Here is a 189,444-nt window from a genome sequence, read left to right as displayed (position 1 = left end):
TGGAATTCACAAAGCATTCATTAACAGGGAAAAAGGCCAAATTCCGGGAATAATCAGACTAATCCCCGTTATTCATTACATTTTAGTCGCAAAAAAGATTGTCTTTTTTCGGTTTTTTCTGCGTTATCAGAAGTCCGGCCAGTTTGGCGCCAGATGTCCTCCTACTCTGAGAGGTGCTACCTTTCTGGCTAGCCCGGTCGCATCATCCGTCTCGACCATCAGGCCACAGACCGTCGCTTCACCTTCCGCAGGTTGTGGCCGTTCTCCCGGTATTTTACGGACGAGCTTATGAAGGGCTGCGGGCTTTCCCATTCCGATGACACTGTCATAGTCCCCGCACATTCCGGCATCCGTCTGATAAGCGGTTCCCGCCGGGAGAATACGGTGATCTGCTGTTGGAACATGCGTATGGGTTCCTACGACAACCGAGACTTTGCCATCGAAATAGGCTCCGAAGCCCATCTTCTCGCTCGTCGCTTCGGCATGAACGTCAATCAGGATAGCGTTTACCGTCACACCCAGCCGGTGTTTTGACAGGATCTCGCTTACAATCCTGAAAGGATCATCGAGGGGATCCATGAAAATGCGCCCCATGACATTGATGACAAGCGCCCGTCTCCCCCGTCCGACATCGACGATATAACTGCCCTGTCCTGGAGTGCCCGCCGGATAATTAGCGGGCCGGATGATATAGGGTGCCTGATTGATGTGCCCGATCATGTCCCGACGGTCCCAGGCATGGTTGCCCAGAGTGATGACATCCACCCCCGCCATATGAAGACTGCGGGCGATGTCCGGCGAGAGACCGTATCCGTGAGACGCGTTTTCTCCATTCGCCACAACCAGATCGAGCGATAATTTTTCACGCCAGTCCGCCAGATTACGTGTGATGGCCTCGCGCCCGCTTCGTCCGATAATGTCGCCAAGAAACAGCAGTCTCAACAGTCAGTCCTTTATGAGGTTATGGAGCAATTCTGATCGGTCCATGTTCCGTTATGATCATGGAAAGAGGAATATCGTATGGGCCGACCGGTACTCCGGGGAGTTCCTGTGCCGAAAACCCGTAACCGATCGCCGGTACGCGCAGCACAGCGAGCGTACGATCATAATAGCCGCCGCCGTACCCAAGACGATAACCGGCGCGATCAAAAGCCAACAGCGGGACAAGTACAAGATCGGGCGTCTCAACCGCCCCTTCCGGATAGGTTGTACCAAAACGACCGGAATGCATGATCGCTGACGGCGACCAGCGTCGAAAAACAAGCGGCTGGCCTTTTGGCGGTGTTTCCGGGAGGAGGACCTGTTTTCCTGCGCCAACGAGATCATGACAGAGCGGACGCAGATCCACCTCCCCGGCCAGAGGCCATACGGCCGCGATCCTGACACTGCCCTGCGAAACAATTTCGCGGAACAGCTCCGCCCGGAGCGCACTTTCCAGACCGGCTTTCATACCGGATCGCCGTTGCGACATTTCCAGTCGCAGCGCCTTTTTTTCGAGATCGAGAGATGAAATCTGTGGAGCCGCCAAAGCCGTTGGTCTTTTCAGCCCTCCTAGACCTGCAAGTGCAGGTGGGCACCGGGTAACGTGACCAGGGCCACGACAGAGCCAGTTCCCGTAGGAATGCTTATCGGCCCGGGGGATGATTTGCCTGACGCACCAGGCAGCTCCACTGTTTATATTAGAGTGTCCCGATGGATATTCAATGAAAAGCTTTCGGATTTATGGAATGCGTTCCAGTTCACTGGCCAGAAGTTCGGCCTGTCCGGCAAGACGGGCAAGTCGTTCCTGGCGCCCTTCTTCCGTCTGGATCAGAGCTTCAGCCTGCTGCATCCGCTTTTCAGCTTCCGGCGAAATCTGACGGTGCTTAAGCTCGAAAATTTCGTCGGCCATTAGCAGAGCAGCCATCATGAGGGTCTTGGATTCGCTGGCAGCGCCTCCGAGAGTACGGGCGCGCTGGATCCAGCTTTCGACGTGCCGGGCCATATCGTAAAGATGAGCCTCCTCGCCGTCCTGACACCCCACATTATAGACATAGCCATTAAGGCGAATGGATACCTGTCCCATGGATCAGCCTCCTTTTCTGTCAAGCACACCCTGAATGCGGGCACACAGCGCATCGATATTGGCTGCCACCTCGGACAAGTCAGGAAGGGACTGCATGGCCTTTTCGCTGGCCTGCCGCGCGAGAACATGGCGCTCCGCCTCAGAGGCAATACGCATCATCGCTTCCTCAAGGCGCTCAACCGCCCTATCGTCCTGCCGGATACCCGTCTCGCTTACCGCCACGATCTTCCCGTTCATGCAATCGTTCCGCCAGCAACATGCCCCATAAAGACCTGCCGCAGCCCATTCATCAGGAAAACCCCGATCCCGGTACAGGGTCAAGGACATCTCCGTCTATTCCCTATCCAGTGATGGTGATTTCGTGCCGTCATGACATGCAGCGCGCGCAGCTGTCAGGTCCCAGTCCTTTTATGGCGCTTTCACCGGAAAGTGCAGGAAACAGTCTGGGCGTATCTTGGTGGCTGGAAATCACGGACAGACTGGCCCCCCTGTCCATTCTGGACTGCGGAGATTCGCCCGCCATCGCGCGTCATGCGCTGGATTGCGGAATCGGCCTTGTGGTCTGCCGTCTGTCTCCTGCGCAACGACGCGCTCTGAACACCTATGAGCAGTACCGAAACCGGATTCTGCTTTTCAGACCACCTAGCTCCCGGCCTTCCAATCTGCGAGAACGTCCCGATGACCGCATGTGATCTTTATCCCATTCTGCCGCCCCGGTTTGACCTGACCGCTGCTCTTGAGACGCTCAGGACCATTCTACCCATTCCAGCAGTTACGGCTCTCCGGTTCCCGCTCGGCTGGACGCCGGAAAAGACCGAACTTGCAGCGTTCCTGGATGTTCTTCACACCAATCGGGTCGCCATGATTCTGGAGACCAGCGGCGTACTATCCGGAATTCCGAAAAGTCTTCTGGGAATATGCGACGGTTTGCATGCCGCGGATGTCGAGGCTCTCGTGGATCTGCGCAAAACAGTCGGAGAAGACCTGCCGATCGGCTGTCTGTGCACCAATCGCGACGACGCCATGAAGGCAGGGGAAACAGGCGCGGATTACGTCGCTTTCCCTTCAGGTGCGCTGGATCTTGTGACCTGGTGGAGCTCTGTGATGGAACTTCCTGCTGTCGCCGAAAGCATCCAGACCCCTGAAGATGCCGCGTCAGCCCTGTCCGCAGGTGCGGATTTCCTTGCCATCCCGCTTCATTGCGATGACAAGGACCGGGACCGGTTCCTAGCGGTGTCGGCGCTGACTGCGGGCTGAGACAGGCGCAGGTGTCGGAAGCAGGGCACCCTGGGTGAAATAAAGAACGCCATTGGACTGCGGGAATGATTTTCCCCACAGACGGTTGGTCTCACCCGTCATGTTTTCCAGAACCAGCTCGCCAGTGCTGGGAGACAGACCCACACCCAGTAAATCACCATACAAGGTTTTCAGTCCGATAGTACGGCCATGGTTACGATGGATGGCCTTGCGCAGCGCCGCTTCGTTCCAGGCACCGTGTGCGATGGTGTATCCGAGAATATGGACGAGCTGACCGCGATTCGCAGGCGCAAGAAGCCCCCCCGGCCAGCGCGCACTCAAACGTTCCATGACGTCGTTAGGAATGGCGAAAACAGTGTATGGACCGGGACCGCTGATCCAGGGCGTCAGCCCGGCAATACGGAGCGCCTTGACGTAATCTGCAAGCTCAAGGGAGTTTGCAATGTTCTCGTCGAGCGGACGATCCTCATAGGACAACATCGGCGGCGCATGATAGGCAATCGGACTGTTGGGAGTGCCATCTGCACTGGGCTGATACGCCTTTTCAGTGTTTCCCGGCATCACGGCAGTCCGGGCACTGATCTGAGTCTCGAAACTGTCCTGAAAATTTTTCGTCCAGTCTGTTCCCTGCCAGTCAGGATCACCACAGGCGGCGAGAGAAGCCACGAGCAGGAGCCCGGCACCAATTTTCAGACTCCTGCCACGGCACGAAATTCGTCGTGAGGGGAAACTGTCGAGTCGCACATCCATGCCTGATCGCACCATCCTGTGAGCGGAAAGTGCGACCATAGAACAGGTTGAACGATTCAGCACCCGTCGCCGCGCATGGTCCAGCCCACGACATGGCCACTTACCAGTTCAAACGTCGTCTGGCAGCTCGTGCTGTAATAGGTGGACGGGAAACCACCACCCCAGCCACCCATACCGCCCCAGCCGCCACCCCAGCCGCCCATACCACCCCAGCCACCGCCCCAGCCGCCCATGCCGCCGCCCCAGCCATCCCAACCCCAGCCACCACCGGGAGAATACTGGGTCTGATTGTCGATATAGGCGAGGAAGGTGTGGCCCTGTGCGTCATAGTTCCGGGTCGGCACACCGAACTGGCGCAGGACGTCCACTTCAGACTTACCAACCATCGAATCGAGTACTTTGCGCTGCTGTAGGGTCGGGACCTCGCAGGCGGACAGACCCAGCAGCACCAGGACAGACAGCACTCCCACTTTTTTCATCATCATCTTCCCAGACTGTGCCGCTGCGACGCGGTCATGTTCCTCTTTCGACATGTTCTAGCCCTTCTGACGCAAAAGAAGGATTAAAACTCCTGCAAGTTCCGAAAAGATCAGACCAACCACAAAATGTCACTGATCCGCGGCGCACCCGTTGCCAGCAGGACAAGGCGGTCGAAGCCCAGTGCGATGCCTGAACATGGCGGCAAATCCGGCAAAGCTGCCAGAAAAGCCTCATCCATCTCCCAGTCCTGATCCGGTGACAGTTCCATACGCCGCTTACGATCCGTTGCAAAACGCTCCCGCTGCTCCACGGGATCGGTCAACTCCTCGAAAGCATTTGCCAGTTCCAGGCCACCGACATACAGCTCAAAACGCAACGCGGCACGATCATCCCCCGGGTCCCTGCGGGCGAGCGCCGCCTGCTCCGCCGGCCAGTGCGTCAGGAAGGTCGGACGCTCCCGCCCGATCATCGGCTCCACACGCTCCAGCAAAAGACGGAAAAACAGATCTTCCCAGCTTTCTCCATTCCGAAGACCAGTACGGGCCTGCGTTGCCAGCGCTTCCGCGTTTCCGGCAGTTCCCAGCAGGTCTGCCCCGACATACCGCGCGAAGGCAGCCTGCATCGTCAGCCGCTCAAAAGGTTGGGAAAGATCAATAAGGTCATTGCCGCGATGCACTCTGGCAGGCAGAAGCGCCCGCAGAAAACTTTCTGTCTCGTCCATCAATGACGAAAGATCCGCACCCGGCCGATACCATTCCAGCATGGTGAATTCAGGAGAATGGGTGTCGCTCGCTTCGCCATTGCGCCAGACACGCGCCAGCTGGAAAACCGCCTTTCCGGTCGCAGCCACGATCCGCTTCATCGCGAATTCGGGGCTGGTATGCAGAAAGCGCGCCTCCAGTGTTCCATCCGGCCGCTCGAGCTGGGTTCTAAAGCATCTCAGATGAACTTCTTCCCCCGGAACAGGCACCGCGAACGGCGTTTCAACCTCCAGATAGCCACGCTCTTCAAAGAACGACCGAAGGGACCGGACCATCTGCGTGCGCCGCTCAAGAACGGGCAGGCGTTCCGCGATCCGGGCCGGATCGGCAGGCAATGCAGTCATGAGATCTGTCGCTCCTGTTGCACAACGGGGATCAGCCCCGCTAGAGGCAACACATGCACGATATGGTCAAGACAATCCGAGAGCATTCCGCAAAACGCTCCACTCTTCGCACACCTTCGGACCTGATTGAGGCTGGGCTGGCGTCCGAAGCGGACCGCGCCATGCTCGACGCGGTGAGCCAACGCTTCACGACAGCCGTCCCGCCAGCATTTCGCGATCTTATCACGCAGCCAGACGACCCCATCGCCAGGCAGGTGATCCCTGACGCGCGCGAACTCGTCACCCTGCCACATGAAGACGCGGACCCAATTGGAGACGACGCGCTTTCTCCCGTCCCTGGCATCGTCCATCGCTATGCCGATCGTGCCCTACTCAAGCCGCTGCTCATCTGTCCGCTTTACTGCCGCTTTTGTTTCCGCCGAGAACACGTGGGGCCAGGCGGCGGTCTTTTAAGCGATGCACAGCTTGAAACGGCTCTGGACTGGGTTCGCACCCATGCCGATATCCGGGAGATCATTCTTACTGGTGGTGATCCCCTCATGCTGGCACCCCGACGGCTGAAACACATCGTGCAGTCCCTGTCTGGTATTCCCCATATCGAGACCATCCGCATCCATTCCCGCGTCCCTGTCGCAGCCCCCGAGCGGATGACCGAAGAACTTCTGGATGCCATGGACACCGACCGCTCGATGTGGCTGGTGCTTCACGCCAACCATGCCAGCGAACTGACGCCTCAGGCTACGAACGCGATCCGTGCCGTGCTGTCACGCGCCATTCCTGTCCTCTCGCAGTCAGTCCTGCTGCGTGGGGTCAATGACACCGTCGAAAGTCTGGAAGCCCTGCTGCGGGCATTTATAAAAGCACGGGTCAAACCCTACTATCTGCATCATCTGGACGCAGCAGCCGGGACGGGGCATTTCCATGTACCGGTAGAGGAAGGCCAGGCGCTGCTGCGGCAACTCCGTGGACGCGTCACTGGTCTGGCCTGGCCGACTTATGTTCTCGACATCCCGGGCGGACGCGGCAAAGTCCCGATCGGCCCGGAATATCTCAGATCCGATGCTCCGGGCACGGTTTCGACACCGGCCGGAGATGTCTGCAGCTTCACGTAAAAGCGGCAGAAACCTTACTTTGTCTCAAACATGTGTGTGGCGTGTGTGATGGCACCCCCGGCGCGGATCGCCGCGGCGACAAGGGCAATTTCGGAAAGCTGCGCATCCGTCGCACCGGCTTCGCGTGCTGCTTTGACATGAAGCTCGATACAATACGGGCACTGCGTCGTCAGGGCGACGGCCACGGCAGCAAGCTGCTTGGTCAGGGCGCTGACTGCACCTTCTTCGAAGGCGGCCCTGTCGAACTGCCAGAACGCATCCATTCCCTTGGAGGCATTGGCTTCGAGATGGGAAATGCGCGAGAGGTTCTTCATATCATACATGCGGCTTCTCCTTTTGCTTTGTCCCGACTCCCGGGCCAGATACACACTCTGACATGACCCGTTCCAGGCAGTGCCCCAACCCCCCTGCCCTTCACAGTTTCCTGAGGGCGCCGCAAGGATGCATTCCTTGCGCCTTGCTTAGAGCCCCCGTGCGGCGCTAGAAGCCCACAAGACGTGACATAAAATCCCTTCCCCAAGGCCATCACGCCCTGCGGGGCCATCAGGACACAAGCATGAAACAGCAAGCCAACCTCATCCGGGCCGGTCAGGTCATCGAGCACGACGGCCGTCGCTGGACAGTTCTCAAGCAGCAGATCATCACCCCGGGTAAGGGTGGCGCCTTCATTCAGGTCGAAATGCGCGACCTCAAGACAGGCAACAAAACCAACGAGCGCTGGAGAACGGCTGACTCCGTCGAGCGTCTGATGACGGAAGACAAGGACTACACCTATTCCTACATGGATGGTGACAATGTCGTCCTGATGGATCCGGAAACGTTTGAGCAGCTCATTCTCGCCAAAGACATCTTCGGCGACCAGTTCGCATTCCTTCAGGACAACATGCCGCTGAACGTCAAGCTGGTCGAAGGCGACCCGGTGGGCGTCGAACTGCCGCCGCATGTGACGCTGGAAATCACGGAAGCCGACCCGGTGGTCAAAGGTCAGACGGCCAGCTCGTCCTACAAGCCCGCCGTGCTCTCCAATGGCGTCAAGACGCTGGTTCCGCCGTTCATCGAGGCTGGCGAGCGTATCGTTGTCCGCACGGAAGACGCCTCCTACGTCGAACGCGCGAAGGACTGATCCACCATGCGTCTCTCCCCGCACATGGCCGTCATGCAGGGCGCGGCGCAGAAGGCCTCGCGCCGTCTGCTCCGTGACTTTGCAGAGGTCGAACAGCTTCAGGTCAGCATCAAGGGTCCGGGAGATTTCGTCTCCCAGGCAGATCTGCGCGCCGAGACAATCCTTCGCGAGGAACTGAGCCGCGCCCGTCCCGGCTACGCTTTCCTGATGGAAGAAAGCGGCGCTTCGGGCGGAGACAACTGGACCTGGCGCTGGGTTGTCGATCCGCTGGACGGAACGACGAACTTCCTGCACGGCATTCCGCACTGGGCCATTTCCATCGGACTTCAGCGCCGGCTGCCGGACGGAACGGTCGAACTGGCCGCCGCCGTCGTCTACAACCCGGCCGCCAACGAGATGTTCTGGGCCGAGAAAGGCGTGGGGGCATTCCTTAACGAACGTCGCCTCCGCGTGTCTGGGCGCCGCAACATGCTGGAAGCCGTTTTCGCAACGGGCATTCCCTTTGCAAAAGTTCCGAGCAGCAGCCGCCTGCCGTTCGCACGCGTCCTCGGCGCACTGATGCCGCAAGTTGCGGGAGTTCGCCGCTTCGGCGCCGCTGCCCTTGACCTCGCTTGGGTGGCCGCAGGCCGCTATGAGGGATATTGGGAATTCGGCATCAAGCCGTGGGACTGCGCAGCAGGCCTGCTTCTGGTCCGCGAAGCCGGTGGCTATGCGACCGATCCGGACGGCAACGAACTCCACGACCTTCCCGACGATGTCAACGTCGTTGCCGGAAACACCAACCTTCACGGCACCTTGCGCGCACTCGTGCATGAGGCCCTGAACCGAAACTGACTGAACGGGAGCTGACGAAACTGTCCTCACGCCCCATTGCGGGAGACATGAGGCCTCGTCTAGGATCGGCCCGACATGCACAGGCCGATCCTCTCCTCCCTTTCTCTGGCGGCCTTTCTGGCCTGCCTTTCGCTGCCCGCCGCGCAGGCCCAGGTCACCAGCAATCTGGACGACCTGCCTCAGGCCAAAACCGCTGTTCCAGCAAAAAAACAGCCTCCCACAGCCCGTTCCGTGAAAAAGCGTCCCGTACGGAATACGTCTGCGACCGTGCCCCCGGCCGCGCCTTCTGCTGCACCCGCGCGCGCGAAAAGTCTCCCGGCCCGCAACACCGTGCCCGGCGTTCCACCAGCCCCGCCGCCGCCAGTAGTTCTTCCGCCCCCATTTGTTCCTGTGCAGATCCACCCCCCCCTGCCTCCCGTGGAAGTGACGGCGGTCGCGGACGCGAAAAGCAGCACGATTGCACTGCCGAATGGAGGTTTGCGGGTGCTGTTTCCGTCCGGCAGCGAGGCTCTGAACACGGACAGCCTCAAGGCCCTTCAGGTCTATGGAAGCGAACTGGCACGACATCCGGAACAACGGGTGGTGCTTCTGTCCCATGCGACGTTACCGGGTGATGACGTTTCCATGCCGAGACGTATTTCCCTTGCACGCGCCCTCGCAGTGCGCTCAATCTTTGTCCATGCAGGCGTTGCCACGACACGCCTTTATCCCCGGGCTCTGGGTCGCCCGGAAAACGGGGACAGCGCGCCTGCTGACAGGCTGGATGTCATGATCGAGGCAAACCCTGTCAATACATCCGCACCGTCCGCAAACGGCATGCCATAACATCAGGAAAGACACGCCGTGACACGTCCTACAACCTATCTGCTGCGAATGGCCGCTTTCCTTGTCGCTGTCACCCTTCTGACCGCGACAATGGGCACGACTTTGCTCCATGCTTTCAACGCGAACCCCAAGCTTGATACCATCATCTTTGGCGTGCTCCTGTTGGGCATCCTGTGGAACCTGCATGTCGTCCAGCGCCTCATGCCAGAAGTGCACTGGGTTGAGCTCCTCCGCCAGCCGCGCACCGGTCTGGCCACCCCAAAGGCTCCCCGCCTGCTCGCGCCCATGGCCAGTATGCTAGCGGCCCGCAACCGTACGGACCGCCTGACGCTGTCGACCCAGACCACACAGGCCATGCTCGACAGCCTGTCCTCGCGTCTGGACGAGAGCCGGGAAATCTCCCGCTACATGACTCAGCTTCTGATCTTTCTGGGTCTGCTGGGAACATTTTACGGCCTTCTGCTGACGGTCAGTTCGATTGCCGGTGTCATCGGCAACATGTCCGCAGGCAGCGGCGACATGGACGTCATGTTCAACCAACTCAAGACAGGCCTTGCCGGACCGCTCGCGGGAATGTCCACGGCGTTTTCGGGCTCGATGTTCGGCCTCGCCGGCGCACTGGTTCTCGGTTTTCTGGATCTCACAGCCGGACAGGCCCAGACCCGCTTCTTCAATGAACTGGAAGAATGGCTGGCTGGCGTCACACGCGTCACGGGCAGCACGTCCATCGACAGCGACGGCGCACCCGTTCCCGCCTATGTTCAGGCCCTGCTCGAACAGACCGCCGAAAATCTGGAAACACTCCAGAACGCCGTCTCCCGCAGCGAGGAAAACCGCGTCCGCGAACTGCACATGCTCGACAGCCTTCAGGAACGCCTGCGCGGCATGACGGATCTGCTCGCCGCCAACCAGACGCTCATGACCCGCGCAGCCGAGACCCAAACGGCCCTTCTGCGTCACATAGGCGACGACGGTCCCGGCTCTCAGGGAACAGCGCTCCTCCGGATCGAAACGCATCTCAGCCGCCTGATCCAGGAAATGCACGAAGGCCGTGCCCAGACGATCGGCGAGCTTCGCAACGACCTTCGCGTTCTCGCCCGCACAATTGCGGCGGCCTCCGGCAATACGACGCCCCCTCCCGGCAGGCAGAGCTAATCCATGGCCCGGCGCAGACGCGGATCCCACAACGCCCTTGATGCCTGGCCCGGCTATGTGGACGCCCTGTCCACCCTGCTGATGGTCGTCACCTTCGTGCTGCTCGTTTTCGTCGTGGGACAGCAGTTCCTGTCGGTCTCGCTGTCACGACGCGAACACACGCTCGATGCCCTGCAAAAACAGCTGGCCGAGCTGTCGCACATGCTGTCGATGACGGAAGACAAGAACAAAAGCCTGTCCTCCACCGTCGCCACGCTGTCTGATGAAAAACAGCACAATCAGGCTCAGCTCCAGACCCTTTCGACCCAGATCGCCGCTCTGACAGGACAGCTTCAGTCAAAAGATCAGGCACTGGCTTCGGCAGACGACACAAGCAAACAGCAGAACAGCAAGATCTCGGACCTTCAGGCCCAGATTGAGGAACTGACCCGTCAGCTTCAGGCTATCAGTAACGCTCTCGATATTGAAAAGAAGGCCGAACAGGGCAAGGATACCCAGATTGCCGACCTTGGCAACAAGCTCAATCTTGCACTCGCCGACAAGGTCAATCAGCTCAAGCGCTACCGCTCAGAGTTCTTCGGACGCCTGCGCGACCTGCTGAAAAACCAGAAGGGCGTAAACGTCGTGGGAGATCGCTTCGTCTTCCAGTCGGAAATCCTGTTTCCGCAGGGGAGTGCCGATCTAACGCCAGAAGGCCGCAAGGAAATCACGACCCTTGCCCACACCTTCAAACAAGTCGCCTCAACGATCCCGACGGATCTTCCATGGATTCTGCGTGTGGACGGCCACGCCGACCGCCAGCCGATCCACAGCGCTTTTCCCAGCAACTGGGAGCTGTCTTCCGAACGTGCCATCACCGTGGTCAAGCTGCTCATTGCCGAAGGTGTGGACCCGCACCATCTGGCCGCGACAGGCTTTGCCGACTACCAGCCTCTGGACGCTGCCAGCACACCGGCGGCCTATGCCAGAAACCGCAGGATCGAATTCCGTCTGACGGACCGTTGATCCCACTCCCGCCTGTCTTGTCACAAAGGCAGGCTTTTACGCAGATCTACTGACATTTCTGCGATAATCCCTTATGTAGCACCCATGACCGATACCCCGCTCTCTCTTATCCGCAATTTCTCGATCATCGCCCACATCGATCACGGTAAATCGACGCTGGCCGATCGCCTGATTCAGGCCTGTGGCGCCCTGACCGCGCGTGAGATGAAAAACCAGGTCCTCGATTCGATGGAACTCGAGCAGGAGCGCGGGATCACCATCAAGGCGCAGACCGTCCGCCTGACCTATCCGGCCAAGGACGGCAAGGTTTACACGCTGAACCTCATGGACACGCCGGGCCATGTTGACTTCGCCTACGAAGTCAGCCGCTCGCTCGCTGCCTGTGAAGGCTCGCTTCTGGTGGTCGATGCCTCTCAGGGCGTAGAAGCCCAAACGCTAGCGAACGTCTATCAGGCACTCGACGCCAATCACGAAATCGTCCCGGTCCTGAACAAAATCGACCTTCCGGCTGCTGAGCCCGAGCGCGTCCGCGCCCAGATCGAGGAAGTTGTTGGAATCCCTGCTGATGACGCCGTCGAAATCAGTGCCAAGACCGGCATCAATATCGAAGGCGTACTCGAAGCCCTCGTCCAGCGCCTCCCTGCCCCAACAGGTGACGCCGAAGCTCCGCTTCAGGCCCTGCTGGTCGATAGCTGGTATGATGCTTATCTGGGCGTCATCATCCTCGTCCGCATCAAGGACGGTCGTCTCAAGCGTGGCGACCGTATCCGCATGATGCAGACCGGCGCGACCTATCATGTCGATCAAGTCGGTGTGTTCCTACCCAAGATGCAGTCGGTCGACAGCCTCGGCCCGGGCGAGATGGGCTACATCAACGCCGCCATCAAGACCGTGGCGGACTGCAATGTCGGCGATACCGTTACCCTTGACCGTCGCCCAGCCGAGAAAGCTCTGCCGGGCTTCAAGCCATCCATTCCCGTCGTGTGGTGCGGCCTGTTCCCGATTGACGCGGACGACTTCGAAAAGCTGCGCGACAGCCTTGCAAAGCTGCGGCTAAACGATGCCTCGTTCCACTTCGAAGCCGAGACCTCAGCAGCGCTGGGTTTCGGTTTCCGCTGCGGCTTCCTCGGCCTGCTGCATCTGGAAATCATTCAGGAACGCTTGTCCCGCGAATTCAATCTGGACCTGATCGCGACCGCCCCGTCCGTGGTCTATAAGATGCACATGACGGATGGCACGGTCGAGGATCTGCACAATCCGGCGGACATGCCGGAGCTGAGCAAAATCGAAACCATTGATGAGCCTTGGATCAAGGCCACCATCATGGTGCAGGACGAATATCTTGGCCCGGTCCTGACGCTTTGTTCCGAACGACGTGGCGTGCAGGTGGACCTGACCTATGTCGGCAATCGTGCCATGGCCGTCTATCGCCTGCCGCTGAATGAAGTGGTTTTCGATTTCTACGACCGCCTGAAATCCATCAGCCGTGGTTACGCCTCTTTCGACTATCAGATGGACGGCTACGAAGAGAGTGATCTGGTCCGCATCTCCATCCTCGTAAACCACGAGCCGGTCGATGCTCTGTCCTTCATCTCGCACCGCACCGTCGCAGAGCAGCGTGGTCGTTCGATCTGTGGCAAGCTCAAAGACCTGATCCCCAAGCAGCTCTTCAAGATCGCCATTCAGGCGGCCATCGGCTCCAAGGTTATCGCGCGTGAAACGATTGGCGCGCTGTCCAAGGACGTGACGGCCAAATGTTATGGTGGCGATATTTCCCGGAAGCGCAAACTTCTGGACAAGCAGAAGGAAGGCAAGAAACGCATGCGTCAGTTCGGTAAGGTGGAAATTCCCCAGAGTGCCTTCCTTGCAGCTCTAAAGATGGACTGAGAACTACCCGATGTCGAAAAGCGCAGCCATCCTGTTCGTCCATAATCAAGTCGATACGATCGGCTGGTGGCTCGCGCATCACGCTACCATTGGCTTCTCGACATTGATTGTCTGTGATGATCATTCGACAGACGGAACAAGCACCGTTTTGTCGAACGCAGCAACGCTTTACGACATCCGGGTACAGTCCTCGGACAGCACGTTACCCACACGCCTTGAACGACAAATCCTTTTTCATAAAAAGGCACTTGAAGAAGGACAGGACGAATTCGACTGGATGATGATTCTGGCAGCGGATGAATATCTGCATTTCGACACTGCCCGATCCGTTGCCGAATTCACGGCCGGACCTGCCGGAGCGACTATTCCCGTCAACTGGTGTCTGTTTGGTTCAGCCGGACGACATGAGCCCTCCGCTTTCTCTCCTGTCGAAACCTTTACACGCCATGGCCTCCTAAGCCTGCCTGACCACCGTGTTATAAGGCAGTTCGTACGTCCCCGGCAGATCGGCGGCAGCCTTCCCGATCCCTTCTCCGCCCTCGACCAGGAGCCGAACTGGAACGAAAGCCGCATCCTTCATTTTGCTGCGGGTGATCGCCAGAGCTTCCTGCGTGAAGATCCCAGCACGACACCGGAAGATGCCTGGCATCATTTCGACCGAAACGACGCAGAATATACCGGCGCAATCCGATGGCTTGCGCAGAGCCGGCGCATTGCCTCAGGCATTACACAGGCGTCCCTGACCGATCTTTATTGGCGCCTCAAGGCAGCGATAACGCATGGCGACAGGTTAATTCTACAACAACTCGGCATTACTCCCGCGCAACTTTCCGAACCGTCGTCACAAACATCTCCGCCACAGTTTCGCTTCTGCATGCTAGGTCAGGAAAAACATCTGATGCTGGACATGCAAACAGGAGCATTTGCATCCGTTGGCGCAGATGACACGAATTTCGGGCGCTACAATCGGCTGATCATGGGAATCGAAGCTTCGGGCACGGACGCCATAAATGCCTGTCTGTTTACGGAGAACCCGCTGCCGGAGCGCCACCTCAGCATACCGGGCTCCCCGTCGCTGCTGCCTGCGGTACCGCTCAGGATCCAGATCGACACCAACATGGTCCTTTCCCCGGTCAGCGGTGAAAAAGTCCATATTCCCGTTCCTGATCATGCTTTGACCGACATAGAGCCCACAAATACACTTTATAGTCGGATGATGCCTTTTATGATCCTGACGGCGGAGGGCCATGATCTGCCGGGGCTGCTTCGTGGGATTGACCGTCTACCTGCCCCCGATGCCAGCGCATTGGGATGTGCAATTGCAATGCTTCCACGCACGCAGGCCCAGCGTCTTGTCGACGCCTTTCCCGGCCTTGTCCCGCGCAATGTCCTTCCCGCGTCTCAGTCTTCCAACTGAGACCCCGCGGCGACCCGAAACATCTCAAAAGTTCTCACCACTCCGTCCATGACAGCCTGTCTACGCTCAACGCTGTTCGCCTCCAGAACGCTGCCAAGGTAGCCCAGAAAATCTGGCCATTCGCCCTTCAGATGAACCGCTGACAGATAGGAACGGGGCACCCCCTCTCCCACACGCCCTGCCAGAAGGCGGCCTCCCAGCCGTGACCCTTCCAGAACATACAGGGCGCCCAGAGCCGCCGAGGGATCATCAGCAAGCACTATCGGGCACAATGGCGGTACGGGAAGCCCCATTTCATGCAGATCGGCCACGAGCAGGTCTCCACGGGGGCGCCAGGGCGGCAGATTTTCAGCATACCGGCTCAGATACGCCTCAGCCGCCAGAAGAGCGCTGGCATGAGCTGTCAGAAATGCCCCGTAGGATTTCCGTTTGCTCAGATCGAAACGGGAAAAGGCCTGATCAACCGCATCATGAGCCGCCCGGCTGACATGTCGCAGTTCTTCCAGCCCCGGAGACTTCCGTTCATTCGCCTGTCTCGCCATTTCCATTGGTGCCGCTCTTCCCCTGTCATGTGGAACCGTTGCCGATTCTGTTCGTAATTAGAGTGACTTGTAACGGCAAGATCGCTTCAGATGCACCCGGTTCCGGAGAACACGACGTTGAGCAGCCCTACGCCTCCCGCCCGCTCAGAAAACCAAAGCCCGGAGCAGCCCAGCCGACACCGTGGCCTGAAAATCGCCGGAGCGGCAATGGGCATACTGGCGATCCTGATCGTCATCCTGATTCTTGTCTGGCAATGGGACTGGTTCGTTCCCTATATCAATCGCAAGGCCAGCGCCGCCCTGCACCGTCCGGTCAGCATAGCCCATCTCCACGTCCGTCCGGGACTGAAAACGACTGTTACCGTTGACGGCCTTAAGGTCAGTCAGCCTCAGGGTTTCGAAAAAGAGAAAGACGATTTCGCATCCGCCCGTGCCATAACGGTCACGGTTGATATCTGGAGATATCTGACAGGTTCAGGACTGTCCCTCCCCCTGATCCGCGTGGATGCTCCAAGGGGCGATATCGTCTCTCTCATCAATGGAACGAACAACTATACGTTCGACACGGCGTCTCAGACTTCAGCGCAGAACTCCCAGACCTCAGGCACCCCACTGCCAAAACTCGGCAAACTCGAGATTAATGACGGCGATATCCGTCTAGCACTCGCCAAGCTGAAGACGGACATGCATGTCCTGATCCATACGGAAGCCCCCCGAAACGGAGATGACGGACATCTGGTGATCGATCTCAAGGGACGCTACGCCCAGGCCCCGATTACCGGTCATATTGTCGGCGGCGCACTGCTGGGTCTGGCGGATGCAACGCATCCCTATCCGATTGACGGACGTCTCGCTAACGGTCCAACCTATGTCACGCTGCGGGGCACAGTTGATGATCCGATGCATTTTCAGGGAACAAATCTCGCCCTGCATTTTGCCGGACCGGACATGTCGCTTCTCTACCCGCTTACAGGCGTACCAATTCCCCAGACACCGCCTTACAGCGTGACGGGCAATCTGGCCTACTCAAACCGGGCAATCCGCTTTCAGAAGTTCGAAGGCCATATGGGGTCCTCTGACATTGGCGGCGATATCAACGTCGATCCGCATCAGAAGCCCATATTTGTCGAGGCGGCACTGCATTCCCACTCGGTCGATCTCGCAGATCTAGGTGGCTTCATTGGCGCAAAACCCGGCGAAAACACGAAGAGCGAACCTGCAAGCTCGCGAGTACTCCCCGACAGGAAAATCAATGTTCCCAAACTTAACGCAGCCAATATTCACCTGACCTATCATGGCGACCATATCCGCAACAAAAACTGGCCGTTGGACAATATCGATACCGAGCTTGAGGTCAGGGACGGCGCGATTGATCTCAAACACCTGACTTTCGCCACAGGAACCGGCACGATCTCCGCGACCGCAGGCCTCGAACCGGCACAGGACGAGCAGTTTCGCACCCGCTTCCGGATGGAGGTGGCCCGTCTGCCGCTCTCACGCATCATGACATCAAAGGATATGTTTCAGGGCAATGGCACCATCGGCGGTCATGTCACCCTGAAATCAACCGGCAATTCCGTTGCAACCCTTGTTGAGAACGGGGATGGCGGTGCGACGCTGGTATTGGATCATGGCGGGGACGTGACCGCGCTTCTTCCGGATCTGCTCGGTCTCAAACTTGGATCGGCTGTGCTTTCCGCCCTTGGTATTCCGGGACGTTCAAAACTTGAATGTCTTGTCGCCGATCTTCCGCTCAGAAGCGGCATCGTCCACACCAACTCCATGCTGCTGCAAACCGGTAATACGCGTACCATGGGTACCGGCACGGTCAACTTCCATAAAGACACACTGGATTACGCCATCACCACGCGCTCGGTCGGCCCGCAGATCCTCTCACTCCCCGGCGCCGTTCATATTTTCGGCGCGATGAAAAGCCCGACTGTCATGCCCGGCGCAGAACTGATCGGCCGCGTTGCCGCAGCTGTGGGGCTTGGCATCGTATTCCCGCCAGCAGCCCTTATTCCGACCATCCAGCTTGGCGTCGGAAGAGGGTCGGCCTGTGAAAAAGCCATTCTGGAAGCGAATGAGCACCCGGCTGCGGGAATTACGCCTGGCAAAACAACCGGCCCTGGCCCAGCCAGCGTTCCGCATACTCCTCCGGGTGCGAACAAACATGTCAGTTCCAGTCAGCACCACCTCACTCCCAAACAGGTCAGGAAAGCTTGGAAGGAAAAATCGAATCCGAAATGAAAAGATATGCTCCGGAGCATGGCAGCGTCCGCTTTTTTGACTATAGCTTGACGCAGCCGCCCCTTTCCTCCGGAGTATCCGCTTGCTGCAGTCCAGACTCGACCGCTGGTTCCACATTTCTGCCCGTGGCTCGACCATTCCGCGCGAAATCATTGCCGGACTGACGGTCTTCGGAGCCATGGCCTATATCGTGGCCGTCAATCCCGCCATCCTGTCTGCGGCGGGGCTGGACCGTCATGACATGGTCATGACGACCATTGCCGGAGCCGTCGCCGGTACGCTGCTCATGGCACTGTGGGCCAGACTACCCATCGCGCTGGCGCCAGCCATGAGCAGCAATGTCCTATTCGCGCAGGTGGTCGTCCAGCAGGCTCATGTCAGTCCCAGAACAGCTTTCACTGTCGTCCTGTTCAGTGGTATCTGCTTCACGGCCCTCTCCCTGAGCCAGATCCGCCAGCGCATAATTCGCGGCTTTCCGCCTACAATCGTTCTTGGCATCCAGATCGCACTGGGCGCATTCATCGCCCGTATTGGCCTTATCACGGGAGGCATTGCCGTCCCCTCGCCCGAGGGACTGACATTTGGCGCGCTGAGCAACCCTTCAGTGTTGCTCAGCCTGGCAGGCGTTGTTCTGAGCGCCGTCCTTATCGTGTTGCGGGTCCCGGCCGGCCTTCTGATCGCTATTTTGTCCGTAACCCTCGTCGGGCTCTTCATACGCACCCCGTCTGGCCCCGTCACACATCTTCCTGCACACCTTCTGGACTGGCCACATTATCCTACGAACCTCTTTCTTCCCTTCGATTTCCATGAATATTTTTCCCATCTCGGCCTTCTCGTCCCCATCACCCTCTATTTCCTGCTGAGCGATTTTTTTGACGCCACCGCAACCATGATGAGTGTCGCCCACAGGGCCGGACTTAATGGGACGATGGAAAAGCCCGCGCTCGATCACCGCGCTTTCGGTTCGGACGGCGCCGCAAGCATCATTGGCGCGTCACTCGGCACCTGTACGGTTTCCGCGTATGTCGAGAGTCTTGCGGGCGTGGAAGCTGGCGGACGAACCGGCCTGAGCGCACTGGTCGTCGCGGCTCTGTTTGCAATATCCTCGGTGTTCTGGCCACTTATTACGGCCATCCCCGCGATCGCAACGGCTCCGGTTCTGATCCTCGTTGGGCTGAACATGCTGGGTAGCCTCAGCCGTGTGGCAGAAGCACCTGCGGAAGCAATCCCCCCTCTCATCATGCTTCTGATTGCGGGCGTAACAGGCAATTTCATGCTGAGCCTGTCCTGTGGCCTACTGATCTACACGGCTCTTGCCATTGCGCTGCGTCAGTTCCAACGGCTGACACCTATTGTTCTTGGTCTGGACGCGGCTTTTGTCTTCTACATGGTTCTTCAGGCCCATATGAGTGCGTGAGGCAGCCTTTCAACCCGTTTTAACCTTTTCTTCACCAGGTCAAAGGCAGGATGCTCCCATGACATCCTACTCCCCCAGTCCGCGCCACGTCTTCATCGCCACTCCATGTTTCGGTGGAACAGTGACCTTAAACTACATGCAGTCTCTCATCGGCTGCATGGCCATGGCGCCCGCTCACAACCTTCAGCTCACACTCTCGACCATCGGAAACGATGCCCTGATTACCAGGGCAAGAAACACTCTTCTTCATCAGTTCATCACAATGACGGACGCAACGCACCTGCTGTTTATCGACAGCGACATCGGTTTTTCGATACAGGATATTCTGGCTTTACTGGATGCAGACCACCCGCTGATCGGAGCGCCTTATCCGCTGAAATCCCATTACTGGGACCACGATACCGACCGCTTCATGTCTGCAGGTGAGCCCGCCAGTACCGCCAGTTTGCGGTATGTCGGAGACTGCGCCGCTCTTCATGAGAGCAAAACGCAAGATGACATTGCCTCCATCTCTTATATCGGGACCGGCTTCATGCTGATGACCCGTCAGATGGTCCTCGACATGATCGCCCACTATCCCGAAACCCGATACAGCCGCATCGATGCACAGATCGAAGGGAACACGCCTGCCTCCGCGTCATCAGACGCCTACGCCCTTTTCGACTGCCTAATCGATCCGGAGACCAGAACCTATCTGTCAGAGGATTTTGCCTTCTGCAGACGCTGGACCGGCATGGGGGGCGCTGTAGCCCTGCACCGGGGTTTATCCCTGACCCATACCGGCAACACGACTTTTCAGGGTGATCTGTCGTTGCGTACCCTGCCCCTCTTCACTTCGGATGCATGAACTGTTTGCAGCGTCCGCATCTTTTGCCACTATTCCGTCATAATAAGCCGGTTTAAACAGAACTGCGGTGTCGGGAGCGTGATGCATATACTCCCCGACATCGCTCCCCGATTTTCAGACAAGCACCGCCTGACGGAAAAAAGGAATGTTTCCCGTCAGATCAGCGGCACCTGCGGCAGTATTATAGTACTGCTTGTGGAAGTGACTGAGCGCGACCGGATCGCTCGTTGCAGGCAGCGGAGCGGAGACCCGATAATAACGGATCCGGGCCATTGCCGATGCATATCGCAGATTGGAAACCAGCTGCGCACTTCGGGGCAGATCAGGAGAAAGCATCCCCTGCAGAATCCGTTCGAAACGCCTGGCCGCCGGGTAACACAGAAAATTGACCCAGCAGTCATCATGGGTCGCAGGCTCCATCTGCCACAGGCCCAGCGCCGGGCCGCCTCCAAGCTGCCGGACATAAGCTCCGCGGCTTTCCGCCAGAGCAGTGCCCGTTACAAGATTGACAGCAACATCACCATCCAGTCCCAGCGCTGCCAGCGCTGGAGCAACCACGAGATGCTTGAGCTGACCTGCATCAATACCACTCATTCCGCGGCTCCTTACTTCGTGCTCAGCGACAGTGCGATGTGCACCATGCCGGTCCCAAGGATGGACGTCCCCAATGTGATGATTCCGGTAATGACGGCGCGCCCGCCAATCAGCCGGTCCAGTTTCCCGTTCACCACACGATTCCCGTCATCGACTTTCGTTTCCAGCAGCTTCATCTGATTCCGCAGAGACGAAATTTCCTGGCGCATTTCTGTTCGCAACTGCTCGTACCGATCCGACAGGCCGCCTGCGATCGTCTCCAGGCGCAGCACCCGGTCTTCGAGCATCCGCATCGTGTAGGCCCGTCTCTCATTCCCGTCAGACAGACTGATCGCCTGCCCTTCCCCTTCCGACATGCCGTTCCCCCAAACAAAAAAAGCGCTCCCCGAGGGGAACGCTTTGTGGCATTGAGCCATTAACATAGGAATAAACGCATTCTTTATCAATGGAAACTCGAAAGGCGCGTGTCCGATTAGAGGAAAACCCCGCTTGGCCTCTCTCAGCGTTAGGCGCATAATTGAAGACCATGACTGCTCCTCCAACGGAAACACTCCTTGATCTGCGAGGACTGGCGTGTCCCATGCCGGTTCTCAAAGCCAACCGTGCGCTTCGGGACATGTTGCCCGGTGCCAGATTGCGTATTCTCGCTACGGACCGGGCGTCCGTGGCGGATTTCCAATCCTATTGCCGCGAAACCGGACATGCGCTCATTGCGTTCACGGAAACCGCAGGCGTGCTGTCATTTCTCATCCGCAGACGTGCAGAAACACCACCCTCCTGAAGAAACTCCAGCGTTCCCATGGTCAGGGCTGGCAAAAACTGTCTTCTGGCTGTAATCCCCTCGCTACCTTGTTCCGAAGCGTATCTTGAGGCTTTTCATGCCCGACCCCATTGATGCCATGTCTTTCGAGGATGCTCTCTCCGAGCTGGAGCGGATTGTCCGTGGCCTTGAAGGCGGCCAGATGAAGCTTGAGGACGCTATTTCCGCTTACGAGCGCGGTGCCGCCTTGCGCAGGCACTGTGATGCGAAGCTGGGAGAGGCCGAGATGCGTGTCCGCGCCATCGTTCAGAACGATGACGGCTCGACAGGCACGGAGCCTCTCGCCGATACCGGAGAGCCCGGCCGATGAATGCCCCTACCACGTCCGTTTCCCTGAAAGACGCGCTCGCCCGCGCCTGTGCCGAGATCGAAAATACGATCGACGCCCTGCTCCCGATGGTGCCTGGAGACGAGTCCGTTCTCATTGAAGCCATGCGTTACGCTGCCCTGGGCGGCGGCAAGCGTCTGCGCGGTTTTCTCGCCGTGGAAGTAGCAACACTGTTCGGTGCCGACCGTGCCGCCGCCCTGCGCGTCGCTGCCTCGGTTGAACTTCTGCACGCCTATTCACTGGTCCATGACGATCTGCCGTCCATGGACGACGATGACCTGCGACGCGGCCAACCATCCACGCACAAGCAGTTCGACGAAGCGATCGCGATTCTAGCAGGTGACGCCCTTCAGACACGCGCCTTCGAAATTCTCGTCGAGCCAGAAACCAGCCACAACCCGACGGTCCGGGCCAATCTCGCCCTCGCCCTCGCACAGGCATCCGGTTCTGCCGGTATGGTCGGCGGTCAGGTCATCGACATCCGTGGCGAAGGCCGCGCCCTTCCTCTGGATCAGGTTCGTCGCCTGCACGCCCTGAAGACCGGCGCCCTCATCCGCTACGCCGCTGAGTCCGGCGCCATTCTGGCAGATGTGGACGATGCACGCCGCGCGGCCATAGTCAGTTATGGCCGCGATCTCGGTACGGCGTTCCAGGTTGCGGACGACGTTCTGGACTCTACAGCCACTGCCGAAGAACTCGGCAAAACCGCCGGCAAGGACGAAGCCAGCGGCAAATCAACCTATGTCTCCCTGCTTGGCATTGACGGAGCCCGCGCCGAAGCCCGGCGTCTGAGCGACCGTGCCCGGGAGGCTCTTTCATCCTTCGGTGCACAGGCCGACGCCCTCCGGGCACTGGCAGATTATGTCGTCGAGCGCAGGAACTGATCCCATGAGCAAGAATTCCTCCACGATTCCCACCTATGGCCGCTATCCGGAGCTGGATCGCATCCGCTTTCCGTCCGACATGCGGAACCTGTCCGTTGACCAGCTCAAGCAGCTCGCCGACGAACTGCGCTCGGAAACCGTTGACGCCGTCTCCACCACGGGTGGCCATCTCGGCGCGTCTCTCGGCGTGGTCGAACTGACCGTCGCCCTGCACGCCGTTTTCAACACGCCGGACGACCGCATCATCTGGGACGTCGGCCATCAGGCTTATCCGCACAAGATCCTGACCGGACGCCGCGACCGCATCCGCACCCTACGTCAGCCTGAAGGCCTGTCAGGCTTTACCCGTCGCGCGGAAAGCGAATACGACCCGTTCGGTGCAGCCCATTCCTCGACGTCCATCTCCGCAGGCCTCGGCATGGCCGTTGCGCACCATCTGCGTGCGGAAGAAGACCCGAGCTATCACGAACGCAACGTCATCGCCGTGATCGGTGACGGCTCGATTTCTGCCGGCATGGCCTATGAAGCCATGAACAACGCCGCAGTCGCAGGCCCCGGCGCAAACCGTCTGATCGTGGTGCTGAACGACAACGAAATGTCGATCGCTCCCCCAGTCGGTTCGATGTCGGACTACCTGTCGCGTCTGATGTCTTCGCGCCAGTTTTTCAGCCTGCGCGATCTCGCCGGCAAGGTCGCCAAGCGCCTTCCGGGCAAAATCGAGCGCACCGCCAAGCGCGCTGAAGAATATGCCCGCGGCCTGATTACGGGCGGCACACTGTTTGAAGAGCTCGGCTTCTACTATGTTGGCCCGGTCAACGGCCACGACATGAGCCAGCTCGTGCCGATCCTGCGCAACCTGCGTGACGCCGACGATCAAGGGCCCATCCTGTTGCACATCATCACCGAGAAGGGCCGCGGCTACAAACCCGCCGAAGCCGCCGGTGACAAATACCATGCCGTCAGCAAGTTCAACGTTGTCACAGGCGAACAGAAGAAGGCTCCGGCCGGTCCGCCGAGCTACACCTCCATCTTCAGCCGCGAACTGATGCGTCGGGCCGAGACCGACGACAAGCTGATTACCGTCACGGCCGCCATGCCGTCGGGAACCGGATTAAACGGCTTTGCCAAGGCCTACCCGGACCGTTTCTTCGACGTCGGAATCGCCGAGCAGCACGCCGTCACCTTTGCCGCGGGTATTGCCTCCGAAGGTCTGCGCCCTGTCTGCGCAATCTATTCGACCTTCCTGCAGCGCGCCTATGATCAGGTCGTCCACGACGTCGCCCTCCAGAACCTTCCGGTCCGTTTTGCCATTGACCGTGCCGGTCTGGTCGGTGCCGATGGCGCCACCCATGCAGGCTCTTTCGATCTGAACTACCTGTGCTGCCTGCCGAACATGGTCGTCATGGCTCCCTGTGACGAAGTGGAGCTTCTCCACGCCACGGCCACGGCCTGCGAGTACGATGACGGTCCGATCGCTTTCCGCTATCCGCGCGGCAACGGTATCGGTCTCGACCTCCCTGAAAAGGGTGAAGTGCTGGAAATCGGCAAGGGCCGCATCGTCCGTGAAGCGCGCCGCGCGCCGAACGCCCGTGGCGGTGTTGCCATCCTGTCGCTCGGCCCTCGCCTGCATGACTCCCTGCGCGCTGCCGACCAGCTTGCCGCACAGGGTGTCCCGGTCACGGTTGCCGATGCCCGCTTCGCTAAACCGATCGACAAAGCCCTTGTCGAAGAACTGGCCAGCCAGCACGAAGTCTTCATCACGATTGAAGAAGGTGCCATTGGCGGCTTCAGCAGCCTCGTTGTACAGCATCTGGCCGAGACAGGCCTGCTGGACAAGGTCAAGTTTCGTCCGATGGCCCTGCCCGACCGTTACATCGACCACAACACACAGGAAGCCCAGTACGAAGATGCGGGTCTGACCGCCCCTCATATCGTACGCACCGCGGCAGACGCCCTTGGCGTCGAAGTCGCCCAGCAGTCCGCCTGAGCGACTGATGGCCAAGCGCCGCGCCGACCAGCTCCTCGTTGACCGGGGGCTGGTCGAAAGCCGGACACGGGCGCAGGCCCTGATCATGGCGGGCCTCGTCTATACGAGCGATCGCCGGATCGCGAAGGCTGGCGACCAGCTTCCCGAGGACGCCCCCCTTGCCCTCAAGGGTCAGGACCATCCCTGGGTCTCACGTGGCGGGCTCAAGCTGATTCACGCCATCGAACATTTCGGGCTGGACCCGAAAGACCGCGTCGCCATCGACGTAGGCGCTTCGACCGGCGGCTTTACCGACGTCCTGCTCACGCATGGGGCTGCGAAGGTCTATGCCGTGGACGTCGGACATGGGCAGCTTGCCTGGAAAATCCGCTCAGACGAACGCGTCGTCGTTATGGAAAAAACGAACGCCCGCGCTCTGACGATCGAACAGATTCCTGAGGCCGCTGGAATCGTTGTCTGCGATGCGAGCTTCATCGGTCTGCGCACTGTCCTGCCCGCGGCGCTTGAACTCACGACCCCAGACGCCTGGGCCGTCGCGCTCATCAAGCCGCAGTTCGAAGCAGGGCGTGGCGAAGTCGGTGCGAAAGGTGTTGTCCGCGATCCGGCGGTCCATGAGCGCGTCTGCGAAGAAATCCGGGAATGGTTTGCAGGCCTCCCCGGCTGGGATGTCCTCGGGATCGAAGCGAGCCCCATCACTGGTCCCGAGGGCAACCGTGAGTTCCTGATCGCCGCCAGGAAAACAGGCCCGGCCCCGCCAGAAGCGGAATAGTTTTCAAAAACGGTTTTACGGAGAAGACCGCGCTTTTCCTTTGGAAATACGGGTCTTCTCCGTGCTATGGCTCCGGCGTCATGACAGCCGTAACCCATCCCGACATCCGCCCCCGAATCAATTCCGTCGCCTCCGACGACCTGAACGCCGCCGAGCGCGAGCGCATTCATGCGAAATCCGCGCTGTTCGCACCGCCCGAAGCGCGTCTGGCGGACGGACGGCGCGATCTGGTGGGCCTGTCGCGCGAAGAGCTGGCCGCGCTCATGACGGATATCGGCGAGAAGCCCTTCCGCGCCAAACAGCTCTGGCACTGGATCTACCATCAGGGCGCGACCGATTTCTCGGCGATGACCACCATCGCCAAGCCGATGCAGGCCAAACTCGCCGAGCATTTCATCGTCAGCCGTCCCGAGACCGCAACCGAACAGACCTCCGTGGACGAGACGCGCAAGTTCCTCTTCCGCTTCCGCGACGGTCAGGAAGCCGAAACCGTCTATATCCCGGATCGTCGCGAAGACCGCGGTGCTGTCTGCATTTCCTCGCAGGTCGGCTGCACCCTGTCCTGCACCTTCTGCCATACTGGCACACAGAAACTCGTCCGCAACCTGGGTCCTGCCGAAATTGTCGGCCAATTCATGGCCGCCCGCGACAGCTACGGCGAATGGCCCAGCCCCAGCGCCGACATGCCGCGCTACCTCTCCACGATCGTGCTGATGGGTATGGGAGAGCCGCTCTATAATTACGAAAATGTCGCAAAAGCCATGCGGATCATCATGGACGGCGAAGGCATCGCGCTCTCCCGCCGCCGCATCACGCTTTCGACCTCGGGTGTCGTGCCGATGATGGACCGCTGCGGCGAAGAACTGGGCATCAATCTCGCGATTTCCCTGCATGCCGTAACCAACGACCAGCGCGATCAGATCGTGCCACTCAACCGCAAATATCCGATCGAAGAGCTAATCGCCGCCTGCCGCCGCTATCCGGCCGCCTCCAACTCCCGGCGCATCACCTTCGAATACATCATGCTGCGCGGCATAAACGACAGCGAAGCCGATGCCCGCGAACTGGTGCGGCTGATCCGTGACCTGCCGGCCAAGGTGAATCTGATCCCGTTCAATCCCTGGCCCGGCTCGAACTTCCAGCCTTCAACCCGCCAGCAGCTCGCAAAATTCGCCAACATCGTGATGGATGCCGGTTTCGCATCCCCAATCCGCACTCCCCGTGGCCAGGACATCCTCGCTGCCTGCGGTCAGTTGAAAACCGAAAGCGAACGTCAGCGCCGCACAGTAAGCGGAGATGCCTGACACGCCCCCGGTTTCCCTCAATGGGCTGAACTGCTAGAAACGCTTCCCAAACGAAACACACCAAGGACCATGCCGTTATGAGTGCCCACCAGGACGTCAAGAAAGTTGTGCTCGCCTATTCTGGCGGCCTGGACACTTCGGTAATCCTTCGCTGGCTACAGAAAACTTATAACTGTGAGGTCGTGACCTTCACCGCCGATCTCGGACAGGGTGAAGAGCTGGAGCCAGCCCGCAAAAAAGCCGAGATGTTCGGCGTCAAGGAAATCTTCGTCGAGGATCTGCGCGAAACCTTCGTCAAGGATTTCGTGTTTCCCATGTTCCGGGCGAACACGCTTTATGAAGGCCAGTACCTGCTTGGCACGTCCATCGCCCGTCCGCTGATCGCACAGCGCCAGATCGAAATTGCCGAAGCTGTTGGTGCCGACGCCGTGGCGCATGGTGCGACCGGCAAGGGCAACGATCAGGTCCGTTTCGAACTTGGCTATTATTCGCTTAAGCCCGACGTGAAGGTCATCGCTCCATGGCGCGAATGGGATCTGACATCCCGCACGAAGCTCCTCGCCTTCGCTGAAGAGAACCAAATCCCCGTCACGAAGGACAAGCGCGGCGAAGCCCCGTTCTCCGTGGATGCGAATCTTCTGCACTCCTCGTCCGAAGGCAAACTGCTTGAAGATCCGTCGATCGGCGCCGAAGAAATCGTCTTCCAGCGCACGATCTCCCCGGAAGCAGCCCCTGACGTCGCCACCGAAATCGCCATCGATTTCGTCAGCGGTGATCCGGTTGCCATCAACGGTGTCGAAATGACCCCGGCAACCCTGCTGACCCGTCTGAACGAACTCGGTCGCGACAACGGCATCGGCCGTCTCGATATCGTGGAAAACCGCTTCGTGGGCATGAAATCCCGCGGCATCTACGAGACACCGGGCGGTACGATCCTGCTGGCCGCACACCGTTCCATCGAAAGTATCACGCTCGACCGCGAAGCTGCCCATCTCAAGGACAGCATCATGCCGCGCTACGCCGAAATCATCTATAACGGTTTCTGGTTCTCGCCCGAGCGCCGGATGCTTCAGGCTCTTATCGACACCAGCCAGCATTCCGTGACCGGTCGTGTCCGCATGCGCCTGTACAAGGGTAATGTGACCTGCGTCGGCCGTGAAAGCCCCCACAGCCTGTACGATACCCGCGTCGTGACTTTCGAGGACGACGAAGGTGCCTATAATCAGCAGGATGCCCAGGGCTTCATCAAGCTCAACGCCCTGCGCCTGCGGCTCGGCGGCCAGATCGGCCGTCGTGGCGGCACGCTCTGATTTCTCAACTGACTCCCCGGGGGACCATGACCAGTCTGATCCGTCTCACATCCGCTTTCGCCCTGTGTGGCGCCCTCGCCCTGACAGGGTGTGCGGGTGGCCACAAGCACACGGATGACTCCGACCTGACGCCCGAGCAGTTCATGGCGAAAATCCATGCAACTCCGGGGGTAAAGACCCTTCCGGACGGCCTGTCCTACAAGGTTCTCCAGTCAGGCCCGAAGGATGGTGACAGCCCGCATCACGGGTCCACCATCATGGTCATCTACGAAGGCCGTCTGCCGGATGGCGGCATTTTCGACAGCTCCGACCAGCACGGTAACGGCGCCTACATGGAAATGCCGCTCGACGGTCTGGTGCAGGGCTGGCTTGAAGCGCTGCCCATGATGCATGTCGGCGACGAATGGATGCTCTATCTGCCGCCGAACCTTGGCTACGGTAAACGTTCTATGGGCATCATCCCGCCCAACAGCCCCCTGATCTTCAAGATCCGCCTGCTGGGCGTCAACAACAGTGGCGGTGGCCAGCAGTAAGAGCCACCTGCTCCCTTCCGGAACCGGCCCTCAGGGCCCGTCCGGAAGGGACCAGTGTGCATCACAGCGCGCTTCATAAAGCTCCTGGTCCCCTGTCTCCAGAAGCTGTCCGGTCTCATGGCTTTTCGCCGTCCAGGCAGCGGGTTTCCCACAGATATGACAGCGCGCGGTCAGGACAATAACCTCGTCCGCTTCATCCATCAGTCGCGTCATGACATCGAAGGGAATGCGTCGGTAATCCGTATCCAGGCCACCCACGGTCACAGACGCACCTCGCAGACGCGCGTTCAGAATATCCTGAACGATATCTCCGCTGTAATGCGGCGAAACCCAGAACTGCCCCTCATCCAGCACGATATGATTGTACCGGCCGGCATCGGCTGGCCAGGCATTTGCAGACACAGCCGCAAGATGCGATCCGTCGCGACTCACAAGTTCAGAACCATCCCGCGTGTCAAAACCCGGCTTCAGGGCCAGAACATCCGCTTCCCTTTTCGCAGCGGCAATCAGATGCGCGGATTTACCCGCAAACATGGGCCCCACATAGACTACAAGACGTCCTCTGGCGGTCATGGTTTCTCCTTCCGATACCGCCATGAGCCCTATTCCGGCCGTTTTGCCAAGCCCGCCCTTGCTGAAACGTCTCAGGAAATGGCACAACGACACTGTGATCAGAATTGACCCTGCTGTCCGGCTGCCCCTGCTGCTTGCCATCTCCATGGTGGTTATCTTCGTGATCGCCCATGCCTGGGAAAATCGCGTTCAGGCGCCGCGCGAATACTCCAACGAATGCAGTATCTGCCATCACGGAGGGCACGGCCAGGTCTCCGAAATCGCTCCCATTTTCGGACGCGTCGGCCCGATTGCACGAACACCCGAAGGCCATCACTACCTGATCGATGTCCTGCTGTACGGGCTGGACGGTTCCATTATGGCCGGTGGGGGCCATTACAACAGCTCCATGCCGTCATTCCATCGCCTTCCTGACGAAGAGATAGCCCGCATCCTGACGTTTGTTGCAAGCCAGGAAATGCCGGAAAGCGCGCCGACCTTCACCGCAGCCGACATCGCCGGCGCCCGCGCTCATCCGATGTCGGCAACAGATGTCCTGCTGGAACGGCAGACGCTGGACCAGCGCCATCCCCTCCCCTGACCCTTTTCAACAAGCTGAAGACAGAAATCCATGCAGCGCGTATTTTCCGGCATCCAACCAACCGGCATTCCCCATCTGGGCAATTATCTCGGAGCAATCCGAAACTGGGTTACGCTGCAGAAAGACCATGACTGCGTCTTCTGCCTGGTGGATCTTCATTCCATCACCATGCCCTGGGACCCGCAGACCCTGCGTGGACAAACGCTCGGCTCAACAGCATGTCTGCTGGCGGCCGGAATCGAACCCACACGCCTGTACAACCAGTCCGCCGTCAGTGCACATGCCCGCCTCGGCTGGATTTTCAACTGTGTCTCACGCCTCGGCTGGCTCAACCGCATGACCCAGTTCAAGGACAAGGCGGGCAAGAACCGCGAAAACCATTCGGCGGGCCTGTACGTCTATCCGAACCTAATGGCGGCCGACATTCTGGCCTTCCACGCAACCCGCGTTCCTGTCGGCGAAGACCAACGCCAACATATCGAACTCACCAATGATATCGGCCAGAAATTCAATCATGATATGGGCGTGGAGTTTTTCCCGCAGGTGGAAGCCTTTATCCCTCCTGCTGCGGCCCGCGTCATGAGCCTGCGCGACGGCAGCAAGAAGATGTCCAAGTCTGACCCGTCAGAACAGAGCCGCATTGTCCTGACCGACACAGCAGACGACATTGCCCTGAAAATCCGCCGCGCCAAGACTGATTCCGAACCGCTCCCCAGCGAAATGGATGGTCTTAGCGAACGTCCGGAAGCCCGGAACCTCGTCTCCATCTATGCAGCCATGTCGGATGAAACACCGGCAGACATTCTGGCCCGCTTCAGCGGTCAGGGCTTTGGCCCGTTCAAGAATGCTCTCGCGGATCTTCTGGTAGAACGTCTGGCGCCGGTCGCCAGCGAAACGCAACGCCTGCTTCAGGACGAAGCGCATCTACTCTCTGTCCTGCGTGCAGGTGCCGAACGCGCGAACAGTATTTCGGAACCAATCGTTCAGGAAGCCGAACGCCTCGTAGGCTTCCTACGCTAGAATTTCAGATGCTGGACGACCGGGAAACCGATTCGTTCAGCAAATCCATGATCTCCGCAGCAGCTGCATCAGCCGGCGTTCCCACAGGCGGCGAGAGCATCTCAAGCACGTCAGCAAACGCCATACGCTGCTTTTCCACCATATGCGGATCACTTAACAACCTTGAGACCATTTCAGCCAGCTTCTTTGGCGTGCAATCTTCCTGAAGCAGCTCCGGTACAACTTCCCGCCCGGCCAAAAGATTGACCATCGCCACATGCGGCACTTTTATCAGACGCCGAGCAATCGTGGCCGTCACCGGGTTGACCCGATACGTCACCGCCATCGGCACATTACCCATAGCGAGTTCCAGCGTGGAGGTCCCTGACTTGGTCAGGGCACACTGAGCAGCCGCAAAGGCATCGTGCTTGTCATGAATGTCGGTAACGATATGCGGCTGGACCGGCCATTTGCGGATCAGCTGACGGATCGTCGGCGCAATCACAGGCGCAACCGGGATCACAGGACAGATATCCGGATATTGCACCCGCAACAGATCCAACATCCTGCGAAACACAGGCAGAAGCCGGGGTGCTTCCGAACGCCGACTACCCGGCATCAGGATTACGACAGGCGCATGGATCGGAATGTTATGCCGCGACCTGAACCGCTGCGCATTCCCCTGCCGCACGCCGGACTGAAGCACCGGATGCCCAACAAAGCGCCCCTCCAGCCCGCGCTTTGCAAACCACTCAGGTTCAAAAGGCAGCAGGCAAAGGAGCCGGTCCCACAAACCAGGGAACTCCTTGACCCGGCTTTCCCGCCAAGCCCAAACCTGCGGCGCGACATAGTGCACGCGTTTGATCCCGGAACGCTCGATTTTCTGCAACAAGCGCAGAGCAAAACCCGGACTGTCGATCGTTACGACAAGATCGGGTTTCCGGAGTTCGATATCCTGAACTGCTTCCAGAAGCCGCTGCGACAGATGACGTAGACGGGGCAGCACTTCGACAAGGCCCATGACGGCCAGGTCGCTCATCGGGAACAGGCTATGCAGTCCCAGCGCTTCCATACGGCCGCCGCCAACCCCAGCAAAAACCAGCGATGGGTCCTGCGCATGAAGCGCCTGCATCAGGCGCGCGCCAATCACGTCTCCGCTGGCCTCACCTGCCAGAATCCAGATCACCCGCCCGTACCGGGGCAAAGGCGTGGTCTTTTGGGAAGGGTCCGCTGTGGACTGTCCATCAGATCCGGATTCTGGAAGAGAGTTCATCGACGCAGCACAGCCCCTGTTGCCTTGAGCACCGCAGCTTCCACCGATTTGGAAACCGCTTCAAGCTGCGTATCCGTAAGACTCTCATTCTGCGGCTGCAAGACCACTTCCACACCAAGCGAGCGATGCCCTTCTGGCAGACTGCCTCCCTCGAACACGTCGAACAGCCGGACATCCTGCACCAGATTACGATCCGCCATCCGCACCGCTTTCAGAACGGCCTGGATTTCAACATCCGGTCCTGCAACGAAAGCAAAGTCACGCCGGACAGGCTGCAACGACGACAGGACAGGCACGGTTTTCCGCTTCACCTTCGGCTGGGGCACCTGATCCAGATAAACTTCAAACGCCACCACGGTTCCGCTCAGACCCAAGGCCCGCGCAACACGCGGATGCAGTTCGCCAAAGCTGCCCAGAACCGTCTTTGGCCCCTGTCGAACCTGCCCGGAACGACCCGGATGATAGAACCCTGGCGCATCCGCCGTCACGGACAGAGCCGCTTCCGGCACCCCCAAAGCCACCAGGGCCGCCGACAAATCCGCCTTCACATCCCAAAGGCTGGCTTCATATGCAGCCACACCCGGCTCACGTGCGGTCAGCCCAGCCCGAAGACCGGCAAGACGCAGATGCTGACCCGTCGCGTCGAAGCTCGGTCCAACCTCAAACAACGCGCCTTCGCCCGAGACACCAAGGCCGCGCGCCAGATTGCGTGACAATGCCCGTGCCAGATTGACCAGCGGGGTAGGACGAAGCTGGTCCAGATCCGTAGCAATCGGGTTCAGAAGATGCTGCGTTTCCGGAAGCTCTCCGAACAGCGCCGCATCATCCTGTGCTACAAAGGAAAAACCGACAGTCTCGGTCAGTCCGCGCGCTGCACAGATCCGCCGAAGCAGAGCCGCACGGGCCTGAAGGGGGGTCACGGCCGGAGCCGGAACCACCGTCATCTGCGGAAGCGCGACCGCTGGAACATTGTCCAGCCCGTAAAGACGCAGCACTTCCTCAAGCAGATCGCACTCTGCCTCCATGGCCTGAACATGGCTCGCAGCCTTTGCCGCCACAGCCTCGTCCAGTGTTGGTGCCTGCGCCAGAACCTGTCCCGACGCGATATCATTCCGCCAGGACGGCACAAGGAACGTCGCAGCGTCCACCGCCTGCTCAGTCACCTCAAAGCCGAGATGTTCCAGAGCCCGTACGGCATCTTCAGATGCAATATCCACGCCACCCAACGTCTTCAGACGCTCGAAACGCAGCGTCGCGGTCCGCTTCCAGTCCGGCAGGGTGCCTGCTTCGGCAATCTCACTAACCTCACCACCACATAGGTCGCGGATCATGATCGTAGCAGCCTCAAGCCCGTTAAGAACCTGTGCCGGATCAATCCCCCGCTCGAAACGCTGGCGTGCATCGGTGTGAATGGCCAGACGGCGTCCGGTCAGGGCAATTCGTACCGGATCGAATAGAGCGGATTCCACGAACACATCCGTCGTGTTCTCGTCAACTCCGCTACTTTCGCCGCCTATCAGACCGGCAAGCGACTGCACCCCGGCTTCATCGACAATGACCATATCCTCGGTACCGAGCACATATTCGCGCCCATCAAGGCCGGTAAAGGTCTCGCGCGCGGCATGCGTCACCGTCAGCGTATCGCCTTTAAGTTTCGCAACATCAAAGACATGCAGCGGGCGACCAAGATCGTAGGTAAGGTAATTCGTCACATCGACGAGCGCCGAAATCGGCTTGACCCCAACAGCTTCCAGACGCCGCCGCAGCCAATCCGGGCTCGGCCCGTTCTTCACATTCCGAATAACGCGCCCAACGATATACGGACAAGCCGGATGCTCGGTCCTCCATGCCAGAGGCGGCGGGAAATCCCCTTCCACCGCTTCCGTAAGCCATGGCTTGAGACGCCCGATGCCTCCCGCGGCCAGATCGCGTGCAATGCCACGAATGCTCAGCGCATCGCCGCGATTGGGCGTAATCGCGATCTCGATAACCGGATCATCTAGTTCCGCATAGGCTGCATAGGACTCACCGATCGGAGCCGCATCAGAAAGCTCGGCAATCCCGTTGCTTTCCTCGCCCAGCCCCAGTTCCTTCAGGGAGCACAGCATACCGTTGCTGTCCTGCCCCCGGATCTTGCCCTTCTTGATGGAGATGTCTAGCCCAGGAACATACGCCCCCGGCGTCGCGAAAATCACATGCAGACCCGCGCGGGCATTCGGCGCGCCACATACGACCTGCACATCTTCAAAGCCGGCGCCTGCAGCAACCCGGCAGACCTGAAGCCGGTCCGCATCCGGATGGCGATGCGCGTCCACGATCTTAGCCGTTCGAAAACCTACCAGACGGTCGGCAGGATTCTCAACGCTCTCGACCTCAAGCCCGATGACATTCAGCCGGGCACAGACCTCTTCAACAGAAGCCGTAAAATCAAGATGTTCGCGCAGCCAGGAAAGAGAGAACTTCATGTCACACGCCCTCCGTCAGCGTGGCCGGCGAAAACGCCGAAAATCCGTAATGACGCAGCCAGCGCAGATCGCTTTCGTAGAAAGAGCGCAAATCGGGAATGCCATTCTTCAGCATCGCCAGACGCTCAATGCCCATTCCGAACGCAAATCCCTGCCATTCGGCCGGATCAAGCCCACAGTTCGCCAGAACCCGTGGATGGATCATCCCTGATCCCAGAACTTCCAGCCAGTCAGAGCCACCACCGATCTCGCCAGTCGCCTTCGACCAGCCGATATCAACTTCCATGGAAGGCTCGGTGAACGGGAAATAGGATGCCCGGAAACGGACAGGCAGGTTCGGCTTGTCGAAATAGACGCGCAGGAATTCGATCAAGCAGCCCTTAAGGTGGCCAAGCGTGATGTTGCGATCGACCACAAGACCTTCGCACTGATGGAACATCGGCGAATGGGTTGCATCATGGTCGGCACGATAAGTCCGACCGGGCGCTATAATACGGATAGGAGGCTGTGAGCCGAGCATCGTGCGGATCTGCACGCCCGAAGTCTGCGTGCGTAGAAGCCGTGCCTCCCCCCCTTCAGCCTTCGGCGGCAGATAGAACGTGTCGTGCTCGGTCCGTGCAGGGTGATGGTCTGGCGTATTAAGCGCCGAGAAATTGTGCCACTGGCTCTCGATATCCGGCCCTTCGGCAACGGAAAAACCCATCGCGCCGAAAATAGCCGTCATTTCCTCAATGGTGCGACTGATGGGATGAATGGTGCCCGCCACAACCGAAGGCGCGGGCATCGTCACATCGACGCGCTCGGAGCGCAGGCGGGCCTGAAGCGCCTCTTCCTCAAGGTCGCGACCACGCGCCTCAACAGCTGCGGTCAGTTCGTCACGCAGACGGTTCAGCGCCTGACCGCGTTCCTTGCGTTCCTCAGGCTCCAGCTTGCCGAGCTGCTTGAGCAAACCCGTCAACGCACCGGATTTACCCAGTGTCCCGACGCGGATCGCATCCCACTGAGCACGGTCCTGCGCACCAGCCAGCGCCGCCAGCGTATCATTCCTGAGTATATCGAGATCGTCAGCCATACCGCCCATCCCCTGCAGCACAAAACAAAACGGGCCGTCCTGATAACAGGACGGCCCGCCAGTCACCAGACCCCCGAAGGGATCAAGCCGGAAAAGCTCAGCCGAGAGCGGCCTGGGCCTTCTTCACGATTTCACCGAAAGCGGCGCTATCGTCAAAAGCGATGGCGGCGAGAACCTTACGGTCGATCTCGATGCCAGCCTTGTCCAGACCATTGATGAAGCGGCTGTACGTCAGACCATGCTCGCGAACAGCAGCGTTGATACGCTGGATCCACAGGGCGCGGAAATCACGCTTCTTGTTGCGACGGTCACGATACGCATAACGCAGCGCCTTCTCGACGCGCTCCAGAGCGATACGGTAGTTCGTGGACGAACGGCCGCGATAACCCTTGGCGAGCTCGAGAACCTTCTTGTGACGGGCGTGCGACGTTACGCCCCGCTTGACACGTGCCATTTACCTTATCTCCTCAGAGCCCGTAGGGCGCCCACTGCTTGATTGTCTTCGCATCCATGTCCGTCATGGTCTGAGGACCACGGTTGGTGCGCTTCATCTTCTGCGGACGGTTGATAAGGCCATGGCGCTTGTTGCCCGGGCCGCACATCACTTTGCCGGTCGCGGTGATCTTGAACCGCTTCTTGACCGACGACTTGGTCTTCATCTTGGGCATTTCGGTCTCCCTCGCCGTAAACGATTGGTCCTGCACACAGTAAGGACTCTGCACGGCCGGGCATGCCACTCGTGGCCCGGACGCGTGCGCGGAAGCGGTGTCCTTATCGGAGACCAAAGTATTCTGCAAGCGCATTATTTTCTTGAACGCTCAATCATAAGTTCCCCCTTTCCTCAAGTCACGACGACGTGAATGCCCTCACAGTGACGTGAGCGAGATGAACCTTCTGACATCTTGACCCTTGATATCCTTCCATGTGCTTTGTCCGGAAGTCACCGTGCTGCACCAGAACAACATCTTCAGGAACATCATGAGTACAACATCCCGGCCAGGGCTCTGGGCCCTGATAACGGCCGCGGTCTTCGCGCTTTGCGGCGCGATCCTTACCGTTGGCGGCGCATGGGTCGCTGCCATCGGCGGCCCCCTTTATTATGTCCTCCTCGGTCTGGCGCTCCTCGCCACGGCTTTCCTCTCATTCCGGCGCAATCCGGCTGCTCTCTATCTGTTCGCAGTCGTCGTTTTCGCAACGGTCATCTGGGAACTCACGGTTGTCGGTCTCGACATCTGGTCCCTGATCCCGCGCTCGGACATCGTCATCATCCTCGGCATCTGGCTGCTGCTGCCGTTCGTCTCCCGCCAGATCGGCGGCACGCGGACGACCGTCCTACCGCTCGCCGGCGCCGTTGGCGTTGCGGTTCTGGCCCTATTCGCCAGCCTCTTCACCGACCCGCATGACATCAGCGGCGAACTGCCGACGCAGATCGCAAACGCCTCCCCCGCCGACCCGGACAACGTTCCGGCCAGCGAGTGGCATGCTTATGGTCGTACGCAAGCCGGTGACCGCTGGTCCCCCCTGAACCAGATCAACGCGTCCAACGTCAGCAACCTCAAGGTCGCATGGCATATCCACACCAAGGATATGATGAACTCCAACGACCCGGGCGAAGCAACGAACGAAGCGACCCCGATCGAGTTCAACAACACGCTTTATATGTGCTCGCTGCATCAGCAACTGTTTGCGATCGACGGGGCGACGGGCAGCGTGAAATGGACGTATGATCCGAAGCTGCAGATCAATCCGGGCTTCCAGCATCTGACCTGCCGTGGCGTCAGCTTCCATGAAACACCCGCCAATGCTACGGATTCCGACGGCAACCCTGCTCCGACGGACTGCGCCAAGCGCATCATCCTGCCGGTCAATGATGGTCGCCTGGTTGAAGTCGATGCGGATACGGGCAAAACATGCTCCGGCTTCGGCACGAATGGCGAAATCAATCTGCGCCTTCCAAACCAGCCTTACACGACGCCCGGACAGTACGAACCGACGTCCCCGCCGGTCATCACGGACAAGCTGATCATCGCCAACAGCGCCATCACCGATAACGGTTCGGTCAAGCAGGCTTCAGGCGCCACGCAGGCATTCGACGTCTACACCGGCAAGCGCGTCTGGGTGTTCGATGCATCCAACCCGGATCCGAACCAGCTTCCGGATGACAGTCATCCTGTCTTCCACCCGAACTCCCCGAACTCGTGGATCGTGTCGTCCTACGACAAGAATCTGAACCTCGTGTACATCCCGATGGGCGTGGGTACCCCCGACCAGTGGGGCGGTGACCGCACGAAGGATTCCGAGCGTTTCGCTCCGGGCATCGTCGCGCTGAACGCAGACACGGGCAAGCTCGCCTGGTTCTACCAGACCGTTCACCATGACCTGTGGGACATGGACGTTCCGTCCCAGCCGAGCCTCGTGGACATTACCCAGAAGGACGGCACACTCGTTCCGGCCATCTACGCACCGACCAAGACCGGTGATATTTTTGTCCTCGACCGGCGCACTGGCAAGGAAATCGTCCCTGCTCCGGAAACTCCCGTTCCCGGCGGCGCTGCTCCGGGCGATCACACCAGCCCCACCCAGCCGATGTCGCAGCTGACCCTACGTCCGAAGAACCCGTTGAACGACTCCGATATCTGGGGCGGCACGATCTTCGACCAGATGTTCTGCAGCATCTATTTCCACAGATTGCGCTACGAAGGCCCCTTCACGCCGCCGTCGCTCAACGGCTCGCTCATTTTCCCGGGCGATCTGGGAATGTTCGAATGGGGTGGCCTCTCGGTCGACCCGCAGCGTCAGGTGGCTTTCGCCAACCCGATCTCCCTGCCATTTGTCTCGAAGCTGGTTCCCCGCGGACCGGGCAACCCGCTCTGGCCTGAAGAGAATGCTAAGGGCACGGGCGGCGAAACCGGTCTGCAGCACAACTATGGCATTCCTTATGCCGTGGATCTGCATCCGTTCCTGGATCCGGTGCTCCTGCCGTTCGGCATCAAGATGCCCTGCCGCACGCCGCCCTGGGGCTATGTCGCCGGTATTGACCTGAAGACCAACAAGGTTGTCTGGCAGCACCGCAACGGCACCCTGCGTGACTCGATGTACGGAAGCTCCCTGCCGATCCCGCTGCCGCCGATCAAGATCGGTGTCCCGAGCCTTGGTGGCCCGCTCTCCACAGCTGGCAACATCGGCATCCTGACGTCGTCCATGGATTACTACATCCGGGCTTACAACCTGACGACAGGCAAGGTCCTCTGGCAGGATCGCCTGCCGGCTGGCGCCCAGAACACTCCGATGACCTATGCCATCAACGGCAAGCAGTACATCGTAACCTATGCAGGCGGACACAACTCGTTCCCGACCCGCATGGGCGACGACATCATCGCCTACGCCCTGCCCGATCAGAAATGATCTGACGGGACCCGAAAGGTTATGGAAAAAAAGGGGGATGCCAATCGGTATCCCCTTTTTTTATTTCTCTTACTGGCAGACCACAAAGTCCGTTACATAACGTAACACCCTTCGTTGAATCTGAGGACCGTGATGATAACAGATGCTGTACGCCCTACGCTGCTGGCGAGCATCCTCCTGTTGGCCGGAACAAGCAGCGCTCATGCTGAAGAGCACACGGCCCCGATGCTTGACCCCCACCATCACGGCATTCTCATTTATCCACCCGCCGAGCTTGAGCGACATCAGAACGGAACCGCTCATATCCGCTGCACCATCAGCGACGCAGGTTTCGCAACGGATTGTCAGACTACAGCATCCCAACCCGACTTTGCTCTTGCGGCTGAAAACCTCGTCTACAGTTCGACCTTCCTTCCTGCATACGAAAATGGGGTCGCGATCCAGGGGGCCTGGGAATACACTTATACATTCCATACCTCCCCAGACCTGGCGAAACCGACTTTCGACAAAGCGCATTCACGGGCGCCGTATTTCCCGGAAGCCGCTGACGTGACGGGACTAGGCGGCAAAATCACGGTCACATGCAAAATCGATCCGATAGGCGTTGCACATGAATGTTCGGCAAGCAAAGGCCCTACGCTTCTTCAGAAAGCCACGCTCGCCTATTTCAGCCTCGCACGTTATTACCCGGCTTTCAGAGACGGAAACCCTGTTGAAAGTACGTACGAGGGCAGCGTGAACTGGGACAATTCTCACCCCATCGATCAGAAAGGATTTCGCTAGGGTTCCCGACGCTGTGAAACTTGCATTCCAATCAAGGCGTATAGCATTCTAATGCAAAGGCCCGATCAAAGCCCTACGATAACAGGGAGGGGTCACAGTACTGGAGAGAATCCCCATGCCATTCCGTCGCCTGTCTGTCGCTGCTCTTGCCATTCTGGCGCTCGGTGCCCAGATTGCCCACGCCAAACCCTGTCGCGATGACAAGGGGAAATTCGCCAAATGCGAAGCACCCCAGAAGCCAAAACCCTGCCGAGACAAAAAAGGCAAGTTCACCAAGTGCCCGCCCGCTATTTCTGGAACCGGCCCCACGACCGGCTCGGCCCCCTCAGCCACGGCACCACACAACGTAACCGATGGTAAGATCCCGTCAGCTTCGGAAAATCATCCGCAGTAAAACCGGTTGCAAAACCCCTGCCGACATCTGACGGCAGGGGCTGTTTTTACAACGCCGCGCGCTTTTGAATGGCTTGAGCCATGGCCTCCACACCATTCCCCCGGTTCGTCGACAGCGCTTTAACCAGTCCCATCTCGTGCAGAAATATCGGGCTGGTTCCCAGAATTTCCGCTTTCGTACGCCCGGAATAGACGCGCAGCAAAAGCGCGACGAGACCCTGCACGATTGCGGCATCGGACGCACCAGCAAAAAGCAGCTTCCCATCCCTCTCGAAGGCTTCCAGCCAGACCTGACTCTGGCATCCAGGCACCCTGTGCATGTCGTCCTGCCAGTCTTCCGGGAAAGAGGGCAGTTTACGCCCCATTTCAATGATGTACTGATACCGTTCCATCCAGTCATCAAACAGGGACAGCTCTGCCTCGATTTCAGCGATGGCAGCCGCAGCCGTGTCTTCCTGCGGAACGAGATAGGCGTCATTCACGCGTCATAAACTCCCTTACACACATCGCGAGATGCTTCGGATAACAAGCCCTGATTACGCAAGCCCGTTTTAAAGGCTGTCGGTAATTTGCATGGTTCCAGCTACCGCCCTGCGCAGATCTTCCTGCGTAAAAGGCTTAGGCAACAGCAGGCCATTTTCCGGAGCGGGCATATCATCGGTGTGACCACTGATAAACAGAACCTTCAGTTCGGGAAGAACCTCAAGAAGTGCCCGTGCACTCGCCAACCCATCGTGATCGGGCATTCTCATATCCACGATCGCCATATCATATGGCGCTTTCGGATCGATCCGTTCCAACGCACTCTCAAGAGACGCAACAGCCGTCACACTATGCCCATCCTGGCTCAGGAAACCCGCCGTCACCATCCGTACAGACGCCTCGTCATCAAGTACGAGAACCCGGAGTGCACGATCAACCTGGCCTGAACTGCCCTGTAACAGCTTCTCCTGACGCATACCTGCGCGCGCCACAGGCACCAGCATCGTCATTCGCGTTCCTTCGCCAACGACACTGTCCACAATGATCTCACCGTAGCTCCGGCTAAGAAATCCATAAACGCTGGACAACCCAAGCCCTGTTCCCCGCCCCACGTCCTTGGTCGTGAAAAACGGATCAAAAATCCGGGCAGCGACATCCGCAGACATGCCCGCCCCCTCGTCCGTGACAATGATCGCAACAGCCTTGTCCGGGCAACATTCGGATGGAAGATCGCTTCGCTTCTGTTCGACGACATGAACACTGACACGCACGGTCCCGCCATCCGCCATGGCATCGCGGGCATTCACACACAGGTTCAAAAGCGCCATTTCAAGCTGATCCGCATCGGACCAGACCTGCGGCAGGTCTGCCGGAAAATCCTCAATACAGAGAGCACAAGGCGCGGAAGACGCGGGCGCACCCCGTTTTTTTAGACTTTGACGCAAAAGATCCGTCAGTCCGGGCAACAACTGCTGAAGTGAAACTGTCGACAGACGGGCTTCCCGCGGCCGCCCGAACTGGAGCAGTCTGCGCGTCAGAACAGCCCCCCTCTGCGCTGAATCGGCGGCATTGCGAAGCAGCGTCAGCGAGGCTTCATCCAGATCCGCAATATCTTCCAACAACTCCAGAGACCCGGAAATTGCGGCCAGAAGATTGTTAAAATCATGTGCAATCCCCCCAGCCAGCGTTCCCAGGGATTGAAGCTTTTCCGTCTGCCGAAGCCTGGATTCCATGATAATCCGTGACGTCACGTCGCGATCCATGCTGACCTGCCACGCCTCTGCATGAGACGCCCCTTCCGGCCATGCAAGCGCCAGCCGGGTCAGTTCATGCCAGCGCGTGGACGTTCTACCCCCCTCTTCCGCCAGCACCTCACCAACAAGCCGCTCGTCATGCCCGGACTGTCGGACCTTCTCACGCATCGCGATGACGTCTGGCAGGAGCGCTTCCGGGAAATGTCCCTCTTCGCTTGCCGCCCCATTCTCTGCCTCATCACGGACATTGCTGCGAATGCAACGGCCGTTGCCGTCCGAGAAGACCAGTCCAATTGGCAGGGCTTCCATCAGCCCTCGAAGAAGAGCCTGCTCCGTCCTCAGGGCACGTTGCGCAAGACAGTGCTGCGTGACTTCACCAACCAACGAGCGCAGCGCATCCGAATCCCAGGGCTTGTGCACATAGGCCTGCACCTGCCCCTGATTGAGCGCGGAAACCACGGCTTCCAAATCAGCATAACCCGTCAGCAGAATACTGCGTGCGTCGGAGAAGGCCCTGGCCTGCATGAGCAGCTGATCGCCGGTCAGCCCCGGCATTCTCTGATCGGAAATAATCGTTGCAACATCCCGATACTCCCGCAGCAGATCAAGAGCACGCAGAGGATCGGTGGTGGAAAGGATCTCATACTGATCTTCGAGAAGATCTGTCAGGGCAACGAGAATTTCCTCCTCATCATCGACAAGCAGGATCAGAGGACGCGATGGCCCCTTGGCGCTCCAGAACGTCATGCTGCGCGACCGGTCGCCACCGGCCCCTCCTCTGTCATACGCACAGGCAGACTGAGCCGGAAACACGCTCCGACCCCCAGACCACCTGGCAGATTGGCATCCGTGACCTCAATGGTACCGTCATGCGCCTCCATGACGCTGTAAGCAATGGCAAGACCCAGTCCGGTACCCGTTCCTACAGGCTTGGTTGTAAAGAACGGATCAAAGATCCGGATCCTGAGCTCATGTGGCAGACCTGGACCGTCATCGCTCACGCTCATCACATACCGTCCGTGCTCAAGACGGGATGTGATGACGATCTGCCCCCGCACTACTTCTCCCTCCGCAGCGGTATCAGCCAGTGCATCTGCCGCATTCGATATGATGTTCATGACGACCTGATTGAGAAATGCCGGCTGACAGACAAGCTCAGCGGGCGCCTGCAAGTCCTTCCGGACCACGATCCCCGGTCCAAGTTTATGAGCCAGCAACGCAAGCGCCGTATCCAGAGCGGCGGGCACGTCGACTTTCTGAAACGAACTCTCGTCCAACCGCGAAAATCGCCGCAGGCTCAGGACAAGGTTCTGGATCCGCTGAAGACCGAGCTTCATGGACTCCAGTCTGGACATGCCCTTCTTCGTCAGCGACATCGCCTCGTCCGAAGCGTTCACACCCTGTAGCCGCCGCAACGTCCGCGTTACCGTATCAGCGTGGGCAATCGTAAAGGCCAGGGGGTTATTGATTTCATGGGCAATACCGGCAACCAGTTCCCCCAGAGATGCCATCTTGGCAGTCTGGACAAGTTTGGACTGTGCCTGAAGCAGACGCTCATTTGTTCGTGCCAGCTCCATATTGGCCTGCGCCAGTGCTTCGGCCATTTCCGCCTTAGCACGGGCGGCCTCGAGCGTCAGGGCGCTCTGCTGCCGTTCGATTTCCTGCTGACGGAACTCGTCCTGCGCCATACGCCGTTGCGCCAACGTCCGGATCCGCATGGCCAGCGCTTCCAGAGCGATGTCGCTGGGTACAAGGTCGTCAATGCCTGCTTCAAAAAACTCACCGGACGACTGGCGCCTGAAACGGGACGCTTCCACGATCCCCAGAGTCCGAAAAGGAATTCCACCGGCCTCCAGCACAGCCTGTCTTCTTGCATCCAGCAAACGGCAGAATTTAAGATCCTCATCCCCGCTTCCCAGATCAAGCACAAGACAGTCCGGGCTATCCGCACCCCGCAGCCATCCTCCCTCGATCAGATCGTCGGAACGTTCAATGGATGTGACAGTGTGACCGTCCCGCCAGAGCAGTTCGCCGAGAGTCGTCTCCGGCACATCCTCGACACTCTCGTCTTCGTCTTCGTCGTCCCGTGGAGAATTGACAATCACAATCCTCGCCCGACGCAGGCGTGAAGCTTCATCGACCTGAAGCAGTTCCGGCCCCTCACGCAGCAGAGCCCGCATCCGAAGAACCATAAGATCGGGATGCGCCGATTTGGAGATATAGGCATCCGCCCCGCTCTCCAGCCCTTCGCGCTCCGCCCCTGGCGACGCATCCTCGGTCAGCATCAAAATGGGAATATTGCGGGTCAACGCATCAAGCCTGAGGCGTCGCGCAAGCTGGCCGCCGCTCATGCCCGGCAATTCGGTACAGGCGACAACGAGATCGGGCATCGTTTCCTCAATGGTCACGAGGCCTTCTTCGCCGCTCATCGCGCAGGTCAGGGCAAAACCTTCCTTGACCAGCACCTGCGCGATCCGGCGCGCGTGCTCGCAATCCGGTTCCACAAGCACAACACGAGGCATGTCAGGCGTGACTACAGGCAGTTCGAACTCAGGAAACGGCATGGCGATACGGGAAAGTTTGCATTGGCGATCTCTTGCAGCTAGTCCGGAGTGACCCACTCGTCCGTCATAGAGGGACGAAGATTAACTCCCGTTGCCGGACCACTGGAAGCCATATCTATGGACATGCAGCCGCCTCCCCATATTACGGACCGTCTTCTCGGCAGCAGAAACCGCACCGATTCATCTTTTACGGTATCGTCCATGATCAGAACAGGTATCTGGTCAGTCTGCTATTTCGCCTTTTATCTGGCGCAGCAGGTCGCTGAACTTCTCGCGCCCCTGCTGCTAATCCTTGGGCTAGGCTGGTCCATTCTTCCCCATATCGTCAACGCGATCACAACAAGTGCCGCCAGCGCCGATCCTCAGGCCCGGGACATCATGAATCATGTCGCCGGAACACTGCCGAACCATCTGCAAATCGGAAGTCATCTGATCACGCCGGGTTCACTAATTTTTGACGGCATCATTCTCATGGTCATCGCAGCTGTCGGGGCAACGGTCTCGGCACTGTCAGCCCGCAACATGTGAAGCCCTTCGGGATCAGGACAGATGCCCGATCCCCGGCAGAGCGCTGAAAAATCCCACGCCCACACAGTAGTAAATGCTTGCAAGACCTAATCCCGCGAGCACAAGGCTGCCCCCCCATGCTGCTGCCCACGCCGCCGTGGATCCGATCATCGCCGGACTATTGTCAGCCGTCTGCGCCTGGAGATCTCCCGCCGAGCGAGAGTGCAGCACCGCAGACCGACTCGTGGCATTGCGGCTCGCCACATGACCGATCGTCCACGCCCTCGCCTCCCCTGGGGCACCCACCACTTCCGCAACAATCGGCATCTCTCTGCTTTCTTCGTCCGGAACTTTGAACTCAGCAGGTATGTCGGCAGAGGCATCGCTTCTGGCGTCCAGAGGATTTTCGGAATGCGCCACAGGATCCGCTGCCTGCGACACAAAATCCCAACTGTCTCCACAATTGGCACAACGCAACCGTTTGACCCCTTTTGCCCGTGCCTCCGGAACCTCAAAAACTGCATGACAGTGAGGGCATTCAAAGCGCATTCAATCAATCCCTTCGACAGTCGGCTTCAATCCAGAATAGCCTGACCCATACGGCGGTCTCTTTATGACGAGAAGATCGTTATTAAATGGTTAATAAATTGCCTGTATTTCTAATGAAAACATCATGATCCGCCTGCTGAATGTCTCAACGATGCCTCCCGGAACGGGGCAGCCGATTCTGAAGAATCTAACGCTCACCGTACCGCAGGGTGAGTTCCGGTGGCTGCTCGGCCCCTCGGGCGCTGGCAAATCCAGCCTGCTTCGACTCCTGACCCTTGAGACACCTCCTTCCGCAGGCCAGATGGAGATATTGGGCATTTCCATTGGTCGTGGCGCGAGTAAAGGGACCAGTCGGGCAGCCCTTCGGAACCTGAGACGCAGGATCGGGTTCGTTCCCCAGGATTACCGCCTGATCGGGGACTGGACCGTATTCGATAACGTCGCGCTGCCCCTCAGACTGCGCGGCGCTTCCGAGCGGGATACGAGGCGGGAAGCCTTCGCCGTGCTGGAATGGCTGGACGTCGCTCATCTTGCCGATAAACGTCCCGGTAGTCTGTCGGGCGGGGAGCAGCAGCGCGCTGCAATCGCCCGCGCACTGATCGGGAGACCCGAGCTTCTTCTGGCCGATGAGCCTACGAATGCCCTTGAAGATGCACAGGCCCGGCGTCTTCTGGGGACCTTTCAGGAACTGGTGGACATGGGCACCACTGTCATCGTCGCCACCCATAACGAGGCTCTGGTCCGCGAAGCTCCGGCGCGTTCCATTATCGTGCGTGACGGCACTCTCACCGCAGATCCGCAGATTCAGGACAGTTTCGCCATACGCCCTTCCGGTGAACAGTCGTGAGTGCGCCTGTCTCCCCGGGACTGCGCTCCGGCAGCCTTCCGCTGCTCGTGGCCCTCATGACCCTTCTGGCAGGCCTGGCTCTTGCCGGACTGACAGGAGTGCAGACCCTCGCGCGAAGCTGGGCCAGCGCTGCCCGCAACGACACGACGATCGAGATCGCGTCCGATACGCCACGGCTCGAAGAGCGCCTCCAGTCCCTAGCGGAAGCTCTTCACAAAGTCCCGAGTGTCACGGCAGTCCGGGTGCTTTCACCTTCTCAGGTACAGACTCTTCTCGCCCCGTGGTTGGGGAACGGGTCATCGGATACCGGATCACAAAAAGATCCTCTACCCGGACTTTCCCTTCCCGTGGTGCTGATTGTCGCCCATGCGGGAACGTCTGACCTCGGCGCGCTCGTGCATGCAACGCTTCCTGAAGCAATCGTTGAGGAGGATCGTCGCTGGGGAACGCGTCTGAATGGACTTGGAAGCAGCCTTGTGGCCTGTGCCTGGCTGGCTGTAGGTCTCATCGTCGCCATTGCCGTAATCTCGATCGGCATGACCGTGCGCCGTTCGGTCATGGCGCAGCGCAAAGCCGTCGAGATCGTTCACTTTCTCGGTGCAGGCGATTTAACGATTTCGAGCACAATCGCCGGACGGGCCGGGCTCCTGAGTTTTTCCGGAGCCATCACCGGACTGGTATTCCTGAGCCCTGTTCTCAGTATTCTCGCGCGAAAGCTGGCCCCCTTTTCCCACAGCTACGCGACCACCATTCATACAGAGGCAAAGGGTCTTCTGGCGGGTTTCTGGACGACCCTCGACGTCCTGCCACAAGGTCTTCTGGAACAACTTGCAAGTCTCCCCCTGATTGCCGCCTGTCTTGGATGGATGACCGCACAAACAGTCGTCCTCGTATGGCTCCGCCGCCTGCCATGAAGCCCGTGCTCCGGACATGTCTGACACTGGGAATCCTGTGGCTGGCAGGTTTCGTATGGTTCATTCAGGATGCCCGGAAAGCTCCGGCGCCAGCCACCGTCTGTGATGGAATTGTTGCGCTGACGGGGGGCGAACAGCGTGTGGATACCGCCATTGCTCTCCTCAGAGGCGGATATGGACATTTGCTTCTGATTTCCGGCGTCGGACCCCATGTCACGCTTCAGAATCTACTGCGTGGCCAGCAGTCTTCAGGTTCCTCCGCTCTGGCAGGCCGAATTACGTTAGGCCGCCGTGCGACCAGTACCATTGGTAACGCCCATGAAACCGCGCAATGGGCACAGGACAACCACCTTCACCGACTGCTGATCGTCACTTCGGGCTACCATATCCGGCGCGCCATTCTTGAAATCCATCGCGTCGCACCGGATCTGGCACTGGTTTCCTCTCCGGTCGTTCCCCTCGCCCTTCAGGCCCCCCTGTCACGCCGAACCGTGTTGTTGATGTTCCGCGAATACAACAAGCTTCTCGGCGCCGGACTATGTGCCATAACCGGTCTCCCTGATGGCCGCGACGGGCTGGGCGGCATGTGACAGACCTTGTGCCCGCAAGTCTTTTCTGGTGTTCAGACAGACATGATGAGCATTCTGCGCGGCGTCCTGTTCAATCTTTATCTCTTCTGGATCACCCTGTTCATGGGCTTCGGAACCATTCCGATCCGTCTCATGAAACGACAGGATCTGGCTCTTTCCTACGCCAAACTCTGGGCAAGACTGGTTCTGGCCGGATTTTGCCGCATCTGCTCCGTGCGCATCGAGATTACAGGGCGCGAAAACCTGCCATCCGGCCCGTTGCTGATCGCGTCCCAGCATCAGTCCTTCTTCGACGGCTTCATCTGGATGACCCTCGTTGATCGCCCTGATTACATCGTCAAATCCGAATTGACCCGAATTCCCGTGGTCGGTCCGATGCTCCTGCTGACAGGCATGATCGCCATTGACCGGAAAGCCGGACCGAAGGCCCTGCGCAACATGATGCAGGCTACAAAAGCCGCTCATGCCGACAACCGCCAGATTATCATCTTTCCCGAAGGCACCCGAACCCTACCAGGCGAACGCGTTTCCATACAGCCCGGCGTCATCGCCCTCGCCCGGCAGGCCGATACCCCCGTTGTACCCGTCGCTACTGATTCCGGACTGTTCTGGGACCGCAATCCATGGCTGAAACGTCCCGGAATTTTGCATGTCGCCATCGGACGCCCCCTTCCCGTCGAACAGGAACGCAGGGCCTTCACGAAGGGACTGGAGAGCGCGTGGGACGACCTGTGCACAACCCATGCTTTGCCCCGAGATCCTGTGGATAACTCTGTGGACCTGACAAACCCCTGAGAAAACAGCAAAAAATAGAAATCTTTCAGGAAAATCGTAAATCTCTCCTTTTTCACCGTCTCTCTCTTTAAAATCCGGTCCATATCCGTTGATTTTCTGCGCTTCCAGAGGCCATAGTTTCCTTCCCATGCCTTTCAGCATCGCGTGTCTCTTGAGAGGCCTTCCGCTTTTCTGGAGCATTTTCAATGGTTGGGGATAAAAAAACTCCCCTTGACCAGTTCAGCAGCCATAGCAGAAAGACACGCTGGATGGTTCGCCTGTTTTTTACTGTACGTTACAGCAGATCCATCCCGATCTTGACTGCTATCTTGGCAATATTCGCCACAGTAGATACGCTAGCCTGGCACCACATGGTGCAGAGACTGGAACGCAGCGCCCGAACTGTGGCAGCCACAGCAACCGACAATGGGTGGCTTATCAGGGAAACACCGTTACACCACGGAGGCTGGCCTTTCGGGGCCTGGGTAGAAACGGACGAACTGATAGCGATCCATCCCGTTTCGCAGTTCTCCACCTATGAAATGCAATGGACCGGAACCCGTCTTCGCCTTGGCGGAACGTGGCTGAACCTGTTCTCACAGCCCACGACTGTTTCGGTGCGCGGCCCTCAAGCCCTCCGGCTTGTCAGTCATGGGGCTGTCCTGACGATCCTTGCGCAAGATCTTCGGATCGAAGCCCAGAGGTCGGGCCATATAGATTTTTCGTCCTCGCAACTGGAGATCGCGTCGTCGGGAGTTCTTCCGGCACAGCAGATCGCTCTTGGGACTGTTTCGGGACGTCTGCTTCTGTTTCCTGACGCGGCGTCCGGAGCGACAAAGCTGGGACTGACTGCAGAAGCCAGGACCCTGTCGGGTTTCCCGCTTCCCAACGGTCTGATGACGGACCTGCACGGTGTCCGGCTTGCAATCGCCCTGCTGGCGTCAGGCGAGCGAACAGCCGCCACATTTCTGGATGCAGCGTCCTATGGACGGCTACTGGTGCAGGACGCTTCAGCCTCGCTGGGCGAACAGCCTCGCGCCCCTCGCATCAGTGTGACGGGGGCGATGACGCTTCCAGACAGGAACGGGACAGTTTCCCTCACCATAACCGGCTGGCGGGACCTCGCCCGGAACCTGCTTGATCGTCCCGATCTGGAGTCGCGTCTTTCTCCGGACATTCAGACCCTGCTTCAGGGCGTTCTGCGTAAAATGCTTGCAGCGCCCGCCGGTCGCGACAGACCGATCTCGCTGAGCGCTCCGGTCGTCAATGGCCATCTCACGCTGAATACACAGGTCTTTTCGGTTCTGACCCAGGGTCCCTCCGAGGCCCCCTGACGCGCTGTCGCAAGGCCGCTGACACTGTTGATTTCTGTCAAATTCATGGCCGCAACAGCGAACTTCCTCTGGATAAATACGTTCCAAAGGTTCAAAAGACGGCACGACACGAAGCAATCACGACTTCGTTACTCCGTTACGCGTGCGAAGGTTCTCCCAAAGATCTGCGTGCAGATCCCCTAGGGGGACCGAAATTCTCCTGCTGTTTCTTTCGTTTCGCCATCTATCCAGAAGGCACTCCACATGTTTGGCCTGTCGGCTCTATTTCTGGCGCGTTTCCAGTTCGCGTTTACGGTCGGGTTTCACATCGTATTCCCGGCATTCTCGATCGGCCTCGCCGCCTATCTCGCAGTCCTCGAAGGACTGTGGCTCAAAACGGGTCGCAACGCCTATCTTGATCTTTTCAAATACTGGCTGAAGGTCTTTTCCGTCGTATTCGGCATGGGCGTGGTTTCCGGCTTGGTTATGTCCTACGAATTCGGAACGAACTGGTCGGCGTTCTCCCAGAAAGCCGGTCCGATCCTGGGTCCAATGTTGGCCTATGAGGTCATGACGGCCTTCTTCCTTGAAGCCGGGTTCCTCGGCGTCATGATGTTCGGCCTCAACCGCGTCGGCAAGGGTCTGCATTTTGCAGCCACCTGCATGGTCTCGATCGGCACGCTGATTTCCATGAGCTGGATCCTGTCCTCCAACTCCTGGATGCAGACGCCTCGCGGTTATCGCATCGACGAAGCGACCGGCCGTTTCCTGCCCGTTGACTGGTGGCAGATCGTCTTCAACCCGTCCTTCCCATACCGCATCGTCCATATGGGCCTCGCAGCGTTTCTGTGCGTCGCGTTCATCGTGGCAGGCGTGGCCGGATGGCACCTGCTCAAGGCGCGTCGTGAAGGCCGTCAGGCCTCTGAACAGGTCCGCCTTATGTTCTCCATGGCCATGTGGATGGCTGCCATCGTCTCCCCGATCCAGGTTCTGGCCGGTGATACGCAGGGCCTGAACACGCTGGAATACCAGCCGGCCAAGATCGCCGCGCTTGAAGGCGACTGGGAGTCAGAAAGCCGCGCGCCGGAAATCCTGTTCGGCATCCCCGACATGGAGAACGAAACCACCCACTACAAGATTGCCATTCCCTACATGGGTTCGCTGATTCTGACGCACAGCCTGAACGGCAAGGTTCCGGGCCTGAAGGACTTCCCGAAGGAAGACCGCGCCTATTCCCCGCTGCTGTTCTTCTCCTTCCGCATCATGGTCGCCCTCGGCATGTTGATGGTGCTGGTCGGTCTGTGGTCGCTGTATCTGCGCTGGAAGGGCAAGCTGTACGATACGCCGCTCCTGCACCGCATCGCACTGTTCATGTCCCCGGCAGGATTCCTCGCCCTGCTCTGTGGCTGGATCACAACTGAAGTCGGCCGTCAGCCCTTCACGGTCTATGGCCTGCTGAGGACATCCGACAGCGTCTCTCCGATTGCCCTGCCGAACATCGCAACTTCGATGATCGCCTTCATCATCGTCTATTTTATCGTGTTCACGGGCGGCATCACCATCCTGCTGCGGACCTTCGCCGAAGAACCCCATCCAGGCGAACACGGCCCCGCTGAAGACCAGCCCCAGCGTGCCGCAGGTACCACACAGGTCTCCCATCAGCCCCCGTCCAGCCCGACGGCCGGCGCTGGCATGGCGGAGTAAGAACCATGACAGAAACAGCCGGCTTCTGGCTCCCGGTGGTTTGGGCGCTGCTCGCAGCGACCGCCATTTTCCTCTATATCTGCCTCGATGGTTTCGACCTCGGGATCGGCATCCTTTTCCTCAAGGAAAAGGACCACGATCACCGCAACCTCATGGTCAACACCGTTGCCCCCGTCTGGGATGGCAACGAAACCTGGATGATCTTTGGCGGTGCGGCGCTCTATGGCGTCTTTCCCGTCGCCTATGGCACGATCCTTCCGGCGCTCTATCTGCCGATCCTGTTCATGCTGCTGGCGCTGATCCTGCGCGGCGTGTCCTTCGAGTTCCGCTTCAAGTCGGAATCGCCCATGAGCCAGTTCTTCTGGGATAGCTCCTTCTGCGGCGGCTCCATTGTGGCTGCCTTCATGCAGGGCGTCATTCTCGGAACGCTCGTTCAGGGCATCAAGGTCGAGAACAACGTGTTCGTCGGATCCAGTTTCGACTGGCTCTCCCCGTTCGCCCTTTTCTGCGGCCTTGCCGTCGTCATCGGGTATGCGCTTCTCGGCGCGACCTGGCTTCTGTGGCGCTGCGAAGGCGAACTGCATGACACAATGCGTCGGATTTCTTACGTCATGGGCGGCCTCATGCTGGTGATGATCGCGCTCGTCTCGATCTGGACGCCGATGCTCCACACCACCTACATGCAACACTGGCTGGACATGCCGCAGTTCGCTCTGGTGGCGCCAGTTCCGGTTGCAGTCGTCGTTCTCGCAGCGGCACTGTTCCTCGGGCTGCGGAACCCGCGCTCGCACCTGCTGCCGTTCATCGCGACGCTTGGCCTGTTCTTCCTGTGCTTCAGCGGTCTGGGCATCAATGTCTGGCCCTATATCGTGCCGCCGACCATCACCATCTGGCAGGCCTCCTCTCCGCCGGAGAGCCAAACCTTCCTGCTGGTCGGCACGATGTTCCTCCTGCCGCTGATCCTCTCCTACACCGCCTATTCGTACTATGTGTTCCGTGGGAAAATGTCCGCCGGACACCACTACCACTAACGACGGAGGACCAGCCCCATGCGCATCGAATATGGTCAGCCCGACGAGAAACCGGGCTTCCTGAACTGGATGAAACGCGTGGGATGGTTTGTGGCGATCTGGGCTGGCGGCGTTGTTGTCGTGGGCCTTGGCGCCGAACTGCTCAAGAAAATCATCTTCGGCTGGTAACGGCGTTAGAAAGCCACAAAAAAGCCCCGCTTCTTTCGAGCGGGGCTTTTTGTGTATCGTCAGAACGTATCCTTTTCCCTGCGCAGACGCGCGAAGGTCTCAACATCTGGCGCAAGCAGAAACGGATTGGTCCTGCGCTCCACGCCCAGCGTCACTGGAAGCGTCGGTCGTCCGGCTTCCAGGAGCCTCTCGACTTCTCCTGCCCGCGCCTTCAGGGCAGTGTTATTCGGATCGACATGAAGCGCGAAAGCCAGGTTGGAGCGCGTATATTCGTGTCCCGCACAAACAAGCGTGTTGTCCGGCAGACTGTCATACCGATGCAGGCTGTCGAATAGTTCCTGCGCCGTCCCTTCCAGCAACCGCCCACAGCCCAGACTGAACAGCACATCGCCGCAGAACAGCGCCGGAATCTCGCTTACGACATATGACACATGCCCGACCGCATGCCCCGGCGTGGACAGGACCTGGACCTGTACCCCGTCCAAAGGAAAGCTGTCGCCATCCTCCACATCATGGTCCAGCCGCGGCAGACGCGCGCGTGCTTCGCGCGGTCCATACACCTTCGCGCCATAACGCTCTCGCAGCGCCTCCGCCCCGGCCGTATGGTCGACGTGATGATGGGTCAGCAGGATCATGTCGAGACGACCCTCGCCGATTTCATCCATGATCGGCCTCGCCTCACCGGGATCGACAATGGCACGAGCTCCCCCGGTTGCCGTCAACAACCAGGCATAATTATCCGAAAGAACCGGAATCGGCTTGATATCGAGTGGCATGACTGTTCCCCTTCGAAAGTCCTGCTGATTAGGTAACCGAATGCTGACGTTCCTGAACCGCACCCGTTCCGATGATGCTGCGACTTTCTACGAAAGCCGACAGGGGCACCGCACGGCCCAGCTTCTCGACGACAGGTTGCGACACGTCATGCCAAACATGCGTGGCCGACGCATTCTGGGGATAGGCTACACGGCCCCCTACCTGCCGACAAACGCAGAATTCGCGGTCTGCGCACGGCTGAACCATTCACAGACCCAGAAATCCCGCCCCCATGCACCCTATGATTGTCTGGTCGACAGCGCCCGGCTTCCTTTCGACGATCTTTCGATGGACGGTGTTCTCGTGGTGCATGGGCTGGAGTTCACCCGTTTCGCGCCGGATTTCCTGCGCGCCATCTGGCGGACCCTGACGGACGATGGCCTCCTGACGCTGGTCGTTCCCAACCGCTCCGGCTACTGGGCGCATTCCGATGCAACACCTTTTGGCCACGGAATCCCTTATAGCAGCGGTCAGTTGACCCGCCTCCTTGATCAGGCCCTGTTCCGGATCGAGCGGCATCAGGGCGCCCTCATGATCCCGCCCGCTGCTCTTTCCGTTACGCAGGGCCGTCTGACAGAGCAAATTGGCCGAAGCCTTCATCTTCCTTGCGGCGGCGTCCATATCGTCACAGCCCGCAAAAATGTTTATGCAGGCACGCCCCTCATCGACGAAAAACTGCGCATCACGCTCCCCCGGCAGATCGCGGAACCTGCCTGAGGCCGTGTCAGGCGGAAAACCTGCCCGAAAAACGCCTTCTTTGTGGCGAATTCTTGACCCTTCCGCCGTGTGCCGTAAGAGTGCGTTCCATGTCGCTGATCCAGTCCTTCAAGCTCGTCCTGTCGCCGCCACACCGCGCCGCGACTCCCTTCCTCCTAGCCGGTTCGTTCATCGGACTGCTCGGACGGGCCACGCCCTGGCGCGCCACGCGCCTGCTGGGCAATGCGGGCATCGCCTTCACGGCCTTCTGCCTGTACTTCTTCCGGGACCCCAAGCGCACACCCCCGCCGCGTGCCGATCTCGTACTGGCCTCCGCCGATGGCCGGGTTACGTCCGTCGCCCTCGTCACGCCCCCTGCTGCTCTGGAAATGGGCCATACTCCAGTCTGGCGCATCTCGACGTTCCTTTCCGTGCTGAACGTCCATATCAATCGGATGCCCGCCGCCGGTGAAGTCACGAAGATCGCCTATCATGCAGGCAAGTTCCTCAATGCCAGCCTCGATAAGGCATCCGAACACAACGAACGCAACGAACTGCGCCTGACCCTGCCAGATGGCCGCAATATTGGCGTCGTGCAGATTGCTGGCCTGATCGCGCGCCGCATCCTGTGCTTTGTCGAGGAAGGCGATCGTATGGAAGCAGGCGAGCGCTTCGGCCTGATCCGCTTCGGCTCCCGCACAGACGTTTATCTGCCCCCCGGCGTCGAACCTCTGGTTGTGGAGGGGCAGACCATGGTTGGTGGCGAAACTGTCCTGGCGCAACTCTGAGCCAGACGTCCTTCATGAACATTCCTCCGACGGTTGAACCCACCCTCGAACCCGCCCAGTCTGTTAGCACTCCTGTCAGCCAGTCTGGCAGGAAACGCCGTATCCGCCGCAGGCTCCGGCGCATGGGCCGTAATCCCCGCACCCGTGTGCGCGGACCGTCGTTCAACCGCCTCATCCCCAATATCATGACGATGCTCGGCCTCTGCGCCGGGCTCAGCGGCATGCGGTTCGCACTCGAACACCAGTTCGAACCCGCAGCCGTAGCGCTCCTGATCGCCGCCTGCATCGACGGACTGGACGGGCGCATAGCTCGCCTCCTAAAAGGCGCCACACGCTTCGGAGCAGAATTCGACAGCCTGTCAGACTTCGTCTGCTTCGGCGTGGCACCGTCTTTCGTCCTGCTGATGTGGTCGCTCGAACATGCGGGACGCTATTCTTTCGTCCCCTGCATTCTGTTCACGGTCTGCATGGCGCTGCGTCTGGCCCGCTTCAACGCGAGCCTCGATGACGACGACAAGCCGGAATATTCATACAGCTTCTTCACAGGCGTCCCTGCCCCTGCGGGTGCCGGACTGGTGCTGTTCCCGGTCTTCCTCGGGCTCGAAGCCGACCGCCTCCATGCCGAAGGTCTGGCCGCGTTCGCCCGCCTGCCCCTCGTCTCGGCCGTCTGCCTGATCGTCACCGGCCTGCTGCTGGTCTCGACGCTGCCAGTCTGGTCGTTCAAGAACTTCAAGGTTCCGGCCCGCTACGTCCTGCCCCTGATGCTCGGAACCGGCCTCTATGCCGCCCTTCTGGTCGCGGACCCCTGGGGTGCCCTCGCAGGCGCGGGACTACTCTATATCGCAATCCTTCCCTTCTCCCGCCGCTCCTATCACCGCCTGAAACTGGCGGCGGAGGAAATGTCGGAAACAGTCGAAGAAGAACCCGCCTAAGGCGCACGAACCAAAAAAAGCCGCCCGATCATCCGGGCGGCCTTTTTTGTATTCAATGCGCGACAGACTTATTCCGTCACGTCCCACAACCATGCCGCGCCACGCACGCCAGAGCTGTCACCATGCTTATTCTTCACGATCGGTGTCGTGCAGACTGGCGTAATGACATGCTTGGCCAGAAGCGGTGGCACGCGCTCATAAAGCGTGTGGATATTGGAGACGCCGCCACCCAGAACAATCACATCCGGGTCCAGGAAGTTGATGACCATGGCACAGGCCCGGGCAAAACGCTCAGTGTAACGGCCCAGAGCCGCAATTGCAGCCTGATCGCCATTGGCCGCAGCCTCTTCGATCCCGGCTGTATTACGGTTGCCCGGCCCCTTCCAGTCTGCAGCGAGTGCAGGGCCCGACAGGTAGCGCTCCATGCAGCCCTTGTTCCCACAGAAGCACTCACGCGCCGGCGCATCTTCTTCCGTCGGCCAGGGCAGAGGCAGATGCCCCCATTCACCAGCAATATGATGACGCCCCTCCAAAACGCGCCCGTTATTGACGATGCCCGCGCCCATGCCTGTTCCAATGATAACACCGAAAACTGTCAGCATGCCCTTGGCCGCACCATCGGCAGCCTCAGACAGCGCAAAGCAGTTGGCGTCGTTTTCCGTCCGGACCGGACGCGCCAGAGCGGATTCCATATCATGACCGAAAGGCTGGTTGTTCAGCCAGGTCGCATTGGCATTCTTGATCAGACCGGTTTCAGGGGAGATCGATCCCGGAATGCCGATACCCAGCGTAGATGTATGCTGCCCGGCCGATACACGATGGCTCGGCACCGCACCCAGGCGGCGGTCCACATCCATCACCAGATCACGAATAGCCAGAACGGCTTCATTATAGATGCCAGGATTGGGGATGCGTTCACGCAGGACCAGATCGCCTGAACGATTCAGAACCGCGATTTCGATCTTTGTGCCACCAAGATCAATTCCAAGGCGATAATCAGCCATCTCTAGCCCTGTGCTCTATGCGGCGACCTGAACAACAGGCGACCGAACCTCATGGAAATAACGCATTCAGCGTCTTCATCTGCTTTAACGCGAAACCGTGTCACGACAAGCCGTCTGCGAACAAAACTTTGTTGTTTCAGGAAATTGCCCTGTCAGAATACCGCGATCAGAGCCGCGCCAGCTCCTGTAAGGCATCAAGAATATCCTGCGGCGAGGGCGGACAGCCCGGAATGGACCGTCGCACAGGCGTCAGCGCCTGCAGGCCTCCCAGAGTTGCATAACCGGCAGGAAACGGACCGCCATCAACCGCACAGGCCCCCACGGCAATCAGACTTCGTCCTGGAGGCATCGCTCGCCAGACACGGTCCACCATTTCAGCGCAAACCCGCGTCACCGCACCTGTCAGCAACAGCCAGTCCGCGTCTTCCGGGTCGCTCACGCAAACGAAACCGGCCTGCTCCAACGCAAACGCGCTACCAGCGAGAGACTCGATTTCCATGAAGCAGCCTTCGCAGCCCCCCGCTTCCAGCACATACAGCCCAATCGGCCGATCCCGGCGGGGCGTTGCACTTTCCGCATGCGGTCGCCAACGCACCGCATCCATGAAGGCATACACCACACTTAGGGGAGCAGCCCGTCTCAGCCCCTTCATTGCGCGATCCCCGAAGGAGAGAGGCCGATCGACCCCAGAGCCGCAGGAACCCGGCTCACCGGATATCCTCGCAGCATCGATTCGAGAACCGGGATCAGCGACACGCCCGGATCCCGCACATGCAGGTTTTCGATCCGCCCGTCCTTCAGCCGTACCCAGTACCAGACATCACCGCGAGCGCCTTCGACCACACCGATACCTTCCCCGGTACGATCCGGCGCAGGCTCGTCATCATCCAGCCCGATACTTCCCAGAATGCGCTCCAGAAGCCGCAGGGAGTCCCGGATTTCCGAAAGCCTCAGACCATCCCGTGCCCGGGCATCGCCCTGGCTGGACCCGGTCGTGCGCAACGCCTCAAGCCGCATTCCCGCCTCCCGACGTCGCATGTCCGTGCCACGTCCGCTCGCACGCCCCGTCACTCCCCCCACCGCAAAACGCGCGGCAAGCCTTGTGTCCAGAACGGCAAACCCTTTCAGACGCGGGGCGAAGACCCGTTGAAGTTCTTCCAGAGCCGCAAGCCGCGGCTGCATCGTGGCATGGACAGCCTGCGCGAGAGGCACAATCTCCAGCCCGTCACAAAATCCGTCACATGTCACCATATCCATCAACCGGCGGGAGACGCCCTGCTCCGAACAAGCGCGTGCGATCGCTTCGCGCGCATGATCGCAATGCGTCGCGAGAAGCTGCGCATCCACGCCACGCGCCGTCCGCGCCATATCAAGCAGGTGGATCGACATTCTCTCGATTTCCAGCAGGATCATCCAGACATCCCGGATGCCCGGTCCCGGAAGCAGGCCACGCGCCTGTGCGACAGCGCGGGCGAAAGCCAGTGGATGGGCGACAAACCCGCCCGCCGTCATCCGCGAGACCAGCGGCATGGCCTCCTCGGGCGTTTTCCCCAGAAGCCGTGACACCACGCCGCGATGCGCGCCTCCCGCACAGATTTCAACTGTCCTGATCGCGCCCCTGTGGACTTCAAAAGAGAATTCCAGCGGCCCGCTCAGCCCCGTCTGCTCGGGCCGAAGCAGGTGACTGCCTGCCAGAGGCCGCAATCCCCCTGCCGCAGGAGCGGGCTGGCCCGACAGGGGCCATGTGGACGTCCAGCCCCCTTCATCCAGCGCCGGCGCCCCGTTGCCACGGGCCTCCATCGCTTCCACGCCATAAAGATCATACCCCACGCGTTCTCCCCATTCCGCTCCCGGAAACCGCGAGGACGGAGCGAGGTAGCGCCTGTCTTCCACAGGCGTACTCGCCAGCAGCGGGCGGTCCCCTTCCAGAACCAGAACAGACGCGCTGCGTTCATCAACCCAGCAGGAAACCAGCGGAAGTGTCGGACCCGGCGCAGACAGCATCTCCGCCCACTGCGCCGCCTCAAGACGATAATGCGACAGCGCAAGACGCTCGCCACCGCGAATCAGGCGACCCATGCCCGTCATGGCGTCCACCCCGTGACGGGATGCCACGCCAGAAACAATGGACCACACAAGCCCCCGAGAAGCAGAACCGCCTGGATGACAAGCACGAGATGCCCCCCTTCCCGTCCCGATGCTGGAAGAAGCGTCATGTGCCGCACAGACCACAAAGCGGGCAGCAGACAAACGACCAGCAGGGCAAGATTCCCCGATCCAAGCGACCGCCCAATCCCCACAAGCGCACAGAATACCGGCCAGGGCGCGCTCCCTGCCGCAATTCCGTTTTCCTCATCGGCTCCGCCGGGATCCTGATGGGCAAGCCCGATGGCGGCAAGCCCGAGAGCCGCGAGCAGCAGCAGGACAAGTGCGGGCCCCTCACCCGTCGCGGCTGCAAGAATGCCAAGCGCGGACAGCATGGGCAGGGAAAACGCCCGACCCGACGATCGTGACGACACAAGCATGAGAAGCGTGCCAAAACCGGCGATCAGCATCAGCAGATGCACCAGCGGATAGTCACTCAGGCGCAACATCAGCATCAACGCCGAAAAACGCAGTCCGGTATCAAGAATCGCGGCTTCCGGCGCGGATGCGGGCGACGGCCCCAGTCCCGCCACCATGCACAGCCCGACCGTCAGGAGCACCGCACCCAGCGATGACTGGTGCATCGGCAGAAGCGATGCTCCCAGAAGCCCCAGCACGACACCCCCCAGCCGGCTTCTCGCCATATCCCAGACGATCGCAGCCTTGCGCGCTCCGCGTCCTTCCCGCCAGGCCAGCAGAACGGCACCCGCGCCACACAGAACCGTCACCGCAAACGCGGAATGAACATTGAACGCAAGCAGCGCGCATCCCGTCACGAGGAACGGCAGAATACGCCCTGTCCGATCCTGCGCCGGGGGCAGAAGCAGCGGAATGGCCGTCACGATGCAGGAGCAGGCCGCCGCCAGCGCATCCGTTCCCGGCATCAGCCATACAGCGAGAGGCGTCACCACAAGTCCAGCAACAGCAAACGTCAGACTACTGGAAGCCTGACGGTTTTCAGGGGTCAAAGCCAGCAAAAAGGCCGCTAGAAGAGGCCAGACGGTGACAGCGAACAACGTTCCTACGGGAGCGAGCGGGTGCATCAGACCTCCTCCACCCGGCGCCACGCAAGACGCGGCAGAAGCGTGACCCCGAGTGCGGCAAGCACACCCCACAGACTCAACGCCGCCAGAGAAAGCGGCCAGGACTGAAGAACACAGGAAACCACGATCAGCCCGTCCGCAGCCCGCAGCAGTCCGGCAAACTGGACAAGCGGCGGTCCCCCGGCGGCGCCACACAGCCCCGCCAGCACCACACCCGCACCAAGCACAGGCGCAAGACCGAGACCCGCTCCTGACAGCCCAAGCGCCAACAGCAGCGCGAGCGTCCCGACGACCGGCAGAACCGCTGCACGGTCTGGCGCCTCGGCAGCAAAACGCCGAAGCCACGCCCAGGCAAGACCATTCAGACCAATCAGCGCAAAGGACGTGAGAAACGCCAGAAGCCCTGAGCATACCGTCGCCCCTGCGAAGGCGCAGGCAGCCCCATAAAGAGGCAGACCACGGCCGTCCTTGCCCAGCCCCGCAAGTGCCAGCAGCAGAAGCAGTCCGAAGCCGACGATCATGTCCCAAATCTCCCCGCCAGCGCGAGCAGAAGCGCCACGCCCGCGAACAGAGCTGTCAGACGCGCGCTGCATTCCTGCGCCATCAGCCGCAGTCCAATTACAACCATGACTGTCAGCACCAGCCGAACAGCCAGCGCCATAAGCCCCAGCCACCAGCCTGCCACGCCGCCCTGCGCCAGCCCGACGCTCACGGGAAGGGACAGATCCGCCAACAGAAGCAGCCAGCCACAGTTCAGTATGTCTGCGACACTGCGCGTTGCTTCACGTTCCTGTTGGTCACGGACGCTACAAAGCATTCGGGTTACATCTTCCCCACGCAGCGGCGGGCAGGCGATTCCGAGCGCCAGCGCACAGGCCGCCAGCGCCCCTTCAAGGCCAGGTTCAGGCTCGATATGCAGCATCGCACACAGACCCGCGAGACCATCCGTCCCCGGAGCGGCAAGCGCGATCAGCGCCTCAGTCAGGCACAGCAGCAGAAACGCTGCTCCAAGACGTCCCCGCTCGCCCTGCAGAAGGAACCGCGCCAGAAACCCACGGCCCAGCAGAACCAGCAGCCCCATCATGAGCGGATCGGCCAGCCCGGACAGAGCCGAGCCGGTCGTAATCGCGGGCAGACAGGAGAGTGTCAGAATAGCGGTGGTCAGTGCCAGCGCTACAGGCCCGGCCAGAGGAACCTTGAGCAGCCCCCCCCAGAAACGGGCACTTCTCAGCAGCCGGAAGCGCAGCGGGCTGACGCCGCGCCCGCCCAGCCAGAGCGGCAGCTCGTCAAGACACCATCCCATCAGGGGCGCCAACACCAGAAGCAACACGAGCTGGAAAAGCAGCTCCAGCACAGTCAGAAGGAGCATCCCGATTTCATGCATCAGGCCATCACCCCCAGCACCGCGAGGACAAGACCAAGCAGGACAAGCCACAGCCCAATCGCCCCCTGATGCAGATCAGGAAGAACCGGAGCCTCCATCTTCCTCAGCATCCCGAGGCGCCTCCGCCCTGCAACGATGCCACGACGCATTTTCCAGCCCAGTGCGGGAGGTTCCCCGAACAGTCCGTCTCCAATTGAAAGAAAAGTCACAAGCGCGGGAACGAGGGTTGAGGCAAGGTGGATAATTCCACCAGAAATCCGCCAGGGGCGCACAAGCCCGATCCAGATCGCCGCACCAAGAAGCACGATCGCCATCACAGGTAAATGAGCCCCGTCCCCCCCGCCCAGATACCAGACGGGCCAGACCCATGTCCCACCTATCGCATGCAGGACAGGACTCACGATTCCAAGAACAAGCGCGGGAAACAGCAGACCAGTCGCACCGAGAAGCAGGACCGACGGGCCCGTGACACGCCCCTGTCGCGTGCGAAACATCTCCCCGAAAACCAGAATATCCGACAAACCCAGCACAGCCAGCAAAAGCGCAACCGCCACACCGGGAACACTCCACCCTTCAACACCCGCCGACAGCCCCAGCGCCGCATGTATCCCCAGCCAGAGAACAGCCAGTCCAGGCATAAGAGGAAGCGGTAGACAAGCCATCAACAGAACCGGGAAGCGGTCTGCCAAAACGGAACACACCCCTCGCAGCGCAAGATCAAGAAACAGGGCTTCCAGCGCAATCCGCGCACAGTCCGCCAGACCTTCAGCCTGCGCAGCAGTCACCAGTCCCATCAGAAGCACAGGCCGGAGAAGCCCCAGATCGCCCGGACGACGTGCTCCGAATATCGACCATCCGACGAGAACCAGCACACCGATCTCAAGGCCGGTAATAAGCTCCAAGGCAATAGCGCCCGGCGCATGCCAGACCAGAGAGGCTCCAAGAAGGCTCATGAAACCAGGTGAGCCTTTCCCTCCGCGACGCACAAGCGCCGACCAGAACAAAACCGGCATCAGCGCCAGAAGAACAGGCGTCTGACCAGGAAAAAGCACGCTCAGCAGCAGGGTCGGAACGCTCCAAACCGCAGGACAGGCATCACGATCCTGAGTCGCGAGCACTCCGATTGCAATCGCCAGAACGGCGGGCGAGAGAGTCAGAATCGCCACGAGCCCCGCCAGAAGAATTACCGTACTGGCGATGGCGGATCGTCTCGACCGTCCACCCTCCGCATTTTGCAGACTGACAGGAATGCTCAGTGCGGCAAGGCAGAGAGACACGGGATCGACATGGAAAAAGGCGGTCAGGATATGCAGGGTGCGTTCCGCAAGTTCGGGTCAGAACGGGCCGCAACCATCGCGACCGTCAGATCATGGCGAGAGATACCTTGCGTTTTGGCGGAGGGAAAGCATTGTCCAGCGTTTTGAGGTCCGCCGCCGTCAGACCGATCTCCAGACTGGCCAGATTTCCTGCGACATGTTTCGGAGAGCCCGCTTTGGGAATGGCCATGACATTGGGCCGGCGCAGGACCCAGGCCAGCGCAATCTGCGCGGCGTCGGCCGGCCCAAGAGATGTCTCATGCCGCGAAGCAACCTCCTTCAGAGCCGGATGATCCAGAAGTTCACCGCCCTGTCCGAGCGGGGAATAGGCCATCGTCACCGTACCTTCTTCGCGGTCATGCTCAAGCAGGTCGAACTCTGTCCCGCGATGCTCCAGATTGTAGAGAACCTGGTTGGCCAGACAGCTTCCGGACAGGCTCTCGACCTCCTCCATGTCATCGATATCGAAATTCGACACCCCCCATCCCCCGATCAGGCCCTCCTCCCGAAGATCCTCAAATGCGCGGATTGTCTCCTCAAGCGGTGTGCCACCCCGCCAGTGCAACAGGTAAAGGTCCAGCCAGTCCGTTCCCAGATGCTTCAGGGAGCGGCGACAGGCCTTGCGGACGCCATCATAGGACGCATTGGACGGCAGCACCTTGCTGACGAGATAGACATCGTCGCGCACATCCGCGATGGCCTCGCCCACCAGCGTTTCTGAACGACCGTTGCCATACATCTCAGCCGTATCAATCACCCGCAGACCGGCTTCAAGACCCCGACGCAAGCTCTCGATCTCGTCCGTGCGACGTGCCGCACTGTCTCCGACATTCCACGTCCCCATGCCCAGCGCGGGAACCGTGACACCATTCCTGAGCGTGACCGTTTTCATGAGCATTTCCTGTTCCTGTTGTCAGATGTCTCTCAGACAACGGCAGGATCGACCACCTGTTCCCGAGAGACTTGCCCCGAAATCCCCGTATCCGTTCCGGCCGTGACGCCGTTGCGCGCGAGAAGGTCGCGCAGTTTGCGCACGATCGGGAACACTTCCACGTTGTGATCGCCCCCCAGTTCACGCCAGGCATTCTGTTCCAGTTCCATGATTTCCCGGTCTTCTTCAAAAATCCGGTGCGTAAAAATCCCCAGCGCGGGCCAGATCACGTCAATGAGGAACGGCGTCTTCGGTCGTAGCACAGACAGCAGGCCGAAAGTCTGCGTGCTCATGCCGTCAGCACTGTTGGGCACATAGACGCTGAACAGCTCCATGATCAGGTCGCCGTCCTTGTCGTGGATTTTCAGGCTCTGATACGGATAGGTCGTGCGAACGCTGACGATTTCCTCGACCGGTTGCTCCCGGTTCGGATCGTCATGATGCTTGCCAAAAATCAGACGTTCGGCCAGAGGCTGCTCGTTGCCGGTCCGCGCGAAACTGTATCGCGCCTCTATAAAATTCTCACCCGCGTCCTGCCCCAAAAAACGCGCCCGAATCTGCCCCATCTGGCGGCGGTGCAGGAACTGATGGTTCATGTCCATCAGGTTCTCATGCATGAACGTGTAGTGGCATTTGACGACCGGGTTGAAACGCCGTGTCTTGAACGCCGGATTATCGACCTGAGCCAAAGGCGGCAGCGGCACGCTCTCCGCCTTTTCAGGATCACCCGGGAAAATGAATATCATTCCCCCGGCTTCACGACAGGGATAGGTCCTCACGCCGTTGGGCAATTTACCCTTGCCAAGATACGGCACATCAATGCATCGCCCTGACCGCCCATACGCCCAGCCATGATAACAACACTGGACAGCCTCACCGCTGACCTTGCCCAGGCTAAGCGGAACCTGACGATGGGCACACCGGTCTTCAAGCGCAAAGACGGTGCCTTCCTCAGGACGCACCAACGCAATCGGATGACGTCCGAACCGCCGCCCGACCGTCTTTCCGCGCTTGAGATCTTTCGACCAGGCCAGCGGATACCAGAAATCGGGATTGATATCGATGCGACGAAGATCAGTTTTCAAAGGCTTGAGGGAAGAATTCGTAGGCTCTGGCACAGTCAGGCGTCCTCTCCAGTGAAATGAATAGCACCCCGGTTACGGAGCATCTTCCATCAAGGGTCTTGGACACAATTTGAAACCTTACCCTGCCTTTTTCCAGCCCCGCTCTTCCTGTTTCCAATACACGAGATTGTGACCGGAAGATTTCATTGCTACCCAACGTTGTCTTGCTCGCTGAACAGATTGCGGATTTCCGCCATCGAACAGATCGAAAATCCGCGTAAAGGACGCGAACTCCTCACCCCCGGCGCCATCCACGCGGAACAGGAACCGCGCCTCGTTCGGCACATCCTCACCCTCGGTCAACCAGATCGGCTGCCAGGCCGCATGGCCGCTTTTTGCCGTACCATGCGGAAGCCAGACCGGGTCTCGGCATGCCCACAACGCTGCATCCAGCGCCATGACCGCAGCCGCATCTGGACAGCGCACGACCGCCCGCTCCCCCGCATCCAGCGTCCGGCCCAACAGGGCCGGAAGCGCCTCTTCAAGAGGTGTGCGCGTCAGATGATAGAACCCGACATCCACGATACAATCCCGCTCCTCAGGCGTCGGCTTCGTGGGCCTTCACGAAGCGGTCCAGCAGACGCACGCCGAAACCCGTCGCACCTTTCGGCGCGATAGCGGAGGCCTTGGTCTTCCAGGCTGTTCCTGCGATATCGAGATGCGCCCAGTCCGTGTCGCCCACAAAGCGCTTGAGGAACTCTGCCGCAAGGATCGCGCTGCCCGGGCGCCCGCCGATGTTCTTCATATCAGCGATATCAGAGTCGAGTTCGCGATTATAGGCCTCACCCATCGGCATCCGCCACAGACCTTCACCCACCTGCGCTCCGGCCTCGGCCAGCCCCTTGGCCAGAGCATCGCTATTGCTGAACAGACCCGCGTTTTCATAACCAAGACTGACCACGATCGCACCCGTCAGCGTCGCCAGATTGACCATCAGCTTCGGGTTGAACCGCTTGCGGGTATAAGACAGTACATCCGCCAGGACGAGACGTCCTTCCGCATCGGTATTCAGCACTTCGATCGTCTGCCCGTCATAGGCCCGCACGATATCGCCCGGACGCTGCGCCCCGCCGGACACCATGTTCTCGACCAGCCCGACGACACCAATCGCATTAACCGGCGCCTTGCGACGGGCCAGAGCACTCATGAGGCCAATCACGGTCGCAGCCCCGCCCATATCGGTCTTCATTTCGTCCATGCCAGCCGCAGGCTTGATGGAAATGCCGCCACTATCGAACGTGACACCCTTGCCGATGAAGGCTAGAGGCGCCTCGCTGCCACCGCCATCGTGACGGACAATCACCGTCCGCGGCTTGTGGACGCTGCCCTGCGCCACACCCAGCAGCGCGCCAAAGCCCAGCTCCGTCATAGCCTTCTCGTCGAGAACCTCAACCGTCAGGCCAAGTTCACGCAGTTCTTCAATCCGCTGCGTAAAGCTCTGGGGATAAAGCACATTCGGCGGCTCGCTCACAAGATTCCGCGTCAGGATCACACCCTGCGACACCGCATCCAGAGCCACCCACCGCGCCTGCGCAGCCGCGACGTCGGAAACCGCAACATGCAGCGTTTTCAGAACCGGCCGGCTGTCGGACTTTTTCGTGCGGTACAGGTCGAAATCATAGGATGCCAGACACGCTCCCAGAGCCGCGTCCGGAGCAAACTGCTCCAGCCCTTCAGAAAGACCCAGAACCGCACCCTCAACACCTTCCAGCAGGCGAACGGCTCGACCGGCCGCATTTTCGATGGCCACGGCATCAATCGCCGCACCACCCTTGGGTTTCACGCCGGCCAGTACGACCTGCGCCAGCCCTTCGGCTGGAGCAGGGAGCACCACGCTCTGCCCGGCCTCACCCTTGAAACCTTTCAACGCAACGGCGCGCGAAACCGCCCCGGCTGAAGCCTTGTCCAGTGCCGCAAACGTCTCGCCAGACGCCGTATCGCAAAGCAGGACAATAGCTCTGGGCGCATCCACAGAAAAGGCTGGAAGAGAATCGAAAATCACTGAAAGCATGATCGTCCTGTCGTCTAAAACATGAGGGTCGCTGACCTGTTATCGGAAACGGTGACCGCCCACACAAGTCCTCTCCCCACCCCGGAAGACGAAAGCCCCCTCAATGCGCAGCTTTTTGCTGCGCGTCCTGTCCATGGCCATGAAAGCGTATCAGCACATGACGCACAGGCCGTCTTGAGGTACGCTCGGGAAATGACTTCCGCCTCCCCCGTGACGGTTTCCGCCGACGACAACGCCGCCCTCCTGTCTCTGGCCATCCGGCTCGCCGCCGAAGCCGCAGACATCATCAATGCCATTCGTGAACGCGGATTTCGCACGGACATCAAAAGCGACGCGTCTCCCGTCACCGAAGCCGACCACGCGTCGGAACATCATATCCTTACCGGCCTGCGCGCGGCCTGCCCGGCCATCCCCGCCATCGGCGAGGAGGAAGCGTCTGTCGGAATCCGGATCAACGGCGGGGATGCCTACTGGCTCGTCGATCCGCTTGACGGAACGCGGGGTTTTGCATCGGGAGGCCGGGATTTCACCGTCAATATCGGTCTCGTCCGTCATGACCGACCGGTTCTGGGCGTCGTCGCGCTGCCAGGTTATGGACTGATCTACAGCGGCGGTCAGGGGCTTGGCGCCCATCGTTCGGATGGCCCCCATACGACCCGGATCAGCACGGCCACGCCACCGCCAGAAGGACTGCGCGTTCTCGCATCGAGCCATCACGGCGACCCCGAGCTGCTGGACCGCTGGCTTGCCGGTCGCAAAGTCGCGTCCATCGACAGACTGTCGTCCTCGGTCAAGTTCATGCGGGTAGCGGAGGGCGAGGCGGATTTCTATCCCCGGTTCGGCCCGACCATGGAATGGGACACGGCTGCTCCGCAGGCCATTCTCGAAGCTGCGGGCGGAGCAATCCTCGACGAAAACGGTAAACCCCTGCGCTATGGCAAGCCGGGCCGCCTCAATGGCTCATTTTACTGCACCGGAGGCGCATCTTGAGCGACTTGCCTTACACCGAACGACTGACAGCAACTCCCGCAGGAATCCACCGGGCTGCCGAACTGTTGAAAGCCGGCAAACTCGTCGCTTTCGGCACAGAGACCGTCTACGGGCTTGGCGCCATCGCGTCCTCCGATACGGCTGTCGCGAAAATTTTCGCCGCCAAGGGACGTCCCCGGTTCAACCCGCTCATCAGCCACCTCCCGGATGCTGAAAGTGCCTTCGCACAGGCGTCCCTGAGCGGCAGAATGAAGGACATTGCCCACACGCTGGCCGAACGCTTCTGGCCCGGCCCGCTCACGATGGTGCTTCCCCGTTCGCCAGACTCCACAGTGTCGGACCTGGCCGCTGCCGGCCTGTCCACGCTGGCCCTGCGTGTACCGCGCGGCAAAACCGCACTGGCCCTGCTGCGAGAAGTCGGCGCCCCCGTGGCCGCACCATCCGCCAATGTTTCAGGAACGGTCAGCCCTTCGGATGCCTTTCATGTCCTGCGTTCGCTGGATGGCCGCATTGACGCTGTGCTGGACTCCGGTCCCTGCTCCATCGGAGTGGAAAGCACCGTTCTGGACCTCACACGCAACGTCCCTGTCCTGCTGCGCCCCGGCGGCGTGACGCTGGAGGAGCTGACCGAACTTTGCGGCCCAGTGCACCAGCCTGATGATTTTTCGGAAATCGCTCCCGCCTCCCCGGGGCGGCTGGCCTCGCATTACGCGCCCAACCTTCCCGTCAGGCTAGACGCCACCTCCATTGGTCCTGAAGAAGCACAGCTCGCTTTCGGTGCCGTGCTGCCAGGAGCGGGCCTGACCTGGAATCTGAGTGAAAGCGGCAATCTTGAAGAGGCCGCGGCTCGTCTCTTCGCCGGTCTTCGCTTTCTGGACGCGGAAGGTCTCCGGCGAGGACTGACAGGGATTGCCGCCCTGCCGATCCCCCGTCACGGGCTGGGCCTTGCCATTCGCGACCGTCTGCGCCGCGCCGCAGAGCCACGCCCTGACACCATGGCGCCTTCCTAACCATGGCCCGTGCGCCGGATTCCGAAAACATGGATGCGGGGATGGCCCCCCGGGAAGTCAAGATCCTGTGCGATATTCTGGCGCTCGTCCTCGACGAACAGCCCGGCCATGCGGCCACTGCGCTCGAACGGATCCGTCAGATGGCACGACGTGACGGCGTCACGGGCGGGGCTCTGAAAAACCTGCTCGCCACAGGGATCGGAACCACCTCCCGCACAGACACATCGGACCGTGAAAGAGATCTGAGAGAACGAATCTCCACCCTGCAACGCCGTCTGACCCAGAGCGAGACGGAGACCCATGCGGCACGCAGCCGTCTGAGCCGCTGCCAGATGGATATGGGACTACTTCAGATGGAGATGGCAACGACGCGGATACAGAAACCGTGGCGCTATATTGCCCTGGTGTTTGCCACAGGCGCCGGGCTGCTGGTGGGGATCGCTTCCACCCAGCTCTACCACAGCCTGACCGTTAGAAGCGCGCCCATCGACCGGGCCTCCTATCTTCGATAGAAACTGTTTCGTTTTTTGCCTTCCTCCCGCCACGCGCTAGGGATAGATGAACGGCCATGGCCTCATCCTCCGGTACTTCCGGGCGGCAGATCCTTCCTCTGCTCGACCGATACATTCTTCGTCAGCTCCTCATCGCCCTGCTGGCGCTGACCGGAGGTGCCACGGCACTGATCTGGCTGACCCAGTCGCTGCATTTCGTCTCAATGGTAGTCCAGCACGGTCTTTCGCTCCGGGTTTTCATCCAGCTCACCTCACTGATGCTGCCGTCCTTCATTGCGGTCATTCTGCCCATCACGACGTTTCTCGTAGTACTTTTCACCTATCAGCGCATGGTCGGAGACCGGGAACTGACCGTCATGCGCGCAGCAGGACGTTCACCACTGGAACTGGCACGTCCGGGACTGTTCTGCGCTCTCTTCTCGGTCGTGCTGTGCTACGTGTTGACGCTGTGGCTGGCACCCGTCTCGTACCATGCCTTCCACCGCTACGAATTCCAGATCCGCAACCGCATGGCAGCTTTCCTTCTTCAGGACGGGGTTTTCACCAGCCTGTCTGGGGACATGACCGTCTATGTGCGCGGCCGAACCAGCGACGGCCAGTTGCACGGAGTTCTGGTAGAAGATGACCGCAATCCGGATTCCCACACCACGATCCTGGCCGAACGCGGCACGCTCCTCGTGGTCGATGACCAGCCACGCGTGGTCCTGTATGACGGCTCGCGTGAGGAGATCGACCGCCACACCGGCAGGCTGAACGTACTGACTTTCGGGCGCAACACGATCGACCTCACCTCATCGCGCCAGAACAGTCACGAAGACCGCGATCCTGACGAAATGTCGCTCCACGAACTGTTTCATCCTGATCTGCATGAGGTTTCCGAACGCGATCGCGGGAAAAACATAGTCGTTGCATGGCGACGACTGACCTCCCCGCTGACAGTCCTGTCCTTTGCCATGATCGGACTCGTCACGGTACTGCGCGGCGCCTTTTCACGTCACGGCAACATCACGCGCCCTCTGACTGCCATTCTTACGGTCGTCGGACTGCTCGCCGCATCACTGGTGCTGCAGAACCTTGCCGGACGCCATCTGATACTCGTCCCCTTGATCTGGCTCGAAGCCGTTCTGCCCGCCATCGTCTGCGCGGTCCTCCTGTTCCTTGAACAATGGACCGGCAGTGTACGCAACGCCCCGGCAAGACCGGTTTCCGCGGAGCCTGCTCCATGAGAGCCCTGTCCAGGTTCCGCCCCGACCTCTGGCTGACCACCCTGTTTCAGGTGCTCAACACACGCGATGAGCACGCCGGCTTCTCAACGACGCTTGCAATCTATATTGCGCGGCAGTTCATGCTCAGCACGCTCTCCATGGTGCTGGCACTCACGGGACTGGTCTCGCTGTTCGATTTCATCGACCTGCTGCGTCGCGCGGCAACGCGCCCCAACGTCCCGGCCAGTCTGGTCGTCAAGATTGCGGCGCTGCACGTACCGTATTACGTCATCTATGTGCTGCCCTTTGGTATCCTGCTGGGTGGAATTGTCTGCTTCTCTCGGTTGACTCGCTCCTCTGAACTAATTGTCGCACGCGCGGCGGGCATTTCCGCATGGCAATTCCTTGCCAGCCCCCTGGCCTGTGCATTGTTGACAGGACTACTGACCACGACCGGCGTTTCCGCCCTGTCCTCGGACATGTTCCGCAGCGCGGAAATGCTTGATCAGACCTATCTGCGCACGGGTGGCGGCCCCCTGACGCTTAATGGAGGCGCCCTGTGGCTCCGGCAGGCCGATGAGGGTCTGGTGCCTCATGGCGTCGCGATCCTCCATGCCCAGGACGTCCATCTCATCAAAGGCACACTGAGAGTCTCGGGCGTGTCGATTTTCCGTCTGGATGACCGGGACCGCCTGATCGTCCGTGTCGAGGCGCCGGAAGGGACACTGGGCGATCATCAGTGGCTCTTTCACGACACATCGGTGCTGCATCCCGACCATCTTCCCGAACGCGTCGGAGACATGACCCTGCCATCCGACCTTACGGTCGGCCGTGTTCAGGAAAGTTTTGCCTCGCCGGATACCCTGTCAGTCTTCGCGCTGCCAGGGTTCATCAACCTTCTGGAGCGCTCGGGATTTCCCTCGATCCGGCACAGACTTCATTTCCAATCACTGCTGGCCCTTCCCATTCTGGCCGGGACCATGGCATTGGTATCCGCAGGCTTCTCGATGCGTCCGACACGGCGCGGCGGCGTGGCCCGGATGCTGGGATCGGGAATTGCCGCAGGTTTTGCGCTGTTCACCATCTCGAAAGTGGCCGAACAGTTTGGTGAATCCGGGGCCCTGCCGCCGGTTCTAGCGGCATGGGCGCCGACGGGTGCGGGGCTCTGCCTTGCCGTAGCGCTCCTGCTGCACATGGAGGATGGTTGATGACGGTGCCCCTGTGGCTTCCAACGCGCGCCCGCAGACGCGCTTCGTTCGTCAGTGCCACACTGATGGCTGGAACCGCGCTCGTGGCGCCGCAGAAGATGTCTGCCAACACGATGCAGCGCGACAATTCCCATGTCATCGTCATCGGCAAACCGACATCACAGACCGATCCCCTGACCTATCTTGCCGATAGCGAAAGCTATGCGAAAAACGGCCTGATTACCTGGGACGGTAACGTGCGGATCTGGCAGGGCGATCACGCCATGCGTGCTGATCGCGTGACCTATGACCGCAGCACTGGGATCCTGTCGGCCAGGGGCAATGTCGCGGTCATGGAACCCGACGGCAGTACGACCTACGCCGATTATATCGAGTTCAGCCATGGCATGCATGATGGCATCGGCAGCGGCATCTACATCCGCATGGAAGACAACGCCAAACTCGCCGGCAACGGCATGCGTCGTACGAATGGCCTGTTGAACGACCTGACCCATGCCGTCTACACGGCCTGCAAGATCTGCGAGAAAAATCCCGATCTGCCTCCTTTCTGGCAGTTCCAGGCCTTCGACGCGACCCAGGATGTTCAGCACAAGCGGCTTGAGTTTGATCATGCGTGGCTGAAGATGCTGGGCCTTCCCGTATTCTATTTCCCGTTCTTCTCAATGACTGACCCCTCGGTCAAACGTCAGAGCGGCTTCCTCATGCCCGGCATCAGTCCGCATGACCGTTACCTTGGAACATATTTCACCCTTCCTTATTTCTGGGCGATCGACGAGCAACAGGACCTGACCGTCCGGGGCCTCGTTTCAACCAAGACTGGGCCCGAATTGACGGCGCAGTATCGTAACCGCCTCAATTTCGGCGCGATCGACGTCACCGGTGGCATCGCCTACGATACCCATGACGAAAGCCGGTTCACCAATACCTTCGGCAACAACGTGGGCTCCTCCAGCCAGTACGGCTTGCAGGGCTATGTGTTCGGACGCGGCAATTTCGCCATTGACCGTCACTGGCAGGCTGGCGCCAATATCAACGTCGCCAGTTCCGCAAACTACATGCGTGACTACCGTGTACCCGGATACGGTTCGGAAATGCTGAACTCCAACCTGTTCCTCGCAGGATACGGTGTCGGCTCCTATCTGCGCTTCGACGCTCAGGCCTATCAAGGTCTGAACCAGGGCGTCATCCGCAACTCGGACCTGCCCTGGGCATTGCCGCGCCTGACCTACGCCTTCCAAGGGCAGCCGGACATGTTCGGCGGACGCCTAAGCGTGCAGACCACGGACTTCAACCTGTACCGCAAGAATGGCATCAACGATCAGCGTGGCGAAGCGGCCATCCAGTGGGATCGCCCTTTTCATAACAGGCTGGGTCAGCAGTTCCTGCTGACAGCCCGCATTGATTCGATGGTGTATCACGCCACACGGGCCTATCAGCAGCCCACCTATTACACGGGCGCCGGAGGCAACCATCTCGTCGGACAGGTCCAGCCGACCATCGCCCTGCGGATGAACTGGCCGTTCCTGCGCAGCTTTGCGAAGGGACACGGCTCACAGATTCTGGAGCCGATCGCCCAGATCATTGCCGCCCCCAACACCGGCAATTCGCAAAACCGCAACCTGCCCAACGAAGACAGTCTGGCCTACGAATTCACGGACACGACCCTCTTCTCGCTCAACCGCTATCTCGGTACGGACCGTCTCGACGGCGGCCTCCGTGCGAATGTTGGCATCCATCAGAACTGGTCCTGGAACGGCCACGCCATCGACATGCTCGTCGGTGAGAGCTTTCAAGAACATATCACCCGTAACCGCCTGCCCTACTCCGGCCTCGACCATCATCTGTCGGACCCGGTTGGCAGACTACGAGTCAGCCCAAACCAGTATGTCGACGTTACGGCGCGCGGCCGTTTCAATCCATGGACGCACCAGTTCGATTACGGCGAAGGCCTGATCAGCACGGGCATTCCCACTTTCCACCTTACAGGCGGATACGTCTACGCGCCCGTCACCCCGTATTATTACTACGCTACCGACTTCAGACAGTACGGACCGAACGCGCCTTACATGGTCAAGACGAGCGAAGTGACAGGCGGTTTCTCAACCCGCTGGCGCAACTATCACGCCTCAGGGTTCTTCCGCCGCAGCCTCTCGCGGAAACAGTTCGTCGCAAATGGTGGGACGATCGGCTATTCCAATGACTGTTTCGGGCTGGATATCATGTATATCAAGCAATACACGCGTATCGGCGGCGAACAGCGTAACGAGACGATCCTCTTCAACTTCACGTTCAAGACCATCGGCACTTTCGGAATCAACGGTTGAGCATGTCCAAGACCCATTGCACCGCATCAAAGGCCCTGGCTGCCCTCCTCGCCCTCTCGGCAGTGACTCCGGCCATGGCCTCCGTCCAGCACAAGGCGGACGCCAAAACGGCCACTGCCGTCAAACCGGCAGCCAAGCCACCCGAGGATCAGATCCTGGCCGTCATCAACGGACAGGTGCTGACCCAGCGTGACGTAGATAACCGCGCAAAGCTTTTCGTGCTCTCCACCGGCCTGCCCATTAGTCCCGAGATCATGAGCCGTATGCGCGGCCAGATCATCCACCAGCTGATCGACGAACGCCTGAAAACACAGGAGATCCTCAAGCGTCACATCAATGTGGAGCCGGACCAGATCGCGGGCGCCATCACCAATATCGAACAGCGTAACGGCATGCCAAAAAATGCCCTGCGCGACCGTCTCGCCACTGATGGCGTCTCCCTGACAACCCTGATCGACCAGATCCGCGTCCAGATCGGCTGGATGCAGGTTCTGCGTGAAAAGCTGGGCGAGGAAGGCCGAATCACCGCCACCCAGATCAGTCAGCGCGAGCAGGCTCTGCAGGCGGAACAAGGACGCGCCCAGTATTTCATGAGCGAAATTTTCGTCCCGGTGGCCGATCCACGCCATGACGAAGCCGAGCTTGCCTTCACCAAGACCATCATTTCGCAGCTCCGCGAAGGCGCACCCTTCCCGATCGTCGCGGCACAGTTCTCGCAGGCACAGTCTGCACTTGATGGCGGCTCCATGGGTTGGGTGCAGGAAGACAATCTCGACCCACAGGTCGTCAATATTGTCCGCCAGATGCCAATTGGCGCCATTTCCAATCCGATCCAGGTCGCAGGTGGCTTCGTAATCGCCACGGTCCAGTCCAAACGCGTGGTCGGAAAGCAGATGGGTACGGTCCTCGACCTGCGGCAGGCCTTCTTCCCGTTCGATACGCCCCTGAACCCGCAGAACCCAACCGAGCAGCAGAGAACCGCCCTCCAGAAGGCGACAGCTGCCGTTCAAACCATCCATAGCTGCCCAGAAATGGAAGCCCTGAACAAGTCGCTGGGCGAAAAGCGTCCCGGCAATCCTGGTTCGCAGGTTATGGAACGGCTGATGCCGCAGATGAAAGCAGTCCTCGAAAGCCTGCCACCCAACAAGGTAAGCCGTCCGCTGGTTTCGATGGATGGCATCGCTCTTCTGATGGTCTGTGACCGTCAGCAGAAAAATCTCGCTCAGCAGAGCCCAAGCGAAATCGCTGATCAACTCATGAACGAGCGTGTCGAACAGGCCTCCCGCCAGCTCCAGCGTGACCTTCAACGCCGTGCCATCATCGAAATGCGTCCCGCCGCCAAGATGGCCTTCAACTGACGTGTCCCTTCCTTCCCTGCGTGACACCATCCAGGCCCATGGTCTGGATGCGAAGAAATCTCTCGGCCAGCACTTTCTTCTCGATCCGGGCATCTGCGCCCGGATCGCGGCTCTGGGCGGCGATCTAACGGGACGAAGCGTCATCGAAATCGGTCCTGGTCCGGGCGGCCTGACCCGGGCCCTGCTTGACACACCCGCCAGCCGCGTCGATGTCGTTGAAATCGATGAACGCGCCTGGCCTCTGCTGGACGAACTGGCCACATATCACCCAGACCGGCTGCACGTCATTCGTCAGGACGCCCTGAAGCTGGATGCCGCGGCTCTTGCTCCTGCTCCCCGCCAGATCATCGCGAACCTGCCTTATAACGTTGCCACCCCTCTGCTGGTCGGCTGGCTGCGTCAGGCATCGCAATGGGAACGGCTCTCGCTGATGTTCCAGCTTGAAGTCGCGGAACGCATCTGCGCGGCTCCGGGGAGTTCGGCTTACGGACGCCTCGCCGTGCTCTCGCAATGGTGCGCGAACTGCTCGGTCGCCCTCCGGATTCCGCCGGGCGCGTTTTCGCCTCCGCCGAAGGTCCATTCCGCAGTCGCCGTCATCATCCCCCATGCGGAGCAACCCTCCCCGCAACTGTTCCGCGCCATGGAGCAGGTCACAGCAGCCGCGTTCGGGCAGCGTCGCAAAATGCTGCGCTCTTCGCTGAAATCCATTGGTGGGGAACGCCTTCTGGAACAGGCCGAAATCGACCCAACACGCCGGGCCGAAACCCTTTCGGTCACCGAATTCGCACGACTGGCAGAACTGAATCTCGCCAGCCGCTGAAAAGGCCTTACCGACCCGCGCTTTCCCGTTCACACTCGAACATGTAATCCCGGGTAAACGGCACCGCATCGATCGATCGGGTGAGCTGAAGCTGGAAGTTCATGTGCCCCTGCACCCTGAACGCCAGTTCAGCCCCTACGAGATAGAACTCGAACATCCGCACAAAGCGATCGTCATACAGCGCCACGATTTTATCACGGTTCGCATCAAAACGCTTGCGCCATTCCGCCAGCGTCCGCGCGTAATGCAGACGGAGCACTTCGCAATCCGTCATCCACAGCCCTGACCGCTCAACCGCCGCCAGCGTCTCACTCAGCGCTGGCGAGTAGCCGCCCGGGAAAATATATTTCTGGATCCAGGGATTGGTCGTGCCTGGCCCGTCCATCCGTCCAATGGAATGGATCAGCGCGACACCGTCAGACTTGAGACAGGCCCTCAACTGTTTGAAGAAAATCTCAAACTGAGGCGGCCCCACATGCTCGAACATGCCCACGGAAACGATCCGGTCAAACTGTCGGTGCAGATTGCGATAATCGATCAGTTCAAAGCGAACCTGATTTTCGAGACCTTCATCTTTCGCACGCTGGCGCGCCACCTCAAGCTGTTCACGTGAGAGGGTAATCCCCAGCACATTAGCACCGTAATCCTTCGCCAGTGTCAGCGCCATGCCACCCCAGCCACAGCCGATATCCAGCACTTCAAGTCCTGGACGGTCCAGCCTGAGCTTGGCGGCGATGTGGCGCTTCTTGGCGACCTGCGCCTCCTCCAGCGTCATGTCCTCACGCTCGAAATAAGCGCAGGAATACTGCCGGTCCTTATCCAGAAACAGATCGTACAACGCACCGTTCAGGTCGTAATGATGGGCGACATTGCTGCGTGAAGACTTCAGGGAGTTCAGCGTCTTCCATGCCCGCGTCACATAGCGCAGGCGGTCCTCGATCTCCTCGAACACATGCCCATGGCCATTGATGTTCTCCATCAGGACCGTCAGCAGCGTTTCGAGCGTACAGCCTTCGGGCACAATGCTGCCCGCCATATACTCTTCACCAAACGCCAGACCGGAATTGATGATCAGCGCTTTCTCAGCCTGTTTGGTGCGAAGATGCAGACCAGCTTCCAGTCCCGGCTTCGGCCCGCGATAAGCCCGTACAATGCCGTCGCTGAACGTGACTCTCAGACTTCCCGTCTGAATGAATTTCCTCAAGACAAAATCAAGAATCCGTTTCATTCCGATCTCCTGTTCCCAATACCGGGGAAAAGCCTCACCGGGCTCGCAGTTGTATCCTGCCAGTCAAACGGCCACAAAAAAACCCGGCCGGGACAACTCCCGGCCGGGTTTTCAAGGACAAGGTCAGCAGAAGACGCCTTACGCTTCTTCCGATGCCTCGGCAGCTTCGGCAGCAGCCTCTTCGGCGGCGTTCTCAGCCTGCAGCTCACCAAGGATGTTTTCATCCTCTTCCTGCACGCCAATCGCTTCGCCACGAGCCTGACGCTCTGCTTCTTCAGCGGAACGGGCAACGTTGACCGTCAGCGGAATGGACACTTCCGGATGCAGCACGATGCGTGCTTCCGTCAGGCCAAGCTGCTTGATCGGGTGTGCCAGAACAACCTGCTGACGAGAAATCGTCAGGCCGGCTTCCGTGGCGGCAGCCGCGATGTCGCGGGTGCTGACGGAGCCGTACAGGCTTCCACTGTCACCAGCCTGACGGATGATGACGACGGACAGTTCGTGCATACGTTCGGCAAGACGCTCGGCCTCTTCGCGCTTCTTGAGGTTCTGGGCCTCAAGCTGTGCGCGTTCGGTCTCGAAACGCTTCTTGTTGGCAGCCGTAGCGCGCATGGCCTTGGCCTGGGGCAGCAGGAAGTTACGGGCATAACCCGGCTTCACGTGCACCAGGTCACCCATCTGGCCGAGATGCTCGACCCGCTGCAGCAGGATCAGTGCGGTCTGGGACATGATGCTCTCCTCAGCTCACGACGTAGGGGAGCAGGGCGAGGAAACGGGCGCGCTTGATCGCCTGTGCCAGCTCACGCTGCTTCTTGGCCGAAACGGCCGTGATGCGGCTCGGCACGATCTTGCCGCGCTCCGACAGGAAGCGGCTCAGCAGACGCACATCCTTGTAGTCGATCTTCGGCGCGTTGGGGCCGGAGAACGGGCAGGATTTGCGACGACGGTAGAACGGACGACGTGCACCAACTGCCGTACGACGGGCAGCCGGGTTCACTTCGTTGACGTCGGGAGTGTTGGTCTCGGGCATGGTTCTTACTCCGCTCCAGCCGTCTCACGAGCATCGTCATGCTCGCCACGTGCACGATACTCTTCACGGTCTTCACTGCCGCGACGGGGGCCGCCACGACCGCTCTCGAAACGACCAGCCGGCTTGGAGCCGCCACGGAAGTTTCCACGATCGCCACGATCATCGCTCTTGCGAGCCAGAACCGGTGACGGGTTCTCGTCGATCTCGTCAACGCGCAGCGTCAGAACGCGCAGCACGTCTTCGTTCAGACCGAGCTGACGCTCCATCTCACGCAGCGTGTCGGGCGTGCAGTCAAGACCCAGCAGGACGTAATGGCCCTTGCGGTTCTTCTTGATGCGGTATGCGAGGGAACGCAGCCCCCAGAACTCGCGCTTCTGGATGGAACCGCCGTTGTCCTTGAGCAGGGTTTCGATGGTCTCGACCAGGGTTTCCACCTGAGCCTGCGACACATCATTACGTGCGATCAGCACGCTTTCATACAATGGCATGAAGACTCCCTTCGGATTGGGTCAACCCGCAACTGGCTCCGGCCCATGCCGGAAACAGGGCCCATGTCTCAGAGCGCGGGTATAGCCGGCGCGATGCCACATCGCCCGGCAGGGAAAAGCGGCATTAATCACGCGTGGCCTCCAAAAGCAAGCCCTGCCTTAGAGTCGCTTCAGCTTTTGCGGGACATATTCGTCTGGAACATTCCAGATTTCGGAAGCAACATCCCGAACCGAAAACCCGGCCCGGCGGTAATTGGGCAGCGCGTGCGGATGATCGAGCGTGCAGGTATTGACCCTCAGACGCCAGCTTCCTGCATCGAAGGCGCGCGCAACAGCATGATCAAGCAACACACGCCCCAGCCCACGCCCCATTACCCTCGACAGCAGACCGAAATAGGCAAGATTCGCATCCCCGCCCCGTCGCAGATCAAGTTCGTAAAATCCCACGGGATAACCGGACACGTCCTGCAGCACCATAAAATGAACGGCAGGATCATCCAGGATGGCCGCCAGATCCGTATCCGGCATCGAACGCCTCATCCACCAGCAATAATCCCGCCCCACGGCCGCATAAAGCTCACGATAAAGCGGAAGTGCTTCGCACCCTGTCACCCGGGTCACGGAAAATCCATCTGGCAGGACCGGAGATACACAGGGTCTGCGGTTTTCCAGAAAAGTGACATCCACCGCCAAACGGGTGGATGCCCCTTTCGGCCTGAGCCAAGCAGACAGCATCGCCGTGGTTTCCGCCTGACGGATCAGTTATCGTCGAGGAAGGACCGCAACTTGCGAGAGCGGCTCGGATGCTTGAGCTTGCGCAGCGCCTTCGCCTCGATCTGACGGATACGCTCACGCGTAACGTTGAACTGCTGACCCACTTCCTCAAGGGTGTGGTCCGTGTTCATGCCGATGCCGAAGCGCATCCGCAGCACACGCTCTTCACGCGGCGTCAGGGACGCGAGAACGCGGGTCGTGGCTTCACGCAGGTTCGTCTGGATGGCAGCATCCAGCGGAATAACGGCCGTCTTGTCCTCGATGAAGTCACCGAGATGGCTGTCTTCCTCGTCACCAATCGGCGTTTCGAGCGAGATCGGCTCTTTGGCGATCTTCAGGACCTTGCGGACCTTCTCGAGCGGCATGCCGAGCTTCTCAGCCAGCTCTTCCGGAGCCGGCTCACGCCCGATCTCATGCAGCATCTGCCGCGATGTGCGCACGAGCTTGTTAATCGTCTCGATCATATGAACCGGAATACGGATCGTCTTGGCCTGATCCGCGATGGAACGCGTGATCGCCTGACGGATCCACCAGGTCGCATAGGTTGAAAACTTGTAGCCACGACGATACTCGAACTTATCCACGGCCTTCATCAGACCGATATTGCCTTCCTGAATCAGATCCAGGAACTGCAAGCCGCGGTTCGTGTATTTCTTGGCGATCGAAATCACCAGACGCAGGTTCGCCTCGATCATTTCCTTCTTGGCACGCGTAGAATCGCGCTCGCCACGGGAAATGGTCGCATAGACCCGACGGAACTCGCCAACCGGCAGACCTGTTTCATGCGACAACGCCGCAATTTCGCCCCGCAGGTTGCGAATCTGGTCCATGTGCTTGGTCGTCAGGTTCTTCCAGCCCTTACCCGGCAGCGCGGAAATACTGTCCAGCCATGTCGGGTCCAGTTCGCGGCTGCGATACTTGATGAGGAAGTCATCACGCGAGATCTTGCAGCTCTCGGCCAGACGCATCATCCGGCCTTCGACGTTGTTCAGCTTCTGAACCTGCATCTTGATCTGCGCAACCAGCTCTTCGATCCGGTTGTTATGCAGATGAACCTGCTCGACCAGACTGACCAGTTCATGACGCAGGCTCTCATAGGTCTGCTCGGACTTGTCGGAATGGTCCTCACCGCCAGTCAGGGCCTCGATACGCTTGATCTGGAGCTTGCGGAGCTTGTGATACAACGGCTCGATGGCCTCGAAACGCGCCAGGATTTCCGGCTTCAGCTTCTCTTCCAGAGCCGACAGCGAAAGGCCACTGCCTTCCTGCTGCTCACCCTCACCATCCTCGCTCTCGTCCTCGGACGCATCGTCCTCCTCCGAGGGCTCGTCCCCTTCCTCGCCTTCCACGGCATCCGGGTCCGGACCGCCGCCTTGGCTGGCCTCGAGATCCACGATATCGCGGAGCAGCATTTCGCCGTCCTTAAGGCGCTCATGCCAGGAGATGATGGCGCGAATCGTCAGCGGACTCTCACATAGCCCACCAATCATCTCGTCGCGGCCTGCCTCGATCCGCTTTGCAATCGCGATTTCGCCTTCGCGCGACAGCAGCTCGACCGACCCCATCTCGCGCAAATACATCCGCACCGGATCGTCAGTACGGCTGGCTGCTTCCGCATCGACGTTACCGCCCTGCGGGCCTTCGGCTTCCTCGCTCTCGCTCTCGGACTCCTTCTCGGCCGCGCCTTCGCCCTCGTCCTGCTCTTCGTTCTCGATGACCTGAATGCCCATTTCGGACAAAGCCGCCATGACGTCCTCGATCTGCTCCGAAGACATCTGGTCCTGCGGCAGGACAGCGTTCAGCTCGTCAAAAGTGATATGTCCGCGTTCACGCCCTTTGGCGATCAGCCGCTTGACGGCAGCGGACTGCGTATCGAGGAGAGTGGTATCCCCCTCCTGTTCCTGCGCGTTCCGATCCGTTGCAGAGGCTGTTTTCGTCGCCATTCGTCTCTCCGTCCACTCCGCCACGAGTTAGCAATCCGGCAGCGTGCAGGTGGTCGATCCTTCGCCCGAAGTCAAGATTGTCTCCCCAAAGAATACAGCCTTTTCGGGAATAAAATTTGTTTCTATTCCGTTTCGAATGAACTCTCGCCGGCCTTTCCCTGCCACATTCACTCCCCGACCCTCTCTCCACTTTTCAAAGCGTCCCTCACACGCAGCCGCGTCATAAGCGCACTCGGAAAACGCAGGGCACTCTCGCCTCTTTCATCGACGAATGACTCCATATCTCCATTCAGAACCGCCTTGGTCACGTCTTCTTCCAGGGCACGCTCGAAGGTCTGGAAATTGACCAACGCGTAAAAATGCCACCAGCTTTCAATGACATCCACTTTCAGGATCTCGTCCTTCACCTTCCCATCACCGACACTGCGGGGGAGCGGTCCACCTTTCACGGTATTCGCCAGATCCGCCAGCCCATGCTCTTCAAGCCAGACCATGCAGCTCTCCTCCGTCAGGACATCCTCCTGACACGACCAGTCCAGAAGCGCCGCACGCAGACGATCCAGTTCGGGAGACAGATGCAGACCACTGTAAGCCTGCTCCACTTCCGGAAGGATATCGGGGTGAAGCAGCAGCATCGCCGTCATGATATTGAGCCGCTCCAGATTCCCCGACTCCACGTCGCGCATTGCACCAGGCGCCTGTGATGACAGCGGGAAGCTTTCGCCGCCCTTGCGCGGGAAATTCTTTTTCCTCCTGAAACGCTCAAAGAACATATCCAGCAAAGTGCTGCGATATTCAGACGCCAGTGCCTTGTCCGGAATGAGCCGCGATAACGCGACCAGTTTCTCCCGCAACGCGGCCCGCTGATCGGGGCCCGGATCCACCATCCCTCCCGTCAGCAGGCCAAACAGTTCTTCAGCCATCGACGTCGCGCCCGCCAAAACATCACGCATCGCCCCTGGGCCGCGACTGCGGATCAGACTGTCCGGATCGTCTTTCGGATCGAGCCGGCAGAACCGGATCGTCCGCTCCGGAGACAGAAGCGGCAGTGAGACTTCACACACGCGCAGCGCCGCCCTGGCGCCAGCCGCATCCCCGTCGAGACACAGGATCGGTGACGGAGACATGCGCCACAGCAGTTCAAGCTGCTCCTCACCCATCGCGGTCCCCAGAGGGGCCACAGCCCCTCCAAATCCGGCCTGATCAAGGGCGATCACGTCCATGTAACCTTCGACCACTACAAGATCAGCCCCCCGATGGACGGCTTCACGGGCCAGATCGATGTTGAACAGCGTGCGTCGTTTGGAAAACAGGGCCGTTTCAGGACCATTGAGATATTTTGGCTGCCCGTCGCCCAGTGTCCGAGCACCGAAAGACATGATGCGCCCACGCCGGTCACGGATGGGAAATGTCACACGGTTGAAAAACAGTTCCCCTTTCGGAGACCCCTGTTCGTCCACCCGCATTACACCCGCGCGGACCAGCATCTCGACGGTCACACCATGAGGCCGCAGTTCGTCAAGCAACTGCCGACCGTCCCCCGACCATCCCAGACCGAACCGTTCGATCGTCTGCTCCGTCAGCCCACGTCCACGCAGATAGGCCAGACCGTCCCGCCCTTCAGGCCGATACAGTCGCCGGCGATAGCTTTCCTGCACGAGACCAAGCACATCTCCCAGCGACTGGGCCTCCCGCGCCCGGGCTTCGGTCCGGGGGTCCGCTTTGGGAACCTCAAGCCCCGCTTCGGATGCAAGCTGCTCCACGGCCTCCGGAAAACTGCGTCCTTCGCTTTGCATCACATAAGAGATCGCATCTCCATGCACGCCACAGCCGAAGCAGTGAAAATGATCATCATAAATGTAGAAGGATGGCGTTTTTTCGCCATGAAACGGACAACAGGTTTTCCAGTTCCGTCCGGATCTCACCAGCTTGTTCCGGCGCCCGATCAGCGATGGCAGCGGGGTCCGGTTCCGCAGTTCGTCCAGAAAAGCGGCGTCGATTGCCATGGGCAGGAAGAGCCTTTCAGAGGATGCGAAAAGAGGGTCGTAGCCAGGAGAGCCAGCATAACGTCTCTCTACAGGAAAATTTTTGCCAGCGTCCACAGTGACACGGAGAAAGGAGCAGCAATCCCGCGCAATGACTGATCGGTCAGGACGGTCTAGCTTTCCTGAAAACCGCTTCGGAAATTGGCATCAAAGTGACCAATGTGCCTTATCCCTTCAAAGACGCCAATCAGGCTTGTGATGACCTCCGTCACGGCCGTTTCGCTGGTTCCACCGTATTGCTGCCCTGGTCCGCGTCAGAAACAGGTTTCGGAAAAGTCCGTTTTGAGGATAGATGCCTCATAGCGCGACAGAACGTATCGCGCATGGTTTCTGAAATCATCGTCATACGGCGCGCTGCCGTCAGAAAGAAACATGGGACAGACACAGACCGCCATACCCGACATCGATTGCCCCGCCTTTGATCTGCTGCCTGACCTGATCTGCATCGAAGGTCCGGACGGCCCCGGGTCCAGTCATTTCAATACAGCATGGCGACATCATGCCGCAGAACTGGGCGTGGCAGAGAGTTTTGCGGCATGGCTCCCGCTCGTCCTGACACCCGATCAGGAAGAAATCGACAATCTGGTTCGGGAAAACACACCCTCCGGCACCACGCGGGCCACGAGCTTCCGCATCCTTTTTCCGGACGGCCAGCCACGCTGGTTTCTTCTGCGCATCGTCCGGGGACCGTCGACGTCCCGAAAGGACGCAACGCGCCTGCTGATCCTGACGGACATCCACGACCAGAAAAGCCGTGAAGACGACCTGCTCCAGAAGGCCGATATTCGCGATCGCATGCTCAATGCCAGCGTGGACTGCATCAAGGAAATCGCAACCGACGGGACGCTCGTTCATATGAACACGGCAGGCTGTGATGCTCTGGGCGTCAACAGCGCTACGGGATTTGGCATGCGCTGGCTCAATCTCTTGCCACCAGAAGCTCATGTCCCCGGAGACGCGGCCCTGCGGGACGCTACCGAAGGCCTGAACGCCCGCTTCAAGGGCGTCAGCCGCCTTCCGGGTGAAAGCGCCCGACACTGGGACAACATGCTTACCCCCCTGCTCAATCCCGACGGCTGCGTCGAAGCCATTCTCTGCGTCTCGCGGGATGTAACGGTCCAGCACGAAAACGAGCAGCGTATCGCCCTCCTGCTCAACGAACTCAATCATCGCTCGAAAAACATGCTCGCCATTTTTCAGGCGCTGATCCGCAGGACCGTTCCCGATCCGAAAGCGGCTTTCGTCAAAATTCTGGAAGAACGGATCACTTCCATCGCCAGAAGCCAGGATCTTCTGATCCACGGAGAGTGGACCGGCGCCACTGTCCAGGACGTCGTGACATCACAAACGGTGCTTGCAGGGGATTTTCCCGTCACGCGCCTGCGGATCGAGGGCGATCCGGCTCTCCAGTTCGTGCCCGATACTGCCGACCGCATTGGACTGGCGATTTACGAACTGACAACGAACGCCATCAAATACGGTGCCCTGTCGACCAGCTCCGGGACAGTGACCGTAAGCTGGGACCTTCGTGCCGAACAGGATGGCCCCGTTTTCCACATGTGCTGGAAGGAAAGCGGGGGGCCGCCCGTCCGCAGGCCGGAGCGACGTGGGTTTGGCTCGATCGTCATCGAACACAATCCCCGTTCGATTCCCGGCGCGGGCACCACCTGCCACCATGAAACAGACGGTTTCGCCTGGACCTTCCATGCGCCTGCCGCAAACGTCGTACGCTGCCCCTCCCGGTTGTTCTGAGCGCACCATTGAGGCATGCTTAAATCAGTCTCTGCGCTACCGGGTGCTCCGGCAGCCTTGGAAAAACAGGAAGCGTTCATGAAAAAGTACCTGATGCTTGCCGCTGCGGCGGGTCTGCTGGCGACGTCGATCAGCACGGCTGAAGCAGAACCGGGCGGCTGCCTCAAATATGGTGCCGCCGGCGCCGTTGGAGGACATGTCGCCAACCATCACGGCGTTCTCGGCGCCATGGGCGGCTGCGTCACCGGCATGTATGTCCGTCACCGCTACCGCAAAGAAGCCCGCGCCAAAGCTGCTCTTTACGACCAGGAACATCCAGGCGCCAAAGGCACCTACATGGAAAAGGCTACGGCCTATGATGTGGAACACTCCACCAAGCCAGGCCAGATGACGAGCAACGCGCCTGACGGAACAGCTCCGGCAACCGCTCCCGTCCAGCCCCAGTAACACGGACGCTGTTAAAACGACCTCTTCGGACGAACACCATCCGAAGAGGTCCGCTCTTCCGGGGGCAAGTACCCATCCAGCGGACCGCCTTAAAAAGGCCCCATCTCCGTTCAGGCCCCTGTCAGATTGGAACGGGCGCGCCGTCCCTTCGGTCCTGAGCCTCGACATACATCCGCAGTATCGACGGATATCGCGCCCGGGTCACCCGTTCCAGCGCCGACACTCCCCGCTCAACCTGACCTGCCGTCAGCGCGTCATCCCAATCCAGCGACACCAGGACAATGACGCTTCCCGGACCGCGTGTCTCCGTCACAACCTCATTGACCCCCACGACACCCGGCAGTTTGGCTGCCTCTGCGCGCACGAAAGCATCGATTTCAGGACTGCTTTCTCCAACAAGCAGCGAGCGTGTCTCGTTCGTCAGCAGCACGGCCACCACCACCAGAACAAGTCCGATCAGCAGGGACGCGATACCATCGAGAATGTGCCAACCGGTCACGACACCCAATATGGTCAGAACCAGCGCGATCATAAGACTGACCAGTGCCGCACCGTCCTCGAACAATACGACGAACAGTCCGGGATCGGTACTGCGCCGGATCAGGCTCCACAACGAACCTTTTCCCGACGGCAAAGCTTTCATGGCCGCAAGGAAACCATAACCCTCCATGCAGCCAGAAATCCCAAGGATGGCAACATTCAGACACCATCCAGGGAAGACATGCCCCAGAATACGAACCTCTTCCATCGCGGCTGGGTGCCATACTTTTTCCCAGCCCTCATGCAGGGATGCGACCCCACCGCCCACGAAAAGGGCACCTGCCACGACCAGAGTCCAGAAATAAAGCTCCCGATGATGACCCAGCGGGTGCTCCTTCGTCGCCGGAGCCGCCGCCCGCTTCATGCCTACCAACAAAAGGAGCTGGTTACCGCAGTCGACAAATGAATGAACTGTCTCCGCCAGCATCGCAGCCGACCCGGTCAGAAGAGCTGCCGCCCCTTTGACGCAGGCAATCCCGAGATTGACCCCCAGCGCAATGAAAACGACCCGCGTTGAACCACCTGCCGACATTCTTGCCTCGTTTAAAGAAACAGGGTTCCAGAGTGCTGGCCCTGAGGCGCCGCTGTCAAACACTGCCCCGGGTTACGGCAAACTCCCAAGCTCGGCATCGGCCTCATACCCGCCGAGAACGCGCGTCAGTTCATCAGGATCAGAGCCAAAATCCGCAAATCTGGCAAACATGCCCCTGATGACTGTCTGTGTCGGAACCGACATGATCCGCTCCTGTCCCCACCCTTATTTCAGGCCACCATCCTGTCTCACCCGCTCCAGCAGGACGACAAAATCCCGATCCGCGTCTCCGGCACTGATCGCCCCCAGAAACCTGTCCCGCACTATGGAAGCATACGGCAACGGAACGCCCTGTTCCCCTCCTGCCTTAAGAAACATCTCCACATCCTTCAGCCCCAGCGTCACAGGCGCGCCCGGGTTGTCATACTCATGATCGACCATCAGCTTCCCGTAATTCCTGTGAACCGGTGCGTTATAGAAACTGCCCGTCATGAGATCGAAAATCCTGTGCGGATCGGTGCCTGCCTTTTCATTGATGGCAAAGACTTCCGCCATCTGCTCGATCGTCGAAAAAATCATGAAATTCAATGACAGCTTGGCGAGGTTGGCCTGCAACGGATCCTGCCCCATCTCGAAAACCCGCTGCCCGAAACACCCGAACAGAGGCCGCAGCCGGGAAAGCGCGTCCTCCTGCCCTGCCGCAATCACGAACAGTTCTCCGGCCTGTGCTGCAGGAGGGCGCCCGAGGACCGCGGCACTGACGTAAACCTGCCCCCGCTCCGCATGCCCGTCTTTGAGACGACGCGCCTGCGCCAGAGACAGGGTGCTGCTGCATGCATGAATGGCACCGGGCGCGAGCCCCGAGGCAATGCCATGCTCCCCGAACACGACTTCTTCCGTACTCGCATCATCAAACAGCATGGAGAACACAATCTCCACCTGCCGGGCGACCTCGGCGGGTGTCTCGGCAAAAACAGCACCCTGAGCCAGCAGATCGTCTGCCTTGGCGCGCGTTCGGTTGGTCACGACAACCTCGTGCCCTCCCTTCAGAAGACGACCGGCCATCGCATGACCCATGGACCCCAGACCGACAAAACCGACTTTCATGACACTTCTCCCTGCACGGAATACTTCCAGGACTTCAAACCGACCCTGCCCTGACAATTCTAGCGAAAGTTATTTTGGCATTCCTGCGACAACAGGCCATAATTCGACTCATGTGCGCCAATCGCTTCATGACCCCACCTGCCGCGGATCATCCTGCACCCGGGACACCCTGGCTTCTCGGCGCTCATCTCCAACAGGAGACACGACGGATCACAGAGTACCATACCCATGAACGCGGACAGATTTTTGGAATTGAGCAGGGCGTCATGGCCGTCCACACCGAACACGCCTACTGGCTGATCGGCCCCGGCCAGTGCCTGTGGCTCCCACCGCAGATCGCGCACAATGCCTCCTCTCACGGAGCCGTCGCCATCTGGAGCCTGTATGTCAGCCCGGCGCGCTGCATCGATCTGCCCGGCAGACCTTTTCTCGCAGACGGCACACGTCTCCTCACGGCCTTGGCCGAACGTCTCTCGCGCGATGCCGACGAAATGCGCTGGGACACGCAGATCAGCCGTCTGGCGGAGAGCTTCTGGCATGAGTTTCTTTCCGCTCCACGAACCTCCGTCTCGCTGCCTCTTCCGAAAAGCGAGAAGCTCTGCCGTGTCGCACGCGCGCTCGGCGACAACCCTGCGGACCCAAGAGCACAGAAAGACTGGGCCGAACTGTCCGCCATGTCGCTGCGCTCCTTCGTCCGCCACTTCACGCTTGAGACGGGACTTCCGTTCTCGGTCTGGCGACAGCGTCTACGCATTCTCAACGCGCAAAAAAAACTGGCGCGGGGCGACAGCGTGGCCAGTGTCGCCCTGGATGTTGGCTATGAAAGCCCCGGCGCTTTCGCCTCCGCCTTTCACAGACACACCGGCTATCGCCCCGGCGATTACGCCAGACTCTGCCGAACACCCTGAAAACAGAAAAGCCGCCCCCCGAAGGAGCGGCTTTCCATCCTGCAACTGATCGACAGATCAGGCCGAGAGATGCGCCTTCACAAGCGCGCTGGCCTTCGCAGGGTCCAGATCCGCACCAAAACGCTCCTTCAGCGCCGCCATGACCTTGCCCATGTCCTTCATCCCAGCCGCTTCGGTCTTCTGCACCGCTTCGGCAATCCCAGCCTTCAGAGCAGCCTCATCAAGTTCCGGCGGAAGATACGACTTGATCGTCGCGATCTCACCTTCTTCCTTTTCCGCCAGTTCCGGACGGCCACCCTCACGATACATCGTGGCAGATTCCGTGCGGGACTTGATCATGGAGCGCAGGGCGGAAATGATATCCGTATCCGTCACTTCGCCCGTCTTGGCACGGGCCGCAACGTCCAGATCCTTGATCTTGGCCGTGATCCCGCGGATCTGCGCCACCGTCTCGGACTGACCGGCCTTCATCGCCGTCTTGAGGTCATCCATGATCTGCTTGCGAAGCGACATCGCCGTTCTCCTTCATTGGACGGCCCGCAGGAAACTCCCTCGGCGAGCCATCCCTCTTTCCGTGAATGGCGGCAAAATCGCACAGAACCTGAATTGCAACAATCCGGCAGCCTCCCAGCACACGAAACAAGCCATTCGGAAAAAACTTCCCACCCGTTCCCGGCATGCAGAACGTGCAATGGGAAAAAACTTCCCATTCCGTTTCCGATCCCGTATTCAGAGGCCCCAGAAGGACATCCGGCAGCCAGCAACGGGGCGACCATGGACATCGACAGAATCATTGAAAAAGCCGGAGGCGCGGACGAAATCGCCGCTCTCGCCGGCGTCGGACTCGAAGCCGTCCGCAAATGGCGCCAGTCCCGCATGGTCCCGACCAAACACTGGCCCGCCTTGCTACGCGTGCCGGGAATCGCCCTGCAGGATCTGACAGCAGACCTCACCACGACTGAAACCCCACAAGAACAAGAAAGAGAGACGGACGTGTCCAATCCCTGCCCTCCCGGCGCTAACGCCGCCCTTGTCCTTGCAGACGGGACAGTCCTGTGGGGCCGCGGCTTCGGCGCCCACACCGATGGCGCCGTCGGTGAACTGTGCTTCTCCACCGGCATGACCGGCTATCAGGAAACCCTGACAGACCCGTCCTTCGCCGGACAGATCGTGACCTTCACCTTCCCGCATATCGGCAATGTCGGCACGAACGCCGATGACAACGAGGCCCCGAAAATGGCCGCGCTCGGTGCCGTCGTGAAGGAAGACATCACTGCCCCTGCAAGCTGGCGTTCGCATGAACCCCTCGCGGCATGGCTGAAGCAGCACAATCGTGCGGGCATCAGCGGCGTCGATACCCGCGCCATCACCCGCACCCTGCGCGACAACGGTCCACAGACCGCCATCCTCGCCTTCCCGGAAAACGGCCGCATCGACACGGACAGCCTACTGAACCGTGCCCGCCAGTGGCCCGGCCTCGAAGGCATGGACCTCGCCAAAGAGGTGACACAGCCCAAGCGGGTCTGGAGCGAAGGCGTGTGGGAAACCACCCGCCCGGCCCGAACCGAAAACCGTCGCCGCGTTGTCGCCATGGACTATGGCGCCAAGGACAACATCCTGCGCTGCCTCGTGACCGCCGGCTGTGACGTCACCGTTCTGCCCGCCACGGCCACCGCCGAAGAAATTCTGGAACTCAAGCCCGAAGGCGTGTTCCTCTCCAACGGCCCCGGCGATCCGGCCGCGACCGGCACCTATGCCGTCCCCGCCATTCGCACGGTGCTGGACGCGAACGTCCCTGTCTTCGGCATCTGCCTCGGCCACCAGCTTCTCGCACAGGCGCTGGGCGGCAAGACCTACAAGCTGGAGCGTGGCCATCGCGGCGCGAACCAGCCGGTCAAGGACGTCGAGACCGGACGCGTGGAAATCACCAGCCAGAACCACGGCTTCGCTGTGGACGAGAAGTCCCTGCCCGCCGACGTGAAGGTGACGCATGTGAGCCTGTTCGACGGCTCCAACGAAGGCATCGCGTCGACCACGAAAGACGCCTTCTCCGTCCAGTACCACCCCGAGGCGAGCCCCGGCCCGTCCGACAGTTTCTATCTTTTCGAGCGTTTCGTCGCGGTCATGGACCGTCGCGCCAAAGCAGGAGCCTGAGCCATGCCAAAACGGACAGACATCAAGTCCATCCTGATCATCGGCGCCGGCCCGATCGTCATCGGACAGGCCTGCGAGTTCGATTACTCCGGCGCACAGGCCTGCAAGGCTTTGCGCGAGGAAGGCTATCGCGTCATCCTGATCAACTCGAACCCCGCCACCATCATGACCGATCCCGGTCTGGCGGATGCGACCTATATCGAGCCGATCACCCCGGAATTCGTCGAGCGCATCATCCTCAAGGAAAAGCCCGACGCCGTCCTGCCGACGATGGGCGGCCAGACAGCCCTGAACGCCGCCATGGCGCTCGACAAGTCCGGCTTCCTCAAAAAGCACAACGTAGAACTGATTGGCGCGGACGCCGAAGTCATCGACCGCGCGGAAGACCGCCAGAAATTCCGCGAAGCCATGGACGAGATCGGGATCGAAAGCCCCCGCAGCACCATCGCCCATACGCTTGAAGAAGCCCGCACGGCACTGGCCGATGTCGGCCTGCCCGCCATCATCCGCCCGTCCTTCACCATGGGTGGCGCGGGTGGCGGCATCGCCTATAACCGCGAGGAATTCGACCAGATCGTCACGGGCGGCCTCGATGCATCTCCCACGACCGAAGTCCTGATCGAAGAGTCCGTTCTCGGCTGGAAAGAATACGAGATGGAAGTGGTCCGCGACACTGCGGATAACTGCATCATCATCTGCTCCATCGAAAACATCGACCCGATGGGCGTCCATACCGGTGACTCCATCACCGTCGCTCCCGCCCTGACGCTGACCGACAAGGAATACCAGCGGATGCGGGACGCTTCGATCGCGTGCCTGCGCAAGATCGGTGTCGAGACCGGCGGCTCCAACGTGCAGTTCGGCGTCAACCCGGCCGATGGCCGTCTGGTCGTCATTGAGATGAACCCGCGCGTCTCCCGTTCTTCCGCACTTGCCTCAAAGGCCACCGGCTTCCCGATCGCCAAGATCGCCGCCAAGCTGGCCGTCGGTTACACGCTGGACGAACTCAAAAACGACATCACCAAAACGACCCCGGCTTCCTTCGAGCCGACGATCGACTATGTCGTCGCCAAGATCCCCCGCTTCACCTTCGAGAAGTTCCCCGGCTCCCCGGCGCTCCTCTCGACGTCCATGAAGTCGGTCGGTGAAGCCATGTCGGTCGGCCGCTCCTTCGCCGAAGCAATCCAGAAGGGCCTGCGCTCAATGGAAACGGGCCTCACCGGGCTCGACCCGGTCGAAGCCCCCGGCGACGGTTCGCACGACGCCTATCTCGCCGCCCTGGCCGAGCCACGCCCCGAGCGCATCCTGATGGCCGCACAGGCCCTGCGCGCCGGACTTTCGGTCGAGCAGGTCAACGCGGCCTGCAAGTTCGAGCCCTGGTTCCTCCGCCAACTCGAAGACATCGTGGCCTCCGAGCGCGAGATCGAAAAGAACGGCCTGCCGCAGGACGCCTACAACCTGCGCCGTCTCAAGGCCCAGGGCTTCTCGGACGTCCAGCTCGCACGTCTTTCCGGCCAGAGCGTCACGGACGTTGCAGCCCTGCGTGAAAAACTGGCTGTCACGCCGGTCTATCGCCGGATCGACACCTGCGCCGCCGAATTCGCTTCCGACACGCCCTATCTGTACTCGACTTATGAAGGCGGGTTCGGCACACCGGAATGCGAAAGCCGCCCGACGAACCGCGACAAGATCATCATTCTCGGTGGCGGCCCGAACCGTATCGGTCAGGGCATTGAGTTCGATTATTGCTGCGTCCACGCCGCCTACGCCCTGCGCGAAGCCGGTTTCGAAACGGTCATGGTCAACTGCAATCCCGAGACGGTCTCCACCGATTACGACACCTCGGACCGCCTGTATTTCGAGCCCCTGACCGCCGAGGACGTGATCGCTCTGATCCGCACAGAAGCAAAAGGCGGCAAGGTGCTGGGCTGCATCGTGCAGTATGGCGGCCAGACCCCACTTAAGCTGTCCCGCGCCCTGGAAGACGCTGGCATCCCCCTGCTCGGCACACCTGCGGACGCGATCGACCGCGCCGAAGACCGCGAGCGCTTCCAGACCATGCTCCGCAAACTGGGCCTGCGTCAGCCCCGCAACGGCATCGCCCGCAGCCCGGCGGAAGCCGAAGCCATCGCGGAAGAAGTCGGCTACCCGGTCGTCGCCCGCCCGTCCTACGTCCTTGGCGGTCGCGCGATGGAAATCGTCTATGACAAGCCGGGCCTCAAGCGCTACCTCAACGAAGTCCTGCGCGCCGCGGGCCCGGAAGTCTCGACCGGCCCTGTCCTGCTCGACCACTATCTCAACGATGCCATCGAAGCAGACGTGGACTGCATCTGCGACGGCGAGAACGTCTATGTCGCAGGCGTCATGGAACATATCGAAGAAGCTGGCATCCATTCCGGTGACTCCGCCTGCTCCCTGCCGCCCTACACGCTCTCCCCCGCGCTGGTGACGGAACTGCGTTCCCAGACCGAAGCCATGGCCCGCGAACTGGGCATCCGCGGCCTGATGAACGTCCAGTACGCCATCAAGGATCAGGAAGTCTTCGTTCTTGAAGTGAACCCGCGCGCCTCGCGGACCGTACCGTTCGTCGCCAAGGCCACGGGCGTTCCGGTTGCGAAGATCGGCGCGCGCGTCATGGCAGGCGCGAAGCTCACTGAGTTCAAGCTCGATGGTGGTGCAGTCTCTCCGCATGTCGCGGTCAAGGAAGCCGTGTTCCCGTTCCATCGCTTTGCCAATGCCGACACGATCCTCGGCCCGGAAATGCGCTCCACGGGTGAAGTCATGGGGCTGGATTCCAGCTTCGAGCGCGCCTTTGCAAAGTCCCAGCTTGCCGCTGGCGTCACGCTGCCGCTTGCGGGCACGGTGTTCCTGTCCGTGCGTGACAGCGACAAGGCGCATGTCCAGCCTCTCGCCCGCAAGCTGGTCGCCATGGGCTTCAACATCCTCGCCACCAGCGGCACGGCGTCCCGTCTGGAAGACGCCGATATTCCCGTACAACGCGTGAACAAGGTGATGCAGGGGCGTCCGAACTGTGTGGATTCTATCCGCTCGGGCGACGTACAAATGGTCATCAACACCTCACAGGGAGGTCAGGCCGCACAGGACAGCTACGAAATCCGTCGCAGCGCCCTGACCATGGGCATCCCGCATTACACCACGATCGCAGGCGCCCGTGCGGCGACCTATGCCATCGCGGTCCTGAAGGAAGACAATCTGGGCGTGGCCCCCCTTCAGTCCTACTTCAAAGGCACATTCTAAACCTTCAGGATTCTATCCGGGGCCACTTTTTCAAGAATACTGAAAAGCGGTCCCGGCACGTCTTTCAGCGCTGTTACCATCCCCGCAAAGACGTTAAAGTCTGAGGCAGACCGTCATGGGGCGGAATTTCAGGATCTGCGATATGATCAAGAACGCGCTCGATGGTTTTCCCCTGCCAACCGATCTGACATTTTATATCTCGGCAGCTGCAATCTTTGCCGTCGAAATCGGAATCTGGCTGACGCTTCCGACCCCGCTCCTGCTGATTTTCTTTGTGGCCGTTCTGGCTCTTCAGGCAAAACTGGTATGGCGCTGCCGCAACGGAGCTTTTTTTCGCGCAGGCCCTGCCGCATTATCCGTTCTGTGCATTACCCTGACGCTCGCCCATTTCCATCAGGGCGTCCTGTCGTCACATGAACTGATGCGACATTACCTGTCCCATGGCGTCATCCACAGCAACAATCCCCATGCGTTTGGCGTTCCCGATCTGTGGGATACAAACGAGACGTCCGTGCATATCGGTCTTGGACGGCGTTTCCTGATCAGCCTGAAAATGTCAGTATTCTTCCTTGCGGGACTGGCCGCGGCCTTTGCATGGCTGCGGGTATCACAAAGACCGCTCACTCCTCGCTGAACGTCAGAATGTCACCAGGCTGACATTCAAGCACCTGACAGATCATCTCAAGCGTGGAAAACCGGACCGCCTTGGCTTTTCCGGTCTTGAGAATGGACAAATTGGCCAACGTCAGACCGACACGTTCCGACAGTTCGGTCAGGGTCATGCCTCGCTCCCGCAGGAGCGCATCCAGATTGACGTAAATGGGCATTAGATAACCTCGTCCAATTCGCTTCAGGGTTGCGCCCCACTCCGCAGCTCCCTGAGAGCATGGCGGTCTTTTTGCGCGACCGAAGCACAGGTGTCCATGGTCCGCGATGCCCTTTAGGTATTTATTGTTTTTCGATAAAAACAAAGTTTTGCCGTCCTGACAATAGAATTATTGTTTTTCGATAACTATTTTTCTAACCCTTGTAAAAATCCCCGAAAAACCTTACTATTCGATGCTTATGCGCATTCAGACGCAATGATTTTTCCCGAGGATTTCAGAGTGCAGAAGATCCCCATGACCGCGAAGGGGCAGCAGCGTCTCGAAGACGAACTGCGGACTCTCAAGAGCGTCGACCGCCCGGCCGTCATCCGCGCCATCGCAGAAGCCCGTGAACATGGCGACCTGTCCGAAAACGCCGAATACCACGCTGCCCGCGACCGCCAGTCCTTCATCGAAGGTCGGGTCCTGGAACTCGAGAGCATCATTTCCAATGCCGAAGTGATCGATCCTTCCACCCTAACCGGTACCCGCGTCCGCTTTGGCGCCCATATCGAACTTGTTGACGAAGAAACCGACAAGGAAGCGCTTTACCAGATCGTCGGCGTCCATGAAGCTGACATCAAGCAGGGCCTGATTTCGATTTCTTCCCCCCTCGCCAAGGCGCTGATCGGCAAGGATGTCGGTGATACCGTCTCTGTCCCCGCTCCCGGTGGCGACAGGAGCTACGAAATCCTCAAGGTCGCATATCGCTGATGTCTGACGTCCTGACGTCCACACCCCCTGTCGTGACCATTGCGGATATCGAAAGCGCCCATAAGCGCATCGCATCCACTGTGGTTCGTACGCCGACAATTGCCTGTCCCGCCCTGTCCCGCCTGACGGGCGCGGACATTACGCTCAAGCTCGAGAACCTTCAGGCGATCGGCTCCTTCAAGGAGCGCGGAGCGGCCAACAAAATGGCCCTCCTGACGCCGGAAGAGCGGGCCCGCGGCGTCATTACCGTCTCGGCAGGCAATCACGCACAGGGTGTAGCCCGTCAGGCCAGTCTTCTTGGCATTGATGCCACCATCGTCATGCCGCGCTTCACGCCCGCCACCAAGGTCGCGGCAACGCAAGCCTGGGGCGCGAACGTGGTGCTCGCAGGTGATGACTTTGCACAGGCCAGTGAGACCGCCGCAGAGCTTCAGAAGCAGGACGGACGGGTGCTCGTTCATCCGTTCAACGATCCGGCCGTCATTGCCGGGCAGGGCACGGCAGCTCTTGAACTATTGCAGGACGCCCCGGAGATCGACACGGTTGTCGTACCAGTTGGCGGCGGCGGACTGATCGGTGGATTTGCCACTGTCATGGCTGCGTTGCGTCCGGATGTCGAGGTGATCGGCGTACAGGTCGAAGCCTATGCGTCCCTGTCGAATTTTCCGCAGGAAGACGGACCGACGCTGGGCGGGTCAACCATCGCGGAAGGCATTGCCGTCACGAAACTGGGCGATCACTGCCTGAACGCCTTCCGCAACCGGATTTCAAAAATCCTTGTCGTAAGCGAGCTTCAAGTCGAAAGCGCCATCACGACACTTGCAGAAAAAGCCAAGCAGGTCTGTGAAGGGGCAGGCGCTACCGGCCTCGCTGCCGTGCTGGCCTATCCGGAGCTGTTCACAGGCCGCCGTGTCGCCCTCCCGCTTTCGGGCGGCAACATCAACGCCCGCATTCTCGCCAATACGATCCTGCGCTCCCTGCTCCGGGACGGACGCATCCTGCGGCTGATCTTCCAGATCCCCGATCGTCCGGGAATGCTGGCGGACATCTCGGCCCGTATCGGCAATTATGGCGGCAACATCATTGAGGTGTCCCATCACCGCCTTTTCGCGTCCCCCTCGGTTCAGACGGCCGAACTGCTGGTGATGGTGGAAGCCCGCGACACCGAACATGCCCACCAGATCGAAACCGATCTGGCGCGGCATTATATCGTCCGGCGGGACTAAGTCTCAGACACCGTCCACGATCACGACATTGTAGGGCCCGGCCTTCCAGCGATGCTCGGCTGCTTTCTGATAGGCCGGGCTTTCGTACCAGGCCCGGGCCGAGGCCGCATCTGGAAATTCAATAATCACCACGCCGTCAGGCTCCGTGCCCTCAAGCTTTTCCTGCTTGCCATAAGCTGCAAGAATTTTGGCCGGAAACCCTTTGAAGGTTTCAGCCACCACTTCCGAATATTTTTTGAATTCAGCCGGATCGGCCAGTTTTTCACGAATGAACAGCGCGTAGGCAGGCATGGAATTCTTCCTTCTGGATGAGCGTCCATACCCGCCACAAAACCGCTAACATTTCAGCACACAAGAGCGTGTGCAACAGCCTCAGCGGGTGCCGAACAGACGATCCCCGGCATCCCCGAGACCCGGGACAATATAACCATGTTCGTCCAGATGACTGTCGATGGAACACGTCACGATCTGCACGTCCGGGTGCAGTTCGGCCATATGGGCAATCCCTTCCGGCACGGCCAGCAGACAGGCAAAAATCGGGTTCGTCGCTCCGGCGGCCTTCACCCGAGTCAGCGCAGCGGCAGCGGAGTGCCCTGTTGCCAGCATCGGATCAAGCACGATGCATGTCCGTCCCGGAACATCACTGGGCATGTTGAAGTAGTATTCACTGACTTCCAGCGTCTCGTGATCGCGGCGCAGACCGATATGCCCCACGCGCGCAGACGGCACCAGATCCAGCATGCCATCCAGCAGACCATTACCGGCGCGGAGGATGGAGACAAAACACAGCTTTTTTCCGTCCAGTTCCTCACCCTCCATGGGACCGCTCGGCGCCTCGATGTGACGCGGCACCAGCGACAGGCTACGAGTGGCCTCATAGGCCAACAGGAGACTGAGTTCTCTTGTCAGGCAGCGGAAGCCGGCCGTGGACGTATTGTGATCGCGCAAACGGGTCAGTTTATGGCGCACCAGCGGATGATCGAGAACGATAGGCGGCAGCGCCTTGCTCATATTTTTTCTCCTTCGGCCGGGCGGAAATCGAGCGCCAGACCGTTCATACAGTAACGAAGTCCCGTAGGCGGCGGGCCATCGGGAAAAACATGCCCCAGATGCCCCTTGCAGTTCGCGCAGTGGACTTCAGTGCGGACCATGCCATATCGGCTGTCCTGCGTTGTTTCGACACCACCCGGCAGTGCCTGGAAGAAAGAAGGCCACCCACTGCCGCTCTCATATTTCGCTTCCGAAGCAAAAAGCTCTCGTCCGCAGGCGGCACAGGCATAGATCCCTGCCCGCTTCTCGTCATTGAGGGGGCTGGAGCCAGGGCGCTCGGTTCCATGTTCATGAAGGATACGCCGCTGCTCCGGCGTCAGGCCAATGCCGCAACCGCCAGTGATCTGCCCGTTCGGGCCGCAACTCTGCGTCATGGTGGATCTCCCGAAATCTGAAAGGCGTGTTCTGACGATGTATGAAAGCGCCACCGCAGTTTGTCACGCATCTTAAACTGTCACGACGCAACCCGGCGAGGCGAGATCCGTTAAAAGATGCACAACATCAAGATCGAAAGGATCCGACCGTGAGTTCCATCGAAGACAAAATCAAGGGCGTTGCAAACCAGGTTGTCGGCAAGGTCAAGGAAGAGGTTGGTCATGCAACAAACGACAAGGAACTTGAAGCTGAGGGCGTAGCCCAGAACATCAAGGGCAAGGCCCAGAAAACCATTGGCGACGCCAAGGATGCGGTCAAGAGCGGCATCGACAAGCTTTAAGTTCCGCATTCCGGTCAAAGTCAGCGCCCGCCTTCATGGCGGGCGTTCGCTTTTGTGGGGAATGATGGCATGATGGGAAATATTTTCATCCCTCCTTTCGGCAGGAGACAGACGATGTCCACCTTACCAACCCCCCGCCCCGTTATGCTGGTCATTCTCGATGGCTTCGGATGGCGTGAGGACTCAAGCGACAATGCGGTCCGTCTCGCCAATATTCCGACCTTCGACCATCTTTGGGCAACGTGTCCCCATGCATTTCTGAAAACCTGTGGCGAAGATGTCGGCCTGCCCGAGGGGCAGATGGGAAATTCTGAAGTCGGGCATCTGAACATCGGTGCCGGTCGCGTGGTCATGCAGGAACTACCCCGCATTTCCCGCAGCGCCCGGGATGGATCCCTGGCACGCAACCCGGTTCTTCTGGATTACATCACCTCGCTGAAAGCCTCCGGGGGCACCTGCCACCTGATGGGGCTGATCTCCCCGGGCGGCGTCCATGCTCATCAGGACCATGTGGTCGCCCTGGCAAAAATCATGAGTGCGGCCGGCGTTCCTGTCGCCGTACATATCTTCAGTGACGGCCGCGATACCCCTCCCCGCTCGGGCGAAAACTTCATCGGACAGTTCCTGAAAGATCTGCCCTCCGCCGTGCAGGTCGCGACACTCAGCGGACGTTATTACGCAATGGACCGGGATCGCCGCTGGGATCGTGTCGCACTTGCGGTCGACGCCATTCGCGATGCGAAAGGTCCTCACGCTCCCGATGCGCTGTCCGCTCTTCAGGCCAGCTATGAGGCAGATAAAGGCGATGAATTCGTCCTGCCGACTGTCCTTGGAAATTATACGGGCATGAAGGACGGAGACGGAATTCTTGCGTGCAATTTCCGCGCCGACCGCATCCGCCAGCTTCTGGACGTTCTCGTCCTTCCCGATTTTGCCGAATATGAGAGCGGCCGCAGCGTAAAATTCTCGGCAGTTTGCGGGATGTCCCGCTATTCCGATCATCTTGCACCCCATATGAGCGTTCTGTTTGCAAAGGAGTCGCTGGACGATCTTTTGGGAGACGTGGTTTCAAAAGCAGGCCGGACGCAGCTTCGCATGGCGGAGACTGAAAAATACCCGCACGTCACCTACTTTCTGAACGGAGGACGCGAAGTCCAGTTCGCAGGGGAAGAACGTATTCTGGTCCCCTCACCCAAAGTCGCGACATATGATCTGCAACCCGAAATGTCCGCTCCGGAACTGACAGACAAAGCCGTTGCCGCTATCGAGAGCGGCAAATTCGACATGATCGTGCTGAATTTCGCCAACCCGGACATGGTCGGCCATACAGGCTCCCTCCCCGCCGCCATCAAGGCCTGCGAGACAGTGGATCAGGGACTGGGACGGATCAGTGCCGCCATCATCAAGGCTGGCGGTACCCTTCTCGTAACAGCAGATCACGGCAACTGCGAAACCATGCGTGATCCCGTCACCGGTGGCGCGCATACCGCTCACACGCTGAATGTCGTTCCGGTCATTCTGGCGCATGCGAATGATCATACCATCCATGACGGGCGCCTCGCCGATCTGGCGCCGACCATGCTGGCTCTCATGGGCCTGAGGCAGCCTGAGGCGATGACGGGTGTCTCCCTGCTTGAAGGCGCCTGACTCACGCTTCCTGCTGCCGGTTCTCCTGATCCTGTCGCCCGTCCGGGCGACAGCGCATCCTGCTTCACGGCATATCCATCAAACGGCGAAACCGGCGAAGAAACCGGCTTCTGTCCATCCCAGCGATGGACAGAAAGCGCTCGCCAGAGCTCAGGCCGCGCGTCGTGCTCTGGAAAAACGACAGGCTGACGAGGCCGCAAAGCTGCACGCAAAACAGCTCGCCTCCGCGCAGGCTGAAACAAAGGCCCGTCAGGACAGCGCCCGCACCCGTGCGTTCACGACACAGACTCACACTGCACAGTCCGCAGTTGATACGACCCGAACCCGTATTACGGCCCTCAGAACCAGCATCGCGGAACTGATGGACCGGCAGGCCTCCGTCGAAGCCGACATCAAACGTCAGAACGCGGCGCTTCAGCCACTGCTTCCGATCGCGGCCCGACTTTCCATTGCTCCCGACGTAGCGCTTCTGGCCTCCCCGGAGACCGCGTCGGAGAGCGTTACGGCCCTGTCCATTCTCGGAGGCTTTTCCCGCCTCACCCGCCAGCGCGCCCAAACGCTCCAGTCCCGGGAAGACGAACTCCAGACGATCAGCGCAAAACTAAAAGACCGCCAGAGCAAACTTGCCGACCTGCTCGCGCAACAGACTCTTGAACGGAACGCCGCCGCCGCCAGAACCCGGGTTGCGGCACGGAAAGAAGCCGTTGCGGAACAGGATGCCGAACAGGCTCGCAAAGCCGTTGCCGAGGCTACGCAGTCCGCAGCCGAACTCTCGTCCGAGATTGAAGGTCTGGTGCGACAGGAAGCTCAAGCGCGCGCGCAACTCGAAAAGGAAGCTGCCGCGCTAATCCGCCAACACCAGCTTGAACGCGCCCGACATGTTCGTTCGCAGGCATCCGCCCTGACTTCAACAGGCGACGGTGTCTCCACCACAGGCAGTCACGCCCCAGTTTCGGGGCACATTGCCATCCGCTGGGGCCAGACGACCGAGGCGGGCCCTTCCACAGGAATAACCTATGTTGCCGTTCCCTCATCCTCCGTACAGGCTCCCTGTACGGGCCGAGTCGAATTTGCTGCGCCATTCCGCTCTTTTGGGCAGATGCTAATTCTGAACTGCGGTCGAAATTATCGTTTTGTCCTTTCAGGACTGGGTCAACTCAGCGTTTCAGGCGGCGAAAGCATCAGGAAAGCCGCCACACTTGGCCAGATGCCGCCTACATCCGCAATGCTCTTCGTCCAGCTCCGGCACGGCACGCAGGTCATCAGCCCCGCTCCCTTCCTCTGATCCGGTTTGCCGAGCGCCTCTGAGCTTGTAGGATCATTCCTTAGTAATTTGGCAACCAGAACCGGCCTAGTCTGCCTGAACAGCGACGACGGGCCAGCACGTTCCTTCGTTTCCAAGGATGGAGATCACATGAAGTTTCGCAGTAGCCTGTTGCTGGGCACCGCCTTTCTGGCCGGACTGGCCATCGGACCGGGCGTCCTGCGTCTCGCGGGCTCCGGCGACTTTCCGGGGGCCGCTCTCGCCCGTGAAATCTCCCATGACAACAGCGCCGAAACCGTACGCCTGCTGACGCTGCTGGGAACGGTGATGGATGTCGTGAAGGCGGAATACGTCCATCCCGTCTCTGACAAGGACCTGATCAATAACGCCCTTGATGGGATGGTCGGCAATCTCGATCCGCATTCCTCCTACATGACTGCGGCGCAGTTCCATGACATGCAAACCGAGATTTCCGGGAAATTTGGCGGCCTGGGACTTCAAGTACAGGGAGAATCCGGACATGTCCGGGTGGTTTCACCGATCGATGGGACCCCTGCCGCGCGCGCGGGCATCCAGTCTGGCGACTTCATCACCATGGTGGATCACAAGAGCATTGATGACCTGTCACTCGATCAGGCTGTCCGGAAAATGCGCGGAGATCCGGGAACGAAAATCAGTCTGACGGTCGTACGCCCCAAGACCGGCAAGACGCTCACCTTCGACATGACCCGCGAGATCGTTCATGTGCAGATCGTGAAGTCTGCACTGTATGGAAGCACAGGCTATATCCGTCTGACCGAATTCGATGACGATCTTGAAGGCGCCATGCACACCGCTTTCGACAAGCTGAAGACGCAGGCTACGAAAGCCCCCGGCGGAAAGCTGACCGGAATCATCCTTGATCTGCGCTCCAACCCGGGAGGCAAGCTCGATCAGGCGATCGCGGTTGCCGATGATTTCATTAAAGACGGCGAAATCGTCTCCATTCGTGGTCGCCATGCCGAAAACAACCAGCGCTGGGACGCAAAAGGAACGGACATCACCAATGGTCTGCCCATCGTTGTCCTGACCAATGGCGGATCCGCGTCAGCCAGTGAAATCGTGGCAGGCGCTCTCAAGGACCATCATCGGGCCATTATCCTTGGTGAGAAGACCTTTGGAAAGGGCTCCGTTCAGACCCTCATCCCCATCGGCGATCAGGGCGCGGTGCGGCTGACGACGGCACGCTATTATACGCCTTCAGGCCGTTCCATTCAGGGATTGGGCATTACGCCCGATATTCCCGTCGCTGAAACGAAGGACGATGACGCCTACGGTTATCGTGAGGCAGACCTGTCCCATATCCTGACGAATATCGGCGGAAACCGCACGGCAGAGACGCCGCGTAGTGATATTCCTCCCATCGCGAAATCAATTCCAAAAATGCCTGATGCGAGCTGGCCCGCCTTCGACGTGCTGAAACCCGCAACGGATTTCCAGCTCCAGCAGGCCATCAAGGTCATCAACGCAATGGCTGGCATTTCCAATCCGCCTCCGGCGACGACCCCGGCAACGGAAGTCAAAGCGACCACTGCCCCGAAATCTCCCGAAGCCCATCACTGACTCAAGGACATCCCGGATCGTGCAGAACCGTCCCGCCTCTGGCCGCACAGGGCTTTGGCAACGACTTCCCGTTATTGGACGCCTGCTGATTGCGTTCTGGGCCGTTCTTCTGACTGGAGGCGCTGGCGCGACAGCATTCCTGCTGCACCAGCGCAAACCGCTCGTCGCCGCCAAAACGACGAAGCCGGTCCAGCCTTCTGTACCCCTGCATGACGATATGCGGATCGTTTCCACATCTGCCCCCAAACCTGTTGTTCCACCAGCACCGACAGTAGCCACAACGCCTCCGACCAAACCGCCTGTTGTCACACCTGATAACGGTCGTGTGGCTGTTGCGTCTCTGCCCCCACCGTCTTCATCAGCCGCGGCTCCTGCTGTTCGGGCGCAAACACCTCTTCCAGCCCCAGAAGCTGTTACCCAGCAGTCTCTCCCACCCGTTCCCACGCCAGAGATTCCAACTCGCCCCGAGACGGCACGCCGGGCCCCTGTGGTTCTTCCGATAGACAGAACGGCCATTGCCATCGTGCTTCAGGGCTTCGGGTATTCCGATGCCCTGACCTATGATGTCATCTCCCGTATTCCTGCTCCCGTCGCCGTCGGCATATCGCCTTACATAGGCAATGTCAGTGACATCATCGCGCGTGCCCATGCATCCCACAGGGAGGTTTATGTCACGCTTCCGATGCAGAGCGCGCATCCCGAACGGGTCGATGAAGGCCCGCATGCTCTCGGATATGGAAACTCCGCGGCAGACGACCAGCGTGAACTGGAATGGTGTCTGTCGCGCGCTACAGGCGCGGAGGGACTGACGGATGCCTCTGAAAACGGCGATGATCAGCCTGGAGGGGGGTATGCGACATCTGCTGACTTCTCATCCATTGCCAATATCATCAGCAGTAAAGGACTGCTGTATCTTGCAGGATCCGCCGAGGATAATCGTCGAACCCGCGGAATGACGGCCACAACCTGGATCGATGGCGATACAGATGCCTCCACTCTCGACAACCGTCTTTCGGCTCTTCTTCCGACAGACGGAAAACCAGCAAAAATTCTCCTGATGATCGGACCGGTTACACCTGTCGTCATCGACCGTCTCTCAAGCTGGCTTAAGAGTCCCGCCGCCTCCAATTTCGTGCTGGTCCCTCCGTCGGCTTTCGCTGATGACGGTCCTGGCAACCAGCAGACCGCCAATATTGCATCTTCAGGATCTGGAGCTCCTCTTTGATCGACTCCCAGTCGCTGCCCTATCGTCCGAATGTGGGCATTGCCCTGTTCAACAGGGAAGGCAAACTCTTCATTGCCCGGCGCCACGACCTCCCCGGTGGCATATGGCAGTGTCCACAGGGCGGCATTGACGACGACGAAGCACCGCAAACTGCGGCGCTGCGTGAAATGGGCGAAGAAATCGGCACGCAGAACGCTTGTATTCTGGCGGAGCGTGCCGAATGGCTCTCCTATGATCTGCCACAGCAGCTGATCGGCAAAGCATTGGGAGGACGTTTCAGAGGACAGACCCAGAAGTGGTTCGTGATGGGATATGAAGGCGAAGATGCCGACATCCGTCTCGATGTACACGAACCGGCCGAGTTCGACGCCTGGGAATGGGTTGAACCGAACGCTCTGCTTGAGCGCAATCTGGGATTCAAAAAAGCCCTTTATGCCAATCTGATACCCGAATTGGCGGGACTTTTTCAGGCTGCAGCCAAAGACTGGGTGCGCACCAGTCGCGCATAAAGACCATCATTCTTCAGCAGCCCTGCATGCGTGCCGGCTTCAACCACACCGCCATGATCCATCACGACGATGAGATCCGCAGCCTGCACGGTCGAGAGGCGATGTGCGACAATCACGGTCGTCCGGCCGGAGCGCAGATTGGCCAGTGCATTCTGAACACGTGCTTCGCTCTCTGAATCCAGGGCACTTGTCGCCTCATCAAGCAAAAGCACACGGGGATTACGAAGAAGAGCCCGGGCCAGCGCCACCCGTTGCCGCTGGCCACCCGAAAGGCGGCGGCCACCAGGCCCGACTCTGGTTTCCAAGCCTGCTGGCAGTTTGTCCAGAAAATCAACCGCGGCCATCGCACAGGCCTGCTCAACTTCAGCCCGCGAAGCAGACGGACGTCCGATCCAGACGTTCTCAATGAGGGACATATCAAACAGGGTCGTATCCTGACTGACATAGGCAATGGCGTTGCGCAGGGAGGCGAGTTTCAGATCCCGCAGATCAACACCCTCAAGACAGATACGCCCATCACCCACATCATGCAGCCTTGGAATCAACGAGAGCGCCGTGGACTTGCCCGCACCACTTGGCCCCACAAGGGCAACCGTCTGTCCCGGCTGAACGTCGAAGGTCAGATTTTTCAGACCGATCCGACCGTCCTCATAACGGTAACTGACACACTGAAATGACAGATGACCTTTGCCTGTCGGCAAAGTCTGCGCATTGGCACGCTCCACGACAGCCGGGGGCTCATCGATGACGGCAAAGACGCGCGAAAGTCCTGCCAACCCCTCCTGAAGGGCCGTGTTCAGTGAACCCAAAGCCCTGATAGGGCGCGCGGCGGTCAGAAGCGCTGCAATAAAGGCCGTGAAGTCTCCAAGTGTCGCGCCACCTTTTGCGGCACGCCATCCCGCAAAACCCAGAACCGCCGCTACCGCCGCACCTCCAAGTACTTCAAGCACGGGATCGACACGCGCACGACCCTTGGCAATTTTTAGAAACGCGGAATGCAACAGATCGAGCGACTGATCGACACGGGAACTCTCGCGCTTTTCCATGCCGTAAATACGAACCTGCCGTGCAAGGGCAAAACTCTCGTTCAACAGAGCAGAGGTCTCACCGATCTGTTCCTGCATGCCTCCCGAGGCACGGCGTACCTTCTTTCCAAGTTTCTGGATCGGAACCGCTGCTATGGGATAGAGTACAAGTGCGATAACACTCAGCTCCCAGTCCGTCACGATCATGGAAATCACAAGCCCGACGACCGTTACCGCGTCTCCAAGCGCATTGACTACACGGATCATGGCCTCGCGGATTGACACGGCGTCCGTCGTGAAACGCGCCGCCCATTTGGCGGGAGCTTCCTTCTCGATCGTAGAAATATCAGCCTGAAGGGAATGCTCGAACATGCGCGACTGCAATCCCCGGATCACCGCCAGAACCAGCCCTTGCACCGCAATCGTCTGCCCATACTGGGACGCGGCCTTCAGTCCGGTAACGATCACGACGAGCGCCGGAATCTGATAAAGAATGCGCGGATCGTGAGCCGCGAACATGTCCACAGCTCGTTTGATGACCGCAGGATAGAGGGCAGTCAGCCCTGCCATCAGGACCGTAAGGACAATGACGGACATGATCCGTCCGACATGGCTCCGCATTTCTTCGCGCCAGATGCGCTTGATGAGGACGCGGCTTTTCGTATCAAGAGCTGTCGTTCTGGTCATGTCCGGGGGTTTAGCAGGCCTTGGCCAAAGGACGAAACCGTCGCTTTATGTCCGGGCGCCAAGATAGGCCAGACAGGCCTCACGATCCGGCAGGCATCCATTGGCGATCCACCAATCCCGGCCGGCCCTGAGCCACTCTCCCATTTGCGGTCCAGGCCGAAGACCCTGGGCAATGGCGTCCTTGCCGGAAAGAGGAAACTCCGGCTGCGGTAGACTTGCCAATCTTGAACGAAAGCCATTCCACTGCGGATCAGGTGCGCCCAGACGCTCTGCCTGTTCAAGCCAGCTTCGCGCCAAAAGACCATCTAAGGAGTAGAGCACGCGCAGACGACGCAGATCATCCTCCGCCTGGTCCAGCCTCAGAACAGGTGCAGCCGCTGCCCACATCCGGAGCTTTGTCTGATCCCCCTTGGAAAGCTTCAACCGTTGCCCCAGTTCGTCGCTGCTTTCGTGACAGAGCGCAAAAAGACGCAGCAACGGATCAACAGGGCCGTCGCATCCGAGCAGACGCCCCAGAAAAACCGGATCCGGCCGCGGCAGGATAACGTCCAGCAATCCGACCCGAATCATATCCGTAATAGTCTCCGCGAGACGGGGGCCGACAAGAATACGCTGGATTTCGGATGCGATCCTCTCCGCCGAAAGACCTGCTATCAATTCGAGCCGCTGCGATATTGCCGTGCAGGCCTCAAGATCCGGGACACCTTCCCCATATCGCGCGTGGAACCTGAAGAAACGGAGCGCCCGCAGAGCGTCTTCTTCAACACGTAGAGCCGCATTGCCGACAAACCGCACACGATGATCGCAGAGATCCTGTTGACCTCCGAAATAATCATGCAGCCGGTCCTCCCGATCGAGAGACATTGCATTAATGGTGAAGTCCCGCCTGGCCGCATCTTCTGCCCAGTCCCGCGTCCAGACGACGACGGCGTGCCGCCCATCCGTCTGCTCATCACGACGAAGCGTCGTGATTTCATAAGGCGTCCCGTCCAGAACCGCCGTCACCGTCCCGTGGGACAGACCTGTCGGGAACACGCGAATTCCTGCCTGTTCAAGCCGACGCTGTACGTCCTCGGGAGGCTCGGGGGTCGCAAGATCCAGATCGTGGACGGGCATTCCAACCAGAAGGTCGCGCACTGATCCGCCAACCAGCCGGGCCTCGGGCAGGATATTCCAGATCCGTTCCAGACCACGACGGTCCGCAAGACGTTCCAGAAGACCGGATTTACGCTTCATGCGGGGCGTGACAGAGGGAAAAAGCAGTCCTGACTCCAGACCCCGAGACAGGGTCGCCCCTTTACGTGGCCGGGAACCGCAAGGGCGGCGAGTTCGTAATGCACCGCACGCGTAATCCGGGCCTGTATGGGGAAAGCCCCCTCTCCGTCGCGGACACGCACATAAGGAATGCTGGCAGCCTCGTCAGAAGGACGATCCCAGTCACAGGTGAGAGGATATTCCGGCCCGACGCAGATCAGTTCATCCATATTGGTCCGAAAGCAAAGATTCTGCTGGCGGCCACATGTTCCGCGAAAATCGAGTTCCACGGCGACGAATGGAGCGTCCTCAACCTGGATCACGCCCTGCTCCATGGGAGTTTTCAGCCAGTATGTTCCTACACGGTCACGGGTCAGCATCGCCGAAAACATACACAGCATGGCCTTGCGCTTTATCGGAGCCCCCCGATAGAGCCATGTCCCATCCCGCTGGATCAGAAAGGGCAGCATGCGGGGCGACCCGCCAGAGGTGTTGGAAAAAAACGGCGGCGGGTTCAGGGACTCGGGAGACAGGGAAACACCGGGGCTCACCCGCTGCCCGAACTCATGATCGCTCAATTTTCCCTCCAACTTCATAAAAACTCTCTTCTCACACCAACTTGGGTGCAATCGAGCCTTGATGAAACCCCCACACCTGTCAGACTGGCGTTATGAGTGAGCAGCAGTATTCTTCCGGCGTTTCCGCCGGCACCCAGCAGGGCGAGGCGGACGTGGCTGAAGCCGACCGTCTTGCCCCGGTTCTCCGTCAGATCCGTCAGGCCATCGGCGAAATTGTTCTCGGCCAGGACGCCGTCATCGAACAGGTTCTCGTCACGATCCTGTCCGGCGGTCACGCGCTTCTGATGGGCGCGCCGGGTCTGGGAAAGACGCTTCTGGTCAACACCGCCTCGCGCGTGCTGGGTCTGGATGCGACCCGGATCCAGTTCACTCCGGACCTGATGCCGTCCGACATCACCGGCGCGGAAATCCTCGATCAGGACGCAGAAGGACGGCGTGCGTTCCGGTTCCTGCCCGGTCCGGTCTTCGGCCAGCTTGTGCTAGCGGACGAAATCAATCGTGCCAGCCCGCGCACACAATCTGCGCTCCTACAGGCCATGGCGGAGCGGCGTGTGACGCAGGGCGGCAAGGATTACACCCTCCCTCGCCCGTTTCATGTTCTCGCAACACAGAACCCGATCGAGCAGGAGGGCACCTATCCCCTGCCTGAAGCCCAGCTCGACCGCTTCATGCTCCAGATCGGGCTCGGATTTCCAGATCGGGCCGCGGAACGCCAGATGCTGCTCCAGACGACTGGCGCCACCACGCCGACAGCGACACCGCTGATGGATGCTGCAAGCATTCTGGCTGCACAGAACCTTGTCCGTCGTCTGCCGGTCGGTGAGCAGGTCGTCGATGCAATCCTGACCCTCACGCGGTCCCTCCGTCCGGAAGACCCATCCTCTTCGCCAGAGGTGCGTGAGGCCGTCTCTTACGGCCCCGGGCCCCGCGCGGCTCAGGCCCTGATGATTGCGACACGGGCACGCGCTCTTCTGGATGGACGCCTTGCACCTAGCCTCGATGACGTCGCGGCTCTGGCCATCCCTGTTCTGTCCCACCGTATCGGGCTGGGATTTGGAGCCCGTGCCTCGGGTGCGGAAAGCGAGGCCCTGATCCGCAAACAGGCTCAGGCCATCTTCTGATTACCGTGAAGAGTCCGTCCGACACGCTCCGCGGCTTTTTTCGCCGCAACCGGAAATCCGTCTCCGACGCCCCCTCCGCGCAGGCGCAGAGCCTGCCTTTGCCCGCTCTTGTTCTGGAGGCTGAAAAGATCGCCGCGAGCCTGCAGAGTGGTGCCCATGGCCGGAGGCGTTCTGGCGCCGGAGAGGATTTCTGGCAGTTCCGCCCCTATCATCCCGGAGAGCCCGCCACCTCCATCGACTGGCGACAGTCCGCACGATCGCCGGTGGAGGACATGTTCTGGGTTCGCGAACGCGAACGGGAGAACGCCCAGGCCCTGATGGTGTGGTGCGATCCGTCCCCTTCCATGCAGTGGCGGTCATCAGAAAGTCTCCCGACCAAGGCCGAACGGGCCCAGCTCTGCACACTGGCGCTCGCATCTGCCGCCCTGCGTGGCGGAGAACGGGCGGGGCTGCTGACAGGTCCCGAATCCGGACGCACTTTTGGAGGGCGGCAGGTTCTGCCCCGCCTTGCGGCCTCACTTCTCCGCCCCCCCAGCGAAGAGCCGGATTTCCCCGACATGACACGCGTCGCCGCCAAGTCAGATCTTGTGGTAATCAGCGATTTTCTCTGGGAAGAAAGCCGGATCGACGATTTTCTCAAAAACTGTTCCAGCCGTCCCGTGCGGACCCATCTGCTCTGTATTCTGGACCCCGCAGAACGACAGATGAAGAAATCCGGCCGTATCCGTTTTGAAGGCCTTGAAGGCGGCGTCCTGACGCTTCCCGCCATGGAAAGCCTCGGTCCCGCCTACGAACAGGCCATGAATACGCATCTCGCAGCCCTGAAACAGAGCGCAACGGCGCGCCATGCCGATTGCATCGTGCATGACACGTCCCAGAACCCGCTTCCGGCCTTGCTGGCGCTTCACATGGCGCTCGGAGGGAGCCGATGATCCTTCTGGCTCCCGTCCTGCTTCTGGGTCTTCTGGCGTTGCCGGCTTTGTGGTGGCTGGTGCGCGCAACACCTCCATCCCCGCAGGAACAGACGTTCCCATCCCTGCTTATTCTCAACCGGCTGACCTCCCGGCGCGAGGATGCGGCTCGCTCACCGCTCTGGCTTCTGATCCTGCGCGTGCTCGCGGTCGCGCTTGTCGTTTTCGGACTGGCGCGCCCTGTCCTGACGCCACGCCAGACTGCCACCGACGCCGGTCCTCTGACACTCGTTCTCGATGATGGGTGGGCTTCGATTCCTCACTGGAACGAGCGGATTGCAGCTGCCCTGGCACTGGGCGAGACCACACTTCGCAATGGTCAGAGTGTCACACTTCTGCACACGGCCCGCTCACCGGATGGTGCGATGCCCGAAGCATTCACGACGCATGACACGCACGCCCTTTCCGAACATCTGGCGCGCCTGCGCCCTCAGCCCTGGCCGACCGACCGGCAGGCTCTCGCAGCCCTGCTGCGCCCCATGGATCTTTCGAACCAGCGGGTCACAATCCTTTCGGACGGACTTGCGACCGACGGAGACGACATTCTGCGACAGACGCTCGGAAAGGCCCGTTCGATTCAGGATATGCGCTGGAACGCCTGCGACCTCCTGCGACTGGCTGCGTCCACCGGTCAGGACGGTACGCTTCGGGCAAAGGTTGACACCCTTCCCTGTCCGACACGGACCCTGACGCTTCATGCCGCGAATGCCAATGGGGGCACACTCGCGGCCTTCCCGATCCGGACAGGTCAGGAACAGACCATTTCCCTGCCGCCGCTTCTGCGGAACCAGCTGGACCATCTTACCCTTGATGGAACCACCGGCCCTGCCGCCGTCCATCTGATGGGACAGGCGGATCGTCGCCGTCCTGTGGGTCTTCTTCAGACGCCTGGCGATACAACACCGCTCGTCGGTTCCGCCTTCTTTCTGAACCGTGCCCTGCAACCCATTGCGGATCTGCGAAGCGGTGATGCCACAGCCCTGCTAGGCAGCCCCCTTTCCGTCCTGATCGCTACGGATGGCGCACTCTCCGGCGACCAGACCCGCAAAAAGGTCCTAGACTGGGTTCGCCATGGCGGAATGCTCATCCGTTTTGCCGGTCCCGGACTCGCCGCGGATCAGAGCCCGGATTTCGAAAAGCAGTCGGACTCCACATCGGATGCGCTTCTTCCGGTCCACCTCATGAGTGGCATGCGTCAACTTGGCGGTCCGATGTCATGGGGCAAGCCGCAGACGCTGGCGCCTTTCCCGGAAACCTCCCCATTTTCAGACCTTGCAATTCCATCAGACGTAACTGTCACCCGGCAGGTTCTGGCCAAACCCGAAACCGGTCTGGCCGATCATGTCTGGGCAGCCCTTGGAGATGGAACGCCCCTCGTCACGGCCCGCGCGGAAGGAAACGGCGAGATCGTCCTGTTTCACGTCACGGCCTCGCCGGACTGGTCGAATGTTCCCCTGTCCGGGCTGTTCCCCGACATGCTCGAACGCCTGATAGAACGTTCAGCCGGCGTTGCCGGAGGCAGTCCTTCGGAACTGGCGCCCTGGCGTATTCTCGGTAGCGACGGCGGTCTCGTCATGCCGCCTCAGGCTGCGCGGTCCATCCGGGCGTCCGATCTGGGACATGTTCCTGTTTCCGTCAGTCATCCTGCCGGCCTCTATGGCCCGGCGCGTGGAACGCATGCTTTAAACCTGTCCGATTCAGCCGCTCCATTGAAAGAGGAAATTCTCCTCGGAACCCGCGTCTCGCCAGAGGGCGCACAGGCGGACAGACCGCTTGGGCCTGCGCTGATGACCGCGGGTCTGCTGTTGCTTCTACTCGATCTGCTTCTGTCCCTGAGACGACGCGGACTTCTGGGGGTATTGAGCGTGGTCTGCCTGCTGGCGTTTCCTGCCGCACAAGCTCAGGCTCCGAGCCAGATGCCTCCTTTGCCCGCAACAGTTCCACAGGCAGCTCTGGAAACGCGGCTGGCCTATGTGGTTACCGGTCATGATGACGTCGATTCTATTTCCCGTGAAGGGCTTCAGGGCCTGTCCGATTTCACGACCGCGCGCAGTTCCGCAACGCTCGGTCATCCTGACGGTGTCATACCCGGAAAGGATGATCTGGCTTTCTACCCGCTGCTCTACTGGCCAATCACACCGGATGCCCAGCCGGATGCAGAGCGTACGAAAGCCCTCAACGCCTTTATGGAGCACGGCGGCATTCTCCTGATCGACGAACAGGGAGCGGGAACAGACACGGATGCCGGAACGAGTTCCGCAGCCCGTGCCGCCCTGCAACGCGTGACCGACGGTCTCATCGTCCCTCCCCTTGCAAAACTGACCGACAAACACGTCCTTGCCCGTACCTTCTACCTGCTGCACAGCGGTTTTCCCGGCCGCGTTTCAGGACAGCCAGTCTATGTGGCCCGCAATGGCGACGAAGCGAATGACGATGTCAGCCCTGTCATCATCGGCAACGGAGACTGGGCGCATGCCTGGGCCGTGGATTCCTCGGGCAATCATCCTTTCGCCGTCATTCCCGGCGGCGAAGACCAGCGCACACAGGCCTATCGTTTCGGCATGAACATGGTGCTTTATGCCCTGACCGGCAATTACAAGAACGATCAGGCCCAGTACCCGGAAATGCTCCGACGCCTTGGCAATCCCAGTACCGACAGCACTGGTGCAGGCGTCTCCCCCCCGGGTTCCGACAGCGTTGACGAGGAGGACGCACCATGATGTTCGACCTTGCTCCCATGCTGCCCGTCTGGCTTCTGGGTACTCTGGCGATCCTGACCGTTACCGGAACGGTTTACGGCATGGCACGCGGCGCACGCGGCATGCTCTGGCGCGCGCTCGCCGTTCTGGCTCTTCTGGGATGGCTCTCAGGCCCAAGAGCAGTCCATCCTGTCCTGCGCCCGGTGCCTCAGGATGCCCTGCTTGTTGTGGACCGCTCCGCATCCATGCAGGTCGGACAGCGGACCGCCATCGCCGACCGTGTGGCCGATCAGGTCATGCATGACGCGGGGCGCCTTCCGGGTCTGACCCTGCATCGTGTAGACGTGCCGGGAGGTACCGGACATGGAACACGCCTGTTCGAAGCTCTGGATCATGCCGACCTGCCACAGGGCCGCTTTGCCGGCGCCATCGTCATAACCGACGGTATGGATCATGACGTCCCTGGCCACCTTCCTGCCCGTTTTCTTGGCGCAAACGGGCAAACGCTGCCGCTGCATCTTCTGCTGACCGGCCATGGTGAGGAGCAAGATCGCCGCCTGCGAATCCTGAGCACACCGCCTTATGCCATCGTAGGACAGACCGTCACCATCCGCGTTCAGGTTGACGATCTTGGATCTTCCACCGCAACCGACGCGATTCTTACGATCCGCTCCGGCGACGCGCCTTCGCAGACGCGCTCTATCCGCACAGGCACCCCACAGGACATCACCCTTCCCGTCCAGCATCCTGGCGAGACGCTTGTCGGCCTTTCCGTCTCCCCCCTAAACGGGGAAGCATCCCTCGAAAACAATAGTGACGTCGTCCGCATCAGGGGCGTTCGCGACCGTCTGCGGGTTCTGCTGGTGTCTGGCGTTCCCAATCAGGGTGAGCGGGTATGGCGCCGGCTGCTGAAGGCCGATCCATCGGTGGATCTGGTCCACTTCACCATCCTGCGCTCCCCCAACACCGACGATGACACGCCCCTTTCGGACCTGGCCCTCATACCGTTCCCCATCCGTGAACTGTTTCAGGAAAAGATCCGCAGCTTCGATCTCATCATTCTGGATGGCTTCCGCAACAGCAACATTCTGCCAGACGAATACATGAACAACATGGCCGAATACGTCCGCAATGGCGGCGGCCTTCTGGTGACCGCCGGTCCTGAATTCACGCAGGACGGCACCTTGCAGGATACGAGTCTGGCGCAGATTCTCCCGGCACATGTCGCAACGGACGGCGTGGTCACACGCCCGTTCCGGCCGTCCCTGACCGATCTTGGCAGAACCCATCCCGTTACGGCCGGCCTTACTCCTGACTGGGGCCCTTGGTATCGCGCCCTTCATCCGGACCAGTCCCACGGCGAAGACCTGATGCACGGCCCCGACGGATCTCCACTGCTGCTGCTCGACCGGGTGGGACGTGGACGCGTGGCCATGCTGCTCTCCGACCAGCTCTGGCTCTGGTCACGCGGCGAAGGCGGCGGCGGCCCGCAGGCCGAACTTCTGCGCCGTCTTTCGCACTGGCTGATGAAGGAGCCTGATCTCGAGGAAAACCGTCTGACCGCCCGGATCGAAAATGGCCAACTGGAGGTCGAGCGTCATGCCGCTGGCCAGACCGTGTCGGCAGAAGCGTTCGTGACCGCGCCCGACGGACATCGCCAACCGCTGGCGCTAAGCCAGACCAATGGTGTCTGGCATGGCAGCATGGCGGCCACCCAGTCCGGAATCTGGAGCGTGCGTCAGGACGGCCTCGTGGCATTTGCCAGCCCTGTCTCCCATGATCCTACGGAACGTCAGGATCTGCGCGCCACGGCAACCGTCATGGGTGGTCTGGCTCGGCAGTCCGGAGGAAGCGTCGCGTGGGTCGGCGATCGCACACCCGATCTGCGTCAGGTCTCCAGAGGCACCGCCATGACCGGAACAGACTGGATGGGTCTTCCGGTGAGCACGGCTGCGGTAGCGGGTGAAACGCGCAGCCGGGATCTTGTTCCGGCATGGGCCGCGCTGCTTGCTGCCCTGATTTTTCTTGCAATCGGCTGGTGGCGGGAAGGGCATTGAAAAAATGTCATGATACGGGGGATGCAGGTGTCATCTGCAGACTCGCGCAGGACGAACGATCACAGTATATTGGTCCCATGCGATTGCTCCCCACCCTGCCCCGCCTGCTGTTCATCGCCGCTCTGGCCATGACGCCGACGATCCTCGTACCGTGGCATCACGCCCAGGCTCAGGATGCCGACGACGCCGAGGCGGAACAGGAAGCCGAGGCAGCCCAGAAGAAATCGGAAGCCCGCAAGGCCGCACAGCGGGCCGCCCCCCCTTCCGCTCTGCCCGGTGCGGAATCGGGAGACGACGATTCCGGCCATGCTCGTACCGACGTGAATCCCACGACCGCGCTTTTCGACGCAATCAATCGCGGATCGATCAACGCCGCCAAGGAAGCCCTCAACCGGGGCGCCGACATGAATGCCCACAATGTTCTGGATCAATCGCCGCTCGATATGGCAATTGACCTGAACCGCAAGGACATCATGTTCCTGCTGCTGTCTATGCGCACTTACAACCCGGATGGCAGGATCGAGAACAGTGTGTCCGATCAGGGTATCGAAATGAAAAACGGTAGCGGCCACCTGACGATCGGCGGAAAATCCGTCACACCGAAACGCTCTCTCATGGCGGCATCCCCGCATTTCGATACCAGCGGTGGAAAAGCCGACCCATCTGTCGGCTTCCTCGGTTTCGCGGGGCACTGACGCCTTGCCTTTTCCGGGAGCACCCTCTTCAAAGCCGGAGCATAGTTGCTCCGGCTTTTTTCAGCCGACGTTACGCAGCGCCTGACTTTCCTGACGCAACACATCGATCTGAACGAACTGGGCACCTCGCTCGAAATACCAGAACGTCCAGCCATTGCACGACGGCGCTCCGGTCAGCGTTGCCCCCAGTTTGTGGATCGAGCCACGCTGATTGCCAGAAACAAGCGTTCCGTCCGGCGTCACCGTCGCTTTCAGTCGCTTCGCCCTGTCATACAGCACGGTTCCAGCCGGAAGCACGCCCGTTTCGACGAAACTTCCGAACGGAATGCGCGGCATTTCCCGCTTGGCCGGGGTCGTCGCCAGCTGTTCGGATGTCAACCGTTCCTCACGAGCCACACGCTCGCGGGCAGCCTTGACGTAATCAGGATGGCGTTCAATCGCGATATAATGGCGGCCCAGACGCTTGGCCATCGCCGGTGTGGTGCCACTGCCGCAGAAGGGATCGAGGACCACGTCGTTTGCATTGGTTGAGGCGACCAGAACACGGTGCAGCAGGCTTTCCGGCTTCTGGGTCGGATGCAGCTTCAGACCATGTTCGTTCTTCAGACGCTCATTGCCCGTGCAGAGCGGCAGGTACCAGTCCGAGCGCATCTGAAGGTCATCGTTCAGGGCCTTCATGGCCTGATAGTTGAACCGATATTTGCTCTGCGGACCACGCGCGGCCCAGATCAGCGTCTCATGCGCGTTTGTAAAGCGCCGTCCACGGAAGTTGGGCATCGGGTTGGATTTACGCCAGACGATGTCATTGAGGATCCAGAATCCCAGATCCTGCATAATCGCGCCCAGACGGAAGACGTTGTGATACGATCCGATAACCCAGATCGTTCCATCCTTATGCAGGATCCGGCGCGCTTCACTGAGCCATTCGCGTGTAAAATTATCGTAGGTCGCGTAATCCGCGAACTTGTCCCAGTCGTCATCCACGCCGTCCACAACGGTCTCATCCGGACGGCGCAGCTCACCACGCAACTGGAGATTATACGGTGGGTCGGCGAAAATGCAGTCCACGCTCCCATCGGGCAGCGTCTTCATCGTCTCGATGCATTCTCCACGCAGGATCTGGTCGACGGGAAATTCACCGCTCATGCTGCGTGTACCTCTGCTTCAATCATGTTTCGTATCGGCGCAAAACCGCGCCTGTGATGGGGTGTCACCCCCCGGAGCTTCAAACCCTGCATATGTGCCGCCGTACCGTAACCGGCATTGCGCTCCCAGCCATAGGCATCGTGACGTATGGCAAGACGCGCCATCAGGCGGTCCCGTGTTACTTTCGCAATGATGGAAGCGGCAGCGATAGACAGGCTGATCCCGTCGCCACCGATCACCATCTTGATAGGACAAGGCAGTTTCGGAGCATGTTTGCCGTCCACCAGGGCAAGGTCCGGGATCTGGCCGAGCCGGGAAAGCGCCCGCCGCATGGCCAGATAGCAGGCTTGGGCGATGTTGATCTGTTCGATTTCCAGAACAGAGGCCGCACCGATGCCGATCAAGGCCTGTTCGTCGGCCATCAAGGCATCATAGGCGAGCATCCGGCGCCGGGCCGTCAGTTTCTTGGAATCATCAAGGAGGGCAGACAGAGTGTCAGACGGCCGGACCTTAAAAGCCACGGCAGACGCCACGACCGGCCCCGCCAGAGGACCCCGCCCCACTTCGTCGATCCCGACGACGAGCCCCCCATGGGCAGCTTCCAGGGCGTAATCCGGCATTCCTGAGCATTCCTCCGACAGATCACCGCAAAATCAGGTGACCGAATCGGTTTTGAATCATGGCGACTCGAAAGGGAAGCCCAAAAATGCGCTTATCAGAAGTTTAGTCTGTCAAGTGTTGTTCCGCGGACTCTCCGCCGGCGGGTAGTCAAAGGTTTTCCTGCTCGTCTTCCTGCCCGTTCACCTGCGGCTTCGACGATGCCGGAGGCGTGACCTGCGGGTGGCTCTGTTCCTGTCTCGCCTGAATCTCGCTTTCTATCTGCGGGAGCTGGTAGATCCTTTCCGTCACATTGACGGCAAATAAAACGAGACTGACAAGGAGAAGAGAAAGTCCACGCCCGACCACCTGACGGCGTCTCCAGAAATATCCAGGCAAAAACAGCCACCACCAGAATCCTGGAGGCTTCTGCCCGTTTTCACGAATGGAATTACGATCCAGCGTGAAGGCCGTAAAAAACAGGACCAGCGACATAAGCGCGACAATGGAAACCGTCCCGGCACGCGCATCATCAGGAATGCCCCGCCAGTCGAGGATCAGCAGCGTAAGGCGCTGGATCAGCCACGGACCGGCAAGCAGAACCCACGCCCATTGCTCTGAAATGCCTGATGACAGACGCAGAAGCCCGGTCAGTGGCGACACAAGCCCGGCGGCATTGGCGGGGCGCCATACATCACCAAATTCGGGCGTCCAGACGAGCGTATCCGGCCTGATACGCTGTTGCATGATCAGGCGCAGGATTTCTTCACGCGATACCGGACCAGCCTGACATCCGTTATTCTCGTAAAACCATTCCATGCAAAAAAGCCTCCCGGATAACTCCGGAAGGCTTCTAGCACAAAGACAGTCCGGCGGTCGAAGGACCTCTGGGTCTGTCAGGAGCTTTTACGGCCGAACACCAGACCGCCAACGAGGATGCCAACCACCGTGGCAATAACGAGCGAGATAAGCGGTCGGTCCTGCACGAAGGCAGTTGCGGCTTCGAGCTTCGTCTCACCTTCATCGTAAAGATCAGCGAAGTTCTGCTGGGCCATGCCGGAAAGCTGGTCAAACTTGCCTTCAGCCTGCAGTTTCGCGTCGCCAGTCAGACCACCGATGCCATCCTTGACCTTGCCCTTGACGTCATCCAGCACGCCTTCGACCTTGGTTTCAGTTGTGTCAGCCATGTTATTCTCCTCTGTCCCGATAAATCCGTATCTGCAATCAAACGCATCACAGGGGTTTCAGGTTCCAGTCCGATATGATCCCGCCACAGAAAAGAGACAAGCCCTCCGGAACGGTAACGAAATGTATCGTGTTGGCTCATTTTGGTTTCGAGGCTCAAAACTGAACAGGATTTAAGGTCCCGTCATGGCAGGTCAGGCCGTCCTGCCGTATAAGTCGGAAAACACATAGCATCGGCGCCCGAGAGCACTGCCCTCCGGTATACGGGAAAGACAGAACGACCATGGATCAGCAGACGGCCGGCTCCAGCGACCGCCTTACGAACAGCACCGCCCAGTCCGCTCCGCCGCCCGCTACACCGCGCGCGCGCTCCCGTCGCCGCTGGATCCTGTGGATCCTGATTGTCGTCGTTGCTCTTCTGATTCTGTTCGCCATTTTCCGCCCTCACGGCGCGTCCCACAAACATGCTCGTGGCGGCAACATGGCGGATAGCAATGTTCAGCCTGTTGCGGTCGCCACCGCCCATACGGGAGACATGCCGGTCATCTTTCAGGAAATCGGCACCGTCGTCCCTGTCACGAACGTAACGATCACGCCGCGGGTCAGCGGGCATATCGCTGCAGTCTATTATCAGGAAGGCCAGCACGCCCACAAAGGCGATGAACTGGAGCTGATTGATCCCCGTCCCTACGAAGCCACGCTCGCCCAGTACCGCGGAACCCTGGCTGCCGATATGGCTCAGCTTGAAAAAGCACGCGTGGACAACGCCCGTTACCAGCGCCTGATCAAACAGAATTCGACATCCGCCATGACGGCCCGCGATCAGGAGTTCACTGTCCAGCAACTTGAAGGTCAGGTGGAGTTCGATCGCGCCAACGTTCATAACGCCGAACTCAACGTCATGTACTGTCATATCATCGCGCCCGTCGACGGACGTGTCGGTATCCGCGTACTTGACGTCGGCAACTACGTGACAGCGGGCCAGTCGGGTGGGCTGACGATCCTGACGCAGATGCAGCCCATCTCCGTGATTTTCACCGTCCCGCAGAACCAGCTTGCCGAGGTCGCGACACATCTGCGTGAGTCTGGCGAGCTAACGGTTGAAGCCTGGGACAGCGACAATACACACAAAATCGCCACGGGGACCGTCAAGGCCCTCGACAGCCAGATCGACACGTCCACGGGAACGGTCCGGATGCGTGGCATTTTCGCCAATGAAGACGAACACCTTTTCCCGAACCAGTTCGTTAATCCGCACCTGCTCGTCACAACGCTCCACAACGCCCTGCTCATTCCGGGAAACGCGTTACAGACCGGTCCGGACGGACGCTTCGTCTATCGCGTCAAGCCTGACATGACAGTGGAAGTCGTTCCTGTCACGGTGGGCACGACAGACAGTACGAACGCCGTCATCCAGAAAGGCCTGAATCCTGGTGACCGCGTCGTAACCGACGGGGTGAGCCATCTGCGCCCCGGCCAGAAGGTTTCCATTCCCGACACATCTTCGGCAGCAAAGCAGACCTCGGACGCCGAGCAGCAGACCGCCGGTCAGCACCGCCGCCACCACAACGGACAGCAGAGTTCGGACGCCCCTCAGAAAGGCAACGATCCGTCCTCGCCCGCCGATACCGGCACTCACTGACCGTCATCCAGACCAGCAAGACCAGAACAGCAAGATTAGGGAACAGCAAGACCGTGAATCCGTCCCGCCTGTTCATCGAGCGCCCGGTTGCCACCAGCCTTCTGATGTTCGCCATCCTGCTGAGCGGTCTGCTCGGCTATCATTTTCTGGCCGTCTCGGCCCTACCGCAGGTCGAATACCCGACAATCACGGTCTCGACATTCTATCCGGGCGCTGGCCCGGACGTGATGAGCACGTCCGTCACCGCTCCTCTGGAAACACAACTGGGCCAGATGGCCGGACTGGACCAGATGACGTCACAGTCCTCGGGCGGGGCCTCAGTCGTGACCCTGCGCTTCGGGCTCGACATGTCGATGGACGTGGCGGAACAGGAAGTCCAGGCGGCGATCAACAACGCCACCTCCCTCCTCCCCAGCGATCTGCCCGCGCCCCCGATCTACGCGAAGGTCAATCCGGCGGACACCCCAGTCTTGACGCTCGGTATTACATCAAAAACGCTGCCGCTTCCCGAGGTCGAAGACTACGTCAATACGCGACTTGAGCAGAAAATCAGCCAGATTTCCGGCGTCGGTCTCGTCACCCTGTCGGGCGGCAACCGCAAGGCGTACCGAATTCAGGTCAATATCCCGAAACTGACCTCTTACGGCATCGCGATCGACACGCTGCGCACCATCATCAGCACGGTCAACGTCAATTCCCCGACCGGTACGTTCGACGGCCCCAAGCGCTCCACGTCCCTGCGCATCGACGGTCAGATCCAGTCCGTCGAACAGCTCATGAATCAGGTGATCGCGTATCAGAACAACGGTCCGATCCGCGTGCGCGACATTGCGACGGTGGTTGAAGGGGCGGAAAACGCACAGCTCGCCGCCTGGTCCAACCGCACGCCCGCGTTGATCCTGAACGTGCAGCGTCAGCCTGGCGCGAACGTCATCGGCGTCGTGGACAACGTCCTGCGCGTCCTTCCACAGCTCAAGCTCGACCTGCCGCCCGGCATCGACGTGACGCCGCTGACCGACCGCACCACGACGATCCGTGCCTCGGTCAATGACGTGGAATACGAACTGGCCCTCGCCATGCTGCTGGTCGTGGGCGTGATCTTCGTGTTCCTGCGGAACGTTCCGGCGACGATTATTCCCAGCCTCTCCGTTCCGCTATCGCTGATTGGCACTCTAGCGGCGATGTATCTGCTGGGCTTCTCGCTCGACAATCTGTCGCTGATGTCCCTGACCATCGCGACCGGCTTCGTGGTCGATGACGCCATCGTGGTGATCGAAAACATCGCGCGTTATGTTGAGGCCGGTGAAGACCGCTACAGCGCAGCGCTCAAGGGTGCAGGCGAAATCGGCTTCACCATCATCTCGCTGACGGTCTCGCTGATCGCCGTGCTGATCCCGCTGCTGTTCATGAAGGACGTCGTCGGGCGTCTGTTCCATGAATTCGCGATGACACTTTCCATCACTATCATCATTTCCGCCGTCGTCGCCCTGACGCTGGTGCCGATGATGTGCGCCCGACTGCTGTCCGACACGCATGCGCCGTCCGCGAAGAACACGGTCTGGAGCCGCCTGTCCAACAGCACCGAACGCGGCATCAATGCGTTGATCGCGGGGTATGGCCGCTGGCTCGATGTGGTGCTGCGCTTCCGTGTCACGACCCTTCTGGTCACGCTCGGTACGATCGTCCTGACGGGCGTGCTAGCCTGGACCATTCCCAAGGGCTTTTTCCCGACACAGGATACCGGCGTCATCCAAGGCATTTCCGTGATGTCGCAAGCGATTTCCTTCGAAGGCATGAAAGATCGTCAGGCCGCCCTTGGAAACGTAATCCTCAAGGATCCGGACGTCGCCAGCATCTCGTCCTTCGTCGGCATCGACGGCCAGAACATGACGCTGAATGTCGGCCGCTTCCTGATCAACCTCAAGCCGCGTGAACAACGGACGAGCGACCTTCAGACGATCCTGCGCCGCCTGTCGTCCGTCGGGCAGCAGGTGACCGGTGCCGAACTCTATGTTCAGCCGATCCAGGATCTGTCGCTGGATTCCTCAATTTCCGCCACGCAGTACCAGTTCATGCTGGAAAACCCGGATTACGATACCTTCAAGACCTGGGTACCGAAATTCGTGGACGCGCTGCGCAAGGAGCCGTCCCTAACCGATGTCACGTCCGATCTTCAGGCCGAGGGACTGGTCGCCCAGCTTTCGCTCGACCGTCCGACCGGCGCGCGATACTCCATCACGCCGCAGACGATCGACAATCTTCTGTATGACAGCTACGGCCAGCGTCAGATCACCACGATCTACACGCAGTCCAACCAGTACCGCGTCATTCTAGAAGCCGATCCGAAACTTCAGACCGATCTGACATCCCTGAGCCAGCTTTACCTGCCGGGTATTTCCTCCGAAGCCGGTGCCAGCACATCCGGCCCGACCCGACAGCCGACATCCGGTCTCGTACCGCTGTCGCAGGTAACTACGATCACCCACGCGCTTTCTCCCCTGCTGATCAGCCATTACGGGCAGTTCCCCGCCACGACCGTCTCGTTCAACGTGGCCAATGGCTATTCGCTGGGCACCGCGACCAACGCGATCGAACGCGTGGAAAGGCAAATCGGCCTGCCGCCCGAGTTCCAGACTGCCTTCCAGGGCACGGCCGCGGCCTTCCGCTCGTCACTGTCGAACGAGGTCTGGCTAGTCATGGCGGCTGTGATCGCAGTCTATATCGTGCTGGGCATTCTCTATGAGAGCTATATCCACCCGATCACAATCCTCTCCACCCTGCCTTCCGCCGCCATCGGTGCGCTGATCGGTCTCTATCTGTTCGGGATGGATCTCGACATCATGGGCATCATCGGCATCGTATTGCTGATCGGTATCGTGAAGAAGAACGCGATCATGATGATCGACTTCGCGCTCGAAGCCGAACGTCTGGAAGGCCATACACCGCTTGAGTCCATCAAGCGCGCCGCCCTGCTTCGCTTCCGTCCGATCCTGATGACCACGCTGGCCGCCCTGTTCGGCGCCCTACCCCTGCTGCTTGGCACGGGTGTCGGTTCCGAACTGCGCCGGCCGCTGGGTGTGGCCATCGTCTTCGGCCTGATGATGTCTCAGCTCCTGACCCTGTTCACCACGCCCGTCATCTATCTGTTTATGGATGAACTCGGCACGAAGACCCGTGCCTTCATCAAGCGCCACCGCGGCAGCACGCCATCGACATCACGTCAGCCCTCTCCATCACAGACAGGCGCTCCGTGAATCTGGTCCGCCTCTTCGTTCTGAGGCCTGTCGGTACGACGCTGCTGGCCATCGCACTCGTGATCGGCGGCATCATGGGGTATTTCACCCTGCCGGTCGCCGATCTGCCCGACGTGGATTTCCCGGTCATCATGGTGACCGCGAACCAGCCCGGCGGCTCCCCCTCCGAAATCGCAAGCACGATTGCCGGCCCCCTGGAGCGGCATCTGGGCGCGATTTCCGGCGTAACCGAAATGACGTCGGAATCCACGGTCAACCAGACGCGCATCACGCTGCAGTTCGACCTGTCGCGGAACATCAATGGCGCGGCACGCGACGTGGAAGCAGCGTTGCAGGGTGCGCGGCAAGATCTGCCCACGACCCTGCGCAGCAATCCGACTTATATGATGGCCAATTCGAACGGCCCTCCGATCCTTGCGCTCACCCTGTCATCCGGCACGCGAACCCCGCAGGAACTTTACGACTTCGCCAGCAATATCCTGATCCCCCAGCTCAGCCAGATCCAGGGCGTGGGCGATGTAGAGATCCGGGGCGCGTCGCTGCCGGCGGTACGCGTCGAAATCAATCCGTTACGGCTATTCCGCTATGGCGTCGGATTTGAAGATCTGCGCGCTGCCCTAGCTTCCGCCAATGCTCACACGCCGAAGGGATTTCTGGACGCGAATGGCGAGCGTCTGATGCTCTCCACCAACGATCAGGCAACGAAGGCTGAAGAATACCGCGACCTGATCATTGCCTACCGCAACAACCAGCCCATCCGCCTGACAGATGTCGCGGACGTCAATGACAGCGTGGAAGATCTCCGTCAGGCAGGCTACCTCAACGGTAATCGCGCCATCATGTGCACCGTGTTCTCGCAAGCGGGAGCAAATGTCATCAAAACCATCGATGGCATTCGCAGCCGTCTCCCCGTGCTCCAGTCCGCACTGCCGGGCAACACGAACATTTCGATTCTGATCGACCGCTCCAAGACCATCCGGGCTTCGCTCGACGATACCAAACAGACGCTCGTCATTGCCGTCGTACTCGTCGTAGCCGTGGTCCTGCTATTCCTGCGCAGCCTATCCGCCATCATGATCCCGGCCATCGTCGTTCCGGTCTCAATCGTGGGAACCTTCGGCGCCATGTCCCTGATGGGATATCAACTCGACAACATGTCGCTGATGGCCCTGACGATCTCGACAGGCTTCGTGGTCGACGATGCCATCGTGGTTCTGGAAAATATCGCCCGCTACATGGAGATGGGTTACGGTCGTCAGGAGGCAGCAATCCGGGGGACGACAGAAGTCGCCTTTACGGTCGTGTCGATCACCGTTTCCCTAATCGTAGTCTTTGCCCCGATCATGCTAATGGGTGGTATCGCGGGACGTCTGTTCCACGAATTCGCGATGACGATGGTCATCACGCTGTGCATCTCGCTGGTTCTGTCCCTGACGCTAACCCCCATGATCAGTGCTCAGCTCCTGACACACACGGACGACAGCGGCCCGGGTCTATGGAAAAAAGCCGGGCGTTTTCTGGAACGTACGATCAGCAGCGTCACGACAGGATATGGAAAATCGCTGGACTGGGCACTGGGACACCAATTCCTGATCGCCATGTCTCTCCCCGCCACGCTAGTTCTCGCAGGTGTGCTGTATGTGAAGATGCCGAAAGGCTTCTTCCCGTCCGAGGACACCGGGCAGATCATGGGGCGCGTGGTAGCCGACCAGTCGATTTCGTTTCAGTCTCTTCAGAAAATCGTGGTGAGAGCGATGAAAACCGTGGCGTCGGACAGAGATGTCGCAGGCGTTATGGGAGGCGTGGGAGGACGGTCCGCCAATTCCGCCAACATGTTCGTCGCCCTCAAGCCGAAGTCCGAGCGCAGCGACGATCTGGCCACCACCATCCAGCGTCTGACCCGCAGGTTCTCCAACGTTCCCGGCGCACAGCTTCGTCTCATGGCACCGGGCAGTGTCCGCATGGGCGCACGACCCGGTGACGCGGCCTATCAGTATTCACTGGAGGCTCCCTCCGCCGAAGAACTGTTCGAGTGGACACCGAAGATCGTTGCAGCGCTGTCAAAGCTACCGGAGCTTATGGATGTCACCTCGAACGTTGAGCAGGGCGGACAGGGCATCAATATCGCCATCAACCGCGACACCGAGGCGCGCTACTCCGTTACGCCCCAGCTCATTTCCAACACGCTCTATGATGCGTTCGGGCAACGTGCCGCATCCATCATCTATGGAAGTCTCAACCAGTACCGCGTCGTCATGGAGGCCGCTCCCCGTTTCTGGCAGGATCCGTCGATGCTGGATCAGATGTGGGTTAGCATCTCCGGCGGAACTGCCGCGGGCGGCACGGCGTCGAACAACATCCGCGCCCGCGCCACCACCGCTGTCACCGCCCTGTCCCAGAGCGAACAGTCCTATCAGAACTCCGTAGCGAATGCGCTTGCCGGCGGAAAATCGGCATCAAGTGGTTCGGCGGTTGCCACGAATATGGCGACCATGGTTCCGCTCTCAGTCGTCTCCCGTCAGCGCAATACCAACACCGCCCTGACGGTCAGCCATGACGGCCAGTCCGTCGCCACGACCATTTCCTTCAACCTTGCTCCCGGCGTCTCCCTCGGACCGGCCGTTGATGCGGTACAGGCCGCGATGGTAAAGCTGCATGCTCCTGCGGACATTCACGGCGGATTTGCCGGCAACGCGGCCGCGTTCCAGAAATCGGTCGGCAGCGAAGCCCTGCTGATCCTCGCAGCACTCGCAGCAGTCTATATCGTGCTGGGCATTCTGTATGAAAGCCTGATCCATCCCCTGACGATCCTTTCGACGCTGCCTTCCGCAGGCGTCGGCGCTATTCTCGCCCTCCAGGTCTGCGGAGAAGAGTTTTCGCTGATGGCGATGATCGGCGTCATCCTGCTGATCGGCATCGTCAAGAAAAATGCCATCATGCTGATCGACTTCGCTCTGGTGGCGCAGCGCGAGGGCCTGTCGGCCGTCGAGGCCATCCGGCAGGCCAGCCATCTGCGTTTCCGCCCGATCCTCATGACGTCCCTTGCCGCTGCTTTCGGTGCCGTACCGCTCATCATTGGGAATGGTTACGGCTGCGAACTCCGCCGCCCTCTCGGGATCGCCATCCTCGGCGGTCTCGTGGTCAGCCAGCTTCTAACGCTCTACAGCACGCCCGTCATTTTCCTGTATCTCGACAGGTTCGGACGCGCCATGGGCCGTCTGCGAGCCCATATCGCGTCCTTTTTCCATCTCTCAGCCCGGGGAACACAGTCCTGATGCCCGCCCTCCGTAAGTCCACCCTGCGCAATGCCCTGCTGGGGGCGGTAACCCTTCCTTTCCTGAGCGGCTGCATCGGCGGCATGGTCGGGCCGAACTATCATCGCCCCAAAGCCATCATCTCCCAGACGTTCAAGGAGGCCCCCCCGCCACCGGGCTGGCAGAAGGCTGCCCCCGATCTCGCAAAAATGCCCAAGGGAGACTGGTGGACGATCTTCAACGATCCGGTCCTCAACGAACTGGAAGAGCGCGTGGCCACATCGAACCAGAGCCTGAAAGAATACGAGGCGCAGTACCGCAAGGCTGCGGCCACGATCGACTCGATCCGCGCCCAGCTCTTCCCGACGCTGAGCGGCAAGTTCAGCTTCAACCGCAACTCGCAAGGCAGCAGCACCTCGAATGCCAGCAACGGCATTCCATACACGTCCAGCCAGTCCTACACCTCCAACACATGGACGACTGGCCCCTCCGCAAGCTGGACCGTCGACGTCTGGGGCATGATCCGCCGTCAGGTACAGCAGCAGGTCGCAGCCACACAGGCGGACGCGGCTTTGGTAGCAAACATGCGTCTGTCCTATCAGCTTCAGCTCGCACAGGATTATTTCGAGCTGCGTTATCAGGACAGCCTGATCGAGCTTTATGCCCGCAACGTCGATCTTTATCGTCATAATCTGGAAATTCTTCAGAACCAGCTTGATGCTGGCGTTGCTGACCCGACGAACGTGCTTCAGGCACGCTATCTTCTTCAGTCGACGCAGGCGAACCTGGCTAACGCACACATTGCCCGAGCCCAGTACGAACATGCCATCGCAGCCCTCACCGGGCGCGCTCCTTCGGAGCTGACTCTCGCGTCCTCTCCCCTCCCCGCGACCATTCCCGCGGCCCCCGTCGCAGTACCCTCCATGCTTCTCCAGCGCCGCCCCGATGTGGCGCAGGCAGAGCGAAACATGGAAGCATACAATGCTGAGATCGGATATGAGATCGGCGCATTCTTCCCTCAGGTCACTCTCTCGGCCTCCTACGGATATAGCGGAAATCCTCTTGAACAACTGATCCAGACAGCGACGCGTACCTGGAGCCTGGGAGCGGCTGCGACCGAAACCATTTTCGAGGGAGGCTCGCGTTCTGCCGCGGTCCGTAGCGCCGAAGCGGATTACGACAACGCCGTTGCCACTTACAGACAAACGGTCCTGACGGCTCTTCAGGATACCGAGGACCAGATGTCAGGTCTTCGGTACCTCGATCAGCAGCTGACCTTACAGAATCAAGCCGTGAAAACGGCTCAGCAGGCCGTTCAGGTCTCGATGAATGAATATCTTGCAGGAACACAGATCTATACAACAGTAATCACGGCCGAACAGAACGCCCTGCAATATCAGGAAACCCAGCTTAATGTCCGGCAGCAGCAATTCCTCGCAGAAGTGAAACTGCTCACCGATCTCGGTGGGGGCTGGAGCGCAGATGAACTTCCAAGCAAGGGCTCGCTTCAGACGGATAACCCGCTGCTCCCCTCCTTCATCCAGAGGGACAAGAACGGAAATTGATGCAAAGAAAAAAGGGCGGGGCCATCGGCACCCGCCCTTTCCACATCTTCTCTGTAGAAATTTTTTTTACAAAGCATGAAGTCCGGCCACCCCTGCGAGAATGGCAAGCACTGCGAGTACCAGAAAGATAATAAAGAACAGCTTTGCGATGCCAGCTGTAGCCGCCGAAATACCGGAAAAACCGAAAACACCGGCGATGATGGAAATGATGAAGAAAACAATTGCGTAGTGCAACATGACACAGGATCCTCGCCCAAGAGTTCGTGGTCATGTCGTAACGTGAAGACCGCGTGGAAGTTTAATTTCCCCGAAAAAGACGTTTTCCAAAAAAAAGACCGCCCAGAAACGCGATCCCAAGCCATAGCAATGGCTGATCCACCATCAGATCGCTAACGAGAGCATCCGTTTCTCTTGCAGCGTGCGAAATCTTCTTCCGCGCGTTCTGCCCTGTCATACAGCATCCTTCTGTGTCCTGAAGGCGCTGCACGTGGGGATCAAGATAGGGTGCAAGATCGGCATCCATGGGAGGTTTCTCCTTGATATGACACTGCTGAAAAGAGAAAGGGCGGCCCGATACCGGACCGCCCTGCTCTCTTACACCTTCGTGGCGATGAAGGGACGTTACAATCAGTGCCCGACTGCCTGTGCGTTCTCATTGCGAGCCGCCGCGTCCTCGCTGTATCGGCGCGCTTCCGGAGAAATGGTCAGAGCCATCGTCATTCCCGCGGAGGCAAGATAGATCACGGCAAAAGTCCAGATCACATACTGCATCCCCGGCCCGAAAACAGCTTCACAGCCTGCAACAACGGCCGGTCCAACCCATGTGGACGCACCGGCGCCAAGACCAAGAATGGATAGGGCGGCGGCTTTCTCGCGCGGACAGATCTGCGGCATCAGGCCGGAGAGCGGAACGAACGCTGCCACTGTCGCACCGTAGAAAATTCCCGCAGCCGCCACGGCCCAGAAATTTCCCGGAAACCAGAGCGGCACATAGTAGAACAGCGGAATTGCGACAAACCCACCGATCCCACCAAATACGGCAACCACAAACCGATGGCCAAGCGTATCCGCGACCATACCCGATACCAGGTTGAAGAGGATGTTGCTCAGGAAGATCAGCGAAAGAAGGTTCAGCCACTGCCCAAGAGAAAAGCCGAGATGGTCCACAAAGAATGCGGGCATGATCGCCAGAAAGGCATACTCGGACGACGTATCGATGACCCGGACAATACCTGCGATAAGCGTCTTGGGCTCACGCCACATGATGCTCATCGAGCCGAAGAAAATATCCTTGGTCGGAACATGATCCGGAAGAAGGCGCTTCTTGCCAGTCGGTTCATGAGTGAACAACAGGGCCACGAGACCACCGATAATCACCAGTCCCAGCGAACACCAGAAGGTCCGTAATTCGCCGATCTGGGGAATGGCAAACCGGGCGAACTGTGAGCCAAGGGTCGGAAGGCCAGCCGAAAAGGAAAACCAGAACCAGCCCGCCGCAGAGCCCAACATCGCCGTCGGAGTAGCTGCCGCGATCCAGACAAGAAAACCATACGCAAAAAGCGGATAGGCGAACCCACGCAACGTATAGAACAGAAGGATCATTGGTCCGCTGTTCGGCCCCAGTCCAAGAGCGAGAAATCCTACTTCCAGGATGCTCCACAGAATAAGACCGAGCCACATGACTTTCTTCGGTCCCATGAGATCAGACAGAGGCCCGGAAAACCAGGCGGCGATCATCACGGTGATACCGTAAAACGTGAACATCTCATTCACGAAACCCTGCGTATGACCATGATGAAGCATGTAGGTATCGAGATACCCTGCCTCCACGCCATCGCCGACCATGAACAGGAGCTGTCCTACAAACGCCCAGAACAGAGCTCTGGGAATGCCGAGAGTTTCCGCAAGTCCGTGTTTCGCGGGAGAAGATTCGGACATTATAACGCTCTCCAAAACGCTGGACGCATCACGAACCTACCCGGACCTCATTGTCTGGATACATATTCGATGCGTCGTGGCAGGCCCTACGAGAGTGCTCGGGCCTGTTTCTCAGAATTGTGCAGCCCCCCGCGAAGAACGGCGAAACGTTCTCCAAATGAGCGGTGACCGCTCCCGTGAGGAAACGGAATTTCACGCTGCCCCGACAAAGGACAGGAATGGGTCTGCAAAGAGTGAGGAGTCAATATCACACAACATCGTGGTAAAGAAACCACGAATCAAAAAAGGCCGGGACATTCCTGTCCCGGCCTCTCTCAATGCTTCAAAAACAAGAGCCTCAGGCGGCTTCCTGTTCCTCGGCCACGTTCTGCTTCGGCCCGCTGTCCTGGCCCTTTGCAGCGACATCGCGATCGATCAGTTCGATCACGGCCATATCGGCATTATCGCCATAACGCACGCCAGCCTTCAGAACACGGGAGTAGCCACCGGCACGTCCTTTGTAACGCTCGGCCACAGCCGAGAACAGCTTGGTCACGACAGCATCGTCACGCAGCTGTGCAAAAGCCTGACGGCGGGCGTGCAGATCGCCACGCTTGCCGAGCGTGATCAGCTTTTCGACGACCGGGCGAAGTTCTTTCGCCTTCGGGAGCGTCGTCGTGATCTGCTCGTGCTTGATGAGAGCCACGGCCATGTTGCGGAACATGGCAGCGCGGTGAGAAGAGGTGACATTGAGCTTACGCCCACTCACACCATGACGCATTGCTAGTTTTCCTTACCTTGAAAGTTCTCAGAACGTCTCGTCGAGACGCTTGGCCAGATCCTCGATGTTCTCTGGCGGCCAGGCCGGGACGCTCATGCCGAGCGACAGCCCCATACCGGTGAGAACTTCCTTGATCTCGTTGAGCGACTTACGCCCGAAATTAGGCGTACGGAGCATTTCCTGTTCGGACTTCTGCACCAGATCGCCAATATAAACAATGTTGTCGTTCTTGAGGCAGTTGGCGCTACGCACCGAGAGCTCAAGTTCGTCAACCTTGCGAAGAAGATTACGATTGAACGGCAGGTCATCCTGCGGTTCTTCATGCTGGACCGGACGCGGCTCATCAAAGTTGATGAACAGCTGCAGCTGGTCCTGAAGAATCCGGGCTGCAAGAGCCAGGCTGTCTTCCGGCGTCACCGCACCATTGGTCTCGACCGTCAGGAGCAGCTTGTCATAGTCAGTGACCTGACCGACACGCGTCTGCTCGATCTTGTACGAGACGCGACGAACGGGCGAATAAATGGCATCGATCGGGATCAGACCGATCGGAGCGTCTTCCGGACGGTTTGCTGCGGCAGCAACGTAGCCCTTGCCCATGTTCACCGTGAACTCCATGCCGAGCTTTACGCCGTCATCGAGCGTGCAGATCACCAGATCAGGATTCATGATCTCGATGTCGTGCCCTGCCTGGATCTGCCCGGCCGTCACTTCACCTGGGCCTGTAGCCGTCAGGATCATGCGCTTGGGGCCTTCACCATGCATCCGCAGCGCAAGCTGCTTGACGTTCAGGACGATGTCCGTAACGTCTTCGCGAACACCCGGCACGGCGGAGAACTCGTGCAGCACACCATCAATCTGGATGGCGGTCACAGCAGCGCCCTGCAGCGACGACAGAAGGATACGACGCAGGGCGTTACCGAGCGTCATGCCGAAGCCGCGTTCCAGAGGCTCGGCCACGACAGTGGCAATGCGCGAGGCAACCGGTCCGGGCTCGACTTCAAGCTTCTCCGGCTTGATGAGGGACTGCCAGTTTTTCTGGAGAACCAAGGTCGTGGCCTTTCAAACAACGAAGCACGCCAAGAAAAATTGGCGGCATCCGGGCCCGCACCAGAGGTGCGGCAAAAGATGCAATCACTTAAAGATACTGCGTGTCGCCAGCGACACGCAGTAAAGCATCACTCAGACGCGACGACGCTTCCGGGGACGGCAGCCATTGTGCGGCACAGGCGTCATGTCGCGGATGGACGTAATGTTGAACCCTACGGCCTGAAGGGCACGAAGCGCGCTTTCACGCCCCGAACCCGGGCCGGAAACCTCGATCTCAAGCGTTTCCATGCCATGCTCGCGTGCCTTGCGGCCGGCATCTTCGGCAGCAACCTGAGCAGCATACGGCGTGGACTTACGGGAGCCTTTAAAGCCCTGCGCACCCGACGACGACCAGGCAATCGCGTTACCCTGGGCATCAGAAATGGTGATCATGGTGTTGTTGAACGTTGAAAGCACGTGAGCAACACCGGAAATGATATTCTTGCGTTCCTTCTTGCGGATACGCGGAGCAGCGGCCTTGGCCATGAGAGAGGTCGTCCTAAAAGTTTAACGAAAAACGTCGATAAGAGAATCAAGCGCGGATTAGCGCGTGACCTTCTTCTTGCCTGCAATCGCAACCGCCTTGCCCTTACGGGTACGGGCATTGGTATGCGTACGCTGACCGCGGACCGGAAGGCCACGACGGTGACGGAGGCCGCGGTAGCAACCGAGATCCATCAGACGCTTGATGTTCATTGCTGTCTCGCGACGCAGATCGCCTTCGACGCGCAGTTCGGAATCGATCAACTCACGGATCTTCACGATCTCATCGTCAGACAGCTCGTTGACGCGCTTGGCATCAGGGATCTCGAGCTTGTTGCAGATGGACTGCGCCGTCGACGGACCGATGCCGTAGACATAACGCAGGGCAATGACGACCCGCTTGTTGGTCGGAATGTTTACGCCGGCAATACGTGCCACGCCTGTTACTCCCATTGGTACGGCTCAGGACCGTACCAGACTGTTAAATCCCCGACCGAAGTCAGGTCATTGGTCTCGCAGCCCGACCCGTCACAAACCGATTCCGGAAAGCGACTGATGGTCTGGACCACACCTGTGTCGAGGGCGCGCAATATACTGCTGACCCTCACTGAGTCAAACGATACGGATCACTTTTCCGTGATACTTCAAAAAACTCAGACTTTCTGTCCCCCGCCGATAAGAACGTCCAGCGCTCTTCCGACGGTTTCGACATCTTTCATTCCGTCCACATGCAGCAGACGACCCGCCTTCTCATAGTAAGGCAGGATCGGCGCTGTCTGCTTTCGATAAACGTCCAGACGCGCACGCACGACATCCGGGTTGTCATCCGGACGACGGCTACCATCTTCTCCGCGTCGGCTTGCGATTCGCTCCACCAGTTCGTCTTCATCAACGTCCAGCAGGATCACAGCGTCGATAGTCAGATTACGGTGGGACAACATGGTATCCAGAGCTTCCGCCTGACTTTCCGTACGTGGAAAACCATCCAGAATGAATCCACGTGCACAGTCAGTCTGGGCGATGCGATTCTCAATCATGGCGATGATAATTGGATCAGGAACAAACTGACCCTTTTCCATGATCGCCTTGGCTTCGTTACCGATCGTCGAGCCGGCAGCGACCTCCGCACGAAGCATATCGCCGGTGGAAATCTGCTTGAACCCATAAAGCGTCTCCAGGCGCTTGGCCTGGGTACCCTTGCCCGCACCGGGCGGACCAAGAAGAATGATGTTCATCGACGACGTACTCCCCCCTGTATTCCGCTACGGCTGCCGCGATTACGCTGCTTGCGGATCAGTCCAGAATACTGATGCGCCACCAGATGGGACTGGATCTGTGTCACCGTGTCGATCGTAACCGAAACAATAATGATCAGACTCGTGCCCCCGAAATAGAATGGGACGTTATATTTGCTGATCAGAATCTGCGGCAGCAGACATACGACAACCAGATAAAGCGCACCGATCGCCGTCAGTCGGGACAGAATCCGGTCGAAATAGGTCGCCGTATTGGCACCAGGACGGATACCAGGAATGAAGCCCCCCTGCTTACGCAGATTTTCAGCCGTCTCCTCGGGATTAAAGGTGATCGCAGCGTAAAAATAGGAAAAGAACAGGATCATTGCGGCGTAGAACAGCATGTAAAGCGGCTGTCCCTGCCCAAGCTGCTGACCAAGAACGGAAAGCCAGCCTGGCATCGAGTGCCCGCTCATGAAACCAGAAATGGTGACAGGAATTAGCAGAACCGACGACGCAAAGATCGGAGGAATAACGCCTGCCGTATTCACCTTCAGCGGCATATGGGTCGAGTCACCACCGAAAATACGGTTACCCACCTGACGCTTGGGATACTGGATCACCACACGACGCTGAGCCTGTTCCATGAATACGATAAAGCCGATGACGGCAATCGCCAGAACAAGGAAAATAACCACGAATATCGGAGACAACGCGCCCGTGCGGCCTAGCTCAAAAAGACTGGCCAATGCATGAGGAAGATTGGCGACGATACCGGCGAAGATGATCAGGGAGATCCCGTTTCCCACGCCCCTCGACGTGATCTGCTCTCCGAGCCACATGAGGAACATCGTACCGCCGACAAGTGTGACAACACACGAGGCGATAAAGAACATTCCCGGTGCAACCACGGCGCTGGCACCATGCGCGGTCATGTTTTCAAGCCCGACCGCAATGCCATATGCTTGGAACAAGGCAATGAAGACTGTCAGGTAACGCGTGTACTCATTGAGTTTTTTACGACCTGCCTCCCCCTCCTTCTTCATGGCTTCCATGGAAGGAAGTGCGGTGGATAGCAGCTGAATAATAATCGATGCACTGATGTAGGGCATGATATTCAGCGCAAACACGGCCATACGCCCCAGAGCACCACCCGTGAACATGTCAAACATGCCCAGAATACCACCCTGGTGCTGGGCAAGAAGCTGCCCCATCACCGTCGCATCCACACCAGGTACCGGAATATAGGTACCAAGCCGATAAACAATCAGCGCACCAAGCGTAAACCAGATACGCTTCTTGAGTTCGGTCGCCTTGGAAAACGAACTCATATTGAGATTGGCGGCGAGCTGCTCTGCTGCGGAAGCCATCCACCTGTCCTTTCATGAAAACAGCGTCGCCGCACTGAAGCACGGGACGCTGTTCACTATCCAATCCTATTCCGGGAAAAACCCCAGAAAGGAGAACTCAAGCCTCAGCCTGAGTTTCCTTCTTGACTTCGAGTACCTTGACGGTACCGCCGGCCTTCTCGACGGCGGCAAGAGCCGCAGCGGAAGCACCGGCAACTTCGATGGTCACGCCATGCGAAAGTTCGCCATGCGCAAGAAGACGGACACCAGCCAGCTTGCTGCCATTAACGAGACCAGCCTTGCGGAGAGCCTCTTCATTGACAGTCGAGGCCTTGTCCAGCTTGCCGCTTTCGATGGCCTTGGAGATGGCACCAAGATTCACCGGAGCATATTCCTTGCGGAAAATGTTCACAAAGCCACGCTTCGGCATACGACGGTACAGCGGAAGCTGACCACCCTCGAAGCCGTTGAGGGAAACACCCTCACGTGCCTTCTGACCCTTGACGCCACGACCCGACGTCTTGCCCTTGCCAGAGCCGATGCCGCGCCCAAGACGCTTCTTGCGATAACGAGAACCCTCGTTGTCACGCAGTTCGTTAAGGTTCATTTCAACCCTCCACCTTGATGAGGTGGGCAACCTTGCGGATCATGCCACGGACGGCCGGAGTATCCTCCAGCGTACGCGTGGAACCAATTCCACGCAGACCAAGACCCGTGATGGTCTCAGCCTGGCCCGGCTTACGACCGATCACCGAAGCGATCTGCGTAACCTGGACGGTCTTGCCGTTCTCAGCCATTTGTCACCTCCACTTCCGTCTGGCCCTGCTCGCGCTTACCAAACAGTTCAGCGGCTTTCTTGCCGCGACGGGATGCAACATGACGCGGGCTGCTGGCCTTTTCGAGGGCAGCAAACGTTGCCTTGATCATGTTATGCGGGTTCCGCGTTCCCAGGCTCTTGGCCACGACGTCATTGACGCCCAGGCTTTCGAACACTGCACGCATCGGACCGCCAGCAATGATACCCGTACCGGCTTCGGCCGCACGGACAACAACCTTGCCAGCCCCGTAGTGACCGAACGTATCGTGATGAAGGGTACGCCCCTCCTTCATCGGTACGCGGATCATCGTGCGCTTCGCGCGCTCGGTTGCCTTGCGGATCGCCTCGGGAACTTCACGGGCCTTGCCCGCACCGTAACCAACGCGTCCCTTCTGGTCGCCAACAACCACGAGGGCAGCGAACGCAAAACGACGACCACCCTTCACGACCTTGGCGACACGGTTGATGGTTACAAGCTTGTCGACCAGATCATCGCCCTGCTCGCGCTCACGACCACCACGGCCGCCTTCTCTTGGCTCACGTGCCATGTGTGATCCTCCTTAGAACGAGAGTCCGCCCTCACGGGCAGCCTCTGCCAGGGCTTTGACCCGGCCATGATACAGATAAGAGCCGCGATCGAACACGACGGTCTTGACGCCAGCCGCCACGCCACGTTCGGCAATCAGCTTGCCGATAACCGTAGCCGCGGACACATCGGCACCGGTCTTGCCAGCGTCGCGAAGCGTCTTCTCCAGCGTGGAGGCGCTGGCGAGTGTACGGCCCTGTGCATCGTCGATGATCTGGGCGTGAATGTGCTTGCTGGAACGGAAGACCGACAGACGCGGCCGGCCGCCGCTCTTGCGACGAAGCTGGAAGCGCAGCCGCTGACGGCGGCGTTCCTGCAATCCTTGCTGCGTTGCCATTACTTCTTCTTACCTTCCTTGCGACGCAGAACCTCGGTCTCGTACCGAACGCCCTTGCCCTTATAGGGCTCCGGCTTGCGGAAGCTGCGAATATCGAGCGCAACCTGACCAACACGCTGCTTGTCATTGCCTTCAACGACAATCGCGGTCGGACGCGGAGTGGTGATCTTGATGCCTTCCGGAATCGGATAGACAACATCGTGCGAGAAGCCGAGGTTCATCACCAGATTGGAACCCTGAACAGCAGCACGGAAACCCGTACCCTGAATTTCAAGGCCTTTGGTGAAACCGTCAGAAACACCCTTGACCGTATTGGCGATCAGAGCACGGGTCGTTCCCCACATGGTCCAGTTTTCGCGGGAGCGACGACCGACAGGAGCGACGGAGACGTTGCTGCCTTCGATCTTGACTTCCACATGGCGGGAAACCGGCACGGTCAGTTCACCCAGCTTGCCCTTGGCCTTGAAGACGCCATCAGCAAGAGAAACCTGCACGCCAGCCGGAACTTCGACGGGATATTTACCTACGCGAGACATGCGATCCTCCTTAGAAGACGCGGCAGAGGACCTCGCCGCCAACGTTGGCAGCGCGAGCCTCGACGTCCGACAGGACGCCACGCGGGGTGGACAGGATCGACACACCAAGGCCGGCATAAACGCGCGGAAGTTCCTTGATCTTCGAGTAGACGCGACGGCCGGGCTTGGAAACGCGATGGATTTCCTTGATGACCGGCTGGCCTTCTACATACTTCAGCTCGATACGGAGCTGTGCAACACCCTTGCGGAGCTCTTCAGCAGCAAAGCCACGGATGTAGCCTTCACGCTTCAGGGCTTCCAGAACGCTTGCGCGCAGCTTGGATGCAGGCGCAACGCAGACAGCATGACGGGCACGCTGTGCATTGCGGATCCGGGTCAGCATATCGCCCAGTGGATCAGACAAAGACATTCGATCTACCCTTTACCAGCTCGACTTGACCATACCAGGAATCTGGCCGGCGGAGGCAAGATCACGCAGAGCAATACGGCTCAGTTCGAACTTGCGATAGTTGGCACGGGGGCGACCAGAAAGCTTGCAACGCAGACGGACGCGCGTTGCGGATCCATTGCGCGGCATCTGGGCCAGCTTAAGGGTCGCATCAAAGCGGTCTTCAACCGACAGTGTACGATCCTTGATGATGTTCTTGAGAGCGGTCCGCTTTTCCTTGTCGCGCTTCACCAGGGCAGCGCGATGGTTATTACGGTTTACCGCTGAGACCTTCGCCATCTCGAATTTTCTCCCGGAACCTGTCAGGCCTATCCCGACGGTTTTCCAATCAGCGTGTCTATAAAGGAAAGCGGCCTTCCAATGGAAGGCCGAATCCTGATTTTAACCGTGATCGGTCTGAAAAATTATGGATCAGCCGTTGAACGGCAGATCAAAGGCCTTCAGCAGGGCCTTTGCTTCAGCATCAGACTTGGCGCTGGTCACGAAGATGATGTCCATGCCACGAACGGCATCGATCTTGTCATATTCGATCTCAGGAAACACGATCTGTTCCTTGATGCCCATGGCGAAATTGCCATGTCCATCAAAACCCTTGTTGGCCGGCAGGCCGCGGAAATCGCGGATACGCGGCATGGCGATCGTCACCAGACGGTCAAGAAACTCGTACATACGGGCACGACGAAGCGTGACCTTACAGCCAATGGGCAGACCTTCACGGATCTTGAAGCCTGCAATAGCCTTGCGAGCAAGGGTCTTGACGGGCTTCTGACCGGAAATCACAGTCATTTCCGCAAAAGCGGCATCAAGCTTCTTCTGATCACCGGCGGCCTCACCAACGCCCATGTTCAGCACGATCTTCTCGAGCTTGGGAACCTGGAGTTCGTTGGCATAACCAAACTGCTCGCGAAGCTGCTTCTTCAGCACATCTTCGTAACGCTGATGCAGACGCGGCAAAGCGTTCTTCTGTTCGCTCATTGTTGCGTTCCTCAGCCTTCGATCACTTCGCCGGTTGCCTTGGCAACACGAACCTTGCGACCGTCTTCCAGAATGCGGAAGCCAACACGCGTCGGCTTGCCACTCTTCGGATCAACCAGCTTCAGGTTGGAAAGATGGATCGGCATTTCACGCTCGATGATTCCACCTTCTCCGCCTGCGCGGTTGGGCTTCGTGTGACGCTTGGCAATAGCCACGCCGCGCACAACAGCCTTTTCGGCCTTCGGCATCACAGCGAGAACTTCGCCGCGAACGCCACGGGACTTGCCGGAGAGGACCAGAACCTGGTCACCCTTTTTGATACGAGCAGCCATTACAGCACCTCCGGAGCCAGCGAGATGATCTTCATGAACTTACGCGCACGCAGCTCACGAACCACCGGACCAAAGATACGCGTACCAATCGGCTCCTGCTGCTTGTTCAGAAGAACAGCAGCATTTTTGTCGAAGCGGATGGCGGAGCCATCTGCACGACGAACCGGGTAGGAGGTGCGAACGATAACGGCCTGATGGACGTCACCCTTCTTCACCTTGCCGCGGGGAATTGCTTCCTTGACGGACACGACAATGACGTCGCCGACCGAGGCGGTCTTCCGCTTGGAACCGCCCAGCACCTTGATGCACTGCACCCGACGTGCGCCCGAGTTATCGGCGACGTCCAGGTTGGTCTCGGGATGAATCATGTGCCTACCCCCTTATGCGCTGACGGAAGAGGAGACTGAAGTCAGCTCCTCGCCGTTGCGCGACACGACAGACCACGTCTTGCGCTTGGAGATCGGTGCGCATTCTTCGATGCGAACCAGATCACCCGTCTGGCAGACGTTTTCTTCGTCATGAGCCGCGTACTTCTTGGAGCGGCGAATAAACTTCTTGTAGAGCGGGTGCATGATCCGACGATCAACAAGAACGGTAACCGTCTTGTCCATCTTGTCGCTCGTGACCCGACCCGTCAGGACGCGCCTTGGCATCGTCCGTCTCCTCTCAGGACTTAGCGGCGGACGTTTTGGCGCCCGCACGGTTCTTCGATGTGTGAGCCAGTGTCTTGATACGTGCAACTGCACGGCGCACGACCTTGACGCGGCTTGTGTTCTCCGACTGCCCGGTGGCAGCCGAAAAACGGTGGTTGATCTGTTCGCGCTTGAGATCGAGCAGAAGAGCATTCAGCTCGTCCTCACTCTTCGCGCGCAGATCGGCAGGCTTGTACGTGTCGGCCATTACGCGTCTCCGATACGCTGAACGAACTTGGTCTTGATCGGAAGCTTTGCAGCACCCAGGCTCAGGGCCAGCTTGGCGACCTCAGGCGGAACGCCTTCGATCTCGAACAGGATACGACCCGGCTTGACACGTGCGGCCCAGTACTCGGGGTTACCCTTACCGGAGCCCATACGCACTTCTGCTGGCTTTGTCGAGACCGGAGTGTCCGGAAAGATACGAATCCACACGCGACCGGCACGCTTCATTGCACGCGTGATCGCACGACGAGAGGCTTCGATCTGGCGAGCGGTAATCCGCTCCGGCTCCAGAGCCTTCAGGCCGAAGGCACCGAAGTTCAGCTGGGTTCCGCTTTTCGCCAGACCGTGAATGCGGCCCTTGTGGGCCTTACGAAACTTTGTCCGCTTCGGGGAAAGCATGTTGTTAAATCCTCAAATCAGCACCAGCAAAGGAACTGTGAGCTTTCGCTCACAGCCTTAGCGCTGGGGAGCCTGCTCCGCAGCACGGCGATCCTGTGCCAGCGGGTCATGAGCCAGGATCTCACCCTTGAAGATCCATACCTTCACACCGCAGGTACCATACGTTGTCTTGGCGGTTGCCGTACCGTAATCGATATCGGCGCGAAGCGTGTGCAGGGGAACGCGTCCCTCACGATACTTTTCAGCACGAGCGATTTCAGCACCACCCAGACGTCCACCGCAGGTGATCCGGATGCCCTGGGCACCCAAACGCATTGCGGACTGGATTGCGCGCTTCATCGCGCGACGGAATGCAACGCGACGCTCCAGCTGCTGAGCAATATTCTCGGCAACGAGAGTGGCGTCGATTTCCGGCTTGCGGATCTCGACGATGTTCAGCGCCACATCGGTCTTCGCCATACGGCTCAGTTCCTTGCGGAGCGCGTCGATGTCCTGACCCTTCTTACCGATTACGACGCCCGGACGGGCAGCGTAGATCGTCACGCGGGGCTTCTTTGCCGGACGCTCAATAACAACGCGGGACACGCCTGCGCCGGAAAGCTTGCGACGCAGGAATGCACGAAGCTTCAGATCTTCATGCAGCAGACGTGCGTAGTCTTGACCAGCGTACCAGCGGCTGTCCCAGGTACGGTTGACACCGAGCCGAAGCCCGATCGGATTGACCTTGTGTCCCATGGATCAGGCTGCCTTCTGCTCTTTGTTGGTTCCGCGAGACGGCTTCGTCTCTTCCGGTGCTTCCGCACGCTCGGCAACAACAATCTTCAGGTGGCTGAAGAACTTCTCGACCCGAGCGGAACGACCACGGCCACGAGCGTGGAACCGCTTCATGACGATGGACTTGCCAACTTCTGCCGTCTTGACCACCAGTTGATCGACATCGAGCTGGTGGTTGTTCTCAGCGTTGGCCACGGCGCTCTCAAGAGTCTTCTTGACCTGCTGCGCGATACGACGACGCGAGAAGGTCAGAGCGGCGATAGCCTTGTCAGCCGGCTGGTTACGGATCATGGCCGCAACCAGGTTCAGCTTGCGCGGGCTGACGCGGATATTGCGGGCAACAGCCTGCGCTTCCGTGTCAGCGAGCGTGCGGATGTGCTTCGGCTTGCTCATTTTCAGCCCCGCTTCGACTTCTTGTCAGAGCCATGACCGGTGTAAGTCCGCGTCGGTGAGAACTCACCGAACTTGTGACCGACCATGTTCTCCGTGACCTGCACAGGCAGGAACTTGTGACCATTATAGACGCCGAACGTAAGTCCAACGAACTGTGGAAGGATCGTCGAACGACGCGACCAGATCTTGATCACTTCGTTACGACCCGAAGCGCGGGACGCTTCAGCCTTGCCGAACAGATACCCGTCAACGAACGGGCCCTTCCAGACGGAACGTGCCATCTCTGTTTGCCCCCTCTTACTTGCCGGACTTACGGCGACGGATGATCAGACTATCCGTCTTCTTGTTAACACGCGTCTTGTAACCCTTGGTCGGAACACCCCACGGCGTAACCGGATGACGGCCACCAGAGGTACGGCCTTCACCACCACCATGCGGATGGTCGACCGGGTTCATGACGACACCACGGTTATGCGGACGACGTCCGAGCCAGCGGGAACGACCGGCCTTGCCCATGTGCTGGTTCATGTTGTCCGGGTTGGACACGGCGCCAACGGTTGCCATGCATTCACCGCGAACAAGACGCAGCTCACCGGACTGCAGCTTGACCTGTGCGTAACCAGCGTCCTTGCCAACCAGCTGGGCATATGTGCCAGCGGAGCGGGCCAGTTTGCCACCAGCGCCCTGCTTCAGCTCAATGTTGTGCACGATCGTTCCGACCGGCATTGCACCCAGCGGCATGGCGTTGCCAGGCTTGACGTCCGTGTGGGCGCCGGAGATGACGCGATCGCCAACCTTCACGCGCTGCGGAGCAAGGATGTAAGCGAGCTCGCCATCTTCATACTTGATCAGCGCAATGAACGCCGTGCGGTTCGGATCGTATTCGAGACGCTCGACAGTTGCGGCCACATCGAACTTGCGACGCTTGAAGTCGACATAACGATAGGACTGCTTGTGCCCGCCGCCACGGAAGCGAACGGTGGTACGACCGTGATTGTTACGGCCGCCCGACTTGTTCTTGCCTTCCGTCAGCTGCTTGACCGGCTTGCCCTTAAAAAGCTCGCTGCGGTCAATCAGCACGGTGCCGCGTGTGCTCGGCGTCGTGGGATTAAAGTGCTTGAGTGCCATGGTATCCTACCCCGCGTCAGCCCAGCTTGGCCGTAAGATCAATGGACTGACCTTCGGCAAGCTGCACATACGCCTTCTTGATGTCCGAACGACGGCCGGGACGACCCTTGACGCGCTTGAGCTTGCCCTTCTGCACCAGCGTGTTCACGCCGGTTACCTTCACGTTGAAGAGCTTCTCAACCGCGGCCTTGATCTGAGGCTTCGTCGCACCGGGAGCGACCTTGAACACCACCTGGTTCCGCTCGGAAAGAAGCGTCGCCTTTTCGGTGATCAGCGGTGCACGGATCACGTCGTACAGGGCTTCCTGCGACATGTTCTGTGCCGTCTTGTGTGCGTTCATGACGGTATTGGTGGTCATGCCAGACGCTCCTTAAGACCCTCAAGGCCGGCGCGGGTGATGACCAGCACGTCGTGGTTGAGGATGTCATAGACGTTTGCACCAATGGTCGGCAGAACGTCGATCTTCGGCAGATTGGCGATCGCGCGAGCAAACTGCTCGTCAACGGCACCATCAACGATCAGCGCAGACGTCCAGCCCAGAGCCTTGATCTTCGCTGCGGCTTCACGGGTCTTGGTGACACCGTTGGCTGCATCAAGAACGATCAGCTTGCCCTCAGCTGCCTTCTGCGACAGGGCGCAGATCAGGCCAAGACGACGAACCTTCTTGGGAAGGTCATAGCCGTGGTCGCGAACAACCGGACCATGGACAACACCACCCGTACGGAACTGCGGCGCGCGCAACGAGCCCTGACGGGCAGAACCCGTGCCTTTCTGGCGGTAAGGCTTCTTGGTCGTGCCAGAAATCTCACCCATGCCCTTCGTACGATGCGTACCGGCGCGGCGCTTTGCGAGCTGCCAGTGTACAACACGTGCCATGATGTCAGAGCGCGGAGTAACCGCGAAAATCTCTTCCGGAAGCGCGACAGAGCCTGCGCTACCGTTATCGAGGGTCTTGATATCGTATTCCATGCCCCTCGTCCTCAACCGGCGACCGCCACTGTTGCTGCCGGATACGGCGCATCAGCATGGCGAGCCTTCTTGATTGCATCGCGAATCAGCACAAGGCCGTTCTTCGCACCAGGAATTGCACCCCTGACCATAATCAGGTTTCGCTCTTCATCCACGGCAGCGATCTCAAGGTTCAGCGTGGTAACACGCTCGTCACCCATGTGACCTGCCATCTTCTTTCCCTTGAAGACCTTGCCAGGATCTTGGCGCTGGCCTGTAGAACCGTGGGAACGGTGGCTGATGGAGACGCCGTGGGACGCTTCGAGACCCGCGAAGTTATGACGCTTCATAACACCCGCGAAGCCCTTGCCCTTGCTCTGGCCCGTGACGTCAACTTTCTGCCCCACAACGAAGTGCGCAGCGGACAGCTTGGTTCCAGCTTCCAGCAGGGCGTCTTCAGAGACGCGGAACTCCGCCAGATGCTTCTTTGGCTCGACCTTGGTCCGGGCAAAATGGCCACGGTTCGCCTTGGTGACATTCTTCACCTTAGCATTACCAAGTCCGAGCTGAATGGCGGTATAGCCGTCGCGCTCGTTCGTGCGGGCATCCACAACCTCGACATTGTCAAGGTGAAGGACCGTCACAGGCACATGCGTGCCATCTTCCTTAAACAGCCGGGTCATTCCCAGCTTCTTTGCAATCAATCCGGTTCGCATCGTCTGGACCTTAGAGTTTGATCTCGACATCCACGCCAGCGGCGAGGTCGAGCTTCATGAGGGCGTCCACGGTCTGCGGGGTCGGCTCGACAATGTCGAGCAGCCGACGGTGAGTCCGAATTTCGAACTGTTCGCGGCTTTTCTTATCCACGTGTGGCGAGCGGTTCACTGTGAACCGTTCGATATGCGTCGGCAGCGGGATCGGACCCCGAACCCGCGCACCCGTACGCTTCGCCGTGTTTACGATCTCCTTGGTGCTGTTGTCCAGCACGCGATGATCGTACGCCTTAAGGCGAATGCGGATGTTCTGGTTGTCCATGTTCTTGTTCGTCCAACTCAAAAATTCGGGTGTCGTCCTACTGCCATTGCCCCTGAAAGGGAACCCCGGTCAGAAAAAATCTGACCGGGGCTGTCAAAGCCAACAGCTAAACGCAGGACTTTAGGCGGTGATGGAAGAAACCACACCGGCACCCACGGTACGGCCACCTTCGCGGATAGCGAAGCGCAGGCCTTCGTCCATGGCGATCGGAGCGATCAGCTCCACGTCCATGGCAACGTTATCACCCGGCATGACCATTTCCGTGCCTTCCGGCAGCGTCACGACGCCCGTGACGTCGGTAGTACGGAAATAGAACTGCGGGCGATAGTTCGTGAAGAACGGCGTGTGACGACCGCCCTCTTCCTTCGTGAGGATGTAAGCCTCAGCCTTGAAGTTCTTGTGCGGCGTGATGGAGCCGGGCTTTGCCAGAACCTGGCCACGCTCGACGTCTTCACGCTTCGTGCCGCGAACCAGCGCCCCGATGTTGTCACCGGCTTCACCGCGATCGAGCAGCTTGCGGAACATCTCAACGCCCGTAACGGTCGTCTTGATGGTGTCCTTCAGGCCGACGATTTCGACTTCGTCACCCACGTTGACAACACCACGCTCGACACGCCCCGTGACAACCGTACCACGACCCGAGATCGAGAACACGTCTTCGATCGGCATCAGGAACGGACGGTCAACCGGACGCTCCGGCTGCGGGATGTAGGCGTCAACCTGCGTCATCAGCTCGAGAACGCGATCTTCACCGATTGCTGCGTCGCCATCTTCCAGCGTCACAAGAGCAGAGCCCTTGACGATGGGGATATCGTCGCCCGGGAACTGGTAGGAAGACAGAAGTTCACGAACTTCCATTTCCACGAGCTCGAGCAGCTCCGGATCGTCAACCTGGTCAACCTTGTTCAGGAATACAACCAGAGCCGGAACGCCGACCTGACGGGCGAGCAGGATGTGCTCACGCGTCTGCGGCATCGGACCATCAGCAGCGGAAACGACGAGAATCGCGCCGTCCATCTGAGCCGCACCCGTGATCATGTTCTTCACGTAGTCAGCATGGCCCGGGCAGTCGACGTGAGCATAGTGACGGTTGGCCGTCTCGTACTCAACGTGAGCCGTGGAAATGGTGATGCCACGAGCGCGCTCTTCAGGAGCCTTGTCGATCTGGTCGTAGGCGCTGAACGTTGCGCCGCCGGTCTTTGCCAGCACCTTGGTGATTGCAGCAGTCAGCGAGGTCTTGCCGTGATCGACGTGACCGATGGTGCCGATGTTGCAGTGCGGCTTCGTCCGCTCGAATTTAGCCTTTGCCATCGTCTTTCTCCAAAACCCCGCCCCACCTGGAACGGGAGTAAGACTGAAAGTTCAAACCAGCCAGTGCCCGATCACAAGATCGGGACACCGCCGGAAGCCCTTTAACCGGTTCTGATTACCAGCGATAGTGGCTGAATGCCTTGTTGGCTTCAGCCATGCGGTGCGTGTCTTCGCGCTTTTTGACAGCGGAGCCACGGTTGTTGACTGCATCCATCAGTTCGTTGGACAGACGCTCCTGCATCGTGTTCTCGCCACGCTTGCGGGAGGCATCGATCAGCCAGCGGATCGCAAGCGCCTGACGACGCTCGGCGCGGACTTCGACCGGAACCTGATAGGTTGCGCCACCGACGCGACGCGAGCGGACTTCAACCGCAGGCTTCACGTTGTCCAGAGCCGAGTGGAACATGGCCACCGGATCTGCAGTAGTGCCGCCGCGACGGCGCATGACTTCAAGCGCACCGTAAACGATGCCCTCGGCAGTGGATTTTTTACCATCATACATCAGCGCATTCATGAAGCGCGTGATGACGACGTCTCCGAACTTCGGATCGGGAAGGATCTCGCGCTTTACAGCGCGGTGACGGCGACTCATTCCAAATACCTCTTACTTCGGACGCTTCGCGCCATACAGCGAACGACGCTGACGACGCTTGGCGAGACCCTGTGTATCAAGCACACCACGCAGGATGTGATAACGGACGCCAGGAAGATCCTTCACACGGCCACCACGGATCAGAACAACACTGTGCTCCTGAAGGTTATGACCTTCACCCGGAATGTAGCTCACGACCTCATACCCGTTGGTCAGACGCACCTTAGCGACCTTACGCAGAGCGGAGTTCGGCTTCTTCGGCGTTACGGTATACACACGCGTGCAAACGCCGCGCTTCTGCGGGCAGCCCTGCAGTGCGGGGACCTTGTTCCGCTTTGCGGCCGGCTCACGGCCGTTCGCGATCAACTGGTTGATGGTCGGCATGCGCCCTTCCCAATCCTTGTCCTATTTCAGGCATCGACATTGCTGCCGCCACCCTGACATTTGTTCCAACCGACATGCGGTAGGACCGCCTGCCATTTCCACATCGTGAAAAGGAAACAGCACAAACTGTTCCCTTCTCTCTTCAGCTTGCGGCCTTGGCATCTGCTTCCTGCGAAGAAGAGCGGCACCACATGCGATTCTTTTAACTCTTTTGGCTTTCTACGCCTTCCAGGAAGGCAGGAGCCGTGGGCGCGGAACCTACGGACGGTTCAGCGCCAAGTCAAGTAGTTCAGCCAAATTCACCCGATTCTAAAGCAAAAGTTTGTAGAATCGGATTTAACGGATCCCCGCGCTCTTCCAAGGCAGGGATCCGTTGCATCACTCGGCAGCGTCTTCCACAGCCGTAGGAGAGGCCCCCCCCACACGCTGGCGGTCCTGGCTTGCGGCAATACCCCGCAGACGGTTCATTACACTTCCCGTCCCCGCCGGAATCAGACGCCCGACGATCACGTTTTCCTTCAGACCGTTCAGCGTATCGACCTTCCCCGACGTAGCTGCATCCGTGAGGACACGGGTCGTCTCCTGGAAGGACGCGGCCGAGATGAAGGACTGTGTCTGCAGGGAAGCCTTGGTGATGCCCTGCAGAACCGGCATGGCCTTCGCAGGCGTGTCCCCGTTCTCCATGAGACGCTGGTTCTCACCTTCGTACTCGATACGGTCCACGGTCTCACCGATCAGGTAGGTTGAATCACCCGGCTCAAGGATTTCCACCTTCTGCAGCATCTGACGAACAATGACTTCGATATGCTTGTCATTGATCTTCACGCCCTGCAGTCGATAGACGTCCTGGATCTCGTTCACGAGATAGTCGGACAGAGCCTCGACACCCATGACCTTAAGAATGTCATGCGGTACTCGGGGACCATCGACCAGCGGATCGCCCTTCTGAACAAAATCGCCTTCCTGAACGGAAACGTGCTTGCCCTTCGGAATAAGGTACTGGGTCTCTTCGCCCGTATCGTCATTCTTGACGATGACGCAACGCTTGGACTTGTAATCCTTCCCGAATTCGATGCGGCCTTCACCTTCGGCGATGATCGCATGATCCTTCGGACGACGCGCTTCGAAGAGTTCGGCCACACGTGGCAGACCACCGGTAATATCACGGGTCTTGGAGCCTTCGCGAGGAATACGGGCCAGCACGTCACCAGCGTTGACCTCCGCTCCATTCTCCACAGACAGAATACTGTCAGGCGAGAGGAAGTAGCGGGCGTCATTACCATTGGCGAGCTTGACAACGTTACCCGACGCGTCTTTGAGCTGCAGACGCGGACGCAGATCCACGCCTTTCGCTGCCTGCTTGTAGTCAACGACGACTTTCGAGCTCAGACCGGTGACCTCATCCATGCGCTCAACAAGCGTGATGCTGTCGATCAGGTCGAGATACTCGACGGTACCGGCCTGCTCGGTGATGATCGGCAGGGTGTACGGGTCCCACTCGGCCATCTTCTGGGTCCGCGTCACCGCTTCGCCTTCCGAGACCATCAGACGTGCACCGTAAGGCACACGGTAGCGGGCACGTTCCACACCGTTCTCGTCAGTCAGCAGGATTTCGCAGTTACGCGACATCACAACCAGAACTTTCTGAGAATTCTCAACCACGTTGCGGTTACGGATGGTCACGATGCCATCGCGGGACGCTTCAACAGTCGACTGTTCTGCGCCTCGCGTCGCCGCACCACCGATATGGAAGGTTCGCATCGTCAGCTGCGTGCCAGGCTCACCAATGGACTGTGCAGCAATAACACCTACGGCCTCACCGATGTTGACTGGCGTACCACGCGCCAGATCACGGCCATAACAGTGACCACAGATCCCAACACGGCTATCACAGGTCAGAACAGAGCGGATATCCACGCTTTCGACACCAGCCTTCTCGATAAGCTCAGCTTCGGCTTCCTCGATCAGCGTATTGCGCGGCAGGATGACATCCTGCGTCACCGGATGGATGACATCCTTGGACAACGTGCGACCCAGAATACGCTCGGACAGGGACGCAACGACTTCGCCGCTATCCATGACCGCACGAACCGTCAGGCCACGTTCCGTACCGCAATCCGGCTCAACGATGATGCAGTCCTGCGCCACGTCGACGAGACGACGCGTCAGGTAACCCGAGTTCGCGGTCTTCAGCGCCGTATCCGCGAGACCCTTACGGGCACCGTGGCTGGACGTGAAGTAATCGAGAACCGACAGGCCTTCCTTGAAGTTCGCGATGATCGGCTGCTCGATAATCTCGCCCGAGGGCTTCACCATCAGACCGCGCATACCGGCAAGCTGCTTCATCTGTGCCGGCGACCCACGGGCACCGGAGTGGCTCATCATCCAGACCGAGTTTGTCGGTTTTCCGATGACCTGTTTGGAGATCTCCTTGAGCATCGCAGCCTGGACTTCGTCCGTGCAGCGAGACCAGGCATCGACCACCTTGTTGTAGCGCTCGCCAGCCGTGATCAGACCGTCCTGATACTGCTGCTCGAACTCCTTGACCTCTTCCGAAGTCTTGCCGACCAGCGTCGCCTTGGCTTCCGGAATGATCATGTCATCCTTACCGAAGGAAATGCCGGCGCGGGCCGCATGACGGAAACCGAGCCCCATCAGTCGGTCACAGAAGATCACGGCTTCCTTCTGACCACAGTGACGATAGACCGTATCGATAACGTCCGACACGTTCTTCTTGGTCAACTGCTTGTTGATCAGGCTGAACGGAATGGCCTGATGCTTCGGCAGTATCTGCGCAATCAACGCACGCCCCGGCGTCGTCACGATCGTCTGACGAACGGACTTGCCGTCTGCATCGATCGTCGGCAGACGCAAACGGATCTTGTCATGCAGCTTGAGCGAGCCCGAAAGCATGGCGCTTTCGATCTCGGCCACATCCGAATAGGCCGGCGGAGCAGCCGTGACGACCTTGCCATCCTTGATGACAGCCTCGTCCGGCGTTTCGCGGTATTCCGGAACTTCAAGGCTCAGGTAATACAGGCCCAGAACGATATCCTGGGACGGAACGATGATCGGCTTGCCGTTCGCGGGGCTGAGGATGTTGTTCGTGGACATCATCAGCACGCGGGCTTCAAGCTGGGCTTCAAGCGACAGCGGCACGTGAACAGCCATCTGATCGCCGTCGAAGTCAGCGTTGAACGCGGTGCAAACAAGCGGATGAAGCTGAATGGCCTTGCCTTCGATCAGCGTCGGCTCGAACGCCTGGATACCCAGACGGTGCAGCGTCGGCGCGCGGTTCAGCATGACCGGATGCTCGCGGATTACCTCTTCGAGGATGTCCCAGACTTCCGGACGCTCTTTTTCCACCATACGCTTTGCAGCCTTGATGGTGGTGGCATGACCATACTTCTCAAGCTTCGAATAAATGAAAGGCTTGAACAGCTCGAGCGCCATTTTCTTCGGAAGTCCGCACTGATGCAGCTTCAGTTCCGGACCAACCACGATGACAGAACGGCCGGAATAGTCGACGCGCTTTCCGAGGAGGTTCTGACGGAAACGACCCTGCTTGCCCTTCAGCATATCGGACAGCGACTTCAGCGGGCGCTTGTTGGCACCCGTGATGGCGCGGCCGCGACGGCCGTTGTCGAACAGAGCGTCAACAGCTTCCTGGAGCATGCGCTTTTCGTTGCGGACAATGATGTCCGGCGCACGCAGCTCAATCAGCCGCTTCAGACGGTTGTTACGGTTGATGACGCGACGGTACAGGTCGTTCAGATCGGATGTGGCGAAACGACCGCCATCAAGCGGCACCAGCGGACGCAGTTCCGGCGGAATGACCGGAACGATATCCATGATCATCCAATCCGGACGCGAGCCGCTTTCTACGAAGGCTTCAACCAGCTTCAGACGCTTGACGAGCTTCTTGCGCGCAGCTTCCGAGGTCGCCTTGCGCAGCTTCTTACGCATCATGGTTTTTTCGGAATCGCCCTCCATGACATCGGCGTCATAGTCGAACGGATCCGGGAGGCCCTTTTCCTTCGCCGCAAGGCTCAGCTCACGTTCCTGATCGTTGGGAAGCCCCCAGTCATAGCTTGACAGGGCGCGCTTGATGGCTTCGGCACCGATGCCGACGTCGATGCCCGCATCGGGATATTCATCAAGCAGGTCTTCGCAGCGGATTTCGTCCAGCAGGTACTGATCGCGCTTCTTGCCGTTCTTGTAGGAATCGATCTGGTCGGATTCACAGACGCCCTTGTCGAGCACCAGGAACTTCTCGAAATACAGAACCGGCTCGACGTCCTTGAGCGGCAGATCCAGCATCGTGGCAATGCGGCTCGGCAGGGACTTCAGGAACCAGATATGCGCAACCGGGGATGCCAGTTCGATATGGCCCATGCGCTCACGGCGCACCTTGGCTAGCGTGACTTCCACACCGCATTTTTCGCAGACAATACCGCGGAACTTCATCCGCTTGTACTTGCCACAAAGACACTCGTAGTCCTTGATCGGACCAAAAATACGAGCACAGAACAGGCCATCACGCTCAGGCTTGAACGTCCGGTAGTTAATGGTCTCCGGCTTCTTAATTTCGCCGTAAGACCATGACCGAACCTGCTCGCTGGATGCGAGCTGGATCTTGATCTGGTCGAAGGTCACCGACTGGCCGGTCTGACCCAGGATCTTCATGAGTTCGTTCATGCGCCGAAACCCCAATGTGTTCCGCGGCGCACCGCGGACACCTTAAAAATGAACCGTAGCGAGGAGGAGGGAGCGGGCAATTAAAGCCCGCTCTGCTCGAGTTCGACATTCAGGCCGAGCGACTTCAGTTCCTTGATCAGAACGTTGAAGCTTTCCGGAATGCCGGCTTCGAAATCGTCCTGTTCGCGAACGATTGCCTCATAGACCTTGGTACGGCCAGACACGTCATCCGACTTCACCGTCAGCATTTCCTGCAGCGTGTAGGCTGCACCATATGCTTCCAGGGCCCACACTTCCATTTCACCAAAGCGCTGACCACCGAACTGCGCCTTACCACCCAGCGGCTGCTGCGTGACGAGCGAGTAAGGACCGATCGAACGGGCATGGATCTTGTCGTCAACAAGGTGATGCAGCTTCAGCATGTAGATGTAGCCGACCGTTGTCTTACGCTCGAACAGTTCACCTGTACGACCGTCAATCAACTGCGACTGGCCGGACTTGTTCACGCCAGCCTTCTCGAGCATCTCTTCGATGTCGGGAATGGAAGCACCATCGAACACCGGCGTTGCAATCGGCAGACCCTTGCGAAGGTTGTTCGCAAGCTCGATCAGCTGCTCATTCGGCAGCGTCGCGATGTCGTCATTGAAGACCACGTCTCCATAGACGTCATGCAGACGATCCAGCAGTTCCTGCTTGCGCTCACCCGTCCGCTGATACTCGTCCACCATCTCGCCAATGCTTGCGCCGATATTCGCACAGGCCCAGCCCAGATGGGTCTCGAGAATCTGACCGATGTTCATGCGCGACGGCACACCCAGCGGGTTCAGAACGATATCGACAGCCTGACCGTTCTCAAGGAACGGCATGTCCTCAACGGGAACAACGCGGGAAACAACACCCTTGTTACCGTGACGACCGGCCATCTTGTCACCGGGCTGAAGCTTACGCTTCACGGCAACAAAGACCTTGACCATCTTCATCACGCCAGGTGGCAGTTCGTCACCGCGCTGAAGCTTCTCGACCTTGCTATCGAAGCGCGCATCAATCCGGCGGGTCGCTTCCTTGAACTCACCACGAAGCTTTTCGAGCTCCGCCATGACGTCGTCGGACGTGACCGTAATGCTGGCCCAGGTCGCGCGGTGATGCTCGTCCAGGACCTCTTCCGTGATCGGCGTACCCGAACGGAGGCCCTTGAAACCTGCGCCGGCCGTCTGGCCCACCAGACGTTCACGGAGACGGTTATAGAAGCTGCGCTCCTGAATACCGCGCTCGTCATCGCGATCCTTGGTGAGGCGCTCGATCTCGGCGCGCTCGATCGCCATGGCGCGCTCGTCCTTGTCCACGCCACGGCGGGAGAAGACGCGAACGTCGACAATCGTGCCAGTCGTGCCGGGTGGCAGCTTCAGGGACGTATCACGGACGTCGGAAGCCTTTTCACCAAAGATGGCGCGCAGAAGCTTTTCTTCCGGCGTCATCGGGCTTTCACCCTTCGGCGTCACCTTACCAACGAGAATGTCACCCGGGTTCACTTCCGCACCAACATACACAATGCCGGCTTCGTCGAGGTTGCGCAGGGCTTCCTCGCCGACATTTGGAATGTCACGCGTGATTTCTTCCTGACCCAGCTTCGTATCACGGGCCATGACTTCGAATTCTTCGATATGGATCGAAGTGAAGACATCGTCACGTGCAATACGTTCGGAGATCAGAATCGAATCTTCGAAGTTGTAACCATTCCAGGGCATGAACGCGACGAGCACGTTACGACCCAGAGCCAGTTCACCAAGCTCGGTGGACGGACCATCCGCAATGATATCACCCGCATGAACAGTGTCACCGACCTTCACCAGTGGACGCTGGTTAATGCAGGTGGACTGGTTGGAGCGCATGTACTTGCGCAGACGATAGATATCCACGCCCTGTGTAGCGCCAGCCTCGTCCGTGGCACGAACAACGATACGTGCACCGTCGATCTGGTCGATCACACCGCGGCGCTTGGCCACGATGGTCGCACCGGAGTCATGTGCAACAGCGGCTTCCATGCCGGTACCGACCAGCGGGGCATCAGCCTTCACCAGCGGCACAGCCTGACGCTGCATGTTCGCGCCCATCAGTGCACGATTGGCGTCATCGTTCTCAAGGAACGGAATGAGCGCGGCAGCCACGGAGACAAGCTGTTTTGGCGAAACGTCACAGGCTGTGACCTGCTCAGGCGGCACGACGCGGAAATCGCCCGAACGACGAACAGAAACGAGTTCATCCGTCAATCGACCTGCATCGTCCTGCTTGGCATCAGCCTGAGCAACAACGAGCTTCTCTTCTTCCATGGCGGAAAGATATTTCCAGCCATCCTGAAGAACGCCCTCTTCCACCAGACGATACGGCGTCTCAATGAAGCCGTACTTGTTCACCTTCGCATAAGTCGACAGCGAGTTGATCAGACCGATGTTCGGGCCTTCCGGCGTCTCGATCGGGCAGATACGACCGTAATGCGTCGGATGGACGTCACGAACCTCGAAGCCTGCCCGCTCGCGGGTCAGACCACCTGGACCAAGCGCCGAAAGACGACGCTTGTGTGTCACTTCGGAGAGCGGGTTCGTCTGATCCATGAACTGGCTAAGCTGCGAGGAACCGAAGAACTCACGCACCGCAGCCGCAGCCGGCTTTGCGTTGATCAGGTCATGCGGCATGACCGTATCGATATCGACCGAGCCCATACGCTCACGAATAGCACGCTCCATACGAAGCAGACCAACGCGATACTGGTTTTCCATCAGTTCGCCGACAGAGCGGACACGACGATTCCCGAGATTGTCGATATCGTCGATCTGACCGCGCCCGTCTTTGAGGTCGACCATTATCTTGATCGTACGCAGGATGTCTTCTTTACGCAGAACACGGAGGGTGTCCGGTGCGTCGACATCAAGACGCATATTCATCTTCACACGACCGACGGCCGACAGGTCGTAACGGCTCTGGTCGAAGAAGAGACCATGGAACATGGCTTCCGCCGTTTCCTTGGTCGGCGGCTCACCCGGACGCATGATGCGATAGATATCGATCAGGGCTTCGTCGCGGCAGCTGTTCTTGTCGGCGGCCAGCGTATTACGGATCCAGGGGCCATGCGAACCGTCAACGGACAGCAGCGGAAGCTCCGTGATGCCCATTTCCTCAAGAGCAGCGAGACGATCTTCCGTCAGTTCCTCGCCCGCCTCGCCGTAAATCTCACCCGTGTTCTCGTTGACGAGATCATAGGCCAAGAAACGACCGAGGATATCGAGACGACCAACCTGCACGACGCGAGTCTTCTCAGCGATCTTGCGAACCATGCGCGCGGTCAGCTTCGCATCGGCTTCGGCAACCACCTCACCCGTATCGGCATCGACCAGCGGGCTGAGCAGCTTCAGGCCTCGGAACGCATCGGGATCGAACGGACGGGCCCATTCGCCACCCAGACGGGTGAACGGAACCGTCTGATAGAAGTAGGACAGGATTTCATCCTGATCCATACCGCGAACATCAAGGCTATCGACGTCGCCGCCTTCAGAAATTTTTTGAGCACGCTGCGCGAGATAGTTGGCACCTTCAAGCGCATAAAGGAGCGTCGTGACCGGCAGCTTGCGCTTACGGTCGATGCGGACATAAATCAGGTCCTTGGCGTCAAACTCAAAGTCGAGCCAAGATCCACGATACGGAATGACGCGGGCGGCAAAAAGATATTTGCCCGAAGAATGCGTCTTGCCCTTGTCGTGATCAAAGAACACGCCCGGGCTACGATGCATCTGCGAGACGATGACACGCTCGGTACCGTTGATGATGAAGGTGCCGTTATCAGTCATGAGCGGCATGTCGCCCATGTAAACCGGCTGTTCCTTCATGTCGTGGATCGAACGCGAACCAGTGTCCTCGTCGATGTCCCACGTTGTCAGACGAAGAATAACCTTCAGCGGCGCTGCATAGGTCAGACCGCGCTGAATGCACTCTTCGACATCATATTTCGGATCTTCGAATTCGTAGGACATGAAGTCCAGACGGCCGCGACCCGCAAAATCGTTGATCGGGAAAACCGAACGGAAAACTTCCTGAAGCCCGGCATCCTGCCGACTGTCAGGACTCACGTTCATCTGCAGGAATGCCTCATAGGAGGCGCGCTGCACGTCGATCAAATTGGGCATCGGCGCAATTTCGGGAATACGCCCGAAACTTTTGCGGATCCTTTTGCGTCCCGTGAACGATTTGGTGATCGCGTTCATCTCTTCTGCCCTCTGCACCAGACCTTCGAGTCGCCCGTAAACGGCATTGGGGAAACTAGCCCCAGCATTGCGGACGACCGGAACGACCGGCCATTATGAAATTTTCAGTACGTGGCGAGCCGCGCACTATACGCCCGTTCTGCTCCAACGGCAAATCGGGCGGGAACCGCATGCGATCCCCGCCCCATCTGTCTGCCAGGCAGAGGCCTCTCCGCGAACGAAGCAGCCTGAAGTCAGTAAATTACTTAACTTCGACCTTGGCGCCGGCGTCTTCAAGAGCCTTCTTGATCTTGGCAGCTTCGTCCTTGGACGCGCCTTCCTTGACGGTCTTCGGTGCGCCTTCGACCAGGTCCTTGGCTTCCTTCAGACCCAGGCCCGTGATGCCACGGACTTCCTTAATCACGTTGATCTTCTTGTCGCCGGCGTCAGCCAGGACAACCGTGAATTCGGTCTGCTCTTCAGCAGGTGCAGCAGCAGCGCCACCGGCAGCAGCAGCAACTGCAACTGGAGCAGCAGCGGAAACGCCCCACTTCTCTTCGAGCATCTTGGAGAGTTCTGCAGCTTCCAGAACGGTCAGAGCGGAAAGCTCTTCAACAATCTTTGCCAGATCGGCCATGGTCTTATCCTAAATAGATGTACTGTTGATCAGGTTCCGGCCTACGCCGCAGCGCAGACCATCATTCTCAGGCGGCTTCTGCTTCGCCGGCCTTGGCATAGGCACCAAGAACGCGAGCAAGCTGGCCAGCCGGCGCCTGGACAACGCCTGCGATACGCGTTGCGGGGGTATTGATCATACCCACCAGCTTCGCACGCAGCTCGTCCAGCGACGGCAGCTCGGCGAGGGCCTTGACTCCGTCGACGCCAAGCGTCTGGGAACCCAGGGCGCCACCAAGCACCACCAGTTTGTCATTCGTCTTGGCGAACTCGACGATCACCTTCGCCACCGATGCCGGGTCCTCGGACCACGCAAGCGCGGTTGGCCCCTTGAGCAGCGGCGCGATGCCGTCGAATTGGGTCCCATCCAGAGCGCGGCTGGCCAGCCGGTTCTTCGCAACCTTGTATGTCGCTCCTGCCGCACGAATGCGTCGACGCAGTTCCGTCACATCGGCAACCGTCAGACCCTTGTTTTGGGTGACGACAACCATGGACGTGCTGCCAAACACATCGGCGAGGAACTCAACAAAGGCCCGTTTTTCCGTACGGTCCAAAACCTGTCTCCTCGTCAGTCCGACTTGCGCCGGACCAGGTTACCCATGGAGTTAGCTCTTTCGAACTTTCTCCGCTCGCCTGTCCACAGAAGTGAGCGAACCCAGCACATCGCAGCAGAGCCACTAAAATACTGTCGCCCCGTCTGACGCCCGCGATCCCGAAAAATCCTTAAGGACCCGAAGGTCCACGTGCGGTCTTGGACAGGTTTGGAAGCGACCTGCAAGCAGATCACCCCTCAGCCATCACACCCGAAAGTGCAACGTCATTTCGCGGAGGTCTTCCCAGAAGGGAGACCTCCTGTCAATCAGGCTTCGAAGCTCGAAACTTCAACGCGGACGCCCGGACCCATCGTGGAAGACAGAGCTGCCTTCTTCAGATATGTTCCCTTGGCACCCGTCGGACGAGCCTTCTGAACGGCATCGACCAGAGCGTTGATGTTCTCAACCAGCTTGGCTGCCTCGAAAGACGCCTTGCCAACACCCGCATGGATGATACCGGCCTTCTCGGCACGATACTCAACCTGACCGGACTTGGCTGCTGTGATGGCACCCTTGACGTCCATGGTCACCGTGCCGAGACGCGGGTTAGGCATCAGACCACGCGGTCCGAGGATCTTACCCAGACGACCCACGAGAGCCATCATGTCCGGCGTTGCGATGCAGCGGTCGAATTCGATTTCGCCAGCCTGGATCTTTTCAGCCAGATCTTCCGCACCAACGACTTCCGCACCGGCGGCAAGGGCTTCTTCAGCCTTCGGGCCACGGGCGAATACGCCGACGCGCAGGGTCTTGCCCGTGCCGTTCGGCAGAGAGATCAGACCACGGACCATCTGGTCAGCGTGACGCGGGTCGATGCCGAGGTTCAGCGAGATTTCGATCGTCTCGTCGAACTTTGCCTTGGCGTTGCTCTTCACCAGAGCCACAGCCTCGGCCAGACCGTACGGCTTGTTACGCTCGACAGTTGCCTGCGCGGCGTTCAGACGCTTGTTCTTGGCCATGGGATCAGCCCTCCACCACGTTCAGGCCCATCGACTTGGCGGAACCTGCGAGCATACGCACGGCGCCATCAATGTCGTTGGCATTCATGTCCTTGAACTTCTCGGCAGCGATTTCGCGCAGCTGAGCCGTCGTCACGGAACCGACTGCGGCGGACTTGCCAACCGTCTGGCTACCCTTGGAAATCTTGGCGGCCTTCAGCAGGAAGTACGTGTTCGGCGGCGTCTTCGTCACGAAGGAGAAGGTGCGATCCGCATAGGCGGTGATAACCACCGGGATCGGCATGCCGGGCTCGAGCTGCTGGGTCTTGGCGTTGAACTCCTTGCAGAACTGCATGATGTTCAGGCCGCGCTGACCCAGAGCCGGACCAACCGGCGGAGAAGGATTGGCTTTACCAGCCGGGATCTGAAGCTTGATGTAGCCAACGATTTTTTTGGCCATATCCGGGACTCCCCTGTTTGTCGTTCCCGAACCGCGGTTCAACGGAGTCGGCCATGCCGCCTCCTCCCGCGTTCGAAGTGAGGCGGACCCCTAGACCAGTCAGGGACGACCCGTCAAGCCTTTTACCCCTGATACTGACGCCTGATTGCCTCGCAGATCATTATCAAGGGTAGAAATATGGCTATCGATTCCGCTGACTGACTTGGGCGTTCTGAGATCTCTGTATTGCAGGGGTCCAAAAGGATCGATCTGTTTGATACCGGGCAGATCCGCCGTGCTCCAGCCGCCGCCCAGCGCACGGACCAGCCGAACGGAGGACTGAACCTGCGCCGTTTGGACTTCCACTTCTGACAGTCTTGCCTGAAGGGCATCCTGCTGAGCCACAAGAGCGTCGAGATAGTTCGACAGTCCGCCAGTATAAAGCGCCATCGTCATGCTCTGGGTCCGGAGTGCCGCCTCGACAGCTTTCTGCTGCTGGTCCTGAGCAATCTTGAACTGGCGGGTCTGTGTCAGACCGTCTTCGACATCCTGAAATGCCGAGAGGACCACGGATCTGTAATTATCCACCATCTCCCGATACTGCGACCAGGAGCGCTGCAAGGCTGCACGCCTCAGGCCTCCGGTGAAAGCAGGTTCGACAGCCTGCACAGCGATTTTCCAGAAAGCGCGGGAAATACTGGCAAGATCGAAACCGCCGTCCTCGAAACCACCCTGCGCACTGAAAGTGATATGAGGATAGAATGCGGCACGTGATACGCCGATCGCGCGTGCAGCAGCGGCCATCTGGCGCTCGGAGCTCGCTATGTCAGGCCGCCTTTCGAGCAACACGGAGGGCAGCCCTGCGTCGATTTTCACGACCCCGAAGTGCATTTTTACGTCTTTGACAGGCGCAATGTGAAAGCTCGCGGGAGCCGTATTAAGCAGAACCGCGATCGCATGTTCCATGACGTCACGACGGGCAATCAGATTGCTCTTGCCCGCTTGTGCCGAATAAAGCTGCGTTTCCGCACGAGAGACGTCCAGCCCGGCGCCGATCGATCCAGCCTGACGCAGCTCGGTAATCTCGACTGCCGCCCGGAAATAGCGGATGGAATCATCATACACGGCATTCTGTGCATCCAAGCCGCGCAGAGCGATATAATCGGATGCCAGTTCGGCCTCGAGCCCCAGCCGCGCCACGGCATATTCTGCCGCCGAAGCCTGAGCGAGGTTTTTCTGCATCCGGGTGGTGTTGCGGATAGAATCCCAGAAATCCGGCTCCCAGGTCGCGGCACCGCTATAGGCCTGATTGGACTCATAAACGAGACTACTGCTTCGCGCCGGATTGTTATATAGGCGACCAATCGAGCCCTTGTTGTCACTCATATGGGCTGCGCCAGTCACCTGCGGGTACAGCCGACTTTCGGTTTCACGGGCCACGTCACGGGCCTGCGTGAAGGCCTCGGCTGCAGCCTGTAGATCCGGATTCGCAGTCAGCATGCGCTGTTCCAGCCCGTTCAGGACAGGGTCGCTGAACATCGTCCACCAGTCGCTGCGAACCGCCCCATCTGCAGGACTGGCATTGACCATGGGGCCCTTCCCTTCCCATCCCTCGGGATAGAGAAATTTCTGGGGATGGTAATTAGGAGCCAGATCGCAAGAAGCCAGTCCAATCGATAAAACGCCCGCGAGCGCCGTGGTCATCCGCCAGCGGCCCCGCCTGCGTGCGGAGGGAGGCGAAACAGTCGGGGATGACGGGGAACTTTCCGGTTTCATCAGTGAGATCCGGCCTCCTCGGGGGTTGCGTCGTGCAGATGGGCAGGCTGCTGGCCCGCATCCTGCTGCGCCTTGCTTGGCGTATTGTATCCCGGCGTGGTCGGGACAATCCTGACCTCATCTCCATCCAGCAGATCAGCCGTCGGGTTAGCAACAACACGGTCGTCTTTTGTAATACCGCTGAGGATCTGAACTGTCGTCCCGAAATTGATGCCCACCTTCACATTGACCAAATGAGCATGATTGTTGATGACCTTGGCAACCTGTGTCCCCTCTGCCCGGAAGATAATCGCCCCTTCCGGCAAGATCAGGATATCCGGATTCCCAGGTGCTGAAATATGGGCTGTGGCATAGGAATTTGGCCAAAGAAGATTGTTGCTGTTATCCAGCGTCAATTCGGTCGTAACCGTGCGGGTAGATGCGTTGAAAGCGTTTGCCGTCGCAAGGAAGGTCGCCCGGAACCGGCTACCCGGATATTGCGGAACGGTCAGTTCCGCTTCGATTTTGGGAGAAATGACGCTCGCGAAATCCTGCGGCACCGATACGAACACGCGCATTCTATGCACGTCGGCGACAGAAAAGAGTTCGGACGCAGTCCCGCGCGAATTGAGATTGCCTCCTCCCGCGTTCACATAGTCTCCTACATTAACCAGACGGGATGTCACGATGCCATCAAAAGGCGCCACGATCTTCTTGAAATCCTCGAGAGCCTGAAACCGGTCGACGTCGTGGCGGGCTGCTTCCAGCTCGGCTTTCTGTGCAGCGGCATTCGCAGCTTGCACGTCCACTTCCTGACGTGAGACCGCCTGTGTGCCCTTCAGGGCCGTCCAGCGCTGGGTCGTGATGACAGCCAGATTGTAGCGCGCGAGAATAACATTGTAGTGCGCCTTGGCAGCCTCGAACTGCGCATCAATGCTCGGCGTACTGATTTCAGCCAGAACATCGCCGCGCTTCACATGCGCACCGTAGTCCTTGTACCACATCTTCACATAGCCTGAGACCTGCGCATAGATCGGCGCTTCATACCACGCGGCAAGATTGGCCGGCAGGTCCACCTGTCGTGTTGCGGGACCGGGCTGCGGTTTTATGAGAGTGACGGGCGGAATTGCTGCTTCTTCTGTCACGCCCGCCAGGGAGTGATAATGCGCCCCCCGCTGCACGATGCCCCAGGCCGCCAGCGCAATGGCCAGCACAACCACGACCAGCAGGATGATCCGCCCTCGTGCCCCCGAGCGCTTCTGGGACGGATGATCTGTCGGAGGCACGCGCCCCCCGTCCGTGGAATGGCTCACGCGTGGTCTCCTTCAGGCCCGGCAGGCCGCCTGTAATGAATCAGGGCAAAAACACAGGGTACAAAAAGCAGGGTCGCAACCGTCGCAACCAGTAGGCCGCCGATTACGGCCTTGCCCAGTGGTGCGTTGTCAGAATTGCTGATGGACATCGGAATCATACCGATCATCATCGCCAGCGCCGTCATAAGCACTGGCCGGATACGTTCATATCCCGCCTCAAGGGCCGCCAGCACAGCATCGCCATGATGGTCCATCCGCTCACGAGCAAAGGACACCACAAGAATGGCGTTAGCCGTTGCCGTTCCCATGCACATGATTGCGCCCGTCAGTGCCGGTACCGACATGGCCGTATGGGTCAGGAACAGACTCCACGATATTCCACCGAGCGCCCCCGGCAGCGCGGTAATGATGACAAACGGATCGAGCCAAGACTGAAAGTTCACGACGATGATCAGATAGACCAGTATGATCGACAGCGCGAGCCCGCCAATAAGCTGGACATAGGCATCGTTCATCGTCACCGCTTGCCCCCGGACGACAAGACTTGAACCATGTGGCAACAGCTTGCGCTCATGATCAACAATCCGGTTCACTTCCCGCGAGACCGTTCCCAGATCCATGTCTTCCGGAGCGGCATAAATATCGAAAACCGGCATGATGTTGTAATGCGCGATCTCCGATGGCGTCCCCGTCTGGACCAATTCGCTCAGCCCCCCGAGGAGCTGCGGCGTCTGGTTCGTCGGATTGCCGTCGCCCTTGTCAATGGGCAGAATCTCCAGATCATTCATGGTCTGAAGATAATTCGCAGGAGCCTGAACATCGATCAGCTGGGAAGTGCCCTGGGCATTGAGGTAATAGGTCTGCCCCACCTGCCCGCTGCCGGAAAGCGTTACAAGCGCATTGAGGGCAACGTCACGTTCCGTAATACCCGTCCCGAGCGCGAAGCTACGGCGGTTGTTGACGAGAATGGTCGGCTGCGTCATCGGCTCCTGAATGGACACATCCGCAATTCCGGGAATGTGGCGCAGCTTCTTTGCAAGGCGGGTCGCAAAACTGAAGTTTCCTCGCAGATCACGTCCGACAACCTGCACATCGATGGGCGAAGGCAGACCGAAATTCAGGATCTTGGCGGTCAGGTCGCCAGGCTGGAACGTAAAGACCGTTCCCGGGAAATCATTGGTCAGTCCCTTGCGAAGGCGCCGACGGTATTCCTGGATCGGGCTTTCAGAGTCACGAAGCTGGATTGTGATGTCGCAGTCCTGCGAGCCGACTGTGGGAGACGGGATCATTGCCTGGTTCAACTGACTGAACGGTAGACCACAGTTGTGCACGACGTTGACCACTTCTCCGGGCAACAGACTGCGGATTCTGCGCTCCGCCAGCCCGGCGATCTTTCCGGTCTCCTCGAGACGGCTTCCGACAGGCGCGCGCATATGCATCTGCAATGTGCCGGATCTGATCTCGGGGAAGAAGTCCTGACCGATGAACAGCAGAAGCGCCATGGACGAAATGGCCGCGAGCAGGAACAGCGTTACAAAGCGTCCACGGATCGAAATCAGGGTCTCAAGAATGGACTTGTAGTGCTCACGGAAACTCGTGAAGCGCGCTTCGAACCCCCGCTGGAAACGACCAAAGATACTGAGTTTGCGATTGTGCCATTCAGGATCACGATGCATCCGCACCTGAGCCGCCAGCATCCAGTTCGCCATGGTCGGGACCAGCGTCCGCGACAGGATAAACGAAGCGATCATGGCAAAGATGATCGCCTCGGCCATCGGCATGAACAGCCAGCCGGAAATGCCCGTCAATTCGAACAGCGGCAGCCACACGATGCAAATACAGGTCGTGGACACAAAAGTCGGAATAACGATCTGGTTCGCCGCATCAATGATGGCGTCTTCAAGGTCCTTGCCGGTCTCAAGATGTGCGTCGATATTCTCGATCATGACGGTAGCGTCGTCCACGAGAATACCCACGGCCAGCGCAAGTCCGCCCAGTGTCATCACATTGATCGACTGACCGGCAATACTTAGACCGATCAGCGAGCACAGCATGGCGAGTGGAATAGACGTCGCAACGATCACCGTCGAACGCCAGGATCCCAGAAACAGCATGACCGTCAAGCTGGTCAGAATGGCCGCCGTGATCATTTCACGGACCACATCGACGACCGATTCCTTCACAAAACTGGACGCGTCGGTCAGGACGTTCACTGTTGTCCCCGCCGGCAGGGTCGCCTGAACCTGAGGAAGAAGCTTCTTGATACCACTCACAACGGAAAGGGTAGAAGCGTCACCACTTTTAAGGACGACGATCAGAACCGCCTGCTTTCCCTTAACGAGAACGGCATTGATCTGAGGCGGCCCTCCCCTATGTACCCAGGCGACATCGCGCAGATAGATTACCGAGTTGCCCACCTGTTTGATGGGCATCCTGTTGAAGACATCGATATCCATGGGAGTGGAATTGGTCTTGACCATCCAGTCAAGCTGACCGATGCGCTGATCGCCTGCAGGGAGAACGATATTCTGAAGGTTCAGCGCTGTCGCAACATCTTCAGGCGAAAGCCTGTGCGCGAGGAGCTTGATGGGGTCGATATCGACCATGATATCAGGCGCCAACCCACCATAAGGGTTGGGGATGGCCGCACCGGGAACCGAAATCAGTTCCGGTCGAATCAGGTTGGACGCCATATTGTAGATTTCCGACCCTGACATGGTCGGATTGTTAACCTGAAGCGTCAAAACAGGAACCGAAGAGGCATCCATCGCCAGAATCAAAGGCGGCGTCGCTCCGTTTGGAAGCTGCTTGATGACCGTCTGCGATACGGACGTGATCTGCGTCTGCGCGACCGCCGTATTGGTCCCCGGCTGGAAGAAAACCTTGACAATGCCGCGTCCGTAATAAGACGAGCTTTCGATATGCTCGACGTTACTCACAGTCGCGGTCAGGGCACGCTCGTAATAATAGACGATACGACCCGACATGTCCTCTGGCATCAGGCCAGTATAGGACCAGATGACAGCGACGATCGGGATCTTGATCGAAGGGAACACGTCCGTCGGCGTGGAAACGATTGCCCTGACTCCGAAAATCAGGATCATGATCGAAAGAACAACGAAGGTGTAAGGCCGCTTCAGCGCGGTAACGACGATGGCATTCATGCGGTCAGACTACCCCTTCGGGCTCTTCCTGGTCCGGTCATTCTCAACGGGTGCCCCCTTGCAAATTACTCCAAGTCATATCGATCGAGACCCGCACGACAAGGAAAATTCTGTTTAAATATCAAGACACACAGAAAGAATTGAAACAGTTCGTCGCAACACAACTGTCGTCAGGCGGTTGCAGCGACTGGAAAATGAATGGTGAAGACCGCGCCTGGAAGGGCATGATTGGTCCGCGCCGCGCCAATTTCCAGCGATGCTCCATGAAGCCTCAGAATAGCGGAAACAAGACTAAGACCCAGCCCGCTTCCCGGAACATGCCGGCTCTTGTCCGAACGATAAAAGCGCCCCATGACCGCCCGGCGCTCTTCTTCTGCTATGCCGATTCCGGTATCCGCGACCCGAAGCCAGCTCGCCCCGTTTGGCTCCTGCCCGACACTCAGGTCCACACTGCCTGGAGCGGGCGTGAACTTGATGGCATTGTCCACGAGATTGACCAGAACCTCGTTCAGAAGATCCTTGTCTCCGAACAGCGGCACAGGACGGTTAGATTCTGCGATCCGGAGGAGCACATCCTGCGTCTCGGCAATCGGCTCATAAAGATCCACAACCCCGACCAGAAGCTCTCGCAGATCTAGCATTGCAAATCCTGCCCGGCGCCGGCCGTTTTCGATTTCTCCAATCCGCAACAGAGCGGTAATGACGGAAAAGCACTGTTCAAGATCCTGCGTAGCCCGCTCAATCGCGCCGTGGAGGGCCGTCGGATCGTTCGTGATCGCCGAGACACGCTCGAGCCTGGCCTTGACCCGCGCAAGAGGCGTCCTCAGATCGTGGGCAATATCGTTGCCGACATCCCGGATCTCGTCCAGCAAATGTTCCAGCCGATCCAACATTCGGTTAACCGAAACTGCAAGCCGCTCGATATCGTCGCGCTCACGCCCGGCCGGCAATCGCTCATGTAGATCGCCATCCATAATACGGTCGATCGCCTCGTGCATCTCCTTGACCCGCCGCAATGCACGATGACTGAGAAAAATTCCTGCCATCAGCGCAAACGCCACGACTGGTACAACCGACATGAGCGCTGCGCGCTTTGTGATGTAACGTAACTCGTTAGCCATGTGCAGGGAGCGGGCGAGAACGAGAATGCGGTCCCGGTTACCCTGAACGCCCTCAACCTCGACTGCCAGATAACGCATCTCGTAAGGAGTATCCCCCGGCGGCGCGTCCCACAAACGTTGCGTCCGGGGCGAGACTTCCAGGCCGACCGGCCATTTCTTGATGTCGCCCGCAATTAGGTTGCGGCTCATGTCAAACAAGGCCGCACCGTTCAGAATTACGCGCAGATCGGTCTTGCTGCGCTCGCGCACTTCATATTCGAGCTGGGCGGGGGTTTCCCGGACCAGCAGGGCGGCCTCACGCTGAAGCAGATCCGTGGAACGCTGCTGCTCGTACCCGTTCATCTGCCCATAAACGAGCCCAAACTGAAGCGCCATTCCCGCTATGATCGCGACGACGAACGCCAGTGTCAGCCGGAAAGTGACCGTCCGGAAAAGATCGGCCCTAAACAGTTCGGAAAGCCGCAGGTCAGGTCGGGACACGCAGACTGAACCCCGCGCCGCGAATACTGTGAATCAGCGGAGGTTCCCCCGGCTGGTCAATCTTACGACGCAGCTTTCCGATGTGAACATCCACCAGATTCGTCTGCGGCACGAAACGATAGTTCCAAACATCTTCCAGAAGCATGGTCCGCGTCAGCACCGTATCCGGACGACGCATCATGTACTCCAGAAGCCGGAATTCACGCGGGAGCAGTTCGATTTCCTGACCACTCCGGAAGACCTTGCGATCAATCAGGTCCATTTCAAGCGGCCCAACGCGCAGTGTCGTCACCCGGCTGTCCGTTGGCCGCCGCAAGAGTGCCTCAAGCCGTGCCGCAAGCTCCTCCATGGCAAAAGGCTTAGTCAGATAGTCGTCGCCGCCGGCCTTGAGGCCACTGACCCGATCATCCACTGCCGACAGCGCAGAAAGCACCAGAACCGGAATGTTGATCCGCTGTGCGCGCACGCTTTCAATGACGGTCAGCCCGTCAAGTTCCGGAAGCATCCGGTCCACAATCATCAGATCGAACTGTCCGGTGCAGGCATGATCCAGTCCTTCGATCCCAGTCGAAGCCCGCGTGACCTCATAGCCACGGATCGTGAGCTCTTCCACGACCTCAGCGGCAATGCTGTCGTCATCCTCAATCAGGAGAACCCGTGGGGAGAGGATGGCACCACGCTCGGGTGCCGCATGTTCATGTCCGGACGTCATGGTCATAATCCTCACATGAGGCCGCACGGCCTGTCATCCAATTAAAATTGCTCTTAAGGCTAAAGCGTGCATGTCAAGGCGATTGGCCCACCTCAGTCTTCAAGCTACATCCAGAAAACATCCAATTCCTTATCAACCGGACGCGACCATCATTGCAATTGGTGACAGCATCAGCAAAGCACAGACCTTGCATCTCATTTTGAAAGCCTCGGCTGCAAAACCGATTATTCTCCATCCGGCAATCCAGTAGATTTTCTGGCCCCCCTTGCTGCCCGTCCTCCAACGAGCCAGATGGTTGTCATCTGTGCCCATGGGGATGAAACAGGCCTCGTTTTCGGTGAATTCTCACCTGAAGTTGATACGAGGCAACTGCTCGCTGGCAGCTTCCCGGCCAGACATCTGCGCCTCCCGCCAGACTGTATGAAAAGCCGCCTTGTCCTGATAACAGCCTGCGCAGCCGGAACCGCCTCGTTCGCAACGAGCTTCCTCAGTGCAGGTGCGGATGCTTTCCTCGCTCCTGCAGACTATCCGGACGGTGAGGACGTCGTCCTTTTCATCCACGCCCTTCTCCATCAACGCTTGAGCCAGAAAAAATTCATCGACTGAAATTTGGGAAAGACTCACCGCGGCTCGCCTCAATACAGGAGAGAGTCAAATCCGCGCAAATCCGTTCCAGCGTTCAATCCATAGGCATGCGAAAGGGGATTAGCTCCATCATGTCTTGGACAAAAACGGAGCCAGCACTCCAGACTTTCGCTCACATATCCGGGGAGGGAAAAAGCCTTTACACCCGATTTTCCTGAGCCAGATCTAAACCGACCGATCAATCTCAGGCGTCAACCCGAGCCTAGTTTGCCAGAGACATCTGAACCGGTCGCGCGCAGGGACTCTTCCATATCTTCGTTAGTCCCGTCCAAAGCACGCAGACGGCGTCCCAGGACCCGGGTTCGCTGCCTCGCCTCCTCAATCGTATTGCCCATCGTGCCCGCATTGCGATGAAGCTTTTCGAGAACCTGATCCATCCGCAACATTTCCTGCCGGGTTGCTCCCAGAAGTCCCGCAATAGCCTCCGTCCGCTCTTCAAGCGTCAGCGTAACGTACCCGAGATGCACCGTCCTCAGCATCGCAGGAAGGAGCGACGGCCCCATCACCATCACCCGATACAAACGCCCGATTTCATCAATCACGCCCGGCATCCGGGCAATTTCCGTATAGAGGCCATCAGTCGGCAGATAGAGCACTGCGAACTCCACCGTCACTGGCGGAAGAATGTATTTGGAAGCAATCTTCTTCGCTTCGAACCGAACGGCATTTTCCAGCTCTTTGCGCGCCTGACGCTCCGCGGTTGCATCCCCGGCTTCGAATGCGTTCAGCAGACGTTCATAAGCTTCGGTCGGAAACTTGCTGTCGATTGCAAGCCGGGGCGGAACGTCTGAACCCCGCACAGGCATTTTGACTGCAAACTCAACATTCTCTCCACCTGTCCCCAAACGAAAATTCGTCTCGTAGCTCCCTTCAGGAAGGATATCGTCCAGAATGCTCCGGCACTGGGCCTCCCCCCACCCCCCACGGGTCTTGACGTTGGAGAACAGCCGTTTGAGATCACCGATCTGTGCAGTGACACTCGTAACTTCACCCAGCGCCTTCTGCATGGCACTGAACTGCTCCACCACGCGCTGGAAGCTCGTTTGCATCTGCTTTTCCACAGCACCGTGAAGCTGTTCGTTCACGGTGGCGCGAATGCGCTCGATCTGCTCGTTCTGACTCTGCGCCATATCGCGCAATGCGTCGGACAACAGGAGTCGTCCTTCTGCCTGATCCTGTCCAAGGCTCCGGGCGAGAAGACTGAGACGCTCGCTTGTTTCCAGGCGGAACTGATCCAGCCGTCCCGAAAGAACACGCTCCACTTCTGAGAGATGCGCCCGATGATATTCCACATCCTGCGCCCGCTCCTGCGCTTCCCGCTCCAGCAATCGCTCAAAGCGTCCACCGCCGCCCCTCAGAACGCTTACGAGAGCAACAAGCAGCGCAACAGCGGCCACGATCCAGGGAAGAAACAGCGCCATTCCAGAAAAATTCTCCTGCATGGCGCTGTCCTATCCCGTCAGATCCTCCGGGCCAATGCCCTCCGGTCTATGGCTGATGAATATTGCCGTACGACGCCGCACCCAGTCCGGGACAGGAACACGGCGCTCCAAGAGGAACCTGCGTTGGCATCTTGCAGGTATAGATTCCCGCCTTGCAGGTGTAGCCGTATCCCGCAACCGGTGTTCCCGGAGCAACCGGACCCGACGCTGCCGTGCCAACACAGGCTCCGAGTCCCAGCAGGGACAGACCGGCGGCGGCACGAAGGGCGTGACGAATGAGGGAAGGAGACATTTGAGGGGGGTGTCCTTGTCGGCCAGTTGCACAATACGAATGTCCAGAACAGCGGAAACGATTTCCTGCCCTTCCGGTTGCCGCGTCATCGGATGCGAGAATGGCAATCCTGTGGCGGCCATTTCACAGGACGGACCATAAGAGCGGCTAACGATGCCCAGCCGCGGCTTTCCCGGCGGCAACCCCGCTCGCCCAGGCCCACTGGAAATTGTGGCCACCCAGCCAGCCCGTTACGTCCACGGCCTCACCAATCGCATAAAGCCCCGGAATATCCCGTGCTTCGAGAGTCTGCGACGACAGATCCCGCGTATCAATTCCACCCCGCATGACTTCAGCCTTGGCGTATCCTTCGGTGCCCGCGGGACGCAGCTGCCAGTTCGAGATCCGGTCGGCGAGCGCCCTGATGACACGGTCAGGCTGATTGGCCAGCATTGTATCCCCCAACCCGGCAGCAAGAACACGCGCGAGACGCTGAGGAAGCGCTTCCAGCAGACTTGGCGGGAGAGCCTTTGGGCGCTCCTTCTTGATTTTCAGAAAATTCTCCAGAGCATTTCGCCCAGGCAGGAGATCGATCTGGGCAGTCTCGCCTGCCTCCAGATAGGACGAAATCTGAAGAATGGCCGGTCCGGAGACACCACGATGGGTGAAGACCATCCCGTCCTCGAAACGCGGCCCCTTCTTTCCAACACGCGCCACGATTGGCAGCGATACGCCGGCCAGTTCCGGATCCGCGTCCGCCAGAACAAGCGGCACCAGCGCCGGCGCGGTCGGCACAAGACGCAGCCCGAACCGGCGGGCCAGACGCAGGGAAAGATCCGACGCTCCGAGCTTGGGAATGGACAGGCCACCCGTCGCAAGGATCACGGCCCCCGTGCGAATTTCCCCCCCGTCGGTCGAGACAATGAATCCATGTTCAGCCTGACGCACATCGAGAATACGCGTCTGCATCCTGATTTCGCAGCCCGCGGCCCGACATTCGGCGACCAGCATGCCCACGATCTGCCCGGCGGACCCGTCACAGAAGAGTTGTCCCCGGGCCTTCTCGTGCCATGCAATACCGTAGCGGTTCACCAGCCGAAGAAAATCCTGAGGCGTGTATCGTGCCAAAGCCGAACGAGCGAAATGCCGGTTCTGCGAAATGAAACAGTTCGGCCCAGTTTCAAGATGTGTAAAATTGCACCGGCCGCCACCGGAAATCAGGATTTTGCGCCCCGGCTCAGGCCCATGGTCCAGAATTAGCACCCGTGCGCCGTTCTGCCCCGCAGTCGCGGCCGCCATCAGCCCCGCCGCGCCGGCTCCGAGCACAATCACATCGGGGTTCATTGCGGCAGGGTTCACCATAGCACGCCTCAGAAATCCAGATTGGCGTAATGGGCAGGCGGCGTAATGCCGCTGACTTTATCAGACAGCACCCCCCTGAAACAGGGGCGAGATTTGACCCGGGCATACCAGTCCTTCGCGGCGGGAGCCTTGGACCAGTTGATATCCCCGATGAAGTCCAGCGCTGACAGATGAGCCGCGGCCGCGAAATCCGCCAGAGACAACGCAGGGCCCGCCAGCCAGGAGCGCGTTTCCGCAAGCCAGCCGATATAGTCGAGATGAAAACGCATATTCGCATACCCGGCCCGGAGCGCATTCCCGTCGGGATGGCCGCGGCCGAATTGACGCTTGTCGACTTTCTCGCCCAAAAGATTGCGGGTGACTTCCTGTGCGAACCGCGTGTCGAACCAGTCCACGAGGCGCCGTGTTTCGACACGATCGGAAAGGGTTCGTCCGAGAAGTGGCGTATCGGGATACGCTTCGTCCAGATATTCGCAGATGACACGGCCGCCGGGCACGGCCAGACCGTTTTCCTCAACCAGCACAGGCACTTCGCCTGCCGGATTGAGATGCAAGAACTCCTCGCGCTGCTCCCAGACCCGTTCGATAACCGGTTCGAAAGGAAGGCGCTTCTCGCTGAGAGCGAGCCGGACAAGACGGCATTGCGGAGAAAGTGGAAGGTGATGCAGGATACGCATTACCACTTTCTAAGTCAGCCGATATCCGCTCACAAGAGCCTCACCGACTGCCCGACACAGGTCCGACGATTTTCAGATGCCCGATCCCGTTTCCAACGCCCCGCCCGCTCCCATGCGTATCCGCGCACGAGGCCGCTCTTTCCTTGCGCTCGTCCTGTCGCCCGAGGCACCTCTTCCGCTGTGGCTGGAAGGGCTCGACTATCAGATCGCCCGTTCAGGCGGACTCTTTACCGGGAAACCGGTCATTCTTGATCTCGGCCTTCTAGCGGAAACCACTCCCGGGCTTGCAACGCTTATGGACGACATCCGCAGCCGTGGCGTGCGGATCATCGGGATTGAAGGTGGCAGCCGTCACTGGCCTGCCACAGCGCACTGGGACTGGCCCGAAACACTGGATGGTGGCCGCCCGGCCGGCGAGGTGGAAATCCCGGAAGATCCGTCCACCAGCGCGACAGGCCCGGTTTCCGGGGGCGGCACCCTGATCATCGACCAGACGGTGCGCTCCGGCCAAAGCATCCAGCACATGCAGGGGGATGTTATTATTCTGGGTTCGGTTTCCTCTGGAGCGGAAATCGTGGCCGCCGGCTCAATCCACGTCTATGGGACCCTGCGCGGACGGGCGATAGCAGGCGTGGGTGGCCAGGCCCAGAGCCGTATTTTCGCCAGCAGGATGCAGGCCGAACTTCTGGCGCTGGACGGGTACTACGCCGTAACAGAGGACATTGACCCGGCGCTTCTTGGTCAGGCCGCACAGGCCGCCCTCAATGAAGACAGGGTCAGGGTGACCTCGCTGCCAGCTTGAACCATAAACAGCGCTGTCTTCATTCGCCACGAAAGTACCCTTATTCCTAGGTTGCCGCAGGGGATAAAACTTTCATAGAATGCGAAATCGGTTACGGTATTCCGGCAAAGTCGGCCGCGGAACCGCAGAGACGTTATTTTGGAGTATTCATGGCCAAGGTTCTGGTTGTCACTTCCGGCAAGGGTGGCGTCGGCAAGACGACATCGACCGCCGCGCTCGGCGCCGCTCTCGCTCAGAGCGGACAGAATGTGGTAGTGGTTGATTTCGATGTCGGGCTGCGCAACCTCGACCTGGTCATGGGCGCCGAACGCAGGGTCGTCTTCGATCTCATCAACGTGGTTCAGGGCGATGCCCGTCTGTCACAGGCTCTGATCCGCGACAAGCGCTGCGAGACACTCTCCATCCTTCCCGCGTCCCAGACCCGCGACAAGGACGCGCTCACATCCGAAGGCGTAGCCCGCGTCATGGACGAGCTTCGTGAGAAGTTCGACTGGGTCATCTGCGATAGTCCGGCAGGTATTGAGCGTGGCGCGCAGCTCGCCATGTATCACGCCGATATGGCCGTGATCGTTACCAATCCCGAAGTCAGCTCCGTGCGTGACTCTGACCGCATCATCGGCCTGCTAGACAGCAAGACGCAGAAGGCCGAGCGCGGCGAAAAGGTGGACAAACACCTGCTGCTGACCCGCTACGATCCGGCCCGGGCGGCGCGCAAGGAAATGCTGAGCGTCGAAGACGTTCTCGAAATCCTTTCAATTCCCCTTCTTGGGATCGTTCCCGAGAGCGAGGACGTGCTGAAGTCTTCCAACGTTGGCGCGCCCGTCACTCTCGCCGCGCCTTCCAGCCTCCCTGCCCGCGCCTATTTCGAGGCCGCCAGACGGCTGAATGGCGAGAAACTTGATGTCTCGGTACCGACCGAGAAGCGTGGTTTCTTCGACTGGCTCTTTAAGAGGGACGCATGAATTCATGAGTTTTCTCGCTAACATCTTCGCCCGGCGTCAGCAGTCCAGCAGCGTTGCCAAGGACCGTCTTCAGATCCTGCTGGCCCATGAACGCAGCACAGGATCTGACACAGGAGAGTCCGACCTGATCCGGCAGCTTCACAAGGAAATCATGGAAGTGATTGCGCGCCATGTCGCTGTGGATCAGGACAAGGTCCAGATCAAGGTTGACCGTGGTAGCGGTTGTTCCATGCTCGAAATCGATGTCGAGGTCCCTCAGGAATTGAGTGGCAAACGCGTCTCGTCGTCCTGATAACACGATAACAACTGGCGGCAGGAGCCGTCTCTGACAGAACGGAGCATTACGGATGAGCGGCTTTCTCGGAAACCTCATGAACCAGGCTGTGGGTGCCATTGGCGGTCAGCTTGGTGAAAAGTTCAGTGGCAGCATCGGCGATTTCCTTAAAGGAGACGGGCTGAACATGCTCGTAAGCCAGGCGCAGAGTGCGGGCCTGGCGGATAAGATCCAGTCCTGGATCGGCCACGGCGAAAACCTGCCCATCACCACAGACGAGCTGCGCAGTCTTCTGACGGACCAGCAAATCCAGACCATCGTCGCCAAGACTGGCCTTCCCGCTGGAACGATCCTGCCTGCTCTGGCACAGCTTCTTCCCGCTGCCGTGGACAAGCACACCCCTGAAGGTGAGGCGCCCACAACCACAGTCTGACATCCGGGTCAGTCTTCAGAGCGAGTTTTCGAGACCGAAATCCAAAGCTTGCGAAAAGCGCCCAGGGAGAGATCCTTGGGCGCTTTTTTATTGCTCAATCAGGCTCCCTGCCCCGGACTTTTGCCCTGATCCGGATCATGAGGCAGCGCGTCATAGGGTTTGGGCTGCTCTATGGGGAAGCGGATCAGGAGATAGGGCGGAGCACGCCGATCAACACCTTCATTAAACGATGCCAGCCTGTTCCATTGACCGAACGTGCAATAGACATGATCCGCTGTCGCAAAAATTCCGTCCGGAGACAGGGCACGCGGATCCCGCAGCATCATGTGAAAAGAGCCATCCGGGTCCCGTCGCAGAATACAGTCGTGCTCGTAGTTCGTTGTGTAAAGCCTGCCGTGATCATCCAGAGCCAGGCCGTCCGCCACACCTTTTTCCCCTTCGTTCTGGATGGCAGGCCCCAGAACGGCATCATCGGACGCCGGATCCGCTAGCAGATCGACGGAAATACTGTAAAGCCGACGGCTGGTAAGGGGGGCGAAATACAGACGTTTTTCGTCTTTTGTCAGGGCAATACCATCCACGCCACCGGACACGAGTTGCGGGTGACCGGCGATGTAGCGACGGGGTTCCCCCTCGACGATAGCCATGAATCCCTCTTCAGGAAGAATGGCAGGATGCGTAGTCAGGACGCGTCGCGCCTGCTGAGTCGCAACATCAACAATCACCAGACCGGGGCTGTTCCCGAAAGACGAGTCCGTCACAAACACCGTACCCTGAGCACCATGTGACAGCGACACGCGCAGGTCATTCATGTGGCTATCATTCAAGAGCACAGGGGCTTTGAGAATGATTTTGTGAACCACACGGTTCGTCTGCGGATCGACACAGACAATCTTCGCCGCACCCGGCTGAAGAGGGTGCCCTGCCCTCTTTCCGTCATCAATCATCCAGAGCCTGCCCTGCCGGTCCATGGTCATTCCATGCACAGACACCAGACAATCCGTAGGGCGGGCGCCAGGCATACTCATGCTGACGGATGGATAGGGGACGACCTTTCCATCGATCAGCTCACCAAGAGTAGCCCCCTTGTGATCAATGGCATGCCGGGGGAAGCCTACGAATGTCCGTCCATTAGGCAACACCACAATCCCAGAAGGCCCCGGTCCGTCGAATTCTGCGACGATATCGAGAGCTCCGTAAGGGGCAGTCCCACGATCCACGTTTCCAGCAGCCTTTGCGGACGCCAGAGGCAGAGCGCTTGATACGGCCAGAGACACGGGAGCTGCTGAAGCGCTCCTCAGAAAAAGACGACGCTTCATGCTCATTCCACATTCTCCCGAAACATCTTTACAGGATACATGATTTTCATAACGCCCGATCCGGGCGTCCAAAGCCATGCACCATTACGAAATGTGATCGCCAAGCGCCGGTTTTTCAATTGAGCGAAACGAACACTCCGTTCGCAGGCTCAGGCTTAGCCTGGAATGCCGGTTCCACTGGTTGCTTCGAAAATCTGCCCCATCAGATGTCAGATAACGTCCGTCCGCGCTCGCAAGCTGAACATAAAGGGGGGGGACAATCTCGGCAGGCGCCCCGGACGCTGCAACGGAACTGTCGAGCCGAACCCTTGGGGGCTGACAGAGCACCGCTGACCTGTCGAAGACCACTGATTATTCACAAAACGGAAACACGCTCCGCTACGTTTCTCAGACCTTCCGAACTGTGCAGAGAGAGGCGATATGGCGCCTGCACAGGGCAAGATCAGGCGATGCACTCTGCTTGCAAGCAAGTTCGAAAGCCTGTGTTTCCCTGGCCGCGAGATCAAGAGCCCCTGGAGGCCAGCGGTCGAGCGCCTGCCCGAATGCAGCAGTACGTTTGAAAAAGACAGGCGGCTTCAGCATTTTCATGGCTTCCGCACGCCCGTGTCCCAGTCCTACCGCGTCCGCGACCTTCTGAAGTCGTACCAGAACGCCCAGTATCGTCCGGGCTACGGCGACGGGATTGGCGCCATCGGCCAGCGCCCGTTCCAGCGCCACATCCGCCACCATCCTGTTTCCGGACAATGCGGCGTAAGCAGCATCTTCGAGGGAGTTGCCCCCGGCATCGCCGACACAATCCTGCACGGCCTGAAGATCGAGACGACCGTTCGCTCCAGCATACAAAACCAGTTTTTCGATCTCACCCCGCACACCACTGCGGTCGGCGCCAAGGACACCCAGAAGCCAGGTCAGGGCATCCCGGTCGATCGACACCCCTTCCTTCGCCAAGGCATCCGTCACCGTCTGAGACAGGGCGCGACCTTCCTCAGGATAACAGGCAATCGAGGCCACATTTTTGTGCGTTTCCGCAAGCATCCGCAATTTGGAGCGCGCCGCAGCGCCAGGCGCCTCAATCACGACGAGCGTATCCGTATCGGTCTCCAACACACGCCTGAACAGAGGCGTCAGGCTGTCCTGTCCATCCCGAACCCACACGACACGACGCCCCCCTGTCAGGGAGAGCGCCGTTGCCTCTTCTTCCAGCCTGTCCTGCGTTTCACGATCCAGTTGCGCAATCTGGAAAGGGTCATCCAGAGTACCCGCCACAAGCCTGACCGCCTGCGCGGCACGCTCGCGAATAAGACCTGTATCCTCACCATGCAGAACGATGGCCCGCCATGACCCGGCCTCCGACAGACTGCGGGCAATATTCCGTGCGTCAATCTTCACGCGCGTCCCCGGCCTTACTGCGGAGTAGCGCTTGTGGTTCCACGGGACAGACGTCCCGTTGCGGAAGCCGGGAAACCATCCACGCCGGTTCTGTCAGTGGCCGCATTCCCATTATCGTCAGGCATACGATCCGTATTCAGATAACGGGGAAGCTCGTCGGGAGCAGCCTTTTCCGGCGTTGTATGACTGCGGAACCAGATGGCGACCTGCTGGGTCACGGTCTGTGCCAGCGTATCCGACACACGGGCCTGAAGAGTTTCGTCGTTCAGTGTCTGGGCAAAATACTGCTCGAAGCTGGTATTGAAGCCATCAAGCGTCGTCGCATCCCCCTGCGCCAGAAGACGCGGATTCTGTTCGACCGTAATCAGCACCCAGTGCGCGGAGGCCGTGCTTCGCGTACGACCCGACGTGTTATCCTGATGAATGTCGACTGCTTCCTCATTCATCCCGGAATAGACTTTCAGGATATATTTATGAGGATCTTCCGGTCCCGCACCCGCAAGGTTCTTCTGGAGAGCCAGCCGCAGCAGCTGACCATACCGGCCGGGAATATTGTCGACATAAATCTGGGCGAGTTCTCCCGACATGTCGGTTCTGGGTGTCAGCTTTCCGTAGAGGGGTGAGAAACCACACCCTCCCAGAAAGAGACAGCCTGCCAGGAAAAGCACGCCGCGGCGGTCTCTCATCAGCCAGCCACCACGAAATTGACAATCCGGTTCGGCACATGGATTTCCTTCACCACGCGCTTACCTTCCAGAAGACGTGCGACATTCGGCTCGTTTCTGGCGGCGGCAAGAACGTCTTCCCGTGCGGCATCAGGAGGAACCTCGATGGTTCCGCGAAGCTTGCCCAGGATCTGGACCCCGATTGTCACACTCTGAACCGCAAGCCACTTTTCTTCGACCGCAGGCCACGGCCGTTCCACGACCAGAGGCTTACCCGGTTCCAGAACTGCCATCATGTCTTCCGCGAGATGCGGCATCATCGGCGCGGTCAGCAGACACAGAACCTGTGCCGCCTCCCGGCGTGCAGCGGCCATGCCTTCTCCCTCGACACGCTCAGCCTCTGCGAGAGCAGACGTAAGTTCATGTAGACGCGCCACTGCGACGTTCGGCGTAAAGGCTTCCAGCGCCTCTTCTATAGCCGCGATGGTACGGTGCGTTACACGACGGAGATCATCCCCGGCAGCCCCGTGCGGACTGTCGGCGGCATCCCGCGCCGCGACGGAAGAGATGATCCGGTGCAACCTCTGTCCGAAGCGGGCAGCAGCAGCAACGCCAGCAGCCGTCCATTCCATGTCACGTTCGGGCGGACTGTCCGAGAGAACAAACCAGCGCGCCGTATCAGCGCCATAACGCTCGATAATGTCCACTGGTGAAACCGTGTTGCGCTTGGACTTGGACATTTTCTCCGAGCGTCCAACCTGAACCGGCGTTCCGGAATCACGCCGGACAACCTGCTCTCCACGACGCTCCACTTCTTCAGGATAAAGCCAGCCGCCCTCATCCCGATAGCTCTCGTGTGTCACCATGCCTTGAGTGAAAAGACCCGCAAACGGTTCGTCCACGTCCAGATGGCCGGTCTCATGCATCGCCCGCGTGAAGAAGCGAGCATAAAGCAAATGAAGAATCGCATGTTCGATCCCGCCGATATACTGGTCGACCGGAAGCCATCCGTTAGCCGCTGCCGGAACAGTCGGAGCATCGGCATGAGGGCTTGTAAAACGTGCGAAATACCAGGAACTGTCGACAAAAGTGTCGAACGTATCTGTTTCGCGCGTCGCGGGTTTACCACAGCTCGGACAGGCGACGTGCTTCCATGTCGGGTGATGGTCCAGCGGATTTCCCGGACGATCAAATGTGACATCTTCCGGCAGCACAACCGGAAGCTGATCGTCAGGCACCGCTACAGGCCCACAGTCAGAGCAATGGATTACCGGAATCGGGCAGCCCCAGTATCGCTGACGGGAAATGCCCCAGTCACGCAGGCGCCAGTTCACAACGCCTTTACCAGCTCCCAGTCCCTCAAGGCGCTCGATAACCTTTGTGCGGGCTGTGGCCGGATCCAGACCGTCCAGAAAACCCGAATTAAAAAGGGTCGCGTCGCCTGACACAGCCTTTTTACCGAGCACAAAGCTTCCTGCGTCCTGTCCGGAAGGCAGAAGAACCTGCGGAACGGGCAGATCGTATTTACGGGCAAAATCGAGATCGCGCTGATCACCGCACGGGCAGCCGAAAACAGCCCCCGTACCATAATCCATCAGAACGAAATTGGCGATCCAGATCGGTGCCGTTTTCTCCGGATCAAGCGGATTGGCAACACGCAGACCTGTATCGAAACCGCGTTTTTCAGCTGCCTCGATGACTTCCTCGGATGTCCCGAGACGTCGACATTCTTCAATGAAGGCTGCCGCGTCCGGATTGCCTGCCGCAACCTTGAGCGCCAGAGGATGCTCGGCTGAGATCCCGATGAAACTCAGACCAAAAAGCGTATCCGGACGTGTCGTGAAGACTTCCACACTGTCCAGATCCTCCTCATAACCGGCCGGAGGGTTGTGAAGGGCAAAACGCACGCGAGCGCCTTCGGACCGCCCGATCCAGCGCTCCTGCATTGTCCGAACGCGTTCGGGCCAGCGATCCAGTGTTCCGAGATCATCCAGCAGAGGCTGGGCAAACTTCGTGATCTTCAGGAACCACTGTGAAAGCTTCTTTTTTTCGATCAGGGCTCCCGAACGCCATCCCCGCCCTTCGACGACCTGTTCGTTCGCAAGCACAGTTTCATCGACCGGGTCCCAGTTCACCAGGGAATCACGTCGTTCGACCAACCCTGCTCCCATCATGTCGATGAAAAGCTTCTGCTGCTTTCCGTAATATTCCGGCAGACAGGTCGCAATTTCACGATCCCAGTCGAGCGAAAAGCCCAGCCGCTGCAACGTCGCCCGCATTGTGGCGATATTGTCCATCGTCCACGCCCCGGGATGCACATTCCGCTCACGAGCGGCATTTTCAGCCGGAAGTCCAAACGCGTCCCAGCCCATGGGGTGCATGACGGCGAAACCCCGGGCCCGCTTGTAGCGCGCGACGACATCTCCGAGCGTATAATTACGGACATGCCCGACATGAAGCTGCCCCGATGGATAAGGGAACATCTCCAGAACATAATATTTGGGACGATCAGCGGGAGGAACATCCGGCACAGAGAAACTGTTCCGGCGTGCCCATTCGTTTTGCCAGTAAGGTTCGCGATGCCTGAAATCGAAAGCGGGGACTGGAGTGTCGGTCATGTTTATCTCAGTTGTCCCGCTCACCGTTTTCGGCACGCAACTGACGAGCACGCGTCAGGATACGGGTTGTAATGTCGGATGTCGTTGTGGCGGAAACGGGCGTGTCTTCCCACTGTCCATCCTGCAGCACCTGCCGGAAGACTGAAACCCGGAGCGCATCGGAGCGAAGGCGTCGATCAAGGACGTAAGCCGCAATCTTGAAGCGTTCGTTCTGACTCGCCGATGGCTGATACCAGTCCGTCAGGATCACACCACCGACGGCATCCGCAGAAGCAAGAGGCATAAAGGACAGGGTATCGATCGCGCCACGCCAGAGATAGGCGTTGACCCCTCCCCGAAGCTCATCTGCGCCACCTTCTGCGCCACGATCAACACCCAGAAGATGATTGCGGGGCGCCGTCAGCGTGCTGGGGTCACGTCCTCCACCACAGGCAGCAAGCGCACCAAGCGTCAGAAGACCAAGAACTATACGAGCGGATCGAGGATGGGGACGATGAACAGTCAACTGGGTGCGAGACATCATGTGTGGTCCTGCGGGCCGCGCCAGGGCCGGTCACAAGCAAGGATACAGACTGGCGAGGTCTGTAACCGGCAACTTCCGTTTGACTGTTCATATCGCGCTGGCGTCACAAGGCCAAGCACCTGCGCAAGATGTTCCTAGCTGACAGGCAATCCGGCCTTCTGAAGAGCGTCAGCCAGGGTCTCGCGACGGGACTGTGACACAAAAGAAAAACGCGACATGATTTTCGCTACTGTCAGGTCAGGAGCCAGTCGCATCAGATGTCGACGGACCCGCGCTGCCTCTTCCGGGAAATCCCCGAGTTCTACGAGCGCCACGAGGTAATAGACCAAGACACTTGGGCAGGCCGGGAAAATACCACAGAACAGTCGGCCCATCGCAATCACTTCCTGATAGTCGTCCCCGATCAGCAGGACCATCATGAATACAGGCCTCAGCAGTTCCAGAAACTGGGAACGGCAGGTATTTTCCGTAAGAACCCTGACGGTTTTCGCTGCCGATCTCGGGTTTCCTTCCAGCAGATCCAGAACGATCCGGACCAGAAGATAATCCGGTGAATCCCTGTGATTGCGATCGTTTTTCAGGATTCCCGCTTCGGCGGCACGAGCGACAGAGAGCGCGGTAGTGTGGCGAGCCGGATCATGCATAAGATAGGTGGCAAGAAGCACTTCAACGGCGTGCAGATCCGGCAGCAGGGAAATAGCGTCCCGGACTTTTTTCAGCCCCCGCTCAAGGATGGCATCAGCATCCTCACTCCAGTCATTCAGATACCAGATATAACAATAGAGCGCATCAATAAGTGCGATTGCACCGTCATCGGCATCAAGGTTGAAGGCACCTTCAAGCAGCCCCCCTACCCTTTCAAAAAAAGATACGTCATGACGCAGAAGAAGCATGAATGCCCTGAGCCCCATGCCCAAGGCCGAAAGCTCCGCGTCAGGACGTCCGGTAATACGCCGCGCCTCGGCAACAAAGAGGTTCCATTGCATCGCCTGCGCTGGGGTCAGCAGGCTGCTTTCCGCCGTTTCAGGACCCGCTCCGGGAAAGTCGTAATGTGTGCCCCAGACAATAACACCATGACGCCGGGCATCCAACACACGTAGGATCAGACGGTTATTCGCGTGGTCCGGACTGCGCCGCAGCATGCCGGATATGATGTAATCCGCTCCCATCCCCCGACAAACAGCGGAAGCCTGTACGGGATCCGGCAGCGGGACGACCGGGGCAGCCAGAATATCAAAGGTTCCCATGTGGACGAAGATGAGTTCGAGGTGATCGCGAACCGCCTGCCCGTGATCCATCAACGTTTCATCCGCACAAAGAGGCGGAAGAAAAACCAAAGCGATTCTTCTTGGCTCCGCGGCGGAACCCTCCATGGTCGTATAATGGAGAGGCAGTGCGAGCATGGGATCCGGCCGTCCCGCAAAACCTAATGACGCATCTCCTGCAGAAGATGTTGACGCCCCCGGAAAGTCGCGGTGCGCCTCAGTACCTCCCTGTTCCATGGAAATACCCGCAATCAACGATTGCGTTGCAGGCGCCATGGAATGTCCATCGAACGTGTTAAAAAGCTGTGTCAGCTGTTCTGCCAGCCCTGCGGCGCGCGTATGGTCACCTCGATGGAGCGCCGTCTGGATTTTTGCACGCCAGGCCGTTTCATTGAGGTTATCGAATTTCAACAGACGTTCCGCCACCTCGTCGACCTGATCAGGATCTGTCAGCTCCAGGACAGCATTCTCGTAGACATTCCGAAGATGGACGCAAAGCCGCTCCCTTTGCTGAAAAAGCCAGTCATCCAACGCCGGATCCACACCCGCGAGTTCACCAAGAAGAGGCTCTTCGAGCACGGTAATGCCGTCGATCGTCCGCGAGCTGGCAGTCAGCAGTCTCTCCGCATCTACCGAGGTGAGCGCCGGCTTCAGCGTAAGAGAGTGCCGCTGAACGTCAATGACATCCACACCCAGTGGGCTCAAGGCGTCCAGAAGTCTGTGAATTTCCTGCCTAAGGGAAGCACGGGCCATTTCTTCCGGACGCTGGCTCCACAGCAGCTCAGCGAGCCGCGACCGCAGAACCGGCTTCCGGTCAGACAGTGCAAGAACAGCAAGGAGAGCCCGTGTCTTACCGCCAACCGGAAGAACGCTCTCTCCAGTAAGCGTTTTTGCCTCCATCTGCCCAATCAGTTTCAAACGCAGAAGCGTAGGATCAGTCTCGCGGACGTGACTGGATGAAGAATCAGTCATCTTGGTCACTTCCACCATCAGCCCCAGCTCAGAGAGGGTATGAGGCGTTCGCGCCTTTTGGCGGTTTGGTCGTCAACAGTGCAGATCATGGCAATTCTCAACCCGGTCAAACCTGCAAAACCCCCTACATGAGAGGTATTGTGTAGGATATCCGGACGCAAACGCGATCGATCCTACTCAGGATTTGGTGCTACCAGAAAACAGAACACCTTTTTGATGGAAAAAAGGCGCCTTGCAAGGCCGTAACGATGCCCCTGACACTTAACGTATCCAAAAAACGTTGAAAGAGCCGAAACACCCTGCCCTGATTTCCCTGTAAGCAGCCCCTCCCAGAACGCTCAGGACACTGAAACAGTGCATCAAGGTTGCGGAAATATTCAAGCAGAGATAAGAAGTAGCGGTTCGTCCGCGTAGCTCAGCAGGATAGAGCACAGGATTCCTAAGGTATGAATTGGGCGCCATGTCCGGAAACTGCATGGTGGATTCGCTCAAATTCGGGGAACGCTCTGATCGTCTTGATCGTGCCAATCCCGAGCCAAGCTCTCCGGTTCGCCGGAAAGAAGGTGTAGAGACTGTACGGGCGACACCTTGGTCCCGTTTGTGACCGTGGTGAAGAGACAGTCCAGACCACGAACACGCTTGATAGCGTGGCGGTGAAAACCGAAGTGGTAAGAATCCTGGGGCCGGAGGTTCGAATCCTCTCGCGGACACCATACGAACAAAAAAAGCCCTACCTACCCTGACAGTTTTACTGAACGACAGGCATCTGCGGCCGGAGACACATCCGGACGATTTTCTTTGATATGCTCCTGGATTTGAAATTCTCTCTGTTTACGGGCCCGTAAGCCCAATATAACAGCACGCTCGCTTCATGGCGTTTGTTTTCTGTGCGTAAGGTTTCAGGTCCATGTCTCTTTCCTCTCACCCTCACACATTTCGTCTATCACCGGCGGATTACAACGCCCTGACAACAAATGCCGCAGCCCAACCGGAGCTCTACTGGGAACGTGAAGGCAGACGCCTGACGTGGACTGCCGAACCAAGCGCGGCATATTGTAAAGAAAAGGGGTGGTTCGCGGATGGCGCTCTCAATGCGAGCGTCAACTGCCTGGACCGGCATCTTGAGAAACGCGGAAATCAGAATGCCCTGATCTGGCAGGCCGAAGATACAGGTAACGTTCTCCGCCTTACCTATAAGGCGCTTCACGAACGCGTCTGTCGTATGGCGAATGTGCTGCGCAGCCTTGGGGTGAAAATAGGCGACCGAGTCGCCATCCATCTTCCTTCCGTCCCCGAAGGCCCCATCGCAATGCTCGCCTGCGCGCGCATTGGCGCCATTCACGTCGTTCTGTTCGGAGGGTTCTCCCCAGAAGCCATTGCCGATAGATTGGCAGATAGCGGCGCAGTTGTTGCCGTTACGGCAAACGTGGGACGTCGGGGCGCCAAACGCATTCCATTCAAAACAACCCTCGATGCTGCCCTTGCCCTTCATCCTGATGCACACTCCATCCGCCATGTTCTGGTGGTGAGCGTCACGGAAGATGACGTGAGCATGGACGCAGGACGTGACCAGTGGCTTTCACCACTTCTGGACGCGGCGTCGTCTGACTGTACGCCGCAGCACATGCCGTCCTGTGCTCCACTCTTTCTGCTTTATACGTCGGGCAGCACAGGCAAGCCGAAGGGAATTGTTCATGGCACAGGGGGCTATCTGGTCTGGGCGTCCTATACTCATGACCTGGTTTTCGACCATCAGGACGGTGATATTTTCTGGTGCACAGCCGATATCGGCTGGATCACCGGTCATACGTATGGCGTTTACGGGCCACTACTGAATGGCGGGACCGTGCTGCTGTTCGAAGGCATGCCGTCCCATCCCAGCCCCGGACGCTGGTGGAACGTTATCCAAGACCATAAAGTCACGACGTTCTATACATCCCCTACTGCCATCCGCGCACTCATGCGCGAGGGCGATGACGTTGTACAACGTTACGATCTGTCGTCTCTTCGGGTTCTTGGAACAGTAGGCGAGCCTATCAGTCAGGAAGCCTGGTCGTGGTTTAACAACCATGTCGGAGGCGGACGGTGCGCTTTTGTGGACACCTGGTGGCAGACAGAAAGCGGCGGGATCATGATTTCTCCAGTGCCTGGCGCTGTCACGGAAAAACCGGCATCGGCTACACTTCCCCTTCCCGGCATCCATCCTGTTCTGCTTGACGAACAGGGGGTTCCAAAGGCGGGCGCGACTGAAGGTGTGCTGTGTCTGCGCGGGTCCTGGCCCGGACGGGCAATCTCCATCTGGAAAGACGCAACCCTCTTCGAACGCACCTATCTACAACCTTACCCCGGCTTTTACTTTACTGGCGACGGCGCCCGACGGGACGAAGACGGCTATTACTGGATCACGGGACGTGTAGATGACGTCATCAATGTCTCGGGACACCGTATCGGCTCGGCAGAAATCGAAGACGCTCTGGCCACAGAACCTACCATTGCAGAAAGCGCAGCAATCGGTGTTCCTCACGACCTGAAGGGCCAAGGGATCGTCGTCTATGTCGTTCCGCGCGCCGAAGCGCCAGAAGATCTTCATATAAGGGCAGTGAAAGCCATTACCTCAAAGGTAGGGCGTTACGCGGCACCAGAGCATATTCATATCGTACCGGATCTTCCCAAAACACGTTCTGGCAAGAATGTCCGACGCCTTCTCCGCAAGATCGCCTGTGGTGAGACCGAGGGCTTTGGAGACCTGTCTACGCTCGCCAACCCGGAAATCGTTGTGGCTCTGGTTGAGCTTGTCCAGTCCACAAAGAGCTGACATCTCACGTCTCAGATGTCGGTCGTTCCGGCCGGCGTCTGAACAGGAATAAGGGCGCCGCTCAGAAACCCGAAAACAACGTGCAGAAAATACACGCAAAAAGCCGCGACCAGCAGGACTGCGAACAGTCGGCCAAAAAGCCTGAACGCCGCCACGATCAGGCCGCCCAGGAGCAGAAACAGCAGAACGGTCTGTGAGGTTCCCTGGATCCCCAGCCCGGACAGCACGCTTCGTGCCATCACTTCAATGATGGCCACGCCTGCGACCACCACACCCAACAGCCCCAGAATCAGACCCCACAATGTATCGAGTATGGATTGCATGACGTGATCTGACACCGATCGAAAGAGGACAATATCACTCCACAAAGCCATTCTCTAGGCCCGCGGTCAACTGTCATCTGTCTCAGGGATAGACGAATGTCAGACCGACCATTACGAAAGATGATCCTTTCCTGACCGGATTTTTCTTCTGATGGATCATCTATGACGAACTCGCCTGCCCTGCTGCTGACGATCGTTCAGTCCATTCTCCCGATTCTTGTCACACTCGGGCTGGGATATTTTGCGGCATTTCGAAAGGATTTTGACGCTCAGCAGGCGGGCGTCCTCACGCGTCTGGTCATGTTGTATGCTCTCCCTCTAGAGTTGCTTGCCTCCATCCTCAGCACTCCGAGAAATGAAGTCCTCGCAGCAGGACCAGTCGCAGCGCTGATTCTTCTGGCCATGATCGGCGGCTACGGAATTATCTTCACCATTTTGCGAGCTCTGCTTGGGCGGCGCTTGGGCGAGGCCGCCCTGATTGCAATGACGATCACCGGTCCATCAGTTCCGTTTATCGGCATTCCAGTGCTGGGTCAGATTTTCGGTCCAGCCAGCTCAGTGCCAATTTCCATCGCGTCCCTTGCCATGAATCTGGTGCAGTTACCCATTACTCTCATTCTGATGGGACATGACCGTGGAACACGCCACCGTCTTGAAACGGCCGGAAGCTCTCGCAATGAATTTCGGGAGCTCTGCGGCCACCTGATGCACTCATGCCGTGAGCCCGTCGTGTGGGTTCCAATGATGGCTCTCATCCTCGTCAGCATCGGAGCGTCACTGCCACAGTTTCTGAAAGGCTCCCTTCTTCTTCTTGGAAGAACCACGGGCGGTGCAGCACTTTTCGCCTCAGGCGTCGTGTTGTTCACCCGTCAAGTGAAATTCAGCCCCCTCGTCGGCGTCGTCGTCACCATCAGGAACCTCGTGATTCCAAGCATCGTGTACGTCATAGCCAGAATATGGCACCTTCCGATGCCCGCGCTACAAGAAAGCGTGCTGACAATGGCTATTCCCAGCGCCTCCATCAACGTAATCCTCGCTATGAGATATCATGTGCTTGAACGTGAAATTGCATCCGTTCTGTTTTTCGGAACGTTAAGCTCAATTGTCACTATGGCATTCTTCATATGGCTGACAGGCGCATGACCAGTTTCCTTTTCGTATGCACAGGCAATATCTGCCGCTCTCCTCTCGCTGAACTGGCCATGCGGCGGGAAGCTGATAATCGCGGTCTCACCCTCGATATAGATTCTGCTGGTACCGGACACTGGAATCTTGGAGAAGCACCAGATCCGCGTGCACAAGCAGTCGCAGCCCAACAAGGTCTTGATGCTACAAGCCACCGCGCCAGACTTGTCACAAAAGACGACTTTTTCCGGTTTGATCACATTATCGCGCTGGACCACTCGCATCTGATAGCTCTCAAACAAATGCAGCCTAAAAACGCAAGAGCCCAAGTTTCCCTGATGCTGGATCATGTTTCTACCCGAGCAGGCCAGGATGTGATTGATCCCTATTACGGAACAGACGAAGGTTTCCTCACAACGTGGGCAGATGTGGAAGCCGGCTGCAAGGCACTGGCACAAAGCGTGTTAGGCCCGCGGCCTTAATTCATTTTTTTTGCACAAAAATCAAAAAGGAAAGTTCGATGTCATCATATCCCGATATTCTGGCAATTGATCCCATGCCTGACGTGATGCGTGAAAGACTTGAGAAAATTTTTACAATCCATCCATTTACTTCGCTTGAAAATCTAAAGGCCATCTCAACCCGCATACGCGGAGTTACAACAGGTGGCGGATCAGGCGTATCAACAGAAATTATGGATATGCTTCCCAATCTCGAGGTAATTTCCGTCAATGGTGTCGGTACGGACCGCATTGACCTGAATGAAGCCAGCCGACGCAATATCCGCGTTGCCACGACCCAGAATACTTTGACTGACGATGTGGCAGATATGGCAATCGTGCTCATGATGACTGTCATGCGAGGAATTATCACAAATGATCAATTCGTACGTGCAGGCAAATGGCCCAGTGCTCCACTCCCGATGGGTCATAGTCTCACGGGAAAACGTGTTGGAATAGCTGGCTTTGGACATATTGGACAAGCGATTGCCAAACGTGTTTCAGCTTTCAATATGGAAGTTGCTTATTTCAATTCCCGTGCTCGCCCGGAAAGCAGATATAGATACGAACCTGATCTGAAAGCACTTGCCGGGTGGTGTGATGTCCTCATTCTCGCCGTTTCAGGTGGGCCTCGGTCAACCAATATGGTTAACGCTGAAATCCTTGATGCACTCGGCAAGAACGGCGTACTGGTCAACATTGCTCGTGGCACTGTAGTAGACGAAACTGCCTTAATTAAATATTTACGTCAAAATGAGATTGCCGGCGCGGGTCTGGATGTCTTTCAAAACGAACCTCAGATTAATCATGATTTTTTTTCTCTTTCCAATGTTGTTCTGCAAGCGCATCAAGCATCTGCCACCATTGAAACCAGAGCCGCCATGGCAAATCTTGTAGCGGATAATATCATTACTTATTTCAATGAAGGAAAAGTCTTAACACCAGTCAACTAGGCTCAGGGTTCATCG

Annotated in this window: 188 protein-coding genes, 1 other RNA gene and 1 pseudogene; 78 read left to right on the top strand and 112 right to left on the bottom strand. The window is 59.1% G+C overall.

Annotated elements, in window-relative coordinates; genetic code table 11:
* Positions 1 to 126: 126 nt before the first annotated feature.
* From GKA01_RS05335 to GKA01_RS05315, 5 genes are all read right to left on the bottom strand, one after another.
* Complete coding sequence (locus GKA01_RS05335; RefSeq protein ID WP_146859933.1) at positions 127 to 942, bottom strand: TIGR00282 family metallophosphoesterase; 816 nt, start codon at positions 940 to 942, stop codon at positions 127 to 129.
* A 19-nt stretch (positions 943 to 961) separates the two neighbouring features.
* Positions 962 to 1,528: a 5-formyltetrahydrofolate cyclo-ligase gene (locus tag GKA01_RS05330; protein WP_146859931.1), complete on the bottom strand. Its 567-nt coding sequence runs from the start codon at positions 1,526 to 1,528 to the stop codon at positions 962 to 964.
* Positions 1,515 to 1,671, bottom strand: a non-coding RNA gene (gene ssrS, locus GKA01_RS05325) — 6S RNA. The genes GKA01_RS05330 and ssrS overlap by 14 nt, the downstream gene beginning before the upstream one ends.
* 49 nt (positions 1,672 to 1,720) lie before the next feature.
* Positions 1,721 to 2,065, bottom strand: a complete 345-nt coding sequence (locus GKA01_RS05320) for a cell division protein ZapA (protein WP_146859929.1) — start codon at positions 2,063 to 2,065, stop codon at positions 1,721 to 1,723.
* Positions 2,066 to 2,068: 3 nt separating this feature from the next.
* The gene (locus GKA01_RS05315; RefSeq protein WP_146859927.1) at positions 2,069 to 2,302 is read right to left on the bottom strand and encodes a hypothetical protein; all 234 of its coding nucleotides are present in this window, start codon (positions 2,300 to 2,302) and stop codon (positions 2,069 to 2,071) included.
* A 173-nt stretch (positions 2,303 to 2,475) separates the two neighbouring features.
* On the opposite strand from GKA01_RS05315, the gene GKA01_RS05310 reads away from it, so the two are divergent.
* Together GKA01_RS05310 and GKA01_RS05305 are read left to right on the top strand one after the other, a co-directional pair.
* Complete coding sequence (locus GKA01_RS05310) at positions 2,476 to 2,757, top strand: hypothetical protein (protein WP_208653392.1); 282 nt, start codon at positions 2,476 to 2,478, stop codon at positions 2,755 to 2,757.
* A complete protein-coding gene (locus GKA01_RS05305; RefSeq protein ID WP_146859925.1) occupies positions 2,744 to 3,322 on the top strand; it encodes a thiamine phosphate synthase in 579 nt (192 codons plus the stop codon). Before GKA01_RS05310 ends, GKA01_RS05305 begins: the two co-directional genes overlap by 14 nt.
* Here GKA01_RS05305 and GKA01_RS05300 read toward each other — a convergent pair.
* From GKA01_RS05300 to epmA, 3 genes are all read right to left on the bottom strand, one after another.
* The gene (locus GKA01_RS05300; protein WP_146859923.1) at positions 3,293 to 4,072 is read right to left on the bottom strand and encodes a fasciclin domain-containing protein; all 780 of its coding nucleotides are present in this window, start codon (positions 4,070 to 4,072) and stop codon (positions 3,293 to 3,295) included. The two genes, GKA01_RS05305 and GKA01_RS05300, sit on opposite strands and share 30 nt — an antisense overlap.
* Before the next feature lie 56 nt (positions 4,073 to 4,128).
* Positions 4,129 to 4,554, bottom strand: coding sequence for a hypothetical protein (locus GKA01_RS05295; protein ID WP_194265819.1), 426 nt, complete (start codon positions 4,552 to 4,554; stop codon positions 4,129 to 4,131).
* A 107-nt stretch (positions 4,555 to 4,661) separates the two neighbouring features.
* A complete protein-coding gene (epmA, locus tag GKA01_RS05290) occupies positions 4,662 to 5,657 on the bottom strand; it encodes an EF-P lysine aminoacylase EpmA (protein WP_146859921.1) in 996 nt (331 codons plus the stop codon).
* Positions 5,658 to 5,710: 53 nt separating this feature from the next.
* On the opposite strand from epmA, the gene GKA01_RS05285 reads away from it, so the two are divergent.
* Positions 5,711 to 6,769, top strand: a complete 1,059-nt coding sequence (locus GKA01_RS05285) for a lysine-2,3-aminomutase-like protein (RefSeq protein ID WP_146859919.1) — start codon at positions 5,711 to 5,713, stop codon at positions 6,767 to 6,769.
* A 14-nt stretch (positions 6,770 to 6,783) separates the two neighbouring features.
* Here GKA01_RS05285 and GKA01_RS05280 read toward each other — a convergent pair whose 3' ends face one another.
* The gene (locus GKA01_RS05280) at positions 6,784 to 7,092 is read right to left on the bottom strand and encodes a carboxymuconolactone decarboxylase family protein (RefSeq protein WP_146859917.1); all 309 of its coding nucleotides are present in this window, start codon (positions 7,090 to 7,092) and stop codon (positions 6,784 to 6,786) included.
* Between the two features lie 233 nt (positions 7,093 to 7,325).
* Between GKA01_RS05280 and efp the strand changes: the two genes are divergently transcribed.
* From efp to GKA01_RS05245, 7 genes are all read left to right on the top strand, one after another.
* Positions 7,326 to 7,892, top strand: coding sequence for an elongation factor P (efp, locus tag GKA01_RS05275; protein ID WP_062032946.1), 567 nt, complete (start codon positions 7,326 to 7,328; stop codon positions 7,890 to 7,892).
* Between the two features lie 6 nt (positions 7,893 to 7,898).
* A complete protein-coding gene (locus tag GKA01_RS05270; RefSeq protein WP_146859915.1) occupies positions 7,899 to 8,726 on the top strand; it encodes an inositol monophosphatase family protein in 828 nt (275 codons plus the stop codon).
* A 75-nt stretch (positions 8,727 to 8,801) separates the two neighbouring features.
* The gene (locus tag GKA01_RS05265) at positions 8,802 to 9,551 is read left to right on the top strand and encodes an OmpA family protein (protein WP_194265813.1); all 750 of its coding nucleotides are present in this window, start codon (positions 8,802 to 8,804) and stop codon (positions 9,549 to 9,551) included.
* An 18-nt stretch (positions 9,552 to 9,569) separates the two neighbouring features.
* Positions 9,570 to 10,706 (top strand): flagellar motor protein MotA, encoded by a 1,137-nt coding sequence (locus tag GKA01_RS05260; protein ID WP_146859913.1) that lies wholly within the window; start codon positions 9,570 to 9,572, stop codon positions 10,704 to 10,706.
* A 3-nt stretch (positions 10,707 to 10,709) separates the two neighbouring features.
* Positions 10,710 to 11,711 carry a peptidoglycan -binding protein gene (locus tag GKA01_RS05255; protein WP_146859911.1) on the top strand — a complete coding sequence of 334 codons (1,002 nt, stop codon included), beginning with the start codon at positions 10,710 to 10,712 and terminating at the stop codon, positions 11,709 to 11,711.
* Between the two features lie 84 nt (positions 11,712 to 11,795).
* On the top strand, positions 11,796 to 13,598 hold the full coding sequence (gene lepA / locus GKA01_RS05250; protein ID WP_146859909.1) for a translation elongation factor 4: 1,803 nt from the start codon (positions 11,796 to 11,798) through the stop codon (positions 13,596 to 13,598).
* 10 nt (positions 13,599 to 13,608) lie between these two features.
* The gene (locus GKA01_RS05245) at positions 13,609 to 15,015 is read left to right on the top strand and encodes a glycosyltransferase family 2 protein (RefSeq protein WP_146859907.1); all 1,407 of its coding nucleotides are present in this window, start codon (positions 13,609 to 13,611) and stop codon (positions 15,013 to 15,015) included.
* Here GKA01_RS05245 and GKA01_RS05240 read toward each other — a convergent pair.
* Entirely contained in the window at positions 15,000 to 15,563 is a 564-nt protein-coding gene (locus GKA01_RS05240) for a biliverdin-producing heme oxygenase (RefSeq protein WP_228119806.1), read from the bottom strand. The genes GKA01_RS05245 and GKA01_RS05240 overlap by 16 nt on opposite strands.
* A gap of 84 nt (positions 15,564 to 15,647) precedes the next feature.
* On the opposite strand from GKA01_RS05240, the gene GKA01_RS05235 reads away from it, so the two are divergent.
* The 3 genes from GKA01_RS05235 to GKA01_RS05225 all read left to right on the top strand — a co-directional run bounded on the left by GKA01_RS05235 (position 15,648) and on the right by GKA01_RS05225 (position 20,071).
* Positions 15,648 to 17,807, top strand: coding sequence for an AsmA family protein (locus GKA01_RS05235; protein ID WP_146859905.1), 2,160 nt, complete (start codon positions 15,648 to 15,650; stop codon positions 17,805 to 17,807).
* An 85-nt stretch (positions 17,808 to 17,892) separates the two neighbouring features.
* Positions 17,893 to 19,224, top strand: coding sequence for an NCS2 family permease (locus tag GKA01_RS05230; RefSeq protein WP_146859963.1), 1,332 nt, complete (start codon positions 17,893 to 17,895; stop codon positions 19,222 to 19,224).
* Positions 19,225 to 19,282: 58 nt separating this feature from the next.
* Positions 19,283 to 20,071 carry a hypothetical protein gene (locus GKA01_RS05225; protein WP_146859903.1) on the top strand — a complete coding sequence of 263 codons (789 nt, stop codon included), beginning with the start codon at positions 19,283 to 19,285 and terminating at the stop codon, positions 20,069 to 20,071.
* 114 nt (positions 20,072 to 20,185) lie between these two features.
* Here GKA01_RS05225 and GKA01_RS05220 read toward each other — a convergent pair whose 3' ends face one another.
* Positions 20,186 to 20,665: a hypothetical protein gene (locus GKA01_RS05220; protein ID WP_146859901.1), complete on the bottom strand. Its 480-nt coding sequence runs from the start codon at positions 20,663 to 20,665 to the stop codon at positions 20,186 to 20,188.
* 11 nt (positions 20,666 to 20,676) lie between these two features.
* Positions 20,677 to 21,021 carry a hypothetical protein gene (locus GKA01_RS05215; protein WP_146859899.1) on the bottom strand — a complete coding sequence of 115 codons (345 nt, stop codon included), beginning with the start codon at positions 21,019 to 21,021 and terminating at the stop codon, positions 20,677 to 20,679.
* 170 nt (positions 21,022 to 21,191) lie between these two features.
* Here GKA01_RS05215 and GKA01_RS05210 point away from each other — a divergent pair, with 170 nt between their 5' ends.
* The 8 genes from GKA01_RS05210 (at position 21,192) to GKA01_RS05175 (ending at position 28,600) form a co-directional block, all read left to right on the top strand.
* Entirely contained in the window at positions 21,192 to 21,446 is a 255-nt protein-coding gene (locus GKA01_RS05210) for a sulfurtransferase TusA family protein (RefSeq protein ID WP_146859897.1), read from the top strand.
* A 97-nt stretch (positions 21,447 to 21,543) separates the two neighbouring features.
* Positions 21,544 to 21,795 carry an exodeoxyribonuclease VII small subunit gene (locus GKA01_RS05205; RefSeq protein WP_146859895.1) on the top strand — a complete coding sequence of 84 codons (252 nt, stop codon included), beginning with the start codon at positions 21,544 to 21,546 and terminating at the stop codon, positions 21,793 to 21,795.
* A complete protein-coding gene (locus GKA01_RS05200) occupies positions 21,792 to 22,697 on the top strand; it encodes a polyprenyl synthetase family protein (protein ID WP_146859893.1) in 906 nt (301 codons plus the stop codon). Before GKA01_RS05205 ends, GKA01_RS05200 begins: the two co-directional genes overlap by 4 nt.
* 4 nt (positions 22,698 to 22,701) lie before the next feature.
* Entirely contained in the window at positions 22,702 to 24,684 is a 1,983-nt protein-coding gene (dxs, locus tag GKA01_RS05195) for a 1-deoxy-D-xylulose-5-phosphate synthase (RefSeq protein ID WP_146859891.1), read from the top strand.
* 7 nt (positions 24,685 to 24,691) lie between these two features.
* Complete coding sequence (locus GKA01_RS05190; RefSeq protein WP_146859889.1) at positions 24,692 to 25,453, top strand: TlyA family RNA methyltransferase; 762 nt, start codon at positions 24,692 to 24,694, stop codon at positions 25,451 to 25,453.
* A gap of 80 nt (positions 25,454 to 25,533) precedes the next feature.
* Entirely contained in the window at positions 25,534 to 26,757 is a 1,224-nt protein-coding gene (gene rlmN, locus GKA01_RS05185) for a 23S rRNA (adenine(2503)-C(2))-methyltransferase RlmN (protein ID WP_146859887.1), read from the top strand.
* Positions 26,758 to 26,834: 77 nt separating this feature from the next.
* Complete coding sequence (locus GKA01_RS05180) at positions 26,835 to 28,067, top strand: argininosuccinate synthase (protein WP_077803082.1); 1,233 nt, start codon at positions 26,835 to 26,837, stop codon at positions 28,065 to 28,067.
* 26 nt (positions 28,068 to 28,093) lie between these two features.
* The gene (locus tag GKA01_RS05175; RefSeq protein WP_146859884.1) at positions 28,094 to 28,600 is read left to right on the top strand and encodes an FKBP-type peptidyl-prolyl cis-trans isomerase; all 507 of its coding nucleotides are present in this window, start codon (positions 28,094 to 28,096) and stop codon (positions 28,598 to 28,600) included.
* Between the two features lie 30 nt (positions 28,601 to 28,630).
* Here GKA01_RS05175 and GKA01_RS05170 read toward each other — a convergent pair whose 3' ends face one another.
* Positions 28,631 to 29,173 carry a thymidine kinase gene (locus GKA01_RS05170; protein WP_146859882.1) on the bottom strand — a complete coding sequence of 181 codons (543 nt, stop codon included), beginning with the start codon at positions 29,171 to 29,173 and terminating at the stop codon, positions 28,631 to 28,633.
* On the opposite strand from GKA01_RS05170, the gene GKA01_RS05165 reads away from it, so the two are divergent.
* Positions 29,172 to 29,753 carry a c-type cytochrome gene (locus GKA01_RS05165; protein WP_228119805.1) on the top strand — a complete coding sequence of 194 codons (582 nt, stop codon included), beginning with the start codon at positions 29,172 to 29,174 and terminating at the stop codon, positions 29,751 to 29,753. The genes GKA01_RS05170 and GKA01_RS05165 overlap by 2 nt on opposite strands.
* A 30-nt stretch (positions 29,754 to 29,783) precedes the next feature.
* On the top strand, positions 29,784 to 30,773 hold the full coding sequence (gene trpS, locus GKA01_RS05160; RefSeq protein WP_146859880.1) for a tryptophan--tRNA ligase: 990 nt from the start codon (positions 29,784 to 29,786) through the stop codon (positions 30,771 to 30,773).
* Between the two features lie 4 nt (positions 30,774 to 30,777).
* Here trpS and lpxB read toward each other — a convergent pair whose 3' ends face one another.
* The 5 genes from lpxB to rpmI form a co-directional block, all read right to left on the bottom strand.
* Positions 30,778 to 32,025 carry a lipid-A-disaccharide synthase gene (gene lpxB, locus GKA01_RS05155; protein ID WP_146859878.1) on the bottom strand — a complete coding sequence of 416 codons (1,248 nt, stop codon included), beginning with the start codon at positions 32,023 to 32,025 and terminating at the stop codon, positions 30,778 to 30,780.
* Positions 32,022 to 34,490 carry a phenylalanine--tRNA ligase subunit beta gene (pheT, locus tag GKA01_RS05150; protein WP_146859876.1) on the bottom strand — a complete coding sequence of 823 codons (2,469 nt, stop codon included), beginning with the start codon at positions 34,488 to 34,490 and terminating at the stop codon, positions 32,022 to 32,024. Before pheT ends, lpxB begins: the two co-directional genes overlap by 4 nt.
* Position 34,491: 1 nt before the next feature.
* Positions 34,492 to 35,562, bottom strand: a complete 1,071-nt coding sequence (pheS, locus tag GKA01_RS05145; protein WP_146859874.1) for a phenylalanine--tRNA ligase subunit alpha — start codon at positions 35,560 to 35,562, stop codon at positions 34,492 to 34,494.
* A 97-nt stretch (positions 35,563 to 35,659) separates the two neighbouring features.
* A complete protein-coding gene (rplT, locus tag GKA01_RS05140; protein WP_011251849.1) occupies positions 35,660 to 36,016 on the bottom strand; it encodes a 50S ribosomal protein L20 in 357 nt (118 codons plus the stop codon).
* 13 nt (positions 36,017 to 36,029) lie between these two features.
* Complete coding sequence (rpmI, locus tag GKA01_RS05135) at positions 36,030 to 36,230, bottom strand: 50S ribosomal protein L35 (RefSeq protein ID WP_046901279.1); 201 nt, start codon at positions 36,228 to 36,230, stop codon at positions 36,030 to 36,032.
* A gap of 310 nt (positions 36,231 to 36,540) precedes the next feature.
* On the opposite strand from rpmI, the gene GKA01_RS05130 reads away from it, so the two are divergent.
* From GKA01_RS05130 to GKA01_RS05120, 3 genes are all read left to right on the top strand, one after another.
* The gene (locus GKA01_RS05130) at positions 36,541 to 38,967 is read left to right on the top strand and encodes a glucose/quinate/shikimate family membrane-bound PQQ-dependent dehydrogenase (protein ID WP_146859872.1); all 2,427 of its coding nucleotides are present in this window, start codon (positions 36,541 to 36,543) and stop codon (positions 38,965 to 38,967) included.
* A gap of 132 nt (positions 38,968 to 39,099) precedes the next feature.
* Positions 39,100 to 39,750 (top strand): energy transducer TonB, encoded by a 651-nt coding sequence (locus GKA01_RS05125; protein ID WP_228119840.1) that lies wholly within the window; start codon positions 39,100 to 39,102, stop codon positions 39,748 to 39,750.
* A 115-nt stretch (positions 39,751 to 39,865) separates the two neighbouring features.
* Positions 39,866 to 40,144, top strand: a complete 279-nt coding sequence (locus GKA01_RS05120) for a hypothetical protein (protein WP_146859870.1) — start codon at positions 39,866 to 39,868, stop codon at positions 40,142 to 40,144.
* Between the two features lie 46 nt (positions 40,145 to 40,190).
* On the opposite strand, the gene GKA01_RS05115 is transcribed toward GKA01_RS05120, so the two are convergent.
* The 3 genes from GKA01_RS05115 to GKA01_RS05105 form a co-directional block, all read right to left on the bottom strand.
* Entirely contained in the window at positions 40,191 to 40,625 is a 435-nt protein-coding gene (locus GKA01_RS05115; protein ID WP_146859867.1) for a SufE family protein, read from the bottom strand.
* Between the two features lie 69 nt (positions 40,626 to 40,694).
* Positions 40,695 to 42,626, bottom strand: coding sequence for a response regulator (locus tag GKA01_RS05110; RefSeq protein WP_146859865.1), 1,932 nt, complete (start codon positions 42,624 to 42,626; stop codon positions 40,695 to 40,697).
* Entirely contained in the window at positions 42,623 to 44,443 is a 1,821-nt protein-coding gene (locus GKA01_RS05105; RefSeq protein ID WP_146859863.1) for an ATP-binding protein, read from the bottom strand. Before GKA01_RS05105 ends, GKA01_RS05110 begins: the two co-directional genes overlap by 4 nt.
* A gap of 117 nt (positions 44,444 to 44,560) precedes the next feature.
* On the opposite strand from GKA01_RS05105, the gene GKA01_RS05100 reads away from it, so the two are divergent.
* Positions 44,561 to 44,971 (top strand): hypothetical protein, encoded by a 411-nt coding sequence (locus GKA01_RS05100; RefSeq protein WP_146859861.1) that lies wholly within the window; start codon positions 44,561 to 44,563, stop codon positions 44,969 to 44,971.
* Positions 44,972 to 44,983: 12 nt separating this feature from the next.
* Here the strand turns inward: GKA01_RS05100 and GKA01_RS05095 are convergent, their stop codons facing one another.
* On the bottom strand, positions 44,984 to 45,370 hold the full coding sequence (locus tag GKA01_RS05095) for a hypothetical protein (RefSeq protein ID WP_228119804.1): 387 nt from the start codon (positions 45,368 to 45,370) through the stop codon (positions 44,984 to 44,986).
* Positions 45,371 to 45,406: 36 nt separating this feature from the next.
* A pseudogene (locus tag GKA01_RS14065) lies at positions 45,407 to 45,499 on the bottom strand (zinc-ribbon domain-containing protein); the annotation flags it as partial.
* Between the two features lie 124 nt (positions 45,500 to 45,623).
* On the opposite strand from GKA01_RS14065, the gene GKA01_RS05090 reads away from it, so the two are divergent.
* The 8 genes from GKA01_RS05090 (at position 45,624) to GKA01_RS05055 (ending at position 52,840) form a co-directional block, all read left to right on the top strand.
* Entirely contained in the window at positions 45,624 to 46,346 is a 723-nt protein-coding gene (locus GKA01_RS05090; RefSeq protein ID WP_146859857.1) for a cell division ATP-binding protein FtsE, read from the top strand.
* Entirely contained in the window at positions 46,343 to 47,260 is a 918-nt protein-coding gene (locus GKA01_RS05085; protein WP_146859855.1) for a cell division protein FtsX, read from the top strand. Before GKA01_RS05090 ends, GKA01_RS05085 begins: the two co-directional genes overlap by 4 nt.
* The gene (locus GKA01_RS05080) at positions 47,239 to 47,850 is read left to right on the top strand and encodes a YdcF family protein (protein ID WP_228119803.1); all 612 of its coding nucleotides are present in this window, start codon (positions 47,239 to 47,241) and stop codon (positions 47,848 to 47,850) included. Before GKA01_RS05085 ends, GKA01_RS05080 begins: the two co-directional genes overlap by 22 nt.
* Positions 47,851 to 47,895: 45 nt before the next feature.
* A complete protein-coding gene (locus GKA01_RS05075) occupies positions 47,896 to 48,645 on the top strand; it encodes a lysophospholipid acyltransferase family protein (protein ID WP_146859954.1) in 750 nt (249 codons plus the stop codon).
* A 296-nt stretch (positions 48,646 to 48,941) separates the two neighbouring features.
* Complete coding sequence (locus tag GKA01_RS05070; protein ID WP_167506317.1) at positions 48,942 to 49,958, top strand: DUF2125 domain-containing protein; 1,017 nt, start codon at positions 48,942 to 48,944, stop codon at positions 49,956 to 49,958.
* 243 nt (positions 49,959 to 50,201) lie between these two features.
* Positions 50,202 to 51,641 (top strand): cytochrome ubiquinol oxidase subunit I, encoded by a 1,440-nt coding sequence (locus GKA01_RS05065; protein ID WP_146859851.1) that lies wholly within the window; start codon positions 50,202 to 50,204, stop codon positions 51,639 to 51,641.
* Positions 51,642 to 51,646: 5 nt separating this feature from the next.
* Positions 51,647 to 52,672: a cytochrome d ubiquinol oxidase subunit II gene (gene cydB, locus GKA01_RS05060; protein ID WP_146859849.1), complete on the top strand. Its 1,026-nt coding sequence runs from the start codon at positions 51,647 to 51,649 to the stop codon at positions 52,670 to 52,672.
* Positions 52,673 to 52,690: 18 nt separating this feature from the next.
* The gene (locus GKA01_RS05055; RefSeq protein WP_146859847.1) at positions 52,691 to 52,840 is read left to right on the top strand and encodes a DUF2474 domain-containing protein; all 150 of its coding nucleotides are present in this window, start codon (positions 52,691 to 52,693) and stop codon (positions 52,838 to 52,840) included.
* Positions 52,841 to 52,899: 59 nt separating this feature from the next.
* Here the strand turns inward: GKA01_RS05055 and gloB are convergent, their stop codons facing one another.
* Positions 52,900 to 53,616 carry a hydroxyacylglutathione hydrolase gene (gene gloB / locus GKA01_RS05050; protein ID WP_146859845.1) on the bottom strand — a complete coding sequence of 239 codons (717 nt, stop codon included), beginning with the start codon at positions 53,614 to 53,616 and terminating at the stop codon, positions 52,900 to 52,902.
* 40 nt (positions 53,617 to 53,656) lie between these two features.
* On the opposite strand from gloB, the gene GKA01_RS05045 reads away from it, so the two are divergent.
* The 3 genes from GKA01_RS05045 to GKA01_RS05035 all read left to right on the top strand — a co-directional run bounded on the left by GKA01_RS05045 (position 53,657) and on the right by GKA01_RS05035 (position 56,072).
* Positions 53,657 to 54,373, top strand: coding sequence for a methyltransferase domain-containing protein (locus GKA01_RS05045; RefSeq protein WP_146859843.1), 717 nt, complete (start codon positions 53,657 to 53,659; stop codon positions 54,371 to 54,373).
* A gap of 89 nt (positions 54,374 to 54,462) precedes the next feature.
* Positions 54,463 to 55,140, top strand: coding sequence for a phosphatidylserine decarboxylase (locus GKA01_RS05040; RefSeq protein WP_146859952.1), 678 nt, complete (start codon positions 54,463 to 54,465; stop codon positions 55,138 to 55,140).
* A gap of 14 nt (positions 55,141 to 55,154) precedes the next feature.
* Positions 55,155 to 56,072: a CDP-alcohol phosphatidyltransferase family protein gene (locus tag GKA01_RS05035; RefSeq protein ID WP_146859841.1), complete on the top strand. Its 918-nt coding sequence runs from the start codon at positions 55,155 to 55,157 to the stop codon at positions 56,070 to 56,072.
* Positions 56,073 to 56,140: 68 nt separating this feature from the next.
* Here the strand turns inward: GKA01_RS05035 and GKA01_RS05030 are convergent, their stop codons facing one another.
* The 11 genes from GKA01_RS05030 to GKA01_RS04980 all read right to left on the bottom strand — a co-directional run bounded on the left by GKA01_RS05030 (position 56,141) and on the right by GKA01_RS04980 (position 67,030).
* Positions 56,141 to 57,076 (bottom strand): ROK family protein, encoded by a 936-nt coding sequence (locus GKA01_RS05030; protein ID WP_146859839.1) that lies wholly within the window; start codon positions 57,074 to 57,076, stop codon positions 56,141 to 56,143.
* 166 nt (positions 57,077 to 57,242) lie between these two features.
* On the bottom strand, positions 57,243 to 57,728 hold the full coding sequence (locus tag GKA01_RS05025; protein WP_146859837.1) for an NADH-quinone oxidoreductase subunit B family protein: 486 nt from the start codon (positions 57,726 to 57,728) through the stop codon (positions 57,243 to 57,245).
* Positions 57,725 to 59,191 carry an NADH-quinone oxidoreductase subunit D-related protein gene (locus GKA01_RS05020; protein ID WP_244289165.1) on the bottom strand — a complete coding sequence of 489 codons (1,467 nt, stop codon included), beginning with the start codon at positions 59,189 to 59,191 and terminating at the stop codon, positions 57,725 to 57,727. The genes GKA01_RS05025 and GKA01_RS05020 overlap by 4 nt, the downstream gene beginning before the upstream one ends.
* A complete protein-coding gene (locus tag GKA01_RS05015) occupies positions 59,161 to 60,264 on the bottom strand; it encodes a hypothetical protein (protein WP_146859835.1) in 1,104 nt (367 codons plus the stop codon). Before GKA01_RS05015 ends, GKA01_RS05020 begins: the two co-directional genes overlap by 31 nt.
* Positions 60,264 to 60,785, bottom strand: coding sequence for a hypothetical protein (locus GKA01_RS05010; protein ID WP_146859833.1), 522 nt, complete (start codon positions 60,783 to 60,785; stop codon positions 60,264 to 60,266). The genes GKA01_RS05015 and GKA01_RS05010 overlap by 1 nt, the downstream gene beginning before the upstream one ends.
* Entirely contained in the window at positions 60,782 to 61,633 is an 852-nt protein-coding gene (locus tag GKA01_RS05005) for a hypothetical protein (RefSeq protein WP_146859831.1), read from the bottom strand. Before GKA01_RS05005 ends, GKA01_RS05010 begins: the two co-directional genes overlap by 4 nt.
* Positions 61,634 to 61,647: 14 nt before the next feature.
* A complete protein-coding gene (locus tag GKA01_RS05000) occupies positions 61,648 to 62,925 on the bottom strand; it encodes a hypothetical protein (protein WP_244289164.1) in 1,278 nt (425 codons plus the stop codon).
* 85 nt (positions 62,926 to 63,010) lie between these two features.
* A complete protein-coding gene (locus GKA01_RS04995; protein ID WP_146859947.1) occupies positions 63,011 to 63,856 on the bottom strand; it encodes an aldo/keto reductase in 846 nt (281 codons plus the stop codon).
* Positions 63,857 to 63,888: 32 nt separating this feature from the next.
* Positions 63,889 to 65,013 carry an aromatic ring-hydroxylating oxygenase subunit alpha gene (locus GKA01_RS04990; RefSeq protein ID WP_146859827.1) on the bottom strand — a complete coding sequence of 375 codons (1,125 nt, stop codon included), beginning with the start codon at positions 65,011 to 65,013 and terminating at the stop codon, positions 63,889 to 63,891.
* An 84-nt stretch (positions 65,014 to 65,097) separates the two neighbouring features.
* Positions 65,098 to 65,541 (bottom strand): DNA polymerase III subunit chi, encoded by a 444-nt coding sequence (locus tag GKA01_RS04985; RefSeq protein ID WP_146859825.1) that lies wholly within the window; start codon positions 65,539 to 65,541, stop codon positions 65,098 to 65,100.
* 16 nt (positions 65,542 to 65,557) lie between these two features.
* The gene (locus tag GKA01_RS04980) at positions 65,558 to 67,030 is read right to left on the bottom strand and encodes a leucyl aminopeptidase (RefSeq protein ID WP_146859823.1); all 1,473 of its coding nucleotides are present in this window, start codon (positions 67,028 to 67,030) and stop codon (positions 65,558 to 65,560) included.
* Between the two features lie 192 nt (positions 67,031 to 67,222).
* Here GKA01_RS04980 and GKA01_RS04975 point away from each other — a divergent pair, with 192 nt between their 5' ends.
* From GKA01_RS04975 to rsmA, 8 genes are read left to right on the top strand one after another with little or no spacing between them, the layout of a single operon-like run.
* Entirely contained in the window at positions 67,223 to 68,020 is a 798-nt protein-coding gene (locus GKA01_RS04975; protein ID WP_146859821.1) for a 3'(2'),5'-bisphosphate nucleotidase CysQ family protein, read from the top strand.
* The gene (locus tag GKA01_RS04970) at positions 68,017 to 69,030 is read left to right on the top strand and encodes an L-threonylcarbamoyladenylate synthase (protein ID WP_146859819.1); all 1,014 of its coding nucleotides are present in this window, start codon (positions 68,017 to 68,019) and stop codon (positions 69,028 to 69,030) included. The genes GKA01_RS04975 and GKA01_RS04970 overlap by 4 nt, the downstream gene beginning before the upstream one ends.
* Positions 69,031 to 69,032: 2 nt before the next feature.
* Entirely contained in the window at positions 69,033 to 69,542 is a 510-nt protein-coding gene (locus GKA01_RS04965; RefSeq protein WP_146859817.1) for a hypothetical protein, read from the top strand.
* A 56-nt stretch (positions 69,543 to 69,598) separates the two neighbouring features.
* Positions 69,599 to 70,768 (top strand): LPS export ABC transporter permease LptF, encoded by a 1,170-nt coding sequence (gene lptF, locus GKA01_RS04960; protein ID WP_146859815.1) that lies wholly within the window; start codon positions 69,599 to 69,601, stop codon positions 70,766 to 70,768.
* Positions 70,765 to 71,955: an LPS export ABC transporter permease LptG gene (gene lptG / locus GKA01_RS04955; protein ID WP_146859813.1), complete on the top strand. Its 1,191-nt coding sequence runs from the start codon at positions 70,765 to 70,767 to the stop codon at positions 71,953 to 71,955. Before lptF ends, lptG begins: the two co-directional genes overlap by 4 nt.
* Positions 71,955 to 74,279 (top strand): LPS-assembly protein LptD, encoded by a 2,325-nt coding sequence (locus GKA01_RS04950; protein WP_146859811.1) that lies wholly within the window; start codon positions 71,955 to 71,957, stop codon positions 74,277 to 74,279. Before lptG ends, GKA01_RS04950 begins: the two co-directional genes overlap by 1 nt.
* A gap of 2 nt (positions 74,280 to 74,281) precedes the next feature.
* A complete protein-coding gene (locus GKA01_RS04945; protein ID WP_146859809.1) occupies positions 74,282 to 75,637 on the top strand; it encodes a peptidylprolyl isomerase in 1,356 nt (451 codons plus the stop codon).
* 1 nt (position 75,638) lies between these two features.
* A complete protein-coding gene (rsmA, locus tag GKA01_RS04940) occupies positions 75,639 to 76,457 on the top strand; it encodes a 16S rRNA (adenine(1518)-N(6)/adenine(1519)-N(6))-dimethyltransferase RsmA (RefSeq protein ID WP_146859807.1) in 819 nt (272 codons plus the stop codon).
* Between the two features lie 7 nt (positions 76,458 to 76,464).
* Here rsmA and GKA01_RS04935 read toward each other — a convergent pair whose 3' ends face one another.
* The 7 genes from GKA01_RS04935 to dnaG all read right to left on the bottom strand — a co-directional run bounded on the left by GKA01_RS04935 (position 76,465) and on the right by dnaG (position 83,926).
* Positions 76,465 to 77,685 carry an SAM-dependent methyltransferase gene (locus GKA01_RS04935; RefSeq protein WP_146859805.1) on the bottom strand — a complete coding sequence of 407 codons (1,221 nt, stop codon included), beginning with the start codon at positions 77,683 to 77,685 and terminating at the stop codon, positions 76,465 to 76,467.
* 138 nt (positions 77,686 to 77,823) lie between these two features.
* A complete protein-coding gene (gene rplI, locus GKA01_RS04930) occupies positions 77,824 to 78,414 on the bottom strand; it encodes a 50S ribosomal protein L9 (RefSeq protein WP_146859803.1) in 591 nt (196 codons plus the stop codon).
* Positions 78,415 to 78,424: 10 nt separating this feature from the next.
* The gene (gene rpsR, locus GKA01_RS04925) at positions 78,425 to 78,715 is read right to left on the bottom strand and encodes a 30S ribosomal protein S18 (protein WP_146859801.1); all 291 of its coding nucleotides are present in this window, start codon (positions 78,713 to 78,715) and stop codon (positions 78,425 to 78,427) included.
* Positions 78,716 to 78,720: 5 nt separating this feature from the next.
* Positions 78,721 to 79,203: a 30S ribosomal protein S6 gene (gene rpsF / locus GKA01_RS04920; protein ID WP_146859799.1), complete on the bottom strand. Its 483-nt coding sequence runs from the start codon at positions 79,201 to 79,203 to the stop codon at positions 78,721 to 78,723.
* A 159-nt stretch (positions 79,204 to 79,362) separates the two neighbouring features.
* Positions 79,363 to 79,938, bottom strand: a complete 576-nt coding sequence (locus GKA01_RS04915) for a GNAT family N-acetyltransferase (RefSeq protein ID WP_146859797.1) — start codon at positions 79,936 to 79,938, stop codon at positions 79,363 to 79,365.
* Between the two features lie 23 nt (positions 79,939 to 79,961).
* Positions 79,962 to 81,920, bottom strand: coding sequence for an RNA polymerase sigma factor RpoD (rpoD, locus tag GKA01_RS04910; protein ID WP_146859795.1), 1,959 nt, complete (start codon positions 81,918 to 81,920; stop codon positions 79,962 to 79,964).
* A 167-nt stretch (positions 81,921 to 82,087) separates the two neighbouring features.
* Positions 82,088 to 83,926 (bottom strand): DNA primase, encoded by a 1,839-nt coding sequence (gene dnaG, locus GKA01_RS04905; protein ID WP_146859793.1) that lies wholly within the window; start codon positions 83,924 to 83,926, stop codon positions 82,088 to 82,090.
* 411 nt (positions 83,927 to 84,337) lie between these two features.
* Between dnaG and GKA01_RS04895 the strand changes: the two genes are divergently transcribed.
* Together GKA01_RS04895 and GKA01_RS04890 are read left to right on the top strand one after the other, a co-directional pair.
* Positions 84,338 to 85,717, top strand: a complete 1,380-nt coding sequence (locus GKA01_RS04895; RefSeq protein ID WP_146859792.1) for a sensor histidine kinase — start codon at positions 84,338 to 84,340, stop codon at positions 85,715 to 85,717.
* A 78-nt stretch (positions 85,718 to 85,795) separates the two neighbouring features.
* On the top strand, positions 85,796 to 86,164 hold the full coding sequence (locus GKA01_RS04890) for a hypothetical protein (protein ID WP_146859790.1): 369 nt from the start codon (positions 85,796 to 85,798) through the stop codon (positions 86,162 to 86,164).
* A gap of 121 nt (positions 86,165 to 86,285) precedes the next feature.
* Here the strand turns inward: GKA01_RS04890 and GKA01_RS04885 are convergent, their stop codons facing one another.
* The 3 genes from GKA01_RS04885 to GKA01_RS04880 all read right to left on the bottom strand — a co-directional run bounded on the left by GKA01_RS04885 (position 86,286) and on the right by GKA01_RS04880 (position 88,343).
* Positions 86,286 to 87,236, bottom strand: coding sequence for a cation diffusion facilitator family transporter (locus GKA01_RS04885; protein WP_146859788.1), 951 nt, complete (start codon positions 87,234 to 87,236; stop codon positions 86,286 to 86,288).
* 72 nt (positions 87,237 to 87,308) lie between these two features.
* The gene (locus GKA01_RS13970; protein WP_264788851.1) at positions 87,309 to 87,440 is read right to left on the bottom strand and encodes a hypothetical protein; all 132 of its coding nucleotides are present in this window, start codon (positions 87,438 to 87,440) and stop codon (positions 87,309 to 87,311) included.
* Between the two features lie 21 nt (positions 87,441 to 87,461).
* Positions 87,462 to 88,343 carry an NAD(P)-dependent oxidoreductase gene (locus GKA01_RS04880; RefSeq protein ID WP_146859786.1) on the bottom strand — a complete coding sequence of 294 codons (882 nt, stop codon included), beginning with the start codon at positions 88,341 to 88,343 and terminating at the stop codon, positions 87,462 to 87,464.
* Positions 88,344 to 88,471: 128 nt separating this feature from the next.
* On the opposite strand from GKA01_RS04880, the gene GKA01_RS04875 reads away from it, so the two are divergent.
* A complete protein-coding gene (locus GKA01_RS04875; RefSeq protein ID WP_146859784.1) occupies positions 88,472 to 89,251 on the top strand; it encodes an AraC family transcriptional regulator in 780 nt (259 codons plus the stop codon).
* A gap of 57 nt (positions 89,252 to 89,308) precedes the next feature.
* On the opposite strand, the gene GKA01_RS04870 is transcribed toward GKA01_RS04875, so the two are convergent.
* Positions 89,309 to 89,764 (bottom strand): GatB/YqeY domain-containing protein, encoded by a 456-nt coding sequence (locus GKA01_RS04870; RefSeq protein ID WP_146859782.1) that lies wholly within the window; start codon positions 89,762 to 89,764, stop codon positions 89,309 to 89,311.
* 261 nt (positions 89,765 to 90,025) lie between these two features.
* Between GKA01_RS04870 and carA the strand changes: the two genes are divergently transcribed.
* From carA to GKA01_RS04855, 3 genes are all read left to right on the top strand, one after another.
* Positions 90,026 to 91,405, top strand: coding sequence for a glutamine-hydrolyzing carbamoyl-phosphate synthase small subunit (gene carA / locus GKA01_RS04865; protein WP_146859779.1), 1,380 nt, complete (start codon positions 90,026 to 90,028; stop codon positions 91,403 to 91,405).
* Between the two features lie 3 nt (positions 91,406 to 91,408).
* Positions 91,409 to 94,663 carry a carbamoyl-phosphate synthase large subunit gene (carB, locus tag GKA01_RS04860; RefSeq protein WP_146859777.1) on the top strand — a complete coding sequence of 1,085 codons (3,255 nt, stop codon included), beginning with the start codon at positions 91,409 to 91,411 and terminating at the stop codon, positions 94,661 to 94,663.
* Between the two features lie 142 nt (positions 94,664 to 94,805).
* Positions 94,806 to 95,297, top strand: coding sequence for a hypothetical protein (locus GKA01_RS04855; RefSeq protein ID WP_146859776.1), 492 nt, complete (start codon positions 94,806 to 94,808; stop codon positions 95,295 to 95,297).
* Here GKA01_RS04855 and GKA01_RS04850 read toward each other — a convergent pair.
* On the bottom strand, positions 95,284 to 95,490 hold the full coding sequence (locus GKA01_RS04850; RefSeq protein ID WP_146859774.1) for a helix-turn-helix domain-containing protein: 207 nt from the start codon (positions 95,488 to 95,490) through the stop codon (positions 95,284 to 95,286). The two genes, GKA01_RS04855 and GKA01_RS04850, sit on opposite strands and share 14 nt — an antisense overlap.
* Before the next feature lie 279 nt (positions 95,491 to 95,769).
* On the opposite strand from GKA01_RS04850, the gene greA reads away from it, so the two are divergent.
* Entirely contained in the window at positions 95,770 to 96,243 is a 474-nt protein-coding gene (greA, locus tag GKA01_RS04845) for a transcription elongation factor GreA (protein WP_146859772.1), read from the top strand.
* A complete protein-coding gene (locus tag GKA01_RS04840) occupies positions 96,243 to 97,469 on the top strand; it encodes a threonine ammonia-lyase (RefSeq protein WP_146859770.1) in 1,227 nt (408 codons plus the stop codon). The genes greA and GKA01_RS04840 overlap by 1 nt, the downstream gene beginning before the upstream one ends.
* Positions 97,470 to 97,472: 3 nt before the next feature.
* On the opposite strand, the gene GKA01_RS04835 is transcribed toward GKA01_RS04840, so the two are convergent.
* The 3 genes from GKA01_RS04835 to msrB all read right to left on the bottom strand — a co-directional run bounded on the left by GKA01_RS04835 (position 97,473) and on the right by msrB (position 98,893).
* Complete coding sequence (locus tag GKA01_RS04835) at positions 97,473 to 97,760, bottom strand: DUF1330 domain-containing protein (protein WP_146859768.1); 288 nt, start codon at positions 97,758 to 97,760, stop codon at positions 97,473 to 97,475.
* Positions 97,761 to 97,841: 81 nt separating this feature from the next.
* Complete coding sequence (gene upp, locus GKA01_RS04830) at positions 97,842 to 98,480, bottom strand: uracil phosphoribosyltransferase (RefSeq protein WP_146859766.1); 639 nt, start codon at positions 98,478 to 98,480, stop codon at positions 97,842 to 97,844.
* Positions 98,477 to 98,893: a peptide-methionine (R)-S-oxide reductase MsrB gene (gene msrB / locus GKA01_RS04825; RefSeq protein ID WP_146859764.1), complete on the bottom strand. Its 417-nt coding sequence runs from the start codon at positions 98,891 to 98,893 to the stop codon at positions 98,477 to 98,479. The genes upp and msrB overlap by 4 nt, the downstream gene beginning before the upstream one ends.
* Before the next feature lie 149 nt (positions 98,894 to 99,042).
* Here msrB and GKA01_RS04820 point away from each other — a divergent pair, with 149 nt between their 5' ends.
* From GKA01_RS04820 to GKA01_RS04795, 6 genes are all read left to right on the top strand, one after another.
* Positions 99,043 to 99,234 (top strand): CsbD family protein, encoded by a 192-nt coding sequence (locus tag GKA01_RS04820; RefSeq protein ID WP_146859761.1) that lies wholly within the window; start codon positions 99,043 to 99,045, stop codon positions 99,232 to 99,234.
* Positions 99,235 to 99,348: 114 nt separating this feature from the next.
* Positions 99,349 to 100,881: a 2,3-bisphosphoglycerate-independent phosphoglycerate mutase gene (gene gpmI / locus GKA01_RS04815; RefSeq protein ID WP_146859759.1), complete on the top strand. Its 1,533-nt coding sequence runs from the start codon at positions 99,349 to 99,351 to the stop codon at positions 100,879 to 100,881.
* On the top strand, positions 100,868 to 102,166 hold the full coding sequence (locus GKA01_RS04810; protein WP_146859757.1) for a murein hydrolase activator EnvC family protein: 1,299 nt from the start codon (positions 100,868 to 100,870) through the stop codon (positions 102,164 to 102,166). Before gpmI ends, GKA01_RS04810 begins: the two co-directional genes overlap by 14 nt.
* Positions 102,167 to 102,295: 129 nt before the next feature.
* The gene (locus tag GKA01_RS04805; RefSeq protein WP_146859755.1) at positions 102,296 to 103,747 is read left to right on the top strand and encodes a S41 family peptidase; all 1,452 of its coding nucleotides are present in this window, start codon (positions 102,296 to 102,298) and stop codon (positions 103,745 to 103,747) included.
* Between the two features lie 19 nt (positions 103,748 to 103,766).
* A complete protein-coding gene (locus tag GKA01_RS04800) occupies positions 103,767 to 104,972 on the top strand; it encodes a divergent polysaccharide deacetylase family protein (RefSeq protein ID WP_146859753.1) in 1,206 nt (401 codons plus the stop codon).
* On the top strand, positions 104,969 to 105,481 hold the full coding sequence (locus GKA01_RS04795; RefSeq protein WP_146859751.1) for an RNA pyrophosphohydrolase: 513 nt from the start codon (positions 104,969 to 104,971) through the stop codon (positions 105,479 to 105,481). Before GKA01_RS04800 ends, GKA01_RS04795 begins: the two co-directional genes overlap by 4 nt.
* Here GKA01_RS04795 and GKA01_RS04790 read toward each other — a convergent pair.
* From GKA01_RS04790 to GKA01_RS04780, 3 genes are read right to left on the bottom strand one after another with little or no spacing between them, the layout of a single operon-like run.
* On the bottom strand, positions 105,439 to 107,193 hold the full coding sequence (locus GKA01_RS04790; RefSeq protein ID WP_146859749.1) for an ABC transporter ATP-binding protein: 1,755 nt from the start codon (positions 107,191 to 107,193) through the stop codon (positions 105,439 to 105,441). The two genes, GKA01_RS04795 and GKA01_RS04790, sit on opposite strands and share 43 nt — an antisense overlap.
* 45 nt (positions 107,194 to 107,238) lie before the next feature.
* Positions 107,239 to 108,429, bottom strand: coding sequence for a CCA tRNA nucleotidyltransferase (locus GKA01_RS04785; protein ID WP_146859747.1), 1,191 nt, complete (start codon positions 108,427 to 108,429; stop codon positions 107,239 to 107,241).
* Positions 108,426 to 108,917 (bottom strand): DUF1285 domain-containing protein, encoded by a 492-nt coding sequence (locus tag GKA01_RS04780; RefSeq protein ID WP_146859945.1) that lies wholly within the window; start codon positions 108,915 to 108,917, stop codon positions 108,426 to 108,428. The genes GKA01_RS04785 and GKA01_RS04780 overlap by 4 nt, the downstream gene beginning before the upstream one ends.
* Positions 108,918 to 109,117: 200 nt before the next feature.
* On the opposite strand from GKA01_RS04780, the gene GKA01_RS04775 reads away from it, so the two are divergent.
* The 5 genes from GKA01_RS04775 to GKA01_RS04755 all read left to right on the top strand — a co-directional run bounded on the left by GKA01_RS04775 (position 109,118) and on the right by GKA01_RS04755 (position 116,568).
* Positions 109,118 to 110,146, top strand: coding sequence for an AAA family ATPase (locus GKA01_RS04775; RefSeq protein WP_146859745.1), 1,029 nt, complete (start codon positions 109,118 to 109,120; stop codon positions 110,144 to 110,146).
* A gap of 5 nt (positions 110,147 to 110,151) precedes the next feature.
* Positions 110,152 to 111,078: a DUF58 domain-containing protein gene (locus GKA01_RS04770; RefSeq protein ID WP_146859743.1), complete on the top strand. Its 927-nt coding sequence runs from the start codon at positions 110,152 to 110,154 to the stop codon at positions 111,076 to 111,078.
* Positions 111,075 to 113,837 (top strand): DUF4159 domain-containing protein, encoded by a 2,763-nt coding sequence (locus tag GKA01_RS04765; protein ID WP_146859741.1) that lies wholly within the window; start codon positions 111,075 to 111,077, stop codon positions 113,835 to 113,837. The genes GKA01_RS04770 and GKA01_RS04765 overlap by 4 nt, the downstream gene beginning before the upstream one ends.
* Entirely contained in the window at positions 113,834 to 115,873 is a 2,040-nt protein-coding gene (locus tag GKA01_RS04760) for a DUF7408 domain-containing protein (protein ID WP_146859739.1), read from the top strand. The genes GKA01_RS04765 and GKA01_RS04760 overlap by 4 nt, the downstream gene beginning before the upstream one ends.
* A gap of 77 nt (positions 115,874 to 115,950) precedes the next feature.
* Positions 115,951 to 116,568, top strand: a complete 618-nt coding sequence (locus GKA01_RS04755; protein ID WP_146859943.1) for an ankyrin repeat domain-containing protein — start codon at positions 115,951 to 115,953, stop codon at positions 116,566 to 116,568.
* A gap of 60 nt (positions 116,569 to 116,628) precedes the next feature.
* On the opposite strand, the gene GKA01_RS04750 is transcribed toward GKA01_RS04755, so the two are convergent.
* The 4 genes from GKA01_RS04750 to GKA01_RS04735 form a co-directional block, all read right to left on the bottom strand.
* Entirely contained in the window at positions 116,629 to 117,714 is a 1,086-nt protein-coding gene (locus tag GKA01_RS04750) for a site-specific DNA-methyltransferase (RefSeq protein ID WP_146859737.1), read from the bottom strand.
* Positions 117,711 to 118,334: a ribonuclease HII gene (locus tag GKA01_RS04745; RefSeq protein ID WP_146859735.1), complete on the bottom strand. Its 624-nt coding sequence runs from the start codon at positions 118,332 to 118,334 to the stop codon at positions 117,711 to 117,713. The genes GKA01_RS04750 and GKA01_RS04745 overlap by 4 nt, the downstream gene beginning before the upstream one ends.
* Positions 118,335 to 118,482: 148 nt before the next feature.
* Positions 118,483 to 119,130: a DUF4339 domain-containing protein gene (locus GKA01_RS04740; protein ID WP_146859733.1), complete on the bottom strand. Its 648-nt coding sequence runs from the start codon at positions 119,128 to 119,130 to the stop codon at positions 118,483 to 118,485.
* A 77-nt stretch (positions 119,131 to 119,207) separates the two neighbouring features.
* The gene (locus tag GKA01_RS04735) at positions 119,208 to 119,498 is read right to left on the bottom strand and encodes a CsbD family protein (RefSeq protein WP_146859731.1); all 291 of its coding nucleotides are present in this window, start codon (positions 119,496 to 119,498) and stop codon (positions 119,208 to 119,210) included.
* 281 nt (positions 119,499 to 119,779) lie between these two features.
* Between GKA01_RS04735 and GKA01_RS04730 the strand changes: the two genes are divergently transcribed.
* From GKA01_RS04730 to GKA01_RS04715, 4 genes are read left to right on the top strand one after another with little or no spacing between them, the layout of a single operon-like run.
* Positions 119,780 to 121,138, top strand: coding sequence for an efflux RND transporter periplasmic adaptor subunit (locus GKA01_RS04730; protein WP_146859729.1), 1,359 nt, complete (start codon positions 119,780 to 119,782; stop codon positions 121,136 to 121,138).
* Between the two features lie 53 nt (positions 121,139 to 121,191).
* The gene (locus GKA01_RS04725) at positions 121,192 to 124,392 is read left to right on the top strand and encodes an efflux RND transporter permease subunit (protein WP_146859727.1); all 3,201 of its coding nucleotides are present in this window, start codon (positions 121,192 to 121,194) and stop codon (positions 124,390 to 124,392) included.
* The gene (locus GKA01_RS04720) at positions 124,389 to 127,667 is read left to right on the top strand and encodes an efflux RND transporter permease subunit (protein ID WP_146859725.1); all 3,279 of its coding nucleotides are present in this window, start codon (positions 124,389 to 124,391) and stop codon (positions 127,665 to 127,667) included. Before GKA01_RS04725 ends, GKA01_RS04720 begins: the two co-directional genes overlap by 4 nt.
* The gene (locus tag GKA01_RS04715) at positions 127,667 to 129,211 is read left to right on the top strand and encodes an efflux transporter outer membrane subunit (protein ID WP_146859723.1); all 1,545 of its coding nucleotides are present in this window, start codon (positions 127,667 to 127,669) and stop codon (positions 129,209 to 129,211) included. The genes GKA01_RS04720 and GKA01_RS04715 overlap by 1 nt, the downstream gene beginning before the upstream one ends.
* Positions 129,212 to 129,277: 66 nt before the next feature.
* Here the strand turns inward: GKA01_RS04715 and GKA01_RS04710 are convergent, their stop codons facing one another.
* The 44 genes from GKA01_RS04710 to GKA01_RS04495 form a co-directional block, all read right to left on the bottom strand.
* Positions 129,278 to 129,448: a DUF1328 domain-containing protein gene (locus tag GKA01_RS04710; RefSeq protein WP_007282750.1), complete on the bottom strand. Its 171-nt coding sequence runs from the start codon at positions 129,446 to 129,448 to the stop codon at positions 129,278 to 129,280.
* A 61-nt stretch (positions 129,449 to 129,509) separates the two neighbouring features.
* Positions 129,510 to 129,734: a hypothetical protein gene (locus tag GKA01_RS04705; RefSeq protein ID WP_146859721.1), complete on the bottom strand. Its 225-nt coding sequence runs from the start codon at positions 129,732 to 129,734 to the stop codon at positions 129,510 to 129,512.
* A gap of 104 nt (positions 129,735 to 129,838) precedes the next feature.
* Positions 129,839 to 131,149, bottom strand: a complete 1,311-nt coding sequence (locus GKA01_RS04700; protein ID WP_146859719.1) for an MFS transporter — start codon at positions 131,147 to 131,149, stop codon at positions 129,839 to 129,841.
* Between the two features lie 337 nt (positions 131,150 to 131,486).
* The gene (rplQ, locus tag GKA01_RS04695) at positions 131,487 to 131,909 is read right to left on the bottom strand and encodes a 50S ribosomal protein L17 (protein ID WP_062496108.1); all 423 of its coding nucleotides are present in this window, start codon (positions 131,907 to 131,909) and stop codon (positions 131,487 to 131,489) included.
* Positions 131,910 to 131,936: 27 nt separating this feature from the next.
* On the bottom strand, positions 131,937 to 132,956 hold the full coding sequence (locus tag GKA01_RS04690) for a DNA-directed RNA polymerase subunit alpha (protein ID WP_011251942.1): 1,020 nt from the start codon (positions 132,954 to 132,956) through the stop codon (positions 131,937 to 131,939).
* A gap of 132 nt (positions 132,957 to 133,088) precedes the next feature.
* Positions 133,089 to 133,481: a 30S ribosomal protein S11 gene (gene rpsK, locus GKA01_RS04685; protein WP_011251943.1), complete on the bottom strand. Its 393-nt coding sequence runs from the start codon at positions 133,479 to 133,481 to the stop codon at positions 133,089 to 133,091.
* A 57-nt stretch (positions 133,482 to 133,538) separates the two neighbouring features.
* The gene (gene rpsM / locus GKA01_RS04680) at positions 133,539 to 133,916 is read right to left on the bottom strand and encodes a 30S ribosomal protein S13 (protein WP_011251944.1); all 378 of its coding nucleotides are present in this window, start codon (positions 133,914 to 133,916) and stop codon (positions 133,539 to 133,541) included.
* A 215-nt stretch (positions 133,917 to 134,131) separates the two neighbouring features.
* Entirely contained in the window at positions 134,132 to 134,713 is a 582-nt protein-coding gene (locus GKA01_RS04675; RefSeq protein WP_146859716.1) for an adenylate kinase, read from the bottom strand.
* Complete coding sequence (secY, locus tag GKA01_RS04670; protein ID WP_146859713.1) at positions 134,710 to 136,083, bottom strand: preprotein translocase subunit SecY; 1,374 nt, start codon at positions 136,081 to 136,083, stop codon at positions 134,710 to 134,712. Before secY ends, GKA01_RS04675 begins: the two co-directional genes overlap by 4 nt.
* A 97-nt stretch (positions 136,084 to 136,180) precedes the next feature.
* Entirely contained in the window at positions 136,181 to 136,669 is a 489-nt protein-coding gene (gene rplO / locus GKA01_RS04665) for a 50S ribosomal protein L15 (RefSeq protein WP_146859711.1), read from the bottom strand.
* Position 136,670: 1 nt separating this feature from the next.
* Positions 136,671 to 136,859 (bottom strand): 50S ribosomal protein L30, encoded by a 189-nt coding sequence (gene rpmD, locus GKA01_RS04660; RefSeq protein ID WP_011251948.1) that lies wholly within the window; start codon positions 136,857 to 136,859, stop codon positions 136,671 to 136,673.
* Positions 136,852 to 137,427 carry a 30S ribosomal protein S5 gene (rpsE, locus tag GKA01_RS04655; RefSeq protein ID WP_146859709.1) on the bottom strand — a complete coding sequence of 192 codons (576 nt, stop codon included), beginning with the start codon at positions 137,425 to 137,427 and terminating at the stop codon, positions 136,852 to 136,854. Before rpsE ends, rpmD begins: the two co-directional genes overlap by 8 nt.
* 12 nt (positions 137,428 to 137,439) lie before the next feature.
* A complete protein-coding gene (gene rplR, locus GKA01_RS04650; RefSeq protein ID WP_146859707.1) occupies positions 137,440 to 137,802 on the bottom strand; it encodes a 50S ribosomal protein L18 in 363 nt (120 codons plus the stop codon).
* A complete protein-coding gene (gene rplF / locus GKA01_RS04645; protein ID WP_146859705.1) occupies positions 137,802 to 138,338 on the bottom strand; it encodes a 50S ribosomal protein L6 in 537 nt (178 codons plus the stop codon). Before rplF ends, rplR begins: the two co-directional genes overlap by 1 nt.
* Before the next feature lie 10 nt (positions 138,339 to 138,348).
* Positions 138,349 to 138,747, bottom strand: coding sequence for a 30S ribosomal protein S8 (rpsH, locus tag GKA01_RS04640; protein WP_011251952.1), 399 nt, complete (start codon positions 138,745 to 138,747; stop codon positions 138,349 to 138,351).
* Between the two features lie 12 nt (positions 138,748 to 138,759).
* Positions 138,760 to 139,065, bottom strand: a complete 306-nt coding sequence (gene rpsN / locus GKA01_RS04635) for a 30S ribosomal protein S14 (RefSeq protein ID WP_011251953.1) — start codon at positions 139,063 to 139,065, stop codon at positions 138,760 to 138,762.
* A 132-nt stretch (positions 139,066 to 139,197) separates the two neighbouring features.
* Positions 139,198 to 139,761, bottom strand: a complete 564-nt coding sequence (rplE, locus tag GKA01_RS04630; RefSeq protein WP_099286916.1) for a 50S ribosomal protein L5 — start codon at positions 139,759 to 139,761, stop codon at positions 139,198 to 139,200.
* 11 nt (positions 139,762 to 139,772) lie between these two features.
* Entirely contained in the window at positions 139,773 to 140,093 is a 321-nt protein-coding gene (rplX, locus tag GKA01_RS04625; protein WP_146859703.1) for a 50S ribosomal protein L24, read from the bottom strand.
* Positions 140,093 to 140,461 (bottom strand): 50S ribosomal protein L14, encoded by a 369-nt coding sequence (gene rplN / locus GKA01_RS04620; protein ID WP_011251956.1) that lies wholly within the window; start codon positions 140,459 to 140,461, stop codon positions 140,093 to 140,095. The genes rplX and rplN overlap by 1 nt, the downstream gene beginning before the upstream one ends.
* Positions 140,462 to 140,473: 12 nt before the next feature.
* Positions 140,474 to 140,746 (bottom strand): 30S ribosomal protein S17, encoded by a 273-nt coding sequence (rpsQ, locus tag GKA01_RS04615; protein WP_146859701.1) that lies wholly within the window; start codon positions 140,744 to 140,746, stop codon positions 140,474 to 140,476.
* Between the two features lie 13 nt (positions 140,747 to 140,759).
* Entirely contained in the window at positions 140,760 to 140,993 is a 234-nt protein-coding gene (rpmC, locus tag GKA01_RS04610) for a 50S ribosomal protein L29 (protein ID WP_062029304.1), read from the bottom strand.
* Positions 140,993 to 141,409 (bottom strand): 50S ribosomal protein L16, encoded by a 417-nt coding sequence (gene rplP, locus GKA01_RS04605; protein ID WP_011251959.1) that lies wholly within the window; start codon positions 141,407 to 141,409, stop codon positions 140,993 to 140,995. The genes rpmC and rplP overlap by 1 nt, the downstream gene beginning before the upstream one ends.
* 57 nt (positions 141,410 to 141,466) lie before the next feature.
* Positions 141,467 to 142,144 (bottom strand): 30S ribosomal protein S3, encoded by a 678-nt coding sequence (gene rpsC, locus GKA01_RS04600; protein WP_011251960.1) that lies wholly within the window; start codon positions 142,142 to 142,144, stop codon positions 141,467 to 141,469.
* A gap of 3 nt (positions 142,145 to 142,147) precedes the next feature.
* Complete coding sequence (gene rplV, locus GKA01_RS04595; protein WP_011251961.1) at positions 142,148 to 142,576, bottom strand: 50S ribosomal protein L22; 429 nt, start codon at positions 142,574 to 142,576, stop codon at positions 142,148 to 142,150.
* A 2-nt stretch (positions 142,577 to 142,578) separates the two neighbouring features.
* The gene (gene rpsS, locus GKA01_RS04590; protein WP_011251962.1) at positions 142,579 to 142,857 is read right to left on the bottom strand and encodes a 30S ribosomal protein S19; all 279 of its coding nucleotides are present in this window, start codon (positions 142,855 to 142,857) and stop codon (positions 142,579 to 142,581) included.
* A 16-nt stretch (positions 142,858 to 142,873) separates the two neighbouring features.
* Positions 142,874 to 143,704, bottom strand: coding sequence for a 50S ribosomal protein L2 (gene rplB / locus GKA01_RS04585; RefSeq protein WP_011251963.1), 831 nt, complete (start codon positions 143,702 to 143,704; stop codon positions 142,874 to 142,876).
* Between the two features lie 16 nt (positions 143,705 to 143,720).
* Positions 143,721 to 144,017: a 50S ribosomal protein L23 gene (locus GKA01_RS04580; protein WP_194265815.1), complete on the bottom strand. Its 297-nt coding sequence runs from the start codon at positions 144,015 to 144,017 to the stop codon at positions 143,721 to 143,723.
* Positions 144,018 to 144,058: 41 nt separating this feature from the next.
* Positions 144,059 to 144,673, bottom strand: coding sequence for a 50S ribosomal protein L4 (gene rplD, locus GKA01_RS04575; RefSeq protein ID WP_011251965.1), 615 nt, complete (start codon positions 144,671 to 144,673; stop codon positions 144,059 to 144,061).
* Between the two features lie 11 nt (positions 144,674 to 144,684).
* Positions 144,685 to 145,368, bottom strand: coding sequence for a 50S ribosomal protein L3 (rplC, locus tag GKA01_RS04570; RefSeq protein ID WP_146859697.1), 684 nt, complete (start codon positions 145,366 to 145,368; stop codon positions 144,685 to 144,687).
* A 10-nt stretch (positions 145,369 to 145,378) separates the two neighbouring features.
* Positions 145,379 to 145,687 (bottom strand): 30S ribosomal protein S10, encoded by a 309-nt coding sequence (gene rpsJ / locus GKA01_RS04565; RefSeq protein ID WP_007282720.1) that lies wholly within the window; start codon positions 145,685 to 145,687, stop codon positions 145,379 to 145,381.
* 120 nt (positions 145,688 to 145,807) lie between these two features.
* Positions 145,808 to 146,998, bottom strand: a complete 1,191-nt coding sequence (gene tuf, locus GKA01_RS04560) for an elongation factor Tu (RefSeq protein ID WP_146859695.1) — start codon at positions 146,996 to 146,998, stop codon at positions 145,808 to 145,810.
* A 115-nt stretch (positions 146,999 to 147,113) separates the two neighbouring features.
* A complete protein-coding gene (gene rpsG, locus GKA01_RS04555; RefSeq protein ID WP_011251968.1) occupies positions 147,114 to 147,590 on the bottom strand; it encodes a 30S ribosomal protein S7 in 477 nt (158 codons plus the stop codon).
* Positions 147,591 to 147,602: 12 nt separating this feature from the next.
* Positions 147,603 to 147,974 carry a 30S ribosomal protein S12 gene (rpsL, locus tag GKA01_RS04550; RefSeq protein ID WP_011251969.1) on the bottom strand — a complete coding sequence of 124 codons (372 nt, stop codon included), beginning with the start codon at positions 147,972 to 147,974 and terminating at the stop codon, positions 147,603 to 147,605.
* Positions 147,975 to 148,352: 378 nt separating this feature from the next.
* Complete coding sequence (gene rpoC, locus GKA01_RS04545; protein ID WP_146859693.1) at positions 148,353 to 152,672, bottom strand: DNA-directed RNA polymerase subunit beta'; 4,320 nt, start codon at positions 152,670 to 152,672, stop codon at positions 148,353 to 148,355.
* An 80-nt stretch (positions 152,673 to 152,752) separates the two neighbouring features.
* Positions 152,753 to 156,925: a DNA-directed RNA polymerase subunit beta gene (gene rpoB, locus GKA01_RS04540; protein ID WP_146859691.1), complete on the bottom strand. Its 4,173-nt coding sequence runs from the start codon at positions 156,923 to 156,925 to the stop codon at positions 152,753 to 152,755.
* A 241-nt stretch (positions 156,926 to 157,166) separates the two neighbouring features.
* Positions 157,167 to 157,541, bottom strand: a complete 375-nt coding sequence (rplL, locus tag GKA01_RS04535; protein WP_041110858.1) for a 50S ribosomal protein L7/L12 — start codon at positions 157,539 to 157,541, stop codon at positions 157,167 to 157,169.
* Positions 157,542 to 157,608: 67 nt separating this feature from the next.
* Entirely contained in the window at positions 157,609 to 158,133 is a 525-nt protein-coding gene (gene rplJ, locus GKA01_RS04530; RefSeq protein WP_099286922.1) for a 50S ribosomal protein L10, read from the bottom strand.
* A gap of 305 nt (positions 158,134 to 158,438) precedes the next feature.
* Positions 158,439 to 159,131 (bottom strand): 50S ribosomal protein L1, encoded by a 693-nt coding sequence (gene rplA, locus GKA01_RS04525; protein ID WP_146859689.1) that lies wholly within the window; start codon positions 159,129 to 159,131, stop codon positions 158,439 to 158,441.
* Between the two features lie 4 nt (positions 159,132 to 159,135).
* Positions 159,136 to 159,570, bottom strand: coding sequence for a 50S ribosomal protein L11 (gene rplK / locus GKA01_RS04520; protein WP_146859687.1), 435 nt, complete (start codon positions 159,568 to 159,570; stop codon positions 159,136 to 159,138).
* Positions 159,571 to 159,669: 99 nt separating this feature from the next.
* Positions 159,670 to 161,253 (bottom strand): efflux transporter outer membrane subunit, encoded by a 1,584-nt coding sequence (locus tag GKA01_RS04515; RefSeq protein WP_146859941.1) that lies wholly within the window; start codon positions 161,251 to 161,253, stop codon positions 159,670 to 159,672.
* A 71-nt stretch (positions 161,254 to 161,324) separates the two neighbouring features.
* Positions 161,325 to 162,590: an efflux RND transporter periplasmic adaptor subunit gene (locus GKA01_RS04510; protein WP_146859939.1), complete on the bottom strand. Its 1,266-nt coding sequence runs from the start codon at positions 162,588 to 162,590 to the stop codon at positions 161,325 to 161,327.
* Positions 162,591 to 162,613: 23 nt separating this feature from the next.
* Complete coding sequence (locus GKA01_RS04505; RefSeq protein ID WP_146859685.1) at positions 162,614 to 165,781, bottom strand: efflux RND transporter permease subunit; 3,168 nt, start codon at positions 165,779 to 165,781, stop codon at positions 162,614 to 162,616.
* A gap of 170 nt (positions 165,782 to 165,951) precedes the next feature.
* Positions 165,952 to 167,352, bottom strand: a complete 1,401-nt coding sequence (locus tag GKA01_RS04500) for a sensor histidine kinase (protein WP_146859937.1) — start codon at positions 167,350 to 167,352, stop codon at positions 165,952 to 165,954.
* Between the two features lie 16 nt (positions 167,353 to 167,368).
* A complete protein-coding gene (locus tag GKA01_RS04495; RefSeq protein WP_228119801.1) occupies positions 167,369 to 168,094 on the bottom strand; it encodes a response regulator transcription factor in 726 nt (241 codons plus the stop codon).
* Positions 168,095 to 168,385: 291 nt separating this feature from the next.
* Here GKA01_RS04495 and GKA01_RS04490 point away from each other — a divergent pair, with 291 nt between their 5' ends.
* Positions 168,386 to 168,700, top strand: a complete 315-nt coding sequence (locus GKA01_RS04490) for a hypothetical protein (protein ID WP_146859681.1) — start codon at positions 168,386 to 168,388, stop codon at positions 168,698 to 168,700.
* Positions 168,701 to 168,930: 230 nt separating this feature from the next.
* Here GKA01_RS04490 and GKA01_RS04485 read toward each other — a convergent pair whose 3' ends face one another.
* The 4 genes from GKA01_RS04485 to fzlA all read right to left on the bottom strand — a co-directional run bounded on the left by GKA01_RS04485 (position 168,931) and on the right by fzlA (position 172,491).
* Positions 168,931 to 170,181, bottom strand: a complete 1,251-nt coding sequence (locus GKA01_RS04485) for a DNA recombination protein RmuC (RefSeq protein WP_146859679.1) — start codon at positions 170,179 to 170,181, stop codon at positions 168,931 to 168,933.
* 46 nt (positions 170,182 to 170,227) lie between these two features.
* Complete coding sequence (locus GKA01_RS04480; protein WP_146859677.1) at positions 170,228 to 170,473, bottom strand: hypothetical protein; 246 nt, start codon at positions 170,471 to 170,473, stop codon at positions 170,228 to 170,230.
* Positions 170,474 to 170,620: 147 nt separating this feature from the next.
* Positions 170,621 to 171,796, bottom strand: coding sequence for a BaiN/RdsA family NAD(P)/FAD-dependent oxidoreductase (locus tag GKA01_RS04475; protein WP_146859935.1), 1,176 nt, complete (start codon positions 171,794 to 171,796; stop codon positions 170,621 to 170,623).
* Positions 171,797 to 171,822: 26 nt separating this feature from the next.
* On the bottom strand, positions 171,823 to 172,491 hold the full coding sequence (fzlA, locus tag GKA01_RS04470) for an FtsZ-binding protein FzlA (RefSeq protein ID WP_146859674.1): 669 nt from the start codon (positions 172,489 to 172,491) through the stop codon (positions 171,823 to 171,825).
* 76 nt (positions 172,492 to 172,567) lie between these two features.
* On the opposite strand from fzlA, the gene minC reads away from it, so the two are divergent.
* The 4 genes from minC (at position 172,568) to GKA01_RS04450 (ending at position 174,962) form a co-directional block, all read left to right on the top strand.
* Positions 172,568 to 173,293: a septum site-determining protein MinC gene (minC, locus tag GKA01_RS04465; protein WP_146859672.1), complete on the top strand. Its 726-nt coding sequence runs from the start codon at positions 172,568 to 172,570 to the stop codon at positions 173,291 to 173,293.
* 149 nt (positions 173,294 to 173,442) lie between these two features.
* Entirely contained in the window at positions 173,443 to 174,255 is an 813-nt protein-coding gene (gene minD, locus GKA01_RS04460; protein ID WP_146859670.1) for a septum site-determining protein MinD, read from the top strand.
* A gap of 4 nt (positions 174,256 to 174,259) precedes the next feature.
* A complete protein-coding gene (minE, locus tag GKA01_RS04455; protein ID WP_146859668.1) occupies positions 174,260 to 174,547 on the top strand; it encodes a cell division topological specificity factor MinE in 288 nt (95 codons plus the stop codon).
* Positions 174,548 to 174,602: 55 nt separating this feature from the next.
* Complete coding sequence (locus GKA01_RS04450; protein ID WP_146859666.1) at positions 174,603 to 174,962, top strand: YidB family protein; 360 nt, start codon at positions 174,603 to 174,605, stop codon at positions 174,960 to 174,962.
* Between the two features lie 98 nt (positions 174,963 to 175,060).
* On the opposite strand, the gene GKA01_RS04445 is transcribed toward GKA01_RS04450, so the two are convergent.
* The 6 genes from GKA01_RS04445 to GKA01_RS04420 form a co-directional block, all read right to left on the bottom strand.
* Positions 175,061 to 176,281: an SMP-30/gluconolactonase/LRE family protein gene (locus tag GKA01_RS04445; protein WP_146859664.1), complete on the bottom strand. Its 1,221-nt coding sequence runs from the start codon at positions 176,279 to 176,281 to the stop codon at positions 175,061 to 175,063.
* Between the two features lie 387 nt (positions 176,282 to 176,668).
* Entirely contained in the window at positions 176,669 to 177,670 is a 1,002-nt protein-coding gene (gene holA, locus GKA01_RS04440; protein WP_146859662.1) for a DNA polymerase III subunit delta, read from the bottom strand.
* A gap of 14 nt (positions 177,671 to 177,684) precedes the next feature.
* Positions 177,685 to 178,356: a hypothetical protein gene (locus GKA01_RS04435; protein ID WP_146859660.1), complete on the bottom strand. Its 672-nt coding sequence runs from the start codon at positions 178,354 to 178,356 to the stop codon at positions 177,685 to 177,687.
* A complete protein-coding gene (leuS, locus tag GKA01_RS04430; RefSeq protein WP_146859658.1) occupies positions 178,356 to 180,953 on the bottom strand; it encodes a leucine--tRNA ligase in 2,598 nt (865 codons plus the stop codon). Before leuS ends, GKA01_RS04435 begins: the two co-directional genes overlap by 1 nt.
* Positions 180,954 to 180,960: 7 nt before the next feature.
* Positions 180,961 to 181,476: a DUF3576 domain-containing protein gene (locus GKA01_RS04425; RefSeq protein ID WP_228119800.1), complete on the bottom strand. Its 516-nt coding sequence runs from the start codon at positions 181,474 to 181,476 to the stop codon at positions 180,961 to 180,963.
* Positions 181,477 to 181,610: 134 nt separating this feature from the next.
* Positions 181,611 to 183,713, bottom strand: coding sequence for an AfsR/SARP family transcriptional regulator (locus tag GKA01_RS04420; protein WP_146859656.1), 2,103 nt, complete (start codon positions 183,711 to 183,713; stop codon positions 181,611 to 181,613).
* A gap of 907 nt (positions 183,714 to 184,620) precedes the next feature.
* Between GKA01_RS04420 and acs the strand changes: the two genes are divergently transcribed.
* Complete coding sequence (gene acs / locus GKA01_RS04415) at positions 184,621 to 186,528, top strand: acetate--CoA ligase (RefSeq protein ID WP_146859654.1); 1,908 nt, start codon at positions 184,621 to 184,623, stop codon at positions 186,526 to 186,528.
* Between the two features lie 11 nt (positions 186,529 to 186,539).
* Here the strand turns inward: acs and GKA01_RS04410 are convergent, their stop codons facing one another.
* On the bottom strand, positions 186,540 to 186,851 hold the full coding sequence (locus tag GKA01_RS04410) for a hypothetical protein (protein ID WP_146859652.1): 312 nt from the start codon (positions 186,849 to 186,851) through the stop codon (positions 186,540 to 186,542).
* A gap of 162 nt (positions 186,852 to 187,013) precedes the next feature.
* Between GKA01_RS04410 and GKA01_RS04405 the strand changes: the two genes are divergently transcribed.
* From GKA01_RS04405 to GKA01_RS04395, 3 genes are read left to right on the top strand one after another with little or no spacing between them, the layout of a single operon-like run.
* Positions 187,014 to 187,994: an AEC family transporter gene (locus GKA01_RS04405; protein ID WP_146859650.1), complete on the top strand. Its 981-nt coding sequence runs from the start codon at positions 187,014 to 187,016 to the stop codon at positions 187,992 to 187,994.
* Positions 187,991 to 188,458: a low molecular weight protein-tyrosine-phosphatase gene (locus tag GKA01_RS04400; protein ID WP_228119799.1), complete on the top strand. Its 468-nt coding sequence runs from the start codon at positions 187,991 to 187,993 to the stop codon at positions 188,456 to 188,458. The genes GKA01_RS04405 and GKA01_RS04400 overlap by 4 nt, the downstream gene beginning before the upstream one ends.
* 38 nt (positions 188,459 to 188,496) lie before the next feature.
* On the top strand, positions 188,497 to 189,429 hold the full coding sequence (locus GKA01_RS04395) for a 2-hydroxyacid dehydrogenase (RefSeq protein ID WP_146859646.1): 933 nt from the start codon (positions 188,497 to 188,499) through the stop codon (positions 189,427 to 189,429).
* The last annotated feature ends 15 nt before the right edge of the window (positions 189,430 to 189,444 follow it).

The sequence above is a fragment of the Gluconobacter kanchanaburiensis NBRC 103587 genome (genome assembly GCF_007988905.1).
GTDB lineage: Bacteria > Pseudomonadota > Alphaproteobacteria > Acetobacterales > Acetobacteraceae > Gluconobacter > Gluconobacter kanchanaburiensis.
The sequence above is the reverse complement of the archived record's forward strand: the minus strand, read 5'-3'. Positions and strand labels throughout refer to the sequence as shown.

Bases quoted from the DNA above. Each gene is read 5' to 3' on its own strand.
- GKA01_RS04495 (WP_228119801.1), bottom strand. From the start codon at position 168,094: ATGACGTCCGGACATGAACATGCGGCACCCGAGCGTGGTGCCATCCTC.
- leuS (WP_146859658.1), bottom strand. From the start codon at position 180,953: ATGACCGACACTCCAGTCCCCGCTTTCGATTTCAGGCATCGCGAACCT.
- GKA01_RS05200 (WP_146859893.1), top strand. From the start codon at position 21,792: ATGAATGCCCCTACCACGTCCGTTTCCCTGAAAGACGCGCTCGCCCGC.
- rplX (WP_146859703.1), bottom strand. From the start codon at position 140,093: ATGGCTGCTCGTATCAAAAAGGGTGACCAGGTTCTGGTCCTCTCCGGC.
- GKA01_RS05210 (WP_146859897.1), top strand. From the start codon at position 21,192: ATGACTGCTCCTCCAACGGAAACACTCCTTGATCTGCGAGGACTGGCG.
- GKA01_RS05105 (WP_146859863.1), bottom strand. From the start codon at position 44,443: ATGCCGTTTCCTGAGTTCGAACTGCCTGTAGTCACGCCTGACATGCCT.
- rpsQ (WP_146859701.1), bottom strand. From the start codon at position 140,746: ATGCCAAGGCGCGTCCTGACGGGTCGGGTCACGAGCGACAAGATGGAC.
- GKA01_RS04780 (WP_146859945.1), bottom strand. From the start codon at position 108,917: ATGCTGCCCTTTCTGATCCAGCGGGATGGGACATGGCTCTATCGGGGG.
- lepA (WP_146859909.1), top strand. From the start codon at position 11,796: ATGACCGATACCCCGCTCTCTCTTATCCGCAATTTCTCGATCATCGCC.
- GKA01_RS05285 (WP_146859919.1), top strand. From the start codon at position 5,711: ATGCACGATATGGTCAAGACAATCCGAGAGCATTCCGCAAAACGCTCC.
- GKA01_RS05025 (WP_146859837.1), bottom strand. From the start codon at position 57,728: ATGAAGGGGCTGAGACGGGCTGCTCCCCTAAGTGTGGTGTATGCCTTC.
- GKA01_RS04980 (WP_146859823.1), bottom strand. From the start codon at position 67,030: ATGCTTTCAGTGATTTTCGATTCTCTTCCAGCCTTTTCTGTGGATGCG.
- GKA01_RS05305 (WP_146859925.1), top strand. From the start codon at position 2,744: ATGACCGCATGTGATCTTTATCCCATTCTGCCGCCCCGGTTTGACCTG.
- rplN (WP_011251956.1), bottom strand. From the start codon at position 140,461: ATGATTCATCCCGAGACCAACCTGGACGTCGCCGATAACTCGGGCGCA.
- rpsK (WP_011251943.1), bottom strand. From the start codon at position 133,481: ATGGCCAAGGCCGCTGCTCCGCGTATCCGCAAGAAGGAACGCAAGAAT.
- GKA01_RS05220 (WP_146859901.1), bottom strand. From the start codon at position 20,665: ATGAGTGGTATTGATGCAGGTCAGCTCAAGCATCTCGTGGTTGCTCCA.
- GKA01_RS04435 (WP_146859660.1), bottom strand. From the start codon at position 178,356: ATGAGAGACCGCCGCGGCGTGCTTTTCCTGGCAGGCTGTCTCTTTCTG.
- GKA01_RS04450 (WP_146859666.1), top strand. From the start codon at position 174,603: ATGAGCGGCTTTCTCGGAAACCTCATGAACCAGGCTGTGGGTGCCATT.
- GKA01_RS05120 (WP_146859870.1), top strand. From the start codon at position 39,866: ATGCCATTCCGTCGCCTGTCTGTCGCTGCTCTTGCCATTCTGGCGCTC.
- secY (WP_146859713.1), bottom strand. From the start codon at position 136,083: ATGGCTTCCGCAGCAGAGCAGCTCGCCGCCAATCTCAATATGAGTTCG.
- GKA01_RS04400 (WP_228119799.1), top strand. From the start codon at position 187,991: ATGACCAGTTTCCTTTTCGTATGCACAGGCAATATCTGCCGCTCTCCT.
- minE (WP_146859668.1), top strand. From the start codon at position 174,260: ATGAGTTTTCTCGCTAACATCTTCGCCCGGCGTCAGCAGTCCAGCAGC.
- rplP (WP_011251959.1), bottom strand. From the start codon at position 141,409: ATGCTTTCCCCGAAGCGGACAAAGTTTCGTAAGGCCCACAAGGGCCGC.
- GKA01_RS04735 (WP_146859731.1), bottom strand. From the start codon at position 119,498: ATGGCTGACACAACTGAAACCAAGGTCGAAGGCGTGCTGGATGACGTC.
- GKA01_RS05310 (WP_208653392.1), top strand. From the start codon at position 2,476: ATGGCGCTTTCACCGGAAAGTGCAGGAAACAGTCTGGGCGTATCTTGG.
- rpsF (WP_146859799.1), bottom strand. From the start codon at position 79,203: ATGCCATTGTATGAAAGCGTGCTGATCGCACGTAATGATGTGTCGCAG.
- dxs (WP_146859891.1), top strand. From the start codon at position 22,702: ATGAGCAAGAATTCCTCCACGATTCCCACCTATGGCCGCTATCCGGAG.
- rplO (WP_146859711.1), bottom strand. From the start codon at position 136,669: ATGAACCTTAACGAACTGCGTGACAACGAGGGTTCTCGTTATCGCAAG.
- lptG (WP_146859813.1), top strand. From the start codon at position 70,765: ATGAGAGCCCTGTCCAGGTTCCGCCCCGACCTCTGGCTGACCACCCTG.
- GKA01_RS05170 (WP_146859882.1), bottom strand. From the start codon at position 29,173: ATGACCGCCAGAGGACGTCTTGTAGTCTATGTGGGGCCCATGTTTGCG.
- epmA (WP_146859921.1), bottom strand. From the start codon at position 5,657: ATGACTGCATTGCCTGCCGATCCGGCCCGGATCGCGGAACGCCTGCCC.
- GKA01_RS04705 (WP_146859721.1), bottom strand. From the start codon at position 129,734: ATGGATGCCGATCTTGCACCCTATCTTGATCCCCACGTGCAGCGCCTT.
- GKA01_RS05005 (WP_146859831.1), bottom strand. From the start codon at position 61,633: ATGCTCCTTCTGACTGTGCTGGAGCTGCTTTTCCAGCTCGTGTTGCTT.
- GKA01_RS04950 (WP_146859811.1), top strand. From the start codon at position 71,955: ATGACGGTGCCCCTGTGGCTTCCAACGCGCGCCCGCAGACGCGCTTCG.
- gloB (WP_146859845.1), bottom strand. From the start codon at position 53,616: ATGCCACTCGATATCAAGCCGATTCCGGTTCTTTCGGATAATTATGCC.
- cydB (WP_146859849.1), top strand. From the start codon at position 51,647: ATGACAGAAACAGCCGGCTTCTGGCTCCCGGTGGTTTGGGCGCTGCTC.
- rplB (WP_011251963.1), bottom strand. From the start codon at position 143,704: ATGGCACTCAAGCACTTTAATCCCACGACGCCGAGCACACGCGGCACC.
- rpsR (WP_146859801.1), bottom strand. From the start codon at position 78,715: ATGCCCGAGACCAACACTCCCGACGTCAACGAAGTGAACCCGGCTGCC.
- GKA01_RS05075 (WP_146859954.1), top strand. From the start codon at position 47,896: ATGAGCATTCTGCGCGGCGTCCTGTTCAATCTTTATCTCTTCTGGATC.
- GKA01_RS04420 (WP_146859656.1), bottom strand. From the start codon at position 183,713: ATGACTGATTCTTCATCCAGTCACGTCCGCGAGACTGATCCTACGCTT.
- GKA01_RS05090 (WP_146859857.1), top strand. From the start codon at position 45,624: ATGATCCGCCTGCTGAATGTCTCAACGATGCCTCCCGGAACGGGGCAG.
- GKA01_RS04485 (WP_146859679.1), bottom strand. From the start codon at position 170,181: ATGCAGGAGAATTTTTCTGGAATGGCGCTGTTTCTTCCCTGGATCGTG.
- GKA01_RS04935 (WP_146859805.1), bottom strand. From the start codon at position 77,685: ATGAAACGGATTCTTGATTTTGTCTTGAGGAAATTCATTCAGACGGGA.
- GKA01_RS04915 (WP_146859797.1), bottom strand. From the start codon at position 79,938: ATGCTGTCTGCTTGGCTCAGGCCGAAAGGGGCATCCACCCGTTTGGCG.
- GKA01_RS05215 (WP_146859899.1), bottom strand. From the start codon at position 21,021: ATGTCGGAAGGGGAAGGGCAGGCGATCAGTCTGTCTGACGGGAATGAG.
- GKA01_RS05100 (WP_146859861.1), top strand. From the start codon at position 44,561: ATGGACATGCAGCCGCCTCCCCATATTACGGACCGTCTTCTCGGCAGC.
- GKA01_RS05035 (WP_146859841.1), top strand. From the start codon at position 55,155: ATGAACATTCCTCCGACGGTTGAACCCACCCTCGAACCCGCCCAGTCT.
- GKA01_RS04515 (WP_146859941.1), bottom strand. From the start codon at position 161,253: ATGACCACGGCGCTCGCGGGCGTTTTATCGATTGGACTGGCTTCTTGC.
- GKA01_RS04995 (WP_146859947.1), bottom strand. From the start codon at position 63,856: ATGAAAACGGTCACGCTCAGGAATGGTGTCACGGTTCCCGCGCTGGGC.
- gpmI (WP_146859759.1), top strand. From the start codon at position 99,349: ATGTCCACCTTACCAACCCCCCGCCCCGTTATGCTGGTCATTCTCGAT.
- GKA01_RS05320 (WP_146859929.1), bottom strand. From the start codon at position 2,065: ATGGGACAGGTATCCATTCGCCTTAATGGCTATGTCTATAATGTGGGG.
- GKA01_RS04425 (WP_228119800.1), bottom strand. From the start codon at position 181,476: ATGATGTCTCGCACCCAGTTGACTGTTCATCGTCCCCATCCTCGATCC.
- rpsL (WP_011251969.1), bottom strand. From the start codon at position 147,974: ATGCCGACCATCAACCAGTTGATCGCGAACGGCCGTGAGCCGGCCGCA.
- rplV (WP_011251961.1), bottom strand. From the start codon at position 142,576: ATGAGCAAGCCGAAGCACATCCGCACGCTCGCTGACACGGAAGCGCAG.
- GKA01_RS04805 (WP_146859755.1), top strand. From the start codon at position 102,296: ATGAAGTTTCGCAGTAGCCTGTTGCTGGGCACCGCCTTTCTGGCCGGA.
- rplC (WP_146859697.1), bottom strand. From the start codon at position 145,368: ATGCGAACCGGATTGATTGCAAAGAAGCTGGGAATGACCCGGCTGTTT.
- upp (WP_146859766.1), bottom strand. From the start codon at position 98,480: ATGAGCAAGGCGCTGCCGCCTATCGTTCTCGATCATCCGCTGGTGCGC.
- rpmC (WP_062029304.1), bottom strand. From the start codon at position 140,993: ATGGCCGACACGTACAAGCCTGCCGATCTGCGCGCGAAGAGTGAGGAC.
- rpsC (WP_011251960.1), bottom strand. From the start codon at position 142,144: ATGGGACACAAGGTCAATCCGATCGGGCTTCGGCTCGGTGTCAACCGT.
- rpoB (WP_146859691.1), bottom strand. From the start codon at position 156,925: ATGAACGCGATCACCAAATCGTTCACGGGACGCAAAAGGATCCGCAAA.
- GKA01_RS04740 (WP_146859733.1), bottom strand. From the start codon at position 119,130: ATGGAATGGTTTTACGAGAATAACGGATGTCAGGCTGGTCCGGTATCG.
- rpsH (WP_011251952.1), bottom strand. From the start codon at position 138,747: ATGTCTTTGTCTGATCCACTGGGCGATATGCTGACCCGGATCCGCAAT.
- acs (WP_146859654.1), top strand. From the start codon at position 184,621: ATGTCTCTTTCCTCTCACCCTCACACATTTCGTCTATCACCGGCGGAT.
- GKA01_RS05190 (WP_146859889.1), top strand. From the start codon at position 24,692: ATGGCCAAGCGCCGCGCCGACCAGCTCCTCGTTGACCGGGGGCTGGTC.
- GKA01_RS05045 (WP_146859843.1), top strand. From the start codon at position 53,657: ATGCTGACGTTCCTGAACCGCACCCGTTCCGATGATGCTGCGACTTTC.
- msrB (WP_146859764.1), bottom strand. From the start codon at position 98,893: ATGACGCAGAGTTGCGGCCCGAACGGGCAGATCACTGGCGGTTGCGGC.
- GKA01_RS05125 (WP_228119840.1), top strand. From the start codon at position 39,100: ATGATAACAGATGCTGTACGCCCTACGCTGCTGGCGAGCATCCTCCTG.
- GKA01_RS05040 (WP_146859952.1), top strand. From the start codon at position 54,463: ATGTCGCTGATCCAGTCCTTCAAGCTCGTCCTGTCGCCGCCACACCGC.
- GKA01_RS05110 (WP_146859865.1), bottom strand. From the start codon at position 42,626: ATGACGTTCTGGAGCGCCAAGGGGCCATCGCGTCCTCTGATCCTGCTT.
- GKA01_RS05315 (WP_146859927.1), bottom strand. From the start codon at position 2,302: ATGAACGGGAAGATCGTGGCGGTAAGCGAGACGGGTATCCGGCAGGAC.
- rplA (WP_146859689.1), bottom strand. From the start codon at position 159,131: ATGGCCAAGAACAAGCGTCTGAACGCCGCGCAGGCAACTGTCGAGCGT.
- GKA01_RS04750 (WP_146859737.1), bottom strand. From the start codon at position 117,714: ATGAGCGGTGAATTTCCCGTCGACCAGATCCTGCGTGGAGAATGCATC.
- rplT (WP_011251849.1), bottom strand. From the start codon at position 36,016: ATGGCACGTGTCAAGCGGGGCGTAACGTCGCACGCCCGTCACAAGAAG.
- dnaG (WP_146859793.1), bottom strand. From the start codon at position 83,926: ATGGCAATCGACGCCGCTTTTCTGGACGAACTGCGGAACCGGACCCCG.
- GKA01_RS05295 (WP_194265819.1), bottom strand. From the start codon at position 4,554: ATGATGAAAAAAGTGGGAGTGCTGTCTGTCCTGGTGCTGCTGGGTCTG.
- pheT (WP_146859876.1), bottom strand. From the start codon at position 34,490: ATGAAGTTCTCTCTTTCCTGGCTGCGCGAACATCTTGATTTTACGGCT.
- lpxB (WP_146859878.1), bottom strand. From the start codon at position 32,025: ATGAACTCTCTTCCAGAATCCGGATCTGATGGACAGTCCACAGCGGAC.
- rpmI (WP_046901279.1), bottom strand. From the start codon at position 36,230: ATGCCCAAGATGAAGACCAAGTCGTCGGTCAAGAAGCGGTTCAAGATC.
- rplD (WP_011251965.1), bottom strand. From the start codon at position 144,673: ATGGAATACGATATCAAGACCCTCGATAACGGTAGCGCAGGCTCTGTC.
- GKA01_RS04885 (WP_146859788.1), bottom strand. From the start codon at position 87,236: ATGTCGGCAGGTGGTTCAACGCGGGTCGTTTTCATTGCGCTGGGGGTC.
- GKA01_RS05130 (WP_146859872.1), top strand. From the start codon at position 36,541: ATGAGTACAACATCCCGGCCAGGGCTCTGGGCCCTGATAACGGCCGCG.
- GKA01_RS04775 (WP_146859745.1), top strand. From the start codon at position 109,118: ATGAGTGAGCAGCAGTATTCTTCCGGCGTTTCCGCCGGCACCCAGCAG.
- GKA01_RS05055 (WP_146859847.1), top strand. From the start codon at position 52,691: ATGCGCATCGAATATGGTCAGCCCGACGAGAAACCGGGCTTCCTGAAC.
- rpsN (WP_011251953.1), bottom strand. From the start codon at position 139,065: ATGGCGAAGGTCTCAGCGGTAAACCGTAATAACCATCGCGCTGCCCTG.
- GKA01_RS05265 (WP_194265813.1), top strand. From the start codon at position 8,802: ATGCACAGGCCGATCCTCTCCTCCCTTTCTCTGGCGGCCTTTCTGGCC.
- GKA01_RS04395 (WP_146859646.1), top strand. From the start codon at position 188,497: ATGTCATCATATCCCGATATTCTGGCAATTGATCCCATGCCTGACGTG.
- GKA01_RS04710 (WP_007282750.1), bottom strand. From the start codon at position 129,448: ATGTTGCACTACGCAATTGTTTTCTTCATCATTTCCATCATCGCCGGT.
- rpmD (WP_011251948.1), bottom strand. From the start codon at position 136,859: ATGGCTGAGAACGGCAAGACCGTCCAGGTTACGCAGATCGCTTCGGTG.
- rpoD (WP_146859795.1), bottom strand. From the start codon at position 81,920: ATGGCGACGAAAACAGCCTCTGCAACGGATCGGAACGCGCAGGAACAG.
- GKA01_RS05240 (WP_228119806.1), bottom strand. From the start codon at position 15,563: ATGGAAATGGCGAGACAGGCGAATGAACGGAAGTCTCCGGGGCTGGAA.
- GKA01_RS04715 (WP_146859723.1), top strand. From the start codon at position 127,667: ATGCCCGCCCTCCGTAAGTCCACCCTGCGCAATGCCCTGCTGGGGGCG.
- rplF (WP_146859705.1), bottom strand. From the start codon at position 138,338: ATGTCTCGCGTAGGTAAATATCCCGTCGAAGTTCCGGCTGGCGTGCAG.
- GKA01_RS05280 (WP_146859917.1), bottom strand. From the start codon at position 7,092: ATGTATGATATGAAGAACCTCTCGCGCATTTCCCATCTCGAAGCCAAT.
- GKA01_RS04765 (WP_146859741.1), top strand. From the start codon at position 111,075: ATGATCCTTCTGGCTCCCGTCCTGCTTCTGGGTCTTCTGGCGTTGCCG.
- GKA01_RS04785 (WP_146859747.1), bottom strand. From the start codon at position 108,429: ATGAAGCGTAAATCCGGTCTTCTGGAACGTCTTGCGGACCGTCGTGGT.
- carA (WP_146859779.1), top strand. From the start codon at position 90,026: ATGGACATCGACAGAATCATTGAAAAAGCCGGAGGCGCGGACGAAATC.
- GKA01_RS05270 (WP_146859915.1), top strand. From the start codon at position 7,899: ATGCGTCTCTCCCCGCACATGGCCGTCATGCAGGGCGCGGCGCAGAAG.
- GKA01_RS05255 (WP_146859911.1), top strand. From the start codon at position 10,710: ATGGCCCGGCGCAGACGCGGATCCCACAACGCCCTTGATGCCTGGCCC.
- GKA01_RS04675 (WP_146859716.1), bottom strand. From the start codon at position 134,713: ATGAACATCATTCTTCTTGGTCCGCCCGGTGCGGGCAAGGGTACCCAG.
- GKA01_RS04730 (WP_146859729.1), top strand. From the start codon at position 119,780: ATGGATCAGCAGACGGCCGGCTCCAGCGACCGCCTTACGAACAGCACC.
- trpS (WP_146859880.1), top strand. From the start codon at position 29,784: ATGCAGCGCGTATTTTCCGGCATCCAACCAACCGGCATTCCCCATCTG.
- rpsG (WP_011251968.1), bottom strand. From the start codon at position 147,590: ATGAGTCGCCGTCACCGCGCTGTAAAGCGCGAGATCCTTCCCGATCCG.
- GKA01_RS04475 (WP_146859935.1), bottom strand. From the start codon at position 171,796: ATGAACCCCGATGTGATTGTGCTCGGAGCCGGCGCGGCGGGGCTGATG.
- rplI (WP_146859803.1), bottom strand. From the start codon at position 78,414: ATGTCCCAGACCGCACTGATCCTGCTGCAGCGGGTCGAGCATCTCGGC.
- GKA01_RS05165 (WP_228119805.1), top strand. From the start codon at position 29,172: ATGGTTTCTCCTTCCGATACCGCCATGAGCCCTATTCCGGCCGTTTTG.
- rpoC (WP_146859693.1), bottom strand. From the start codon at position 152,672: ATGAACGAACTCATGAAGATCCTGGGTCAGACCGGCCAGTCGGTGACC.
- GKA01_RS04890 (WP_146859790.1), top strand. From the start codon at position 85,796: ATGAAAAAGTACCTGATGCTTGCCGCTGCGGCGGGTCTGCTGGCGACG.
- GKA01_RS04840 (WP_146859770.1), top strand. From the start codon at position 96,243: ATGTCTGACGTCCTGACGTCCACACCCCCTGTCGTGACCATTGCGGAT.
- GKA01_RS04850 (WP_146859774.1), bottom strand. From the start codon at position 95,490: ATGCCCATTTACGTCAATCTGGATGCGCTCCTGCGGGAGCGAGGCATG.
- GKA01_RS05015 (WP_146859835.1), bottom strand. From the start codon at position 60,264: ATGCACCCGCTCGCTCCCGTAGGAACGTTGTTCGCTGTCACCGTCTGG.
- GKA01_RS05300 (WP_146859923.1), bottom strand. From the start codon at position 4,072: ATGGATGTGCGACTCGACAGTTTCCCCTCACGACGAATTTCGTGCCGT.
- pheS (WP_146859874.1), bottom strand. From the start codon at position 35,562: ATGGCTGACGATCTCGATATACTCAGGAATGATACGCTGGCGGCGCTG.
- GKA01_RS04700 (WP_146859719.1), bottom strand. From the start codon at position 131,149: ATGTCCGAATCTTCTCCCGCGAAACACGGACTTGCGGAAACTCTCGGC.
- GKA01_RS04835 (WP_146859768.1), bottom strand. From the start codon at position 97,760: ATGCCTGCCTACGCGCTGTTCATTCGTGAAAAACTGGCCGATCCGGCT.
- efp (WP_062032946.1), top strand. From the start codon at position 7,326: ATGAAACAGCAAGCCAACCTCATCCGGGCCGGTCAGGTCATCGAGCAC.
- minD (WP_146859670.1), top strand. From the start codon at position 173,443: ATGGCCAAGGTTCTGGTTGTCACTTCCGGCAAGGGTGGCGTCGGCAAG.
- GKA01_RS04480 (WP_146859677.1), bottom strand. From the start codon at position 170,473: ATGTCTCCTTCCCTCATTCGTCACGCCCTTCGTGCCGCCGCCGGTCTG.
- GKA01_RS05205 (WP_146859895.1), top strand. From the start codon at position 21,544: ATGCCCGACCCCATTGATGCCATGTCTTTCGAGGATGCTCTCTCCGAG.
- minC (WP_146859672.1), top strand. From the start codon at position 172,568: ATGCCCGATCCCGTTTCCAACGCCCCGCCCGCTCCCATGCGTATCCGC.
- carB (WP_146859777.1), top strand. From the start codon at position 91,409: ATGCCAAAACGGACAGACATCAAGTCCATCCTGATCATCGGCGCCGGC.
- GKA01_RS04405 (WP_146859650.1), top strand. From the start codon at position 187,014: ATGACGAACTCGCCTGCCCTGCTGCTGACGATCGTTCAGTCCATTCTC.
- GKA01_RS05180 (WP_077803082.1), top strand. From the start codon at position 26,835: ATGAGTGCCCACCAGGACGTCAAGAAAGTTGTGCTCGCCTATTCTGGC.
- GKA01_RS04870 (WP_146859782.1), bottom strand. From the start codon at position 89,764: ATGTCGCTTCGCAAGCAGATCATGGATGACCTCAAGACGGCGATGAAG.
- rplK (WP_146859687.1), bottom strand. From the start codon at position 159,570: ATGGCCAAAAAAATCGTTGGCTACATCAAGCTTCAGATCCCGGCTGGT.
- GKA01_RS05065 (WP_146859851.1), top strand. From the start codon at position 50,202: ATGTTTGGCCTGTCGGCTCTATTTCTGGCGCGTTTCCAGTTCGCGTTT.
- GKA01_RS04875 (WP_146859784.1), top strand. From the start codon at position 88,472: ATGACCCCACCTGCCGCGGATCATCCTGCACCCGGGACACCCTGGCTT.
- GKA01_RS05010 (WP_146859833.1), bottom strand. From the start codon at position 60,785: ATGATCGTCGGCTTCGGACTGCTTCTGCTGCTGGCACTTGCGGGGCTG.
- GKA01_RS04965 (WP_146859817.1), top strand. From the start codon at position 69,033: ATGGCCCGTGCGCCGGATTCCGAAAACATGGATGCGGGGATGGCCCCC.
- GKA01_RS04880 (WP_146859786.1), bottom strand. From the start codon at position 88,343: ATGAAAGTCGGTTTTGTCGGTCTGGGGTCCATGGGTCATGCGATGGCC.
- GKA01_RS04490 (WP_146859681.1), top strand. From the start codon at position 168,386: ATGGTTGTCATCTGTGCCCATGGGGATGAAACAGGCCTCGTTTTCGGT.
- GKA01_RS04945 (WP_146859809.1), top strand. From the start codon at position 74,282: ATGTCCAAGACCCATTGCACCGCATCAAAGGCCCTGGCTGCCCTCCTC.
- fzlA (WP_146859674.1), bottom strand. From the start codon at position 172,491: ATGCGTATCCTGCATCACCTTCCACTTTCTCCGCAATGCCGTCTTGTC.
- rplR (WP_146859707.1), bottom strand. From the start codon at position 137,802: ATGGCAACGCAGCAAGGATTGCAGGAACGCCGCCGTCAGCGGCTGCGC.
- rplE (WP_099286916.1), bottom strand. From the start codon at position 139,761: ATGAGCGAACAGAAGAACGCTTTGCCGCGTCTGCATCAGCGTTACGAA.
- GKA01_RS04790 (WP_146859749.1), bottom strand. From the start codon at position 107,193: ATGACCAGAACGACAGCTCTTGATACGAAAAGCCGCGTCCTCATCAAG.
- GKA01_RS04445 (WP_146859664.1), bottom strand. From the start codon at position 176,281: ATGAAGCGTCGTCTTTTTCTGAGGAGCGCTTCAGCAGCTCCCGTGTCT.
- GKA01_RS04760 (WP_146859739.1), top strand. From the start codon at position 113,834: ATGATGTTCGACCTTGCTCCCATGCTGCCCGTCTGGCTTCTGGGTACT.
- GKA01_RS05080 (WP_228119803.1), top strand. From the start codon at position 47,239: ATGGCTCCGCCGCCTGCCATGAAGCCCGTGCTCCGGACATGTCTGACA.
- rpsS (WP_011251962.1), bottom strand. From the start codon at position 142,857: ATGGCACGTTCCGTCTGGAAGGGCCCGTTCGTTGACGGGTATCTGTTC.
- GKA01_RS05245 (WP_146859907.1), top strand. From the start codon at position 13,609: ATGTCGAAAAGCGCAGCCATCCTGTTCGTCCATAATCAAGTCGATACG.
- GKA01_RS05235 (WP_146859905.1), top strand. From the start codon at position 15,648: ATGCACCCGGTTCCGGAGAACACGACGTTGAGCAGCCCTACGCCTCCC.
- GKA01_RS05175 (WP_146859884.1), top strand. From the start codon at position 28,094: ATGACCAGTCTGATCCGTCTCACATCCGCTTTCGCCCTGTGTGGCGCC.
- rpsE (WP_146859709.1), bottom strand. From the start codon at position 137,427: ATGGCACGTGAGCCAAGAGAAGGCGGCCGTGGTGGTCGTGAGCGCGAG.
- GKA01_RS04410 (WP_146859652.1), bottom strand. From the start codon at position 186,851: ATGCAATCCATACTCGATACATTGTGGGGTCTGATTCTGGGGCTGTTG.
- GKA01_RS04975 (WP_146859821.1), top strand. From the start codon at position 67,223: ATGACTTCCGCCTCCCCCGTGACGGTTTCCGCCGACGACAACGCCGCC.
- GKA01_RS04855 (WP_146859776.1), top strand. From the start codon at position 94,806: ATGATCAAGAACGCGCTCGATGGTTTTCCCCTGCCAACCGATCTGACA.
- rpsJ (WP_007282720.1), bottom strand. From the start codon at position 145,687: ATGGACAACCAGAACATCCGCATTCGCCTTAAGGCGTACGATCATCGC.
- tuf (WP_146859695.1), bottom strand. From the start codon at position 146,998: ATGGCAAAGGCTAAATTCGAGCGGACGAAGCCGCACTGCAACATCGGC.
- rlmN (WP_146859887.1), top strand. From the start codon at position 25,534: ATGACAGCCGTAACCCATCCCGACATCCGCCCCCGAATCAATTCCGTC.
- GKA01_RS04580 (WP_194265815.1), bottom strand. From the start codon at position 144,017: ATGTCGCAGGAAGCCCTGTACGACGTGATCCGTGCACCGCTGATCACC.
- GKA01_RS04745 (WP_146859735.1), bottom strand. From the start codon at position 118,334: ATGCCGGATTACGCCCTGGAAGCTGCCCATGGGGGGCTCGTCGTCGGG.
- rplQ (WP_062496108.1), bottom strand. From the start codon at position 131,909: ATGCGTCATGGTGTGAGTGGGCGTAAGCTCAATGTCACCTCTTCTCAC.
- GKA01_RS04505 (WP_146859685.1), bottom strand. From the start codon at position 165,781: ATGAATGCCATCGTCGTTACCGCGCTGAAGCGGCCTTACACCTTCGTT.
- rplL (WP_041110858.1), bottom strand. From the start codon at position 157,541: ATGGCCGATCTGGCAAAGATTGTTGAAGAGCTTTCCGCTCTGACCGTT.
- GKA01_RS13970 (WP_264788851.1), bottom strand. From the start codon at position 87,440: ATGTCGGTTCCGACACAGACAGTCATCAGGGGCATGTTTGCCAGATTT.
- GKA01_RS05225 (WP_146859903.1), top strand. From the start codon at position 19,283: ATGACATCCTACTCCCCCAGTCCGCGCCACGTCTTCATCGCCACTCCA.
- GKA01_RS04895 (WP_146859792.1), top strand. From the start codon at position 84,338: ATGGGACAGACACAGACCGCCATACCCGACATCGATTGCCCCGCCTTT.
- GKA01_RS04755 (WP_146859943.1), top strand. From the start codon at position 115,951: ATGCGATTGCTCCCCACCCTGCCCCGCCTGCTGTTCATCGCCGCTCTG.
- lptF (WP_146859815.1), top strand. From the start codon at position 69,599: ATGGCCTCATCCTCCGGTACTTCCGGGCGGCAGATCCTTCCTCTGCTC.
- GKA01_RS05030 (WP_146859839.1), bottom strand. From the start codon at position 57,076: ATGGCTGATTATCGCCTTGGAATTGATCTTGGTGGCACAAAGATCGAA.